This window comes from Herbaspirillum sp. GCM10030257, assembly GCF_042666555.1.
Taxonomy (GTDB): domain Bacteria; phylum Pseudomonadota; class Gammaproteobacteria; order Burkholderiales; family Burkholderiaceae_D; genus Noviherbaspirillum.
The window spans coordinates 113,367-344,052 of sequence record NZ_JBHTDH010000002.1; the positions used below are offsets into that span (position 1 = coordinate 113,367).

Annotated in this window: 212 protein-coding genes, 5 tRNA genes and 1 riboswitch (2 of these 218 only partly in view); of the genes, 167 read left to right on the forward strand and 50 right to left on the reverse strand. The window is 54.9% G+C overall.

Going from position 1 to position 230,686, the window contains the following annotated elements; all coding sequences use genetic code 11:
* From ACFQUU_RS03045 to ACFQUU_RS03065, 5 genes are all read right to left on the reverse strand, one after another.
* On the reverse strand, window positions 1–235 hold the 5' end (the start) of the coding sequence (locus ACFQUU_RS03045; RefSeq protein ID WP_382242481.1) for a twin-arginine translocation signal domain-containing protein. Its footprint begins 290 nt before the window's first position; only the first 235 of its 525 coding nucleotides appear in the window; it begins with the start codon at window positions 233–235; its stop codon lies beyond the left edge, outside the window.
* A gap of 241 nt (window positions 236–476) precedes the next feature.
* Complete coding sequence (locus ACFQUU_RS03050; protein ID WP_382242484.1) at window positions 477–989, reverse strand: RDD family protein; 513 nt, start codon at window positions 987–989, stop codon at window positions 477–479.
* Window positions 990–997: 8 nt separating this feature from the next.
* On the reverse strand, window positions 998–1,711 hold the full coding sequence (locus tag ACFQUU_RS03055) for a DUF3106 domain-containing protein (RefSeq protein WP_382242487.1): 714 nt from the start codon (window positions 1,709–1,711) through the stop codon (window positions 998–1,000).
* A gap of 1 nt (window position 1,712) precedes the next feature.
* Complete coding sequence (locus ACFQUU_RS03060) at window positions 1,713–2,120, reverse strand: DUF3619 family protein (protein WP_382242490.1); 408 nt, start codon at window positions 2,118–2,120, stop codon at window positions 1,713–1,715.
* Window positions 2,117–2,686 (reverse strand): RNA polymerase sigma factor, encoded by a 570-nt coding sequence (locus ACFQUU_RS03065; RefSeq protein ID WP_382242493.1) that lies wholly within the window; start codon window positions 2,684–2,686, stop codon window positions 2,117–2,119. The genes ACFQUU_RS03060 and ACFQUU_RS03065 overlap by 4 nt, the downstream gene beginning before the upstream one ends.
* A 523-nt stretch (window positions 2,687–3,209) precedes the next feature.
* Between ACFQUU_RS03065 and ACFQUU_RS03070 the strand changes: the two genes are divergently transcribed.
* The 6 genes from ACFQUU_RS03070 to ACFQUU_RS03095 all read left to right on the forward strand — a co-directional run bounded on the left by ACFQUU_RS03070 (window position 3,210) and on the right by ACFQUU_RS03095 (window position 10,611).
* Window positions 3,210–4,928, forward strand: coding sequence for an acetolactate synthase 3 catalytic subunit (locus ACFQUU_RS03070; RefSeq protein ID WP_382242496.1), 1,719 nt, complete (start codon window positions 3,210–3,212; stop codon window positions 4,926–4,928).
* Window positions 4,928–5,419 (forward strand): acetolactate synthase small subunit, encoded by a 492-nt coding sequence (ilvN, locus tag ACFQUU_RS03075; protein WP_057291644.1) that lies wholly within the window; start codon window positions 4,928–4,930, stop codon window positions 5,417–5,419. Before ACFQUU_RS03070 ends, ilvN begins: the two co-directional genes overlap by 1 nt.
* A 42-nt stretch (window positions 5,420–5,461) precedes the next feature.
* On the forward strand, window positions 5,462–6,478 hold the full coding sequence (gene ilvC / locus ACFQUU_RS03080; RefSeq protein ID WP_382242500.1) for a ketol-acid reductoisomerase: 1,017 nt from the start codon (window positions 5,462–5,464) through the stop codon (window positions 6,476–6,478).
* 132 nt (window positions 6,479–6,610) lie between these two features.
* The gene (locus ACFQUU_RS03085; RefSeq protein WP_382242503.1) at window positions 6,611–7,390 is read left to right on the forward strand and encodes an SIMPL domain-containing protein; all 780 of its coding nucleotides are present in this window, start codon (window positions 6,611–6,613) and stop codon (window positions 7,388–7,390) included.
* Window positions 7,391–7,841: 451 nt separating this feature from the next.
* A complete protein-coding gene (gene pssA, locus ACFQUU_RS03090; RefSeq protein ID WP_382242506.1) occupies window positions 7,842–8,735 on the forward strand; it encodes a CDP-diacylglycerol--serine O-phosphatidyltransferase in 894 nt (297 codons plus the stop codon).
* A gap of 337 nt (window positions 8,736–9,072) precedes the next feature.
* Complete coding sequence (locus tag ACFQUU_RS03095; RefSeq protein ID WP_382242509.1) at window positions 9,073–10,611, forward strand: 2-isopropylmalate synthase; 1,539 nt, start codon at window positions 9,073–9,075, stop codon at window positions 10,609–10,611.
* Between the two features lie 65 nt (window positions 10,612–10,676).
* Here the strand turns inward: ACFQUU_RS03095 and ACFQUU_RS03100 are convergent, their stop codons facing one another.
* Entirely contained in the window at window positions 10,677–11,195 is a 519-nt protein-coding gene (locus ACFQUU_RS03100) for a hypothetical protein (RefSeq protein ID WP_382242511.1), read from the reverse strand.
* Window positions 11,196–11,372: 177 nt separating this feature from the next.
* Between ACFQUU_RS03100 and rpsO the strand changes: the two genes are divergently transcribed.
* Window positions 11,373–11,642: a 30S ribosomal protein S15 gene (rpsO, locus tag ACFQUU_RS03105; protein WP_382242514.1), complete on the forward strand. Its 270-nt coding sequence runs from the start codon at window positions 11,373–11,375 to the stop codon at window positions 11,640–11,642.
* Between the two features lie 239 nt (window positions 11,643–11,881).
* Window positions 11,882–14,020: a polyribonucleotide nucleotidyltransferase gene (pnp, locus tag ACFQUU_RS03110; RefSeq protein ID WP_382242517.1), complete on the forward strand. Its 2,139-nt coding sequence runs from the start codon at window positions 11,882–11,884 to the stop codon at window positions 14,018–14,020.
* 148 nt (window positions 14,021–14,168) lie between these two features.
* Here pnp and ACFQUU_RS03115 read toward each other — a convergent pair whose 3' ends face one another.
* A complete protein-coding gene (locus ACFQUU_RS03115; RefSeq protein ID WP_382242520.1) occupies window positions 14,169–16,493 on the reverse strand; it encodes a diguanylate cyclase domain-containing protein in 2,325 nt (774 codons plus the stop codon).
* A 300-nt stretch (window positions 16,494–16,793) separates the two neighbouring features.
* On the opposite strand from ACFQUU_RS03115, the gene ACFQUU_RS03120 reads away from it, so the two are divergent.
* The 20 genes from ACFQUU_RS03120 to ACFQUU_RS03215 all read left to right on the forward strand — a co-directional run bounded on the left by ACFQUU_RS03120 (window position 16,794) and on the right by ACFQUU_RS03215 (window position 34,975).
* Window positions 16,794–17,774: an NAD(P)H-quinone oxidoreductase gene (locus ACFQUU_RS03120; protein WP_382242523.1), complete on the forward strand. Its 981-nt coding sequence runs from the start codon at window positions 16,794–16,796 to the stop codon at window positions 17,772–17,774.
* 128 nt (window positions 17,775–17,902) lie between these two features.
* Window positions 17,903–18,649 carry a triose-phosphate isomerase gene (tpiA, locus tag ACFQUU_RS03125; protein ID WP_382242525.1) on the forward strand — a complete coding sequence of 249 codons (747 nt, stop codon included), beginning with the start codon at window positions 17,903–17,905 and terminating at the stop codon, window positions 18,647–18,649.
* Between the two features lie 39 nt (window positions 18,650–18,688).
* On the forward strand, window positions 18,689–19,099 hold the full coding sequence (gene secG, locus ACFQUU_RS03130) for a preprotein translocase subunit SecG (protein WP_382242528.1): 411 nt from the start codon (window positions 18,689–18,691) through the stop codon (window positions 19,097–19,099).
* 76 nt (window positions 19,100–19,175) lie between these two features.
* A tRNA-Leu gene (locus ACFQUU_RS03135) sits at window positions 19,176–19,260 on the forward strand.
* A 100-nt stretch (window positions 19,261–19,360) separates the two neighbouring features.
* The gene (locus ACFQUU_RS03140; protein WP_119768761.1) at window positions 19,361–19,720 is read left to right on the forward strand and encodes an NADH-quinone oxidoreductase subunit A; all 360 of its coding nucleotides are present in this window, start codon (window positions 19,361–19,363) and stop codon (window positions 19,718–19,720) included.
* 3 nt (window positions 19,721–19,723) lie between these two features.
* The gene (locus ACFQUU_RS03145; RefSeq protein ID WP_057291632.1) at window positions 19,724–20,200 is read left to right on the forward strand and encodes an NADH-quinone oxidoreductase subunit B family protein; all 477 of its coding nucleotides are present in this window, start codon (window positions 19,724–19,726) and stop codon (window positions 20,198–20,200) included.
* Between the two features lie 22 nt (window positions 20,201–20,222).
* Window positions 20,223–20,819 (forward strand): NADH-quinone oxidoreductase subunit C, encoded by a 597-nt coding sequence (locus ACFQUU_RS03150; RefSeq protein ID WP_382242533.1) that lies wholly within the window; start codon window positions 20,223–20,225, stop codon window positions 20,817–20,819.
* Window positions 20,819–22,072 (forward strand): NADH-quinone oxidoreductase subunit D, encoded by a 1,254-nt coding sequence (locus ACFQUU_RS03155; RefSeq protein ID WP_382242535.1) that lies wholly within the window; start codon window positions 20,819–20,821, stop codon window positions 22,070–22,072. The genes ACFQUU_RS03150 and ACFQUU_RS03155 overlap by 1 nt, the downstream gene beginning before the upstream one ends.
* Before the next feature lie 33 nt (window positions 22,073–22,105).
* Complete coding sequence (nuoE, locus tag ACFQUU_RS03160) at window positions 22,106–22,585, forward strand: NADH-quinone oxidoreductase subunit NuoE (RefSeq protein ID WP_382242538.1); 480 nt, start codon at window positions 22,106–22,108, stop codon at window positions 22,583–22,585.
* The gene (gene nuoF, locus ACFQUU_RS03165) at window positions 22,582–23,877 is read left to right on the forward strand and encodes an NADH-quinone oxidoreductase subunit NuoF (protein ID WP_382242541.1); all 1,296 of its coding nucleotides are present in this window, start codon (window positions 22,582–22,584) and stop codon (window positions 23,875–23,877) included. The genes nuoE and nuoF overlap by 4 nt, the downstream gene beginning before the upstream one ends.
* A gap of 86 nt (window positions 23,878–23,963) precedes the next feature.
* Complete coding sequence (gene nuoG / locus ACFQUU_RS03170) at window positions 23,964–26,300, forward strand: NADH-quinone oxidoreductase subunit NuoG (protein WP_382242544.1); 2,337 nt, start codon at window positions 23,964–23,966, stop codon at window positions 26,298–26,300.
* Window positions 26,300–27,367 carry an NADH-quinone oxidoreductase subunit NuoH gene (nuoH, locus tag ACFQUU_RS03175; RefSeq protein ID WP_382242547.1) on the forward strand — a complete coding sequence of 356 codons (1,068 nt, stop codon included), beginning with the start codon at window positions 26,300–26,302 and terminating at the stop codon, window positions 27,365–27,367. The genes nuoG and nuoH overlap by 1 nt, the downstream gene beginning before the upstream one ends.
* An 18-nt stretch (window positions 27,368–27,385) precedes the next feature.
* Window positions 27,386–27,874, forward strand: a complete 489-nt coding sequence (gene nuoI / locus ACFQUU_RS03180) for an NADH-quinone oxidoreductase subunit NuoI (RefSeq protein WP_382242550.1) — start codon at window positions 27,386–27,388, stop codon at window positions 27,872–27,874.
* Between the two features lie 45 nt (window positions 27,875–27,919).
* Window positions 27,920–28,582, forward strand: a complete 663-nt coding sequence (locus tag ACFQUU_RS03185) for an NADH-quinone oxidoreductase subunit J (RefSeq protein WP_382242553.1) — start codon at window positions 27,920–27,922, stop codon at window positions 28,580–28,582.
* Window positions 28,583–28,594: 12 nt separating this feature from the next.
* Window positions 28,595–28,903 carry an NADH-quinone oxidoreductase subunit NuoK gene (gene nuoK / locus ACFQUU_RS03190; RefSeq protein ID WP_057291623.1) on the forward strand — a complete coding sequence of 103 codons (309 nt, stop codon included), beginning with the start codon at window positions 28,595–28,597 and terminating at the stop codon, window positions 28,901–28,903.
* A gap of 27 nt (window positions 28,904–28,930) precedes the next feature.
* The gene (nuoL, locus tag ACFQUU_RS03195; protein ID WP_382242557.1) at window positions 28,931–30,985 is read left to right on the forward strand and encodes an NADH-quinone oxidoreductase subunit L; all 2,055 of its coding nucleotides are present in this window, start codon (window positions 28,931–28,933) and stop codon (window positions 30,983–30,985) included.
* 27 nt (window positions 30,986–31,012) lie between these two features.
* Window positions 31,013–32,503 carry an NADH-quinone oxidoreductase subunit M gene (locus ACFQUU_RS03200; protein ID WP_382242560.1) on the forward strand — a complete coding sequence of 497 codons (1,491 nt, stop codon included), beginning with the start codon at window positions 31,013–31,015 and terminating at the stop codon, window positions 32,501–32,503.
* Between the two features lie 46 nt (window positions 32,504–32,549).
* On the forward strand, window positions 32,550–34,031 hold the full coding sequence (nuoN, locus tag ACFQUU_RS03205) for an NADH-quinone oxidoreductase subunit NuoN (RefSeq protein WP_382242563.1): 1,482 nt from the start codon (window positions 32,550–32,552) through the stop codon (window positions 34,029–34,031).
* Window positions 34,032–34,047: 16 nt separating this feature from the next.
* The gene (locus ACFQUU_RS03210; protein WP_382242566.1) at window positions 34,048–34,353 is read left to right on the forward strand and encodes a DUF2818 family protein; all 306 of its coding nucleotides are present in this window, start codon (window positions 34,048–34,050) and stop codon (window positions 34,351–34,353) included.
* A 67-nt stretch (window positions 34,354–34,420) separates the two neighbouring features.
* Entirely contained in the window at window positions 34,421–34,975 is a 555-nt protein-coding gene (locus ACFQUU_RS03215) for an NUDIX domain-containing protein (RefSeq protein ID WP_382242569.1), read from the forward strand.
* A 151-nt stretch (window positions 34,976–35,126) separates the two neighbouring features.
* On the opposite strand, the gene ACFQUU_RS03220 is transcribed toward ACFQUU_RS03215, so the two are convergent.
* Window positions 35,127–36,803: an electron transfer flavoprotein-ubiquinone oxidoreductase gene (locus ACFQUU_RS03220; protein WP_382242572.1), complete on the reverse strand. Its 1,677-nt coding sequence runs from the start codon at window positions 36,801–36,803 to the stop codon at window positions 35,127–35,129.
* A 163-nt stretch (window positions 36,804–36,966) separates the two neighbouring features.
* Between ACFQUU_RS03220 and ACFQUU_RS03225 the strand changes: the two genes are divergently transcribed.
* Both ACFQUU_RS03225 and ACFQUU_RS03230 read left to right on the forward strand, forming a co-directional pair.
* Complete coding sequence (locus ACFQUU_RS03225; protein WP_382242575.1) at window positions 36,967–37,743, forward strand: SDR family oxidoreductase; 777 nt, start codon at window positions 36,967–36,969, stop codon at window positions 37,741–37,743.
* An 88-nt stretch (window positions 37,744–37,831) separates the two neighbouring features.
* On the forward strand, window positions 37,832–38,245 hold the full coding sequence (locus ACFQUU_RS03230) for an acyl-CoA thioesterase (RefSeq protein WP_382242578.1): 414 nt from the start codon (window positions 37,832–37,834) through the stop codon (window positions 38,243–38,245).
* 57 nt (window positions 38,246–38,302) lie between these two features.
* Here the strand turns inward: ACFQUU_RS03230 and ACFQUU_RS03235 are convergent, their stop codons facing one another.
* Window positions 38,303–38,863: a LuxR C-terminal-related transcriptional regulator gene (locus tag ACFQUU_RS03235; RefSeq protein ID WP_382242581.1), complete on the reverse strand. Its 561-nt coding sequence runs from the start codon at window positions 38,861–38,863 to the stop codon at window positions 38,303–38,305.
* Window positions 38,864–38,986: 123 nt separating this feature from the next.
* Here ACFQUU_RS03235 and ACFQUU_RS03240 point away from each other — a divergent pair, with 123 nt between their 5' ends.
* A complete protein-coding gene (locus ACFQUU_RS03240) occupies window positions 38,987–39,685 on the forward strand; it encodes a CoA transferase subunit A (RefSeq protein ID WP_057291613.1) in 699 nt (232 codons plus the stop codon).
* 14 nt (window positions 39,686–39,699) lie between these two features.
* Window positions 39,700–40,353, forward strand: coding sequence for a 3-oxoacid CoA-transferase subunit B (locus ACFQUU_RS03245; protein ID WP_382242584.1), 654 nt, complete (start codon window positions 39,700–39,702; stop codon window positions 40,351–40,353).
* A gap of 194 nt (window positions 40,354–40,547) precedes the next feature.
* Here the strand turns inward: ACFQUU_RS03245 and ACFQUU_RS03250 are convergent, their stop codons facing one another.
* Entirely contained in the window at window positions 40,548–41,330 is a 783-nt protein-coding gene (locus ACFQUU_RS03250) for a 3-hydroxybutyrate dehydrogenase (RefSeq protein ID WP_382243360.1), read from the reverse strand.
* A 126-nt stretch (window positions 41,331–41,456) separates the two neighbouring features.
* Between ACFQUU_RS03250 and ACFQUU_RS03255 the strand changes: the two genes are divergently transcribed.
* From ACFQUU_RS03255 to ACFQUU_RS03265, 3 genes are read left to right on the forward strand one after another with little or no spacing between them, the layout of a single operon-like run.
* The gene (locus ACFQUU_RS03255; RefSeq protein ID WP_382242587.1) at window positions 41,457–42,323 is read left to right on the forward strand and encodes an alpha/beta fold hydrolase; all 867 of its coding nucleotides are present in this window, start codon (window positions 41,457–41,459) and stop codon (window positions 42,321–42,323) included.
* Window positions 42,324–42,362: 39 nt separating this feature from the next.
* Window positions 42,363–42,713 carry a RidA family protein gene (locus tag ACFQUU_RS03260; protein WP_057291609.1) on the forward strand — a complete coding sequence of 117 codons (351 nt, stop codon included), beginning with the start codon at window positions 42,363–42,365 and terminating at the stop codon, window positions 42,711–42,713.
* Between the two features lie 16 nt (window positions 42,714–42,729).
* Complete coding sequence (locus ACFQUU_RS03265; RefSeq protein ID WP_382242590.1) at window positions 42,730–44,988, forward strand: RelA/SpoT family protein; 2,259 nt, start codon at window positions 42,730–42,732, stop codon at window positions 44,986–44,988.
* 43 nt (window positions 44,989–45,031) lie between these two features.
* On the opposite strand, the gene ACFQUU_RS03270 is transcribed toward ACFQUU_RS03265, so the two are convergent.
* Window positions 45,032–45,970 (reverse strand): cation diffusion facilitator family transporter, encoded by a 939-nt coding sequence (locus tag ACFQUU_RS03270; protein WP_382242593.1) that lies wholly within the window; start codon window positions 45,968–45,970, stop codon window positions 45,032–45,034.
* A 192-nt stretch (window positions 45,971–46,162) separates the two neighbouring features.
* Between ACFQUU_RS03270 and ACFQUU_RS03275 the strand changes: the two genes are divergently transcribed.
* The 18 genes from ACFQUU_RS03275 to ACFQUU_RS03360 all read left to right on the forward strand — a co-directional run bounded on the left by ACFQUU_RS03275 (window position 46,163) and on the right by ACFQUU_RS03360 (window position 66,554).
* A tRNA-Val gene (locus ACFQUU_RS03275) sits at window positions 46,163–46,239 on the forward strand.
* Window positions 46,240–46,451: 212 nt separating this feature from the next.
* The gene (thrS, locus tag ACFQUU_RS03280; protein WP_382242596.1) at window positions 46,452–48,359 is read left to right on the forward strand and encodes a threonine--tRNA ligase; all 1,908 of its coding nucleotides are present in this window, start codon (window positions 46,452–46,454) and stop codon (window positions 48,357–48,359) included.
* Window positions 48,360–48,417: 58 nt separating this feature from the next.
* Window positions 48,418–48,939, forward strand: a complete 522-nt coding sequence (gene infC / locus ACFQUU_RS03285) for a translation initiation factor IF-3 (protein ID WP_382243363.1) — start codon at window positions 48,418–48,420, stop codon at window positions 48,937–48,939.
* A 259-nt stretch (window positions 48,940–49,198) separates the two neighbouring features.
* Window positions 49,199–49,396 carry a 50S ribosomal protein L35 gene (gene rpmI / locus ACFQUU_RS03290; RefSeq protein WP_057291605.1) on the forward strand — a complete coding sequence of 66 codons (198 nt, stop codon included), beginning with the start codon at window positions 49,199–49,201 and terminating at the stop codon, window positions 49,394–49,396.
* Window positions 49,397–49,418: 22 nt separating this feature from the next.
* Window positions 49,419–49,778, forward strand: coding sequence for a 50S ribosomal protein L20 (rplT, locus tag ACFQUU_RS03295; protein WP_119738834.1), 360 nt, complete (start codon window positions 49,419–49,421; stop codon window positions 49,776–49,778).
* A gap of 368 nt (window positions 49,779–50,146) precedes the next feature.
* Complete coding sequence (gene pheS, locus ACFQUU_RS03300; RefSeq protein ID WP_382242600.1) at window positions 50,147–51,163, forward strand: phenylalanine--tRNA ligase subunit alpha; 1,017 nt, start codon at window positions 50,147–50,149, stop codon at window positions 51,161–51,163.
* Between the two features lie 175 nt (window positions 51,164–51,338).
* On the forward strand, window positions 51,339–53,765 hold the full coding sequence (gene pheT / locus ACFQUU_RS03305; RefSeq protein ID WP_382242603.1) for a phenylalanine--tRNA ligase subunit beta: 2,427 nt from the start codon (window positions 51,339–51,341) through the stop codon (window positions 53,763–53,765).
* 38 nt (window positions 53,766–53,803) lie between these two features.
* Window positions 53,804–54,217 carry an integration host factor subunit alpha gene (locus tag ACFQUU_RS03310; protein ID WP_382242606.1) on the forward strand — a complete coding sequence of 138 codons (414 nt, stop codon included), beginning with the start codon at window positions 53,804–53,806 and terminating at the stop codon, window positions 54,215–54,217.
* Window positions 54,218–54,234: 17 nt separating this feature from the next.
* Window positions 54,235–54,642 carry a MerR family transcriptional regulator gene (locus ACFQUU_RS03315; protein WP_382242609.1) on the forward strand — a complete coding sequence of 136 codons (408 nt, stop codon included), beginning with the start codon at window positions 54,235–54,237 and terminating at the stop codon, window positions 54,640–54,642.
* Between the two features lie 641 nt (window positions 54,643–55,283).
* Window positions 55,284–56,723 carry a sigma-54 interaction domain-containing protein gene (locus ACFQUU_RS03320; RefSeq protein ID WP_382242612.1) on the forward strand — a complete coding sequence of 480 codons (1,440 nt, stop codon included), beginning with the start codon at window positions 55,284–55,286 and terminating at the stop codon, window positions 56,721–56,723.
* 273 nt (window positions 56,724–56,996) lie between these two features.
* Window positions 56,997–57,734, forward strand: coding sequence for a 3-oxoacyl-[acyl-carrier-protein] reductase (gene fabG, locus ACFQUU_RS03325; RefSeq protein ID WP_382242615.1), 738 nt, complete (start codon window positions 56,997–56,999; stop codon window positions 57,732–57,734).
* Between the two features lie 250 nt (window positions 57,735–57,984).
* On the forward strand, window positions 57,985–60,114 hold the full coding sequence (locus ACFQUU_RS03330) for a 3-hydroxybutyrate oligomer hydrolase family protein (RefSeq protein WP_382242618.1): 2,130 nt from the start codon (window positions 57,985–57,987) through the stop codon (window positions 60,112–60,114).
* A 260-nt stretch (window positions 60,115–60,374) separates the two neighbouring features.
* A complete protein-coding gene (locus tag ACFQUU_RS03335) occupies window positions 60,375–61,148 on the forward strand; it encodes an ABC transporter ATP-binding protein (protein WP_382242620.1) in 774 nt (257 codons plus the stop codon).
* Window positions 61,148–61,858, forward strand: a complete 711-nt coding sequence (locus ACFQUU_RS03340; RefSeq protein ID WP_382242623.1) for an ABC transporter ATP-binding protein — start codon at window positions 61,148–61,150, stop codon at window positions 61,856–61,858. Before ACFQUU_RS03335 ends, ACFQUU_RS03340 begins: the two co-directional genes overlap by 1 nt.
* Window positions 61,859–61,909: 51 nt before the next feature.
* Window positions 61,910–63,124, forward strand: a complete 1,215-nt coding sequence (locus ACFQUU_RS03345; protein WP_382242626.1) for an ABC transporter substrate-binding protein — start codon at window positions 61,910–61,912, stop codon at window positions 63,122–63,124.
* A gap of 260 nt (window positions 63,125–63,384) precedes the next feature.
* A complete protein-coding gene (locus ACFQUU_RS03350; RefSeq protein WP_382242629.1) occupies window positions 63,385–64,269 on the forward strand; it encodes a branched-chain amino acid ABC transporter permease in 885 nt (294 codons plus the stop codon).
* 127 nt (window positions 64,270–64,396) lie between these two features.
* Complete coding sequence (locus tag ACFQUU_RS03355; protein ID WP_382242631.1) at window positions 64,397–65,410, forward strand: branched-chain amino acid ABC transporter permease; 1,014 nt, start codon at window positions 64,397–64,399, stop codon at window positions 65,408–65,410.
* A 4-nt stretch (window positions 65,411–65,414) separates the two neighbouring features.
* The gene (locus ACFQUU_RS03360; RefSeq protein ID WP_382242634.1) at window positions 65,415–66,554 is read left to right on the forward strand and encodes an ABC transporter substrate-binding protein; all 1,140 of its coding nucleotides are present in this window, start codon (window positions 65,415–65,417) and stop codon (window positions 66,552–66,554) included.
* Window positions 66,555–66,728: 174 nt separating this feature from the next.
* On the opposite strand, the gene ACFQUU_RS03365 is transcribed toward ACFQUU_RS03360, so the two are convergent.
* Complete coding sequence (locus tag ACFQUU_RS03365; protein ID WP_382242636.1) at window positions 66,729–67,868, reverse strand: erythromycin esterase family protein; 1,140 nt, start codon at window positions 67,866–67,868, stop codon at window positions 66,729–66,731.
* A 59-nt stretch (window positions 67,869–67,927) separates the two neighbouring features.
* Window positions 67,928–68,119, reverse strand: coding sequence for a hypothetical protein (locus ACFQUU_RS03370; RefSeq protein ID WP_382242639.1), 192 nt, complete (start codon window positions 68,117–68,119; stop codon window positions 67,928–67,930).
* A 229-nt stretch (window positions 68,120–68,348) separates the two neighbouring features.
* Between ACFQUU_RS03370 and ACFQUU_RS03375 the strand changes: the two genes are divergently transcribed.
* Window positions 68,349–68,795: a CBS domain-containing protein gene (locus ACFQUU_RS03375; RefSeq protein ID WP_382242642.1), complete on the forward strand. Its 447-nt coding sequence runs from the start codon at window positions 68,349–68,351 to the stop codon at window positions 68,793–68,795.
* 208 nt (window positions 68,796–69,003) lie between these two features.
* Here the strand turns inward: ACFQUU_RS03375 and ACFQUU_RS03380 are convergent, their stop codons facing one another.
* From ACFQUU_RS03380 to ACFQUU_RS03410, 7 genes are all read right to left on the reverse strand, one after another.
* Window positions 69,004–70,047 carry an acyltransferase family protein gene (locus tag ACFQUU_RS03380; RefSeq protein WP_382242645.1) on the reverse strand — a complete coding sequence of 348 codons (1,044 nt, stop codon included), beginning with the start codon at window positions 70,045–70,047 and terminating at the stop codon, window positions 69,004–69,006.
* Between the two features lie 139 nt (window positions 70,048–70,186).
* Complete coding sequence (locus ACFQUU_RS03385) at window positions 70,187–71,413, reverse strand: MFS transporter (RefSeq protein ID WP_382242648.1); 1,227 nt, start codon at window positions 71,411–71,413, stop codon at window positions 70,187–70,189.
* A gap of 319 nt (window positions 71,414–71,732) precedes the next feature.
* Window positions 71,733–71,915, reverse strand: a complete 183-nt coding sequence (locus ACFQUU_RS03390) for a hypothetical protein (protein WP_382242651.1) — start codon at window positions 71,913–71,915, stop codon at window positions 71,733–71,735.
* 191 nt (window positions 71,916–72,106) lie between these two features.
* On the reverse strand, window positions 72,107–72,970 hold the full coding sequence (locus tag ACFQUU_RS03395) for an alpha/beta fold hydrolase (RefSeq protein ID WP_382242653.1): 864 nt from the start codon (window positions 72,968–72,970) through the stop codon (window positions 72,107–72,109).
* 61 nt (window positions 72,971–73,031) lie between these two features.
* Window positions 73,032–73,874 (reverse strand): TauD/TfdA dioxygenase family protein, encoded by an 843-nt coding sequence (locus tag ACFQUU_RS03400; RefSeq protein WP_382242656.1) that lies wholly within the window; start codon window positions 73,872–73,874, stop codon window positions 73,032–73,034.
* A gap of 3 nt (window positions 73,875–73,877) precedes the next feature.
* The gene (locus ACFQUU_RS03405; RefSeq protein ID WP_382242659.1) at window positions 73,878–75,029 is read right to left on the reverse strand and encodes a M24 family metallopeptidase; all 1,152 of its coding nucleotides are present in this window, start codon (window positions 75,027–75,029) and stop codon (window positions 73,878–73,880) included.
* A 9-nt stretch (window positions 75,030–75,038) separates the two neighbouring features.
* Entirely contained in the window at window positions 75,039–76,016 is a 978-nt protein-coding gene (locus tag ACFQUU_RS03410) for a Bug family tripartite tricarboxylate transporter substrate binding protein (RefSeq protein WP_382242663.1), read from the reverse strand.
* Between the two features lie 109 nt (window positions 76,017–76,125).
* Between ACFQUU_RS03410 and ACFQUU_RS03415 the strand changes: the two genes are divergently transcribed.
* Window positions 76,126–76,992 carry an IclR family transcriptional regulator C-terminal domain-containing protein gene (locus tag ACFQUU_RS03415; protein ID WP_382242666.1) on the forward strand — a complete coding sequence of 289 codons (867 nt, stop codon included), beginning with the start codon at window positions 76,126–76,128 and terminating at the stop codon, window positions 76,990–76,992.
* Between the two features lie 316 nt (window positions 76,993–77,308).
* Window positions 77,309–78,286: a dimethylarginine dimethylaminohydrolase family protein gene (locus ACFQUU_RS03420; protein WP_382242669.1), complete on the forward strand. Its 978-nt coding sequence runs from the start codon at window positions 77,309–77,311 to the stop codon at window positions 78,284–78,286.
* A 304-nt stretch (window positions 78,287–78,590) separates the two neighbouring features.
* Here the strand turns inward: ACFQUU_RS03420 and ACFQUU_RS03425 are convergent, their stop codons facing one another.
* A complete protein-coding gene (locus ACFQUU_RS03425; RefSeq protein WP_382242672.1) occupies window positions 78,591–79,604 on the reverse strand; it encodes a TetR/AcrR family transcriptional regulator in 1,014 nt (337 codons plus the stop codon).
* Window positions 79,605–79,871: 267 nt separating this feature from the next.
* Between ACFQUU_RS03425 and ACFQUU_RS03430 the strand changes: the two genes are divergently transcribed.
* The 8 genes from ACFQUU_RS03430 to ACFQUU_RS03465 all read left to right on the forward strand — a co-directional run bounded on the left by ACFQUU_RS03430 (window position 79,872) and on the right by ACFQUU_RS03465 (window position 88,170).
* Window positions 79,872–81,455 (forward strand): long-chain fatty acid--CoA ligase, encoded by a 1,584-nt coding sequence (locus ACFQUU_RS03430; RefSeq protein ID WP_382242675.1) that lies wholly within the window; start codon window positions 79,872–79,874, stop codon window positions 81,453–81,455.
* A gap of 23 nt (window positions 81,456–81,478) precedes the next feature.
* Entirely contained in the window at window positions 81,479–82,102 is a 624-nt protein-coding gene (locus ACFQUU_RS03435) for a 2-hydroxychromene-2-carboxylate isomerase (protein ID WP_382242678.1), read from the forward strand.
* 33 nt (window positions 82,103–82,135) lie between these two features.
* Window positions 82,136–82,885 (forward strand): glutathione S-transferase N-terminal domain-containing protein, encoded by a 750-nt coding sequence (locus tag ACFQUU_RS03440; RefSeq protein ID WP_382242681.1) that lies wholly within the window; start codon window positions 82,136–82,138, stop codon window positions 82,883–82,885.
* Between the two features lie 67 nt (window positions 82,886–82,952).
* Entirely contained in the window at window positions 82,953–84,569 is a 1,617-nt protein-coding gene (locus ACFQUU_RS03445; RefSeq protein ID WP_382242684.1) for an AMP-binding protein, read from the forward strand.
* Entirely contained in the window at window positions 84,535–85,200 is a 666-nt protein-coding gene (locus ACFQUU_RS03450; RefSeq protein WP_382242687.1) for a DsbA family protein, read from the forward strand. The genes ACFQUU_RS03445 and ACFQUU_RS03450 overlap by 35 nt, the downstream gene beginning before the upstream one ends.
* Before the next feature lie 8 nt (window positions 85,201–85,208).
* Window positions 85,209–85,994 (forward strand): glutathione S-transferase family protein, encoded by a 786-nt coding sequence (locus ACFQUU_RS03455; protein WP_382242690.1) that lies wholly within the window; start codon window positions 85,209–85,211, stop codon window positions 85,992–85,994.
* Window positions 85,995–86,027: 33 nt separating this feature from the next.
* Window positions 86,028–86,819 carry an SDR family NAD(P)-dependent oxidoreductase gene (locus ACFQUU_RS03460; RefSeq protein ID WP_382242693.1) on the forward strand — a complete coding sequence of 264 codons (792 nt, stop codon included), beginning with the start codon at window positions 86,028–86,030 and terminating at the stop codon, window positions 86,817–86,819.
* A gap of 127 nt (window positions 86,820–86,946) precedes the next feature.
* Window positions 86,947–88,170, forward strand: a complete 1,224-nt coding sequence (locus tag ACFQUU_RS03465; protein WP_382243366.1) for a branched-chain amino acid ABC transporter substrate-binding protein — start codon at window positions 86,947–86,949, stop codon at window positions 88,168–88,170.
* Between the two features lie 243 nt (window positions 88,171–88,413).
* Here the strand turns inward: ACFQUU_RS03465 and ACFQUU_RS03470 are convergent, their stop codons facing one another.
* Window positions 88,414–88,839 (reverse strand): DUF3830 family protein, encoded by a 426-nt coding sequence (locus ACFQUU_RS03470; protein ID WP_382242695.1) that lies wholly within the window; start codon window positions 88,837–88,839, stop codon window positions 88,414–88,416.
* 95 nt (window positions 88,840–88,934) lie between these two features.
* Window positions 88,935–89,639: a GntR family transcriptional regulator gene (locus ACFQUU_RS03475; RefSeq protein WP_382242698.1), complete on the reverse strand. Its 705-nt coding sequence runs from the start codon at window positions 89,637–89,639 to the stop codon at window positions 88,935–88,937.
* 812 nt (window positions 89,640–90,451) lie between these two features.
* On the opposite strand from ACFQUU_RS03475, the gene hydA reads away from it, so the two are divergent.
* The 5 genes from hydA to ACFQUU_RS03500 all read left to right on the forward strand — a co-directional run bounded on the left by hydA (window position 90,452) and on the right by ACFQUU_RS03500 (window position 96,541).
* Window positions 90,452–91,888 carry a dihydropyrimidinase gene (hydA, locus tag ACFQUU_RS03480; protein WP_382242701.1) on the forward strand — a complete coding sequence of 479 codons (1,437 nt, stop codon included), beginning with the start codon at window positions 90,452–90,454 and terminating at the stop codon, window positions 91,886–91,888.
* 171 nt (window positions 91,889–92,059) lie between these two features.
* Window positions 92,060–93,397, forward strand: coding sequence for an MFS transporter (locus ACFQUU_RS03485; RefSeq protein WP_382242704.1), 1,338 nt, complete (start codon window positions 92,060–92,062; stop codon window positions 93,395–93,397).
* 33 nt (window positions 93,398–93,430) lie between these two features.
* Complete coding sequence (locus tag ACFQUU_RS03490) at window positions 93,431–93,928, forward strand: nucleoside deaminase (RefSeq protein WP_382242707.1); 498 nt, start codon at window positions 93,431–93,433, stop codon at window positions 93,926–93,928.
* Between the two features lie 107 nt (window positions 93,929–94,035).
* Window positions 94,036–95,574 carry an amidohydrolase family protein gene (locus tag ACFQUU_RS03495; protein WP_382242710.1) on the forward strand — a complete coding sequence of 513 codons (1,539 nt, stop codon included), beginning with the start codon at window positions 94,036–94,038 and terminating at the stop codon, window positions 95,572–95,574.
* Window positions 95,575–95,803: 229 nt separating this feature from the next.
* Window positions 95,804–96,541 (forward strand): aspartate/glutamate racemase family protein, encoded by a 738-nt coding sequence (locus ACFQUU_RS03500; RefSeq protein WP_382242713.1) that lies wholly within the window; start codon window positions 95,804–95,806, stop codon window positions 96,539–96,541.
* A gap of 359 nt (window positions 96,542–96,900) precedes the next feature.
* On the opposite strand, the gene ACFQUU_RS03505 is transcribed toward ACFQUU_RS03500, so the two are convergent.
* The 4 genes from ACFQUU_RS03505 to ACFQUU_RS03520 form a co-directional block, all read right to left on the reverse strand.
* On the reverse strand, window positions 96,901–97,992 hold the full coding sequence (locus ACFQUU_RS03505) for a porin (RefSeq protein WP_382242716.1): 1,092 nt from the start codon (window positions 97,990–97,992) through the stop codon (window positions 96,901–96,903).
* Between the two features lie 291 nt (window positions 97,993–98,283).
* Window positions 98,284–99,129: a phosphatase PAP2 family protein gene (locus ACFQUU_RS03510; RefSeq protein ID WP_382242719.1), complete on the reverse strand. Its 846-nt coding sequence runs from the start codon at window positions 99,127–99,129 to the stop codon at window positions 98,284–98,286.
* Between the two features lie 211 nt (window positions 99,130–99,340).
* Window positions 99,341–100,507 carry a M20 aminoacylase family protein gene (locus tag ACFQUU_RS03515; RefSeq protein WP_382242722.1) on the reverse strand — a complete coding sequence of 389 codons (1,167 nt, stop codon included), beginning with the start codon at window positions 100,505–100,507 and terminating at the stop codon, window positions 99,341–99,343.
* Window positions 100,508–100,534: 27 nt separating this feature from the next.
* On the reverse strand, window positions 100,535–101,869 hold the full coding sequence (locus ACFQUU_RS03520; protein WP_382242724.1) for a DUF3100 domain-containing protein: 1,335 nt from the start codon (window positions 101,867–101,869) through the stop codon (window positions 100,535–100,537).
* 103 nt (window positions 101,870–101,972) lie between these two features.
* On the opposite strand from ACFQUU_RS03520, the gene ACFQUU_RS03525 reads away from it, so the two are divergent.
* From ACFQUU_RS03525 to ACFQUU_RS03560, 8 genes are all read left to right on the forward strand, one after another.
* Window positions 101,973–102,947, forward strand: a complete 975-nt coding sequence (locus ACFQUU_RS03525; protein WP_382242727.1) for a LysR family transcriptional regulator — start codon at window positions 101,973–101,975, stop codon at window positions 102,945–102,947.
* Between the two features lie 1,033 nt (window positions 102,948–103,980).
* Window positions 103,981–105,384 carry a tyrosine-type recombinase/integrase gene (locus ACFQUU_RS03530; RefSeq protein WP_382242730.1) on the forward strand — a complete coding sequence of 468 codons (1,404 nt, stop codon included), beginning with the start codon at window positions 103,981–103,983 and terminating at the stop codon, window positions 105,382–105,384.
* A gap of 208 nt (window positions 105,385–105,592) precedes the next feature.
* Complete coding sequence (locus ACFQUU_RS03535; protein ID WP_382242733.1) at window positions 105,593–105,805, forward strand: helix-turn-helix transcriptional regulator; 213 nt, start codon at window positions 105,593–105,595, stop codon at window positions 105,803–105,805.
* Between the two features lie 380 nt (window positions 105,806–106,185).
* The gene (locus tag ACFQUU_RS03540; protein WP_382242736.1) at window positions 106,186–106,698 is read left to right on the forward strand and encodes an HNH endonuclease; all 513 of its coding nucleotides are present in this window, start codon (window positions 106,186–106,188) and stop codon (window positions 106,696–106,698) included.
* 410 nt (window positions 106,699–107,108) lie between these two features.
* Window positions 107,109–109,130, forward strand: coding sequence for an AAA family ATPase (locus tag ACFQUU_RS03545; protein WP_382242739.1), 2,022 nt, complete (start codon window positions 107,109–107,111; stop codon window positions 109,128–109,130).
* Window positions 109,131–109,400: 270 nt separating this feature from the next.
* Window positions 109,401–109,507: riboswitch (SAM-I-IV-variant riboswitch) on the forward strand.
* Window positions 109,508–109,782: 275 nt separating this feature from the next.
* A complete protein-coding gene (locus ACFQUU_RS03550) occupies window positions 109,783–110,244 on the forward strand; it encodes a hypothetical protein (RefSeq protein WP_382242742.1) in 462 nt (153 codons plus the stop codon).
* A 54-nt stretch (window positions 110,245–110,298) separates the two neighbouring features.
* A complete protein-coding gene (locus ACFQUU_RS03555; RefSeq protein ID WP_382242745.1) occupies window positions 110,299–111,393 on the forward strand; it encodes an ADP-ribosylglycohydrolase family protein in 1,095 nt (364 codons plus the stop codon).
* Window positions 111,394–111,563: 170 nt separating this feature from the next.
* Entirely contained in the window at window positions 111,564–112,127 is a 564-nt protein-coding gene (locus ACFQUU_RS03560; RefSeq protein WP_382242748.1) for a hypothetical protein, read from the forward strand.
* Window positions 112,128–112,297: 170 nt separating this feature from the next.
* On the opposite strand, the gene ACFQUU_RS03565 is transcribed toward ACFQUU_RS03560, so the two are convergent.
* On the reverse strand, window positions 112,298–112,540 hold the full coding sequence (locus ACFQUU_RS03565; protein WP_382242751.1) for a helix-turn-helix domain-containing protein: 243 nt from the start codon (window positions 112,538–112,540) through the stop codon (window positions 112,298–112,300).
* Window positions 112,541–112,625: 85 nt separating this feature from the next.
* Between ACFQUU_RS03565 and ACFQUU_RS03570 the strand changes: the two genes are divergently transcribed.
* Window positions 112,626–113,807: a lysozyme inhibitor LprI family protein gene (locus ACFQUU_RS03570; protein WP_382242754.1), complete on the forward strand. Its 1,182-nt coding sequence runs from the start codon at window positions 112,626–112,628 to the stop codon at window positions 113,805–113,807.
* Window positions 113,808–113,865: 58 nt separating this feature from the next.
* Here ACFQUU_RS03570 and ACFQUU_RS03575 read toward each other — a convergent pair whose 3' ends face one another.
* Window positions 113,866–115,287: a hypothetical protein gene (locus ACFQUU_RS03575; RefSeq protein ID WP_382242757.1), complete on the reverse strand. Its 1,422-nt coding sequence runs from the start codon at window positions 115,285–115,287 to the stop codon at window positions 113,866–113,868.
* Between the two features lie 220 nt (window positions 115,288–115,507).
* Between ACFQUU_RS03575 and ACFQUU_RS03580 the strand changes: the two genes are divergently transcribed.
* A complete protein-coding gene (locus ACFQUU_RS03580) occupies window positions 115,508–116,134 on the forward strand; it encodes a recombinase family protein (protein WP_382242760.1) in 627 nt (208 codons plus the stop codon).
* A gap of 22 nt (window positions 116,135–116,156) precedes the next feature.
* Entirely contained in the window at window positions 116,157–117,041 is an 885-nt protein-coding gene (locus ACFQUU_RS03585) for a hypothetical protein (RefSeq protein ID WP_382242763.1), read from the forward strand.
* Between the two features lie 29 nt (window positions 117,042–117,070).
* On the opposite strand, the gene ACFQUU_RS03590 is transcribed toward ACFQUU_RS03585, so the two are convergent.
* Window positions 117,071–117,628, reverse strand: a complete 558-nt coding sequence (locus tag ACFQUU_RS03590; RefSeq protein WP_382242765.1) for a hypothetical protein — start codon at window positions 117,626–117,628, stop codon at window positions 117,071–117,073.
* A gap of 73 nt (window positions 117,629–117,701) precedes the next feature.
* Here ACFQUU_RS03590 and ACFQUU_RS03595 point away from each other — a divergent pair, with 73 nt between their 5' ends.
* The 7 genes from ACFQUU_RS03595 (at window position 117,702) to ACFQUU_RS03625 (ending at window position 122,323) form a co-directional block, all read left to right on the forward strand.
* Complete coding sequence (locus tag ACFQUU_RS03595) at window positions 117,702–118,634, forward strand: DUF5655 domain-containing protein (RefSeq protein ID WP_382242767.1); 933 nt, start codon at window positions 117,702–117,704, stop codon at window positions 118,632–118,634.
* On the forward strand, window positions 118,609–119,103 hold the full coding sequence (locus ACFQUU_RS03600; protein ID WP_382242770.1) for a hypothetical protein: 495 nt from the start codon (window positions 118,609–118,611) through the stop codon (window positions 119,101–119,103). Before ACFQUU_RS03595 ends, ACFQUU_RS03600 begins: the two co-directional genes overlap by 26 nt.
* A 41-nt stretch (window positions 119,104–119,144) precedes the next feature.
* A complete protein-coding gene (locus tag ACFQUU_RS03605; protein WP_382242773.1) occupies window positions 119,145–119,519 on the forward strand; it encodes an HIT family protein in 375 nt (124 codons plus the stop codon).
* Between the two features lie 6 nt (window positions 119,520–119,525).
* Window positions 119,526–120,554, forward strand: coding sequence for a hypothetical protein (locus tag ACFQUU_RS03610; RefSeq protein WP_382242776.1), 1,029 nt, complete (start codon window positions 119,526–119,528; stop codon window positions 120,552–120,554).
* Window positions 120,551–121,489 carry an HNH endonuclease gene (locus ACFQUU_RS03615; protein WP_382242779.1) on the forward strand — a complete coding sequence of 313 codons (939 nt, stop codon included), beginning with the start codon at window positions 120,551–120,553 and terminating at the stop codon, window positions 121,487–121,489. Before ACFQUU_RS03610 ends, ACFQUU_RS03615 begins: the two co-directional genes overlap by 4 nt.
* A 62-nt stretch (window positions 121,490–121,551) precedes the next feature.
* Window positions 121,552–122,136 (forward strand): hypothetical protein, encoded by a 585-nt coding sequence (locus tag ACFQUU_RS03620; protein WP_382242782.1) that lies wholly within the window; start codon window positions 121,552–121,554, stop codon window positions 122,134–122,136.
* Window positions 122,120–122,323 carry an HNH endonuclease gene (locus tag ACFQUU_RS03625; protein WP_382242784.1) on the forward strand — a complete coding sequence of 68 codons (204 nt, stop codon included), beginning with the start codon at window positions 122,120–122,122 and terminating at the stop codon, window positions 122,321–122,323. Before ACFQUU_RS03620 ends, ACFQUU_RS03625 begins: the two co-directional genes overlap by 17 nt.
* A gap of 213 nt (window positions 122,324–122,536) precedes the next feature.
* On the opposite strand, the gene ACFQUU_RS03630 is transcribed toward ACFQUU_RS03625, so the two are convergent.
* Window positions 122,537–123,226 (reverse strand): nucleotidyltransferase domain-containing protein, encoded by a 690-nt coding sequence (locus ACFQUU_RS03630; RefSeq protein ID WP_382242787.1) that lies wholly within the window; start codon window positions 123,224–123,226, stop codon window positions 122,537–122,539.
* Entirely contained in the window at window positions 123,223–124,344 is a 1,122-nt protein-coding gene (locus tag ACFQUU_RS03635; RefSeq protein WP_382242790.1) for a pentapeptide repeat-containing protein, read from the reverse strand. The genes ACFQUU_RS03630 and ACFQUU_RS03635 overlap by 4 nt, the downstream gene beginning before the upstream one ends.
* 233 nt (window positions 124,345–124,577) lie before the next feature.
* Here ACFQUU_RS03635 and ACFQUU_RS03640 point away from each other — a divergent pair, with 233 nt between their 5' ends.
* Window positions 124,578–129,599, forward strand: coding sequence for a DEAD/DEAH box helicase (locus ACFQUU_RS03640; RefSeq protein ID WP_382242793.1), 5,022 nt, complete (start codon window positions 124,578–124,580; stop codon window positions 129,597–129,599).
* A 130-nt stretch (window positions 129,600–129,729) separates the two neighbouring features.
* On the opposite strand, the gene ACFQUU_RS03645 is transcribed toward ACFQUU_RS03640, so the two are convergent.
* Window positions 129,730–129,806: transfer RNA gene (locus ACFQUU_RS03645), tRNA-Pro, on the reverse strand.
* Between the two features lie 63 nt (window positions 129,807–129,869).
* Entirely contained in the window at window positions 129,870–130,832 is a 963-nt protein-coding gene (locus ACFQUU_RS03650; protein WP_382242796.1) for a Bug family tripartite tricarboxylate transporter substrate binding protein, read from the reverse strand.
* 155 nt (window positions 130,833–130,987) lie between these two features.
* On the opposite strand from ACFQUU_RS03650, the gene ACFQUU_RS03655 reads away from it, so the two are divergent.
* Both ACFQUU_RS03655 and ACFQUU_RS03660 read left to right on the forward strand, forming a co-directional pair.
* Window positions 130,988–132,121, forward strand: coding sequence for a M14-type cytosolic carboxypeptidase (locus ACFQUU_RS03655; protein WP_382242799.1), 1,134 nt, complete (start codon window positions 130,988–130,990; stop codon window positions 132,119–132,121).
* Complete coding sequence (locus ACFQUU_RS03660) at window positions 132,118–132,582, forward strand: CYTH domain-containing protein (RefSeq protein ID WP_382242802.1); 465 nt, start codon at window positions 132,118–132,120, stop codon at window positions 132,580–132,582. The genes ACFQUU_RS03655 and ACFQUU_RS03660 overlap by 4 nt, the downstream gene beginning before the upstream one ends.
* 208 nt (window positions 132,583–132,790) lie before the next feature.
* On the opposite strand, the gene ACFQUU_RS03665 is transcribed toward ACFQUU_RS03660, so the two are convergent.
* The 6 genes from ACFQUU_RS03665 to ACFQUU_RS03690 form a co-directional block, all read right to left on the reverse strand.
* Window positions 132,791–134,038 carry a DUF2863 family protein gene (locus ACFQUU_RS03665; protein ID WP_382242805.1) on the reverse strand — a complete coding sequence of 416 codons (1,248 nt, stop codon included), beginning with the start codon at window positions 134,036–134,038 and terminating at the stop codon, window positions 132,791–132,793.
* Between the two features lie 195 nt (window positions 134,039–134,233).
* Window positions 134,234–134,458 carry a hypothetical protein gene (locus ACFQUU_RS03670; protein WP_382242808.1) on the reverse strand — a complete coding sequence of 75 codons (225 nt, stop codon included), beginning with the start codon at window positions 134,456–134,458 and terminating at the stop codon, window positions 134,234–134,236.
* A gap of 258 nt (window positions 134,459–134,716) precedes the next feature.
* Window positions 134,717–137,428, reverse strand: coding sequence for an aconitate hydratase AcnA (acnA, locus tag ACFQUU_RS03675; RefSeq protein WP_382242811.1), 2,712 nt, complete (start codon window positions 137,426–137,428; stop codon window positions 134,717–134,719).
* A 126-nt stretch (window positions 137,429–137,554) separates the two neighbouring features.
* Window positions 137,555–138,016 carry a hypothetical protein gene (locus ACFQUU_RS03680; RefSeq protein ID WP_382242814.1) on the reverse strand — a complete coding sequence of 154 codons (462 nt, stop codon included), beginning with the start codon at window positions 138,014–138,016 and terminating at the stop codon, window positions 137,555–137,557.
* Between the two features lie 67 nt (window positions 138,017–138,083).
* The gene (locus ACFQUU_RS03685; protein WP_382242817.1) at window positions 138,084–139,055 is read right to left on the reverse strand and encodes an HpcH/HpaI aldolase/citrate lyase family protein; all 972 of its coding nucleotides are present in this window, start codon (window positions 139,053–139,055) and stop codon (window positions 138,084–138,086) included.
* Window positions 139,056–139,210: 155 nt separating this feature from the next.
* Window positions 139,211–140,200 carry a malate dehydrogenase gene (locus tag ACFQUU_RS03690; RefSeq protein WP_382242820.1) on the reverse strand — a complete coding sequence of 330 codons (990 nt, stop codon included), beginning with the start codon at window positions 140,198–140,200 and terminating at the stop codon, window positions 139,211–139,213.
* 307 nt (window positions 140,201–140,507) lie between these two features.
* On the opposite strand from ACFQUU_RS03690, the gene ACFQUU_RS03695 reads away from it, so the two are divergent.
* The 13 genes from ACFQUU_RS03695 (at window position 140,508) to ACFQUU_RS03755 (ending at window position 155,247) form a co-directional block, all read left to right on the forward strand.
* Window positions 140,508–141,299 (forward strand): GntR family transcriptional regulator, encoded by a 792-nt coding sequence (locus ACFQUU_RS03695; protein WP_382242822.1) that lies wholly within the window; start codon window positions 140,508–140,510, stop codon window positions 141,297–141,299.
* A gap of 151 nt (window positions 141,300–141,450) precedes the next feature.
* A complete protein-coding gene (gene sdhC, locus ACFQUU_RS03700; RefSeq protein ID WP_382242825.1) occupies window positions 141,451–141,861 on the forward strand; it encodes a succinate dehydrogenase, cytochrome b556 subunit in 411 nt (136 codons plus the stop codon).
* Window positions 141,862–142,230 carry a succinate dehydrogenase, hydrophobic membrane anchor protein gene (sdhD, locus tag ACFQUU_RS03705; RefSeq protein ID WP_382242828.1) on the forward strand — a complete coding sequence of 123 codons (369 nt, stop codon included), beginning with the start codon at window positions 141,862–141,864 and terminating at the stop codon, window positions 142,228–142,230.
* Window positions 142,231–142,232: 2 nt separating this feature from the next.
* Window positions 142,233–143,996, forward strand: coding sequence for a succinate dehydrogenase flavoprotein subunit (gene sdhA / locus ACFQUU_RS03710; protein WP_382242831.1), 1,764 nt, complete (start codon window positions 142,233–142,235; stop codon window positions 143,994–143,996).
* Between the two features lie 9 nt (window positions 143,997–144,005).
* Window positions 144,006–144,716 carry a succinate dehydrogenase iron-sulfur subunit gene (locus ACFQUU_RS03715; protein WP_382242834.1) on the forward strand — a complete coding sequence of 237 codons (711 nt, stop codon included), beginning with the start codon at window positions 144,006–144,008 and terminating at the stop codon, window positions 144,714–144,716.
* Window positions 144,717–144,828: 112 nt separating this feature from the next.
* A complete protein-coding gene (locus ACFQUU_RS03720) occupies window positions 144,829–145,098 on the forward strand; it encodes a succinate dehydrogenase assembly factor 2 (RefSeq protein WP_382242837.1) in 270 nt (89 codons plus the stop codon).
* Between the two features lie 85 nt (window positions 145,099–145,183).
* The gene (gltA, locus tag ACFQUU_RS03725; protein ID WP_382242840.1) at window positions 145,184–146,488 is read left to right on the forward strand and encodes a citrate synthase; all 1,305 of its coding nucleotides are present in this window, start codon (window positions 145,184–145,186) and stop codon (window positions 146,486–146,488) included.
* A 422-nt stretch (window positions 146,489–146,910) separates the two neighbouring features.
* Complete coding sequence (locus ACFQUU_RS03730) at window positions 146,911–149,766, forward strand: 2-oxoglutarate dehydrogenase E1 component (RefSeq protein WP_382242843.1); 2,856 nt, start codon at window positions 146,911–146,913, stop codon at window positions 149,764–149,766.
* A 60-nt stretch (window positions 149,767–149,826) separates the two neighbouring features.
* Window positions 149,827–151,113, forward strand: coding sequence for a 2-oxoglutarate dehydrogenase complex dihydrolipoyllysine-residue succinyltransferase (odhB, locus tag ACFQUU_RS03735; RefSeq protein ID WP_382242846.1), 1,287 nt, complete (start codon window positions 149,827–149,829; stop codon window positions 151,111–151,113).
* An 84-nt stretch (window positions 151,114–151,197) separates the two neighbouring features.
* Window positions 151,198–152,625: a dihydrolipoyl dehydrogenase gene (gene lpdA / locus ACFQUU_RS03740; protein ID WP_382242849.1), complete on the forward strand. Its 1,428-nt coding sequence runs from the start codon at window positions 151,198–151,200 to the stop codon at window positions 152,623–152,625.
* Window positions 152,626–152,635: 10 nt separating this feature from the next.
* Window positions 152,636–153,037: a hypothetical protein gene (locus ACFQUU_RS03745; RefSeq protein ID WP_382242852.1), complete on the forward strand. Its 402-nt coding sequence runs from the start codon at window positions 152,636–152,638 to the stop codon at window positions 153,035–153,037.
* A 233-nt stretch (window positions 153,038–153,270) separates the two neighbouring features.
* Window positions 153,271–154,368, forward strand: a complete 1,098-nt coding sequence (gene zapE / locus ACFQUU_RS03750) for a cell division protein ZapE (RefSeq protein WP_382242855.1) — start codon at window positions 153,271–153,273, stop codon at window positions 154,366–154,368.
* Between the two features lie 27 nt (window positions 154,369–154,395).
* Window positions 154,396–155,247, forward strand: coding sequence for a hypothetical protein (locus ACFQUU_RS03755; RefSeq protein WP_382242858.1), 852 nt, complete (start codon window positions 154,396–154,398; stop codon window positions 155,245–155,247).
* A gap of 164 nt (window positions 155,248–155,411) precedes the next feature.
* Here the strand turns inward: ACFQUU_RS03755 and ACFQUU_RS03760 are convergent, their stop codons facing one another.
* Window positions 155,412–156,218, reverse strand: coding sequence for a PP2C family protein-serine/threonine phosphatase (locus ACFQUU_RS03760; RefSeq protein WP_382242861.1), 807 nt, complete (start codon window positions 156,216–156,218; stop codon window positions 155,412–155,414).
* A gap of 271 nt (window positions 156,219–156,489) precedes the next feature.
* Here ACFQUU_RS03760 and ACFQUU_RS03765 point away from each other — a divergent pair, with 271 nt between their 5' ends.
* The 3 genes from ACFQUU_RS03765 (at window position 156,490) to ACFQUU_RS03775 (ending at window position 159,811) form a co-directional block, all read left to right on the forward strand.
* The gene (locus ACFQUU_RS03765) at window positions 156,490–156,690 is read left to right on the forward strand and encodes a YdcH family protein (RefSeq protein ID WP_082584159.1); all 201 of its coding nucleotides are present in this window, start codon (window positions 156,490–156,492) and stop codon (window positions 156,688–156,690) included.
* 44 nt (window positions 156,691–156,734) lie between these two features.
* Entirely contained in the window at window positions 156,735–158,762 is a 2,028-nt protein-coding gene (locus ACFQUU_RS03770; protein WP_382243369.1) for an ATP-dependent DNA helicase, read from the forward strand.
* A gap of 113 nt (window positions 158,763–158,875) precedes the next feature.
* Window positions 158,876–159,811, forward strand: a complete 936-nt coding sequence (locus ACFQUU_RS03775; RefSeq protein ID WP_382242866.1) for a flagellar brake protein — start codon at window positions 158,876–158,878, stop codon at window positions 159,809–159,811.
* A gap of 210 nt (window positions 159,812–160,021) precedes the next feature.
* Here the strand turns inward: ACFQUU_RS03775 and ACFQUU_RS03780 are convergent, their stop codons facing one another.
* Window positions 160,022–161,002 carry an NADPH:quinone oxidoreductase family protein gene (locus ACFQUU_RS03780; RefSeq protein WP_382242869.1) on the reverse strand — a complete coding sequence of 327 codons (981 nt, stop codon included), beginning with the start codon at window positions 161,000–161,002 and terminating at the stop codon, window positions 160,022–160,024.
* A gap of 136 nt (window positions 161,003–161,138) precedes the next feature.
* Between ACFQUU_RS03780 and surE the strand changes: the two genes are divergently transcribed.
* From surE to rlmD, 6 genes are all read left to right on the forward strand, one after another.
* On the forward strand, window positions 161,139–161,876 hold the full coding sequence (gene surE, locus ACFQUU_RS03785) for a 5'/3'-nucleotidase SurE (RefSeq protein ID WP_382242872.1): 738 nt from the start codon (window positions 161,139–161,141) through the stop codon (window positions 161,874–161,876).
* The gene (locus ACFQUU_RS03790) at window positions 161,873–162,739 is read left to right on the forward strand and encodes a protein-L-isoaspartate(D-aspartate) O-methyltransferase (RefSeq protein WP_382242875.1); all 867 of its coding nucleotides are present in this window, start codon (window positions 161,873–161,875) and stop codon (window positions 162,737–162,739) included. The genes surE and ACFQUU_RS03790 overlap by 4 nt, the downstream gene beginning before the upstream one ends.
* A gap of 53 nt (window positions 162,740–162,792) precedes the next feature.
* The gene (locus tag ACFQUU_RS03795; RefSeq protein ID WP_382242878.1) at window positions 162,793–163,755 is read left to right on the forward strand and encodes a peptidoglycan DD-metalloendopeptidase family protein; all 963 of its coding nucleotides are present in this window, start codon (window positions 162,793–162,795) and stop codon (window positions 163,753–163,755) included.
* Complete coding sequence (gene rpoS / locus ACFQUU_RS03800; protein WP_382242881.1) at window positions 163,756–164,784, forward strand: RNA polymerase sigma factor RpoS; 1,029 nt, start codon at window positions 163,756–163,758, stop codon at window positions 164,782–164,784.
* Window positions 164,781–165,551, forward strand: coding sequence for a 3'-5' exonuclease (locus ACFQUU_RS03805; RefSeq protein ID WP_382242884.1), 771 nt, complete (start codon window positions 164,781–164,783; stop codon window positions 165,549–165,551). The genes rpoS and ACFQUU_RS03805 overlap by 4 nt, the downstream gene beginning before the upstream one ends.
* A gap of 74 nt (window positions 165,552–165,625) precedes the next feature.
* Complete coding sequence (rlmD, locus tag ACFQUU_RS03810) at window positions 165,626–166,978, forward strand: 23S rRNA (uracil(1939)-C(5))-methyltransferase RlmD (RefSeq protein WP_382242886.1); 1,353 nt, start codon at window positions 165,626–165,628, stop codon at window positions 166,976–166,978.
* 79 nt (window positions 166,979–167,057) lie between these two features.
* Here the strand turns inward: rlmD and ACFQUU_RS03815 are convergent, their stop codons facing one another.
* Window positions 167,058–167,750, reverse strand: a complete 693-nt coding sequence (locus ACFQUU_RS03815) for a Bax inhibitor-1/YccA family protein (RefSeq protein WP_382242889.1) — start codon at window positions 167,748–167,750, stop codon at window positions 167,058–167,060.
* A 270-nt stretch (window positions 167,751–168,020) separates the two neighbouring features.
* On the opposite strand from ACFQUU_RS03815, the gene ndk reads away from it, so the two are divergent.
* The 16 genes from ndk (at window position 168,021) to ACFQUU_RS03895 (ending at window position 184,437) form a co-directional block, all read left to right on the forward strand.
* On the forward strand, window positions 168,021–168,446 hold the full coding sequence (gene ndk, locus ACFQUU_RS03820) for a nucleoside-diphosphate kinase (RefSeq protein ID WP_382242892.1): 426 nt from the start codon (window positions 168,021–168,023) through the stop codon (window positions 168,444–168,446).
* A 64-nt stretch (window positions 168,447–168,510) separates the two neighbouring features.
* Window positions 168,511–169,680: a 23S rRNA (adenine(2503)-C(2))-methyltransferase RlmN gene (rlmN, locus tag ACFQUU_RS03825; protein WP_382242895.1), complete on the forward strand. Its 1,170-nt coding sequence runs from the start codon at window positions 168,511–168,513 to the stop codon at window positions 169,678–169,680.
* Window positions 169,681–169,691: 11 nt separating this feature from the next.
* Window positions 169,692–170,480, forward strand: coding sequence for a type IV pilus biogenesis/stability protein PilW (pilW, locus tag ACFQUU_RS03830; protein ID WP_382242898.1), 789 nt, complete (start codon window positions 169,692–169,694; stop codon window positions 170,478–170,480).
* The gene (locus ACFQUU_RS03835) at window positions 170,473–171,459 is read left to right on the forward strand and encodes a RodZ domain-containing protein (protein ID WP_382242901.1); all 987 of its coding nucleotides are present in this window, start codon (window positions 170,473–170,475) and stop codon (window positions 171,457–171,459) included. Before pilW ends, ACFQUU_RS03835 begins: the two co-directional genes overlap by 8 nt.
* A gap of 7 nt (window positions 171,460–171,466) precedes the next feature.
* On the forward strand, window positions 171,467–172,738 hold the full coding sequence (ispG, locus tag ACFQUU_RS03840; protein WP_382242904.1) for a flavodoxin-dependent (E)-4-hydroxy-3-methylbut-2-enyl-diphosphate synthase: 1,272 nt from the start codon (window positions 171,467–171,469) through the stop codon (window positions 172,736–172,738).
* 32 nt (window positions 172,739–172,770) lie between these two features.
* Entirely contained in the window at window positions 172,771–174,117 is a 1,347-nt protein-coding gene (hisS, locus tag ACFQUU_RS03845) for a histidine--tRNA ligase (RefSeq protein ID WP_382242907.1), read from the forward strand.
* An 11-nt stretch (window positions 174,118–174,128) separates the two neighbouring features.
* On the forward strand, window positions 174,129–174,773 hold the full coding sequence (locus tag ACFQUU_RS03850) for a YfgM family protein (RefSeq protein WP_382242910.1): 645 nt from the start codon (window positions 174,129–174,131) through the stop codon (window positions 174,771–174,773).
* A gap of 28 nt (window positions 174,774–174,801) precedes the next feature.
* Entirely contained in the window at window positions 174,802–175,950 is a 1,149-nt protein-coding gene (gene bamB, locus ACFQUU_RS03855; RefSeq protein ID WP_382242912.1) for an outer membrane protein assembly factor BamB, read from the forward strand.
* A gap of 6 nt (window positions 175,951–175,956) precedes the next feature.
* Complete coding sequence (gene der, locus ACFQUU_RS03860) at window positions 175,957–177,300, forward strand: ribosome biogenesis GTPase Der (protein WP_382242915.1); 1,344 nt, start codon at window positions 175,957–175,959, stop codon at window positions 177,298–177,300.
* A 131-nt stretch (window positions 177,301–177,431) separates the two neighbouring features.
* A complete protein-coding gene (gene hfq, locus ACFQUU_RS03865; RefSeq protein WP_057291543.1) occupies window positions 177,432–177,668 on the forward strand; it encodes an RNA chaperone Hfq in 237 nt (78 codons plus the stop codon).
* A 27-nt stretch (window positions 177,669–177,695) separates the two neighbouring features.
* Window positions 177,696–178,865: a GTPase HflX gene (hflX, locus tag ACFQUU_RS03870; RefSeq protein WP_382243372.1), complete on the forward strand. Its 1,170-nt coding sequence runs from the start codon at window positions 177,696–177,698 to the stop codon at window positions 178,863–178,865.
* Window positions 178,866–179,009: 144 nt separating this feature from the next.
* Window positions 179,010–180,311, forward strand: coding sequence for an FtsH protease activity modulator HflK (gene hflK / locus ACFQUU_RS03875; RefSeq protein WP_382242919.1), 1,302 nt, complete (start codon window positions 179,010–179,012; stop codon window positions 180,309–180,311).
* Window positions 180,311–181,213: a protease modulator HflC gene (gene hflC / locus ACFQUU_RS03880; RefSeq protein WP_382242922.1), complete on the forward strand. Its 903-nt coding sequence runs from the start codon at window positions 180,311–180,313 to the stop codon at window positions 181,211–181,213. Before hflK ends, hflC begins: the two co-directional genes overlap by 1 nt.
* Before the next feature lie 202 nt (window positions 181,214–181,415).
* The gene (locus ACFQUU_RS03885; protein WP_382242925.1) at window positions 181,416–182,567 is read left to right on the forward strand and encodes an ATP phosphoribosyltransferase regulatory subunit; all 1,152 of its coding nucleotides are present in this window, start codon (window positions 181,416–181,418) and stop codon (window positions 182,565–182,567) included.
* Window positions 182,568–182,571: 4 nt separating this feature from the next.
* Window positions 182,572–183,870 carry an adenylosuccinate synthase gene (locus tag ACFQUU_RS03890; RefSeq protein WP_382242928.1) on the forward strand — a complete coding sequence of 433 codons (1,299 nt, stop codon included), beginning with the start codon at window positions 182,572–182,574 and terminating at the stop codon, window positions 183,868–183,870.
* A gap of 30 nt (window positions 183,871–183,900) precedes the next feature.
* Window positions 183,901–184,437, forward strand: coding sequence for a phosphoribosyltransferase (locus ACFQUU_RS03895; protein WP_382243375.1), 537 nt, complete (start codon window positions 183,901–183,903; stop codon window positions 184,435–184,437).
* A gap of 377 nt (window positions 184,438–184,814) precedes the next feature.
* On the opposite strand, the gene ACFQUU_RS03900 is transcribed toward ACFQUU_RS03895, so the two are convergent.
* Window positions 184,815–184,901, reverse strand: a tRNA-Leu gene (locus tag ACFQUU_RS03900).
* A gap of 153 nt (window positions 184,902–185,054) precedes the next feature.
* On the opposite strand from ACFQUU_RS03900, the gene rnr reads away from it, so the two are divergent.
* From rnr to ACFQUU_RS03920, 4 genes are all read left to right on the forward strand, one after another.
* Window positions 185,055–187,493, forward strand: a complete 2,439-nt coding sequence (gene rnr, locus ACFQUU_RS03905) for a ribonuclease R (protein WP_382242931.1) — start codon at window positions 185,055–185,057, stop codon at window positions 187,491–187,493.
* Between the two features lie 2 nt (window positions 187,494–187,495).
* Window positions 187,496–188,236 carry a 23S rRNA (guanosine(2251)-2'-O)-methyltransferase RlmB gene (rlmB, locus tag ACFQUU_RS03910; protein WP_057291536.1) on the forward strand — a complete coding sequence of 247 codons (741 nt, stop codon included), beginning with the start codon at window positions 187,496–187,498 and terminating at the stop codon, window positions 188,234–188,236.
* 86 nt (window positions 188,237–188,322) lie between these two features.
* Complete coding sequence (gene cysE / locus ACFQUU_RS03915; RefSeq protein ID WP_382242935.1) at window positions 188,323–189,075, forward strand: serine O-acetyltransferase; 753 nt, start codon at window positions 188,323–188,325, stop codon at window positions 189,073–189,075.
* Window positions 189,076–189,085: 10 nt separating this feature from the next.
* Window positions 189,086–189,790, forward strand: coding sequence for a YceH family protein (locus tag ACFQUU_RS03920; protein WP_382242938.1), 705 nt, complete (start codon window positions 189,086–189,088; stop codon window positions 189,788–189,790).
* 142 nt (window positions 189,791–189,932) lie between these two features.
* Here ACFQUU_RS03920 and ACFQUU_RS03925 read toward each other — a convergent pair whose 3' ends face one another.
* From ACFQUU_RS03925 to ACFQUU_RS03935, 3 genes are read right to left on the reverse strand one after another with little or no spacing between them, the layout of a single operon-like run.
* Window positions 189,933–190,733: a UDP-2,3-diacylglucosamine diphosphatase gene (locus tag ACFQUU_RS03925; RefSeq protein ID WP_382242941.1), complete on the reverse strand. Its 801-nt coding sequence runs from the start codon at window positions 190,731–190,733 to the stop codon at window positions 189,933–189,935.
* A 31-nt stretch (window positions 190,734–190,764) separates the two neighbouring features.
* Entirely contained in the window at window positions 190,765–191,253 is a 489-nt protein-coding gene (locus tag ACFQUU_RS03930) for a peptidylprolyl isomerase (protein ID WP_382242944.1), read from the reverse strand.
* Window positions 191,254–191,277: 24 nt separating this feature from the next.
* On the reverse strand, window positions 191,278–191,808 hold the full coding sequence (locus ACFQUU_RS03935) for a peptidylprolyl isomerase (protein WP_382243378.1): 531 nt from the start codon (window positions 191,806–191,808) through the stop codon (window positions 191,278–191,280).
* 310 nt (window positions 191,809–192,118) lie between these two features.
* On the opposite strand from ACFQUU_RS03935, the gene cysS reads away from it, so the two are divergent.
* From cysS to motD, 33 genes are all read left to right on the forward strand, one after another.
* Window positions 192,119–193,516, forward strand: a complete 1,398-nt coding sequence (cysS, locus tag ACFQUU_RS03940; protein WP_382242947.1) for a cysteine--tRNA ligase — start codon at window positions 192,119–192,121, stop codon at window positions 193,514–193,516.
* Window positions 193,517–193,521: 5 nt separating this feature from the next.
* Window positions 193,522–194,172, forward strand: coding sequence for a DNA-3-methyladenine glycosylase family protein (locus ACFQUU_RS03945; protein WP_382242950.1), 651 nt, complete (start codon window positions 193,522–193,524; stop codon window positions 194,170–194,172).
* 147 nt (window positions 194,173–194,319) lie between these two features.
* A complete protein-coding gene (locus ACFQUU_RS03950) occupies window positions 194,320–195,294 on the forward strand; it encodes an acetyl-CoA carboxylase carboxyltransferase subunit alpha (protein ID WP_057291529.1) in 975 nt (324 codons plus the stop codon).
* A gap of 4 nt (window positions 195,295–195,298) precedes the next feature.
* Window positions 195,299–196,756 carry a tRNA lysidine(34) synthetase TilS gene (tilS, locus tag ACFQUU_RS03955; protein WP_382242953.1) on the forward strand — a complete coding sequence of 486 codons (1,458 nt, stop codon included), beginning with the start codon at window positions 195,299–195,301 and terminating at the stop codon, window positions 196,754–196,756.
* 144 nt (window positions 196,757–196,900) lie between these two features.
* Window positions 196,901–198,151 carry an aspartate kinase gene (locus ACFQUU_RS03960; RefSeq protein WP_382242956.1) on the forward strand — a complete coding sequence of 417 codons (1,251 nt, stop codon included), beginning with the start codon at window positions 196,901–196,903 and terminating at the stop codon, window positions 198,149–198,151.
* A 98-nt stretch (window positions 198,152–198,249) separates the two neighbouring features.
* A tRNA-Ser gene (locus ACFQUU_RS03965) sits at window positions 198,250–198,343 on the forward strand.
* Between the two features lie 482 nt (window positions 198,344–198,825).
* Window positions 198,826–199,182: an aspartate 1-decarboxylase gene (gene panD, locus ACFQUU_RS03970; protein WP_382242959.1), complete on the forward strand. Its 357-nt coding sequence runs from the start codon at window positions 198,826–198,828 to the stop codon at window positions 199,180–199,182.
* Window positions 199,183–200,074: 892 nt separating this feature from the next.
* The gene (flhD, locus tag ACFQUU_RS03975) at window positions 200,075–200,392 is read left to right on the forward strand and encodes a flagellar transcriptional regulator FlhD (protein WP_382242962.1); all 318 of its coding nucleotides are present in this window, start codon (window positions 200,075–200,077) and stop codon (window positions 200,390–200,392) included.
* A 48-nt stretch (window positions 200,393–200,440) separates the two neighbouring features.
* Complete coding sequence (flhC, locus tag ACFQUU_RS03980; RefSeq protein ID WP_382242965.1) at window positions 200,441–201,001, forward strand: flagellar transcriptional regulator FlhC; 561 nt, start codon at window positions 200,441–200,443, stop codon at window positions 200,999–201,001.
* 70 nt (window positions 201,002–201,071) lie between these two features.
* Entirely contained in the window at window positions 201,072–201,824 is a 753-nt protein-coding gene (locus ACFQUU_RS03985; RefSeq protein WP_382242968.1) for a class I SAM-dependent methyltransferase, read from the forward strand.
* 269 nt (window positions 201,825–202,093) lie between these two features.
* Window positions 202,094–202,954 carry a flagellar motor stator protein MotA gene (gene motA / locus ACFQUU_RS03990; RefSeq protein WP_382242971.1) on the forward strand — a complete coding sequence of 287 codons (861 nt, stop codon included), beginning with the start codon at window positions 202,094–202,096 and terminating at the stop codon, window positions 202,952–202,954.
* A 38-nt stretch (window positions 202,955–202,992) separates the two neighbouring features.
* Window positions 202,993–203,940, forward strand: coding sequence for a flagellar motor protein MotB (gene motB / locus ACFQUU_RS03995; protein ID WP_382242974.1), 948 nt, complete (start codon window positions 202,993–202,995; stop codon window positions 203,938–203,940).
* Window positions 203,941–203,994: 54 nt separating this feature from the next.
* The gene (locus tag ACFQUU_RS04000) at window positions 203,995–204,540 is read left to right on the forward strand and encodes a chemotaxis protein (protein ID WP_382242977.1); all 546 of its coding nucleotides are present in this window, start codon (window positions 203,995–203,997) and stop codon (window positions 204,538–204,540) included.
* Between the two features lie 83 nt (window positions 204,541–204,623).
* Window positions 204,624–204,989 (forward strand): response regulator, encoded by a 366-nt coding sequence (locus ACFQUU_RS04005; RefSeq protein ID WP_382242980.1) that lies wholly within the window; start codon window positions 204,624–204,626, stop codon window positions 204,987–204,989.
* A 58-nt stretch (window positions 204,990–205,047) separates the two neighbouring features.
* Window positions 205,048–207,261 carry a chemotaxis protein CheA gene (gene cheA / locus ACFQUU_RS04010; RefSeq protein WP_382242982.1) on the forward strand — a complete coding sequence of 738 codons (2,214 nt, stop codon included), beginning with the start codon at window positions 205,048–205,050 and terminating at the stop codon, window positions 207,259–207,261.
* A 13-nt stretch (window positions 207,262–207,274) separates the two neighbouring features.
* Window positions 207,275–207,787: a chemotaxis protein CheW gene (locus ACFQUU_RS04015; protein WP_382242985.1), complete on the forward strand. Its 513-nt coding sequence runs from the start codon at window positions 207,275–207,277 to the stop codon at window positions 207,785–207,787.
* 121 nt (window positions 207,788–207,908) lie between these two features.
* Window positions 207,909–209,648, forward strand: a complete 1,740-nt coding sequence (locus tag ACFQUU_RS04020; RefSeq protein ID WP_382242988.1) for a methyl-accepting chemotaxis protein — start codon at window positions 207,909–207,911, stop codon at window positions 209,646–209,648.
* A 244-nt stretch (window positions 209,649–209,892) separates the two neighbouring features.
* A complete protein-coding gene (locus tag ACFQUU_RS04025) occupies window positions 209,893–210,228 on the forward strand; it encodes a HAMP domain-containing protein (RefSeq protein ID WP_382242991.1) in 336 nt (111 codons plus the stop codon).
* A 432-nt stretch (window positions 210,229–210,660) separates the two neighbouring features.
* The gene (locus ACFQUU_RS04030) at window positions 210,661–212,409 is read left to right on the forward strand and encodes a methyl-accepting chemotaxis protein (RefSeq protein WP_382242994.1); all 1,749 of its coding nucleotides are present in this window, start codon (window positions 210,661–210,663) and stop codon (window positions 212,407–212,409) included.
* Between the two features lie 134 nt (window positions 212,410–212,543).
* Window positions 212,544–214,220 carry a methyl-accepting chemotaxis protein gene (locus ACFQUU_RS04035; RefSeq protein WP_382242997.1) on the forward strand — a complete coding sequence of 559 codons (1,677 nt, stop codon included), beginning with the start codon at window positions 212,544–212,546 and terminating at the stop codon, window positions 214,218–214,220.
* Window positions 214,221–214,243: 23 nt separating this feature from the next.
* Entirely contained in the window at window positions 214,244–215,137 is an 894-nt protein-coding gene (locus ACFQUU_RS04040; protein WP_382242999.1) for a CheR family methyltransferase, read from the forward strand.
* The gene (gene cheD / locus ACFQUU_RS04045; protein ID WP_382243002.1) at window positions 215,134–215,745 is read left to right on the forward strand and encodes a chemoreceptor glutamine deamidase CheD; all 612 of its coding nucleotides are present in this window, start codon (window positions 215,134–215,136) and stop codon (window positions 215,743–215,745) included. Before ACFQUU_RS04040 ends, cheD begins: the two co-directional genes overlap by 4 nt.
* Before the next feature lie 27 nt (window positions 215,746–215,772).
* Window positions 215,773–216,849, forward strand: a complete 1,077-nt coding sequence (locus ACFQUU_RS04050; protein WP_382243005.1) for a chemotaxis response regulator protein-glutamate methylesterase — start codon at window positions 215,773–215,775, stop codon at window positions 216,847–216,849.
* Window positions 216,850–217,033: 184 nt separating this feature from the next.
* On the forward strand, window positions 217,034–217,423 hold the full coding sequence (gene cheY, locus ACFQUU_RS04055) for a chemotaxis response regulator CheY (protein WP_382243008.1): 390 nt from the start codon (window positions 217,034–217,036) through the stop codon (window positions 217,421–217,423).
* A 1-nt stretch (window position 217,424) separates the two neighbouring features.
* On the forward strand, window positions 217,425–218,105 hold the full coding sequence (cheZ, locus tag ACFQUU_RS04060; protein ID WP_382243011.1) for a protein phosphatase CheZ: 681 nt from the start codon (window positions 217,425–217,427) through the stop codon (window positions 218,103–218,105).
* A 59-nt stretch (window positions 218,106–218,164) separates the two neighbouring features.
* Complete coding sequence (locus ACFQUU_RS04065; RefSeq protein ID WP_382243014.1) at window positions 218,165–219,382, forward strand: EAL and HDOD domain-containing protein; 1,218 nt, start codon at window positions 218,165–218,167, stop codon at window positions 219,380–219,382.
* A 573-nt stretch (window positions 219,383–219,955) separates the two neighbouring features.
* On the forward strand, window positions 219,956–221,128 hold the full coding sequence (gene flhB / locus ACFQUU_RS04070; protein WP_382243017.1) for a flagellar biosynthesis protein FlhB: 1,173 nt from the start codon (window positions 219,956–219,958) through the stop codon (window positions 221,126–221,128).
* On the forward strand, window positions 221,125–223,221 hold the full coding sequence (gene flhA, locus ACFQUU_RS04075; protein ID WP_382243019.1) for a flagellar biosynthesis protein FlhA: 2,097 nt from the start codon (window positions 221,125–221,127) through the stop codon (window positions 223,219–223,221). The genes flhB and flhA overlap by 4 nt, the downstream gene beginning before the upstream one ends.
* Window positions 223,218–224,801 carry a flagellar biosynthesis protein FlhF gene (gene flhF / locus ACFQUU_RS04080; RefSeq protein WP_382243022.1) on the forward strand — a complete coding sequence of 528 codons (1,584 nt, stop codon included), beginning with the start codon at window positions 223,218–223,220 and terminating at the stop codon, window positions 224,799–224,801. The genes flhA and flhF overlap by 4 nt, the downstream gene beginning before the upstream one ends.
* Window positions 224,794–225,639, forward strand: a complete 846-nt coding sequence (locus ACFQUU_RS04085; RefSeq protein ID WP_382243025.1) for a MinD/ParA family protein — start codon at window positions 224,794–224,796, stop codon at window positions 225,637–225,639. The genes flhF and ACFQUU_RS04085 overlap by 8 nt, the downstream gene beginning before the upstream one ends.
* Before the next feature lie 161 nt (window positions 225,640–225,800).
* Window positions 225,801–226,529: an RNA polymerase sigma factor FliA gene (locus ACFQUU_RS04090; RefSeq protein WP_382243028.1), complete on the forward strand. Its 729-nt coding sequence runs from the start codon at window positions 225,801–225,803 to the stop codon at window positions 226,527–226,529.
* Window positions 226,511–227,248 (forward strand): flagellar motor protein, encoded by a 738-nt coding sequence (locus ACFQUU_RS04095; RefSeq protein ID WP_382243030.1) that lies wholly within the window; start codon window positions 226,511–226,513, stop codon window positions 227,246–227,248. Before ACFQUU_RS04090 ends, ACFQUU_RS04095 begins: the two co-directional genes overlap by 19 nt.
* Window positions 227,249–227,259: 11 nt before the next feature.
* Window positions 227,260–228,030, forward strand: coding sequence for a flagellar motor protein MotD (gene motD, locus ACFQUU_RS04100; protein WP_382243033.1), 771 nt, complete (start codon window positions 227,260–227,262; stop codon window positions 228,028–228,030).
* 95 nt (window positions 228,031–228,125) lie between these two features.
* On the opposite strand, the gene ACFQUU_RS04105 is transcribed toward motD, so the two are convergent.
* From ACFQUU_RS04105 to flgA, 3 genes are all read right to left on the reverse strand, one after another.
* Window positions 228,126–228,590 (reverse strand): flagella synthesis protein FlgN, encoded by a 465-nt coding sequence (locus ACFQUU_RS04105; protein WP_382243036.1) that lies wholly within the window; start codon window positions 228,588–228,590, stop codon window positions 228,126–228,128.
* 12 nt (window positions 228,591–228,602) lie between these two features.
* A complete protein-coding gene (gene flgM / locus ACFQUU_RS04110) occupies window positions 228,603–228,902 on the reverse strand; it encodes a flagellar biosynthesis anti-sigma factor FlgM (RefSeq protein WP_382243039.1) in 300 nt (99 codons plus the stop codon).
* 128 nt (window positions 228,903–229,030) lie between these two features.
* A complete protein-coding gene (flgA, locus tag ACFQUU_RS04115) occupies window positions 229,031–229,705 on the reverse strand; it encodes a flagellar basal body P-ring formation chaperone FlgA (protein WP_382243042.1) in 675 nt (224 codons plus the stop codon).
* A gap of 251 nt (window positions 229,706–229,956) precedes the next feature.
* Between flgA and flgB the strand changes: the two genes are divergently transcribed.
* A complete protein-coding gene (gene flgB, locus ACFQUU_RS04120) occupies window positions 229,957–230,394 on the forward strand; it encodes a flagellar basal body rod protein FlgB (protein WP_382243045.1) in 438 nt (145 codons plus the stop codon).
* A gap of 2 nt (window positions 230,395–230,396) precedes the next feature.
* Window positions 230,397–230,686: the 5' portion of a flagellar basal body rod protein FlgC gene (gene flgC, locus ACFQUU_RS04125; RefSeq protein ID WP_382243048.1), read on the forward strand. The gene runs 121 nt beyond the window's last position; only the first 290 of its 411 coding nucleotides appear in the window; the start codon lies at window positions 230,397–230,399; its stop codon lies beyond the right edge, outside the window.

Sequence of the window (230,686 nt, forward strand, 5' to 3'; positions counted from 1 at the left end):
TCACGAGGGAAACGGCACGATCCCGATCCGCGAGCGCGGCGTCGACGTTGCCGATCATGACCGGCGCGATAGCCGTTAACGCGGATCGCGCTTTATCATCCAGAATGAAACGCGTGGATGCGACAGATGGCTGCAATACGCGGTAAATTCCGCCGGCAGTCGTGAGTGCCAGTGTGCCGATCAGGCCGGCCTTGAGGAAGCTGCGACGGGATGGATGGGGAAAAGTGCCTGCCATGTCTCGATCGGAAATGGGTTTGATCGAGTGTACTCCAATGAGGGCACGAGTTTTTTATGCAGTCTAGAGGCCGGACTCTAGATTGAAGCTTCATGCCCAATGGCGAGTTCTCTTGCGCCTAAAATTATTATCAGGCGCATTAATGGCTTTCCTCTGCCGGCACCTGCACGCCGCATCCGATATGGCATCCAGGTGGTCTTTTGAGGCGAGTTCCTGTTTGCGGTGCAACGTCGAGTCCGACCTAAACCGTCGCCTTCGACTTCACAGCCTGATCGGGTACGCCGATTACACGTGTACCTGCGATGCGGTCATGCAGAAACTGGCGGTCAGGATCAAGTAAGGCCGTAAGTGTCCACAGAAGGACATTGGCAGCCGGGATCAGGATCAGCATCCAGCCTTTGGCGCCGGTAGCCCATGCTGCAGCAAATCCCGGCAATATCCACATCCACGCCAGGAGGTAGCGTCCCACAGCACGCTTGAAGCCGATTGCATTGCCGTCGAAGGTGACCAGTTGAATACGCCAGGTTTTCATGGCCAGAGTCTGGCCGCCGTGCGTCCAGAACCAGACAAAATACACGCCGATCACCAGGAACAGCCAAACCTGCGAAATGTTGCGCAGATAGAGTGCGTGCCGTTGCTCAAGCATGGTGGAAAAGAGCCATTCGGAAACGAAGACGACGCCGAACAGCAGCATGGATTCATACAACATGCTGGCGAGCCGGCGCCTCAGTGAAGGTAGTGCGGTAGTGTTCAACTTTGTACTTATTTGGAGGGTTGAGTAGCGGGTGGAATCGCGGATTGCGTGGTTGCCTGGGGCGTCACGGATTGCTCGAGAACCGGTTTGGGTGCCGATTTGATTGGAGGAATGGTTTTGCTTGCTGCACTCTGGGCGCTGGGTGAGGGCAGGGTGGTCACTTTCTTCTTTGAAGCAGCAGCTTCAGCAAGCTTTTTTTTCTGCTCATCCGGCAACTGCTGATAACGCTGCCACTCCTCGCTCTTCTTGTCTGGTCCAAGTTCCTTGGCGCGCGCATAGCTTTCACGCGCGGTGCGCCGCTGTTCGGGTGTCAGCTTGACCCAGTCGCGCATGCGTTCCTGTACGCGCTGCTGTTCATCCGGATTCATGGAGGCGTATTTGTTGCCGATGGCGAGCCATTTTTTCTTGCGAAAGCCGTCCATCTTGTCCCATTCCCCGCCCAGGGGCGCGAGAGCCTGTTGTTGCGCAGGAGTGAGCTCCGCCCATAGCGGCTTGACGGCCACCGGGGATTTTGTGGAAGGGGATGCCGGTGTGCCGTTCACTACGTGCGCAGTCGCCGCTTGCGCAGGAGCAGGAGCAGGAGCAAGTGCAGCGGCATCCTTCGGAGTGTCGGTGGATGCTGCTATAGCTGTGAGCGTCGTTGCTGCAATGGCAACCGCAGTCACTGAAATGAACGCCGCCCGCATGGTGCGGGCGGCGAGAGATGAAGTCTTACCGGTCATCTCAATCGCCTCGCTTCGCGAGGAAAGCATTGAATCCATGATCAAGGTAAGCAGACAAGGGAAGCTCATCCGACAGAACTTCAGCGTCGATTTCCGCTGTATCGGCAATGCGGCGCTTTTGCTCGTATTGATACATGCCGGTCAGGCCGACAACCAGTACCACCAGCGGCAGGGCGACGCCCATTCGTGCCAGCCAGGAAAGCCGGCTGCCGAGGAAACCCGTTCCCGCCTGGCCGGACAGGATCGCTTGCGGAACGATGGCGCGCAGCGGGGATGACTTCTTCTTGCGGGAGAGTGCCAGTTTGCGTGCATTGGCAAGCTTGTCGGTGGTCGACGGTGGCAGATTGTCAAGGTTCTCGTTCAGTGCGTGGCGTACCTTGTACGCAAAATTGATTTCTCTGGTATTCATAAGGTGATTCCTTTGGCTCGCAACGCCTGGGCCAGCGTATGCGTCGCACGCGAACAGTGCGTTTTGACGCTGCCTTCCGAGCACCCCATTGCGGCGGCGGTCTCGGCTACATCCATATCCTGCCAATAACGCATCAGGAAAGCTTCCCGTTGACGCCCCGGCAGCTTCTGTATTTCCTGTTCGATAACTGCCAGCACCTGATCGCGCTCGACCTTGTCGGCACTGGACTCGGCGGCTTGCGAACCTTCTTCGGCCTCATAGGTTTCCAGAACGTCATAGTTGTCGGCATCCGCGTTATCGCTCCCTAGCGAGGAAAACAGGCTGACCCAAGTGCTGCGTACTTTCTCACGCCGGAAGTAGTCGTGGATAGTGTTCTGGAGGATGCGCTGGAAAAGCAGCGGCAATTCGGCTGCCGGCTTGTCGCCATACTTCTCGGCCAGCTTGATCATTGCATCTTGGACAATATCCAGCGCCGACTCATCCTTCCTGACCGCGTACACGGCTTGTTTGAAGGCCCGGCGTTCCACGCTTTCGAGGAAGTCGGAGAGTTCTTTGTCGGTTGCCATTCGATGCGGCGGGTTTTCTATGGATGCCTGGAAGTTGGGCGGCCGCCGAGGGCGCGCTGAAAAGGGTGGGTTGCTTTGCGGACGGGATACCCGTAAAACAGTGCGCATGCTAGCAAAAAAGCCTTGTATTGTGCATAGTTTTTGCGGAAACCGCTTGATTTCTAACGGATTTAATGGAATTTAGCTTGACCAAAAGAGTGTGAGCTATTAACGTATCACTCCCTTCTCACCTGAAGGAATTGTCTTGTCCCGCGGCGCATGATGCCGCTTAATGGCAAGACGCGCTTTACCTAAAAAGCTGTTTGCTCTAACCCACGCCACAAGCGTGAGAAATTCGTAACGGTATTTCAGATACCCCGGCTGAACGAGTCGCGTTAAGCGTCATTTTGAATCGCATCTACGGATGCGCAACGAGGTGGCGTGACCGCACAAAGAAGGGAAGCCCCGGCCCTGTTATCCCATGCGACTTCGCAAGGAAAGAGCATCCGATCAATCTCCAATGGACCTTGAAAGGAACCAGGCAATGAGTAGCAATGAAATCACCGGCGCGGAGATCGTCGTCCGCTGCCTCGCAGAAGAGGGTGTTGAGCACGTATTCGGTTATCCGGGCGGTGCAGTCCTCTACATCTACGACGCAATCTTCAATCAAGACAAATTCCAGCATATCCTGGTACGCCACGAGCAGGCGGCGATCCACGCGGCCGACGCTTATTCGCGCAGTTCGCAAAAGGTCGGCGTCGCGATCGTTACTTCCGGCCCCGGCGTCACCAATGCGGTGACCGGTCTGGCCACCGCCTACATGGATTCGATCCCGATGGTGATCATTTCCGGTCAGGTGCCGTCCAGCGCGATCGGCCAGGATGCATTCCAGGAATGCGACACGGTCGGCATTACCCGTCCGTGCGTCAAGCACAACTTCCTCGTCAAGGATGTCAAGGACCTCGCCTCGACGATGAAGAAAGCATTCTATATCGCCACTACCGGCCGTCCCGGTCCGGTGCTGGTCGATATTCCCAAAGACATCAGCATGCATAAGACGGCATTCGAGTATCCGAAAGAACTCGAAATGCGTTCTTACAAGCCGGTTGACAAGGGCCACGCGGGCCAGATCCGCAAAGCTGTGCAGTTGCTGCTGAACGCCGAGCGCCCGATGATCTACACCGGCGGCGGCGTGATCCTTGCGCACGCGTCAGGCGAACTCAACAAGCTGGTGGACAAGCTCGGCTATCCCTGCACCAACACCTTGATGGGTCTCGGCGGCTACAGGGCGTCGAGCGACAAGTTCGTCGGCATGCCTGGCATGCACGGCACTTATGAAGCCAACATGGCCATGCAGCACTGCGACGTGCTGATCGCCATCGGCGCGCGCTTCGATGACCGTGTGATCGGCAACCCGAAACATTTCGCATCGCATCCGCGCAAGATCATTCACATCGACATCGACCCGTCGTCGATTTCCAAGCGCGTCAAGGTGGACATCCCCATCGTCGGCAACGTCAAGGACGTGTTGGTCGAATTGCTGTCGCAACTTGACGCCGCTGAATCCAAGCCGAATGCGAATGCGCTCGCTGCCTGGTGGCGTCAGATCAATGAATGGCGTGGCCGCGAGTGCCTGAAGTTTGATACTTCCGATACCGTAATCAAGCCGCAGGCCGTGGTGCAGAAGCTGTGGGAAGTAACCAAGGGCGATGCCTTTATTACTTCCGACGTTGGCCAGCACCAGATGTGGGCAGCGCAGTACTACAACTTCGACAAGCCGCGTCGCTGGGTCAATTCCGGTGGCTTGGGCACCATGGGCGTCGGCCTGCCATACGCAATGGGCGTGCAGATGGCCAACCCGGGTTCAACAGTGGCCTGTATCACTGGTGAAGCATCGATCCAGATGTGCATCCAGGAACTCGCGACCTGCAAGCAATATCACCTGACGCCAAAGATCATCCTGCTGAACAACCGCTTCCTCGGCATGGTGCGCCAGTGGCAGCAGATCGATTACGGCTCGCGTTATTCCGAGTCGTACATGGATTCCTTGCCGGACTTCAACAAACTCGCAGAAGCTTTCGGCCACGTCGGCATGAAGATCGAAAATCCGGGCGATGTCGAAGGTGCGCTGAAAGAGGCATTTGGCATGAAGGACCGGTTGGTGTTCATGAACTTCATTACGGATCAAACAGAAAACGTCTGGCCGATGGTGAAAGCCGGCAAGGGCTTGACTGAAATGCTTCTGGGTTCGGAGGATCTGTAATGCGTCACATCATTTCTGTACTGCTCGAGAATGAAGCGGGCGCCCTGTCGCGCGTGGTGGGCCTGTTTTCGGCCCGCGGCTACAACATCGAAACCCTGACCGTGGCACCGACCGAAGATGCGACCTTGTCGCGCATGACCATCGTCACCAGCGGTTCGGATGATGTGATCGAACAGATCACCAAGCACCTGAACCGCCTGATCGAAGTGATCAAGGTGGTCGACCTGACCGAAGGCGCGCACATCGAGCGTGAGCTTATGCTCATCAAGGTCCGTGCCGTCGGCAAGGAGCGCGAAGAAATGAAGCGTACCGCGGATATCTTCCGCGGTCGCATCATCGATGTCACCGAGAAGACTTACACCATCGAACTGACGGGTAACAAATCAAAGCTCGATGCCTTCATTGAATCGATCGACCGTACCGCCATCCTCGAAACCGTCCGTACCGGCGGCTCGGGCATCGGCCGCGGCGAGCGCATTCTCAAAGTCTGATATTGCAACCAATAACACCATCATTACCTGTTAGGAAGATACATGAAAGTTTTCTACGATAAAGACTGCGACCTGTCCCTCATCAAAGGCAAGAACGTTACGATCATCGGCTACGGTTCCCAGGGTCACGCACACGCGCAGAACCTGAACGACTCCGGCTGCAAGGTCACCGTCGCGCTGCGCAAGGGTGGTGCTTCGTGGGAAAAGGCAAAGAACGCCGGCTTGAACGTCATGGAAGTCAATGAGGCGGTCAAGGCTGCCGACGTCATCATGATCCTGCTGCCGGATGAGAACATTGCCCAGGTCTATAACGAAAACGTCGCGCCGAACGCAAAGCAGGGCGCTGTGCTCGCATTCGCTCACGGCTTCAACGTGCATTACGGTCAGGTTGTGCCGCGTGCCGACCTCGACGTCATCATGGTTGCGCCGAAAGCCCCGGGCCACACCGTTCGTGGCACCTACACCCAAGGTGGCGGCGTGCCGCACCTGATCGCCGTGTACCAGGACAAGTCCGGCAGCGCCCGCGACATCGCCCTGTCGTACGCAATGGCCAATGGCGGCGGCCGTGCCGGCATCATTGAAACCAACTTCCGTGAAGAGACCGAGACTGACCTCTTCGGCGAGCAGGCTGTGCTGTGCGGCGGTACCGTCGAACTGATCAAGGCTGGCTTCGAGACGCTGGTTGAAGCCGGATATGCACCGGAAATGGCTTATTTCGAGTGCCTGCACGAACTCAAGCTGATCGTCGACCTGATCTATGAAGGCGGTATCGCCAACATGAACTACTCGATCTCCAACAATGCTGAGTACGGCGAGTATGTGACCGGTCCGCGTGTCGTCACCGAAGACACCAAGAACGCCATGCGTCAGTGCCTGAAGGACATCCAGACCGGCGAGTATGCAAAGAGCTTCATCCTTGAAAACAAGGCTGGTGCACCGACGCTGATTTCCCGCCGCCGTCTGACTTCCGAGCACCAGATCGAGCAAGTTGGTGAAAAGCTGCGTGCAATGATGCCGTGGATCAAAAAGAACAAACTGGTCGACCAGTCCAAGAACTAAGAAAATCAGGTGACGTTCACGTTCTTGTAACAGTGTCAGACACTCATTACCATCCAGCAAACATTCAATTCGCTGTGATTGCGTAAAATGCATGGGGCCGCAATGTGCGGCCCTATTTTTTTGGAGGTGTTTATGCGACGTACCCGGATTGGTTTTCTGATTTGCCTGCTTTCAGCTTGCCTGAGCAGTGCCTATGCGCAGCAGGCTGCGCCATCCACCCCGGTATCTCCCCAATCCTCTGCACAGATGTTAGGGACTTTGGTCATTATTCCCGCCTATGGCGAAGTGCGTTATCCAAACGATGAGGCACGTGCGACGTTCATGATCGAGGAGCAGGACAAGGACAAGTCAGTCGCTGCTTCCCGCGTCAACCAAAAAATGAAGCAGGGTACGGAAATCGTGCGCAAAGAAGACCCTCAGGCACAGTTGAAAACACGTGGTTATTACACTTACCCGGTGTATGCCGACGAGGCACAGCCGCGAACGACCAGCAAGGCACGGCAGCCGGTCGGCTGGCGTGTCGGCCAATACCTTGATGTGACGACAATGAATCTGGCGGGATTGCCGAAGACGGTCGCAGCTGCACAAAAGTTGCTCGCGTTGAACGGCCTTTCCTTTGGTCTGTCACCGGCAAGCAATCGGAAGCTTGAAGAGCAACGCATTGCCGCCGCATATCAGAATCTGACTGACCGAGTGGCTGCGGTTGCCAAGGCCATGGGGCGCAACGTCGCCGATGCAACGATGGAGACGGTAGATTTTGAGGCATCGGGTGCTTACGCCCCGCAGGATGCGATGATGGCGAAAAACATGCGTGCTTCCGCCATGGAGGCTGCCCCAGTGGAAGAACCGAGCTTTGAGCCGGGTGAAACGACACTCAACATGCGCGTGGTCGGCAAAGTGCGTTTTCGATAAACAAGGATTTCGATTTCAGGGATAGTGATACCCCTCATACGCATATACATTGGCTTCAATATGAGCATGCACACTTATTTTGCAGGTTACATTTAATGCCCAGTCGTCTAGAATAACCCCGCTCTGAATTTTCATTGTCAAAATGCATCAAAAAATGCGCAGCGGCTTGATGGCGAAATGGGAAACTTATCGCGGGGTGGTACTGGTCAACATGCGGAATGCGTTTGTACAGGGTGTGAGATGGGGTTGGTATTGATTCAAATCTTCCTCATGTGCCGCCAGGTTGAGAATCGGTGACGCCGGATTCCAGAAATAGAAATGATGCCTACCTTACGGCGGTATCGTCTATCGTTACCCCGGGCACTGCGTCGCAGTATCCGGTAGGGATACAATTCTGGCCTCGCTATTTGATTAGCTTATTTATCTTTACTTTTATTTAGACGGAATCAGCATGGCAACCTTCAATCGTCGCAAGGCGAAAAGCAGCGCCGGGTTATTCCCCAAGGCATCGCGTTTTGGCAGGCGGGCTTCCATTCACGCTGCACAGCGTGATGGCGTCGACGATGATAATCTTGCCGTCGCACAGGTCCCGCGTCGTCGCGGTATCTACCTGTTGCCCAATGCATTCACGACAGCCAATCTGTTCTGTGGGTTCTTTGCGATTGTCATGGCAATGAACCTAAAGTTCGATCAGGCTTCGGTCGCCATCTTTGCTGCCATGCTACTTGATAGCGTGGACGGACGCGTAGCCCGGCTCACGAATACCCAGAGCGAGTTCGGCGCTCAATATGACAGTTTGTCGGATATGTTGTCGTTCGGCGCGGCGCCGGCGCTGGTTGTGTACGAGTGGTCGCTGCGCGGCATGGGTAAACTCGGCTGGCTGGCTGCATTTGTGTATTGTGCTGGCGCGGCACTACGTCTTGCACGTTTCAATACCAATATCGCCGTCGTTGATATACGGTATTTCCAAGGTTTGCCTAGTCCGGCCGCCGCAGCGTTGGTGACTGGATTTATCTGGCTGATGGATGACCTGCGCTTTGTCGGCACTGATCTGACCTGGTTTGCTTGGGCGATTACCTTGTATGCTGGACTGACGATGGTGACTAACGTCCCGTTCTATAGTTTCAAAGAAATCAATTTTCGCAAATCGGTACCGTTTATTGCCATCTTTGTCATCGTCCTGATATTTGTACTGATATCCAGTGATCCGCCGAAGGTCCTGTTCGGCATGTTCGTGCTGTACGGGCTTTCCGGCTATGTAATTTATTTCTGGCGGCTGTTCAAGGGAAAGCCGGTCAGTATTGTGGATACCACCGAGCATGACTTAATGGACCACAAGGATTGATGTGATGGAAAGATAGTGAAAAGCGAAGACGCCGGCCATGCCGGCGTCTTCGCTTTTAACGACGCCACGAAACGCCTTGGGCCATGGATGCATCAAAGCATTGCACTTTTCCATGAATCCGCTTATAGTTTTTCGCATGTCCCGCGAAATCCACATTTCCGCATCCGCTTTTTCCGGCAGCCTCCTGCTAGGCCTGCTGCTACTAGTGCGTTAACGCGCGCTAAATCCCATACCCCCACAATTCGCGTAGTTTCTGGCCCCTGCCGTTCATGGCAAGGGCAGGCGAAAACCCATTGACGACGATCCGATTTCCGAATTTTCCTGACAGGAGTGCAGCATGGCCGACAAACTGATTATTTTCGATACCACCTTGCGAGACGGCGAACAGTCGCCTGGCGCTTCGATGACCAAGGATGAAAAAATCCGGATTGCGAAGCAGTTGGAACGACTGCGTGTCGATGTCATTGAAGCCGGATTCGCTGCGGCATCACCTGGCGATTTCGAATCGATCAAGGCCATCGCCGGCATTATCAAGGAATCCACTGTCTGCTCCCTGTCCCGTGCGAATGACCGCGATATTTCCCGCGCGGCGGAAGCCCTTGCCGGTGCAGAGCGCAAGCGCATCCATACCTTCATTGCGACCTCGCCGCTGCATATGGAAAAGAAGCTGCGGATGACGCCGGACCAGGTGTTTGAGCAGGCCAAACAGGCGGTTCGCTTTGCGCGCCAGTTCACCGACGATGTCGAGTTCAGTCCGGAAGATGGCAGCCGTTCGGATATGGATTTCCTGTGCCGCGTGATTGAAGCTGTCATCGCCGAAGGTGCCAGTACCATCAACTTTGCTGACACTGTCGGTTACGGCGTCCCCGAGCTGTACGGCAATATGATAAAGACTCTGCGCGAGCGCATCCCCAATTCGGATAAGGCAATCTGGTCGGTACATTGCCATAACGATCTGGGCATGGCCGTGGCAAATTCACTGGCCGGGGTAATGATCGGCGGCGCGCGTCAGGTCGAGTGCACCATCAACGGCTTGGGCGAACGTGCTGGCAATACTGCGCTGGAAGAAATCGTCATGGCGGTGCGTACCCGCAAGGACCATTTCAATCTCGACCTGTCGATCGACACCGCGCAAATTGTCCCGGCATCCAAGCTGGTGTCGCAGATCACCGGATTCGCCGTTCAGCCGAATAAGGCGGTAGTGGGCGCAAATGCCTTTGCCCATGCGTCTGGCATTCACCAGGACGGTGTGCTCAAGGCACGTGACACCTATGAAATCATGCGTGCGGAGGACGTGGGCTGGACCACCAATAAAATTGTCCTCGGCAAGCTCTCCGGCCGCAATGCGTTCAAGCAACGCCTTGAGGAACTCGGGATCGAACTGGAGTCCGAAACCGAGGTGAATGCGGCATTTTCGCGCTTCAAGGAGCTTGCTGATCGCAAGGCTGAAATCTTTGATGAAGACATTATTGCCGTTGTTGCCGACGAGCAGCACTCGCATGATAAAGAGTTCTACCGCTTTGTCTCGCTGGCACAGCATTCTGAAACTGGCGAGCGGCCGACAGCCAAAGTGGTATTTACCATGGATGGTAAGGAACTGACCTGCGCCGGCCAAGGCAATGGTCCGGTCGATGCGACTGTGCATGCGATCGAATCGGAGGCCAAGAGCGGTGCTGAGTTGCTGCTGTTTTCGGTGAATGCCATTACCACCGGTACCGAGTCGCAAGGCGAGGTGACGATGCGTCTTTCGAAGTCAGGCCGGATTGTCAACGGCGTCGGGGCCGATCCGGACATCGTTGTGGCCTCGGCGAAAGCTTACCTGTCTGCATTAAACAAGCTGCAATCCAAGGCGGAACGCGTCAATCCGCAGTTGTGATTAGTTTGCACGGTTTCCCCAACCGATAGCTCAGCAAGAAGCGCCTCATGGAGGCGCTTTTTCTTTTAGCGCAGGCCGCGTGCGAATGGGAAGCGCAGGTCGGGATCAAAGCGTGGATCAGGGCCATTCATCATTTGCCGAACCACGCCGGAGCGGTCGAAATGCACATGCATCATGGAGTTCCAGACGTTGCTTTCTTTGTAAGGATAGGTCCAGACCTCAAGGTCGCGAAGGGGCAGGTAACTGGTCTCAATCGGATAACCGATGGTGCGGAGCACGGAGTCCTTGGTGGCTTCGTCCACCTTGATTGAGGCGAATTTTTCATTGGTCAGGACCTGTTCGAAGGACGTCACCCGCCCGGCATTATCGATTCGCGCCAGATACGCCTTTTGACCCCACGCGCCGGCGCCATATTCAAAAATTTCCCCGCCCCCGATGTCCTTGATGCGATGCGTCGGTTCCCCGCGTTTGGCTATCACGTCAGCAGCGCTGTCACCGACATTCACCGGGGCTGGCATGATGGCTGCACAGCCGCCAAGCATGAGCAGAATGGCAAGAGCAGGGATGAATCCGGATTTTTTCATTTTTATTCCTTCGTCGGGAACGGCATATCTGCTTCGCCCCCGGAATGCCTAAGTATTTGAATAAACGGGCCAATTCCTATATACTGCGCGTCTTGGTCGTTTGACCAAATTTTTTTGTTAATTGTTCACGGTGTGTTGTGGGTTGCGACTCCGTACACCGCATGTGAAAGGTAAGTCATGTCAGTAGAAAACATCAACAAGGCCGCAATCATTGCGGACAATGCTCGCGGCACCAATGATACCGGCTCACCGGAAGTGCAGGTTGCACTCCTGACTGCCCGTATCAATGAGCTCAACAGCCACTTCAAGGCACACGCAAAGGATCACCACTCCCGCCGTGGCCTGATCATGATGGTTAACCGCCGCAAGAGCCTGCTCTCCTACCTGAAGGGCAAAGATGCAAACCGTTATCGTGCCCTCATCGAGAAGCTTGGTCTGCGTAAGTAATCTGTTGCGGCACTCGCCAGATTTATAGAAGAAATGCCTGCGTCAGTCTCCTGATGCGGGCATTTTGTCATTTGGCGATTTGTCGAGTTTGTCGTGTGTATAGTTGAATTCAGTTTCAGTGAGCGTTTGAATCAAAGCGTACGAAAATGAAAGGTGGCTGGCCACGCGTGGCAAGCTATCTGTGGTGAGGCGAACGACAGCGCCTGAAAATCTGTCGGCAAAAATAGAAAGGAAACACCGTGTTCAACAAAGTTACCAAGACCTTCCAGTACGGGCAGCATACCGTTACGCTCGAAACAGGTGAAATCGCCCGTCAGGCGTCCGGTGCCGTCGTGGTGTCGATCGAAGATACCGTCGTGCTCGCAACCGTCGTTGCGCGCAAGGATGCCAAGCCAGGCCAGGATTTCTTTCCCCTGACCGTTGACTACGTCGAGAAGAGCTATGCCGCAGGACGTATTCCCGGTGGCTTCTTCAAGCGCGAAGGCCGTCCATCCGAAAAGGAGACGCTGACATCCCGCCTGATCGATCGTCCGATTCGTCCGCTGTTTCCCGAAGGCTACCTGAATGAAGTTCAGGTCATCGTTCACGTCTTGTCCGTTAATCCGGAAATCGATCCCGACATTCCTGCAATGATCGGTGCGTCCGCTGCGATCAGCGTCGCCGGTATTCCTTTCAATGGCCCGCTGGGCGCTGCTCGCGTCGGTTATATCGATGGCCAGTACGTCCTCAATCCGACCGCAACGCAATTGCCGCAGTCGCAAATGGATCTGGTGGTTGCCGGTACCGAGCAGGCAGTGTTGATGGTCGAATCCGAAGCCAACCAGTTGTCTGAAGAAATCATGCTCGGCGCAGTCGTATTCGGCCATGAGCAGATGAAGGCAGTCATCGACGCCATCCATGAACTGGTGCGCGACGGCGGCAAGCCGGAAGTCCAGTGGGCTCCCGCAGCGAAGAATGAAGCCCTGATCTCCCGTATCACGGAGCTGGCGGAAGGCAAGCTGCGCGAGGCGTACCAGACCAAGGACAAGCAGGCACGTACTGCCAAGCTGAATACCGTTTCCGCGGAAGTCAACGCGGCGCTGGCAGCCCAGGCTGCCGAAGCCGGCATGAACCCACCGGATGCAGCCGAAGTCGGTAGCGTGATGTTCGATCTGGAAGCCAGAATCGTTCGTTCGCAGATTCTGGAAGGCGAACCACGTATCGACGGCCGTGATACACGCACCGTGCGCCCAATTTCAATCCGTAATAGCGTGTTGCCGCGTACACACGGCTCCGCACTGTTCACCCGTGGCGAAACGCAGGCACTGGTCATCGCCACCCTCGGTACCGCACGAGACGAACAAAAGATCGACGCCCTGATGGGTGAGTACTCCGACCGATTCATGCTTCACTACAACATGCCTCCGTTCGCCACCGGTGAAACCGGCCGCGTAGGTACACCGAAGCGCCGTGAAATCGGCCACGGTCGTTTGGCCAAGCGCGCCCTGCAGGCGGCGCTGCCATCGCCAGAAGAGTTCAGCTATTCGGTTCGCCTGGTGTCCGAAATCACCGAGTCGAATGGTTCCTCGTCGATGGCTTCGGTTTGCGGTGGCTGTCTCGCGCTGATGGATGCTGGCGTGCCGATGAAGGCGCATGTCGCCGGCATCGCAATGGGCCTGATCAAGGACGGCAGCAAGTTTGCGGTTCTGACTGACATTCTGGGCGATGAAGATCACCTCGGCGACATGGACTTCAAGGTTGCCGGTACTGCCAATGGCATTACCGCACTCCAGATGGACATCAAGATCCAGGGTATCACCAAGGAAATCATGCAAGTCGCTCTCGCACAGGCGAAAGAGGGCCGTATGCATATCCTCGCAAAGATGCAGGAAGCCATGCCGAACGGCAAAGTAGAGCTTTCCGATTTTGCGCCGCGTCTTATCACCATCAAGATCAATCCGGAAAAAATCCGTGATGTGATCGGCAAGGGTGGAGCGGTAATCCGTGCATTGACTGAAGAAACCGGTACCCAGATCGACATCAGCGATGAAGGCGTGGTCACCATCGCTTCCGTCGACGCCGCTGCGGGACAGGAAGCCAAGCGCCGCATTGAAGAATTGACCGCATCGGTCGAAGTAGGCAAGAGCTACGACGGTGTCGTGCTCAAGCTTCTCGACTTCGGCGCGATCGTTCAGGTCATGCCGGGCAAGGACGGCCTGTTGCACATCAGCCAGATCGCCAATGAGCGTGTCAACGCCGTTGCTGATTACCTGAAGGAAGGCCAGCAGGTTCGCGTCAAGGTCCTCGAAACTGATGACCGCGGCCGCCTGAAGCTGTCCATGAAAGCTGTCGCGGCTGAAGAAGCCGGTGCAGCACAGCAACAGCAGCAACAACAGTAATCGCAATAAGCAAAGGGTTTGCCGTTTTCCAGGCAATCCTTTTTAATAAAAAACCGCCCTAGGAGCAATCCCGGGCGGTTTTTTATTGGCGCGGCTCATCGTACGACGACTCGTGCGTCACTCATGCACCGCTCATGCAACAGACGCGTCAGCTCACACCAATCCGTTTGCCATCGAGCCGGTAAAGTGCCGACGTACACTTGAACGCTGTCGCTGCATCATAGTCGTTTGCCGCCGGCGTCGAAAAAAACTGAAAGGCATTCTTGCCGCGCTCTTTTGCGCGATACATCGCGTTGTCTGCATTCTTCAGCAGGGCGGCTGCCGTGGTGCCGTCTTCCGGATAAATGCCGATTCCGATGCTGACGCTTAAACGGCATTCCGTTCCGTTGATCATGATTGGTCGCGCCGCTTCATGCAGTAGTTTCTGCGCGACTTCGGCGGCATAACGGCCATGCCCCAACTCCTCGATCAGGACATAGAATTCATCGCCACCCATGCGCGCAATCTTGTCCGTCTCGCGAAGGCAGCCACGCATACGTTTGGCAGTCTCACGTAGCACATGGTCGCCCGCGTCATGTCCCAGCGTATCGTTGATTTCCTTGAACTTGTCGAGATCCAAAAACAGTACGGCGAACCTGTTGCCATGGCGCTGGGCATTGCGCAACGCGAGATCCAGATATTCCTTGAACAGAAAGCGATTGGGCAGGCTGGTCAAACCGTCGTAATGCGCGAGATAACGAATCCGTTCTTCCGAGGCGCGGCTTTCGATGGCGATGCCGGCGAGATCCGTGCAGATGCTGAACAGCTGGAGATCTTCCAGGGTCGGTGACGCAGCTTCACGCAAGTACAACGCGAAGGTACCCAGCACTTTCCGGTTGCGACCGAAAATTGGCCATGAGGCGCATGCCTTCAGATCGTGCTGCAGGGCCACTGCGCGATGCTCTTCCCACAGCGGATCGGTCTCAATGTTCTTGACGATCACGGGTTCGCCACGATACGCGGCTGTCCCGCAAGACCCTTTGCCAGATGCTACCGGGAGTTCGCCTATGCCACTGAGATAGCTTGGCGGCAAGCTTGGCGCAACGGGTGTGCCAAGCACGTTGCGCTCCGCATCCAATTGCATAATGGCGCAAAGTCCGCGCTCAGACTGACCCTCCACGAAGCGTGCGATTTCTGTCAGGATTTCCGGCAGCGCGACGCCGGTCGCTACCATGTTGAGGATACGGTTTTGTCCAAGCTGTATGGCTTCGGCCCGTTTACGTTCCGTGATGTCCCGAACGACGACTTGAAGTGCGGGTGCCTCGTCAAAATTCACTTTGCTGATGCCGATTTCGACATTCAGCGCCGCACCATCCGGACGCGCCCATCGCTGCTCAACAAAAGAGGGTGGCGGCACATCGGATCGACCGTGGTACGCGCATTCCCGAAACAGGGCATGGAAGTCGGCATCAATAAAATCGAAAATGTTCCGGCCAAGCAGCTCGTCGGATTTGCTTACGCCGAACAACCGGAGTGCAGCGCGATTCAGCAGCGCCAGAGCATCATGCTGGACTACCAGTATCGCTTCCGGCGACAAGTCCACTAGCTGGCGGTAACGTCGTGCGCTGTCCTTCAACATCGCCTGTGTCTGCTTGAGTTCGGAGATGTCGCGGATAAACGCGGTGAACACAGGCTTGTTGTCGACAGTTACCGGTACCACAGCCATCTCGACTGGAAAAAGCGAGCCGTCTGCGTGCTGAGCTGTCACTTCGATCCGACGATTGAGAAGGGTGCTTTCGCCGGTAGCGAGATAACGTTCAAGCCCTTGGTGATGATGCTCCCGCCACTCGGCTGGGATGATGACGTCGGCCAGTTTTTTGCCAATCACCTCGGTGCTTGCGTAGCCAAACGTCTGTTCCGCTGACTGGTTGAAGCTAATAATTTCACCAAGATGGTTGATTGATACGATGCAATCCAAGGCGGCAGTCAGAATGGCGCCATTGATTTTCTCTTGTGCATTTACGTCGTCTTTCGACTTCAGGGAAGCGGCGCGCTCCATGTCGGCAAAAATACCGGCCATACGTAGCGCGCGCCCATACTTGCCACGTTCGATGACCTTGCCGCTGATCTCGATATGACGCCACCCTAATTGACTGTCTTGCAGGCGTAGCCTGATCCGGTGAACTGCTCCGTCATTGTCTATTCCACCGCGCAGAGCTTCATGGAGTTTTCTGTAAAACGTCGGCTTGTCAGACTCATGGATCAACGTTGCCAGAGTAGCGGTGCGCCAGACTGTGTCGTTTCCCGGGACGAGCGACTTGAGCTCTTCAGTGACGCCGCCGTTCAAATACAAGCGATCATCAGCTATATGCCAATCAAATGCGATCTGGCTGGCAGCGGCAAGAGCGAGGCTGATACTCTCATCAAGCAAGAGGGGGGAGCCTGCGCGCAGCGCATTGCTAGTAACCGGCACTGAAGGGAAAATGCGCTGCATAAAGTTTGCCTGCACGAAATTGTCTTGCCGTTTGGAAATAAAACCAGCTTGAATAGTTCCCAACGTTTTTGTAACTGTTCCAGGCATATTCGTTACAACTTTGTCTTTAGTGTTTGGCATGCGAACTGGTTTGGACTGACTAGAATTGTCTGCGTCCTGTCCGTTGGGATTGTTGCGTGTAGTCAACTAAATGCCGGGCGAAATACGCGCTGGCGCAACCCCCCGGTCCATGTGCCGATAAAACTGAATTTCGCGTCTGACGTAAAATGCATTTCTGACCATTCAACTTTTATTCCGACCATGAGAGCTATTGAAATCACACGTCCCGGCCCGCCGGACGTCTTGCAACTTTGCGAGCGTCCCATACCTTCGTTAAAAGAAGGCGAAGTGCTGATCAAGGTACACGCCGCAGGCATCAACCGCCCGGACGTCATTCAGCGGCTCGGTCACTACCCGGTGCCACCCGGTGCGTCGGATTTGCCAGGACTGGAGGTCGCGGGAGAAATCGTGGATGGCGATCTCAGCGTCGGACCATTCAAAAAGGGCGATCTCGTATGTGCGCTTGTCCAGGGCGGTGGCTATGCAGAGTATTGTGCGGCTCCTCTCAGGCAGTGCCTGCCCATTCCTAAGGGATTGAGCGCGGTGGAAGCGGCATCGCTGCCTGAAACCTTCTTTACGGTGTGGAGCAACGTTTTCGATCGCGCAAATCTCGCCGCCAATGAAACACTGCTGGTACAAGGCGGTACGTCCGGGATCGGTGTCACTGCGATTCAGGTTGCCACGGCACTGGGCCATAAGGTTTTCGCCACCGCGGGTAGTGAAGACAAGCGACGCGCATGTGAAGAACTCGGTGCGGTACGCGGCATCAATTACCGTGATGAAGACTTTGTCGAAGTCATCAAGACGGAAACGCAAGGCAAGGGTGTTAACGTCATTCTTGATATGGTGGCAGGTGACTATGTAGGGCGGGAAATCAACTGCCTCGCAGACGACGGACGTATCGTCGTGATCGCCGTCCTTGGTGGTGCAAAAGGCAATATTGACTTGGGACAGGTGTTGAGACGGCGCCTGACCATTACTGGTTCGACACTGCGTCCCCGCTCTGTTGAATTCAAGGAAGCCATTGCACGCAATCTGCAGGCGCGCGTATGGCCGTTAATCGAAGCAGGACAGATCAAACCGGTGATTTACAAGGTTTTTCCTCTGGAAGAAGCGGTCGCTGCCCACACATTAATGGAAAGTAGTACGCATGTAGGTAAGATCGTGCTTCAACTGCAGTAAATTTTCTGGTCTCCGGCCGCCGTTTGCGGAACATCAAAGGCCTGATCGTGGTCATAGTCAGTTGCTTGGGTTTGACCATCCCTGTTGCGCCGCGCTAAAATCAAGGGTTATCGAATTTTTAGGCCCTTATGCGTCGCAAACTAATTGCCGGAAACTGGAAAATGAATGGCAGTCTTGCTGCCAATACCGTTCTGCTCAATGAACTCAAGGACGGACTTCGTGAAGCGAAGAGTTCCGTCGCGGTCTGCGTTCCCGCGCCTTATCTCGCGCAGTGCCAGGCTGCGTTGGCGGGCACTGCGATCGCCTGGGGAGCGCAGGATGTTTCCGTACATGAGGCGGGTGCCTACACAGGTGAAATTTCCGGCGCCATGCTTGCCGATTTCGCGTGCACTTATGCCATCGTAGGCCATTCGGAGCGCCGGTCCTATCACGGTGAAACCAGTGAAATCGTGGCAAAGAAGGCCGAGCGTGCGCTCAAGTCTGGTCTGACGCCTATCGTATGCGTAGGTGAGTCGCTAGAAGATCGCGAAGCAGGTCGCACCGACACTGTGGTCGGCGAGCAGATCGATGCGGTACTGGGGCTGCTTGGGCCGGCGGACCTGGCGAAAATCGTTATTGCCTATGAGCCCGTGTGGGCCATTGGTACTGGCAAGACGGCAACGCCGCAAATGGCGCAGGACGTGCATGCGATGTTGCGCGCTCGTCTAGCGGCAAAGAATCCCGCGGCTGCCGAAACCGTGCAGATCCTGTACGGCGGCAGCATGAAGCCGGACAATGCTGGAGAGTTGCTTGCGATGGCCGACATCGACGGCGGATTGATTGGCGGTGCATCATTGAAGGCTGCCGATTTCCTTGCCATCATCCGCGCTGCATAAACGGCACGGCAGAATTTTTACCTTATTGGAAAGTAACAAATGAACGCTTTGTTCACAGTCATCGTCGTAGTACAGGTCATTTCCGCTCTGACGATTATCGGCCTGGTCTTACTACAGCATGGCAAGGGTGCCGACATGGGCGCCGCATTCGGCTCTGGAGCGTCCGGCAGCCTGTTTGGGGCAACCGGTTCATCCAACTTCCTGTCCAAGTCGACCGGAGTCGCAGCCGCAGTCTTCTTTGGCGCTACGCTGGCCCTTGCCTTTATTGGAAATAACCGTGCACCCGTCAGTGGCGGTGTGATGGAAAACCTGCCGGTTGCGCCTGCCGTGCCGAACGCGCCAGCAACGACTCCAGCGCCAGCCAATGCGCCGGCGACGCAGGGCAATGCAGCACCGGCACCCGCTGCGCCAGCTGGCAATGCAGGTCAGGCAAACCAGATTCCAAAATAAATCTCGATACGGCTTGGTAGTGAGCAATTGTGCATTGAACAAACGCTCCAAAACAGGTTAAAATAGCAGTCTTTGAGCCGACGTGGTGAAATTGGTAGACACGCTATCTTGAGGGGGTAGTGGCGAAAGCTGTGCGAGTTCGAGTCTCGCCGTCGGCACCAATAATTTAAAGCCAGCAAGGGATTTGCCCGAGCTGGCTTTTTAACGAGGAATCTTGGTTTGATTTGCAAATCATTCAACTAACCAACATCCACTCCCATCGTGAACCTCGAAAACTACTTCCCCATACTTCTTTTCATTCTCGTCGGAATCGGCGTTGGCGTCGTGCCGCAGGTGCTAGGTCGCGTATTGGCTCCGCATAAGCCTGACGCGCAGAAACTGTCGCCGTACGAATGCGGCTTTGAGGCATTTGAAGATGCACGCATGAAGTTTGACGTGCGCTACTACCTCGTTGCCATCCTGTTCATTTTGTTCGATCTGGAAACCGCGTTTTTCTTCCCATGGGGCGTCGCAATGCGAGACCTCGGATGGCAGGGCTTCATCACGATGATGGTGTTTATCGCCGAATTTGTCGTGGGCTTCTGGTACATCTGGAAGAAGGGCGCCCTGGATTGGGAGTAAGACATGTCTATTGAAGGCGTATTGAACGAAGGCTTTGTCACCACGACTGCTGACAAGCTCATTAACTGGACGCGCACGGGTTCCCTGTGGCCGATGACTTTTGGTCTGGCCTGCTGTGCTGTCGAGATGATGCATGCAGGCGCTTCGCGTTATGACCTCGACCGTTTCGGGATCGTATTCCGTCCGTCGCCGCGTCAGTCCGATGTGATGATCGTTGCGGGCACACTGTGCAACAAGATGGCACCGGCACTGCGCAAGGTATATGACCAGATGGCCGAGCCCCGTTGGGTGATCTCCATGGGCACCTGTGCAAACGGCGGCGGCTATTACCACTATTCGTACTCCGTGGTGCGTGGCTGCGATCGCATTGTTCCGGTCGACGTGTATGTGCCCGGATGCCCGCCGACCGCCGAGGCGCTCCTGTACGGCATTCTCCAGTTGCAAAACAAGATCAAGCGTACCAACACCATCGCGCGATAAGAGGGCCGCTTAGAAAAGTGATATGACGACGAAAATTGAAACCCTCGAAGCTGCCTTGCGTAACGTGCTTGGTAGCCAGATCCAGGACCTGAAGGTGGCACTGGGCGAAGTGACGGTGGTTGTCGGCGCTTCCGATTATCTGTCCGCGATGCGTGTACTGCGTGATCATGCCGATTTGCGCTTTGAAGAGTTGATCGATCTGTGCGGCGTGGATTATTCGACCTATGGTGATGGCGCCTGGGACGGTCCCCGGTTTGCCGTCGTCAACCATCTGCTGTCAGTCACGCACAACTGGCGCTTGCGCGTACGCGTGTTTGCGCCGGACGACGAAATGCCTGTGGTTGCCTCGCTGGTCGACATCTGGTCCGCTGCAAACTGGTATGAGCGTGAAGCGTTCGACTTCTTCGGCATCCTGTTCGAAGGCCACAACGACTTGCGCCGCATCCTCACCGACTACGGCTTCATCGGCCATCCGTTCCGCAAAGACTTCCCGGTATCCGGTTACGTCGAAATGCGCTACGACCCCGAACAGAAGCGCGTAATTTACCAACCCGTAACGATTGAGCCGCGTGAAATCATTCCGCGTGTGATTCGTGAAGAGAAATACGGGATGAAATAATGGCTGAGATTAAGAATTACACCCTGAACTTTGGTCCGCAGCACCCGGCAGCGCACGGCGTGCTGCGTCTCGTGCTGGAACTGGACGGTGAAGTGATCCAGCGTGCCGATCCGCATATCGGCCTGCTGCATCGCGCGACCGAGAAGCTGGCTGAACAGAAGACCTTCCTGCAGTCCGTGCCCTACATGGACCGCCTGGACTATGTGTCGATGATGTGCAACGAGCACGGCTATGTGCTCGCCATTGAAAAGCTGTTGGGTATCGAAGTCCCGCTGCGCGCGCAGTACATCCGCGTCATGTTCGACGAGATCACACGGATCCTGAATCACTTGCTGTGGATCGGAGCACACGGTCTCGACGTTGGCGCCATGGCGGTCTTTCTCTACGCATTCCGTGAGCGCGAAGACTTGATGGATTGCTACGAAGCCGTGTCAGGCGCACGCATGCACGCGGCGTATTACCGTCCGGGCGGCGTTTATCGCGATCTGCCGGACAGCATGCCGCAGTACAAGGCGTCGGCGGTTCGTAATGAAAAGGCAATTCGCCAGCTCAACGAAAATCGTCAGGGTTCGCTGCTGGACTTCATCGAAGACTTTACCAATCGATTCCCTGGTTACGTCGATGAATACGAGACGCTGCTGACCGATAACCGCATCTGGAAACAGCGTCTGGTTGGTATCGGCGTTGTCACGCCCGAGCGTGCGAAGGCCATGGGATTCACCGGCCCGATGTTGCGTGGCTCCGGTATTGCATGGGATTTGCGCAAGAAGCAGCCGTATGAAGTGTATGACTTGCTCGACTTCGATATCCCGGTTGGCGTGAATGGCGACTGCTATGACCGTTACCTGGTGCGGGTAGAAGAAATGCGCCAGTCCAACCGCATCATCAAGCAATGCATTGAATGGCTGCGCAATAACCCGGGCCCGGTCATGACCGACAACCACAAGGTGGCACCGCCGTCCCGCGTGAGTATGAAGTCGAACATGGAAGAGTTGATCCATCACTTCAAATTGTTCACGGAAGGCTTCCATGTTCCGGAAGGCGAGGCGTATGCCGCGGTGGAACATCCGAAAGGCGAGTTCGGCATCTACTTGATTTCGGACGGCGCGAACAAACCTTACCGCATGAAGATCCGTGCCCCGGGTTTCCCACACCTGCAGGCACTGGACGAGATGGCCAAGGGCCACATGATTGCAGACGCAGTAACGATCATCGGCACGCAAGACATCGTGTTCGGTGAGATTGACCGATAACCGCGCATACAATGCGCACGGATGGCTGACGATATGCTGTTAAGTCAAGAAGCGTACAAAAAAATCGATCGCGAACTCGCGAAATTCCCTGCTGATCAAAGGCAGTCCGCCGTCATGGCGGCGCTGGCGATCGCCCAGGATGAAAAAGGCTGGCTCCCGCCGGAAGTGCTGCTCGACGTTGCCAAATACATCGGCATGGCGCCGATTGCGGTGCAGGAAGTCGCCACGTTTTACAACATGTACAACACCAAGCCGGTAGGCAAGTACAAGATCTCGGTCTGTACCAACCTGCCGTGCCAGCTCTCGGGCGGTGAAAAAGCTGCTCATCACCTTAAAGAGCGTCTCGGGATCGACTACAAGGAAACCACCGCTGACGGCCAGTTCACACTGGTCGAAGGCGAATGCATGGGCGCCTGCGGCGACGCACCCGTCATGCTGGTGAACAACAAGCGCATGTGCAGCTTCATGTCGAACGACAAGATTGATGCGCTGGTAGAGGAACTGAAGAAATGACCAGCCTGCACAACCGCCACATCAACCCGTTGATTCTTGCCGACCTAGACGGCAATAACTGGCACCTTGCTGATTACGTCAAGCGCGGTGGCTATGAAGCACTCAAGCGCATCCTGAACGAAAAGATCGCACCGGAACAAGTCATCGCCGAACTCAAGGCGTCGTCGTTGCGCGGCCGCGGTGGCGCGGGATTCCCGACAGGCCTGAAGTGGAGCTTCATGCCGCGTCAGTTTCCGGGCCAGAAGTACCTCGTCTGCAACACCGACGAAGGCGAGCCAGGTACGTTCAAGGACCGTGACATCATTCGCTACAACCCGCATGCCCTCATCGAAGGCATGGCAATCGGTGCGTATGCAATGGGCATCACGGTCGGCTACAACTATATCCACGGCGAAGTCTGGGCCGAGTACGCGCGCTTTGAAGAAGCGATCGAGGAAGCACGTGCGGCGGGCTACCTCGGCGACAAGATCATGGGCAGCGATTTCAATTTCCAGTTGCACGCGTTCCACGGCTACGGCGCATACATCTGCGGTGAAGAAACCGCGCTGCTCGAATCGCTGGAAGGCAAGAAGGGCCAGCCGCGCTTCAAGCCGCCTTTCCCGGCGAGCTTCGGCCTGTATGGCAAGCCCACCACGATCAACAACACCGAAACGTTTGCCGCGGTGCCGTTCGTCCTGCGCATGGGCGGTGAAGCCTACGCGGCACTGGGCAAACCCAACAACGGCGGCACCAAGATTTTCTCGATGTCCGGCGACGTGGCCCGTCCTGGTAATTACGAGGTTCCGCTCGGTACGCCGTTTGCGAAACTGCTGGAACTGGCCGGCGGCATGCGCGACGGCAAGAAGATCAAGGCCGTGATTCCGGGCGGCTCGTCGATGCCTGTGCTGGCCGGTGATGTGATGATGGCGACCGACATGGATTACGACTCGATCGCCAAGGCTGGATCGATGCTCGGGTCCGGCGCGGTGATCGTCATGGACGAGACGCGCTGCATGGTCAAGTCGCTGCTGCGCCTGTCGTACTTCTATTACGAGGAATCCTGCGGACAGTGCACGCCATGCCGTGAAGGCACTGGCTGGCTCTACCGGATGGTGCATCGTATCGAACACGGCCAGGGACGCGCAGACGATCTCGACATGTTGAACTCGATTGCCGATAACATCCAGGGCCGCACGATTTGTGCGCTCGGCGATGCGGCTGCGATGCCGGTTCGTGCAATGGTCAAGGTCTTCCGCGACGAGTTTGAGTACCACATCGAGCACAAGCGCTGCATCGTTCCGGCTTACAACTGACGGAAGCATACACAGCGCAGTGCGCTCCCGAATTCGATTACAAGCGGTACGTATAACGTACCCTACAAATACTTAGGCAAATAGCCATGGTTGAAATTGAAATTGACGGCAAAAAAGTAGAGGTGCAAGAGGGCAGCATGGTGATGGACGCTGCCAACAAGCTCGGCACTTATATTCCACATTTTTGCTATCACAAGAAACTGTCGATTGCGGCCAACTGCCGCATGTGCCTCGTGGAAGTGGAGAAGGCACCGAAACCCTTGCCTGCGTGCGCAACACCAGTCACGAATGGCATGATCGTTCGTTCCAATAGCGAAAAGGCGGTCAAGGCGCAGAAGAGCGTCATGGAGTTCCTGCTGATCAATCACCCGCTGGATTGCCCTATCTGCGACCAGGGTGGTGAGTGCCAGTTGCAGGATCTGGCTGTAGGCTACGGTCCGTCCGCTTCCCGCTACGAGGAAGAGAAGCGCGTCGTTGTCCCCAAGGATGCCGGTCCGCTGATTTCCATGCGTGAAATGGCGCGCTGCATCCACTGCACACGCTGCGTTCGTTTCGGCCAGGAAGTCGCCGGCGTCATGGAGTTCGGCATGCTGAACCGTGGCGAACATTCCGAAATCACGACTTTCGTCGGCAATAGTGTCGATTCCGAACTGTCGGGCAACATGATCGACCTGTGCCCGGTTGGCGCGTTGACGTCCAAGCCTTTCCGCTACAGCGCACGTACATGGGAATTGTCCCGTCGTCGTTCAGTCAGCCCGCATGACGGTCTGGGTTCGAACCTCATGGTGCAGGTCAAGGGCGGTAAAGTCATGCGCGTTCTGCCGCTCGAGAACGAAGCAGTCAACGAGTGCTGGCTGTCGGACAAGGATCGCTTTTCGTACGAAGGCCTGTACAGCGCCGATCGCCTGACCGTTCCGATGATCAAGCAGGACGGCAAGTGGCTGGAAACCGACTGGCAGACCGCGCTCGAATACGTTGCCCATGGTTTGCGTAACATCCGCCACGAGCATGGCGCCGACGCGATTGCCGCGCTGGCCGCACCATACTCGACACTGGAAGAACTGACCCTGCTGCAAAAACTGGTACGTGGCCTCGGCTCCGACAACGTGGACTTCCGTCTGCGCCAGTCCGACTTCAGCCTTGACGGCAAAGTCACACCCTGGCTCGGTATGTCGATCGAAGAATTCGGTCAGGCACAACGGGCGTTCGTAATCGGCTCCTTCCTGCGCAAGGACCATCCCTTGCTGGCCGCTCGTCTGCGCCATGCAGCCAAGCGTGGTTCCAAGGTCAGCATTCTGAACGCAACCGACGACGAGCTGCTGCTGCCGGTCGCCAATCGCATGATCAAGGCACCGTCCGAGTGGTTGTCCGGGTTGAGTGAAGTCGTGGTCGCCATCGCTGCCGCCAAGGGTATCGCTGCACCAGCCGGCTTTGCTGGCATCGAACCGGGTGAAGTCGCCAAGGGCATCGCGGCCAGCCTGCTGTCCGGCGAACGCAAGGTAGTCGTTCTCGGCAACGCCGCTGCCCAGCATCCGCAAGCATCGCAGCTGCATGCTGCAGCCCAGTGGATCGCGCAGAATACGGACGCCAAATTCGGTTACCTGACCGAAGCAGCCAATACCGTCGGCGGCTATATCGCCAATGCGATTCCCGGCAAGGGCGCCAACGCACTGCAAATGTTTGCACAGCCACGTAAGGCCTATGTCGTGATGCACGCCGAGCCGGAATACGATTGCTACGATCCTCAGGCCGCACGTGCCGCACTGAACCAGGCTGAAATGGTTGTCGTCATGTCGCCGTACAAGCATGGCACTGAATATGCAGATGTACTGCTTCCGATTGCACCGTTCGCCGAGACTGCCGGCACATTCGTCAACTGCGAAGGCCGTGCCCAGGGATTCAACGGTACCACCAAGCCGCTCGGCGAAACACGCCCGGCATGGAAGGTATTGCGCGTTCTCGGTAACCTGCTGGATATCGGTGGCTTTAACTACGACACATCGGAGCAAATCCGTGTCGAGGTGCTTGGTACCAAGGTGTCCGAAGAAGCGGAGCTCGGAAGCAAGTTAAACAATGTGGCCAACACACCGCTGCAGGCTGCAAAGCCAAGCGAGGCTACGGCGCTTGAGCGCATCGCCGATGTGCCGATTTACTTCACCGATGCCATTGTGCGCCGCGCCGAATCTCTGCAATTGACGACCGATGCCAAGGCACCGAAAGCGTCGGTTTCGGTAATTCTTGCAGAGCAGCTTGGTCTTGCAGAAGGCGCGCAACTCAAGGTCATGCAAGGGCAGGGCAGTGCCGTATTGCCGGTTGCCATTGATATCACCTTGCCCGCCAACGTGGTACGTGTTTCAGCCGCACATCCAAGCACCATCGGTCTCGGTGGCATGTTCGGCCCCATTAGTGTGGAGAAAGCGTAATGGATCAGCTGTTCCTGAACATTAACAGCACCGGCCAGAACCTCTTTGGGATGGTGTGGCCGCTGATCTGGACCATGGCCAAGATCGTCGTGATTGTCTTGCCGCTGATGGGTTGTGTTGCCTACCTGACGTTGTGGGAACGCAAGATGATCGGCTGGATGCACATCCGTATCGGCCCGAACCGTGTTGGCCCGGCCGGCTTGCTGCAGCCTATCGCTGACGCACTGAAGCTGCTGCTCAAGGAAATCATCGTGCCTACGCGCGCTAACAAGGCATTGTTCGTGATCGCCCCGATCATGACCATCATGCCCGCGTTGGCGGCATGGGCAGTGATTCCGTTCGGACCCGAGACCGTGCTGGCCAATGTCAACGCCGGCCTGCTCTTTGTGATGGCAATTACCTCGATGGAAGTCTACGGTGTAATCATCGCCGGCTGGGCATCCAACTCCAAGTACGCCTTCCTCGGTGCAATGCGTGCATCGGCACAGATGGTGTCCTATGAAATCGCGATGGGCTTTGCGCTGGTTATTGTCTTGATGGTGTCCGGCAGCCTGAACCTGACTGAGATCGTCATGAGTCAGAGCAGGGGATTTTTCGCTGACCAGGGCCTGACCTTCCTGTCCTGGAACTGGCTGCCGTTGCTGCCGATTTTCGTGATCTACGTGATCTCGGGCATCGCGGAAACCAACCGCCATCCGTTTGACGTCGTCGAAGGAGAATCGGAGATCGTCGCCGGACACATGGTGGAATATTCGGGCATGTCGTTTGCGATGTTCTTCCTCGCCGAATACGCGAACATGATCCTGATTTCCATGTTGGCGACGCTGATGTTCCTCGGTGGCTGGGCTGCGCCGGTGTCCTTCCTTGACTTCATCCCGGGCTGGATATGGCTGGGCATCAAGACATTCTTCGTTGTATCGCTGTTCATCTGGGCACGTGCGTCGTTCCCACGCTATCGCTACGATCAGATCATGCGCCTCGGCTGGAAAGTTTTTATTCCGCTGACGCTGGCTTATCTTGTGATCGTCGCGGTCTGGATACAGACACCCTGGAACATTTGGAAGTAAAGAAAGAGGCTGATCGCTATGGAAGCCATCAAAGATTTTTTCGGCAGCTTGATGCTGCGAGAACTGCTCAAAGGACTGGCTCTGACCGGGCGTTATATGTTTGCCCGCAAGATTACCGTGCAGTTCCCGGAAGAGAAAACCCCCTTGTCGCCGCGTTTTCGCGGCTTGCATGCACTGCGTCGTTATCCCAACGGCGAAGAGCGCTGCATCGCGTGCAAACTGTGTGAAGCAGTCTGCCCGGCAATGGCCATTACTATCGAATCGACGGAGCGCGATGACGGTACACGCCGTACCACGCGTTATGACATCGACCTGACCAAGTGCATTTTCTGCGGTTTCTGTGAAGAATCCTGCCCGGTCGACTCGATCGTCGAAACCAATATCCTCGAATACCACGGCGAAAAACGTGGCGACCTCTACTTCACCAAGGAGATGTTGCTGGCGGTTGGCGATCGTTATGAGAAGGATATCGCAGCTGCCCGTGCAGCCGACGCGGTATACCGTTGATTTTGGCTGTCCTGGCCTGCGTAAAGCTGACTCACTTGGTCGATTATGGAATTTAAAACTGCTTTGTTCTACGCGTTCTCGGCGATTCTGATTTTCGCCGCAATCCGCGTCATCACCGCCCGGAACCCGGTACATGCCGCGCTCTTCCTGGTTCTGTCGTTCTTTTCGGCCGCCGCAATCTGGCTGCTGTTGAAAGCGGAATTCCTTGCCATTGTCCTCGTCCTCGTCTATGTGGGCGCGGTGATGGTGCTATTCCTCTTTGTGGTGATGATGCTGGATATCGATATCGGTAAAATGCGGGAAGGCTTCTGGGGATATTTCCCGCTCGCTGCGCTTGTCGGTGTCCTGATTGTGCTGCAGATGGCAGCCGTGCTGTTGCATGGATTCTGGGCTCCTGAAACACAGGTCCCGGCGATATCGGCCAGCCTTGGTGATACCAAGGAACTCGGCAAGCTTATCTATACGCAGTACATCTATGCGTTTGAAATCGCCGCCGTCGTCTTGCTGGTCGCTATCGTCGCGGCAGTTGCGTTGACTCTGCGCCGTCGCAAGGACAGCAAGTATTTCAATCCGGCGGATGCAGTCAAGGTCAAGCGTAGCGACCGTATCCGTATGGTCAGCATGAAGGCTGAGTCCGAGCGTGCCAACGGCGGCGCCAGCAGTATCGGCGGTGTGCAGCCGGCTGCACCGGCCGCAGAAAAACAATAAAGGGAAACCACCGTGGCAATATCGCTCGCTCATTATCTGATTCTCGGCGCGATCCTCTTTGCGATCTCGATCGTGGGTATTTTCCTGAACCGCAAGAACATCATCGTGTTGCTGATGGCAATCGAACTGATGCTGCTGGCGGTGAACATGAACTTCATCGCCTTCTCGTATTACCTGGGCGATGCGGCCGGGCAGATTTTCGTTTTCTTCATCCTGACTGTGGCTGCCGCGGAATCCGCGATCGGTCTTGCCATTCTGGTGGTTCTGTTCCGTAACCTGGACACCATCAATGTGGAAGATCTGGACAGCCTCAAAGGTTAATCACAAAAATAACGGATAAGGTCCATCATGGCGGGGCAACTTAACCCACACGTACTCTTGGCTGTGCCGCTGGCACCTCTAGCAGGTTCTGTCATCGCAGGCCTGTTCGGTACCAAGTTCTTCGGCAACAAGATCGGTCGCACAGCGTCACATTCCGTGACGATCCTGGGCGTGCTGGTCGCGCTCATCATTTCCATCCAGACGCTGATGGCGGTCATGGATGGTGCGACGTTCAACGGCACCATCTATAACTGGATGACGGTCAACGGCCTCAAGCTGGAGATCGGCTTCATGGTTGACAGCCTGACGGCGATGATGATGTGCGTGGTGACCTTCGTGTCACTGATGGTGCATATCTACACAATCGGCTACATGGCGGACGACGAAGGATATAACCGCTTCTTCTCCTACATTTCGCTGTTCACGTTCTCGATGCTGATGCTCGTCATGAGCAACAACTTCCTGCAACTGTTCTTTGGCTGGGAAGCCGTGGGTCTGGTGTCCTACCTGCTGATCGGATTCTGGTACACCCGTCCTACTGCAATCTACGCGAACATGAAAGCCTTTCTGGTCAACCGCGTGGGTGACTTCGGCTTCATCCTCGGGATCGGCTTGCTGCTCGCCTATGCCGGCTCCATGAACTACACGGAAGTATTTGCCAAGCGCGAAGAACTTGCCAAATTGCTGTTGCCGGGCACCGATTGGATGTTGATCACGGTTGCCTGTATCTGCCTGTTCATCGGCGCGATGGGTAAGTCTGCACAGTTCCCACTGCACGTGTGGCTGCCGGATTCGATGGAAGGCCCGACGCCGATTTCTGCGCTGATCCACGCAGCGACGATGGTGACCGCAGGCATCTTCATGGTGGCGCGCATGTCTCCGCTGTTTGAGTTGTCCGATACCGCGTTGTCCTTCATCCTCATTATCGGTTCGATCACCGCGTTGTTCATGGGTTTCCTGGGTATCATCCAGAACGATATCAAGCGCGTGGTCGCGTATTCGACGCTGTCACAACTCGGCTACATGACCGTGGCGCTTGGCGCATCGGCTTACTCGGTTGCGGTGTTCCACCTGATGACCCACGCTTTCTTCAAGGCGCTGCTGTTCCTGGGCGCCGGTGCGGTGATCATCGGCATGCATCACGACCAGGACATTCGCAACATGGGCGGTCTGCGCAAATACATGCCGATCACCTGGATCACTTCCTTGCTCGGTTCGCTCGCGCTGATCGGTACCCCGTTCTTCTCTGGCTTCTATTCGAAGGACAGTATCATCGAAGCGGTGCACGAGACCCACATCTTTGGTTCGGGTTTTGCCAACTTCGCTGTTCTGGCCGGCGTATTCGTCACGGCTTTCTATTCATTCCGGATGTATTTCCTGGTATTCCATGGGGAAGAGCGCTTCGGCAAGGCGCATGACCATCATCATGACGCCCACGAAGAGCATGACAATGCCCACGATGCGCATCACCATCATGGTCTCGCGCCGGGTGAAAAACCGCATGAAGCGCCCGCTGTAGTGACCTTGCCCCTGGTTCTGCTGGCCATTCCTTCGGTCGTGATCGGCGCAATCGCCATAGGTCCGATGCTGCATGGCGACTTTTTCAAGAATGTCATCTTCGTTGGTGAGTCGCATACCGCGATGCGGACCTTGACTGAAGCCTTCCATGGCGCTGTCGCAATGGGCCTCCATGGATTTAGTACCGCGCCGTTCTGGCTGGCATTGGCAGGTGTGGTCTCCGCCTATTACTGCTACATGGTGAATCGCAAGGTGCCCGCATGGTTCTACAAGCATTTCCATGGCATCTTCACCGTTCTGGATAACAAGTACTACATGGACAAGATCAACGAAGTCGTGTTTGCCTCCGGTGCACGCCTGCTGGGAGGCGGGCTGTGGAAGGTAGGTGATCGCGCAATCATTGATGGCCTGTTCGTGAATGGAAGCGCGAAGGCAGTGGGCTGGTTCTCCGGGATGATTCGTCACCTGCAGTCCGGTTATATCTATCACTACGCTTTTGTGATGATTCTCGGCGTGCTGGGTTTCCTGATTTATTTCATGCCGTTCCCGTCGTTTGCCAAATAAGTTGGCGAAGTAAAGCAAATAAAAACCATGATGCAGTCAACTTTTCCTCTTCTGAGCCTCGCGATCTGGTGTCCGATCGCGTTTGGTCTGTTCGTACTGGCATTCGGCCGGGACGAAAACCCCGGCCTGGTGCGCGGTGTGTCGCTGATCGGTTCGATTGTCAGCTTCCTCGTCACCTTGCCTTTGTATAACCAGTTCGACAAAGCCGCTCACGGCATGCAGTTCGTCGAGAAGGCGAGCTGGATCGAACGCTTCAACGTTCAGTACCTGCTCGGCGTCGACGGCATTTCCGTCTGGTTTGTCCTGCTCACCGCATTCATCACCGTGATTGTGGTCATCGCCGGCTGGGAGGTCATTGAAAAGCGGGTTGCCCAGTATATGGGCGCGTTCCTGATTCTGTCGGGCCTGATGATCGGCGTCTTCTGCGCGATCGATGGCTTGCTGTTCTACGTGTTCTTTGAAGCGACCCTGATTCCGATGTTCATCATCATCGGCGTATGGGGCGGTGCAAACCGCGTGTATGCGGCGATCAAGTTCTTCCTGTACACGCTGCTCGGCTCGCTGCTGACGCTGGTTGCCATCCTGTACCTGTACTTTACGTCGGGCGGCAGCTTTGAAATCCTGACCTGGCACAAGCTGGCGTTGCCAATGAACGTTCAGGTCCTGATCTTCCTGGCTTTCCTGATGGCGTTTGCGGTCAAGGTACCGATGTGGCCGGTGCATACCTGGTTGCCGGACGCACACGTGGAAGCGCCGACTGGCGGCTCTGTGGTGCTGGCCGCAATCATGCTGAAACTTGGTGCATACGGCTTCCTGCGGTTTTCGCTGCCTATCGCGCCAGACGCCAGCCACTATCTGTCCGGCTTCATCATCACGCTGTCGCTGATCGCGGTTATCTATATTGGCCTCGTCGCGCTGGTGCAGACCGATATGAAAAAGCTGGTTGCCTACTCGTCGATCGCGCACATGGGCTTCGTCACTCTCGGTTTCTTCATGTTCAACCCGATGGCGGTGCAGGGTGGCATCGTGCAAATGATTTCTCACGGCTTCGTTTCAGGCGCGATGTTCCTTTGCATCGGCGTGCTGTACGACCGCATGCATACCCGTCAGATCGCCGACTACGGCGGTGTGATCAATACCATGCCGCGCTTCGCCGCCTTCTTTGTGCTGTTCTCACTGGCCAACAGCGGTTTGCCAGCGACGTCCGGCTTCGTTGGCGAGTTCATGGTGATCCTGGGCGCGGTCCAGTTCAATTTCTGGATCGGTTTGCTTGCAGCCACCGCACTGATCCTGGGCGCCGCCTATTCGTTGTGGATGGTGAAGAGGGTAGTATTTGGTGAAGTCGCCAATGCGCATGTGGCAGCACTGAAAGACCTGAACGGCCGTGAATTCCTGATGCTTGGCGTACTGGCAATTGCCGTATTGGCGATGGGCCTGTACCCGGCGCCATTCACCGACATCATGCAAGTTTCCGTCGACGACCTGCTCAAGCATGTCGCCGTTTCCAAGCTGCCTTAAGCTTTGTTGGCGAATGACTAAGTGAACGCAAAATAGCGACGACAAGATGAATACCGTAAATCTCGTACCGGTTTATCCGGAAATTTTCCTGCTGATTGCCACGTCGGCAATCCTGCTGATCGACATGTTCATGACGGACGCCCGTCGTAATGTCACCTATGCGCTGACGCTTGTCACTCTGCTGGTGTGCATCGCTCTCAGCGCTGCCGATTATGCGAATCCGACCGTATATACCTTCAACAACATGTTCGTGTCCGACGCGATGTCGAACCTGTTGAAGATCTTTTCGTATATCGCAGTTGGCGTGACGCTGATCTATGCGCGCCAATATACGACTGAGCGTGGCATGCTTGGCACCAGCGTGGGTGGCGAATTCTATGTTTTGGCACTGTTCTCGCTGCTCGGCCAGATGGTCATGATCTCTGGTAACAACTTTCTGATCATTTACCTCGGCGTTGAACTGATGTCCCTCGCGACGTATGCAATGGTTGCTTTACGCCGTGGCAATCCGGGGTCCACTGAAGCAGCGATGAAATATTTCGTCCTGGGCGCCTTGTCATCCGGCTTCCTGTTGTACGGTATGTCCATGTTGTACGGTGCGACCGGTTCGCTGGATCTGACTGAAGTGGCGAAAGCAACCGCTTCGGGCACCGCGAACAAGACCGTTCTGGTGTTCGGCCTCGTCTTTGTCGTTTCCGGCCTGGCATTCAAGCTGGGTGTGGTGCCGTTCCACATGTGGGTGCCGGACGTCTACCAGGGCGCGCCGACTTCCGTGACGCTACTGTTGGGTGGCGCGCCAAAGCTCGCCGCCTTTGCAATCTGCATCCGCCTCTTGGTCGAGGGCCTGTTTCCGCTGGCGATTGACTGGCAGCAGATGCTGACGGTCCTTGCAGTGCTGTCGATGGCGGTTGGTAATATTACGGCGATTGTGCAGACCAACATCAAGCGGATGCTCGCGTATTCCACAATCGCGCAAATGGGTTTCATGCTGCTGGGCTTGCTGGCTGGCGTAGTAGACGGGAACGTGTCGTCCGCTGCAAATGCGTACAGCTCCGCAATGTTCTATTCGGTCGCCTATGTATTGACTACGCTTGGCACCTTCGGTCTGGTCATGCTGCTGGCGCGCTCCGGTTTTGAAGCGGAAAGCATTGATGACTTCAAGGGCCTGAATCAGCGTAGCCCCTGGTTTGCATTTGTGATGCTGATCCTGATGTTTTCGCTTACCGGTATTCCGCCGACAGTTGGTTTCTACGCCAAGCTCGCCGTGCTCCAGGCAGTGCTGGCAACGGGTCAGGTATGGTTGGCTGTTGTAGCGGTGCTGCTGTCGCTGATTGGTGCCTTCTACTATCTGCGCATCGTCAAGGCCATGTATTTTGAGGACCCGGTCGACACTGCAAAGATTCTCGTGCCGAACGATATGCGGGTCACCCTCAGTGCCAATGGCCTGGCAGTACTTCTTCTCGGTATCCTGCCGGGTCCGTTGATGGCAATCTGTGCGACTGCTATCGTCAAGACGCTTACGTCTTGAGAAACGGCTGATAAAAGTGGATGTTTCGCTATCCAGCTGGTTTGTGATCCTGTTGGCGGTGGTTGCCGCCAACCTGCCTTTCATCAATGAGCGTCTGTTCGCCGCGCTGCCTTTTGGGCGGCCGGTGAAATCCTTGTGGCTGCGTCTGTTTGAGCTGATCGTCCTTTATTTTGTCGTTGGCGGCCTTGCTTACCTGCTTGAGTCACGTATCGGCAACGTCTTTCGGCAGAACTGGGAATTCTATGCAATCACCGGCTGCTTCTTCCTTGTCCTCGCCTTTCCCGGATTCGTCTTTCGTTACCTTCGCAAGCATCACGGTTGATCTCCTGTAATGCCTGCGTGGCAACGGACAGTACAATAGGCGCTTTATCGCCTGTACGGAGTTTTACGTGGACTTGCATTTGAAGGAAACCCAGATCGACAGCGAAGTGGCTTATGAGGGGCATTTTCTCAAGGTCCAGCGCGACACGATCGAACTGCCCGACGGCAAACGCTCCAAGCGCGAATACATCAAGCATCCGGGCGCGGTAGTTATCCTGCCTGTACTTGACGACGGCAGCATCCTGCTGGAGCGCCAGTTTCGCTATCCCTTGCACAATGTGTTTATCGAATTCCCTGCAGGGAAAATCGATCCCGATGAGGACCCGCTGGATTGCGCCAAGCGTGAGTTGCAAGAGGAGACAGGCTATAGCGCCAGCGAATGGCATTTCGTCTGCACCATCCACAACGCCATCGCGTATTCCGATGAGCATCTTGATATCTTCCTGGCGCGTGGATTGACGGCTGGGCAAGCAAAGCTGGACGACGGAGAGTTCCTTGATACCTTTACGGCGACAGTCCCGGAAATGCTGGCGTGGGTAAAGGAAGGCAAAATTACCGACGTTAAGACGGTAATCGGGACGTTCTGGCTTGAGAGGATTTTGAACGGTCAGTGGAAGCTCTGATTGGCGTTGACATCGCATCGAGCGCGAGCGGCGTAACGTAATCAAGACGTTTCGTCGGGATACGAAAAGGATTGCCAGGTTTTTACTTAGCCCAACCCGAAAAAAGAAAGAGCCGCATTTGCGGCTCTTTCTTTTTTATGCTATCCCGCTCTTACATATTCGGGTAATTCGGTCCGCCGCCGCCTTCCGGCGTGACCCAGACGATGTTCTGTGTCGGGTCCTTGATATCGCACGTCTTGCAGTGCACGCAGTTCTGCGCGTTGATCTGCAGTCTTTCATCGCCCGCATCATTCTTCACGAACTCATACACGCCAGCAGGGCAGTAACGCTGTTCGGGCCCCGCGTACCTTGCGAGGTTGATGTTGACTGGCACGCTCGCATCCTTCAGCGTCAGATGCACCGGCTGTTCTTCCGCGTGGTTGGTATTGGAGATGAACACCGATGACAGGCGGTCGAACGTCAACTTGCCGTCAGGCTTCGGATAGTTGATCGGCTTGAAGTCCGAAGCAGGGCGCAGGCATTCGTGGTCTGCATGTTTATGCTTCAGCGTCCAAGGCGCCTTGCCCCGGAACAGTACCTGGTCGATGCCGACCATCAGCGTCCCCTTGTACAGTCCCTGGGACATGAACGGCTTGAAGTTGCGCCCCTTGTACAACTCCTCATAGAGCCAGGACTTTTTAAATGCTTCCGGGAAGGCAGTCAGTTCATCCTGCGCGCGGCCATTGCCCAGTGCCTCGAATGCCGCTTCTGCCGCCATCATGCCGGTCTTCATTGCCGAATGGCTGCCCTTGATACGAGAGGCATTCAAAAAGCCCGCATCACAGCCGATCAATACGCCGCCGGGGAAGGTTAGCTTGGGCAGCGATTGCAGGCCACCGGCCACGAGCGCCCGGGCGCCGTAAGAAATGCGCTTGCCGCCTTCGAAGTACTTGCGGATTTCCGGATGCGTCTTGTAACGCTGGAATTCCTCGTACGGCGACAGGTAGGGATTCTGATAGGCCAGGCCCACCACGTAGCCCACAGCGACCTGGTTATTTTCCAAGTGGTACAGGAAGGAGCCGCCATACGTGTCGGCATCAAGCGGCCAGCCGGCGGTATGGATCACCAGCCCCGGCTTGTGCATCTTCGGATCGATTTCCCACAATTCCTTGATACCGATCGCGTAGGTCTGCGGATCGGCATCCTTGTTCAGGTGATACTTGGACATCAGTTGTCTGCCGAGGTGGCCACGTGCGCCTTCTGCAAAGAAGGTGTATTTCGCATGCAGCTCCATGCCGAGCTGGAAGGCATCGGTTGGATTGCCATGGCGGTCGACGCCCATGTTGCCGGTAGCGACACCCTTCACCGAGCCGTCATCGTTGTACAGGACTTCGGCGGCGGGGAAGCCTGGAAAGATTTCCACGCCCAGCGCTTCGGCCTGCTGACCCAGCCAGCGCACCACATTGGCCAGCGAGATCACATAGTTGCCATGATTCTGGAAGCAGGCCGGCAGCATCCAGCCGGGGGTCTTGGTGGCTTTCTTTTCCGTCAGAAACAGGAACTGGTCTTCGGTGACGGGTGTGTTGAGCGGCGCGCCCAGTTCCTTCCAGTTCGGGAACAGCTCGTTCATGGCGATGGGATCCATCACCGCGCCGGACAGGATATGCGCGCCGACTTCGCTGCCTTTTTCCAGCACGCAGACGGAAACCTCATTGCCTTTTTCCGCTGCAAGCTGTTTGAGGCGGATCGCAGCCGACAGGCCAGCCGGGCCGCCGCCGACGATGACCACGTCATATTCCATCGCTTCGCGCGGGCCGTATTGTTCTATAAGGTTCTGGGTCTGCGTCATGGTCTCACCAAGGTAGTTTAAAATTATCGAACGAACGTGCTAATTGTCGTGGATTTTGCGTGAGAACGCTAGACGCCACACTCTAATCGCCGCTCTTTCATGTAATGATAACGTTTCGTGCGTTGCTACATAGTCAATCGACCGACAAAAACAGGAGAAAGTTGTGGGGATCGAAGTAAATTTTGAAGGAAAAATTGCGCTGATCACTGGAGCATCGAGTGGTCTTGGTGCTCGGTTCGCCAAAGTCCTTGCTCAGGCAGGTGCCCAGGTCGTCCTGGCATCGCGCCGCGTTGAGCGTCTGAAGGAACTACGCGCCGAAATTGAAGCCAGTGGCGGGGCAGCACATGTTGTCGCTCTGGATGTGACCGATTACGCCAGCATCAAGTCGGCAATTGCCCATGCTGAAACGGAAGCCGGGCCAATCGATATCCTCGTTAACAACTCCGGTGTTTCCACGACGCAGCGCCTGGTGGATGTTACCCCGGAAGACTATGCTTTTGTGATGGATACCAATCAGCGCGGCGCCTTCTTTGTTGCGCAAGAGACCGCCAAGCGCATGATCGCACGTGCCAAGGGCGATCCAAAGAAGCAGCACCGCATCATCAATATTGCTTCCGTAGCAGGCCTGCGTGTCCTGCCGCAGATAGGCATTTACTGCATGAGCAAGGCGGCGGTGGTCCACATGACCAAGTCCATGGCGGTCGAATGGGGCCGGTACGGGATTAACGTCAACGCGATTTGCCCCGGGTACATCAGCACGGAAATCAATGAGGATTACTTCGCGACCGAACAGGGCCAGAACCTGATCAACATGCTGCCCCGCAAGCGTCTTGGCCAGCCTGAAGACCTCGATGGCTTGTTGTTGTTGCTGGCAGGCGAGGAATCGCGCTTCATGAACGGCGCAATCGTTGCCGCCGATGACGGCATGGCTGCCCAGTAAATATCCCCTCTGACGCGTCACCGTGGCGGCCGACAAGACTGCCATGGTGGCGCACTTCTCTTGAGATACGCTTATCCTTACAAAAACAATGAATCAAAAAAAGCTCGTACATACCATGCGCATGCCGATTCGCTGGGGCGATATGGATGCGATGGGGCATGTGAACAATACCGTTTATTTCCGCTACCTCGAATCAGCGCGGATTCAATGGTTTACAGAAATTGGCTGCGAACCGGATCCGGCCGGCGACGGGCCAGTCATCATCAACGCGCGCTGCACCTTCATCAAACAACTGAAGTATCCCGGCGACATTGAGGTAGCCACCTTTGTCGGCGGACCGGGACGTTCGAGCTTTGAGACGTACCATGAAATTCGCCGTGTCGATCAACCGGAAGTCTTGTCGGCAGAGGGTGGTGCCAAGGTGGTATGGGTAAATTTCCTTCAGGAAAAATCGGTGCCACTTCCGGATCGTATCCGTGCACTGCTCGCCGATCCGGAATGAACCGACTGAGCCACCGCCGAAATCATGGATGGCCAGTTTAAAGTCACAGCGGTTCTGTCAACTGGTGACACCGACCAGCCGGTGAACCAGTTCGCTGGAGGTTGATGCCGAAAACTTGCGCATCAGCTTGGCACGGTGCATTTCGACCGTGCGCGGGCTGAGTCCGACCTGACGGGCAATCAGCTTGCTGGTTTTTCCTTCCACCAGCAGTGCCGCGATTTCACGCTCGCGTGGTGTCAGTTCTGCCGTTACCGGGCGCTTGGCGCTCAAGTCTTCAAAAGTCCAGATACCGGCCGCATGCGGGTCGTCATGCGTCAAAGAGCGTCCGCTCACATGGCACCAGAATAACTCCTGGTTGGCGCGCTTCATGATGCGCTCGTCGGAATAGTGCCCTTTGGCGCTCATGATGGGTACGATGCGAGCGCCGGTGCGTTCGAATTCGTCCAGTGTCGGGTACAGCACGAGAAAGGATTTGCCGATCAGTTCTCGCGCCTGGTAGCCAAACATCCTTGCCAGCGCTTCATTGCAGGCCTGGATCACCCGATGGTGGGAAACGCACATGCCCACCGGGGCGTTCTGGAATATAGTCTCGTAATCTATTGTTGGTAATGCGCTCATGGGGTGTGGGGCGCTTATAGTGTGCTGAAATTGGTATTTTTACGGTATTGCACGGGCAAGTCCACCATCTTATGCTGACGGGCAGCCTACGGGTACTTTACACAACACAAGAAGAGGGTCGGAATGAATAAAGTTTATCCTGATGCCGCCAGCGCGCTGGCGGGTATCGTCAAGGACGGGCAGACGATCGCGGTAGGCGGCTTCGGCCTGTGCGGTATCCCCGAAGCGCTGATTGCAGCGCTGCGTGATTCGGGCGTGCAGAACCTGACCGCGATTTCAAACAACGCCGGTGTCGACGGCTTTGGCCTTGGCCAGTTGCTGACCACACGCCAGATCAAGAAAATGATCGCTTCCTACGTTGGTGAAAATAAGGAATTCGAGCGCCAGTATCTGGCAGGCGAACTCGAACTGGAATTCACCCCGCAGGGTACGCTCGCTGAAAAGCTGCGTGCAGGCGGTTCCGGCATCCCCGCCTTCTTTACCAAGACCGGTGTAGGAACCATCGTTGCCGATGGCAAGGAAGTGCGCGAGTTCGATGGCGAGCAATACGTGATGGAGCGTTCGCTGGTCGCTGACGTGTCGCTGGTCAAAGCCTACATGGCCGATAAGGTCGGCAACCTGGTGTTCCGCAAGACCGCGCGCAACTTCAACCCCAATGTCGCCATGGCCGGCAAGATCACCGTGGTAGAAGTCGAAAAGCTGGTCGAAACCGGCGAACTCGATCCCGACCAGATCCATACACCGGGTATTTTCGTGCACCGCATCGTTGTCAATGCGACGCCGGAAAAGCGTATCGAACAACGCACCGTGCGTGCAAAGTAATTCGGAGAACGAACATGGCATGGACACGTGATGAAATGGCCGCGCGCGCGGCGAAGGAACTGCAGGATGGCTTTTATGTGAACCTCGGTATCGGCTTGCCGACACTGGTGGCGAACTATGTGCCTAACGATATGGAAGTCTGGCTGCAGTCGGAAAACGGCCTGCTCGGCATCGGCCCGTTCCCGACTGAAGACGCAGTGGATGCGGACCTGATCAACGCCGGCAAGCAGACGGTCACATCGCTGCGCGGCTCATCGTTCTTCAGTTCGGCGGATTCGTTTGCGATGATCCGCGGGGGCAAAATTAACATCGCCATCCTCGGAGCGATGCAGGTAAGCGAAAAGGGCGACCTCGCCAACTGGATGATTCCTGGCAAGATGGTCAAAGGGATGGGCGGCGCGATGGACCTGGTTGCCGGTGTAGGTCGCGTCGTTGTCCTGATGGAGCATGTCGCCAAGGCCAAGGATGGAACGACTTCGCACAAGCTTCTCAAGAAATGCGATCTTCCACTGACAGGCGTCGGTGTTGTCGACCGCATCATTACAGACCTGGGTGTAATAGATGTGACCGATCAGGGACTCAAGCTGGTTGAGCTGGCGCCTGGCGTCACGGTTGAAGAGATCATTGAGAAAACCGGTGCTGAGCTCGATACCTCCGCAGTACGCTAAACGGTTAGCAGAGTTTGCCTGAAGCGTCGGTCAGCCGCTTCGGCAAGAGGGTTTGGTAATCATTGCAATCCAATAAAAACGGCGCTTTCGGCGCCGTTTTTATTGATAAATACCGTTAAAAGCAATCGTTTATCACGCTCGCCTTCCACCGCATTGGCGCAAGGCTCACCATTTCCGGACATTTCCGGACCGATTTACTGCGCGACCCAGCCACCATCCATATTCCATGCGACGCCGCGAACCTGGCTGGCCGCATCGCTTGACAGGAAAACCGCGAGCTCGCCGAGCTGCTCTGGCGTTACAAAGTCGCCTGAAGGCTGCTTTTCCGACAGCAGGCTTTTCTTCGCCTCTTCGTTGGATAATCCTTTTTCGGAAGCGCGGGAATCGACCTGCTTCTGTACCAGGGGAGTCAGTACCCAGCCAGGGCAAATGGCATTGCAGGTTACGCCGGAATGCGCGGTTTCCAGTGCGGTAACCTTGGTGAAGCCGACAATGCCATGCTTGGCGGCGACATAGGCTGATTTTTGCGCTGAGCCTACCAGTCCGTGTACCGACGCGATATTGATGATGCGGCCCCAGTTGCGGGTTTTCATGGATGGCAGTGCCAGGCGCGTTGTATGAAATGCCGAGCTCAGATTGATCGCAATGATCGAATCCCATTTTTCTACTGGAAAATCTTCAATATTGGCAACGTGCTGAATGCCGGCATTATTGACCAGCACGTCGACAGCGCCAAACTTCTCGGCTGCAAACTTCATCATTGCTTCGATGTCGGCAGGTTTGGACATGTCAGCGCCGTGGTAGACAACGGCTACGCCGAATTCACTGCGCAGGTTGGCCTGCAGCGTTTCGATTTCGTGCGTATCGCCGAAGCCGTTCAGGACGATGTTTGCGCCTTGTGCCGCAAATGTCCTTGCAATACCCAGACCAATCCCGGACGTCGATCCGGTGACCAGCGCGGTTTTCCCTTTAAGCATGGTGCCCTGCATGATTTCTCCTGCGAATGTATTTTGGATCTGAGCCGAAAGTTAAATAGAATTTTAAGCGGAACGCTCGTTAAAATGTGAGAATGGCAATCGGATTCGCTGATTACCCACAAAAAAATGATTCAAGCACAGATCAAAACAGTGCAATGCCTGTCGCCCGCAGGCCTCCACAAAATGGCCTATAAGGAGTGGGGCGATTCTTCCAACCCGAAAGTCCTTGTCTGCGTGCACGGTGTTACGCGTGTGTCGGATGACTTCGACCGGCTTGCACAGGCACTGTGCAACGACTATCGCGTGGTATGCCCGGACGTCGCCGGACGTGGACGCTCGGATTGGCTGAGTAATCCGCAGCATTACCAGCTTGCGCAATATGTCAGTGACATGGTGACCTTGCTGGCTCGCCTGAATGCGGATACCGTGCACTGGGTCGGCACCTCGATGGGGGGACTGATCGGCATGGGGCTCTCGGCACTGAAAGGCAATCCCGTGAAAAAACTGGTACTCAATGACATCGGCCCCACGCTGAACCCGATGGCGATTGCGCGCATCGGTGACTATATCGGTCAGAATGTTCGTTTTTCCACATTTGATGATGCAGCGCGTTATATCCGGGATATTTCGCTGCCATTTGGCCCTCATAGTGAAGAGGAGTGGCGCAAGCTGGCATCGGATGTGCTCAAGCAAGACGAGGAGGGCCAGTGGATACGTCATTACGACTTGAATATTTCGGTACCTTTCAAGAGCGTGACACCGGAAAGCGCGAAGCAGGGCGAGGCACTGATATGGATGAGCTATGATGCGATCACCTGTCCGACCTTGCTGTTGCGTGGTGCCGACTCGGATTTGCTGTCGAAGGAAGTCGCCATTGAAATGACGAGGCGCGGGCCAAAGGCCAAGCTGGTCGAATTTCCCGAAGTTGGCCATGCGCCGACGCTGATGCAAGATGACCAGATCGCTGCCATCCGGGAATTTTTGTCCGTCTGAATAACTTGAAATTTGTATAGATACGTAAGCACGCACAACATGGATATCAAACGTCTGCATGTAGGAAAGACCCTGTCGGAAGTCGCGATTCATAACGGCACCGTTTATCTCGCTGGCCAGATTGCGGAAGACCTGACCCAGAACATTGAAGGTCAGACCCGCGAAGTGCTCGGCCACATCGACCGTCTGCTCGCCGAGGCGGGCAGTGACAAGTCGCGCATCTTGATGTGCCAGATTTATATCGCGGATATCAAGGATTTCGAAGGCATGAACTCGGCATGGAACGCATGGGTAGCTGACGGCAATTCGCCACCGCGCGCAACCGTGCAGGCCAAGCTTGCCAAACCCGAATGGCTGGTCGAGATGGTGGTGACTGCCGCACTGACATAGATCTCAGGTAGCACCCATGGTCTCTATCGTCGCGTCTCCCAGCGAAACACATGTACAACTGTGTGTCGGACTCAACGCCGAGGACAGCGCTCGTGTGCTCGACGCGCTGGCTTTTGTCGAGCCCCTCTACCGCGGTAAAACGGTGGTCACCGGTCAGGATGCCTACGCATTCGCCGAGGGTGTCGCGACAACTTTAGCCTTGCTGAACACGGACACCGACTCGCGTATTGCCGCCTTGCTCTTCGAATTGTCTGAACTGGATCCTTCCGCGGCATCGACGATCGACGAGAGATTCGGGACCGAGATTGCGGATTTTGTGGCCGGTATCCGGCAGCTGATGAAGCTGCATGGACAAACCTTCGGCCTCAAGGAAAATGCACGCGGCAAGAACGCGTCCCAGCATGCTGCCGAGCAGCTGGAAACCTTGCGCAAGATGCTGCTGGCGATGGCATCCGACATGCGTGTGGTTCTCGTTCGCCTGGCGTCGCGTGTTACGACATTACGTTATTTTGCGGATATCCGTCTTGAAGACGAAAAGACGCATGATTATGCACGTGAGACGATGGATCTCTACGCGCCTCTCGCAAATCGTCTAGGCGTGTGGCAGCTGAAATGGGAACTTGAAGACCTGGCATTTCGCTTCCTTGAGCCGGCTGCCTATAAGCGCATCGCCAAGATGCTCGAAGAGAAACGCCTTGAACGTGAAAGCTTTGTCGCGGCTGCAATCGCTCGCCTGTCGTCAGAGCTAGCCGCAGCTGGCATCAAGGCAGAAGTATTCGGTCGTCCGAAACACATTTATAGCATCTGGAACAAGATGCGCGGCAAGTCGCTTGATTTTTCAGAGTTGTACGATGTGCGCGCTTTCCGCGTTATCGTTGATGACGTCAAGACTTGTTACACAGTGCTTGGACTCGTTCACAACATCTGGGCACCGATCCCGGCGGAGTTTGATGACTATATCTCACGTCCGAAATCGAACGGTTACCAGTCGCTGCATACCGTTGTCGAAGCCGAGGACGGCAAGGCGCTCGAAGTGCAGATCCGCACCCATGAAATGCATCACTTTGCTGAATACGGCGTTGCTGCTCACTGGCGTTATAAGGAAAGTGGCGGCTCCGGTTTTTCGGCACAAAAGTACGATGAAAAGATCGCCTGGCTGCGCCAGTTGCTCGCCTGGAAAAGCGAGGTCACGGATGCTGTCGTTGAGCAGGAGGATACCCAGCGTGAATGGGTCGAAAAGCTGAAGTCGGCTTCTCTTGACGACCGCATTTACGTGCTGACACCGCAGGCGCGCGTCATCGAGTTGCCGAGTGGCGCAACGCCGATCGACTTCGCCTACCACTTGCATACCGATGTCGGACACCGCTGCCGGGGTGCGCGCGTCGATGGCGCCATGGTGCCGCTCAATACGCCGCTCAAGAATGGCCAGACGGTGGAAATTATTACCGCGCGCGGCAGTACCGCGACAGGACCGTCACGCGACTGGCTGAGCCCAGGATACGTTGTCAGCACACGTACACGCGCCAAGGTGCGTGCATGGTTCAATGCCATTGAACAGGCGGAAACCCTGGCGCATGGCAGGGTGCTCGTTGAAAAGACGCTGCAGCGGGAAGGGCGCACGGCGGTCAATCATGAGGAGCTCGCACACAAGCTTGGGTTTGCCAAGGTTGATGAGCTTTTCCTCGCTGTAGGAAAGGAAGAGTTCAGTCTGCGCAACATTGAACTCCTTCTGCATGCAGACGATCCGCACAAGCACCCACCAAAAGGTAGCCCTGATCCCGAAACCGTCATTACCAATAAAAGTCGCGCGTCCAGTGTCGCAAAGGGCGCACGTTCCGGGGTTCTGGTGGTAGGTACGGATGGACTGTTGACCCAGCTTGCACGCTGCTGCAAGCCGGCGCCGCCGGACGAGATCGTCGGCTTTGTCACGCGTGGCAAAGGCATCTCGATTCATCGCGCCAATTGCAAGAACCTGGCGCAGATACGTAAGAATGCCCTGGAGCGTGTGATCCAGACTACCTGGGGAGAGCCGGGCCGGGAGACCGTTTATCCAGTGGACATTTTTATACTGGCCAGCGACCGCCAGGGTTTGCTGAGGGACATCTCTGAAATCTTTTCGCGCGAAAAAATCAACGTCATTGGCGTGAGCACTCAGAGCGCGAAAGGCCAGGCGCGGATGTCGTTCACTGCGGAAATTTCTTCTACTGCGCAACTGCAGAAGGCGCTTGGCATTATTCGTGATGTGAACGGTGTGCTTGACGTACAAAGGCAATAAGCCGTAAACGATAAGCAGCGCCGAAACGCAGTGTTGTGATGGTTTAGCAGCCTTCGGCCATGCGTGAGAGTTCAGGTTGCAGCGTTACATGATCGATTCCATGACGCTCACGCAGCATGTCCCGAATCGACTGCAATACCTGCGGCCATTCGCGTAGTTCACGGATTTCCACATGACCGATCAGTGCCGGTTCGCCTGGCGTCATTTCCCATACGTGCAGGTCATGCACTGACAATACGCCCGCAATTGCGGAAAGATCAGCGCCGACCTGCAGGTAATCGATATGGTGCGGCACGCCTTCCATCAGGAAGTGATACGACTCGCGCAGCACGGAGACCGTTGATTTCAGAATCAGTAAGGAGACTGCCAGCGATAGCAGCGGGTCAATTGGCAGCCAGCCAGTCAAATATATGACGGCGCCAGCAATGATGGCTGCAACCGACCCCAACAAATCGCCAAGTACATGAACCAGCGCCGCCCTTGTATTGACGCTTTCCTTGTCATGCGAAAGCAGCCAGGCTACAACAAGGTTAACTGCGAGCCCGATCAGTGCGACAACAAACACTGCCACACCTTTTACTGGCATGGGATCGTTGAAACGCTGGATCGCCTCGAAGGCGATCCAGCCTACCAGGACGAGCATTGCCAATGCATTGATAAACGCAGCCAGCGCCTCCGCACGGCCGAAGCCGAACGAATGCTTTGCCGATGGCGGGCGGCGCGCAATGTGTTGAGCAAGCAAGGCAAGCCCGAGCGCCGTACTATCAGTGAGCATATGTCCGGCGTCCGATATCAGAGCCAGCGAATTGGACCAGAATCCTGCTGCTGCTTCCACCGCCGCAAACAGAAGGGTTAACACTACCGACCATCCTAGTACCCGGGGATCCCGATTGGTAGAAACATGATGATGCAAGGCATCACCGGCACGATGTGCATGCAGATGCGTAGAAGAGGGTGGGTGAGAGTGCCGTTTATCATGCATGTCTTGGATGATACGTGATCGAACGTCTGGCTCGCTAGTAAGGAATACTTGGAAGCATGCAGGAAGTGAGCAGGCCGGAAGTGCGTTATGGAGGCAAAGTTACCGTGCCAATATCGTAAATCTTGGCCATATGCATTGTTAAATAAAGGCACTAGCGAAAATAAAAAATAGCCGCTATAATTTCGCTTCTTTAGGCTCGTAGCTCAGCTGGTTAGAGCACTACCTTGACATGGTAGGGGTCGTTGGTTCGAGTCCAATCGAGCCTACCAACGAATAGCAGTACATTTGTAAGAGTGAGAAAGGCAATCCCGGTTATGACACCGCGAACTACAACCGCAAAGGTTTTAGTGCGACGCTAGTCGGGATCTTTTTCGTCTTTGCAAATTTGAAAAAGCGCGGCTAGTCCGCGTTTTTTTTCGTCTGCAGTTTTTAACACTAAGTCTAGCGTCAGTAGCAATTCTTCGCTGAGATGGAGAGCAAAATGGTATCAGTCCGACTTCCAGATGGTTCGCAACGTCAATTCGACGCCCCTGTCACTGTCGCCCAGGTTGCTGCAAGTATCGGCACCGGCCTGGCCAAGGCCGCACTGGCTGGTAAGGTCGACGGCAAGTTGGTCGACACTTCGCATGTGATCGACAGGGATGCCGATCTGGCTATCGTCACTGACAAGGATGCGGACGGTCTGGATATTATTCGTCACTCTACGGCCCACTTGCTCGCCCATGCCGTCAAGGAACTGTTTCCCGATGCGCAGGTGACCATTGGTCCAGTTATCGACAACGGCTTTTATTACGACTTCTCGTACAAGCGTCCGTTTACGCCTGAAGACTTGCAGGCCATTGAAAAGAAAATGGCCGAACTCGCCAAGAAAGACGAGCCGGTTACCCGTAAGGTCTTGCCGCGCGACGAAGCCGTTGCATATTTTAAATCCATCGGCGAGGCCTACAAGGCTGAAATCATCGAGTCAATTCCATCGGGCGAAGATGTCTCCTTGTATTCTCAAGGCAGCTTCACCGATCTGTGCCGTGGTCCCCACGTGCCGTCAACAGGCAAGGTGAAGGTTTTCAAACTGATGAAGCTGGCCGGTGCCTACTGGCGCGGTGACTCCAAGAATGAAATGCTTCAGCGGGTGTACGGCACTGCGTGGGCCAAGAAGGAAGATCAGGAAGCCTACCTGCACATGCTGGAAGAAGCGGAGAAGCGCGACCATCGCAAGATCGGCAAGGCGCTTGATCTGTTCCACTTTCAGGAAGAGGCGCCGGGCCTGGTGTTCTGGCATCCGAAGGGATGGACCGTCTGGCAGCAGGTGGAGCAGTACATGCGCCACGTTTATCGCGAGAGCGGTTATCAGGAAGTCAAGGCGCCGCAAATCCTTGACCGCAGTCTTTGGGAGAAGACCGGCCACTGGCAAAACTACCGCGAAAACATGTTTGTGACGGAATCGGAGAATCGCAACTATGCGCTCAAGCCGATGAACTGCCCGGGCCATGTACAGATTTATAACTCCGATCTGCGCAGCTACCGCGACCTGCCACTGCGTTACGGCGAATTCGGTCAATGCCACCGTAATGAATCTTCCGGCGCGCTGCACGGGATCATGCGAGTGCGCGGCTTTACGCAGGATGACGGTCACATTTTCTGTACCGAAGAACAGATCGAGGGCGAAGTAACGTCCTTTCATCAGCAGGCTATGAGCGTTTATAAAGATTTCGGTTTTGCCGAGATCTCGATCAAGTTGGCGCTACGTCCTGAAAGCCGTATCGGCTCGGACGAGACCTGGGATCGTGCCGAAGAGACGCTGCGTTCCGCCTTGCGTGCCTGCGGTGTGACTTGGGATGAGTTGCCGGGTGAGGGCGCATTCTACGGTCCGAAGATTGAATACCATCTGAAGGATTCGCTTGGCCGCCCCTGGCAGGTTGGTACCATGCAGGTTGACTTCTCGATGCCAGGTCGCCTCGGTGCCGAATATGTCGCGGATGACAACAGCCGCAAAGTGCCCGTGATGTTGCACCGTGCAATCGTCGGCTCAATGGAGCGCTTCGTGGGGATCCTGATTGAGAACCATGCCGGCGCGTTGCCATTGTGGCTTGCGCCGGTGCAAATAGCGATTCTTAACATTTCGGAAGCACAATCTGATTACGCTCAAAGCGTCGCACAAAACCTGAAAAAACAAGGGTTTAGGGTGCACCTCGATTTGCGTAATGAGAAAATAACCTATAAAATACGCGAGCATTCAGTTCAAAAGCTCCCGTATATCGTCGTTATTGGCGATAAGGAGCGGGATGCAAACACAGTGGCCGTGCGTGCGCGGGGCAACGTCGACTTGGGTGTAATGCCGGTCGATGCACTGGTGGATCGACTCAAGCATGAGGTCGACACCAAAGCCTAAGGGATATCCCAGAGCGCTAGAGCACGGCTTAGTCATTTGATTTTAAAAGGAAACTGCAATAGCTACTGACAAGTCGCATCGCATTAACGGCGAAATTACAGTGCCGGAACTGCGTCTATCCGGTGTTAACAACGAGCCGCTTGGCATCGTTTCTCTCGCTGAAGCATTCCGCCTTGCGGAAGAAGCCAACGTGGATCTGGTGGAAATCGCGCCTACAGCGCAACCACCGGTGGCCCGCCTGATGGATTATGGCAAGTTCAAGTATCAGGAACAGAAAAAGGCCCACGAAGCGAAGCTCAAGCAGAAGGTTATCCAGGTCAAGGAAGTCAAATTCCGCCCGGGTACCGACGATGGCGATTACAACATCAAGCTGCGTAACCTGACCAAGTTTCTGGAAGAGGGCGATAAGACCAAAATCACTCTGCGTTTTCGCGGTCGTGAAATGGCCCACCAGGATATCGGCATGCGCATGCTTGAACGCTTGAAGTCAGACCTGGAGCCGTATGGCCAGGTAGAGCAGTTTCCGAAGATGGAAGGCCGCCAGATGGTCATGGTTCTGGCGCCGAAAAAGAAGAAGTAAACGGCGCACGAGGACTTCGGAATGTAAGGCTGGGCAACAAGCAGTTCCAGTCTTCATGCCGGGTGCAGTCAAACTGGTGAGTGCGTTTCAGGCAGTGCTAAAGAATTCGCAACGGCTGTCCTTTTCGGGACGGTCGTCGCAAATGGTAGCGGACTCGATTTCGTTGCCACACAAGTGAAAGCAGGCATCCAAGTGCAATGAAGTATTGCCACCTGCAATCATGTTAAAAATGGAGCTGTCCGGAAGGACAGATATTGCTATGCCAAAAATGAAGACGAAGAGCAGCGCTAAAAAGCGCTTCCGCGTACGTCCGGGCGGCACCGTCAAGCGCGGTCAAGCCTTCAAGCGTCACATCCTGACCAAGAAAACCACCAAGAACAAACGCCAGTTGCGCGGTGCTGTGGACGTTCATGATACAAACATGACATCCGTTCGCGCAATGATGCCGTTCGCTTAACCTCACATAAGAAGGAGCTACCATGCCTCGAGTAAAACGTGGGGTTACCGCACGGGCCCGTCATAAGAAAGTCCTCGACCAAGCCAAGGGTTACCGCGGCCGTCGCAGTACCGTATTCCGTATCGCCAAGCAGGCGGTCATGCGTGCAGGCCAGTATGCCTACCGCGATCGCCGCAACAAGAAGCGCGTATTCCGTGCACTGTGGATCACCCGTATCAACGCGGCTTCGCGTGAGCATGGCGTGACTTACAGCGTATTCATGAACGGTCTCAAGAAAGCCAACATCGAACTCGATCGTAAGGTCCTGGCTGATATGGCTGTGATGGACAAGCCGGCATTTGCCGCGATTGTCAACCAGGTGAAGGCCAACATCGCTGCTTGAACGTTGTGATCGCAGGCATCGCCTTTGCGGGCGTTGCTGCATAAAAGCGGGGCAAAGGTCATCACCTGTGCCCCGTTTTTTTTGAGTCCGCGCTATCATTTTTACATCAAACCTCGATCATGTTTCTATAGTTGTATTGAATGGTTTGCCTGATAGCGAAACTCATCCAGAATCCAGAGACAGGTTGTTGGACGATAATGACGGGCTACCTCCTGCGCATCATCGGCAATCGCAGAAGTATCGGCAGGCGCTGGCATTGGCTTGGCATTGGCGATTGCAGTGCAGCACAGTGCAAGATCACATCCTGCAGAGTCGTCTGGACGCATCAGTAGCCGTAATCCGATTTATTGACACGGGCAAATAGCCGCATGAATTCCCTAGAACAAATTGTCGCCCAGGCGCAGACCGACTTCGCCGCTGCGGAAGACGCAGCCGCGCTGGAGAATGCAAAAGCCAAGTACCTTGGCAAAACAGGACAGATCACGGAACAGATGAAAGGCCTTGGCAAGCTGGCGCCGGACGAGCGCAAGATCCAGGGCGCCGTGATCAATGCCGCCAAAGAAAAAATTGAAGCCGCGCTGACTGCACGCCGCGATGCACTCGCGAATGCACAGATGGAATCGCGTTTGAACGCTGAGGCCATCGACGTCACGTTGCCGGGGCGTGGCCGCGGAAAGGGCGGTATCCATCCTGTCATGCGGACTTGGGAACGAATTGAAGAGATTTTTGGCTCCATCGGATTTGACGTGGCCGATGGCCCGGAAATCGAGACCGACTGGACCAACTTCACCGCGCTGAACAGCCCGGAAAACCATCCGGCGCGTTCCATGCAGGACACCTTCTACATCGATGGCAAGGACACTCAAGGCAAGCCGCTGCTGCTGCGTACCCATACGAGTCCGATGCAGGTTCGCTACGCGCGCATGAACAAGCCTCCGATCAAAGTCATCGCACCCGGACGCACCTACCGTGTCGACAGTGATGCGACACACTCGCCGATGTTCCATCAGGTTGAAGGCTTGTGGATTGCCGAAGACATCAGCTTCGCGGATCTCAAGGGCGTGTATCTCAACTTCGTCAAGGCCTTCTTTGAAACCGACGATTTGCAAGTGCGTTTCCGCCCGTCGTATTTTCCGTTCACGGAGCCGTCCGCCGAAATCGATATTGCCTTCGGTAGCGGACCGTTAAAAGGACGCTGGCTCGAAGTCTCGGGCGCGGGGCAAGTGCATCCGACCGTGGTGCGCAATATGGGGCTGGATCCGGACAAGTACATCGGTTTTGCGTTCGGCTCCGGCCTTGAGCGCCTGACCATGCTGCGTTACGGGATCAATGATTTGCGCCTGTTCTACGAAGGCGATCTGCGCTTCCTGAAGCAGTTCAATTAACAGCGGCACAAAAAACAAGAACAAGAAACAAGTATGCAACTTCCTCTCTCGCTTGGTGGGAGAGTTCAGGCGCTGCACACCAATACCGGTCGAGTGTCGACAAGTGCAGTGCCCGATCCTTCCTGCGATGGAAGGGAGCACGAATACCGTAATTCAGAATACCTGAAGGCTTACTATGCAATTCTCCGAAAGCTGGCTCCGTACCCTGGTTGATCCGAAAATGACATCGGATGCGCTGTCGCATATGCTGACTATGTCCGGCCTCGAAGTGGAAGAGGTCGAGCCCGTGGCACCACCGTTTTCCAATGTCGTTGTCGCTCGTGTCGTCGAAGTGGCCAAGCACCCGAATGCCGACCGTCTCAACGTTTGTCAGGTCGACGCCGGCACTGGCACGCTGCTCAACATCGTCTGCGGCGCACCGAACGTGCGCGCCGGCCTGAAGGTCGCCTGTGCAATGGCAGGTGCCAAACTGCCGCCTGGCGACGACGGCAAATCCTTCGAAATCAAGGTCGGACAACTGCGTGGCGTCGAGTCGCAGGGCATGCTGTGCTCAGCGCGTGAACTCAAGCTTTCGGAAGAAAATGCCGGCTTGCTCGAACTGCCGGACGACGCCCCGGTAGGCCAGAATTTCCGTGACTACTATCAGCTCAATGATCTGAAATTCACGATCAAGCTCACGCCTAACAAGGCGGACTGCCTGTCTGTGCTCGGTGTCGCGCGCGAAGTGTCGGCCCTGACCGGCGCACCGCTGCGCGCGCCGACCTACAAGGCGGTTGAGCCGAACACGGACGAGAAGCTTCCAGTCAAGATTTCTGCGCCGGACCTGTGTGGTCGTTTCAGCGGCCGCATCATTCGCGGCCTGAATGCGCGCGCGCAGACGCCGGACTGGATGAAGCGTCGCCTCGAACGTAGCGGACAGCGGCCCATTTCCGCGCTGGTCGACATTTCCAATTACGTCATGCTGGAACTGGGACGACCCAGCCACGTGTTCGACCTCGACAAGATTCACGGCGGTCTCGATGTGCGCTGGGGCAAGCCGGGTGAATCGCTCAAGCTGTTGAACGGCAATACCGTTGAAGTCGACAGCTGGGTCGGTGTGATTGCCGATGACAAGGAGATCGAATCGCTGGCCGGCATTATGGGTGGCGATTCAACTGCTGTTTCGCTCGATACGCAGAATATCTACCTTGAAGCGGCGTTCTGGTGGCCTCAGGCGATACAAGGCCGCGCACGCCGCTACAACTTTTCCACCGATGCCGCACATCGATTCGAACGCGGCGTCGACTATGCAACCACCGTTGAAGACATCGAACGGATTACCGCGCTGATCGTGGAAATCTGCGGTGGCAAGGATACCGTTGTCGGCCCGGTTGATGACCACGTCGTCAATCTGCCGCAGCGCAAGCCGGTAACCGTACGTACCGCGCGCGCGGTAAAAGTGATCGGCGTGCCGCTGAATGACGAGCAGATCGCCGATATTTTCACGCGCCTCAATTTACAGTTCAGGCAGGAACCCGGTGCGTTCACCGTGACACCGCCGTCATACCGCTTCGATATCGAAATCGAAGAGGATCTGATTGAAGAAATCGCACGTGTCTACGGCTTTGAGAACATTCCTGCACTGGCGCCGGTTGCGGCCAACACCATGCGCATCGCGCCGGAAAACCGCCGTTCCCTATTTGCGATCCGCCGTCAGCTCGCCGATGCGGACTATCAGGAAGTCGTCAACTTCAGCTTTGTCGAGGAAAGCTGGGAAGCGGATTTTGCCGCGAATGCCAATCCGATCAAGCTGCTCAATCCCATCGCAAGCCAGATGAGCGTCATGCGCTCCTCGCTGGTAGGCAGCCTGGTCGCCAATGTTCGCTATAACCTGAACCGTAAGCTCAATCGTGTCCGCGTATTCGAGATCGGTGCGGTTTACCTGCGCAACGCCGCCACACAAGACGGCGCCTTGACTGTTGCCGGCTACGATCAGCCCAAGCGGGTTGCTGCGATGGCCTATGGGCAGGTGGCTGAAGAGCAGTGGGGCCTGCCAAGCCGCAATGTCGATTACTTCGATATCAAGGCTGACCTTGAGGCCCTGTTCGCGCCCAAAAAGCTGAGCTTTGCGAAAGCCGAACATCCCGCGTTGCATCCGGGGCGTTCCGCGCAAGTGCTGCTTGAAGGCACGGTTATCGGTTTCATTGGCGAGTTGCATCCGCGCTGGCAGCAAAAGTACGACTTGCCGCTGGCACCGGTCGTCTTTGAAGTGGACGCGTCTGCATTGCAGACCCGCGATATCCCGGCCTATGAGGAAATTTCCAAATTCCCGGCGGTGACGCGAGACATCGCTGTCGTTGTAAAACAATCGGTTTCAGCACAGGCGCTGCTCGACACTTTCATTGCCGAGCAGAAATCCAACCCGGCATGTGCTATCATGCAAGCCATTGTTTTATTTGATGAATATCGAGGAAAGGGCTTGGAAAATGACGAAAAAAGTCTTGCTTTCCGGTTCACCTTGCAAGATACTCAAACTACCCTGCAGGACGACAAAGTTGACGCCGCGATGACGGCTTTCATCACCGCTGTGGAAAAGATGCATGGCGCACGATTGCGCACATGAACGGGTTCGAACTTAGCAGGGCAGGGACGACAACCACTATGAATGACGTGAACTCAGCCGAATTTCAATCCGTCTTGGCCGCCGACCTCAATCGTGCTATGCAAGAGGCGAAAGCGCGTACCCAGGCTGAAAAAGAGTTGCCGACGCTGACCAAGGCCGAGCTTGCCGAACTGCTGTTCGAGCAAGTCGGCTTGAACAAGCGCGAAGCGAAGGACATGGTCGAGACCTTTTTCGATGAAATTCGCAATGCGCTGGAACGTGGCGAGGCTGTCAAGCTGTCGGGGTTCGGCAATTTCCAGTTGCGGGACAAACCGCAACGCCCGGGGCGCAACCCGAAGACCGGCGAAGAGATTCCTATCACGGCACGACGGGTCGTTACCTTCCATGCAAGCCAGAAGCTCAAGGGTATGGTGGAAGACGCCAGCCATAAGCCACTCGCACGCGTAGCCTGATATAAGCTTCCTGACCCATGAACGAGCGTGCGAACAAGTCTGATGCCATAGTACTGCCGCCGATTCCGGCAAAGCGTTACTTCACCATCGGCGAGGTCAGCGACCTATGCGGCGTGAAGCCGCATGTGCTGCGTTACTGGGAACAGGAATTTACCCAGCTCAAGCCGGTCAAGCGGCGCGGAAATCGCCGCTATTATCAGCATCATGAAGTGCTGCTGATCCGGCGTATTCGTGAGCTGCTGTATGAACAGGGTTTTACCATCAGTGGCGCGCGTAACAAGCTCGATACGCGTATGGCGAATGCCAGCGTCAGTGGTAACGGCGCGGGCGAGGAAGATTTGGCTGCCGGCCTGCCACCGCTTGAAATGAATACAGTGAGTTTACGCCACGAATTATCGGAAATTCTTGCTTTGTTGAAACGTTAGGTTTTGGCTATTGCCGAGTCAAGTTAAGCCAAGTCAGAATTGATTAAAAAGGAGCCGCAATTGCGGCTCCTTTGCTTTGTCATTCCCATTACTGTTCGCAAAACATGAATTAGTGTGTCGATAGACGGCCAATAAATTTTCCTGGCCTCCTCATCGCAGCACAGAAAAGTTACAGCACAAAATTGGGTGCCAGTAATCAAGCATAGCGCAACGGTTCCATCCCTGTCGTGGTGGAAGGTTGGAATTGTCGTATGCAGATTGGGCGCAAGTCTACAGAGACACAATCTCAGTATCACGTCGGTGCAGGTCAGACTTCCAAAATGCTTAAACATCCTGCCCGCAATGAAATCAACAGCCTGTTTAATTTAAGCCTGAGTACTAAAACGACTATCTCCGCATAACCCGTTTGGGTACTTTTAAAACCGCACCATCCGTCAAATTACTATTGCCATTAAAAGCGTGCACGGCACGCTACAAATCTACCTCCACCTAGTAAAACTGCGTACTCTCAATACGCCTTGATGTCTCTATAATCAGGTACGTACGTGTACCAGCGTAGTGCACGGCAATCGACGACATGTCAGGTATCCGAAGCCCGGATTGGCAAGCCGTTGTCCTCATGGATCATGGATGGAGATTAAATGAAAACGTCTGTTGCCGCTTCCTGGGACGTTGACAGTATCCTGCGTGTGGGCATGGAGTCGCTGCTCGACTTGTTCGACGATTCCTGCGAAGGTACGATGGCAGTCGATGACCATGGCCGTATCGCGTGGATTAACGACAAGTACGCTGCCTTCCTCGGTCTGAAAACTCCCGAATCCGCCCTCGGCAAACCGGTCGAAGAAGTGATTCCCAATAGCCGGATGCGCGAGGTCGTCACGACCGGCAAGCCCATCCTGCTCGACATCATGATGATTCGCGACCAGCCCCTGGTCGTGATGCGTATCCCTCTCAAGGACGATTCGGGCAAGATTGTCGGCGCGCTTGGCTTTGCGCTCTATGACCGCCTGCAGCGACTTAAGCCGCTTGTATCCAAGTTCGCCGAATTGCAGTGGGCACTAGCCAATACCCAGAAAGAACTCGCGCAACTGCGCCATACCAAGTATTCGATTTCCAGCTTTGTCGGCGTCAGTCCGGTGTCGCTAGAGCTCAAGCATCGCGCACGTCGCGCGGCACAACTTGACACGACCGTTCTGCTGCTGGGCGAGACAGGCACCGGCAAGGAGCTATTGGCGCACGGTATCCATGCCGCTTCAGGCAGGGCAGGAAAGCCCTTCGTCGGCATTAATATCGCCGCAGTTCCCGAATCTCTGCTGGAAGCCGAATTCTTTGGCGTGGCGCCGGGTGCCTACACGGGCGCCGACCGGAAGGGCCGCGAAGGCAAATTCAAGATCGCGGACGGGGGCACGCTGTTCCTCGATGAAGTCGGCGACATGCCGCTGCAGGTGCAAGCCAAGCTGCTGCGGGTATTGCAGGAGCAGGAAATCGAACCGCTCGGCTCCAACACCATTACCAAGGTCGACGTGCGCGTGATTGCCGCCACCAGTCACGACCTGAAGCAACAGGTCGCCGATGGCAAGTTCCGGTCCGACCTGTTCTATCGTCTCAATGTGTTACCCATCGTGTTGCCGCCGCTACGTGAGCGGGTTGCCGATCTCGATGCCTTGTGTGAACACCTGCTGGAGCAGATTGCCAGCCGTACCGGCATGCCACAGCGTGAACTGACGCCAGATGCACGCGCTTTCCTCGCGTCCTACCGCTGGCCAGGGAACGTGCGCGAGCTACGTAACGCTCTTGAACAAGCCGGCATGCTTACCGATAGCATTACCTTGTCGGCAGAAGATTTTTCGACCATTCTGACGATCGATGCCACGCATCCGATGCAAGCTGAAAAAGAAACGACGCCCGCTCCAGCCGAAATCCGGCCGCTCGCCGAGACCGTGGGAGAGGTAGAGCGTAACCTGATTAAGGCAGCGCTTGCCAACACCAACGGAAACAAGGCCTTGGCCGCTCGGATGTTAGGGATTTCACGTGCCACGCTATATCAAAAGATTGAGGACTATCAATTGGTGTCTGATTAACAGACACCTGTCCGGGAAGTGAACACATTTTAAAGTCCTTATAATTCAATGACATAACAAGATATAAGCAAAATGTGTATGTTGTTCATACACATTTCCCTCCCGGCAAAGACCTTTCCGCCCTCCAGAGTAAGCCAGCATTTCACAATCTCATTAATAATCAATAACTTAGCATCCATGGCATGACAATTGCCATATGGCTTTGTACGCCGGTGGAGCGGCCAATAAAAATAAACATCGCTTCACTGTTTTCGACGCTGCTATGGAGGCACAGTGCGACTCACAAATAAGGTAGCCCTGATTACAGGCGCAAGCAGGGGCATCGGCAAAGCGACTGCCCTGAAGTTTGCAAAAGAGGGTGCAAAGGTCGTGGTTTGCGACCTGGACGATGCCGTCGCTGAAACCGTCGCCCAGATCCGTTTGCAGGGCGGCTCCGCCATCGGGTTCACTGTCGACGTTACCAAGGCCGAGAGCATCGAAGCGATGGTGAGCGGCGCGCTGACAACCTACGGGCAGATTGATGTACTGGTCAACAATGCCGGTATCGTCGCCGACGCTCAACTCAAGAAGATGACCGACGATCAGTTCGACAAGGTCATCGACGTCAATCTGAAGGGCACTTACAACTGCACCAAGGCCGTGGTGGACGCGATGATCGAACGCAAGGGCGGCGTGGTCCTGAACGCCTCGTCCATCGTCGGCATTTATGGCAACTTCGGCCAGACCAACTATGCGGCAAGCAAGTTCGGCGTGATCGGCATGGCCAAGACCTGGGCGCGCGAACTGGGCAAGCACAACATCCGTGTCAATGCGGTGTGCCCCGGCTTTATCGAAACGACGATTCTTAAATCCATGCCGGAAAAGGTTATTCGCGCATTGGAAGAACGCGTTCCACTGGGTCGTCTCGGCAAGCCGGAAGAGATTGCCAACACCTTCGCCTTTCTCGCATCCGATGAAGCAAGTTACATCAATGGCGCAGTCATCGAAGTCTGCGGCGGCATGACTTTATAAAAGGCGAGGCGGCCGAGCCGAACGCAGAGACAACAGCAGAAGAACGTTGGCGCCGGCAGTGCTGGATAAATTTGTAGTAGCCGTAGAAATAAGAGTAATCGTAATAGCGGCAGTAGTGGCAGTAGTGGCAGTAGTGGCAGTAGTGGCAGTAACGGCAATAACAGCAGTAGCGGACGTGCAGCAGATTGTTCCAACTAAAAACAATGATTTCCGGCCAAAGATAGGCGGATAACTACCAGGAGCGAGACACATGGCAACACGCACTACACTCGGTTTAACCTCAGTCATTGCGGCCGGCCTTCTTGCCGGATGCGGCGGTTCGGATGATCCTCCCGAGGATCTCAACCTCAAGCCGAGCTATCTCGGTACGATTCAGAAAGCTACCTACGACGGTGTCAGCAACGACTTGCTTACCGCAGGCCTGGGCAGGGCCGGTCTGCAGGCCGCAGCGCCGGCGTTTGCCGATCCGGCCAATCCGACGATTGCCGAGCTGCGTCGCAATGCCATCCATTCAAATTACCGCGCGCTGGTCGACCCTAGTACCAATGGCGGCTTCGGCACACTGTATGGCCCCAACATCGACAACGCCGGCAACGCCACACTCGGCGAAGGCAAGATCGCCGGCGATGAATACATCGCTTATGCAGATGACGGCACCGGACAGGTGAATGTCACGCTGATGGTCCAGATCCCGGCCGGCTTCGACAAGGCCAATCCCTGCATCGTTACCGCGACCTCCTCAGGTTCGCGCGGCGTGTATGGTGCGATCGGCACGGCAGGCGACTGGGGTCTCAAGCAGAATTGCGCAGTTGCCTACAGCGACAAGGGCAGCGGCATGGGCTTTCATAACTTGCAGTCCAACACCATCAATATGATGAACGGCGAGCGCGCCAACGCCGTCGCCGCTGGCAAGAATTCCAGCTTCACCGCCAATCTGACCGCTGCGGAACTCGCTGCATTCAATGCCGCAACGCCGAACCGGTTCGCGATCAAGCAGGCGCATTCGCAGCAGAATTCCGAAAAGGATTGGGGCAAGTACACACTGCAGGCGGTCGAATTTGCCTTCTATGCACTGAACGAAAAATTTGGTGACGTTGCGCGTAACGGCACCAGCCGACTCAATACCATCACGCCAGCCAAGACACTCGTAATTGCGTCGAGCGCATCCAATGGCGGCGGGGCGGCAATCCTCGCGGCCGAGCAGGACACAAAGGGCCTGATCGATGGCGTAGCGGTATCCGAACCGGTCACTGAAGTGGCGCTAAACCCGGCGTTGACAATCAAGCGCGGCAACACCACAGTCAGCCGCGCCGGTCTCGGACTGTATGACACCATCACCATCGGCAACCTGTATCAGGCGTGCGCGGCGCTGTCATCCTCGCTGACCGCCTCGCCGCTACTGGCTGCTGTCAGCCCGACGCTGGCCGCCAATCGCTGCGCATCGCTCAAGGCGAAGAATCTGCTGACCTCCACGACACTCGCGGCACAGGCCGATGAATCGCTGCAGAAGCTGCGTGAAGCAGGTTATGAAAGCGATAGCGATCTACTGCATGCCAGCCACTTTGGCACGTATCAGATCCTGGCACCGTTCTACGCCAACATGTACGGCAAGTTCAGCGTCAAGGATAACCTTTGCGGTTACAGCTTTGCGCCTGTAACCGCAACCGGTGCGCTGACCACGCTGACAGCGACGCAGGAAGCCCAGTTGTTTGCGGCAGCCAATGGTACGCCGAGCGGTGGCCTTGGCCTGATCAACAATAACTCGATCGGTGGTCCAATTGGTGATTCGTTCTCGGTGTCGCCGTCGACCAATGTCGCCGACTACAACATCGATGGCGCGATCTGCCTGCGGAATCTGGCAACCGGCACCGACGTCACCACCGGCCAGCCATTGACCGGTCAGGCACTGATCAACTCGCAGCGTGTTCGTGCTGGCATGGCTGAAGTCCTGCGTAGCGGCAACCTGCGTGGCAAGCCAGCCATCATCGTTCATGGTCGCAACGACGCACTGATCCCAGTGAATCACAACTCGCGTGCCTACTTCACCGCCAATAAGGCAGCTGAAGGAGCGGCCAGCAAGTTGTCGTACATCGAGATCACCAATGCGAACCACTTCGATGCCTTCCTTGGCTTCCCGGGTTACGACACACGCTTGATCCCGATCCACCGCTATCACATCCAGGCGATGAACATGATGTACGCCCATCTGAAGGCAGGTGCTGCACTGCCGCCTAGCCAGGTCGTGCGTACCGTGCCACGCGGAGGTACAGCAGGTGCGGCGCCGGCGATCACCGCAGCCAACGTGCCGCCTATCCAGGCTGCGCCGATTGCGACGAATCAGATCACCTTCGCCAACAACACCACGACTATCCCGGAATAAGTCGGGCCAAGTTTCCTGAAGGAGAGAACAGGCTCCTTCCCCTTGGCAGGGGCGCCCGGCGAGGGGGAAGGCTGGGATGGGGGTGAGTGTGTCAAGTACCTACTGGACTCTCAATAGGTAAAAGCAGCACTAGCAGGATCAGCAATACCAGCAATACCGCCCCGGCATCACGCCGGGGCAATCCCGATGCAGATCCCGCATCGGGCCGCGCAACGCGGACTAAGGGACAACGAATTCGGCAGCAACAGTGGAGAAAATGGATGGCAAGCGAAGTCATACTCGAAACGCGAAACCTGACCAAGGGGTTCAAGGGATTCATCGCGGTGAACGACGTCAATTTCAAGGTCAAGCGCGGCTCTATCCACGCATTGATCGGACCAAACGGTGCAGGGAAGACCACCTTCTTCAACCTGTTGACAAAATTTCTGACGCCGACCGCAGGGTCCATCCTGTATAACGGCGACGACATCACGTCGCTGGCGCCGGAACAGATCGCGCATCGCGGTGTGATCCGCTCATTCCAGATCTCTGCGGTTTTCCCACACCTGACCGTGCTGGAAAACGTGCGTATCGGCCTGCAGCGCGCACTCGGCACTTCCTTCCATTTCTGGAAGAGCGAGCAGACGCTGAATCGCCTCAATGACCGTGCAATGCAATTGCTCGCTGAAGTCGACCTGGAAGGATTTGCCAGCACCATGACAGTCGACCTGCCATACGGCCGCAAGCGCGCACTCGAGATTGCGACCACGCTGGCCATGGAGCCGGAACTGATGCTGCTCGACGAGCCGACACAGGGCATGGGCCATGAAGACGTGCATCGTGTCACCGAGCTGATCAAAAAGGTATCCGCAGGCCGCACCATCCTCATGGTGGAACACAACATGAGCGTGGTCGCAGGCATCTGCGACAAGATCTCCGTCCTGCAGCGCGGCTCCTTGCTGGCGGAAGGCACATATCAGGAAGTATCGAGCAATCCGCAAGTCATGGAAGCCTACATGGGCACCACGTCGGGCGAACTGGAAGGAGCGCACTAATGGCGACCGCAGCACTGGAAATCCGCAACCTGAAAGCCTGGTACGGCGAGTCGCACATTCTGCACGACGTCAACCTGGAGGTGAAACCGGGCGAAGTTGTCACGCTGCTTGGCCGTAACGGCGCGGGCCGTACCACGACGCTGCGCGCGATCATGGGACTGACCGGCACGCGCAAGGGTTCGATCAAGATCAACGGCGAAGAATCGATCGGACTGGCGACGCACAAGGTGGCGCACCTCGGCGTTGGTTACTGCCCGGAAGAGCGCGGCATTTTTTCGTCGCTGTCCGCCGAAGAAAACCTCTTGCTGCCGCCGATGGTGAGCAAGTCATCGAAGGGCATGTCGGTCAAGGAAATCTACGAGATTTTCCCCAACCTGGAAGAACGCCGCTCAAGCCAGGGAACCCGCCTGTCGGGCGGTGAACAACAGATGCTGGCCGTCGCGCGCATTCTGCGCACCGGCGCCAAGCTCTTGCTGCTCGATGAAATATCCGAAGGCCTCGCACCTGTCATCGTGCAGGCGCTGGCGCGCATGATCACCATGCTCAAGGCCAAGGGCTACACCATCGTGATGGTGGAACAGAATTTCCGCTTCGCTGCACCGTTGGCGGATCGGTTTTACGTGATGGAGCACGGGCACATCGTCGAGTCCTTTGCCGCATCCGAACTGGAGTCGAAGATGTCCGTGCTCAATGAGCTGCTGGGTGTCTGATCAAAGACTCAACAACGCTGTAGCAACACTACCTATAACAGAGGAGAAGTAATGAAACTCAAAGCAAAAGTGATGACTCTCGCAGTCGCAACCGCATTTACCGCCGGCTTCGGCAGCGCCGCTTCCGCGCAGGTATCGGGCGACGTCATCAAGATCGGCCTGCTGACCGACATGTCCGGTGTCTACGCCGACGTCGACGGTCCAGCGGGTGCGGAAGCCGTCAAGATGGCAATCGCCGACGCTGGCGGCAACATCAACGGCAAGAAGATTGAGTTCGTCGTTGCCGACCACCAGAACAAGGCTGACATCGCTGCATCAAAGGCACGTGAATGGTTCGACCAGCAAGGCGTTGACATGCTGATCGGCGGCACTAACTCCGGTGCAAACCTGGCCATGGCCAAAGTCGCAGCCGAAAAGAAAAAGGTATTCTTCTCGGTTGGCGCCGGCACAGCCCGCCTGACCAATGAAGATTGCACACCTTACACCGTGCATTATGCCTACGACACCATTGCACTGGCACGCGGCACCGGCAGTGCGCTCGTCAAGCAGGGTGGCAAGGACTGGTACTTCCTGACAGCCGACTATGCTTTCGGTGCATCGCTGGAAAAAGATACCGCTGACGTCGTCAAGGCATCGGGCGGCAAGGTTCTGGGAGCGGTCAAGCATCCGCTGTCTGCTTCGGATTTCTCCTCCTTCCTGTTGCAGGCGCAAGCATCCAAGGCACAGATCCTCGGTCTGGCCAATGCCGGCGGCGATACCATCAACGCCATCAAGGCAGCCAACGAGTTCGGCGTGACCAAGAACACCAAGCTGGCTGGCCTGCTGATGTTCATCACCGACATCCATTCGCTCGGCCTGAACCTGACTCAGGGCATGTACCTGACAGACGGCTGGTACTGGGACCAGAATGCCGACAGCCGCGCATGGTCGAAGAAGTTCTTCGACAAGATCAAGCGCATGCCGACCATGCTGCACGCCGCGGACTACTCGGTCACTTCCCAATACCTGGCTGCCGTCAAAGCCGCTGGTACTGATGACAGCGACAAGGTCATGGCAAAGCTGAAGAGCACCAAGATCAACGACATGTTCGCCAAGAACGGCGTGATCCGTCCGGACGGCCGCATGGTGCACGACATGTACCTGATGGAAGTCAAGAAGCAGTCCGAGTCCAAGTACCCATGGGATTACTACAAGGTCGTGCAAACGATCCCTGGTGACCAGGCCTACGCCACCAAGGCGGAATCCAAGTGCTCGCTCTGGAAGTAAGCCACTGAAGTTATTGCCCGGACATCGCTCGCGCATCGCTTAGTCAGATTTTAGCGAATCCTCTCGAAGACCGGGTCCTGTATCTCGCTCGATGTAGTCGTGTTGGTCCGTTTCCTCTCGCGGGGGAAGGCTGGTGTGCCGGGCAGGGTGTCCGAACCTTCCTGAGCCGATTGTATGGACGCCTTGTTCGCCATACCAGCCTTCCCCTGCATCAGGAGGAAAGCCGACATCTTCTGTATCGGCCAATTTTCTTATCGACTATGGAAATCTTCGGCATCCCCCTGCAGGCAATGTTGAGTCAGCTTTTGCTCGGCCTGGTCAACGGTTCGTTTTACGCGATGTTGTCGCTTGGCCTCGCCGTCATTTTCGGCTTGCTCAATGTGATCAATTTTGCACACGGCGCGCTGTACATGATGGGCGCATTCCTTGCCTGGATGGGCTTGACCTATCTTGGCCTTAACTACTGGGTGATGCTGATCGCCGCCCCAATCCTGGTCGGCCTGTTTGGCATCGTCATTGAAAAGACCATGCTGCGCTGGCTTTATAAGCTGGACCATTTATATGGCCTGCTGCTGACCTTCGGCATCACGCTGATGCTGGAAGGACTCTTCCGCTCGTTCTATGGCGTCTCCGGCCAGCCGTATTCGGTACCGGACGTCCTGATGGGTGCGACCAATCTCGGCTTCATGATCCTGCCAAATTACCGTGCATGGGTCGTGGTGGCTTCCATCATCGTGTGTTTCGCAACCTGGTTCGTGATCGAGAAAACCAAGCTCGGTGCATATCTGCGTGCCGGCACCGAAAACCCCAAGCTGGTCGAAGCCTTTGGTATCAACGTGCCGCTGATGGTGACAGCCACCTATGGCTTCGGCGTCGCACTCGCCGCATTTGCCGGCGTGCTGGCCGCACCGGTGATTCAGGTGTCGCCGCTGATGGGTTCGAACCTGATCATCGTCGTGTTTGCAGTGGTCGTGATCGGCGGCATGGGTTCCATCATGGGCTCCATCCTTACCGGCCTTGGCCTGGGCATTATCGAGGGCCTGACCCGCGTGTTCTATCCGGAGTTGTCGGCGACCGTCGTCTTCATCATCATGGCGATCGTGTTGATGATTCGTCCGGCCGGCCTGTTCGGCAAGGAAAAGTAAAGCTCCCGCATCCGGTTGCCCACGCGCTGTCTTCCCGAACGCGGCGTGACAGGCAGCCGGCCTCGATGCGAATAATGCGTAGCAATTGTGTGCTGTTCGGAATGACAGGTTTAAAAAGGTCGTAACTATGAACAAGAAACTCGGATATGCGATTGCGCTGGCGGTGGCGGTAGCAGCTCCCTTCGTCGTCTACCCGGTATTCCTGATGAAGGTCCTGTGCTTCGCGCTGTTTGCGTGCGCTTTCAACCTGCTGATTGGTTTTACCGGTCTGCTTTCCTTCGGTCACGCTGCCTTCTTCGGCATGGCAGGCTATGTGGCGGGCCACGCACTGAAGGTGATGGGCTTGCCCTTCGAACTCGGCATCATCGCGGGCGTGGCCGTCGCTGCGCTGATCGGTTTACTCATGGGCAGCCTGGCGATTCGCCGTCAGGGCATCTACTTCACGATGATCACGCTGGCGCTGGCACAGATGCTGTACTTTGTTTGCCTGCAGGCGCCGTTCACAGGTGGTGAAGACGGATTGCAGGGCGTGCCGCGTGGCAACCTGCTCGGTATTGTCGATCTGTCCAGCGACATGACCATGTACTTTGTTGTACTGGCCATTGCGATCGCCGGCTATGCCCTGATCGTGCGTACCGTGCACTCGCCATTCGGCCAGGTACTCAAAGCCATCAAGGAAAATGAGCCGCGCGCCATTTCGCTCGGCTATGACGTCGACAAATACAAATTGCTGGCCTTTGTTTTGTCCGGTGCGCTGGCTGGTCTTGCAGGCGCAACCAAGACTGTCGTGCTTGGCTTTGAAACACTGACTGACGTGCACTGGTCGATGTCCGGCCTGGTCGTACTGATGACTCTCGTCGGCGGCCTCGGTACGCTGACCGGTCCTATCGTCGGTGCCATCGTTATCATTGCACTCGAGAACAAGCTCGGCGACCTCGGTAATTTCCTGGCTGGCGTGTCGGGCATCGAATGGTTCAGGTCAATTGGTGAATCGGTCACCATCGTCACCGGTTTTATCTTCATCGTCTGCGTGCTGGCTTTCCGGCGCGGCATCGTTGGCGAACTCGTCGAATTTGCGAAGAAACGCAAGCCATCGCAGGCTCGCCTGCATACAACAGCGGTTAAAACAATGGAGGGATGACATCATGGGGCCACTTCGCTGGGTACGGTTGGCAGCAGCAGCTAGTGCAGCAATGTTTGCAATCAGCGCTTCGGGCGCGGATGACATCGTCATCGGGCAGGTGGCTCCATTGAGCGGCGTATTGGCCGACACCGGGAAAGACATGGTGTTGGGAGCAAAGGTCTATTTTGATCATATCAACGATCAAGGCGGGATCCATGGCAAGCGCATCCGTCACGTCGTCAAGGATGACGGCTACAAGGTCGAGGAAACCGTCAGGCTCACGCGTGAAGTCATCAACAAGGATGGTGCACTCGCCCTGATCGGCTTTGCCGGTACCGGAAACGTCGGCGAACTGCTCAAGCAGAAGGTTCTGGAAGAAGCCAATATTGCACTGGTGGCGCCGTACACCGGGGGGGAAGTGCTGCGTACGCCGTTCAATCCCTACATCTTCCATATTCGCGCCGGTTATGCGGATGAAGCGGAAGGCATCGTCGACCAGCTCATCATGCTGAACATGAAGCGCATCGGCGTGATGTACCAGGACGATCCCTTCGGCAAAGCGGGACTGGCCGGTGTCGAGGCCGCACTTAAAAAGCGGGGCCTTGAGATTGTCGGTACTGGTCCCTATGAAAAGAATACCGACAACGTGACCCACGCCGTTCAGGAAATCGCAAAAGCAAATCCGCAGGCGGTAGTCATGATTTCTGTAAACAAGAGCACAGCGGCGTTCAGCAAACAGATTCGCGCGGTGTCAACCGTGGCGCAGCTGGTGAATATATCCGTGGTCAATCCGAAGGAAATCAGCCGCCTGATCGGCCCCGAAAGCGCGCGTGGTATTGGTGTGGCGCAGGTGATGCCTTACCCCTATTCGGCGACGGTAGGCATCGTTAAGGAATATCAGCAAGCCATGAAGAAATATGCGCCCGCTGGCGCTGAGCTGTCGTACACCAGCTTTGAAGAATTTGTCGGCGCCAAGGTGCTGGTAGAGGGGTTGAAGCGGGCCGGACCAGGGGCCAGTCGAGAGAAGGTGATCCGTGCGCTGGAGACCTTGAATCCGTTTGATACCGGTGGCTTTACGGTGCGTTTTTCATCAAACAACCGTATTGGCTCCAGGTTTGTGGAGATTACGGTGATCGGCAAGGATGGACGGTTGCTGCGCTGAGCCGATCGCTCCTCGACATTGTGCAATTTGAAGTAGAGCTTTAGTAGTGGCTGTAGTCTTAGATTAGTCGTAGTGGTTGTAGTTGTTTTGTCCCCAGCAGTTTTAAGGGCCACGCATGCGTGGCCCTTTTTTTATTGCTTTGCCGTGTTGCCAGTCATCACCGGGCGACTGACGTCATATCCCGGTCGGATAAGTTTCCGGTGCCTCATCATGATGCGCTGCGATTACCGCTTCAAGCGGACGCAGGGCGCTCGTCGTGTCCACATGAATCACCGCATCAAACTGCTTCGGCAGACAAGCATAAAAATAATGACTCATCCTTTCGCTGGCAGGCAGGTAGAGCACACCGATGGCACGTTCAAGGCGACGCACTTCCAATAGCTCGGATACATAACGACGACCGCGCAGAGGAAGGTAGAAATTCCCAATGCCTGTGTCGTGCAAGATCCGTTCATAACTTTCCGCATGAGATGGGCGCACCGATTTTTTCTCGGCTGGACCATCCCATTCGGACGCCGCCGTGACAGTGCCGTCGTGCGTCGTAAAGCCAAGCAAAAATGTCTTGTCGCGCCCGTGACGCTGCCGCATCAGCTGACCGAGATTATGCTGGCCATGCTCACCCATTTCCGTTGCGCTTGCATCGCCGAGGTGGGAGTTATGCGCCCACACCACAAGCTTCGCTTCTCGCTTGTTGCTGTTTTGCAGGTGTTCACGCAGGGCATCCAGGGTGTCGGCCATATGCGTGTCGCGCAAGTTCCAGGACTCATCATGACCAAGAAACATGGTCCGGTAATACGCTTCGGCGTTTCGGGCGACACGTGCGTTTTGCTGCGCATAAAAAAGTTCGTCGACATCCGCTGGGTTATCGCCGGCAACCAGATGGCTAGCCTCGGTCGTCATCGCCACTAGCTGTCGCACGACTTCTTCTTCGCAGTCCTTTTTCATGCCGAAGGTCGCCGCATAGCCATAGCGTTGCGGGTTCTCCGCAAGATGGTCAAAGCAGCCGTAGCGTGCGCGCGCCTGCTTTGCCGCTTCAGGATCGACCTGCGACAGGTAGTGCACCACCGCTTGCATTGAGCTGCGCAGACTGTACAGGTCCAGACCATAGAACCCAACGCGGCCGTCGCACTCGCTTCGGTGCTGATTCTCCTGACGCAACCAGTTGACCAGTTCAACGATCTCGGTATTGCGCCACATCCATTGCGGAAATCGTTCAAAGCCCTGCAAAGCTTCCCGCGCACTCATGCTTGCCCGTTTCGTCTGATCGGCAACGACGGACGGCGACGTTCCCGAGCCGCGTATGTAACGGCTCACGCGCAAGGCGTCCGGCCAGTCGGCTTCGACGGCAATCGCATCGAAGTTTTTCTCGGTGATCAGCTTTTTAGTGATTTCCGCCCGGATACGATAGAACTCATACGATAGAACTCTTGCGTGCCGTGTGTGGCTTCGCCGAGCAGCACGATGGAAGCATCGCCAATGTCAGCAACGATGCGATCAATACTGTCAGTCCGGTCCAAGGAAATCGCTTCGCGCTGAAGCGCTTCAATGATTGAACGATCAGACATGGTACACCCCTGCAGTAACAGACAATTCGGCCTCGTACGAGTGCGATAGTTCCGTAACAAGCATGCTCTCTGCACCATTTTTGGACACCGGCCAAACATCCGCGCATCTGTCCACTATCACCCATCAATCTGAAATCGTTTGGACTACACTGGATTTTTTTAGCGCCAATCGACAGGTCGCACACTGTGCTTACACTTGGGTCGCCTGCCTTCAATGAAAGGAATAGCCATGCAAACAATCGCCGATATCATGACCCGCGACGTCCGCAGCGTATCGCCGCAAGAAAGTATCATGCGTGCCGCCCAGTTAATGGATGAAATGAACGTCGGATCCTTGCCCGTATGCGATGGCACAAGGCTGATTGGTATGGTGACCGATCGTGACATTACCGTCCGTGCAACGGCAGCCGGACACTCTCCCGATAGCACGCACGTCGAAGACGTCATGTCCGCCCAGGTGCGTTGGTGCTACGAGGACCAGACGGTCGATGAGGTGATGGAACAAATGGCCGATAGCCAGATTCGTCGCGTCCCGGTGCTGGATCACAACTCCGACGCACTTATTGGTATCGTGTCGCTGGGCGATATGGCAACCAAGCATTCGGCGCAGGTTGATCGGACACTGGAGGAAATCTCCAATCCGTCAGAGCCGGATCGACCGCAGTTGAATTCGTGAAAGCAACGGGCGCATCGTGTGGCTTGTGTACAGCGAAGGAACGAAGGGAAGGGCGCGCATGATCGGTCAGTGGTTCAGGCAGAGCGCGTCCATTCCACTTTGCCCGGGTAAGGTATCGGCTGCGACGACCCATAACTTCATCTTCGAGATGCTCGAGATGCAGAAACCCCCGGACCGGGATGTTCCTGGATGCATAAGCGTATGTGAGCTAACCTTGGCTTGTTGCAACCTGAATGGTCCCCGTCTTTCGATGACCCAGCCTGTTCTTGAGCGACAGGGCTGGTCGTTCCACCAGATGCCACGACACAAACGCACACAGCGCAGTGATAACAATTGTCAACAACAAGCCCGGCAAGAACGGCAGATTTTTCCCCCATCCCCACAACACGGTTTGCTGCACTGGAAACGCATAGATATAAATGCCGTAGGAAATGTCTCCGAATCGGCCGGCGCGTCGGATAACCAACGTTGACAGGCCACCGATATAGATCGTCACCGCAGGAATCAGCAAAAGAAATCCCGCCCGTCCCATGCCGGCAAAGTAGCAGCCCGCCGCCAGCAGCCCCAATCCGCCCAGCAAGTATCCCGGTCGCGTTGTCCATCGGTCACGGAACAGGTCGAGGCATACGCCTGCGAAGAAGAACAGCCCAAAGTAATACTGATAATTATTCGGATCAGGCGCGACGATGAAGTAATACCCGGCAAATGCAATCGTGCCCGCCAATGCCAGCACGGGCAGTCTCAAGAGCCCAAGAACACCGACAACTAGCAAACCGAAGTAACACCGTACCTCGAGAGGAATCGTCCACAAGGAGCCATTGACCGCACGCGGATAGACGTTTTGTTCGAACACGCCAGGCAGAAAGTACCGGATCGTCACTAGCTTCAGGTTGCGCAGAAAATCAGGCAACTCCGGATGGATGAAATAGGCTTTCCACGGCAGGGTAGATACCAGCGGGCCAAGCACAAAGGCTGCGATCAATGTCACCGCTGCTAGGCCTGGCCAGATACGCAAAAATCTCTTGGCAAGAAATCTCACGATATGTGGATCTTGCCGCCAGCTTTGGGAAACAAGGAATCCGCTGATCGAAAAAAAGATCAACACCCCGAGTGTCCCGAAGCTCATGCTGTTGAGGAAGGCCGGTTCCGGCAGGCCGTTCAACGCATACTGATGGCTGATCAATACCAGCAAGGCGGCGCCGATCCGCAGGAAATCAAAATTGTTCAGGCGCGCATTACCGGTGTTATTCATGTTTAATCTGCCGATCGCTGGGGAAGGTAGTGCATTAGGGATATTGCATGCTGCAAACACGCGGAGAGATTGTACACGAGCCGATTCTGCGCAAACCCGGCCACGTCTGGCGACACAGCCGGCAAAAGCATCACTGCGGTCAAGCGTCTGCAGCAGCCTCTACATGCCGACGTGACACCATCGCAAGCCGGCAGCTCAGGAAAAAGCCAAGCACAAGCACTATCGTGCTCGCCGTAAACGCCGTTTTGAATCCACCCGCGTACTCGATCAACAGACCTGCAAGCGCAGGTCCGATAAACTGCCCGGTTGCATAAAATAGTGTCACGTAGCTGGTTGCACGCGGTGCAAAGGCTGGTTCAACGGATTCTGCGGCAATCGTCAGAATCGAGGTGAACATCCCCGAAACCGTGCAACCAAGCATGATGTAATGCATGGTAAAACCCGCGGTCGTCGGCCACACCACTGGAATCACCGTGCCAACCGCATTAAGTGCAACGGCAATCATCAGCGTCGGTGATCGCCCGAACCGATCCGAGATATACCCCCAGGTCGGCGCAGCGAAAACGGAAAGAACCCCCAGCAGCGCCGACATGCGTCCCGCAATCACAGGCGACATGCCGGAATCCAGCGCGAAGCTATACATGAAAGTCGTCTGCGCGATGTAAGTCGTGCCAACCACGCCATACAACAGGGCGACGATGTTGATCCGGCTGTTACGGTACATCGGCACGGCCGGCGTCGATTTTGACGAGCCTGCGACCTGCTTCGTTCGCGGCAGATACGCGAGGCTCGCAACCAGTGTCAACGCGCTCGACACGGCAAAGACTACCCAGGACCAACGCCATGCCGAGCGACCCAGCGTCTCATTCAGATAAGGCACCATAAAACTCGCCCCCAGCATGCCGACTCCGATACCGCTATTGGTCATGCCAATCACCGCCCCGCGACGCCCCGGAAAGCAGCCTGCAAGAAGGGAAATCACCGGTGTGTATGCGAACGCAGTGCCGCAGCCGAGCAGCAGCATGGCGAACAGCAGCATGCTTTGCTGGGAGCTGATGCTCAGCAAGACAAAGCCCACCGTCGTCAGGCTCAGCCCCAGAACGACTGCCACACGCCCACCATGCTTTGACGCAAACATCCCGGCTACCATTACCAGAAACAGATAGCCCAGCGCAGCAACCGTGCCGAGGTTGCCTGCCTGCTGATAGGTCATGCCGAGGTCGATACGCATGAACGGCAAGATCAACCCGAACGCCAGCCGGGCGAACGCCACGGTGACTAGAGTAACCAGCATGCCGGTCAGGATGGGAACTACGATAGAAGGTGAATCAACTGTCTCGTTGTGATGCGGTTTGCTGGCCTGCATTGAAACCTACCGGGTATTGTCGTTATGGTCGACGTCAGCGCGTTGTCTCGTGGTTGGTAGCTGCGGTGCCGACGGGTGTTTTTGTCCAAAGCAATGACAGTAGCATTTTTCAGGGAAGGGCGTTTGGGAGGGGCTTTACCGGTCGAGGAACATTGGTGCGCAAGCAACGCGCCCATGTCAAATGCGAAGAGCGGACCGGCCCCTTCCCCCTTGCAGGGGGAAGGTTGGGATGGGGGTAGAGTGGCTGAGCCAAAGCAGTCGTCTAATCGAATCGCTAACAAGCATCATCCCGAAATGAAAAGAAGAAAAGCATCAACCCTCAATGCTTCTTTTCAACCTTGCCCTCATCCGGTTTCACTTCATCAAGTTTCGAAACTTCATCAGGCTGAATGCCACTCGGCAATCCAATATCTTCCGTAGCAATCACATCTTCAGTCGTGCGTACCGGTTGCGGCCCTGCGTTATCTGCCGGTGATTTATTTGCGGGTGTAGGTCCTGTCATATCATCCTCCAAATCGAGTTTGATTGAAGCGCATCGGCAATGTTCAATTTGACATGAGCAGGCGTGCTAGACAATCAAAGAGAAAAGAGTGGTGGGAATTTCTCATCTGTAATGACATCAAGATTAACGCACGCCACAAACAAGATAAGCGATGCGAAAAGCAGGGGGCTTACCTAACTCTGATTGTGCCGTCAAGCAGGTAAAGAAAGGTAGGGAGTCCAAAGATGCGGTTGGGCGAGCGGCGCACAATGACCGTAAGGAGAGGACAAGGTCAATTTTCGACATGGCGGCGCCTCTCCTAGCTGCCAGCGCGGGAATAGCGGGTCACTATCCCAGCGAATAGCAGTGAGTGCCACTGCCGGTGCAAACTCTGTACGGTCGAAACCCGCTGCGGCATGCCGTAACGTCAGCAATGCTTCAAGCGACACGGAAGCCGTCCATGCGGCGACTTCGTGCTCAAGGCATTCTGCAGCACCGGCGCCATTACGGTCCTTCAGCCAGCGAACATACCCGTAGCGTTCAAGGAGTTCCCGCCGCCAGGCTGTCACTGCCTGTCTGCGCTCTTGTGATGGCAGCGCGATCATTGCCTGGATTGCTGCTACACCACTCGGGTCGGCACGCCCGCGAAATCCAGACGCCAGTTGCAACAAGGTCCGCACCCGTTTCTCTTGTTGGCACGCCATCTCGACTGCGAGATAGCCTCCAAAGGAATAGCCGATAAGGATATCCACGCAATCAATGTCGAGATGGTCGAGGACGCACCATTGCGCCCTGGCCATGTCACCCATGGTCAGGCCTGATAACGCCACGGCCGATCCTGGTTCGGCTCCGGTAGAGCCGAACCAGGATCCCAGCGTATTGATACAAAGGACCATATCGCCTTGTTCAGGATCCAGCGCTTTGCCCGGGCCGATGAACGCATTTCCCCATCCGCCATCAGGACAGTTTGCCCTGTGTCCTGACGGCAGATAAGCCTCATGGCTTGATGTAATCCCATGGCAAAGCAGGATGCGCCGGCGGACGGTCCCGGCTGGAACAATCCACTGGTAAGCCATGCGTAACTCGATTGAGGTTCCACTGCATAGCGTGAAACCCCGGAAGTCGATGCTGGCCCGTTCAGTGCGGTACATCGCCGCGAATCGTAGTTCTGTAGATCAGGCGCCGCTTTTCCGGAGGCAGTTCCCGGGTAGTCGCACTGTGCATCGTGCACCGATTGTCCCAAATGATGACGTCGCCTTTCTTCCATCGATAGGGGACAACATAACGCGGATTGGTGCAATGTGCGAACAGCATCTCAAGGATATCCTCGCTCTCCTGAGCCGATAGCCCGACTATTTCGGCAGTCATGCCAGGGTGAACGAACAGCGCCTTGCGGCCGGTCTCAGGATGCGTGCGGACCACAGGGTGAACCACGTCCGGTGTTTTCGCCTTCTGTCCTTCGGTCAGGTTCACCTGCGTGCCTCGTTCGGCTTTTTTCTCGAATGCGCGGTAACGGTGAATGGCCTGCATCGGGAGCAGGCGTTCCTGCCACTCGGCGCCTAGGTCGTCCCAGGCTTGATACATGTTGACGAACAGCGTGTCGCCAGCGCCTTCAGGGATCTCCTGCGCATTGAGCATAGTGGCCATCGCGGGATTCTTTTGAAACGCCAGGTCGGAGTGCCAGTACGATCCGCCATCAGCGATGCCAATGGGCTTGCCATCAACCACGATGTTCGACAATACAAATATTTCAGGATACTGAGGATGGTTGTACTGGGTCAGCAGGTGGATATCGAGATCGCCGAAGCGCCGGCTGAATGCCACCTGTCCATCCAGCGACAGGGATTGCGCCGGAAAGGACAACAGCCCGTAGCGTAGAAAGTTGTCATGGATTTCACGGAAGCCATCATCGGTAATCCGGTTTAGATCGACGCCGGATACGCGGGCGCCGAGGCGCGCATCAAGAGTGTCAAATCGCATCGCTCAATCCTTTTTGATATGTACTTTTGCGGGTGTATCGACCAGCGGCTCACTGCCATGGGGGCCGATGAGAACCGGATATTCCAGGCGCATGCCGCCGATCTCCGGGTGGTACAAGTGGGTGCCGAGGGCCACCACCATGTTTTCCTGGACGACGTCGGTACTTCGCATATTGATGAAAGGGCGGGTGCGTGCGCATGTGCCCAGTCCGTGACCGAACACTGGCAATCCGTAATCGGCAAGGTCATGTTTCTTGAAGATGTCATAACCCTGCATCGCGCAGTCGGCGATCTTTCGGCCGGGCTTGAGCGATTCGAGCATTGTATCGGCCACCTCCTCCCAACAATCGATCAGCCGCTGCTGGGCGGCGTTGGGGGTGCCATAGAATACGGGAACGGCGGTGTCGGCAAGATAGAGATCTAGCATCGGATGGAGGTCAAGAATGACGAACTCGTTTTTCTGTATCTTTTTCTCGGTGGCCTGCTGCGTCACGCCTAGGTGATAACCGGTGCGAAGCCCCGATCCAACCTCTGTGCCGCCAGTAATCGCCCACGACCAGACGCTACCATGGTCGCGGATGGCGGACTCGATTGCGCCGGCAACGTGGTTCTCGGTGACGCCTTCGGTAATGGCGTCATAGCCTGCCCTGAAACCGATGTCGGATACCCGTGCCGCATGGCGCAAGAGCTCAATCTCGGCAGGAGATTTAATTAGCATTAGATCATCGATATAGTCCACGCCGTTAATGAGTTTCGCGTGAGGTAGCGCCTCCTGGATCTGGAAGTACTCGTGTGCTGTCAACATACCCGGCGCTACCTGGGCTGCGCCAGGATGCGACAAATCCAGCCCGATGGTTCCACGGTCGGCACTCAGATCCTGCAGACGAGAGGCGATCTGGCTAGGAAAGTCGGAAAAAGTGAAGGTGTGCAGTGGGAAACCAGCCCCCTCTTGCTTGACCCTCGAGGCATCCATTGCCCAGTAAACCACTTCACACGTTCCCTGCGCGGTGACGATGACCGCTCCGCGCCACGGCATGAATGCGCCGTACAGGTAATGCAACGATGCCTGGCGCGTCCCGACGTAGGCGGCTACGCCCGCTGCTTTAAGAGCGTTCGCCAATGCCTGCACACGGTCCTGATAATTAATCTCTGACATCTCGTCTCCTTAGTCGGCTTTAGCGCCGGATTCCTTGACCACTTTGCCCCACCGGAGCGTCTCTTGTTTAATGAACTCACGGAACTGCTCTGGTGTACTACCCACGGGTTGGGCTGCCTGCGACAGTAATTTCTCGCGCACTTCCGGCACGTTTAGCGCCTTCACAATTTCCGCCTGCAGCTTGTCTACAATCGGTTTGGGAGTGCCCTTCGCCACGACGACCCCAATCCATGAAGACATGCTGTAACCAGACACCGTTTCGCTGATCGCTGGCACATCCGGCAACACCGGTGAACGGGAATCCGTGGTGACTCCGATGACCTTTAACTTGCCTTGTTTCACATGCGGCAGCACCGTCAGGATAGTGTCGAAGATCAGATCGATCTGACCGCCCAGGAGGTCGGTCACTGCAGGTGCGCTTCCTTTATAGGGAACATGTGTCATCTGCACCCGCGCCATGCTGTTGAAGTACTCGCCGGATAAATGCATCGAGGTGCCACTGCCGCCTGAACCGCGATTGAGCTGGCGAGTCTTGGCCAACTTCACTAATTCTCCAACTGTATTGACGCCAAGGTCTGGACGTACCGCGATGACCAGCGGATATGACACCACTTGAGTGACCGCCTCAAAGTCCTTTTGCGGGTCGAACTGCAGCTTCGAATACAAGGTTTCGTTGACAGCATGAGTACCGAGCGTGGCCATCAGCAGGGTATAGCCGTCCGGGGCACTCTTTGCGACATAGTTGGCGCCAATGTTGCCGCCTCCGCCGGGCTTCGGTTCAACGATCACAGGCACACCCATGCTTTTGGACATCTGGTCTGCGATGAGCCGGGTTACGGCATCAGTCGGACCGCCGGCGGCTGCGGGAACAACAAAGTTAATAGGTCTACTGGGGTAAGACTGCGCGACAGCCGGCTGGCCCAGGGCGATGCCAAATAAAAACATACCAGCGAGCGCAATTCCTCCGCACCGTTGCTGCATTTTCATCTCGGTCTCCTCCGAAGTCATATTTTGCGTACAAATGTACGGGTTTCACTTCAAGAGGAAGTGTATACTTCCGTACATCGGTACGCAAGATCTTTTTAGAAAGCACATCATGACAAAGAAGCAAATCAGGCCGTTGTCGCAAACGGGGATCCTCCAGCCTGTGGCGAGTGACCTGGATGACACGAATGACACCGATATCGATACCGATGCCGCCCGGTCGGCCTACTTCCTTGAATCCTTGGCCAATGGATTACGTTGCCTGGCCCTGTTCGGTGCCGATCAACCAAGCCTGACGATCCAGGAGGCGGCGACGCTGCTGGATGTGACACGTCCGTCGGCACGACGCCTCCTGTTGACACTGAAGCAGGTCGGATATCTCGAGCAGATCGACCGCGACTTTCTAGTAACGCCCAAAGTCCTGGAATTAGGCTTTTCTTATTTCAGCAGCAAGGGGCTGCGTGCCATTGCCATTCCATATATGGAGGGTGTAGCAGCAAAAACTGGAGAAACCTGTGCCCTCGGCGTCCTCGATGGCGCCGATATCGTGTTCCTGCACCGCTCCGAACCCAAGAAGCCGATGCGTCTGGACCTCTCCATCGGTAGCCGGCTTCCGGCGTTCGCCCACTCGATGGGGCGTATCCTGCTATCGCAGCTAGATGAGCCTGCGCTCGACAGCGCGTTGCGCGCGGCTGAACTCAAGCCATTTACGGAAACGACTGTGGTCGACATCGACCAATTGAAGAAGGAGATCGGACGTGTGCGCGAACGTGGATGGGCTTTTTCGAATGGTGAGTTGATGGAAGGGATTGCTGGGGTATCGCGACCCATCTTCAATGCCAAGGGCCAGATCGTGGCTGCGATCAACATCAGCATGATTCTCGGCAACCGTACGCTTGCCTTCGTCGAGCGCGAAATGCTGCCGCATTTGACGCAAGCAAGCGAGGCGATTTCCAGCATTTATAGCTCGGTACGCTAGCTGTATATTCTCATCTTAGTAGTGTGAATGAGAAACCGCCGGCAGAAGGCCGAGATAGATACGAGAATTTCGTCGATGCCATCCAATTTCTGGAAATCTCGTTGCGGAACTGCGATAGGTTATCCGCTCAAGGTCAGCGCGTTGGAAGCGGTACCTACGAGTTGAGAAGTTACAGAGTTTGAATGATATCTGGCAACATCTCCACGATCTCAGTCCAGTGCGAGGCGCTATGATGGTGGCTGCAGCAGCGCTGTCTGCTGCTACTTTTCATGACATCAGTCCAGCAGCAGTAAAACCGAACCGATTGCAAAATACGATGAATACGCCCGAAATCTTCGTGGAAAGTGAATTTGCGCCTTTGCGCACTGTCGTCCTGGCTCAGTCCGAAGTGGCAGTTTCCGAGAAGATGTTTGCCGGTTCGGACGCATCCTTCCTTCCTCCTGACGCGGCGGTGAAACTGGTGCCCGGGATGAACTTTGCGCAGAGCGACCCCGAAGGACAAAAGGCGTGGGGAGAAGAGCGCGACAACTTTTCCGCAGTGCTGCAAAAGCATGGTGTGGAAGTGCTGCGACCGCGTAAACTAACGCAAGCCGAGAAGGACGCAACAGGGGCGAATGGGTATAGCAATTTCTTTGTTCGCGATCCGTTTTTCACTATCGGGAATGCTGTTATCGAAGGCTCATTGCGTTTCCTGCATCGCCGTCAGGAAGTCTTGCCAGTCAGAGACATAATGCGTGGCCGTGTGTACCCTGCAACGTGTGTATACGTTGCGCTGCCTCAGCCTGAGGTTGCTGCTTCTGACGATGCGACTCTAGGGGGCGGGCCGTTTCTGGAAGGCGGCGATATCCTGGTACTCAACAAGACTATCTTCGTCGGAAATTCCGGTCTGGCGTCGAATACGAACGGGGTGGCTTGGTTGCGCAAGTTTCTTGGGCCGCAAGGATACACCGTCGAGGAAGTTCGCCTGCGGCCGGATATTTTGCACCTTGATTGTGCTTTAGGTCTCGTTCGCGATGGCTTGATGATCGTTTGTGAAGAGGCATTGCTGGACGGTATTCCAGCTCAACTAAAAGAATGGGCACGAGTATCCGTATCATTGCAGGACAGCGCACAGCTGGCCACAAACGGCATACCGATATCCCCTTCAGTCTACGTTACAGATCCCGCGTTCGAACGAATCGGTCGGGAACTTGAGCGTCATGGAATCAAGGTAGAGTACGTAGACTACAAGATCAGTCGCTCATTCGGCGGTGCCTTCCGTTGCAGCACTCAGCCTCTGTTGCGCCGTACCTGAGCGCGCGTAGAAGCGTCACGATACAGGTGGAGATTGGTATTAGTTAGTTTCTCTAGCGAGAAAGGACATGCACTAAACATTGTCTCGGTCTCGCTATAACTAGCGTCAGATCGCCCAACTTATTTCGTAGAGGTAGAACTTTGCTTAGCATCCTGCTGAAGCATTTCGACATATGGCTGTGGAACAAAGTCGCCCGATAAAAACGGAATTAATGCTGCTGTTAGCAATAGATTGAACGTGGTCGCGTCAAGCATAGGAGAATCTTCTTCCTTAACGTGGCGATGTAGCTTGGTCTACGCTCGGTTTAGACAGGCCTCGAGTTGTAAAATGCCACCGTGCACGTTGCAATGTGTGCGACGGCCGGTGCGCTGTGGTCTGTGATCCGAACATGAAGTACACCTTCTGTGGTGGACGTATGTTCGACCCGACCGGAAACGTGCATCTTTCCCGCAGGACGGTGGCGCGAAAGATGTGTCATGACGCTTCCGACACTGGCCCCGTCATCTAAAAGATATTCCATGGCGCGCCGTGTAAAGTCCGCAGAAATCTGCTGCAAGTAGAAGTCGGCTTCAGCCGCAGCGATTGAAGCGAGTGAGAATGACATGGTATAAATCGCTGCAAAGTCGCCGTCGGGAGCGGGAACCACTGTGCAGTCGTACGGAGTCTGTGTTCGTAGCCTCTGCCTTGGCTTGGGCATCGAATTTCCATTGTTGTCCCCTGCAGTCTGAAGCCCACCTGATATCAGTTTCATATACGTCTGCACAACGTGGTCAGGAACGGTGGTCGCCTTTCCATTCTTAAAGCAGTACTGCCGGCTCAGATAGACACGTGCTCCAAGTAATATCAACGCAATGACTTCAAATTCCTCTTCGGAATAGGCTTGAAGAAATCCTTTTTCTTTCGTCTTTTGTAAAGCCGATACGTAATTGCTTACGAGATTTGCAGCATGTGTATCAAAGCTTTGCGGAGAATCGACCTGTGCTTCCATCAGGATGCGATAAAACTCCGGCTTTTCTTTAATGAACTGAAAATAAGCCTGGATGCTTTTTTCTTCCCGTTCCAGAAAGGTGGCATCGCCGACCTGTTTTCCCAAAAACTCCAAGAGGTCTTTGCCAAGTTCCGGTAGCAAGTGGTCGAGAAGATCCTGCCGCGATTCAAAATAGTTATAAAACGTCCCCTGTGCTACACGCGCACGTGCAGTAACGTCGTTGACCGAGGTATCCCGGTAGCCAACCTGTCCAACGACTTTCATTGCAGCGTCGAACAAATTCTTCCGGGTGAGTTCGCCCTTTTCAGCTCGGGTCAGTTTTTTTTTCATCGGCTCGTCTTGCTGTAGGGTTTCTGGAAAGTGCGTCGGAGGAACACGGGCAAATGCTTCTGCATGAACAACTCCGGTGAATGATTTTAAATTATAGTTCCTTTCGATTTAAATGACTGGTGATTCATAATTCATTTTTCTTGACGTCCCCGTTTTTAGTGGTTAGGATTTCTCTACGCTGGTTGTGGTCTTTCGCAACTCGCGCATGGCCTCATCGCATTGAAGCCCAGAAGAAGCATCCAGGCAGCAATAACGGAGACAATAAAGATGCAAGTGGAACGGGTTGATTTCCTGTCTTACCATGCCAAGTCGGCGGCAGGCCAGATCGCAATGGCGGATCTGGAAACCGGACGCGCATTTACTTACCGCGAACTTGACGACCGTGTGTCTCGAATCGCGAATTTTCTCCGACATCGCTTTCAGGTCGCCCGAGGCGATCGCGTCGCGGTCTTAAGCCACAATTCCTCCGACATTTGCGAAATCCAGTTCGCATGCTGGCGACTGGGAGCCGTTTTTGTACCCGTTAACTGGCGCCTGACGGTGCCAGAGCTCGAATTCATTCTCGGTGACGCCAATCCGCGCGTGCTATTCGGTGATATGGCATTTTCTAAGACTCTGACGGCGCTGACGAGCGCGATTCCAGGACTCCATTTGATAACACGAGGCCAGGAAAACAGCGACTATGAGCGCTTGCTACAAGACAGCGCGCCCACGTCTTCAACTGAACAAGTGACTCTTACCGATACGGCGTCATTGATCTATACCTCTGGCACAACCGGACGGCCGAAGGGGGCAATGATCAGTCACCAGATGGAGTTGTTTACCTGTCTGAACTATGTCGGCGCAACCGGCATCAGCAGCAAATCAAAGACACTTGTCGTGCTTCCCCAGTTTCATGTCGGTGGCTTGAACTGTTTTCCAAATCCGATTTTTTACCTGGGCGGCACTGTGCTCGTGATGAAGGCCTTCAACCCGAAGCAGTTTCTCCAGTTGCTGAGCGATCCGATACAGGGCATTACCCATGTGTTTGCCGTCCCGACCATTTATGCGTTGATGAGCCAGGAGGCCGAGTTCCGAACTGCGAAGTTCGATCATCTCGTGTGTGCAGCCGTTGGCGGCGCCGCGGTTCCACTTAGTCTGCTCAAGGTACTGGAGGAACAGGGTATCCCTATTCAGCAGGGATGGGGAATGACGGAGTCAACCTCGATGGGCTCAATGCTACCGCCAGACCAGACTCGCACAAAACTCGGCTCTGCGGGGCTACCTGTTCCGCACGTCCGGTTGCGCATTGCTAGCGAAGACGGACGCGTTTTACCGCCCGGTGAAGTGGGCGAATTGCAGGTCAGAGGGCCTTCGATCACGAGCGGTTACTGGAACCGCCCGGAAGCTCGCGAAAAACGTTACATCGACGGCTGGTTTCGCACCGGCGACGCGGCTTACCTCGATGAAGACGGCTATCTGTTTATCGTAGACCGCTGGACGGACATGTACATCTCGGGCGGGGAAAACGTCTATCCGGCAGAGGTGGAAAACGTCCTATCCGGGATCGCAGGCATTGCCGAAGTAGCGGTGATTGGCATCCCCGACGAGCGTTGGGGCCAGGTGGGCCGGGCTTTTATCGTGCTCCGGCCCCGAGCTGAGTTGTCGGTCGACGATATCCGGGCGCACTGTACGCGCTGCCTTGCGAAGTACAAGATCCCGCATGAATTCATTTTTACAGATTCAATTCCGCACAATGCGGCGGGAAAAATACTGAAGGCTGCGCTGACAAGGGAGCCGATTTGTCCAAGTTATGGCATCGCTACTTGCGGGGACGGCGTGCCTCAGCCTGACCAGCTTTCTTCCCGATGAACCCAATCCCTTTCTGAAGAGACATGATGAGCACAACAAACAAGACCGTTGAAATATACTGGGACATCGGCAGTACGAACACGTATTTCGCGCTGAAGCTGATCAAACCGGTCCTTGAACGTACGGGGGCAAAACTCGTTTTACATCCATTTAACCTGGGTCATGTGTTCCGTTCCAATAACTACGTATTAATGGACGAACTGCCCGTGAAGCTGGAAAACCGAAAGCGTGACCTTGCACGTTGGGCGGAAAAGTACCAGTTGCCGTTTCAGATTCCCACCCGGTTTCCAATCAAGAGCAGCCGCGTGTTGCGCGGTGCGCTGGCCATGCGCAAATGGGATCTGGAGATGCCGTACGTCGATGCGGTTTTCGCCGCGTACTGGGAGCGTAATGACGCCACAATTCAAGAGTACAGCGGCCTGCAGCCCATTGTGCATCGATTGGGAGTGGACCCTGACGAATTCGAACGCGTCAGTGAAAGTAACGAAGTAAGACAGCAACTCATTGATAGCACAAATCACGGCATCGAGCGTGGCGTCTTTGGTGTGCCCAGCATTTTTGTTGGGAAAGAACTTTTTTGGGGAAAAGATCGCATGGAGTTTGTGGAAGACGAATTACTACGTTCGTCGCCAACCATTACGCCATAACGAAAACAAAACACCCCTACCATCGGAGAAGGCATGCAGGATTACAAACAGCGTCGCGGCAATGCTGATATCGATTTTTATACGGCACCCACACCGAATGGCCGCAAGGTTGCAATCTTCCTGGAAGAAGCCGGCCTGGATTACACACTGGTGCCGGTAGATACAACGAAAGGCGAACAGTTTTTTCCCGAGTACCTGGAGATCAATCCGAACAATAAGATTCCGACCATCGTCGACCACGCTCCTCCATGGGGCGGCGCAGCGTTTGCCGTGTTTGAATCCGGCGCCATCCTTTTGCACCTGGCCGAGCGCTGTGGCAAGTTTCTGCCTTCTGATCCGGCCCGGCGCCAGATTGCAATCCAGTGGTTAATGTGGCAAATGGGTGGATTCGGTCCCATGCTTGGACAGGCACATCACTTTCGGCTCTATGCGAAAGAACGCATAGAGTATTGCGTCAACCGCTACACATCTGAAGCACAGCGCCTTTACCGCGTGCTTGACCGTCGTCTCGCCGAGCATGAATTTCTGGCAGACGAGTACTCGATTGCGGATATGGCCACGTGGCCATGGGTGGTGCACCGCAAAAGTCAGGGAATCAATCTTGACGACTTTCCGAATGTGCAGCGCTGGAACGATGCGATCAAGGTCCGTCCGGGAGTACGGCGCGGTTTCGACCTGTTGCGCGAGAAGGTTGAGCAAAGTCCGATTACCGAAAAGGCATGGGATACGCTGTTCGGAGCAGGGCAGTTCGGTCAGGGAAACGTCGCTGACAAAAGTAAGTGAACGGAGGACAAACCTCTTTTGCCCTCGGTCGTGATTCCAACACAGTAGCAAACAGGAGAAAGTTCTCATGATCAGTCAACCTGTTACGGTTGATCCCGCCGATCAGTGTGTGCTGCGTTATGCGCTCGAGAGACATGCGGCAACACGGCCCGATGCGACGTTTGCCGTCTTCGAAGACAAGGCGGCATGGACGTTTGCACGCACGCTCGAAATTTGCAAAGGTACTGCCGCGGCTTTGCAGTCGTTTGGCATCGGGCAGGGGGACACGGTATTGATGCTGCTCCCCAATTCAGAGTTCGCAGTGCGCTGTCTGTTTTCCATCAACTATATGGGGGCGGTTGCCGTACCGGTTAACCCAGGATTCAAAGGGCGACTGCTCGAACATGTCATCAAGAATTCCGGTGCCACGGTGGCGATTGTTCATCCGGCTGTACTGACGGAACTGGAGCGCATCGACACTGCCCAGTTAGCCCAGGTGATCCTCAGCGAAAGCGAACCATCTTCTGACAAGCTAAACAATCTTCAGTTACTCCCGCAACACGTCCTAACGGGCGATCCGGGTGCGCTGCAACCTTTGGCACGTCCTATTGCTCCATGGGACACCCAGACCATCATCTATACCTCCGGTACAACTGGCTTGTCTAAAGGTGTTCTTTCGTCCTATATGCACGCGAGATCGACCGCCGGCCCTCTCGCCTGGCCCTTCATTCGCGATGATGACCGTCATCTGGTGCACATGCCGCTATTTCATATCGGTGGGGCTTTTATGTGCACGAACGCTCTGCTGCGTGGCGGGTCCATCGCCGTCGTCGCAGGCTTTCGTACCCAGACGTTTTGGGAAACCATTACCCAACTCGAGGTCACGGTCGCCTTTTTGCTCGGTACCATGGCGACCTTCCTCCTCAAACAGGAACCTGGCAAGTTCGAGTGCGGGCACAAGTTACGGTTGGTATTTATCGTTCCGCTTGGAGCGTGCGCCGAACCATTTCGTCAGCGATTCGGCGTGGACGTTCACACGGTTTTCAATATGACCGAAATATCCACCCCACTACATTCAGGGCCCAATCCTGAAAAGCCCAATACCTGCGGGCGACCGCGCCAAGGTGTCTCCATACGTCTGGTCGATGAAAACGATTGTGAAGTTGCTCCAGGAGCCGTTGGTGAGCTGATTGTGCGCACCGAGCAGCCATGGGCAATGAATCACGGTTATCACCAAAATCCTGAGGCCACCGCGAAAGCGTGGCGCAACGGCTGGTTCCATACCGGCGATGCATTCACGCGGGACAATGAAGGCGACTACTTTTTTGTCGACAGACTAAAGGACATGATTCGGCGGCGTGGCGAGAACATCTCTGCTTATGAACTGGAGGTCGAGGTACTCGGCCATCCTGCGGTGCTGGAGGCCGCCGCCATTGGCGTACCAAGCATCTACGGTGAAGACGACGTCATGCTGGTCGTGACGCTGAAGCAGGGTGCCGGTCTCGAATGCGCTGAGCTGATTGCCTATCTTGACGAACATGTTCCCCGATTTATGTTGCCACGGTATATCCGCATGCTCGAAAAATTGCCCATGACGCCAACCAACAAGGTTCAGAAGCAAGTGTTGCGGTCAGAGGGCATAACACCCGATACCTGGGATCGTGACGCATGTGGCAGCGACTGGAAGTCGGCCCGTTTTAACTAGGAATATTATGGATAATGAAAATCGAAGTCTGCGAGTAATCGTCTACACCGACTACAAGAGCCCTTATGCGTACGTTGCCAAAAATCCTACGCTCGCCCTTGCGGTCGAGTATCCGATCGAATTGGTGTGGCTTCCCTATACGTTAAAAATCGAGGGATATTTAGGCGCCGTTGATGAACGTAGCGCGCATAACTGGCGCAAGGTGAAATATGGCTACATGGATGCACGCCGTGCAGCCAACCGCCAGGGCCTGATCTTGATGGGGCCGCAGCGCATCTACAACGGTTCGCTTGCAAGTATCGGTATGCTCTTCGCGCAAAGACACGGGTTCTTCGACGCATATCACGAACAAACGTTTTCCCTGTTCTGGAAACGAGAGCTTGACATCGATTCGATGGACGCGATGAAGGAATATATCGCGAAGCTCGGCGGCAATCCTCATGAATTTGAAGTGTTTGCATCGGGCGAGGGCGAGGAGGAGCACAGGCGCATCGTTGAACAAGCTGAAACGATCGGCGTATTCGGTGTTCCCACTTTCGTTTTTGACGGCGAACTCTTTTGGGGCGGTGACCGCATCACGCTATTGCGGGAACGGATTGAACAAGAAATCATGCGACATCGACCGCGCTGAGAGGAATCATGCAAAGCCAAGAGAGCAGCAACGCAATCAGGATCTTCAGCATGTGGGCGTGCCCCTATGCACAGCGAACCCGCATTCTGCTGGACCTGAAAGGAATCTCGTATAACGTGGTCGAAATAGACCTCACCAAACCGCGGCCGGCATGGTTCCTGGCATTGAATCCAAGTGGGAAGGTACCGGTCCTCGAGCATGCCGGGCACGTGCTGAATGAATCGAGTCTCATCAACGAATATCTCGATGAAGTCTTCCCGGAGATTCCGGCGCTACCTCGTTCCCCTTACGAGCGATTTGTCGCGCGCACGCTGATTGAATTCTGCAATTCCCGCTTTGCCCCTAACATGTACCGCGCGTTAATGGAGCAGGACGTTGACAGACGTTGGAAGCTGCAACGACAGGCGGCGGACGACTGGATTGCTCTTGAAGGTCTGCTGGTTCGATTTGGCGCACGGCCGGAGCATGTATTCGATCAATTCGGCATGGTCGAGCTGACTTACGCACCGTTCTTCGAGCGCTATGTGCTGAATGAGCATTACTGGGGATTCGATCCACTGAAACAGCCAGGCCTGAGCTTATTAGGCCGTTGGCGTGACGCTGTCCTGAGACATCCATCGGTAAAACGCACAGGCATGTCGTCCACCGACTACATCAAGCTCTATGAAGACTATGCCTATGGTTATTCCAACGGAAAGGTGCGCGAAGGACGCGCGATAAGCAGTTTTGACCTGAGTGTTCCGCTCGCGGATCGGCCACTTCCAGCTCGTCGGGTCGATAGTGCTCTCCCATAGCCTCATCTATATGCAACGTAAAGGACATCCAACGTGACTGCACGCAAGAGATTCGAGAACAAGGTTGTGCTTGTAACGGGTGCTGCGAGCGGATTAGGTGCTGCGCAGGCATTGCGCTTTGCGCAGGAAGGCGCTCGCTCCGTGGTCCTGGCCGACATTGAACAGGACACGGTGAATGCAATATCACAACAGGTTGAACAAGCCGGCGCAGAAGGTCTAGCCGTAGCGCTCGACGTGTCGCAGGAACAAGCCTGGCTGGACGCACTGGAAGCCATTGAAAGGCGTCTGGGTACGCTTGATGTCATCGTAAATAACGCCGGAATAAGCATACAGCGCACTTTCGCCACCTGTACCCTGGAAGAATGGAACCGAACAATCGCTGTAAATCAGACGGGCGTTTTCTTGGGTATCAAATACGGAGCGGCATTCCTGAAACAACATGGCGGCGGTGCAATCGTTAACATTTCGTCAGCGGCTGGTATGACCGGGTATTTTTCTGCGGCTTATGCGGCATCTAAATGGGCAGTGCGCGGGATGACGAAGTCGGCGGCGATGGAATACGCCGATGCGAACATCAGGGTCAATTCAGTCCACCCCGGCTTCGTATGGACACCAATGACCGAGCCCGTCAAAGACCGTGTGAACGAGTTCAGGACAGTCATTCCTGCTGACCGTATCGGTGAGGCGAACGAAGTTGCCGATGCAGTCTTGTTCCTGGCTAGCGACGAAGCAAGTTACATCAACGGAGCTGAACTCGCCGTCGACGGTGGGCTGGTTGCCGGAGGAGGGCTGCAACGCGTGGCAAAGCAGCTTGGAATTCTCTAACACCTCGGCAGACCAATTTGGCGCACATATTGGTTAGTTTCTCCTTGCAGTTTTACAGCGAAGGGTTCATCCCTTCGTCCGGCTTATCTTCACTATGAGGAATTTTATGATTAAGCAGACTCGTTCAATGGTTATCGGCGTCTTCTCTGCGGCATTGATGGTGGCAGCGCCGACGCAAGCGGCAGCGGTCAAGATTGCATTTATCGATCCACTATCCGGCCCGTTTGCGCCGGTAGGTCAGAACCTGTTGCATAGCTGGCAAATCGTTGCGGATGCTGCGAACCAGGGCAAGTGGGCAGGGGATAACACGATCGATATAGTTGGATTCGACAACAAGGCCAGTCCTCAAGAATCGCTAATACAGCTTAAGGCGGTCATCGACCAAGGGTATCGCTATATCGCTCAGGGCAACGGCTCCGGCGTGGCAGCGGCACTGATCGACGCAATCAACAAGCATAACGAACGCAACCCGGGTAAAGAGGTCGTCTTCCTGAACCATGCTGCGGTCGATCCTGATTTAACCAACAGCAAATGCAGCTTCTGGCATTTTCGCTTCGATGCGAACTCGGACATGAAGATGGAGGCGCTGACCACCTACCTTGCCCGGGACCCCAAAATCAAGAAGGTCTACATCATCGGTCAGAACTATGCGCACGGACATCAGGTGGCACGCGCGGCAACTGACTATCTGAAGCGGAAACGGCCTGATATTCAGGTCGTCGGCAACGATCTTCATCCTATCGGCCAGGTAAAGGATTTTTCGCCCTATGTTGGCAAAATCAAGGCGTCCGGCGCAGATGCAGTAATCACTGGAAATTGGGGTGCCGATCTTTCGCTTCTGATCCGGGCCGCTAGGGACGCATCGCTGGATGTCAACTTCTATACCTATTATGCCAATGGAACCGGTACGCCAACTGCGATGGGAGCCAGCGGCGCGGAGCGGGTTAAAGTGGTCTTTAACTGGCACCCGAACAACCAAACCTTCTCCGGAAAAGAGATCGTCGAATCATTCAAGAAGAAATACAACGACGATTACTATCTGATGCCAACCTATAATGGCGTCGCCATGCTTGCCAAAGCGATTAAGGATGCCGGCTCGGTAGATCCGGTAAAAGTTGCCTTCGCGTTGGAGGGGATGAAATTAAAAAGCTTGAATGGTGAAGTAGAAATGCGCAAGGCGGATCATCAGATTCAACAGTCCTTGTACATCATGAACTGGACAAAAGTTAACGGCAAAGACGTGAAGTTTGACCAGGAAAATACCGGTTATGGATGGAAGACTGAACATAAGATTGAGCCCTATGTTTCAACCCAACCCACCTCATGTCAAATGAAGAGACCGTCGCTATAGGATTAATGGCACGAACTTGCTGTTGGAAGGTATGGGGTTCAGAGCATAGGCTATCCATGTCATGCTCTGTGCCACCCGAAGTAAGTAGTTAACCGGTTGAATCCATCGGCACTAATTTCGGAATACGGTCAATTGGTGAGTCGCTACTTGCGCCATCGATACTACATCGAAGCAGATCGTCTGGCGCAGTAACCACAACATCTGCTGAGGATAATGAGTCGAGCGCAGGTGACGTTACCGGATCTAGGCTAGTTCGAACAGAACGTCCTGCGCGCCTTCCCAAAGAACCTTTGAACCAAGGGTTCTTAGCTTTTCTTTCCCCTCGGTGATGGTCAGGAAATGATTTCCCGCCAATTGGCCCATCTTGCTAGAAAAACTGCAGCTCCCATACGCCAAGATAATTTCGGTTTCACTAAAGCCACCCGGATAGAACAGGAAATCGCCGACAGATGGATGGCTGGTATGGTTTTCAAATCCGACTTTTACTCCATCGTTTTCAAGCTGAAGCTCTCCAAGCGGAACCCAGCATCCTTCTCCGCTCCAGCGAACATGAATCAGCTTTTGCTTGTACGGAAGTAGTCCAATAAAGGCGGATACGGTATGAGGAGCATCTGGATGGGTTTCAGCCATAAACTGAAGGGAACCGACTGTGATGCGAATTTGCGGCATGGTGGATTTCCGAATGACAGTAAAAGCCCGATGTAGATACGATCTCGATACGTGCGGTCCCGATTCTGGCTTTTGTCAGACCAAAACGTCGATCATTAAGAAAAAATGTCCTGAATATCGATTTCGGCGCGATCATTCGCTTCGAAATTCAACGCACCTTCAATATGCTGAAGGTGCGTCAGCATCAACTCTGAAGCACGTACACTGTCTTTGTCCTGGATCGCATCAACTAGATGACTATGCTCGTGACATGAGCAAGCAGGTGCGCTAGGTTTGTCATACAGCGTAATAACCAAACAAGTAAGTGGCGCTAGCTCACGCATCATTCGCGTAAGGATTTCGTTGTCGACCATCTCTGCAACGAGCACATGAAACTCACCAGATAGGCGAATGATCGCTGGACGGTCATTGGTCTTGCGCGCTTCCTCTTCAAGTCGCACATGCTTGCGCAACGCGCGAACCTGCGCTGTGGTTGCCGTGGCTGCCAATTGCTTGGCCATTTCGGGCTCAATCATGCGGCGGACGACGAAGACATCGCGTGCTTGCTTAATAGTGGGGCTAGCGATAAAAGCCCCCCTGTTCGGAATCAGTTCCACCAATCCCTCGTGCGCAAGCCTATTCAAAACAGTCCGAATCTTGGTCCGGCTAACTCCAGATATTTCAGCCAAGCGCTCTTCAGTCAGCTTGGTGCCAGGTGCCAATCTATTCTCAAGTATTGCTTTTTGGATACGCCCATAGATCTCTTCATTAGTGAAGGGCGTTTTACGCGTTACCGTCGCAGTTCCGGCGCTGTCTGTCATGCGGCTCAACCTAGTCTTTCGTGACTCATATCAATTGTGAATGATAATACACTTTGCTTGACGATTGCACACAATCTCAGTCAACAGTTTTAGTCTGTGACCTCAGCATGTTAGTTTGCTGCTTTTAACTTCGGCGCACTAATACAGGAGGTCTCATTGGGCATATACCCCGACATGCTTCAGAGCGTTGCCGCGCCCGGTTGGTTGGTCGAATCTCTCCATTGACTTGGAAAGCATATCCGAAAGAATCATGTGCAATGAAATATTGGATTGTATACAAATTAAGGTCATTACAAGTCCAACGGTCGCGCAACGCGATGAATCGTCGAGATTTAACGTCTTACCGTAACAACTCCATGATGTTTCGTAAGCTCTTATCAAATGGCAATCGCCCATATGAAATACAATTTCAAATAAAATTGTACACAATTATAGAAATTGTTGTGTAATAATGATCTCTAGCTACGAAGTGCTGCGCAAAGAGCATAGGCAAGAAGCCTAGGCGAAACCGATGCATTTCGACATTTTTTAAGTGGATGTCAGCAAATATGCGGGCGGCAAGCCGCCTATGCGGCGAAAAACAAAGGCGCCAGCGGTGATGGATCAGCAGAACTTGTAAAAATATTTGTATACCATTCAAATATTTATCGTATACATTGAGGTTTGCAAGCGGCTCAATAATCGGGGGATTTATGTTCTTGGCGCTAGAGCTGATCAGGAAAGCGCCAATAAACAAGCGCTTAAGCTGCGCAGTTAAAACGTTTCTTTAATTTGCTAGACCTTCCTCTATGACATCTGAAGAAATGTTAATAATGAAAGATAAGCAAGCCATGCCATCTGACAACAATCTGGATCTGGTAATTCGTAACGCCGAAGTCGTCACTGCATCCGACCGCTTTATCTGCGACATCGGTGTACGCGATGGAAAAATCGTGGCATTGGGCCAAAGCCTAGGGAATGCAAAGGAAGAGATCGACGCTAGCGGCATGCTGGTTTTGCCGGGCGGAGTCGATGCTCACTGCCATTTGGATCAGCCAATGCCGGATGGCATACGAATGGCGGATGATTTCTTCACTGGCACTCGAGCTGCGGTATGTGGCGGTACTACTACGGTGATCCCATTTGCCGCTCAGGAAAAGGGAGGTTCGTTGAAGGAAGCCGTCATGGACTACCACCGTCGTGCAGATGGCCGTGCAGTTATCGACTACGCCTTCCATCTTATCGTTGCGGATCCTACTCCCGCTGTTTTAAATGAAGAGCTTCCTGTTCTTATCCAAGAGGGATTTACCTCTTTCAAGGTCTACATGACCTATGACGACCTCAAGTTGTCAGACCGAGAGATGTTGGAAGTGCTTGATGTCGCACGCAGGCACAAAGCGTTAGTAATGGTGCACGCCGAAAACGCTGACTGTATTTCATGGCTTACCGAGAAGCTTATTAATGAAGGTAATATTGAACCTCGCTTCCATGGCTTATCACGCCCATCCGTAGTCGAACGCGAAGCAACGCATCGGGCTATCTCTTTCGCGGAGCTTGTCGATGTTCCAATTTTGATTGTCCATGTCTCCGGTAAAGAAGCCATCGAACAAATTCGTTGGGCGCAAGGGCGAGGATTAAAGATTCTCGCCGAGACTTGTCCGCAATATCTGTACCTGACTGCGGAGGACATGGGACTGCATGGCGATCATGGATATGAAGGGGCGAAATGCGTTTGCAGCCCCCCACCTCGCGATCCAGAGAATCAAAAGGCCGTTTGGCATGCGTTGGCTAATGGCGTTTTCTCGGTCTTCTCGTCGGATCATGCGCCATTCAACTATGACGACCCGAAGGGCAAGAAGCTGGGCGGCGAAGCACAGCCGTTCAACCATATCCCGAACGGGGTGCCCGGTATCGAGACTCGACTTCCTTTGCTGTTTGACGGTGTCAGGCGCGGCAAACTCTCGCTGCATCAATTTGTTGAACTGACCGCTTATAAGCCAGCAAAGATCTACGGACTTTACCCACGTAAAGGAACGATTGCAGTGGGTGCCGACGCCGACATCGTGCTGTGGGATCCAAATCGCAAGGTACGCATTGCGAACAGCTCCCTGCATCATGCCGTTGATTACACACCTTACGAGGGAATCGAAGTGACCGGTTGGCCGATGACAACCCTTTCCCGGGGTGAGGTGATAGTGCGCAACGGCGAGTATTTGGAACCAACAGCTGGACGTGGCAGGTTTCTTAAAGCAGGCCAACCAGAGCTGTAATCACAATTTGATGCAGGACTGAGATCGGACTCTGCTCAACAGGAATAGCACATCTGGTGAGCCGTCGTTAAGAACGGTACCTATTCCTTGAAAGATAGCGCCCTCTCTTCAGGAAGCAGATTTCATTTTAAAGCTGGTGACTATATAACCAGGATTACAAAGGAGATGGAGATGATGAATGCAAATGAAATAAGTATTGGTGGCTCCAGTACTTTAGTCTCAAGAAATTCCGAGAGACTAGATGCCGTATATGCCAAGGTGATGTGGAGAATCGTCCCGTTTCTCTTCCTGACCTTTGTGATGGCATGGATTGACAGGGTCAACGTAGGCTTTACCAAGCTGCAAATGAATGAAAGCCTTGCTTTTAGCGAGACGGTCTATGGTCTGGGTGCTGGCATATTCTTTATCGGCTACCTGTTGTTCGAAATCCCTAGCAACCTGGCACTTGAGCGTTTCGGAGCAAGAAAGACAATCTCCCGAATTGCGGTAGGCTGGGGTTTGTGCAGCATCGGCCTGGCCTTTGTCACCACTCCTACACAATTTTATGTCCTTCGCTTCATTTTGGGAGCTTGCGAAGCGGGCCTGTGGCCAGGAATTGTGCTCTACGTTACATATTGGTTCCCGACAAGCCGTCGGTCAAAGGCGTTTGCCTTAATCGGCTGCGGATCTTCGATGTCGGGCATTATCGGCGGGCCCTTGGCAGGCTTTCTCATGGTAAGAATGGACGGCGTCCAAAACTGGGAAGGTTGGCAGTGGGTTTTCTTCCTTGAGGGAGTTCCGTCTGTTCTCTTAGGTATCGCTGCAATATGGGCCCTCACTGACCGCCCACACCAGGCACATTGGTTGAGCGCTGAAGAACGGGAATTGCTTGCAGCTGATCTCGCAAAGGACGCTAGCGCCAGTGGCAAACGTGAACACTCGTTCTTCCAGTCATTAAAGAACAAGACCGTGTGGCTCTATATCGCCATCTACTTCTGTATCATCATGGGGCAGTCGACTCTCATTTTTTGGGCTCCGTCCATGCTTAAGGAAGTTGGCATCACAAGTCCGGCAACCATTGGCTACATCATTTCCGGAGTCTTCCTGGTAGGGATCATTGCCGTGATCGTCAATGGCATTCACTCTGACCGTGCCAAGGAGATCAACAAACATTGTGGACTCGCTGTACTGGTAGCAAGTCTGGGATGTGCGCTTCTGGGGTACTTCCTGATGCTGGGTTCACAATGGGTCATCCTTGCCATGTGCATCGCTCTGCCTGGAATCCTTTGTTCTATTCCAGTATTCTGGCAACTTCCCAACAGGGTATTAGTGGGAACGGCCGCCGCCGCAGGGATCGCGATGATCAATTCGATCGGAAATCTATCTGGGTTCTTCGCACCGGTAGTACTGGGTACGGTAAAAGACGCTACGGGGCAGATCTATCACGTTGTTTGGGCGGTTGCAGTCATTCTTGCAATTGGCGGCACGCTTACTCTGCTCGCAAAGCGACCCTCCCGGGAAAACGCATAAAGTGATAACGAGACTTTCGAGAGAGGATGCGACATGAGTCCAGCAGAATTTGACAAACATAATCACTACATGGACACCGTCCTGGCACTATGCGCTGAAGCCGATAACCGTGGCGACTGCCCTGTAGCGTCGGTAATCGTACGAGATGGCGAGATTATTGGACGTGGGTCAAACCGCCGTGCCACGGACGGAGACCCAACCGCCCATGCTGAAGTAGACGCTATTCGCGACGCAGCGCGTAACTCAGGATCTCCCGATCTGTCGGGCGCCACACTGTATTCAGCAATGGAGCCGTGCCCCATGTGCTGCTGGGCAATCAAAGAAGCGGGTATTGGCACCATTGTCTTAGGCGCGCGTCATGCTGGCATGCGTCGCATTGACTACGGAGACTACTCTGTGGAAAAGCTGATTACGTTGACCAAGTCTTCACTGACAGTGATTGATGGAATCAAGGTGCAAGAATGTGAAGCTGTCCGACGAGCATGGAAGCATTGGGTAGAGCCGCCACGGGGGAACGAAGACAGATCGTAACGTTTTTGGCGGCGATCTGGTATCTGATCGCCGCAACGTTACTACCCGGCGGCCCGGATCACTATTGATACGTCTTTTAGGCTTAGACACTGTGGGGGAGAAGTAGATTGAAAACTATCGTCCGTGGACGGTCATTGATTAAGCGCGCTGTTGACAGATATTCAGTCGAAGAGATTCACAACGGTGCATTACTTCAGGAGAACGGAGTAATTAAAGCGATCGATACTTTCGCTAAGCTACGCGAAGAGTATCCTGATGCCGAAGTCATTGGTTCGGGCAATGAGATCGTCATTCCGGGTTTCGTCAATGCTCACCACCATGTCGGCTTGACCCCAGTTCAGCTCGGGTCAAAAGATATGCCGCTAGAGCTCTGGTGGATCACTCGGATGGTGTTTCGAGATATCGACATCTACCTTGACACTCTCTACTCCGCCTTCGAAATGATTGCCTCTGGCGTCACCACTGTCCAGCATCTGCATGGCTGGATACCAGGCACGCCTGAACACCTCCTGGCTAAATCCACCGAAGTTCTGAAAGCGTATCAAGATATTGGAATGCGTGCGTCGTACAGCTATACGGTCCGTGATCAAAACAGGTTGATGTATCAACCTGATGAAGCGCTGACTGCTGCATTGCCACCTGAACTCCAAGGGCCAATGAAAGCATGGTTTGCCAGATTCAAGACCGACTTGAATGCAAGTATGCAGTTGTTCCGCCAACTCTATGATACTTACCATTCAGATGGAAAAATAAAAATTCAACTTGCACCGGCTAATCTGCATTGGTGCACGGACGAAGCGCTCGAAGCATTTTCTGAGACATCCAAAAAGTACAATGTTCCGATTCATATGCACCTTGTCGAAACGGCCTATCAGAAAGAGTATGCAAAGCGCCGCGGCGGTGGTAGCGCTGTAGACTATCTAGATCGTTTCGACCTACTGAGCCCGCGTATGACATTGGGCCATGGCACGTGGCTTTCAGAAAAGGACATTGAACATGTTGCTAGTAAAGGTGTTTGCGTCTGCCATAACTGTTCGTCTAATTTCCGCCTTCGGTCAGGTATCGCTCCGCTAAATGCTTTTGAAGCACACGGAGTCAATACTGGGATTGGAATGGATGAAGCTGGTATCAACGACGACCGTGACATGCTGCAGGAAATGCGATTAGTCCTGAGGGCGCACCGGGTTCCTGGCATGGTTGATGATGACGTTCCGACAACCGCTCAAGTCTTCAGAATGGCGACGTCTGGCGGGGCAAGAACAACTGCGTTCGCCGACTCGATTGGTACTCTGGAGGTCGGAAAGGCCGCGGATCTCGTATTGCTTGATTGGGATCAGATTGCTTATCCTTACCTGGATCAAGACACATCAACGATCGATGCATTAATCCAGCGTGCAAAGACCCAGGGCGTAAAGCTGACGATGTGTGGGGGAGAAGTGCTTTACCAGGATGGCGAATTTACCAAGGTTAATCGCGCGGAAGTCTTGAAACAAATCCATGAAAAGTTGAACGTACCATTGACTGAAGCTGAACTCGCTCGACGTGCCCTCTCAAAAGGAATCTTGCCGTATATCCGCGATTTTTATAAGGACTACTTCGACAAGGCCAGTCACGAGCCTTTCTACCGAATGAATTCGCGTGTTTAAAGGCCGGCATACAGTTCGAACCACCTGACCTTGGCTTGAATTACCGTTATGGTGTTGAATTGAGGGCCATTCCATACTGTGCATTGCTCAGTGCGTGTAATCACCACAACGTTTTTGGAGGGATCTGTTCTGAATGCATGTGAGAGCACCCACGCGACTGCTAATTGCTCCGCCGTTGCCCAGTAACGTATCCGAAGATTATTGATTTTTCGAAATATAGAAAAACGAAATGAAATTGCTCATTGTTAATCCCAATATAAGCACGTCCGTAACGGATTTGATTGAGGCTGAAGCACGTCGTACAGCGTCGCCTAACACGACGATCACAATGGCGACGGCTTCGTTTGGGGTTGCCTATATCGAAACAAGGTTCGAAGCACTGGTCGGTGGATACGCGACTGCATGTGCAGCCGCTGATCACGCAGGTAATTTCGATGGGCTCATTGTTGCCGCCTTTGGCGATCCTGGGTTGTCAGGGCTTAAGGAACTCTTCGACGTTCCGGTGGTTGGGATGACAGAAGCTGCGCTAGCCAGTGCATGCCTTTTAGGACAAAAATTCTCAATTATCGCGATCTCGCATAGGATCACAGCATGGTATCGCGAGTGTGTCGCAGCAAATGGGCTGTCATCGCGGTTGGCCAGCGTTCGTTCTCTAAACGATCCTTTGCGAGATATCGGCAAGGTGCAAGAGGACCATGAAGTCAGGCTCCATGAACTCTGCATGCAAGCGGTGCGGGAGGACGGTGCGGATGTCGTTATCGTAGCTGGCGCACCACTTGCTGGCATTGCGCGATCGCTTGCAGGTCGAATTCCAGTGCCCGTTGTCGACGGCGTAAGCAGTGCAGTCCGCCATTGTGAATCACTGGTATCACTTCAGCCCGGGAGTCGGAAAGAAGGAAGTTTCTCCCGACCACCGATCAAGCCAAACATCGGACTCCCTGAGAATCTGGCAAAGCTTCTCCGATAGGCACCAGCCTGCAGTGACTACAGCATCGGTAGGACTAAACAATTCTTAAAGGCGGGAAACGGATCAAACTGACGAACGAGCGCCTCGGAACGCAAATTCAGCAAGTGGCGTGAGCGAGAGGTAACAAATGCCGACTGAAATGGGGTAGGGCGAGTAAGACCACGGTGCTAATGTGATGGCAAGAAAAAGCCGTGATCACGAAGACGGCCACGAGGCAGTAGAGAACATGTCATGCTCTTGAAGGAAATAGACACGGGTTGAGAAAGCTTGACCGGCAATGATCAGGTAGCGGCGGCGCATTGTTGCGCCACCGCCATCTTATAACGGCGCAGGCGACTTTCGTCGTGTCATTCCCTTGCTCAGAAACGGTGATTAATGCCTACCGAAACGCCGGTCTGTGTTACACCGGGCGCCGTCGTTGGAAGAAAGAAGATACCGCGGCTCCACTTGTTCCTGTCGATTTCCGCGTAGAGGCTGGTACGCTTGGACAATGCGTACTTCGCTTCGATCATATAGAAGTCCGATTTTTCCTTGCCGGTCGGACGCGTAGCGCTGACAGCGCTCGACACTTTGGTTTGATAGTACGCACCCGTTAACGTAAAAGCAGGTGTTATCTGATAACTCAAGCCTCCCCACGCGCTCTTGATCTTCGTATCCACTGTCGCCGTTTCGGCCTTGTCATTGTTATAGCCCAGCGATATCCGTACAGGACCGATGCTGTACGCGGCACCTACGGTGTATGCCTGTTTGTCGAAATCGGCCGCGGTTTTCTGCTGCGTGTAGGCGCCTCCTGCGGACAGCGGACCGCTGGCATACCTTAGGCCAACAGCTTGCGCAGCGCCGGTGCGTGTGCTGCCCGCCACCTCGCCGAACGCGTATTCGGCACGTGCGGTAACGTTGCCGAATGTGCCGCTGTATTGCACGTCATTGTTAAAACGCGCGCAGCCACCGCCGGTAAGAGGCAGACAACCGGACGAGCCGGGAGAACCGGGCGTGACCAACGCCAGTGGAATGAGACTCGAGTACTGCATCCGGAACGGATCATAGTCCGTCATGGTCTTGAAGGCGACACTGTACTGGCGCCCCATATCAAGCGTTCCCCATGCCCCTCCGACACCGACGTAAGCAGAGCGATTGAAGAGTGAATTGCTGTCGGAAACAGCACCCGTGTCAATGCTAAACCCGCTTTCCAGTACAAAATGGGCGTTGCTCCCTCCGCCCAGATCTTCCACGCCCTTGAATCCAATCCGGCTGCCGTTAGCCCAGCCGGACACCATGCTCCACGTATTCCCGCCCGGGGCCCCACTGGTGCGCACCGAGCCGAGCGGATTTATCTGGCGGCGCATGCTGACATCGGTGATGCCATAGATGGTGATCGACGCTTGTGCGAAAGCTGCGCCGCAAAAGCTTGCTGTCACGGCAAATGCGAATAGTGACTTTTTTGTTTGCATGAATATATCTCCAAATGGTCGAACACATCGACCACAATGTTGTAGTTGTTCGATGAAGGTGGTTTGCTGTTATAAGGTGTCGCCGGGTTGCGGCAAGCTGAGGGACCGGCTGTTCCGGGTTGGGTCGGACCCTTGAAGGTGACCTGCGGCTGATGGTCGCTGGTCATGAGAAAAAACAATACCCCTCCAAGGCGAGCCACCAGTTGGTGGCTCGCGCATGGCTACTTAGCTGCTATTGGGGTTGAAAGTGAGCGCCTGGGCGCTCATCTATGAGTCAAGCTTAGGCGTGCATCATTTCCGCTCGGGCATGTTCGTCGCACCGGCTGCGTTCGGTCCGCAGTCGGGCGCAGGTTTGACGCCGTGCGCCCGCGCATTGTCGATTTCGGCCTTCGCTGCCGCCAGCTGTGTTCGGAACACCGGATCGGCATGCAGCCGCGCTACCGCCGCCGAACCGACCAGGCGGCCCGTATCCACATCGCTTTGCCAATGCACGCCGCAAATCACCCGGCTTTGTCCGAAATCACGGCCGCGCGCGAACAGCGCATCGGCCCGGTCCGGCGCGATCTCGGCGAGAATCAGTGCCCACGCCCAACCCAGGGCCGCATGGCCGGAAGGATAGGATCCATCCTTGGACAAATGCGCTTCTGCCTCTGGCGTGCAGCTTGCGTCTTTATGCATTGCGAAGGGGCGCGTGCGCTGGTATTTGTTCTTGGCCGCATAGGTGGCCAGTCCGGCATCGGCAAGGCTGCGCCGCAGAAGCATGTTGAGATGCGGCGTCGCCTCCTGCGAGATCGCCACGCCCAGCGTGCAGGAAAACGCTTCCGCGGCTTTGGGAAAGGTCAGGACCGCATCCTGGGATGCAAGCTGCCAGCGTGGCGTGCCGCGCTCGGCGCGCGTCACACGGTACGCTTCTTCATCGGCGGCGAGAGCGGCAGATCCGGCTGCCGGCGGTGGCGGCAGAAGTTTCAGGCTGTCGGGCAAATCCTTGCTTGGCAGATAGCCTGCCAGATATCCCGGCCGCCTCTCGCCTACTTCTGCCGGCGAAGTGGGAGGCACCGGGACACTGCTGCATCCGGCGGCCAGCAGGCAAACCAGTCCCGCCAGCATCGTGCGTCCCGTACGACCTGCATTTTCCATGTTATGTTTTGTGCACAGCATATTGAATACTCCTCCAGTTAGTTTTTATGGGTGGTTCTGAAAACAGATTGGGCTCGCGCGGGAACAAGTTGCGCATTTTGGAAAGCACCCGGTACTGCCATGCGACCACTGCCACGGCACGCAACACAGCAGCGCGCCCGCACGGCTAGCAAAAATGTGATGCCGACGGCCGAGAACATCAAAGCCTCTGTCATGCCGCGAGCTCGTGCTTGACCAGTGCTACCCAGTAGGCGGCGCCGAGCGGCAGGATCGCGTCGTTGAAGTCGTAATACGGGTTGTGCAGCGGATAGTCATTCTTACCCTCGCTCGCGCCGATACCGATGTAAGCCCCGGGGCGCTTCTGCAACATGAACGCAAAGTCTTCCGAACCCATCGCGGGCTTGATGTCGGTATGGACATGGTCGCTGCCGACCAGACTCGCAGCGGCAGCCACTGCTGCGGCCGTCTCGGCTGGGGTATTCACCACGCCAGGGTAGCCGCGCCGATAGTCGAGCTCGATCCTGGCGTCGTTCATCTGCGCCAAGCCAACGCAAATCTGGCCCATCATCGCCTCGACCTTGTCCTGGACCGCAACGTCGAGCGTGCGCGCGGTGCCGCGCAGCACGACGTTTTCCGGCACCACGTTCCAGGTATCGCCACCGTGGATCTGCGTGACGCTGACCACCGCCGACTCGATCGCGGAAGTGCGACGGCTTACGATCGTCTGCAGTGCATTGACGAGTTGCGCCGCAATCACCACCGAATCGATCCCGGTTTCGGGCATCGCGCCGTGGCAGCCTTTGCCAGTAATACGGATCTCGAAGGTGTCGAGGTAGGCGGTCATGGTGCCGGCCCGGATCCCGAACTGGCCGCGCGGCATGCCGGGGAAGTTGTGCATGCCGTACACGGCGTCGGCCGGGAATAGCTCAAACAGACCGTCTTCAACCATCTTGCGACCTCCGCCTTCGTTCTCCTCGGCGGGCTGGAAGATGAAGCGCACCGTGCCCTTGAACGGCTTGTGGCGCGCCAGGTGCGCGGCCGCGCCGAGCAACATCGCCGTGTGCCCGTCGTGGCCGCAACCGTGCATCTTGCCGGCACAGGTCGACTTGTGTTCATGGTTGCCCAGCTCCTGCATGTTGAGCGCATCGAGATCCGCGCGCAAGGCGATGCTGGGCCCATCGCCATTCTCAAGCGTGCCGACCACGCCGGTACCGCCTAGTCCGCAGTGCACGGAAATGCCCATTTGTCTAAGGGCCTGCGCGACGATGTTCGCCGTGCGATGCTCCTCGAAAGCGGTTTCTGGATGGGCGTGGATATCGCGGCGCCAGGCCAGCATTCGGGCACAGATATCTTCGGCGATTTCAGGGTCACGGTACATGTGGCTCTCTGTCAGCGGTTTGAGGAATCAATGGAACAATTCGGCGATCAACGTGGCGCCGAGGAAGGTGCCGGCGGTCGCGCTGAGCGAGACCACTACGATGCGCCAGCCCAGTTGCCGGAACAGCGGCAAGTCTTTGGCAGCCGAGAAGCCAGCCATGGCGAGCACCGGCGTCGTGAATGCGAGGAAGTTGAGTTTGCCGGTCAAGGCGATGACGGTGTCGGAGAATGGGAATAGGCCCGGAACGCCGACTGCCGTGGCCACAATCGATAGCACAAGCACGAGCGGCATCTTCGGCATCAGGCGCTTGGCGACTTCGACAATGGAGACGATGACAATAATGATCGCCATGCCGATCAGCGACTGTACCGGCTGCACCTGGAACGAGAGCCAGTTGCCAATCATCGCGCCTACAGCCATTAGCGCCCACGATATGGCTTTGTCGGCGAATGGCAGGTCCCTTATTTCGACTTCGGCACCGGCCGCCGTTGCAACTGCCTGAGCGGATTTGCGTTTCGAGAAACGACCCAGTACTGGCTCTAACTTGCCATAGAGCCAAGAGGCAGTTGGCAGCGACAGGAACAGCGTGAAGTAAAAGCCAAGCACTAGTGTCATCAGGTTCGACGCTGCAGCAATGGCAGTTAGCTCCGGCACCATGGCGGCCGGCTGCTGCGCGGCGATCGCACCGATGGCGGCGGCCATCATGCTGCCCGAGCCGACGCCCGCACCCATGGCGAGCGAGCGCGGATCGAAGATGTGCAGGCTAGTGACGAAGCCGGCGAGCAGCGCGATGAATAAGGCGCCGAGCACCGTACCGGTGATGTATTCAGCCAGCACGCCGCGACCTTCAGGCGAGGCCATGCCGTACTTCTCGCTGATGATAACCAGGTTGCCTTCACGGCCGACCGAGAAGGTAGCCCCAACTGCTTCCCGCTTGACGCCGAGCAGCAGCGCCAACGGCAATCCGAGCGCGAGCGTGCCAAACGCGTGACCAAATTCCTGAAACAGCAGCGCCCAACCGGCTTGGCGAACCAGCGGCAACGTGCCGCCGACAGTCAGACCAAGCTTCACGATGAACAAGAGCAGACCTGCATTGAGCAGGCCGCCGGCATAGGACTGCAGACTGGCAGTGATGCGCACGGGCGCCGGTACATAGCGTTGCACGATGCCCCAAGTCGCTGCGATGAGCAGTGCCCAGAGCATTGGCAGCAACACAACCTTGCCGGGGCCCAGCTTGAAATTGCTCGGGCCGATGGCTTCGGCCAATACGACGACGATTAGCGCCACCATGAAAAGCTTGCACTTACCAGTACCGGTGGTATTGGCGGGCACGGCAGGCAGAGCTGTGGTCGTGGTGGTCATGGGTGTCTCCAAGAAGGTTTTGTGTCAAACGACCGTCTGTGGGGGCCGGTGAGGGCTTCGATTTGGTATGCAACTAGTTTCAGAGAAGGAAGCCATTGCGTCAATGATCGGAAAAGATGTTTTTTGCTGCAAAAAAGGCTACACTCAGCGCCTGTGCGATCTGGAGGAGTGCATGAGCGACACGTTGGAAACGCGACGGATGCGTTATTTCATGAAGGTAATTGAGTGCGGATCGGTACGCGGTGCGGCCGATGAATTAAACATGGATCCATCCGCGCTCAGCCGCGCCATCGCAACCCTGGAGAAGGACTGTGGCGTCCGGCTACTGGATCGCCATGGCCGCGGCGTGGTAGCCACCGATGCCGGGGCGCTGGTCGCCGCTCATTTCCGGCGTCAGGAAAACATGAATCAGCAACTGCTGGCGCAGTTGAACAGTCTGCAGAAAGGCGAGAGCGGGCACATCGATATTGTTGCCGGAGAAGGCTTCGTGGATTGGTTGATGCGCGACGTGATGAAGGAGTTCATCGCCGGGCATCCCAACGTCACGCTGGCCCTGGACGTAGGCAGCACGGACGAGATCGTACGGCGAGTCGTGGACGAGAGCGCCCACATCGGACTACTGTACCAGCCGCCGCATGACGATCGCTTGCGTTCGCATGGTTCTCATTCCGGTCCGATTCAAGCCTTTGTGCTGAAGGGGCACCCACTTACGTCGCATATCGGGCCGCTCAAGCTCGCTGATCTGCTGCCCTATCCAGGCGCCACGCTACATCGGAGTTTCGGCGTCAGACAGCATGTCGAAGCAGCCGAGGTCAGCGAGGGAGTTCGGCTCAACACGGTGCTCACCACAACCTCCTTTAACGCGCTCAGTCTTTTTGCAGCGATGGGAACAGGCTACGCTCTGACCACTCGCGTCGCTGTTCCGCAAAATCTGCTGGACCACATGCTCGTCGGGCTGCCGATGCAGAACCCGCTGTTGAGCGAGGGGCGGTCACACGTCATAACACGGCAGGGGAAAACACTGTCGCAGGCAACTCTGGAATTGCTCTCTCATATCGCGCGAGCCATTACGAGTTGAGCGAACGCCACGCGGGGAGGCTCAGCGCTGCGCCTGTGACTCCAGCGCAGGGCTGGCGAGTATCAGAAAAATGGTGCATGTCGACGCACTTATTCACGAGCATCGGCAAGGGCGGCAGACGTACATACAAATCAACTTGGCTGCAATTTTTCGCGTTCAGTTTCCGCGAGCATATCATAGCTACATGCGCCCACATCTGACACGCGTAATTGTGGTTCGCTTTCACTTCTTTATCTGCCATCTTTTCGATAATGATGGCAGCATGCTGGGATGATAGATAGACGTGGGTAAGGGTAGCCGATTTGGGTGGGCACGAATTTGAATTTGTTTTAAGTAAGGCTTGGATGTAGGCTTCTCCGTAGCTGCTCGCTGCCTCATGCGCAGAGCACGAGCATGCGGCACGGCAGATATCCAGCCTACCCTCTACGCCGTCATTTGGCGGGCAGGGAACTTGCGGCAGTAGAACCCATCCGGTGTATCACCGCCAAGCGCGCTGAAAGGATGTCGACGATTGTAGAACTCCAGATAGCGCCCGATCCCGGTCTTTGCACGCTCACGGCTTGAGTGGTTTCGTCTTGTCCTCTTGCTTCTGTAGTCGGCCTTTCGACTACGAGTGTGAAGCAAAGCTACAACTTATCCTACTTCCGAGTTTTCGGCGCCACCTCTCCCGCTCGTCTTCAGTTAGGGATAGCTTAGCGCTTGATATTTCCCTAACTTCGGGGTGGTTTGTATTTATTCTCACACCAAACGCCGCAAAGCAAAAAAGCCGTACAAGGCGGCTTTCCGTAAGTCTTTGATTCAATTGGTCGGGGCGAGAGGATTCGAACCTCCTACCCCTTGCACCCCATTTAGGTTTATTAGCGTCCGGAATCATTCTAATCTTTCCGAGGATATAGTAATAAGAGCTTAATATTCATGTAGTTATGTCGGAAGGTTGTCCGAGATCGTCCAATAAGATACACTACAAGCCGATCAAATTGTGGGGGTAAATGTGGGGGTAAATTCACTTATTCCCTACCTCTTATATCTGTACATGACTAAGCTAACTGACCGGAGCCTTAAATCTATAACTGCCGACTTGGACGGCCAAAGAATACGTGATGATGGCAACCTATATGGCCGTATCCGAGCCAAATTGGGTGGTGATGTTACCGTGTCGTTCTACTACCGTTATCGTCTGTCGAACAAATCAAAAGATTTTTCATGCGGTACGTGGCCTAAATTTAGCCTGTCCCAAATTAGAAATAACCGAGATCAAGCACGAATGCTTATCGGACGCGGTATCGATCCCGCAACGCAAAAGAAAGTGTCTCAAGAAGAGGCGAGGGCAGTTGTTGCATCCAAACTTGCAGAAATTAAACGCCAACAGGAGGAAAGTCGGACTCTTCAAGACTTATTTAATGCATGGATTGCCGATGGAGTGCGCCGTAAGGATTGTAATGCAGAGTTAATACGATCTTTCAATGCGGATGTGCTGCCAAAAATTGGCGACAAGTACGTTAGAGAGATAACGGAACATGACCTGCGTCGCGTGCTTCGTGACATGGTTGGACGTGGTGTTAACCGTACGTCCGTTGTTATGCGAAATAACCTCGCGCAGATGTTTGGGTGGGCTGAAAAGCGACAACCATGGCGAAAGCTACTCATTGAGGGTAATCCGGTCGATCTAATTGAGATCGACAAGATTGTCAGCCCTGACTATGACTTGAACAATAGACGTGATCGAGTTCTTGCAACGGACGAAATCAAAAAATTAAACAGTGCATTCAAACGTATGCAAGATGAGTACGACGCTTCTCCAAATCGGCGAATTGCGTTGCAGCCGGTCGAGCAAACAGTGCAGCATGCGGTTTGGATTATGCTTTCAACACTGTGTCGAGTAGGCGAATTGTCAATGGCGCGATGGGAGCACGTCAACTTTGAGACGGGGGAGTGGTTTATTCCGAAGGCGAACGTAAAAGGTAATTTGAATGATTTCAATGTGTATCTTTCTGACTTCGCGAAGGAGCATTTTGTTAAGTTGTATGCATTGACTGGGGCTTCAGGTTGGTGTTTCCCAGCCCGTAACAAAGAAGGCCATGTAAACGTCAAATCGATGAGTAAGCAGATTGGCGACAGGCAGGCTATGTTCAAAGTTGATCGCGATGGACGTCCACGGAAGGCGATGAAGAATCGGCGTCACGATAATTCTTTAGTTCTCAGTGAAGGAAAATATGGATCATGGACGCCGCACGATCTACGTCGGACAGGCGCAACGATAATGCAAAGCTTAGCTGTGCCTCTTGAAATCATCGACCGATGTCAGAATCACGTGCTATCTGGAAGCAAGGTGCGTCGACATTATCTTCTACACGAATACGCCAAAGAGAAGCGGGATGCGTGGCAAAAACTTGGTGAAAAGTTGAATATCGTCTTGAGGACTAATTTTACTTGCTGACTAATTCACGGTTCCGTCCGAATGAAACGCTGACCATGTTCTCGCTGTTCCGGTATATCCGGCGATAGCAATATTGCTTGCATGAATCAAAGATTTGATATAGATTATCTGTTAGCGGCCGTTGGGAAGAAGTAGTCAAGCCTGCGAGATTTACTTTTTATTATGGACAATCAACGTCGTGCCGCGTCCATATTAGAAAAGGCAAATCATGTACGTTTCATTAACAGGCAAATCTCCTCAAGTTATTCTTCGTCTTCCCCAAGTTGTTCAGCGTATCAGCCTATCCCGAAGTACGATCTACTCCCTAATCAAGTCAGGACAATTTCCTCGTCAAGTTAGACTAGGTCCTCGTGCAATCGGATTTTTGAGTAACGAAATTGATGCTTGGCTTGAATCACGAATTGCGATTTCAAGGAAGTGAGTGCTAAATTTGATCCAGACGAGTGGCCCTCCTCGTCAAGGCTTCCATTCGGTCATCAACTTACCCTTCAAGATGCCGCTATCATTCAATTCCACCCAGATTAGCATTGGATTATGAAAGAGAACGGTGAGTAATTTTGCGTTCACGGCTGGTCACGCCTACACAAAAAAGACATTTATCAAGTCTGTAACGTTCCGCCTGAGAAGCAGCGCGGGAACTGGGACACAGGCTATACCCGTTATGAAGGGGATAGGTTCATTTTCTGTAATGTGGGCGTCGCTGGACGTACAGGTCATGACTATGCCAACCATTTCGACGCTGATGATCTTGTTTGGTACGGCAAGACTGGGTCTCACATCGGTCAGGATTCGATCAAGTCGATGATCAGCCCCTCCGGAAGTGTGTACATCTTCTATCGTAAGAACGATCGCGACCCATTCACCTTCGCCGGTAAAGCAAATGTGAAGTCTGTCGAGCCGACTGTTCCCGTCAAGATCGTCTGGTCATTTCAAGGTGCGGTTGACCAGTTACTTGATTTCTTAGCCGACGAAGTCGAAGATCCGACCACTTACTTCGAGGGCGCGACGAAGACTATATCGGTCAATGTCTATGAACGAAATCCCAATGCAAGGAAGGCATGCATCAAGAAGTATGGGTGCAAATGCACTGTATGCGGGTTCGACTTTGAGAAGAAGTACGGCGCGATCGGGGAGGGGTTCATCCACGTGCACCATCTGAAACAGCTTGCGGATATAGGCACTGAGTACGAGCTTGATCCGGAAGTGGATTTACGACCCGTTTGCCCGAACTGCCACGCGATGCTTCATCGACGCCGTCCGTCGTTCTCGATAGAGGAACTGCGTTCAATATTGAAGGAGGCGTCAGAGACCTGATGTCCGTTCTTGCCCATAGTGGGTGAAGTTGCTGCGGAAAATTAAAAAAGTCCTTGATAATGTTCTGTACTGAACTATATTAAAGAGGCATCGCATTCGATGCCGGTGCGTTTATGAGAGTTGTACTTCTACTTTGTTATGTGATTCGACACCTGAATCCTATTAACAAACGTCGAAGGACAACAAATGAGATTTACAAAGCAATTTCATCCTAAGAAGACACTCCGTCTTCCACCCGCTGTCAACCGTAGGCGGTTCCTCCGCAGCGAAGCGTACTCCAATGAAAATCTAACTAAACGATCATCTTCCATTTCAACACGTCGTTTGGTGTCTAGTCGTAAGCGTTCTGAACTTCGCACCTTTCAAAGATGCGGTCACATCTGGCCTAACGCTGTAGGAGACCGTTAATCATGTCTGCAGCATTGTCTTTAGAAAAACCCGTGCCGCTCGATGTCGACTTTGAAGGCATCCCCACAATTCTTCATGATTATCCACATTGGGTTCTATGGAATTTACGCCAGACTGAGCATGGTCGTTGGACTAAACCGCCGTTTCAACCAAATGGTTGTCTAGCGAAAACCAACGATGAAACTACTCATGCGACATATGAGGAAGTAACTCGCGCCTTTCAACAGGGTGAATACGATGGCGTTGGAATAGTACTCCGGGAGGGAATCTGTGGTATCGATCTTGACCATGTTCTTTCGCCGGACGGCATTATCGAACCATGGGCCAAAGAAATTGTTGATCGATTTACAGGTTCATATATCGAGAAATCGCCCAGCAGCGACGGAATACACATTCTAGTGAAAGGTGTACTCCCTCGTCGTGGTAAAGCCGGTCCGGGAAATCGTCTTGAATTCTACGATCAAAACAGTCCGCGCTATTTCACGGTAACCGGTCATGCGATGAGCGAAGTCGATGAAATCACGGATCAACAAGAGGCAATTGATTGGTTGTTCAATATCTATCCTGAGTCAAAACCGAAAGAGCACAAAGAAAATGCTGAAGTTGTTTCGTTGTCACTCAACACAACAGCACAGTCAGACGACGAAATCATCGCCAGAGCGAAACGCGCTGGCAACGGTGATAAGTTCACTAAACTTTTTGATGGTCATTTTGAAGAATACCCAAGTCATTCTGATGCCGATTTAGCATTGTGTAACCTGCTTGCGTACTGGACTCAAGAGGACGCACAAATAGACACGCTGTTTCGCCGATCGGGTCTGTTTCGTCTCGAAAGGTGGGACAAGGTACACAGCAGTGACGGCGCTACCTATGGTCAGATGACCATTTCAAAGGCACTGGATGGTGACAGTGCTAAGAAAGGTGCGGAAGCTGGTGAAGTACACCGACCGAGGTCCGAACAGTCGTCAGCAGATTTGTTCAGTAATGGGTTCGTCCAAGCTGCCGACTTCATGGCTGAAACAACATCGATTGAATGGCTAATCGATGGTGTCTTAGAGCAGGGTACGTCCTGTATGTTATTTGGTGCTTCGGGTAGTGGAAAGAGTTTTGTGGCACTGGACTGGGCCGGTTGTGTAGCGACTGGCACTGACTGGCACGATCAAGAGGTAAAACCGGCTGCAGTGTTTTATATCGTCGGTGAAGGAGTCGCTGGCTTTCGCCGCCGGATGAAAGCGTGGGAAAAGAAAAACGATATCTCGCTGATAGGGGTGCCATTTCATATATTGAAACATCCTGTCCCACTTTCTGACGGTGATAGCGCCCTTCATCTTTCCCGAATGATCGAGCCGTTGCTCCCAACTGGTCAACCGTGCTTGATCATCATTGACACGTTGGCCCGTAATTTTGGCAGTGGCGATGAGAACAGTAATACTGATGTGAGTCGTCTTATCAGCAAACTTGATACGCATCTGCGTACTCCACTCAACGCATCCATCGTGATTATTCACCACTCTGGTAATAGCGAAAAAGATCGGGCACGTGGTGCATCAGCTTTGAAAGGGGCGATGGATCATGAATATCGTGTGGACCGTCGTGGTGATCTACGAGTACTTGAATGCACCAAGATGAAAGATGGTCCGGAAGACTTTGAGTTTCATTTTCAGATCGAGGGCGTAACTCTGGTCAATGGCGACACATCAGGTGTTTTGGTTCCAGTCGATACGCCAACACGAAAGAAGACAGATGTAAAATTGCGTCCCGCTTCAGTGAAGGCACTTGCTGCGCTCAGGAAGATAATGGATGTATACGGTGAACAACCAGATCGTGAATTACAGCAAGCGATTGGTCTTCTTGCACCGCCGTTGGTTGTCCCCGAAGATAAGTGGAAACAAGCTGCTCATGAAGCAGGACTCAGTAAGGATACGCCTGAAGCGATGCGGAAGGCATTTGGACGTGCCGTCGAACAACTGAGTCGTGAAAATCTGGTAGGCGACTATAACGGGTATTTTTGGGTTAAAACCTAGCCATCCACGGACAACCGGACAACGCCGCTCTTTGACCGAGTTCGTGGACATGAATGTTGACCTATCGTAGACGGACATGGACACACCCCTATAGGGGTGTCCTGTTGTCCAAAGGTCCCTCAGTAGCCACAAGAAGAAGAAAATTTAAATATCGACAATCTCTCTTCTTGTGGTCATTCCCGGAAGTTCTCCGCGATGTCCGGCCAATATTTCTCTCTAGGTTAGATGTGGTTCCAGATTGACAACATCGCTATAGACGCATATACTTACTACCTACATTAAGATCGGGTCGACGCCCCTCCAACCTGCCACACCGGGCAAGGTGGTCTGCGAAAGCAAATGTGGTCCCGTTAAACAGGGCAACCAAACGGAAGTGTCGACCTCCCACTGGGAGGTTTTTTTATGGCCGCAATTTCATCTTCAGTTCTTTGCTCGATTTCTCGCTTCAGAATCTCCCTGAATCCCGGCAACGTTTCATAGGCAGTCCAAAACACCCGCAGTGCGGCTTTTCTTTGATTGGCGTAGGTTCCAATGGTTCGCCAGTAAAGGACCGTTCTGAACGCTTCTAATCTGTTAGAACCATTGTGGAACATCTGTCGTCACTGGCAGATGTTCTGTTGTCCGTTTGCGTTTCGATTTCCGGAGATATTGCATGACGAAGATACTGAATGAAGACGAAGTCACCATCGCGAACCTGAACATGCATCTGAAGGACAGCGGATTGACGCCGACGGTCCAGAATGCCGAACGGATTCTGCTGTACACCGACCATGGAGTCGGATTCTTCATCACGATGGTCGACCGCAAACGATTCGCCAGACTTGGGACTTGGCTTCCACTGAACAAAGCGGAACCTGTATCGAGGAAGATTGATTTGGAACGGAAGCTGAACAGGGAGGTTTTCCTGCCAACGTTTCGCCTTGATGCCGATGACGATCTCGATATTTCGTACGTGCTGACCTACCAGCATGGACTGATCGCAGGACAGTTTATCTCGGTCGTCAATCGATTTGCTTCGATGTTGGACTACGTGGTCGCAACCTACAACCACGATGGGATTATCTGTTTTCATGAACGTGAGACCGAACGTCCCAATGGCGTACTTCTTAATTGATCAGTTTCGACCAAAGATACGGTGACTGTTGCGATACCAAGAATAGGAGTGACGATGAATAGAAACGACCAATGGTCCGCCGGACCGTGGAATGGTTCAATTGATCGCCAGACTCATGGTCCGGCGATCACCAAGACCTTTACGATGGTCGCGAATCGGGATTTCACGTCACTCCTTGCCTATTCAGACTTCGACAAACATCTAGGAGGTCTCGTTGGTCTTATCTGTGGCGACTGTCTAGGCACGCCGTTCGAATTCCACTCTCCCAACGACCTTCCACCTGCAGAAATGATCAATATGATCCCGTCTGTCGATTTCAATCGTTCACATGCTGGGGTACCGGCGGGGACATGGTCGGATGACTCGTCGCAGGCGCTGTGTCTTCTTGCCAGCCTTCTCGATCGTGGAAAAATGGACCTATATGATTTCTCAGGCCGTCTTTGGAATTGGATGGAATTCGGGTACATGGCGGTCGATCGTCAAGTCTTCGACATAGGAATACAGACCGAACGTGCGATACGTAGGCTTCAGGATGGAGTGTCTCCTGAACGGTCAGGAGGTGCAACCGCGATGGATAACGGAAATGGTAGTCTGATGCGCGTTCTACCATTGGCACTGTGGCACCACGGTTCTGATCAAGAAATGGTCCGCGATGCGCACCGCCAATCATTGCCTACACATGGTCATTCACGGTCACAGGTTGCCTGTGCCCTGTACTGCTTGGTCGCTAGAGGGTATTTGGCCAACCATCCATCGCCATGGGAATGGGCCGACCATCGACTTGAATCCATCTATCGTGAATGGTCCGGGGAGAATGGCAAAGATGCCTTGATCGAAGAATTGGCGACGGTCAGGAATTCTGATCTGCGATCGAACCAGACTGGGTCTGGTTATGTAGTCGACACTCTATGGTCAGCGAAGATGGCAATGGAAGGTGATACGTTCGAATCTGTGGCGAAGGCGTCGATCTTATTCGGCAATGACACGGATACAACGGCTGCCGTAGCGTGTGGTCTTGCTGGCATACGGTTTGGACTACGTGGGATACCGGTTAAATGGTTGCAGCAATTACGAGGTTTCGACGTCGCAGAATCGATCATCGAAGATATGATCGGCCATTTGCACAATCAGCGAAGAATGGCGAAATGATTTGCAGATTCAGGTTTCTCTTATTTCGCTGTTTTGGGGTATACCAAGAAAGCACACTTATGTAGTGTGCTTGGCATGTCAATGGATGATGGCAACGTCCTCATTTACGCCACCCCACACATTAGCTACCATTGGCTGGAAGGCTTCATTCGTCATTCAAAAAAGAAAATATGAATTCATCTGCAATTGAACACGCTTATGCCATCTTCCATGCCGCTACTCCCGTAATCCGTATCCATGGTATCGGAGGAAAGCGATGGAAACGTAACGTTGCCAAAGGATCAAGAATTGGCCCTTGGTTACAAGCCAAGTATGACATTTTGGACAAGGATGTGTGGGAAGTTCGTAGGCCCTGCCTTTATCTTGTCGCTGGCAGCGATGGTGTGATTCGCTACGTGGGTATATCACGCAATCGTCTTAAAGACCGTTGGCGCGTGTCCCCGGCACATGATGCCGAAACTATGGTTCGCCTTCCAGAAAATCAGCTATTTCACAGTCAGTGCTGGAAACACATCGAGCGCGAGTGCCAGCAAAATACAGGCAACACCTATGAAGTTCGATGCGTCGATGGTTCAACTTTGCTGCCGCTTCTCGAACGTATAGGGCCGCCTTTGTCAGCGTTCACTGCACTGCGAGAAGATGGTGAAGGAATCGTTGCGGGAGTCGAACGATGGATGTGCAACAACAAGGGACCAAAACTCGTCTCGTGGAATGTTGCAATGACTGGCGAGTGATAACCAACTTGTTCTCCAACATAGCCACGCAACAAACAGTTTGCCGCTCGTGGCGTATGTTGTGTACTAATTAACGATCTGCTAGGTTCTCACATGTTTAGCCATGTTCATCGAAGGTAAGGGGGATGGCTACGATGCTTGAGTACTGATGTACATCCCATTTCCTAATACTACAGCTTCGCTTCTATCATCAGTTCAGTAACTGTCACTCCAAGTGCATCGGCCAGCTTGACGAGCGTGAGTATCGCCACATTATTGTCGCCACGTTCTACACGTCCCAAATAACTGCGGTCGACGTCAGCCAAGAGTGCAAGTTTTTCTTGTGATATTCCCTTCTCCTGACGCACGTGACGAATCGCTTGACCGAGCGAGACCAAGGCAGGTGACTGGCGGTTACTGGAAAGGTTTGGCACATACGCATCATTCCGATAAGATGCATATGAATCCACGGTACATGTACCGCATAAGGAAGAATTACAAAATTGGTAAGGGAGCGTTATGAAAATTTTTGATTCGGGTTCAGCGGTATTGATATTAGCGGCGGTGGCTTTGGTCGGCTGTGGGAAAGACATACCAAGCTGCGGTGATGCTGAAGTCACGAATTTGGTTAGCCAGATCATGGCCGAGAACGTCTGGAAGGACAGCGGCACGCTGCAAGAAGATTTCAAGAAGCGGGTCAGCTTTGCGGTTGAACAGCCTGTAATCGGCAGCCATGACGAGAAAGCACCGCGCTACACCTGCAAGGCGGTCGCGACGTACAAGGTCTCGGACGCCGTACTCGGATCGCTGCTTCGTGCTGATGAAGACAAGACCTATCAGGTGGCACTGTGGAAGGACTGGCGGCGTTTGATCGGCGTCTTCTCGGCCGATGATGTCGGGACGATGATGATGGAATGGGTTGAAGCCGCTGACAAGGGCGCATCCAATAAGATGGCACTTCAAGAAGAACTGTCTCATATTCTTGGCATTGATAAGAGTTCCGAAGATCGGATGTTTGCTGCCGCGGTGATGGCTTACCCTGCACAAAAAGCAAATATGGAAATCAAGCGAAACGCAGACCTGATTACCGAGGTCCTGAAGTCAATGGACGAGAAATCGAAAAAAGTTGCCATCGAAGTCAAATACACCATTTCGAGGATTGACGTGAAGGGAGAAAGGCAGTTTCAAGTCGAGGCTGGAACAGAACACAATCATCTGTTAGAAGGAATCCAGAATCTTCAAGTATTGGAGTCCGCTGCACAGCAAGTGAAGGAACGGGCTGCGGCAAAGCCAGCGGCGGTACAGGCACTATCAGCACCAACACAACCAGCCACTCCTGCGGTACAGACAGCCGAACAGGGGAAGCCAGAATCCGCTGTACCAGTACCACAAGCCGCTTCTGAATCCAAGTCTCAGCCAGCCGCAGAATCGGATGCGAAGAAGGCAGTGATCGAAGCATCCTTTGACTGTGCAAAGGCATCGGCAAAGATCGAGAAATTGATCTGTTCAACATCTGAGGCAGCGAACGCCGACAAACGACTGGCAGTTGCGTACGCTGCCGCGAAAGGCAAGGTCACAGATCAGCAGAAGCTCAAGACTGAACAAATGGAGTGGATGAAGCAGCAACGCAATTCGTGCAATGAGGCTGCATGCCTTGTGAAGGTCACAGAAGACCGAATTCAGACGCTATCATCTTTTTAATAGGATACGGAACAAAGGGATGTCCGTAAGATAGGTATCCCTTTTACTACAGCTTACCTTAGCTCTTGTCGATAAACTCTCGATACATCTCCCGGACATAATCAGTAGGATTATGGCCTTCTTGCTGTTGTTGAAGCATCGTCACAAGATCGTCGTCCGTCAACACCAACGTCACTTTTCTTTCCTTATTCAGCCGTCGATAGGCGCGTTGGGTATCTAGGCCATCTTTTTTTCTTGAGATCAGAAAACCCAGAAATCCTTTTGTGTCATCTAGACGGGCAGCCAACTGGAAAAACTCCTCATTACCTAAGTCCTCCATGTTCTTCATCTCGAAAACAATAATCTGAGCGTTCCATAACTGCTTAACGTCTGCCCAGAAACCATCGTTCGCGCCGTTGTAGAAAGTTATATCTATAATTTCCCTTCCATCGTGGGATGAAACCTGCTCCTTTGGGTCGATTAGCGGTGGACTAAATAACTGGGAAAGAATTCGGAGTACAAGTGCTTCGTATTTCTTTGCGTCTTTGTTCCCGGGGGCTATCAAATGCAATTCCTTGATAAGCTCCTCGCTTTGAACGTCACTTCTACCAGCACCATCAACTTTATTAAGGTCTGTAGGATCGACGTTTTCTTTTGTCTCCTTATCTAACTTCTCCACATAAATGTGGCGCAGATGCGGTTGTTCGTGGAGGACACGGACTACGGTCCTCTTGCTGAAGTCATATTTCTCCTTGATGTCCTTCCACAATATGACTGGTTCTTTGCCAATCGCTGAAAGAGATTTGCCTCGCTCAATTTCACGGAGAATATATCTATACGTCGAATTCCAGAAATGTTCATAATCGAAGGCGGGAAACCTGCGTACTACACTTTTCGGAACAAGCAGGATTGGGTTTCCGTTGATTGGATTTTCGGGCAGGTCAACTAATATATCTTCCCAGCACTGGTCATCCCAGTTAAAGACGTGCTCAAGGCATAAGCCGGGTTCAAGAGGTATTCCGTGTAGTTTACATTGTCGCTGGGTATATTCCACAAAAAAGGGCTTGGCAATGTTTGTACACATGTCGCTAATAAGATCGAAACCAACACCCTCAATCATGAGTTGCATTTCTGCGAGGTGCGTAATTCCTTTCTCCTGCACATCTTCGTTTGATACTATTTCGTCGAAGATTAGCTTTCCCTTTTCGAGCCCCATGCCACGACCCTTGTGACTTCCCTTACTCTGTCCGAGCATGGTTTCTTTTACCTCTGGAAATATCAGCATTTGCTCGGCGGTATAGAAGTCACCGTTTTTCACACATTCGATTGCCTGTGAGAAGAACTCATGCAGTACTGTATGTACACCTTGGTACTCAGGATTTTTGCTCCGGTAGAAGAGAAAAGGGTCTACATAAATATTTAAATCTTGGCTGATATTTGGAATTACGAAATCGACCTGTGCTTGCCGAAGTGAAAGACCTAGTTTTTCTGTCCAAAGCATCCGTTCCTCTATATTGTGTCTTCTTGTCAATAGGCTGCAACTACTTGTAAGCAAAAAACACTATATCAGTGCTTATCCAGAAAGCGTACATGGTTCTTCAAGGGTGTACTTCAAGCGAATCGAGCAGATGGTGTGCAGAAATGGTTCGATAATTATCTCAAAATAACCCATGCCGAACTGCTAATATACGAACCATGTAAATCGAACCGAAAGGGGATTTATGTTCGTTCGTGCCTACCTTCGCGCCTACACCAAAGAACAAGATGCAAACCGGGCGAAAGCCGACCTCGAAGCATTCGCCAAAGAACGCGGACTGCATATCGCCGCCTTTTATGTGGAGAACGAGTCCGGCGCATCACTCAAGCGCCCCGAGCTATTCCGGCTGCTGTCTGACTGCCATTCCGGAGACATCCTGCTGATTGAGCAGGTGGACCGCCTGTCCCGTTTGAACGTGGAAGATTGGGAGCGGCTGAAGGCAGAACTGCAGGTGCAGCGCGTGCGAGTGGTGGCGCTGGATTTGCCGACCTCATGGATGATGGCGAATGCTGCCGACGAGATAACCAGCCGGATGATGGCGGCCCTGAATTCCATGATGCTGGACATGCTTGCCGCCATAGTCCGGAAGGACTACGTCGACCGTAGGCGGCGACAGGCGCAGGGTATCGCCAAGCTGAAGGCGGAGGGTGGATACAAAGGCCGCAAACCGGATGTGCAGCGAAACGCAGCGATCATGCAAATGCTACGTCGTGGGGATAGCTGGAACTCGATAATTGCGGCAACCGGATGTTCTCGGTCTACCTTGTCTCGGCTGAGGCTGCAGGTGAAACAAGAAGCTGCAGCTACTTAGAGGCTGTGACGGGAGATTGCCTATGAGAGTGCTGATGAAGCACGGCGAAGTTTTGTATCGGTTCGCCACTTTAGAATTTAGCGACAGGGATGGTTCTATAGTCCTTACGCTTACCCGCGATGGCGTAAGTACGTTTAGTATGGTTTGCGAAGGAAATGTGGGCGAAGCTAATTTGGTTCGACGCAAATTTGATACGCCGCGTCGCAAGGACAAGAAGTTCTCTATCCATGCTTCTGGGCGAATCAATGTTCCACATTTGCGTGATAAACCGATTTTCATTGAGCCATTACTCGCAACAAGCAAGCCATTCTGTTTCGGCGCATATCGGATACCAGCCATATCGGCATTGACGCGATTTGATAAGAATCCAGCAGAAGAGGACGCTATCTTTGTTCTGGATGGATTGCTTGACTCACCACAGTCCTTCGAATTTATTGTTTCGCCCATCGACATCTTCACCAACGAACACAGTATCAAGTTCGATTTCTTGGGAAGGTATTCGCTCACACTGCTTCGACACGCGGTACCGATAGCATCACAGCCGGGCTTGGAAGGCTATTTCACTACTTACGCCGCCGATGTGGGTTTGTTTGAAAGTCAGCAGATGTCTGAGGAGTGGGCGTTGACTGCGTTTCACCAAGCCGTTCATAACAGACGGGACCTCCTACTTTATGAGCCAAACGGCGCGGGTGTCCGGTTATTGGTTTTTTCTGCACCAATGCGGATTGCACCACGTGCAATTATCGAATGCGCAGACCCTAACTTATCGGCGGAGATAATTGATCAGACGCTGGATCACCGTGCTCAGAGAGTTCAACTGCGATTTAAGGTCCGCAACACGAAGACCCGCGAAGTCATAAAGGGCACTGTCGAATTTCGCAGAATCGAACTTGACGCCGAATTATAATTTTTTAAAAGTTCTCAGGTATGGCGTCCTCATCCAGTATGAATACCCGTTCTCGTATGCTGATTTATGAATCTCGGAATCACCCCGGCTAGATGGCCTGTGGATTTCGAGAAATTGTGCAGTGAACAATTGAATTCAATATCTACCTCTATTGCCGAACCGTGATTGTGAACATGTCTAGCAATGTGGTTTGCCTGTCCATCTGAAATGCTTCCGTCGATATAAATCCCACATACTTCGCCTGAAGTCAGCTTCTTTTTCTTCAGGATGCAAGCCTTGGAAACCACTCCGCCACACCAGAACCTAAGTTCTGCTCTATCAAGTTCGATTGCGAACGGAGACAGGTTGCTCAGTTGTAGCCAGATTTGAAACGAAGAGACTTCTCCTAGATTCACGGTGGCGTACTCATACCGTGGGCGCACGTCTACAACGACGAGGTCACCCAGACGTTCTTTGGTAAAGATTCGCCGCAATACGAAACCCGGCAGCCATCTCAAAAGCTTCCATATCGAGGATATGGAAATTCCCTCTACTGTCATCGCGCTACCAAATTGAAGTAAGTTTCTGCCTGCGAGTGCATCACGCACCGAATTTTCGTTGTCGTAAGGCTACGTTTCGAGTATTTTACTTGTCATTAATCAATTTACGTTAGTTCTTGGTATGAGTGACATAAAGCTGTTTCGATACGGCAACGGAGTTGCAAAAGAGTTAAGCGGAAGTTCTGCCCTAGTGGAGAAACATCTGCAAAACCTCATCGAATCGCAGATGTCGGAATTCCTTGGGATTAGCTTTCTTGCAAGTGAGTACAGTACGGGAAAGACCCACCGAGGACGCATTGACTCACTCGGCATTGATGAAAACCGCTGCCCCGTTATTGTGGAGTACAAGCGGCATACCAACGAAAACGTCATCAATCAGGGACTGTACTATCTCGACTGGCTGCTGGATCATCAAGCCGAATTTAAGCTTCTGGTCATGGATAAACTGGGTAAGGAGACCGCCGATAAGATCGAGTGGCAGGGGACACGTTTGCTTTGTATTGCGGCCGATTTTACTAAGTACGACGGTCACGCCGTATCCCAAATAAGACGAAATATCGAACTGATCCGATACAAGCTATTTGGTAAAGACCTTCTCTTGCTTGAATTAGTTAACGCTGTTGCGGTAAAAGAGGCCGTGCTAGATGTGGTGGCTGATGCCAAGCCTTCAACGGGAAAAGGAGAAAAGTCCAAGGACAAGACTTTTGCGGAGCAATTTGAGGCATCGGCACCCGAATTACTCGCACTGTACGAGCAGTTATCGACTTTCATCCACTCTCTTGGCGATGATGTGCAGGAAAAGGAACTAAAGCTTTACACAGCGTTCAGGCGACTTCGCAATTTCGCATGCGCGATCCTCTATCCGAAGAATGATCCCAGAATCTGCCTTATTTTGAAGCTTGAACCCTCAACAGTTGAGCAGCAGGATGGGTTCATTCGGGATGTTAGCAAGATTGGGCATTGGGGCACGGGCGATGTGGAAGTAATCGTTCGCGACGCCATTACGTTGGAGAAGGCGAAACACTTGATTGAACGCAGCTACCAAGAAAATTGACCTGACGATCAACGCGAAGATGCAGTTTTCCGAGCGATACAGATTCGCTGATTGGCCTAATCCGCGGATTCCAATACTGGCGGCAGGAGTGTACGCGGTTTGGGACGCTGAAAAATTGATTTACTGTGGAATGTCGGGGCGCGATTTCAAAAAAGCGCAGACAGACCAGAAGAAGAAATACGGCTTAGTCACTCGTTTGGCAAGCCATGCTTCCGGTAGATTGAGTGGTGACCAATTCTGCGTTTATGTCGCCAATCGCCTCGTCATTCCCACAATTCAGCAAGAAGAACTTAGTAGATTCGCGTCTGGCGAACTCACGCTTGATCGACTGACAAAAATGTACATCCACAACCATTTCGCCTACCAGTTTGCTGTGGTAGAAACAAGCAAACAGGCGTTTGAACTAGAGATGAAAGCCCGGCAAGGCGCGATTTTCGGAGTGAAGCCGCTTCTGAATCCGGCATCATGATGTGCCCAAACCTGCCAGCACTCCGTACATAGGATGAATGAATGAATAATTGCCTGTTTTGCACCATCCTGCCAGAGCGGATCATCGCTCAAAACGACCTTGCGTATGCCATCCGGGACGGTTTTCCGGTTACGGATTTACACACCCTTGTGATCCCCAAGCGGCACGTCGAAGACTTCTTTGGGCTAACGGATGAAGAAATCTTGGGCTGTAATCGCCTGATCTTGGAAGTTCGAGAAACGATCCTGAAGCAAGACCCGACAGTACAGGGGTTCAATATTGGGATGAACGCCGGGGAAGTGGCGGGTCAGACGGTCTTCCATTGTCATATTCATCTGATCCCGCGACGGAAGGGCGATGTGGAGAACCCTCGCGGAGGCGTCCGACACACGATCCCCGGCAAAGGGCACTACTGACCGCCAATGCAAGCTGAAGAATTTTATTCGCGTGATCCGTCCCCTGAGGACTACTGGCGCGGAATAATTCTCTTTGGGCGAAATGTCGCCAGCTACAAATTCGCCCTTGCGAAAGCCCTGTTGGACTTGAAGCCGGAATCAGGACAACTGCTGAAGATGACGGACCTAGCTCCCACGTTCTCGCAGCACCTGACTGAGCACTTGAAGGCAGCAGACAAGCAGACAACGTCGCGTAGCAGCAGATTCCTCGATGCTTGTCGCCGCTTCAACCACGGCGAGATTGACCATCAAACGCTCATCGAAGAAACGGTTCGTCACGGTTTCAACAATGTCATCGATGCTTTCCATGTAGTTGGTGACGGTGAAATTCCAAAGCGGTTCTACATCGACGAACGGGCTACGAACGGCGGGATTCGGGTTACAGATGAATTCTCTGCATTGCAAGATAGTTTTCAGCATCAGAATCTGGTTGAAGAAGTTGAGTCCCGGTGGCGGCTGGTTGAGACCGCGTGGGAGTTGAAGGTATCAACAAGCTTGATGTACATCGATTACGACGAGACTTCTAAGTCTCTGTTTTCGTTGGACTCAGGCCGTCGCCGTATGTCAGTGACAAGTAGCCGAGGGGCGTTGAATGGATACCAGAAAGGGAAGTGCTTCTATTGCAACGGCGACATCATCGTAGATGAGAAAGACGCAGACGCGGAAGTGGATCATTTTTTTCCGCACCTGCTGAAGCAATCTGGTTTTGGGCAAGTGATCGACGGTGTATGGAACCTTGTATTGTCCTGCGTTGACTGCAATCGCGGTATCGGCGGGAAATTCGCGAGGGTCCCATCTCTGCGCCTCCTTGCCAGACTCTTCAAGAGAAACGAGTACCTTATATCGAGTCACCATCCACTGCGGGAGACGCTGCTGCAGCAGACCGGTATGACAGAATCAGCTAGGAAGACGTATCTGAACAATTTTCACCAACGGGCGCATTCCACACTGCTGCACCTCTGGGAACCGGAAGAAAAATCCGAAAGTCGACTATGACCACTTCACTCGAAAAGACAATCGCGGGGCTGTCGCCTAGCCATCGGGAAGCCTTGCTTTGGTTCCATCAACGGCAAGGTCAGGATGTGCCGTGGCCGCAACCATTGGCAGACGGCACATTTCTTGTCAATAAGGCAAAGGGAATCCACAAGCCTGCCGGATTGCAGTATGCCCTTAGCGTACGTGAATCACTGAGCGGTCCATACGACGACCATCCACCAGAAGTGCATTCAGACGGGTCTTGGACGTATCGCTATTTTCAAGAGCAACCAGACCCGGCAAAACGGGATTCGATGTTCACGAATGTGGCCCTACTCAAGTGTCGAGACGATGAAGTCCCGGTCGGCGTGCTTCGACAGGTTAAGGCCAAGCCGAATCCGCAGTACCGCGTGCTAGGGCTTGCCCTAGTTCGTGAGTGGAAAGACGGGTACTTCCGGCTTGAAGGATTCAGTCCTGCTGGAACAATCAGCCAACCTGAAGTGGGCGGGACTACAGACGATAAGCAAGAAGACGTATTCAACCCTGAGAACGTCGAGGATGCCCGTCAGCGAATCATGTCGGCTATCGTTCGTCGTCAAGGTCAGGGTAAATTCAGGACCGAGGTTCTGAACGCATATAGAAATCGCTGCGCTATCTCAACGTGCGACGTACCCGCTGCACTCGAAGCGGCACACATTTTTCCGTATCTCGGCATGGATACAAATGTTGTGACGAACGGACTTCTACTTCGGGCAGACCTTCATGGACTGCTGGACCAAGGGCTGATTGGAGTCGATCCAACCTCAATGCGCGTCGTCATCTCCCCGCAGTTGAAGGGCACGGACTACGGCAATCTGGAAGGCGCGACGGTCAAGCTTCCGGTCAAAGTCGAACAGCGTCCGAACCAAGCAGCGCTGGCGAAGCACCTTGCATGGGCAAGGAGTACTTGGAAATGAAAACTGGACGTGTCGTCGGCGGATATGCTGGCTGAATGATCCGAGGGAGTCAGGGAGACGGAATGAGTAAACAGCTTATCGGTTCTGTAGTTCTTGCTACTGGCTTCGTGGCTGGTGGAATGTGGGTCGCCGACCAATCGCTGATGCCCAAGTCAGCAGGAAGCGCCTTCGACGCGAAAAATTCTCAACCTGTTGGTGCAGTCGATTCGCAATTTGCCCGAACCGTCGCTCCTCAGACTGCAGATAATCTTGCAAGTCCGCTGGCTACCAATCCCTCTTCTACTTCTTCTGGCATCTCCAAATGCGTCGTTAATGGCATGGTCGTCTATTCGGATAACGGTTGCCCGGACGGGGCGAAACAACAAGCCGTCGCCCTTCACGACAGTGCTGGAATCGTCAGTCCACCGAAGGAAAACTTGGCAGATCTGACTGCGAAACGAAAGGCTGCGGAACGTGCATACGCGATTCAAGCACAAGCGCAGGTTACGGCGATAGGTCGGTCAGGGCAAACCGAATGCGACGAACTGGACAGGCAGGTTGCTAACTTGGATTCGATGGCGAGACAGCCTCATTCAGGTACCATGCAGGATTGGATTAAAAACGAACGAAAGGTCGTGCGCGACCGACAGTTTGCTATGCGGTGCTAGTGGACGACGCCGAAAGCTGTTCAAAATACGCCACATTTTTGGGTATTTGGGTGCAGAGACAAATGCCGTCACAAACGGACCACTGCTCCGAAGTGACCTTCACACCTTGTACGACCGCGGGCTTATTTCGATTGATCCTACATCCATGGCGATCGTTATAGTACCCCGTTTACAAGGAGGTAAATAAGGTTATCTCGAAGGTAAAGCAACTAGGCTGCCTGTGAGGCTGGAACAACACCCCAGTTGTGCCGCATTAGAAAAGCATTTTATGTGGGCGAGGTCTACATGGAAATAACCCCATTGGAATCGATGATTTCCTGCTACAACATAAATAGACCGTCGCCGATCCAATATCACCTAGGCCCCTGCATATCAATTCAAGAGCTATGCGGATGCGATCCTAATAGCTTGAATCTTGATCGGACGTAGATATCAATTTCATTGTTTGTAATCCAACTGAATTTCCCGCGTGTAGAAATTGTCTTTTATATAATTCGATATTCTTTGCTCCAATCCATTCCGGTGGGGGAGAGCCGAACTTGTGCAGAAAGTTTTTAAAATCAAGAAGAATATTCCGATCAAGACGGTCACTATTCTTATTCTTTATTAAAGCAGTGACTGAGGCATCTCCGGAATACTTCGCAAGTGATGATGCAGAAAACCGAGGGGTTCGTTTCTCAGCGCACATTGCGATCAGAATAGTCCTGACACACCAAGCCATTCGACGATTAATCAATGTGTGGTTATTAGAGTTAGGTGCGAGTTCGATCAATGTCCAGCCTAAATCAGAAGCTTTGATAATTTCTGAACGATAGGTGGATCGATAAGAGAAACTTGATCGAAGCTTGTCAAAATGTCCTTCAGAATCGTATATGACCTTTCCTTCTTCAACAATATGCAAAAGGAATAAATCACCATTCTCCGCCATGTTGAGAGCGAGCTTTAATGGGTATATCGCGAGGTTGACTTTCTGCTTGACGACCATGTTATGGTCCTCTGCAGTAGTTAGTGCGAACAGATCGATATCGGATTCAGCATCCTCGTCTTCTCTGGCACAGCTTCCGTAGAGGATAAGAGTATCAATACTCACTGTTTTGTCCTGCTTATTCTACTGATCACTGTTGGAACAAATACGGCATACCACCATAAACCTAATATCATGTTGATGGCATATCCAATTTGTAGATACCAATTTGTGTCAACTGTTGTGTATTTTGTGAACCCGACAAGCAAGGTTACTTCAAGACTGGCAAGTAATGCTTTGGGATAATCGGTTTGAAAACCTAGAAACCAATAGCAAAAAGAGAAGAAGAAAATTAATCCAACACCGCATAGTGCAGCGCGACCAACTTTACCACCCCAGCCATTGATCCAGCCGGATAACTTCAGGATCACACCTTCTAATGGTGACACCAAGGCTATTGCACCCCACTTCAGTTTTGCCCTCAGACCTGCCTGTGATCGAAAATGGAATCGTGCGGAGACTGTTCTTGATACGACGGTTTGCGTTGTATAAGCCATTACAGCTTCATAGAAAGCATCATCGTCGTATGCATCCTCAGATGCTGCCATTATCAACTTTGCAACTTTGACTTTGGTTTTCTCCAACCGAAAAACTTGATGCTCTACATTGACATTCTGTTGTTGCAGCATTGCTGCATCTCTATTCGTATAAGCGGCTTGAACGAATGCATTTGGATTAGTCACTAACACTCGCTCAAGCTTCATTTCCTCTGCTGAGTAGCCCATTTCCTGCCAAGTGCATTCCAAGAATTGACAATCGGAGAGCGATGTAGTAGAGAATGAGCAACGTTTGAATTCACACTTGCTAAACTTTACATTAGACCATTGAGACCTTGCAAAATCGCAGTCCCAAAAAACGCAAGATTTGAACGTCAAGCGCGCGAAGTTGAAACTTCCTTCGAAGTCGCAAGTAGAAAAGCTGGCGTCTGAAATTGTGAACGATGCCATTCGTTCAACGCGCAATGCCAAGTCTTCTGCAGTACAAGTCGATGACTTTGGTCCCTTTGAGTTGTCAAGATTCCAGTCAAAGTACGGAAATTTGACGTGAGCACCTTCTGGCTTGTACACCGGTTCCCAGAAGTTTTTTCGGCGCTTGTAATTCGCTTGGGGTGCTGGACGAGCGGTAGCTGTAGGAGCGACGGCTAAATTATCATTATTTTGGGCGTTGTGATTAGCGTCATCCATTTAAGTTTTGTGAGATCGTAGATTTAAAACGAGAAGTGGCTTCATACGGGCGGACATTCTATCGCGGTATCGAAAAAGTTTGGCAATCGGTAAAAAGTTATGCCTGAGCATTTTGGCGCTCAGAGGGGTGTTGGTTACCATTTGAACTGTAATGTTTTGTCACGGATCGTGCCAGAATCGAGATGTGTATATTTAGCACGGTTAAGCATGATCGATCAGCAGTTGAAGGCATAATGTCTGCATCACAGATTTTTCACGCTATCTGGCAACTACCAAGAATGACTCCCTTAGAAACTTTGCTCCATACCTTCCGCCAAGCTGCAGTCTCGGAACGTGAAAAAGGCACCTATTTTGAAGAACTGATTTGCTGCTATCTACGCAACGAAGCTACGTACAGTGACCTGTACAGCGATATTTGGACCTATTCGGAGTGGGCAGCCTTGCAAGGTCTAGACAAACGAGACACGGGTATCGATCTTGTAGCGAAGACGCATGGCACAGATGAATACCACGCTATTCAGTGCAAAATGTACGCACCAGAATACCGGGTACAGAAAGGCGACATTGATAGCTTCTTTACTGCATCTGGTAAGAAGCCGTTCTCTCGCCGGATCATTGTCGCCACGACCGGCCATTGGAGCGAACATGCCGAAGCTTCGATGTTCGACCAGCAGCCACCCGTTACCAAGATTGACCTGCACGATCTGGAAAACAGCCAGATCGATTGGGCAAAGTATCAGCCGAAAACTGCGCCAGTCCTAAAGGCAAAGAAGGAGCTACGGGATCATCAGACAAACGCCGTGAATGCTGTAGTCCACGGGTTAGCAGACGCTGACCGAGGCAAGCTTATTATGGCATGTGGCACTGGTAAGACGTTCACCAGCCTGAAGATTGCAGAAACGATCGCAGGTGCAGGAAAGCGCGTGTTGTTTCTGGTTCCTAGTCTGTCACTGCTGTCGCAGACACTGACTGAGTGGACGCAGGAGTCGGACATCGCTCTCCACAGCTTTGCGGTCTGTTCTGACAGCGACATAGGTAAGAAGCGCAAGAAAGAGGACGATACCGTACAGACTTTTACGCATGAACTGCGTTATCCGGCAACTACTGAGCCATCACGTCTTACTGACGAAATAAACAAGCGACACGACAGTCAGCATATGAGCGTGGTGTTCAGCACCTACCACTCCATCGAAGTCATCAGTCGTGCACAGCATGAATATGGTTTGCACGACTTCGATTTGATCGTTTGCGACGAAGCACATAGGACTACTGGTGCTACTTTTGATAGCGAGGACGAAAGCACCTTCGTGAAGGTGCATGACGCAACATTTATTCGCTCAGCGAAGCGCCTCTACATGACTGCCACGCCCCGTATCTACGGTGATGGGGCAAAGGCAAGTGCGGAAAGGGACAATGTAGCGCTTTGCTCGATGGACGATGAGGCGCTGTATGGAAAGGACCTGTTCGTCATCACCTTCTCGGAAGCTGTCAAACGCGGCTTGCTCGTCGATTACAAAGTTATCGTGCTGGCGGTTGAGGAAGCGCACGTCAATCGTCGGCTGCAGGACCTACTGAAAGACGAGAATAATCAATTGAAGGTAGACGATGCTGCCAAGATTGTAGGCTGCTGGAAGGCGTTGTCCAAGCAAGGATTGAGTCAAGATTTGGTAGGTGATGATGCCGCCATGAAGCGTGCTGTGGCTTTCTGTCAGGTCATTGAAGTTTCGAAAGGGGCCAAGACCCATAAGGTCAGTTCCAAGCAGATTGCAGGTATGTTCCAAGCCGTGGTCGAGGCATATCAGGAAAACGAGGAATTTGAACAGGTAGCCCACCTTGCCTGCGAGGCTGAACATGTCGATGGAAGCATGAATGCCAGTGAGAAGGAAGAGAAGTTGGCTTGGCTGAAGGCGGACACACCCGACAACACATGCCGTATTCTCAGCAACGTCCGTTGTTTGTCCGAAGGCGTAGACGTTCCGGCACTGGATGCGGTTTTGTTCCTCACTCCGCGCAACTCACAGGTCGATGTGGTCCAGTCTGTGGGGCGCGTGATGCGTAATGCCCCTGGCAAGAAGCGGGGGTACGTCATTCTGCCTGTCGTGATTCCGGCTGGCGTCGAACCTCATGAGGCGCTGAACGACAACAAGACCTATTCCGTAGTGTGGCAAGTTTTGCAAGCTCTTCGTTCACACGATGACCGCTTCGATGCAATGGTGAACAAACTGGATTTGATTGGTAAAGACACTAGCAAAATGGAAGTCATTGCGATCACCGACAAAATTCAGAGGAAGCAGGAAAAGAGTAAGGACACAAAGAGCAAAGATGCCGGGAAAGGCAGCTTCACTGTCGGCGAAACCGTCAAGCGTCCTAGCAAGGAAGATCAGGGCGAACTGGAATTCGAGATTGGCGAGATCGAGAAGGCTATCTATGCCAAATTGGTGCAGAAGGTCGGGAACCGCCACCATTGGGAGGACTGGGCTAACGACATTGCCAAGATCGCCCGCACCCACATCGACCGCATCACGGGCATCATTGAGAACCCTGACAATGCCAGAGAGCAGGGAGTCTTCCACGCCTTTGCTCGCGAACTCCGCGATGACCTGAACGGCAGCATCACAGACGGTGAGATCATCGAGATGCTGGCGCAGCATCTCATAACCAAGCCGGTGTTTGACGCCTTGTTCAAGGACTACAGCTTCGCCCAGCACAACCCTATGTCTATCGCAATGCAGAACGTCCTCGAAGTGTTGCATGAGCACCGGCTGGAAAAGGAAGCTGACACGCTGCAACGCTTCTATGACAGTGTGAAGCTGCGTGCTGAAGGCATTGATAACGCAGTAGGTAAGCAAAAGATTGTTGTGGAGTTATACGACAAATTCTTTCGTAATGCCTTCCCTAAGATGACCGAGCGGTTAGGCATCGTCTATACGCCGGTCGAAGTGGTGGACTTCATCATCCACAGTGTCGCCCATGTTCTGGAAGCCGAATTCGGGCAAACTCTTGGTAGCAAGGGCGTACACATCATCGAACCGTTTGTGGGGACTGGCACATTCGTCACCCGGCTCCTGCAAAGCGGACTGATCAGGCCGGAAGAACTACCGCACAAGTATAAGCATGAAATCCACGCCAATGAACTTGTGCTGCTAGCTTATTACATTGCAGCGATCAACATTGAGGCGGTGTACCACGGTATTGTTGGTGGTAAGTACGAGCCCTTTGAAGGCATTTGCCTCGCCGACACCTTCCAACTTTACGAAAAGGAAGATATGGTGGACTCTTTGTTGGCAAGCAACAGTGCCCGTCGTAAGCGGCAGAAGAAGCTGGATATTCGCGTCATTATAGGTAATCCGCCATACTCAGCGGGTCAAGACAGCGCCAATGACAACAACCAGAACATACCGTATCCACATCTGGATGGCCGAATTCGTTCGACCTATGCTGAGCGTTCGACTGCAACTTTGAAAAACGCTCTATACGATAGTTACATAAGAGCCATCCGATGGGCTAGCGACCGCATCGGCAACAGTGGTGTGATCGGTTTTGTTACTAATGCGGGATTTCTAGATGCTAGCACCGCCGATGGCATGCGTCAGTGTTTGGCAGAAGAGTTTTCGACCATCTACGTGTTTCATCTGCGTGGCAATCAGCGCACTTCTGGGGAGTTGTCGCGTAGAGAAGGCGGCAAGATTTTTGGTAGCGGCAGCCGTGCTCCAATTGCCATTTCGTTACTAGTTAAGAACCCGGAAGCCGCGCAGCATGGCCAGATTCACTTTCATGACATTGGCGACTACCTGAGCCGAGAAGAGAAGCTAGAAAGAATCAGCGGTTTCGTCAGTGTCGCTGGTATTACCCAAGCTGGTGGCTGGCGGAATATCATCCCTGATCAGCATGGAGACTGGCTAAATCAGCGAGACGATAGCTTTGGCCAATACATTGCGTTGGGAGACAAGGACGGCACGCAGCCCCAAAAACTATTTACTAATTACTCTGGTGGTGTGAAGACCAACCGTGATGCGTGGTGCTACAACGCTTCTAAAACGGAAGTGGTCGCTAACATGAAGCGCATGATTGACTTCTATAACAACGAAGTTGATCGCTTCGGTCGGTCTCACGTTGGGCTGGATAAGAAGGCGAAAGAGACCAAAGTAGACAAATTCGTCGACACTGATCCGACCAAGATTAGTTGGACGCGGGCGTTGAAGCAGGAACTCGTCAAAGACCGACGCTTCACTTTCGAGGAACAATGCCTTGTACCCAGCTTGTACCGACCATTCACAAAGCAGTGGTTGTATTTTAATCGCCAATTAAATGAGTTGGTTTTGCAAATGCCACGTTTCTTTCCGGCAATTGGGGCTAGGAATCGAGTGTTCTGTATCACTGGATTGGGCGAGTCGGTGGGTTTCAGTTGTCTAATGTCCGATGTGCCCCCTAATTACCACTACGTCGCTGGCTCACAGTGCTTTCCACTGTATGTGTACGAGGATATTGCAAATGAGGCGAAATCTGCCTCGTCGCAAGCCGGACTGTTTGAAGCTGTAAATTCCGAGAATGTCTCTGGCAAGTATCGCGAGGGCATTACGGATGAAGGACTTATACATTTCCGCTCAGCTTATCCTGGCGAGAGGATTGGCAAGGAGGATGTGTTTTACTACGTCTACGGGCTTTTGCATTCGACGGACTACCGCGAACGCTACGCCGACAACCTCAGCAAGGAGCTACCACGTATTCCTTGTGTAAAAACCGCCAGAGACTTTTGGGTATTCTCCAATGCGGGCCGCAAGCTAGCGGACCTGCATGTGAACTATGAGACGGTGGAGAGGTACCCGTTGGAGATTGAAGGCGGTGGGCTTCTGTTGACCGATGCCGACTACCGTGTCGAAAAAATGCGCTATGGCAAGAAAGGTAAAGGTAAAGACTTAACCACGCTAATTTACAACAGCAAGATCACCCTAACAGGCATACCGCTGGAAGCATATGACTACGTTGTGAACGGCAAACCCGCGCTGGATTGGATAGTGGAACGCCAATGCGCGAAAGTTGATAAGGACAGTGGGATTGTGAATGATGCCAACGAATGGGCTATGGAGACCATGGGCAACCAACGCTATCCGCTAGAATTGTTCCAGCGGGTCGTTACAGTTAGTTTGGAGACTATGAAGATTGTCAAATCACTACCTCAGCTTGACATTCAAGTATCAATTCAGATTCCGAAGTTGTCACTGAATTTAAAAGCGGCACCTTCTGTTATTGAATAATCTTTTTCATTAGGTGTATGCCAGCACCTTACATTTAACTCATCAGCCAAACGTGGGGGTAAATGTAGGGGTAATTCTTATACAAAGCAAAAAGGGTTACAGACCAAAATCTGTAACCCTTTGATTCTATTGGTCGGGGCGAGAGGATTCGAACCTCCGACCCCTTGCACCCCATGCAAGTACGCTACCAGGCTGCGCTACGCCCCGACGAAGCACGCATTATAGCAGAGCCGTTATGATTTCCGCCACGCATCTGCATGGCATTCGAGCTTAGTCAAGCTTGGCGCCTGTCTTGCGGATGATTGGTTCCCATTTTGCCGCTTCTGCTGCGATTAATGCCTGAAAGGCATCCGCCGTGCCGCCAACTGGTTCCAGGCCGGCATTATTCAGTCGCTGCCGGACGTCCGCCATTTTCAGAATAGAATCCATTTCGCGGTTCAGGCGTTGGGTAATTTCTACCGGCGTGCCTTTCGGGACCAGGACGCCGTTCCATGTGACCGACTCAAATCCCGGCAGGCCGGATTCGGCGACCGTGGGCAGGTCGGGCAACAGAGGGAACCGGCTGGCGCTGCTGACGGCAAGGGCTTTTACCTTACCACTCTTGATCTGAGGCATTACCACCGACGGTACGGAAAACAGCATCTGCGTTTCTCCGGATACCAGCGACAATGCCGCAGGCGGTGCGCCGTTGTACGGGATGTGCACGACGTAGCTGCCGGTCATGGACTTGAATAATTCCATGGTCAGATGCGACGACGAGCCGTTGCCTACCGAGGCGTAGTTCAGCTTTCCGGGACGGGCGCGGACGTAAGCGATCAGTTCGCGGACATTGTTGACGGCTAGGTCGGTGCTGACGGCGAGGACGTTGGGCTGGGAGCTGGTCTGGATGACGGGCACCAAGTCCTTTTGCGGGTGATAGGGCAGGCGTGTGAGGAACTGGGTATAGGCGAGTGGGCCGTTGTAAGAAATCAGCCAGGTGTAGCCGTCCGGTGCGGCGCGGGCGACATTGCCGGTGGCAATAGTGCCGGATGCGCCGGGGACGTTATCGATGACGATGGGTTGGCCCAGACGGTCCTTGAGCTTGTCGCCGAGCGTGCGGGCAATGATGTCCAGCGATGAGCCGCCGGGTGCGGCGACGACAAATCGGATGGGGCGGGAAGGCCAGTTGTCGGCATGGGCGGACAGTGCGGCGGCGACCAGTCCCAGAAGCGCCAGAATCTTGCAAAAGATCATTGTCGTGTTTGTGGCATAGAATGAAACCGCTGAATGGTATCAGCCTCGATGCGGCCATGTCTCATTCTGAGCGCTGGGCATGATCGGTCCTCCGCTGGCTATCAGGACGCGCAGGAACTGCAAGCATTCGTCGACTAATTATTTCTCTTTTAGGCATGACAATCAAAATCAGCCAACACTTTGACGCGGGCGCCATCGAGGTGGTCCGTGCGGACTCTCCGGACTCTATCGATCTTCACCTTCGCAAGGATTCGCATGCGGAGGTTCTTCAGTGGTTTTATTTTCGTGTGCAGGGCGCGCGCGGGCAGGCTTGCACGATGCATCTGCTGAACGCGTCACAGGCGGCGTTTCCGGGCGGGTGGGTTAATTACCAGGCTGTCGCCAGCTATGACCGCGAGACGTGGTTCCGTGTGCCGACTTCGTATGACGGCAAGGTACTGACGATCTCGCATACCCCTGAGCGAGATAGCGTGTACTACGCGTATTTCGAGCCGTATTCCTGGGAGAGGCATCTGCGCTTGCTGGCGCAGGTTGAAAACATCGAGGGCGGTCGTGTGCTGGACCTGGGGTCGACGCTGGATGGGAGGGACTTCAATGTGGCGGTGCTCGGCAATCCAGATGCCGACAAAAAGATCTGGGTGATCGCACGGCAGCATCCGGGCGAGACCATGTCTGAATGGTTTGTTGAAGGCATGCTCGATGCACTGGCCGATCGATCGAATCCGCTGGCGCGTCGTTTGTTGCAGCATGCGGTTTTTTACGTGGTGCCGAACATGAATCCGGATGGCTCGGTGCGCGGCAATCTGCGTACCAATGCGGCGGGTGCCAATCTGAATCGCGAATGGGTGGATCCGTCGATGGAGCGCAGTCCCGAGGTTTATCTTGTGAAAAGCAAGATGCATGAAACGGGCTGTGATCTGTTTCTGGATGTGCATGGGGACGAGACGCTGCCGTACAACTTTGTGGCCGGTTGCGAAATGCTGGATGGCTTTACCGAGCGTCAGCAGCAGGAGCAGCAGGGGTTTATTGATAGCTTTGTGAAGGCGAGTCCGGATTTTCAGACCAAGGTCGGCTATGAGGCGAGCAAGTATCGTGAAGAGATGTTGCAGTTGGCGTCCAAGTATGTTGGACATACGTTCAAATGCATATCGTTGACGCTGGAGATGCCGTTCAAGGATAACGCCGACCTGCCTGATTCGCAGGTGGGGTGGAATGGTGCGCGCAGTGCGCGGCTTGGTGCGGCGGCGTTGCAGCCGATGCTGGATGCCATCGAGAGGATGAAGGCATGAGTGTCGAGATTGAGCGCAAGTTTCTCGTGCGGGGCGATGCCTGGAAGGCGTTGGGGCAAGGGGTGTTGCTGCGCCAGGGGTATTTGTCGTCGAATCCGGAGCGGGTTGTCCGGGTACGCATTGAGGGCGATGGTGCGGTGCTGACGATCAAGGGGCGTTCGGTGGGGGCGACGCGTGGGGAGTGGGAATATCCGATTCCGGTGGCGGATGCGCAGGCGTTTCTGGATGGGTTGTGCGAGTGGCCAATTATTGAGAAGGCGCGTTATCGGATTGAGTTTGAGGGGATGACGTGGGAGGTGGACGAGTTTATGGGGGATAACGCCGGGCTGGTGGTAGCCGAGATTGAGCTTGTGGCGGAGGATCAGGTGTTTGTGAAGCCGGAGTGGGTGGGGGATGAGGTAACGGATGATGCGCGGTATTTCAATTCGAATTTGATTCGGCGGCCTTATTTGAGTTGGTAGAGATTTTTTGGGGGCGCTGAGCGCTTAATAGATATTGCTATTGAACGACCGCACCACCCCCATCCCAACCTTCCCCCTACGAGGGGGAAGGGGTTTTACGGAGGGTGTGGCTAGCTGGACTGCAGTTTGCGGCTGCGTTTCCGAGCGTTCCAACTTAGTACTGGTGAGTCTGGCCAAATTTAAAAGCATGAGACATACGCTGCCGCTATCAATGCAAATGTCCGTTGCTTGCCGGCGCATCATCCGGCATCTCCGCATGCACCAGCTCCGCTTCCGCATCCGGATAAAGTGGTGCGCCACAGTCATCGCAGAAATCCATCGGAAACTCTTCAGAATGCCGTTTGATATGCGTGACGCCGCAGGCGCGTAGCAGCGCGATGATTTGTTCGACGGGGGTCCGCACTTCGGTATCGAGGATTTCCGGTGATGTGATGGATTCAAATGTCGTCACGGCGGATTCGTCCTCGTCTTCGGCGCCGTAGAGTGGCCAGACCACGCCGTAGACCACTTCGGGGCTTTGGCGCAGGGTGAAGGCGACACGGTATTCATCGACGCGTCCGCTGCCAGGTTCTTCGGTGAAGCTGCCGATGATGGCGCGCAGGGCAGTGGTTTCTACACCCAGCGTATGGGTCAGAAAATGTACGGCGGCGCGTATCGATGCTGGACGGATTTGACGATCGGCTTCGCGACATGCGACGTAATAGGCTTCGGGCATCAGAAGTTCAATGCCGCAACCGGGCAGCAGGGGGGCGATGTTTGGTGTGGCCTGACGCCGCCATTGCTCCAGGGCTTTTTCACGGTCGGCCGGATGCGCGCTGGCCTGCCAGGCAAACATGGGCGAGCCCATGCGGACTGCCACGGCGGCGAGCAGATAGCGGGTATCGGCAAGGAAGGGTGCTGTTTCGGGCGCATTGGCTTGCGCCTTCAAGCTTGCCGCCTTGACAGCTGCCTGTGCCATGCGCTGTGTCAGCGCAAAAGTCTCAGCATGGGTGCGGGGCAACTGATCGATGGAAAACAGGGTTGGCGCCATGGCAACGTGGGCATCCGGCGCGAGCAGATGACCGTGCAGATGCGCGCACAGTGCGTTGCGGACTTCGTCCGGTACCGGGCCGGACGCTATCGAGAAGCGCGTCCAGGCGAGGACTGGAATGGCGATCAGCAGGGCCTCGTAGTGCACGCCTTCGTGTTCGATGAAGCAAGACTCGCTGCCTGCTTCGACGGCTTCCATCAGGGTGTCGTACGCGGGCAGGTCAGCCTTGAACAGATGTTCGAGGGCTGCATCGACGTGTTCCTGATGATTGGCCTTCAGGATTTTGTGCAGCAGGGCATCCAGTGAATGCTCCCAATTCCGCTCTTCCAGACGGCTGGCTGACTGCGCCACGCCTTGCGCGAGAGAAACCAGACGCTGGCTGTCCGCTGACAACTTATTTGCAGAACTTTTGGATAGACGACGCATGGTGGATAGGATAGGCGAAGAGGAAACGTATTGTAGTTGATTCAACAGGATGCCACCAAAAGACGGCGGGTGGGAGGAGGACGATCAAGAAAACAAAACGCCGCATGCAGTGCATGCGGCGTTTTGCGTAGTATTACGTGGTGCGACCTTTGCCGCGCCTTGTGTCGGCCAGGACGATAACGATAAACGAAGTGTTTACTTGGATGCTTCCGTTCCGGATGCTGCGGGAGCGGCCGGGGTAGCAGGAGCGGCCGGTGCGCCTGGTGTCGCAGGAGTAGAACCGTGTGTGGACGAAGATGGCGCCTCGGTCGGATTATGTCCGCCTGCTTCGCCCTGCATGTCGATCTTGTCGCCGCCCTTCATGATCACGAACAGGGCAAGCAAGGCAAAGGCGATAAAGGCAACGAAGATTTTCCACATGAGCAGTCTCCTGAATGGTTCTTAAAAGTAATAAATTTGAAACCTAAGCTTTACAAGCTCTACAAACAAAACGCCGGAAAACTCCGGCGTTTTTCTTGATTAAAGAATAGCAGTGCATTCTTACACGTGGCTTGCAAGACCAGGCTGGCGTCGTCCGCCGAGCCTGGTTCGAAGATTGGCGCGACAGACCAGGCCACGCCGGTGACAGCGCGGCCCATCAAAGTACTAGGGTCCTTCTTTGCGCTGCCTTATGCCTCTTTACGCAGCCAGCAACTGACGCAGCACGAACGGCAGGATGCCGCCATGCTTGTAGTAGTCGACTTCGATCGGCGTGTCGATACGCAGCAGTACAGGGACTTCCTGCTGGCTGCCGTCGGCGCGGTTGATCACCAGGGTCACAGTCTGCTGTGGCTTGATGTCGTTTTCGATGCCTTTCAGGTCGTAGGACTCTTCACCGGTGATGTTCAGCGACTGCACGCTATCGTCGCCCAGGAATTGCAGCGGGAGGACGCCCATGCCAACCAGGTTGGAACGGTGGATACGCTCGAAGGAGCGTGCGATCACGGCCTTGACGCCTAGCAACTGCGTACCCTTGGCAGCCCAGTCGCGCGAGGAGCCGGTCCCGTACTCTTCGCCTGCGAACACCATGGTCGGCACGCCGTCGGCGACATACTTCATCGCTGCGTCGTAGATCGACATTTGTTCACCGCTTGGCTGGTGCACGGTCAGGCCGCCTTCAACGCGGGAGCCGTCTTCCTTCGGCGGGATCATCAGGTTCTTGATACGCACGTTGGCGAAGGTGCCGCGCATCATGACTTCATGGTTGCCACGACGCGAGCCGTAGGAGTTGAAGTCAGCCTTCAAAACGCCGTTTTCCAGCAGCCATTTGCCGGCCGGGCTGGTTTCCTTGATGGAGCCTGCCGGGGAGATGTGGTCGGTGGTGATCGAGTCGCCGAAGACGCCCAGTGCACGCGCACCGGAAATGCCGGTTGCTGCGGCTTTCGGCTGCATTTCGAAGTCGTTGAAGAATGGTGGTTCGGCAATGTAGGTCGATGCCGGCCAGTTGTAGACTTCGCCCTTGGCGACGCCTTTGATCTGCTCCCACAGCTTGCCAGGCGCTCCTTTGACATCGGCATAGTTGTCCTTGAAGGTCTTGCCGTTGAGCGCGTATTTCATCAACTTGTTGATCTCGTCCGAGGTCGGCCAGATGTCGCCCAGGTAGATGTCCTTGCCACCCTTGCCCTTACCGACCGGTTCGGTCATCAGGTCGCGTGTGACATTGCCGGCGATCGCATAGGCAACGACCAGCGGTGGCGAAGCCAGGAAGTTGGAACGGATGTTCGGGTGGATACGTGCTTCAAAGTTGCGGTTGCCCGAGAGCACGGCTGACGCCACGATGTCGTTCTTGATGATCGCTTCGTTGAGTTCCGGTGTCAGGTCGCCGGCGTTACCGATGCAGGTGGTGCAGCCATAGGCGGTGACGCCGAAGCCCAGCTTCTCCATGTAGGGGAGCAGGCCGGTATCTTCTAGGTACTTGGTGACGACGCGCGACCCGGGCGCGAGCGAAGTTTTGATGTGTGGAGCGACCTTCAGACCGGCTTCAACGGCTTTCTTGGACAGCAGGCCGGCGGCCAGCAGCACGCTCGGGTTGGAGGTGTTGGTACAGGAGGTGATCGCGGCAATCAGCACGTCGCCGTTCTTGACCTTGACGCCATTGGTGGTCTCGTACTGCGCGTCGAGATCTTCCGGGTTCTTGTTGAAGCCGTTTTCGGACACCGGCTTGGAGAACAGGTCCGCAAAAGTCGTCTTGACGTTGCCGATTTCGATGCGGTCTTGCGGACGCTTCGGACCAGCCAGCGACGGAGCGACAGTACCGAGGTCGAGTTCGACCACGGTGGAATAGTCGATGTCGCCAACTTTTGGAATGCCGAACAGGTTCTGGGCCTTGAAGTAGGCTTCGAAGGCGTCGATTTCGGCCTTGGTACGGCCGGTGCCGCGGAAGTATTCGATGGTCGCTTCGTCAACCGGGAAGAAGCCCATGGTGGCGCCGTATTCCGGTGCCATGTTGCCGATGGTGGCGCGGTCGGTCAGTGTCAGGGACTCTGTGCCTTCGCCGAAGAATTCCACGAACTTGCCCACGACCTTTTGCTTGCGCAGCAATTCGGTAATGGTCAGGACCAGGTCAGTCGCTGTGACGCCTTCGCGCAGCGCGCCGGTCAGGTTGACACCGACGACGTCTGGAGTCAGGAAGTAGACCGGCTGGCCAAGCATACCCGCTTCCGCTTCAATGCCGCCCACGCCCCAGCCGACTACGCCGATGCCGTTGATCATGGTGGTGTGGGAATCGGTACCGACCAGTGTGTCCGGATAGTAAATATCTTGTTTCTTGTGAACACCGCGGGCCAGATACTCAAGGTTGACCTGGTGCACGATGCCGAAGCCGGGCGGCACGACGCCGAAGGTGTCAAATGCCTGCATGCCCCACTTCATGAACTGATAGCGCTCGTTGTTGCGCTGGAATTCCAGTTTCATGTTGAGGTCGAGCGCTTTCTTTTCGCGGAAGTGGTCGATCTGCACTGAATGGTCGACAACCAGGTCAACCGGTACCAGCGGCTCGATGTTCTTCGGTTTCTTGCCCAGCTTGGAGGCGACGTTACGCATCGCGGCCAGGTCGGCCAGCAGCGGAACGCCAGTGAAGTCCTGCAATACGACGCGCGCGACAACGAAGGGGATCTCGTCGACACGGGGAGCCGTCGGAGCCCAGTTCGCCAGTTCGCGAACGTGCTCTTCGGTCACTTTCTTGCCGTCGCAGTTGCGCAATACGGATTCGAGCACGATGCGGATCGAAACCGGCAGGCGCGAAATGTTCACGCCAAGCTTCTTCTCCAGCGCGGGTAGCGAGTAGAACTTGCCTTTCTTGGAATCCGAGATCTTGAATTCCTTCAGCGTGTTCAGAGTATTGCGGGACATAACCTCTCCTTAATTGTTAGTACTGAACTGTTTATATACGTTGGTATTTATGTTGAACTTCAAACCGTATCTACGCAACATGGCCGGATAACCGGCCCCATTGCACTTGTTGCATTCCTGCCGGCATCAACCGTTGCTGGCCGCCTTCGGTGCCGACTGCTCCAGAGTCTTGCACTCATTGGCGAGTTGCTGGCCTTTCTTGGAATCGAGCAGCATGCCTTTGGCAGGGATGCCGATCCAGACCAGGCCCTTCTTTGAGTTTTCAAAGCGGTTGGCGCCGGTAGTGGTCGACACGCGCGCCAAGTGGTGCAGGCGTTTGTTCCAGCGCAGTGCGATCTCGTCTGTATCGGAGAGTTGATAAATGGTCAGCTTGTTCCCGAGCTCACAGTCGTAGGCAGTCCCGGTCAGACCTGCGATGTCTGGTTCCTTCTCATCGTCGGCTGCGGCAGGAGCTTCCTTGGTAGACTTCTTTGCCGGCGGCTTCTTGACCGCCTTGGTGTCTGGTTTGGTCTTGGCTTCTTCTGCCATGGAGGGCAGGGCGACGCCTAGGCTGGTGATGAGCAGAGCGATTGCTGATACGGTTTTCATGACGGTGTTTCCTTTAGAGCGCGCCAAGGTTGATCGAGTGGTTGTAAAGCGTCGCATGTGCTTTTTGCTATAACAGATTTCCCGCTGCTTCGGGCATCGGCATGCCTCCCGCTTTCGCACGTTGCAATATCGTCCAGTAGTAACGATAGCTTGCGCGGTCGTGCAGCTTGCCGTTGTATTGTATAGGTCCCCATTGCGCTGCCTGCGCGTCGGTCAGGATATGGACTGCTTCGCTGACTTCGGAGCTGCGCGGCGACAAGGCTTTCAGTATGGGCTTAATCTGGTCCGGATGGATGCTCCACATGCGCATATAGCCGAATTCTCCGGCGGCGCGGGTTGCATCATTGGCGACGATCGCCGTGTCCTTGATCTCTGTGGTCACGTTGTGGGACGGCACTTTGCCGTGCGCATGGCAGGCGGCCGCCATTTCCAGCTTGGCGCGCACCACCAGCGGATGCGTAAACTGGCCGGGCGAGCGCATCGCGTTGCCGGGGATCGCGCCGTAATGCGAGGAAACAAAGTCCATGATGCCGAAGGACAGGCATTCGACTTCGGGTAGAACGGCGATGGCGTGCGCCTCGGCAAGTGCGCCATGTGTCTCGATCAGAACATGGACCGGCAGCTTGTCGCGCCCCGCCTTTTTGGCATGGCGCTTGATCAGGGTGATGGCGCGCCTGACTTCAGCGGCGCTGTTGACCTTGGGCAGGACCAGATACGCCAGGCGCGGTGCCGCGCCTTGGCAAATGATCTCGACGTCTTGTTCAAAGCAGGGATGCGTCGTGTCATGGACGCGGGCGCCGATGCGGTTGAAGCGATTGGCGTCGCTGGCGATCAGCGAGGCGACGAGGCGCGCGTGCGCTTCTTCATTGCCGGCGCTGGCGCCGTCTTCGCAGTCGAAGGTGATATCAAAAACAGGACCAAGTTCTTGTTGCAGGGCAATCGACTTGAGCATCAGCTTTTCGGAGCCGGCATAGTGATCGCAGACCGGGATGGAAACCGGCAGATGTGTGCCCTGGAATAAGACCTCGGAAGGGTGCATGTGCAGCGTGGCTGACGTCGGTTGTAAAGCGATGAACGAAGGGCAAATAGGCAAACTGGCAAAAATGCAGAAGGACAAGTGACGCTGTCGGACGCGCCTGCGCGCATCACTTGTCCCGTTGCGAGAGCGCTTAAGCGCTCAGTTCGCTCAGTTGCTTAGCCGACCAGGTGCTTGACGCCTTCGCGCTCTTCGAGCAGTTCCTTCAGTGTCAGGTTGATGCGCTCTTGGGAGAACGCGTCGATTTCCAGACCCTGGACGATCTTGTACTCGCCGTTTTCGGTAGTGACAGGATAACCGAACATGGTACCTTCCGGAATGCCGTAGGAGCCGTCCGACGGAATACCCATGGTAGTCCATTTGCCGTTGGTGCCCAGCACCCAGTCACGTACGTGGTCGATGGCTGCATTTGCTGCCGAAGCTGCCGAAGACAGGCCGCGTGCTTCGATGATGGCTGCACCGCGCTTGCCGACTGTCGGCAGGTAGACGTCCTTGGTCCAGGCTTCGTCATTCACCAGTGCCTTCGCCGGTTGGCCGTCGACGGTTGCGTGGGTGAAGTCAGCGTACATGGTTGGGGAGTGGTTGCCCCATACGCACAGCTTTTCGATCGATGTGATCGGCTTGCCAACTTTGGCGGCCAGTTGGGAGAGTGCGCGGTTGTGGTCCAGGCGCAGCATCGCGGTGAAGTTCTTGGATGGCAGGTTCGGTGCCGACTTCATGGCGATGTAGGCATTGGTGTTGGCCGGGTTGCCAACGACCAGCACTTTAACGTTGCGCGATGCAACAGCGTCGAGTGCCTTGCCCTGAACGGTGAAGATTTGTGCATTGGCTTCGAGCAGATCCTTGCGCTCCATGCCCGGGCCGCGGGGACGTGCGCCGACCAGCAGGGCGACATCGATGTCCTTGAATGCGGTCATCGGATCGCTGTGTGCGGTCATGCCGGCCAGCAGCGGGAATGCGCAGTCGTCGATTTCCATCATCACGCCCTTGAGCGCCTTCTGGGCCTTTTCATCCGGGATTTCGAGCAGTTGCAGGATAACTGGCTGGTCTTTGCCCAGCATGTCGCCGTTGGCGATGCGGAAAAGCAGGGAGTAGCCGATTTGACCGGCGGCGCCGGTAACGGCAACGCGCATTGGGGCTTTAGCCATGATGAATCTCCAAAGTGGGAATGAAAACGGGCGAAAATTTTGCGTAAAATTTCTGCAAGCCTGTAATAATACAATACCGTCGAAAGAAAGCATTTCAACGCTATCGATCACAGCCGACCGTCGGTTCTCCACCGGATTCGCGTAGGCTGCAACCAGGCTTCCTGTGCGGCTTGCGTCCTGCAAATATTGCCCGCGAGTGTAGGCTTCTGTTTGCGCTCTGTCAATGAGTATCATATATCTTATATAAGACATATGTCTTAGCATGTTTTGCTGGACTGCAAGGCAGGTTTTATGGTGAAATCCTGCTATGAGTTCCGCCACGTCCAATACGATAAATCCCGGCGCGCCTGCGACAGGTGCGGGAGTCGCTGCTCCCGGAACATCTCCGACCTTCAGCCCTCTTTACCAGCAGATCAAGTCGCTCATCCTGCAGAGCCTGCAGTCAGGTGAGTGGAAGCCGGGTGAACTCATCCCCAGCGAGGTCGAACTGGCCAATCGCTTCAAGGTCAGCCAGGGTACGGTGCGCAAGGCGATCGACGAACTGTCCGCCGAGAACCTGGTTGTGCGCCGTCAAGGCAAAGGTACCTTCGTTGCCACGCATCATGAAGCGCGTGCGCAATTCCGATTTTTGCGGTTGATGCCGGATACCGGCGAGCCGCACTCCGCCGATAACAATATCCTTGAAGTCAAGAGACTGCGCGCGCCCGCGGAAGTGGCGCGCCAACTGGATATCAAATCGGGTGATTCCGTAGTTTTCATCAAGCGCGTGCAGTCGTTCGACGGCGCGCCCACCATTGTCGAAGAGTTGTGGTTGCCCGGTGCGATCTTCAAGGGGCTGACGGCAGAACGCCTCGTTGAGTACAAAGGCCCTATGTATGGCTTGTTCGAAACCGAGTTTGGCACACGCATGATTCGCGCTTCCGAGCGCATCCGTGCGGTTGCGGCGGATGAGTCCACTGCAGAATTGCTTAATGTCGCGCACAATACGCCATTGTTAAGCGTTGAGCGGGTCTCATATACCTATGGGGATAAGCCGGTAGAGGTTCGGCGCGGACTATACCGGACCGATAGTCACCATTATCAGAACGACCTGAGTTAAGAGTGAGTAGAAGCTCGTGGAATTGGCTCGTGATGTTGTTAGATTCGGTCGCTTGCCGAACGGAAAATTGTCTTAGGTGAAGATACCTATTGGTGTGCCGCACAAAAATCGGCGAAAATTACGGGATTATTAAGCTCAGGGAGGTCCTCTCATGTCGGAAGCCGTAAAGAAAAATCGGCAAAAATTTGGCGTGATGCGATTCGCAGACATCGCACACTACAAGCTGCCACTGGCGGCGTATCTTTCCATTCTCCACCGCATCAGCGGCGCTCTGATGGTGGTGTTACTTCCCTTTACACTCTACCTTCTCGATCAAAGCCTCACTTCCGAGATTTCGTTCGAGTACCTCAAGGGCTTCACGTCTGGCTGGTTTGTCAAATTGGTCATCCTCGGCCTGGTCTGGGCTTATCTGCACCATTTCTTTGCTGGCTTCCGCCACCTGCTGATGGACTTCCATATGGGCGTGGACAAGGAAAGCGGGCGCAAGACATCGATCGCGGTTTTTGTCGTCAGCCTGGTACCGACAGCACTGGTTGCATTGAAATTGTTCGGAGCGTTTTAAATGGAAAATAACAATATTGGACCGAAGCGGCTGGTCGTCGGTGCGCACTACGGCCTCAGAGACTGGATGGGTCAGCGTGTCACCGCGATCGTGATGGCCATCTATACCGTCATCCTGCTGGTCGCATTCCTCACCGCAAATAATTTCAGTTACGAAGGCTGGGCAGGCCTGTTCGCTCACCAGTGGTTCAAGCTGGCAACATTCGTGACCTTCCTTTCGCTGCTATACCACGCCTGGGTCGGCATGCGTAATATCTGGATGGACTATGTGACGAAGTCGGTAGCGGCGCGTCTCTTATTGCAGGTTGCCACACTCCTGTGGCTGGTCGGTTGCGCTGGCTGGGCCGCGCAGATTATTTGGAGCGTGTAATCGTGGCAGCAATCAAACAATCCATTCCTACCCGTCGTTTTGATGCAGTGATCGTCGGTGCCGGCGGTTCCGGCATGCGCGCTTCGCTGCAACTGGCCGAAGCCGGTCTGAACGTCGCAGTATTATCCAAAGTATTTCCCACCCGTTCGCACACAGTTGCAGCACAGGGCGGTATCGGCGCGTCGCTCGGTAATATGTCCGAAGACAACTGGTACTGGCACATGTTCGACACCGTCAAGGGTTCCGACTATCTCGGCGATCAGGACGCCATTGAATTCATGTGCCGCGAAGCACCGAAGGTCGTGTACGAACTCGAACACTTCGGCATGCCTTTCGACCGTAATCCCGACGGCACAATTTACCAGCGTCCGTTCGGCGGGCACACCGCCAACTTCGGTGAAAAGCCGGTGCAGCGTGCATGCGCTGCAGCCGACCGTACCGGCCATGCGCTGCTGCACACGCTGTATCAGCGTAACGTGCGCGCCAAGACCCACTTTTTTGTTGAGTGGATGGCAATCGACCTGGTCCGTGATCAGGATGGTGACGTGCTCGGCGTCGTCGCCCTCGAGATGGAAACCGGCGATGTGATGATTCTCGAAGCCAAGACCACAATGTTCGCGACTGGTGGAGCGGGACGTATCTTTGCCGCTTCGACCAACGCGTTCATCAATACCGGTGACGGCATGGGCATGGCTGCACGTGCCGGTCTGCCACTGCAGGACATGGAATTCTGGCAATTCCACCCGACCGGCGTGTCCGGCGCAGGCGTGCTGATTACTGAAGGTGTGCGCGGCGAAGGCGGCATCCTGATCAACTCCAACGGCGAACGTTTCATGGAGCGCTATGCGCCGACGCTGAAGGATCTGGCGCCACGCGACTTCGTGTCCCGTTCGATGGACCAGGAAATCAAGGAAGGCCGCGGTTGTGGTCCAAACAAGGATCACGTCTTGCTGGACCTGCGTCACATTGGCGCCGACACCATCAAGAAGCGTCTGCCCTCGATTCTGGAAATCGGCCATAAGTTCGCCAACGTTGACGCGACCAAGGAACCAATTCCTGTCGTGCCGACCATCCACTATCAGATGGGTGGTATTCCGACCAATATTCATGGTCAGGTGGTCGTTCCCAAGAACGGTATCCCGAACGACGTGGTCAACGGCATGTACGCAATCGGCGAATGCGCCTGTGTGTCCGTGCACGGCGCAAACCGCCTTGGCACCAACTCGCTGCTCGACCTGGTGGTCTTCGGCCGTGCTGCCGGTAACCACATCGTCGCCAGCAACCTCAAGGCCAAGAGCCACAAGCCGCTGCCTGCGGATGCCGCTGACATCGCGCTGTCGCGCCTGGCCCGCCTGGAAACCAGCACTGGTTCCGAGCGCGTGCAGGACGTCGCCAACGCGATCCGCTCCACCATGCAGCAATACTGTGGCGTGTTCCGTACCGACGAACTGCTGCAGACCGGTTTCAAGAAAATCATGGAACTCGACGAACGTCGCAAGCATGTGTCGTTCAAGGACAAGTCCAAGGTCTTCAACACCGCCCGCGTGGAAGCGCTTGAACTGGATAACCTCATTGAAACGGCGAAGGCTACCATCACTTCGGCAGCAGCCCGCAAGGAATCACGCGGTGCCCATGCGCATCGCGATTACGAGAAGCGTGACGACGAGAACTGGATGAAGCACACCCTGTTCTTCTCGGAAGGCAACCGTCTTGATTACAAGCCGCTGACCGTTGAAACCTTCAAGCCAAAAGCACGTACTTTCTAAGGTAAGAACATGGCACGTACCCTGAAATTTCAAATCTATCGCTACGATCCCGATAAGGATGCAAAGCCTTACATGCAGGACCTGACAGTCACCCTGCAAGACACTGACAAGATGCTGCTTGATGCATTGCAGCGCATCAAGGCTGACGTGGATGATTCTTTGGCATTGCGCCGCTCCTGCCGTGAAGGCGTCTGCGGTTCGGACGCGATGAACATCAACGGCAAGAATGGCCTGGCATGCACGACCAACCTGAATGAACTGACAGAACCAATCGTGCTGCGTCCGCTGCCCGGCCTGCCGGTCATTCGCGACCTGATCGTCGACATGACGCAGTTCTTCAAGCAGTACAACTCGATCAAGCCTTACCTGATCAACGACACGATTCCCCCTGAGAAGGAGCGTCTGCAGACGCCGGCGGAGCGTGAAGAACTTGATGGCCTGTACGAGTGCATCCTGTGTGCATGCTGCTCGACTTCCTGCCCGTCGTTCTGGTGGAACCCGGACAAGTTCGTTGGTCCTGCGGGTCTGTTGCAGGCTTACCGCTTCATCGCGGATAGCCGAGATGAGGCAACCAATGCGCGTCTCGACAACCTCGAAGACCCGTATCGCCTGTTCCGCTGCCACACGATCATGAACTGCGTCGATGTGTGTCCGAAGGGTCTGAACCCGACACGCGCCATTGGCAAGATCAAGGAACTGATGGTTCGCCGAGCGGTGTAAGCCAATGCAAGAACAGGGCGGAAGCGTTTCAGCTTCCGCCTTATTTCATGAGCGCACTGCAGCCCATCTTGCGTGTCGCAGTGAGCTCATGAAATAGAGTGAACGAGAAATTATGTCCAGCAACCATCAAGCCGATCCCATCAAACGTGCCCGCCTGCGCTGGCGCGCACGTCGTGGATTGCTCGAAAACGATCTGATCGTGACGCGCTTTCTTGACGCGCACGAGGAGAACTTGACTGATGAAGAGGTCGATGCGTTTTCGCGCCTGCTGGAGTTGTCGGACAACGAATTGATGGACTTGCTTTTAGCGCGCAAGGAACCCGTGGGCGAAGTGGATCTTCCGCATGTCCATGCGTTACTGGCGAGACTGCGCGCTGCCTGAGAACAGCCGGCCACAGGCTGAAAACAGGTGCAGTTATCCGGTTTTTTTACAATCGACTCACCCCTCCTCACTAGAAGGAAGAGACATGACAAACTCTGATACCAAAGCAACCCTGTCGTTCTCGGACGGCTCCTCGTCGCTGGACCTGCCGATCTATAAAGGCACGATCGGTCCGGACGTCGTTGACATCCGCAAGCTGTATGGCTCTACCGGCAAGTTCACGTACGACCCGGGATTCATGTCCACTGCGGCGTGTAATTCGTCGATCACCTACATCGATGGTGACAAGGGTGAGCTGCTGTATCGTGGCTATCCGATCGAGCAGCTCGCAGTCAATTGCGACTTTCTCGAAACCTGCTACCTGCTGATGAATGGTGAGTTGCCGAACGCAGCTGAAAAAGACAAATTCGTTACCACCGTGACCAATCACACGATGGTTCACGAGCAGATGCAATTCTTCTTCCGCGGTTTCCGCCGTGATGCGCACCCCATGTCGGTCCTCGTTGGTACCGTCGGCGCGTTGTCTTCGTTCTACCATGACTCGCTCGACATCAATGACCCGCATCACCGCGAAGTGTCGGCTATCCGTCTGATCGCCAAGCTGCCGACCCTGGTTGCGATGGCTTATAAATACTCGGTTGGCCAGCCGTTCGTATACCCCCGCAATGACTTGTCGTACTCCGCCAATTTCATGCGCATGATGTTCTCGAACCCATGCGAAGAGTACAAGGTCAATGACGTGCTGGTGCGCGCGCTGGATCGCATCCTTATCCTGCACGCGGATCACGAGCAGAATGCATCGACATCGACCGTTCGTCTGGCCGGTTCGTCGGGTGCGAACCCGTTCGCCTGTATCGCTGCCGGTATCGCCTGCCTGTGGGGCCCGGCTCACGGTGGCGCAAATGAAGCCGCGCTGACCATGCTGCGCGAGATCGGTTCGGTCGACAAGATCGGCGAGTTCGTCAAGCAGGTCAAGGATAAGAATTCCGGCGTCAAGCTGATGGGCTTTGGTCACCGTGTCTACAAGAACTACGATCCCCGCGCCAAACTGATGCGCGAAACCTGCCACGAAGTGCTGAACGAACTCGGCCTGCAGGACGACCCGCTGTTCAAGCTGGCGATGGCTCTGGAAAAGGTCGCGCTGGAAGACGAATACTTCGTCAGCCGCAAACTCTATCCGAACGTCGACTTCTACTCCGGCATCGTTCAGTCTGCGCTCGGTATCCCGGTTTCGCTGTTCACCGGTATCTTCGCGATGGCACGTACCGTCGGCTGGATCGCCCAGTGGAACGAAATGATTTCCGATCCCGAGCAGAAGATCGGTCGTCCGCGTCAGTTGTACGTCGGTGCGCCACGTCGCGACGTGCCCACCATGGCACAGCGCGGTTAATCGCCTTTCCTGTCGGGCGCCTTCGCCCCGGCAGCAAGTCGGTAATAGACAAGAAAGCGAGTCTTCGGACTCGCTTTTTTTATGGATACGGCAAGCGCGCAATGGTCACGCGGTTCTGCAGGTCAGTGATTCAGAGGACTGCACTGTCGCAGCGCTATGGATGCCAATCAGACCAGACAGGGCAGGGCGCAGAGCCGGCTCATGGGAACAAAATGCAGCACGTTTTTGGGCCAGAGCATTTCGTCGATTTGGGGGCAAGAGTTCTATGCTATGCTAGCGTTTCCAAAAATACTGGTACCACCTCAGGTCGTCACGTAGCCCTTCCCCACAACTTGATGTGCGATCCGCTAACCGGTCAGGCCGTGTCGCGGAAGGTTATATAAACCCGCTAATCTCGCGAAACGCGAAGAAAGGTGAGCAAGATGATGCAGCAGTACTTCTCCAACTCCTACCTGTTTGGAGGTAACGCACCGTACGTTGAAGAACTGTACGAAGCGTACCTCAACAATCCCGGCTCCGTGCCCGACAACTGGCGTGCATATTTTGATGCCATGCAGCATGTGCCCGCAGTCGATGGTTCGACCAAGCCCGACGTGGCACACGCCCCCGTCATCGCTTCATTTGCCGAACGCGCCAAGCAGGGTCCGATTCGCACCGTGGTTGCGTCGCAAGACGTCGAAATGGGCCGCAAGCGTGTCGCCGCGACGCAACTGATCGCCGCTTACCGCTTTCTCGGCAACCGTTGGGCGAACCTCGATCCCCTGCAGCGTCAGGAACGTCCCGCCATTCCGGAGCTGGATCCGAGTTCCTACGGTTTTACCGATGCGGATATGGACATCGTGTTCAATATCAGCAATACCTACTTTGGTCCGGAAACCGCTTCGCTGCGCGACTTGCTCCAGGCATTACGCGACACCTATTGCCGTTCGATCGGCGCCGAATTCATGTACATCAGCGATCCCACGCAGAAGCGCTGGTTGCAGGAGCGTCTTGAATCGGTCCGTTCGACCCCGAATTTCTCGGCAGAGAAAAAGAAACACATCCTCGACCGCCTGACCGCAGCGGAAGGCCTCGAGCGTTATCTGCATACCCGTTACGTCGGTCAGAAGCGCTTCTCGCTCGAGGGAGGGGAAAGCTTCATTGCCTCACTGGATGAGACCATTCAGCGTGCGGGCGAAAAGGGCGTTCAGGAAATCGTGATCGGCATGGCCCACCGTGGTCGTCTGAACGTTCTCGTCAATACGCTGGGCAAGATGCCACAAGACCTGTTCGCAGAATTCGAAGGCAAGCATGCCGACGACTTGCCAGCAGGCGACGTCAAATACCACCAGGGCTTCTCGTCCGATATCTCTACACCTGGCGGCCCGGTCCACTTGTCTCTGGCCTTCAACCCGTCCCACCTTGAAATCGTGAACCCTGTCGTCGAAGGTTCGGTCAAGGCGCGTATGGAGCGCCGCGGCGACAAGGATGGCTCGCAGGTCATGCCTATCCTGGTGCATGGCGACGCCGCGTTTGCAGGCCAGGGCGTTGTGATGGAAACCCTGAACCTTGCACAGACGCGCGGCTACGGTACAGGCGGTACAGTCCATATCGTCATCAACAATCAGATTGGCTTCACGACCTCCGACCCACGCGACTCGCGTTCGACCTTGTACTGCTCCGACGTCGTGAAGATGATCGAAGCACCAGTGCTGCACGTGAACGCTGATGATCCCGAAGCAGTCGTATTTGCGACCCAGATCGCTCTCGATTACCGCCTTGAGTTCAAGAAGGACATCGTTGTCGATATCATCTGCTTCCGCAAACTCGGCCACAACGAGCAGGACACACCGGCACTGACTCAGCCGCTGATGTACAAGAAGATTGGCCAGCATCCGGGCACGCGCAAAGTATACGCCGACAAGCTGATCACCCAGGGTACCATTCCCGCCGATGCGGGCGACGCCATGGTCAAGGCTTATCGCGATGCGATGGATGCCGGCAAGCATACGGTTGACCCGGTCATCTCCAACTTCAAGAGCAAGTATGCAGTTGACTGGATGCCGTTCCTCAACCGCAAGTGGACCGACGCAGCGGATACCGCGGTGCCGCTGGCTGAACTGAAGCGTCTGGCAGAGCGTATCACCAAGGTTCCTGAAGACTTCAAGTTGCACCCACTCGTCGAGAAGGTCCTTGCCGATCGCGCATCCATGGGTCGCGGCGAACTCAACCTCGACTGGGGCATGGGCGAACACCTCGCGTACGCTTCTCTGGTTGCTTCGGGTTACGCAGTCCGCCTGACTGGTCAGGATGCCGGCCGTGGTACCTTCGTACACCGTCATGCAGTCTTGCACGACCAGAAGCGCGAGCGTTGGGATGCGGGGACTTACATTCCGCTGCAAAACGTCGCCGAGACGCAGGCTCCGTTTACCGTTATTGACTCCGTGTTGTCGGAAGAAGCCGTTCTCGGTTTTGAATACGGTTATTCGACTGCGGAACCAAATACGCTGACCATCTGGGAAGCGCAGTTCGGTGACTTTGCCAACGGCGCCCAGGTTGTCATCGACCAGTTCATCAGCTCCGGCGAAGTGAAATGGGGTCGTGCCTCCGGCCTCGTCATGATGCTGCCGCACGGTTACGAAGGGCAGGGTCCTGAGCACTCGTCCGCACGTATCGAACGTTATTTGCAGCTGTGCGCAGATAACAACATGCAGGTTGTGCAGCCGACCACATCCGCACAGATTTTCCATCTGCTGCGTCGTCAGATGATTCGCCTGTTCCGCAAGCCTCTGGTCATCGCTACGCCGAAATCGCTGCTGCGTAACAAGGATGCCGGCTCGCCGTTGTCCGATCTGGCAAAAGGCACGTTCCAGACTGTCATCGGTGAAGTTGATGAGAAAATCGATCCGAAGAAGGTTAAGCGCGTCATCGCCTGTTCGGGCAAGGTGTATTACGACCTTGTCAATGCACGCAAGGAGCGTGGCGTGTCCGACGTCGCCATCGTCCGTGTCGAGCAGCTTTACCCGTTCCCGCACAAGGCCTTCTCGGCCGAGCTCAAGAAGTTCCCGAACTTCAACGAGCTGGTCTGGACTCAGGATGAGCCGCAGAACCAGGGACCGTGGTTCCAGATCCAGCACAACATCTTCGAGAACCTGGAAGATGGCCAGAAGCTGGCCTATGCCGGTCGCCCGGCCAGCGCATCGCCTGCTGTCGGTTATTACGACAAGCACTATGCGCAGCAGAAGGCATTGATCGACACCGCATTCTCGAAGCTGAAGGGCTTCGTCCTCACAAAATAAAGACCCGTCGACGCGCTAGAAACTGGCGCGTCGAATGAACACACCGAAACGGAGAGTTACATGGCAATTATTGAAGTCAAAGTTCCGCAACTGTCGGAATCCGTCGCGGAAGCGACTCTGCTGGCCTGGCACAAAAAAGTCGGCGAAGCCGTCGCCCGCGATGAAAACCTCATCGATATCGAAACCGACAAGGTGGTGCTTGAATTGCCTGCACCGGATGGCGGCGTGATCGTTGAAGTCCTGAAAGCTGACGGCAGTACCGTCGTGGCCGGTGAAATCATCGCGCGCCTGGACACTGAAGCCAAGGCTGGCGCAGTTGCCGCCCCAGCTGCTGCCCCGGCTCCTGCTGCTGCTGCTGCATCGGCGCCTGCTCCTGCAGGTGATCCGGTCACCGCCGCGATTTCCGCACTCGCATCGAATGCCTCTGCCGGCGTTGCCATGCCCGCAGCCGCCAAGATGCTGGCAGATAACAACATGAACACCGCACAGGTTGCTGGTACTGGCCGTGATGGACGTGTCACCAAGGGTGATGTGATCAACGCGCTCGACAAGAAACCTGCTGCTCCAGCGACAGCGCCAGCAGCGCCCGCAGCCGCCAAGCCGACCCTGCAGCAAGTTGCACCGCCGGTAACACCGAACCTTGGCAACCGTCCGGAAGAGCGCGTGCCGATGAGCCGCCTGCGTGCACGTATCGCCGAGCGCTTGCTGCAGTCGCAATCTACCAATGCGATCCTGACCACGTTCAATGAAGTGAACATGCAGCCGGTCATGGACTTGCGTAACAAGTACAAGGACAAGTTTGAGAAAGAGCACGGCGTCAAGCTGGGCTTCATGTCCTTCTTCGTCAAAGCTGCAGTTGCCGCATTGAAGAAGTACCCGGTCATCAACGCGTCGGTCGACGGTAACGACATTGTGTACCACGGCTATTTCGACATCGGTATCGCCGTCGGTTCGCCGCGCGGCCTGGTCGTGCCTATCCTGCGTGATGCAGATCAGATGACCATTGCTGATATCGAAAAGAAGATCGCCGAGTTCGGTACCAAGGCCAAGGACGGCAAGCTGACTCTCGACGAACTCACCGGGGGTACCTTCTCCATCTCCAATGGTGGCGTGTTCGGTTCGATGCTGTCGACACCGATCATCAACCCGCCGCAGTCCGCAATCCTCGGCGTCCACGCAACCAAGGAACGTCCGGTGGTCGAGAATGGCCAGATCGTGATCCGTCCGATCAACTTCCTCGCCATGTCCTACGATCACCGCATCATCGACGGGCGCGAAGCAGTCCTCGGCCTCGTTGCGATGAAGGAAGCGCTGGAAGATCCGGCGCGCCTGTTGCTGGACCTGTAAGAACGAGTGCGATGCGCGCATGGCGCGGCAGAGTTGCCGGCGCCATGCGCGCATGTCCATCCTGCGGAAAAATAGGTTAGGTATATGTCAAAAAATTTTGATGTGATCGTCATTGGCGGCGGTCCTGGCGGCTATATCGCCGCAATTCGTGCTGCACAACTCGGCTTCAGCACAGCCTGTATCGACGAATGGAAAAATGCCAAGAACGGCCCCGCGCCCGGCGGCACCTGCACTAATGTCGGCTGCATTCCTTCCAAGGCACTGCTGCAATCATCCGAGCACTTTGAACACGCCGGTCATGCATTTGCGGACCACGGTATTGAAGTCAAAGGTCTGGGCCTTAACCTTGAGCGCATGCTTGCCCGCAAGGACACTGTCGTCAAGCAGAACAACGACGGCATCCTCTACCTGTTCAAGAAGAACAAGGTTACCTTCTTCCACGGTCGCGGCTCCTTCGTGAAGGCTGGCGCTGAAGGCTATGAAATCAAGGTGGCAGGCGCCACGGAAGAAAGCATTACCGGCAAGCACATCATCGTCGCCACCGGCTCCAACCCGCGCGAACTGCCGAATGCGCCTTTTGATGAAAAACTCATTCTCTCCAACTCCGGTGCGTTGTCCATCGATGCAGTGCCGAAGAAGCTTGGCGTCATCGGTGCCGGCGTGATCGGTCTTGAAATGGGTAGCGTCTGGCGCCGTCTCGGTGCGGAAGTCAGCGTGCTCGAAGCCCTGCCGGCTTTCCTCGGTGCGGTCGATGAGCAGATTGCCAAGGAAGCGCACAAACTGTTCGTCAAGCAAGGCTTGTCGATCAGCCTGGGCGTGAAGATCGGTTCGATTACGCCAAGCAAGAAAGACGTTACGGTCGAGTACACCGACGACAAGGGCGCAGCGCAAAAGGTCGTGTTCGACAAGCTGATCGTGTCGATTGGACGTGTGCCGAACACCATTGGCCTGAATGCCGAAGGCGTTGGCCTGCAGCTCGACGAACGCGGCTTCGTTGCCGTCGATACCGACTGCAAGACCAACCTGCCGAATGTCTGGGCGGTCGGTGACGTGGTGCGCGGCCCGATGCTCGCTCACAAGGCGGAAGAAGAAGGTGTTGCCGTCGCCGAGCGTATTGCCGGACAGCATGGTCATGTGAACTTCAATACAATTCCCTGGGTCATATATACATCTCCGGAAATTGCATGGGTTGGCAAGACCGAGCAGCAGTTGAAAGCCGAAGGCGTCGCTTATAAGGCTGGCACTTTCCCCTTCATGGCCAATGGTCGTGCCCGCGCACTGGGAGATACCTCGGGCATGGTGAAATTCCTGGCCGACGCCAAGAGCGATGAAATCCTGGGCGTGCACATCGTCGGTCCAATGGCTTCCGAGCTGATTTCCGAAGCTGTTGTGGCGATGGAATTCCGTGCATCGTCAGAAGACATTGCCCGTATCTGCCATGCGCATCCGTCCTTGTCCGAGGCAACCAAGGAAGCCGCTCTCGCGGTTGACAAACGTTCGCTTAACTTCTAGGAGTTGTGACATGCGCCACCTGATCTTGTTGTTGCCGATTGCACTTGCTGCATGTGCCTCAACAGGATCGGGCGGAAGCGGCGGCATCGCGGTCGATACTGTCGCCGGTGGGCAGAGCCTGCCTGGGGCGAACTGCATGGTGAGCACCAATGCCGGCAGCTGGAATGTCGTCACGCCGGCAACGGTGAGCGTAGGCAGTCCCAGTGGCGACCTGCGCGTGGTCTGCAACAAGACTGGCTACCGTACCTCCGAAATCATCTATAAGCCTTCCAATCCCCTGGGCTCCAGCGTGGGTCTTGGTGCAGGTGGCGGTGGTGGAAATGTCGGTGTCGGCGTTGGCCTCAGCTTCCCCATCCGCCTCGGCGGCGGAAGTTATCCATCCCACGTTACGGTCGACATGAACCCGCAATAGTGGTGAGCCGTGGATTAGGGGACGGACGTTGGCGGGCAATGTCTACACGTTACCTGCGCAGTGCCGGCAACCCGAAGGCAGTGAAGATCGCAAACGGCTGCAGGTCCTATATGGGCTGATAATCGGAAAACATGTGAAGTGGGCGAGCAAGACTCGCCCATTTTCATGATGTGTACAACGTAGGCGACATAGCGTGCGTGTTGCGCGCAAAATGTTCAAGAGCGAAGAACGATATGAATGTCAGGGAGTTTTACGAGCACGCGCTGGCAGAGCGCGGTTACAAATCGGATGAGGCTCAACTGCGTGCGGTAAACCGCCTGCAACAGACCTACGACGAGTGGGTCGCGTACAAGAACCATCGCTCGAGCACCTTTCGCCGGTTGATCAACCGGCCGGAAGTGCCGCGTGGCGTGTACATGTGGGGTGGGGTAGGGCGCGGCAAGTCCTTCCTGATGGATAGCTTTTATTCCGTTGTGCCCGTAGTGCGCAAGACCCGCTTGCATTTCCATGAGTTCATGCGCGGCGTGCATCATCAGTTGGACGATCTGAAAGGCGTCGCCGATCCCCTCGATGAGGTCGCGCGCCGCATTGCCAAGAAATATCGTCTTATTTGCTTCGACGAATTTCATGTTTCCGACATCGCCGATGCGATGATTCTCTATAACTTGTTGAAGGCGCTGTTCGATCATGGTGTTTCCTTCATCATGACTTCCAACTACGTGCCGGATGCCTTGTATCCGGATGGCTTGCACCGTGATCGCATCCTGCCCGCCATTGCATTGCTGAAGGATAGGCTGGATGTGCTCAACGTCGACGCCGGTAATGATTACCGCAAACGTGCGCTGGAGCAGGTCGAGGCCTACCATACACCCCTAGGTGCAGCAGCGGACGAAGCGCTGCGGAAGGCTTTTGCCGAGATTGCCGAGACCATCGACGATGATCCACGCATTCATATCGAAGCGCGTGAGATCAAGGCGCTCAGGCGCGCCGGGAGCGTCGTCTGGTTTGATTTTGCCACCTTGTGCGGCGGGCCGCGTTCCCAGAATGACTATCTGGAAATTGCCAGCCGCTTTCATACTGTCATCCTGTCGAGCGTCCCGCAGATGTCGGCTTCCATGTCGTCGGAAGCGCGGCGCTTTACCTGGCTGATCGACGTCCTGTACGATCACAAAGTCAAGTTGCTGATGTCGGCGGAAGTGGAGCCGGATCAGTTATACACTGAGGGCATGCTTGCCAATGAATTCCATCGTACTGTTTCGCGGATTATTGAAATGCAGTCGTCGGAATACATGCAAAGCGATCGCCGCGATGTGGCCGGCTCCATTGCGTGACCTGATTTTCCAAGGGCTGTATCCAAGATGAACGCGATTCGATTTACTTTCACTTATTTCGCAGCCAGCCTGTTTGCGTGCGCGGGCCACGTCGCGATGGCCCAGCAGGCCACGGGCGAAGCGGGAGCAGCCCGGGCAAGCGAGACAACAACGACTACCGATACCAATAGTGTCATCAGTCGCTTTCCGCCCGGCTCGATTCAGTCAGTCGAGAGCGCAGACACAGCCTTGGCCGATGCGGAGAAGGAACGGTCGGAGATAGAAGCGCGTTTCACGCAGGAAAAGCAGGCATGCATGCCCAAATTTTTTGCAAGCTCCTGTGTTGACGAGGCGAAGGAACGCCGGCGCCGTGCCTTGCTCAAGCTTCGCCCGGTTGAAATTGAAGCCAATACCTTCAAGCGCAAGGCTCGGGTTACGTCACGCGATGAAGCGCTGGAGAAGCGTCGGCAAAAGGATGCGGACGCAGGCAACAATCGTGATGCGCCATCGCCTGCGCCCTTTGGCACAGAAGCAGTGCCGCCTGTCGACGGCGATGCCAGGGCGGGCCGTAAGCCGCCGAAGAAAGCCGGCGTCGATCGGGCCGCCCGTCATGACGAACGTGTTAGGCGAACGGCCGAAGAAGAGCGTGCGGAAGAGGCCATGCGTGCGAAGAAAGTTGCCGACTATGAAAAGAAAGTGAAGGCTGCTGAAGCCCGACAACAGGAACTCGCCCGACGCAAAGCGGAGAAGCAACAAAAAATTGAAGAGAGGCGGAAGCTGAAAGATGATGCCATTCAGCCGCCAGGCTCGTCATCGCCAACGTCGGCAGAGCCCGCTACCCCGAATACGCCGGCCACGCCAGCAACGTCACCAACTCCTGCTTCAGGAAAATCGCACTAAGCAGGCGAGCGTAGCGGCATCCACCGAAGGAAGTACAATCGAATTGCTTGGCGACTCTGCGCAGGTGTTTCGGGCAAGGTGGCTATTGCCAATGCCTATTGCTGCGATTCAAAGGGTCGAAGACCTATGCAGTCGGAGCGACGGCATCCAAGACTGCAACCTGCTCAAACCGCGCGGCGCATTTTGCTGACGGTATAACCGCGTTCCTCTTTCTGCGGCTCTCCAAGTTTCACGATCGCGAGTGTGCAGTTGTCGGCGGACTGTCCCGCTGCGCGTTCACGCGCCTTGTTGATCAACAGTTCCGATGCCTGCCTTGGTGTATTCACTGCGACAGCAGCCGCGAGTTCGGCATCGCTGAAATAGTGCCAGAGGCCATCCGTGCAAAGCAGGAAAGAGTCGCCGGGTTTCAGGCCATCGTAGCGGCGTACGGTCACTTCCGGTTCACTGTCATGCGAGCCGAGCGCACTGAGCAGTACATTGGACAAATGATGATCGCGCGCCTCCGCCTTCGAAATTTTGCCCTCCCTGACCAGGCTTTCGACATAGGAGTGATCGGTAGTGCGTTCGGCGCAGTTCGGACCGTCGAAGCGATAGAGTCGCGAATCGCCGACATGCGCCCATACCGCACTACGCTCCGGTGTGATGACAAGGACTACCAGGGTGCTGTGCGGTTTCTTTTCGGAGGAAATGGCAGACAGCTTGATAATCGTGTGAGCGTCCCTTGCAATCGTTGCAAGCATGGTGGGGACATCATCCGTTTGCGGGGAGAACAGGTCAAAAGTCTGTTTAGCGGTGCGGAGAACCTGTTCTGCGGCGAGAGCGCCGCCACTGAGCCCACCCATACCATCCGCCACGACGGCCATCAGGTACCCGGGCGCCTTAGGCGCAGTAAACAGGCCGATACGGTCCTGCTGCTCGTTGCGGTCACCGATATGTTGCGCAGTTCCTGCTTCAATCTTGTATTGGCTCATGCGTAAACGTAGATTAGACTTTCTTATGAAAAATTATTGCATGCACAAAAAGCTGTCCTTGGTTTTGTAGGTTTTTGTTACATCTCCCTATGCTGATTATGCTGATAGCAGCACCCGGTTATCACAAAATAAGCATATAGATGGCTGTTCGATAAAAATTGTTTCATTAGTGCATCGTCGTTTCATTTATTGTAGGGCACATCTTTTCACTGCTAGGCTTTGTGCCTTTTCCCTCTTAAAATAACGGGTTATCGCATTCCTCCAATCGGCCATGATTCCAACTGAAGACATACAGCGGCGCATAATCGAGTTAGAAGTTGAGCATCGCGACCTCGATGCGGTGATCGATTTGCTCACGCGGGACGTGCTGCACGACGAACTTCAGGTACGTCGCCTGAAAAAGCGAAAACTTCAGTTGAAGGATCATATAACATTGTTGAAAATGCAACTAATTCCTGACGTGCCTGCATAATTACGCTCAGAAATTTCTCCAGATTGCCTGCTTTGACCGACCAGATCTCCCAGTCCGCTTCGCCTGCTTCCCATCCGCCCTCGGAAAATCACGACGCTGATATTGCCCGGCTGTTCGACGCCACCGGCCCGCTCAGCCAGACTGTCGGCGGTTTTCGTCCGCGCCAGTCGCAGACGGAAATGGCCAAGGCAATTGCCGGTGCTATCGCCGGTCGCCAGACGCTGATCGCAGAGGCCGGAACAGGGACTGGAAAGACTTTCGCCTATCTCGTGCCGGCGCTGCTCTGGGGCGGCAAAGTCATTTTGTCGACTGGCACCAAGAATCTGCAGGATCAACTTTACCTACGCGACATTCCGACTGTGCGCAAGGCGTTAAATGCGCCTGTGTCGGTTGCCTTGCTAAAGGGGCGCGCCAATTACGTTTGCCATTTTCATCTCGAGCGCACGCTGCAAAACGGCCGGCTGACGTCGCGCGACGATGTTGGTTACCTGCGTGAGATATCGCGCTTCATGAAGACCACCAGTTCCGGTGACAAGGCTGAACTGTCACGCGTGCCCGAAACCGCACCGGTCTGGAATCTTGTCACTTCGACGCGCGACACTTGCATGGGCGCGGAGTGCCAGTATTATCAGGACTGCTTTGTCATGAAGGCGCGCAAGGAAGCGCAGCAGGCCGACGTGGTGGTCGTCAATCATCATCTGTTCTTTGCCGATGTCGCGCTGAAGGACAATGGCGTCGCCGAGTTGCTGCCGTCGGCAAATACGATCATCTTTGACGAAGCCCACCAGTTGCCGGAAACCGCCACGCTGTTCTTTGGCGAGACCGTCTCGACTTCGCAGGTGCTGGAACTCTGCCGCGACGTGCTGGCGGAGGGCCTCGCGCATGCGCGCGACGGTGCAGATTGGGCCAAAGTTGTCGCTACGGTCGAGCGCGCCGCGCGCGATTTGCGGTTGGCCTTCCCGCAGGATATCGTCAGGTTTGCGGTTAACCAGATTGCGCCGTCGAGCGCCTTCTTCCCCGCGCTGGACAAGCTCCGCGAGGAATTGCAGGGCATGACCGATGTGCTCGAGACGCAGGCCGAGCGTGCGGAGACGATAGAACAATGCCGCTCGCGCGCCATCGAGATCGGCAACAAGCTGGCCGCATGGAATAACGCCCAAAGCGCTGCCGCCGGCGGTGATAATCCGCACGACAAGGTACTCTGGGTCGAAGCTTTTTCATCGTCCCTGCAGTTGCACCAAACCCCGTTATCGATCGCTCCCATCTTCAACAAGCAACGCGAAGGATCGCCGCGAGCGTGGATATTTACGTCCGCAACCCTGGCGGTCAAAAACGACTTCAATCATTACACGTCGCAGATGGGCCTATGGAACGAGCCTGCGCAGTCTTGGCCAAGTCCTTTCGACTATGGCAACCAGGGCTTGCTGTATGTGCCGGACAATTTGCCGCAGCCGAATTCCTACGAATACACCGATGCCGTCATCGACGCCGCTTTGCCGATGATTGAAGCAGCAGGTGGACGGACCTTCCTGCTGTGCACGACGATACGTGCGGTCAATCGCGCGGCGGAACGTCTGCGCGAAGAGTTTGAAAAACGCAAGCTGCCTTTCCCGCTCATGGTACAGGGTGAGTCGGGCCGTACTGAATTGCTCGACCGGTTCCGCGCCGCCGGCAATGCCGTCCTGATTGGAAGCCAGAGTTTCTGGGAGGGCGTCGATGTGCGTGGTGAGGCGCTGTCGCTCGTCATCATCGACAAACTGCCATTTTCACCACCGGATGATCCTGTACTGGCAGCCCGTATCGACGCCATGGAAAAGAAGGGTTTGAACGGATTCGTGCACCACCAGCTGCCCGAGGCGATCATCAACCTGAAGCAGGGTGCGGGCCGCCTGATACGGGATGAACGCGATCGAGGTGTGCTGATGATCTGCGACCCGCGGCTGATCTCCAAGCCATATGGTCGCCGCATCTGGCAAAGCCTGCCACCGTTCACACGCACACGTGATCCCGAGGTGGCAAAGGCTTTTTTCGACAAGCAAGCTGTGGATGTCGAGCCCGCACTCCAGGATTGACAGGCGTGCGGATCCTGAAGCGAGCCGGATACAGTCGGCTGCAGACATGCGCAATCCGGCACCAAACCTCGCTACACTGGCAACGTCATACCTCCCGTTAGCCTGCCTGAGGAGTGCCCCTGCCCGATCCCGCCGTTTCCCTGATGCCGGTGCGTTCCGCTGAACTGGTTGTCGGCAAGCCGTTGCGTGAAACCATCTATGACTGGCATGGCAATGTGTTGCTTGCTGCGGGATACGTTCTCGAGAATCAGGTGCAGGTCGACGAGCTGATCGATAACGGCTTCATCAAGGATTCGGCCTGGGATTTGGTCCCGCCAGCGCCGCGCTCGTCAATGCCAATGGCACAGTCGAAGAAACCCGTCGTGGCCGAGCCGCCGAAAGAAGAAAACAACGCCGGCAAGGACGTGATTGTCGCCATGGACGATGTACGCTGGTATGTCGGCGAAACCCTCTATCTTCAGTTGATCGACAATTCGGCAGTGCGATACACCGTGCGCATGATCGGTTTCGTCAAGAACAAGACCTTGAGCGTGACCGCGCCGGTCACGGACGGTAAATTTGAATTTGTCCGTGATGGGCAAACCTTCATCGTGAGGGCTTTTTCCGGCAAAAAAGCGTATGCCTTTGTCACGGCGGCGGTGAAGTCCGTACATTCGCCGCATCCTTACCTGCATCTCGCTTATCCGAAGGAAGTACGCTGCACCGTGGTTCGCAAGGGCATCAGAGCAGAAGTCGAAATTGTCGCGGCCGTATCGCTTGGGTCTCCTGAGCGGTCTTGCGCGGCCATCATCACGGACCTCAGTATGGGAGGTGCTTCTGCGACGATCAAGCAAATGATCGGGTCGAAAGGCGAAGAAGGTCAGATCAAATTCAAGGTGCGCGCCGTTGGGCAGGATGAATTTTTGAACCTCAAGATGGTCTTGCGCTCAGTGGGGCCGTCGGAAAACGGTGAAGGTTTCAAGCACGGCTTCGAATTTGTGGATGTGTCTATCCACGACCGACTGATTCTGTCTGCCTTTGTCCATCAGACCCTCGCAGAAGGGGATTGAAAAGAAAATCTCCGGCACGGGTGGCCGGAGCGGGTGAAGTCCTATGGAGATGCCGGTGTGCTTCAACGGTTGCTCAAGCTGATCAAGCTGATCAAGCTGATCAAGCTACTCAAGTATTTCCCTGCATCGTGATATTCCAATCGTATCCGGAGAAGCCGGATCGGTTCGGGACACCGGTCCAGGACGCCATCTGCCCCGAACCGGACTGCCTTACCTCTGCGGCTGAATCACAACCTTGCCGGTCACCTTGCGTGCCGCCATGTCGTTGAGTGCTTGTGCAGTCTCCGCCAATGCATAACGGCCAGAGATATGCGGCCGGATTTTTCCTTCCGCCATCCAGGTCATCAGTTCACGCATCGCGGCCAGGTTAGCCTTCGGCTCGCGGCGCGCAAATTCACCCCAGAAGACGCCGACGATCGATGCGCCTTTGAGCAAGGACAGGTTCAGCGGCAACTTCGGAATTTCACCATTGGCAAATCCGACCACGAGGTAGCGGCCGCGCCATCCGATCGAGCGGAACGCCGGCTCTGCATAGATGCCGCCGACCGGATCATAGATCACGTCCGGACCTTTGCCGTCTGTCGCCGCCTTGATGGCTTCGCGCAAATCCTGTGTGGAGTAATTGATCGTTGCATCCGCGCCGTGGTCTTTGCACACCGCCAGTTTCTCATCGGTGGAAGCCGCTGCAATGACGCGTGCGCCGAGTGCCTTGCCGATTTCGATTGCTGCAAGTCCTACACCGCCGGCGGCACCCAGGACCAGCATGGTTTCCCCCGCTTTCAATTGCGCACGGTCCACGACGGCGTGATGCGAAGTGCCATAAGTTAGTGTGACAGCGGCAGCGGTATCAAAATCCAGTCCGGGTGGCATAGGCATGACGAGTTGCGCGGGGACAGCGATCTGCTGCGCAAATGCGCCTTGGCTGACAAAGGCCAGTACCTTGTCGCCAACCTTTACGTTCGTGACGCCGTCACCGACTGCGCGAATCACACCGGCCAGTTCGCTTCCCGGGGTGAAAGGCAGTTCCGGCTTGAATTGGTACTTGTTCTGGATGATCAGTACGTCGGGAAAATTCACGCCCGCTGCCTGTACGTCGATGGCCACCTGGCTTGGGCCGGGAACCACATCCGGCAGTTCCTCTACAACCAGAGTATCGGGAAGTCCCCATGTTTTGCAGAGGATCGCTTTCATTGTGTCTCCTTATTGTCAGTCGTTGTCAATGGTTCAAAAAAGAACGGTCGTTTTATTCTAGGCTTATGCCGCAAAATGTCAACATCGCGGCTGTTTACGATGCGGAGCGCAGCGATCCATCAGGTAAAATTCCCGTATGAAAATTCTTGTTAGTAACGACGACGGATATCTGGCGCCAGGTATCGTGGCCTTGGTCGAAGCACTGAGCCCGATCGCGGAAATTGTCGTTGTCGCACCCGACAGCAACCGCTCAGGCAGTTCCAATTCATTGACGCTGAATCGGCCACTTTCCGTGCAGCGCGCAGAGAATGGCTACTATTTTGTCAATGGTACGCCTTCCGACTGTGTACACGTTGCTCTCACAGGCGGGCTTGCCTTTAAGCCGGACCTGATTGTCTCAGGCATCAATCAGGGGCAAAACATGGGCGATGATACGCTCTACTCAGGAACGGTCGCTGCTGCCACCGAAGGCTTCCTTTTCGGCATTCCGGCGATCGCATTTTCACAGGTCAACCCGGGGTGGACGCATCTGGATTCGGCGGCCCGCATCGCCCGGGAGTTTGTGGAAAGACGTTCGGGTGTCCTGGCCGGTCCGTATCTGTTGAACGTGAACATTCCCAACCTGCCTTATGAAGAGATCAAGGGACTTGCGGCAACGCGTCTTGGCAAGCGGCATGAATCCGAGCCTGTGATCAAGACAAAGGATCCGCACGGCCGCGAAATATTCTGGATCGGGCCTGCTGGCAAGGCAAAAGATGCGGGAGAGGGCACCGACTTTCATGCGGTCGCCAACGGATTTGTCTCGGTGACGCCGCTGCAGATCGACCTGACGCATGGCGCCCAGTTGGAACTGCTCAGGCGAGGATTGTCATGACGGACAAGGACAAGCGCTTTCCCTTGCCGCTGTCATCCGTAGTGGAAAAATCCCGCAAGGTCGCGCAAACGACCCCCGCATCACCCAAGGTCGCGACGCCGCAAACGGCAACCCAGAATGCCGCCCGCAATATGCAGCGCGCACCGGTGTCATCCACGCTGCCGCCTGCGGCACCGCCACGGGCTGCGCCGCAGGTTATCCCATCGAACAGGGCAAACGCACTCGTGTCCGACGCCGTGCGCACCGCCATGGTAACGCGTGTCGCCAAGCAGGGCGTCAAGGATAGCAAGGTACTCGCCGCGCTGGACGCCGTGCCGCGCCACATGTTCGTTGAGCCCGGGCTGTGGAGCCAGGCTTACATTGATGCATCCTTGCCCATTGGTCATCATCAGACCATTTCACAACCGTACATCGTGGCACGCATGATTGAAGTCATGCGTGCCAATAGCAATGGCGGTGTACTGGGCAAGGTGCTGGAAATCGGTACCGGCTGCGGCTATCAGGCTGCCGTCCTGTCCCTGGTGGCAAAGGAAGTTTATTCCATTGAGCGCATCAAACCCTTGCATGAACTCGCCAAATCCAACCTGCGGCCGTTGAGGATTGCTAATATCCGGTTGCAGTATGGAGATGGTATGCTTGGGCTTCCGCAAGCGGCACCTTTCGACGGCATCATCCTGGCCGCCGCAGGGATGGAGGTGCCACAGGCTTTACTGGACCAGATGAGTATCGGCGGCAGGCTGGTTGCACCGGTCGGCGCACGCCATCAGGTCCTGCAACTCATCGAACGCGTCAGCAAATTCGAGTGGATCAATACGACACTTGAAGACTGCCATTTCGTCCCCTTGCGCCCGGGTGTCATGTGAACCTGGCGCCAGTTGGAGTGCGACTGCTGTCGCAAAATGTTAATAGTATGAGAATGAGAAAAATACGTTTGCTGTTTATCGCTGCCTTGCCCGTGTTGTTAGCCGCCTGTACGGCGGCGCGCGGGCCTGCGCCCGTATATGACCGACCGGTGACCCCACGGGTTGTCGAGGCGCCAAAACCGCCTGCTCCGGCAGTCGTCCCGCCCGCCGTTCCGACAGGGCAAAGGACTGAAAACCGAGGCTACTACACGGTACGCAAAGGGGATACGCTGCTGCAGATTGCGCTTGATTTCGGTCAGAATTATCGCGATCTGGTCACCTGGAACAATCTTGCCAATCCGAACGACATCAAGGTTGATCAGCAATTGCGCGTCCTGCCGCCGGATGGTTCTCAACCGCCTGCCAATGCCACTGTGAGCCCGGGTACCGAGGTGCGTCCGCTACCCGGCGCAACGGCCGGATCAACGGTCCACAAGACCGGCCCGCGCGGGGAAAAGCGGCCGTATTCCGATGCCGCGCTCGCGGAGATGCAAAAGCCGGAATCCGCCACCACCCCAAGCGCACCGGCAACGGCCGCCATCCCGAAACCCGAGGTGCCAAAAACGGCTGAGAAAACGCCGGAAGTGCCGCAGGCACCGGGGACTGAAGACGACAACATTGCATGGATCTGGCCGGCGGAAGGACGGGTCATTTCCGGCTTCAGCGAGGGCAGGCGTGGTATCGATATTGCCGGCAAGATGGGGCAGCCGGTTGTAGCGGCGGGCGCGGGTAAAGTGCTGTATGCTGGCAGTGGAATTCGTGGTTACGGCAATCTGGTGATTGTGAAACACACCAACAATCTCCTGTCCGCGTATGCCCACAACAAAACCATCTTCGTCAAAGAAGATCAAAATGTCAGCAAAGGTCAGAAAATTGCAGAAATGGGTAACTCCGACACCGATGAGGTGAAACTGCATTTTGAAATACGTCAGCAAGGTAAACCGGTCGATCCCTCAAAATTTTTGCCAAGCCGCTAAATGAACCGCAACCCTCACGATCCGCTGGATGATGATGCATCGCCGGATGACATGTCCGAAGGCATGTCTCTGCATGGAGCCGGCGACGGTGATGGGCCGCTGATCGACGACGTGGATGCGGAGCAGGGGGAAGGGGTGATCGTCCCGGTGGCGGACCCGGTCGATGAACTCAAGACAGTCCTTGCTGCCGAGCTTTCCACCGACACGACACAGCACTATCTCAACCAGATCGGTGCACGTCCGCTGCTCAAGGTGGAAGAGGAAGTACATTACGCTACGCTGGCCAAGCAGGGTAATTTCGAGGCTCGTCAAAAAATGATCGAACACAACCTGCGCCTGGTTGTCTCGATTGCAAAACATTACATCAATCGCGGCGTCGTGCTGCTAGACCTTATCGAAGAGGGCAACCTCGGTCTAATGCGCGCCATTGACAAGTTCGAGCCCGAACGAGGCTTTCGCTTTTCCACCTATGCGACGTGGTGGATCCGCCAGAGCATCGAGCGTGCAATCATGAATCAGGCACGTACCGTGCGTTTGCCGGTGCACATGGTGCGGGAACTCAACCAGATCCTGCGCGCCAAGTATCACCTTGAAGCGCAGCATCATGACGGCAAGGATGCCACTGCGGAGGACATTGCCCATTTGGTCGACCGCCCGGTCGAAGATGTGCAGGACATCCTGGCGCTGTCCGAACACGCCACCTCACTCGATGCACCACTCGACAACGACCCACAGGCCAGCCTGATGGATATGCTGCCCGGGGATGCGGACGACGGACCGGATTCTCGAGCGGAACATCACGAAATGATGGGCCTGGTGCGTGACTGGCTCAAGAAGCTCCCGGACAAGCAACGCATCGTAATCGTGCGTCGCTTTGGCCTTGATAACGACGATCCGGCAACGCTGGAAGAACTTGCATCCGAAATGAGCGTTACCCGCGAGAGGGTGCGGCAGATCCAGCAGGAAGCGCTGGTCAAACTCAAGCGCGCGCTGACCGCCCGCGGCGTCGGCAAGGACGCCTTGTTGTGATTCCAGTTTTGGTGTTTGACATCGAGACGATTCCCGATGTGGAGGGCTTGCGCACCTTGCATGGGCATGCGTCATCCATGACTGACGAGGAAGTCGCCGAAGCCGCCTTCGCCGCGCGCCGCGAAAAGACCAAATCCGATTTTCTCCCGCATCACCTGCATCGTGTCGCCGCTATCTCCTGCGTCTTCCGCGATGACGACGGTTTTCGCGTCCGGTCGCTCGGGACGCTGGAAGACTCCGAATCCAAGCTGGTGAACGACTTCTTTCGCATCATCGACAAGTACACGCCGCAGCTGATTTCCTGGAACGGCTCGGGCTTTGACATGCCGGTGCTGCATTATCGGGCCATGATCAGTGGCGTGACTGCGTCCCGCTATTGGGAAATGGGTGACGAAGACCGCGACTTCAAGTGGAATAACTACCTGAGCCGCTACCATACCCGTCACCTCGACCTGATGGATCTGCTTGCCCTGTACACCGGTCGCGCGAATGCGCCGCTTGATGACCTGGCCAAACTATGCGGTTTTCCAGGCAAACTTGGTGTGGACGGTTCCCAGGTCTGGAAACTGTTTACCGAAGGGCACCTGAAGGAAATCCGCGACTATTGCGAAACTGACGTGGTCAATACCTACCTGGTGTATTGCCGTTTCCTCTTGATGCGCGGTGCCATGACCAAGGAAAGCTACGAAGAAGAAATGGCGCTGGTGCGCGATTCGTTGGCCAACCTGGATGGGTCTCACTGGAAGGAATACCTGGCCGCGTGGTAATCTGTGCGCCTGCGCACATTTCTCAATCTTCTCTTTTATGTCGGGCGCGCCCGTCCGGCATTTCAAATTTTTCTATGCAGCACAGCACGATTGTTATTGAATCCCTCGACATGGAAGGCCGCGGAGTCGGTCATTTGCAGAACGAGGACGGTACCCCCGGCAAGGTCATTTTTGTCGAAGGGGCATTGCCCGGCGAGCGTGTGAGCTTCCAGTCATTTCGCAAGAAGCCGAAATGGGAAGCCGCCACACTGACCGAGTTGCACAATGAATCTGCGCTAAGGGTCACGCCGAAGTGTGTGTATTTCGGCACCTGCGGCGGCTGCGCCATGCAGCATCTGGAACCATCCGCTCAGGTGGCGATGAAGCAGCGTGTCCTGGAAGATAATCTTTGGCATATTGGCAAAGTCCGTGCTGAACGGATGTTGCGCCCCATTTATGGGCCGACCTGGGGGTATCGCTATCGCGCACGCCTGTCGGTTCGCAATGTGCAGAAAAAAGGTGGTGTGCTGGTCGGCTTTCATGAGCGCAAGTCCTCATTTATTGCTGACATGAAGACCTGTGAAATTCTGCCGCCGCATGTATCGGCCATGCTCGTGCCATTACGTCGTTTGGTGGAGTCGCTATCAATCTTTGACCAGATGCCGCAGATTGAATTGGCTGTCGGCGAAAACGTCACCGCTCTGGTATTGCGCATCATGGCACCGCTGACGGTGCAGGACGAAGCATTGCTGCGTTCTTTTGCCGATGAGTACAAGATACAGTGGTGGCTGCAGCCCAAGGGGCCGGACACGGTCTATCCTTTCTATCCTACCGATGTCGAACTGAACTACGTATTGCCGGAATTCGGCGTAAAAATGCCGTTCAAGCCCACCGATTTCACTCAGGTCAATCATCACATCAACCGTGTACTAGTGGCCCGCGCATTGCGTCTGCTCGATGTACAGCCGGAAGACCGTGTCGCTGACCTATTTTGCGGTCTTGGCAACTTCACCTTGCCATTGGCAACGCAGGCCCGCGAGGTGGTTGGTATCGAAGGCAGTACGGCGTTGACCGAGCGCGCGCTCGACAATGCAAGAACCAATGATCTCGACAAGAAAACCAGTTTCCATTGTCGCAATTTGTTTGAGGCAAAAACCGAAGACTTTATTGCTCTTGGCAAATTCGATCGCATGCTGATCGACCCGCCGCGCGAGGGCGCGATGGATGTATGTCAAGCAATTGTCGGATTGGCCGAGTCACACGCCGACATGCGTCCGAAGCGCATTGTCTATGTGTCATGCAGTCCTTCGACCCTCGCGCGGGACGCTGGCTACCTGGTGCATCAGGGAGGATATCGATTAATGCAGGCTGGAGTCGTCAACATGTTCCCGCACACGGCCCACGTGGAATCGATTGCCGTATTCGATTTGCCGGAAGAGTCTGTCTGATTGGACCGATCGGACCGGCAAGGAGCAACAAAAAAGCCGACCATCTGGTCGGCTTTTTTGTTTGTGGACCGCGAGAGTGTTAATCGCGATTGCCGCCGGCAATACCCAGCAAAGCAAGCAAGTTGGTGAAAATGTTATACACGTCTAGATATATCGCCAGAGTCGCAGTGATGTAGTTGGTTTCACCACCATTAACGACCTGCTGCACATCGTAAAGGATGTAAGCCGAAAAGATAGCGATAGCGAGCACCGAAATTGCCAGATACAGGGCTGGCATTTGCAGGAAAATATTGGCCAGTGCCGCAACCAGAATCACCAGTACGCCGGCAAACAGCCATTTGCCAAGCCCCGAAAAGTCACGCTTGGAGACAGTGGCAATCGTTGCCATGCCGGCAAAGATTGTCGCCGTGCCGCCGAACGCAGTCATGATCAGTTGCGGTCCATTCGAAAAGCCCAAGGTATAGCTGATCAGACGGGAAAGCATCAACCCCATAAAGAAGGTGAACCCGAGCAGAATTGCGACCCCCAGCCCTGAATCCTTGGTTTTTTCGATTGCATAGAAGAAGCCGAAGGCGATTGCCAGAAAGGCAATGAAGCCGATCATCGGGCTTCCAGAGAAGAGCGAAAAATTGAACTGCACGCCCACCCACGCACCGAGCACAGTGGGGATCATGGAAATGGCAAGCAGCCAATAGGTATTGCGCAGCACACGATTGCGTACGGCCAGTACGTCGGTCGTTGCGCCATAGGTGTGTTGAATGTTTCGTTCCATATTGCCTCCGGTGAAGTTACTTGCTACGTTACCGAACAATCACAGTACTGATGAGTATTCACGAGTACTGAAAATATTAACAGTATTGACAGCATCGCGTGCGAGTAAACGTAAAATTCTAAGATGCGCGGAACCAAGCGAAGTTCGCCCCCTCAAACCGCTCTGGCTTTGAGGAAACCCCTTGTGAAAGGGCTTTCGTGCTAAAATAGAAGGTTAGTTGATTTCTTAATTATTAACCTTAACCCTTTCTTTTTATTGGAGTTTTTACAGATGGCAATCGAGCGCACCCTGTCGATCATCAAACCGGACGCAGTCGCAAAAAACGTGATCGGTCAGATTTACACCCGTTTTGAGAACGCTGGCCTGAAGGTCGTCGCCGCACGCATGGCGCAACTGTCCCGTGCTGAAGCAGAAGGCTTCTACGCAGTGCACCGCGAGCGTCCCTTCTTCAAGGATCTGGTCGATTTCATGGTTTCCGGTCCAGTCATGATCCAGGTGCTGGAAGGTGAAAACGCAATTGCCAAGAACCGCGAACTGATGGGTGCAACGGATCCGAAGAAGGCAGACAAGGGCACGATCCGCGCTGACTTCGCTGACTCCATCGATGCCAATGCTGTGCACGGCTCCGATGCCGAAGAAACGGCAAAGGTCGAAATTTCGTATTTCTTCCCCGCACTGAACGTTTATTCCCGCTAATTAAAACCCCGTTTGCCCTGACCGCCTTTCATGATCGGGGCAAACAACATGATGAAGACTTGCCATGACGGACCTCACCAATCTGCTGGATCTCGATCCCGCGCAACTCGTTGCCTACTGCGGCGAGTTGGGTGAGAAACCGTTTCGCGCCAAGCAATTGCAGCGCTGGATCCACCAGTTCGGCGCCAGCGATTTCGATGCAATGACCGACCTTGCGAAGTCCTTGCGCGACAAGCTCAAAACACGCGCGACGATTTCTGCCCCCGCAATTATCAGTGACCATACCTCTGCCGATGGCACCCGCAAATGGCTGCTTGATGTGGGGCAGGGCAACGCGGTCGAAACCGTATTCATTCCCGAAGAGAACCGCGGTACGCTGTGCATCTCGACACAAGCGGGCTGTGCCGTCAATTGTCGTTTCTGTTCAACCGGGAAGCAGGGCTTTAACCGCAATCTGACAGTCGGAGAAATTATCGGCCAGTTATGGATGGCTGAATTTGAATTGCGCCGCACCAAGGGTATTGAGCCTGGTCCCAAAGGCGAACGCCAGATCACCAATGTGGTGATGATGGGAATGGGTGAGCCCCTGCTCAATTTCGAGCCGACCGTGACAGCGCTCAAGCTGATGCTGGACGATAACGCCTATGGCTTGTCACGTCGTCGCGTGACCCTGTCCACAAGCGGCGTGGTCCCGATGATGGACAAGCTCTCGCAGGAATGCCCTGTCGCACTGGCTGTCTCGCTGCACGCGTCCAACGATGCGCTGCGCGATGGTCTGGTTCCTCTGAACAAGAAGTATCCGTTGTCCGACCTGATGGCGGCCTGCCGCCGCTATCTTGAATTTGCTCCGCGCGACTTTGTTACCTTTGAATATTGCATGCTCGACGGCGTCAACGATACCGACCAGCATGCACGTGAACTAGTTGCGCTGGTACAGGATGGCGCAGAACCGGTGCCATGCAAGTTCAACCTGATTCCTTTCAATCCTTTCCCTGAATCGGGACTGAAGCGATCGAATAATCCGCGGATCAAGGCGTTTGCCCAAATCCTGATGGATGCCGGCATCGTCACCACCATTCGCAAGACGCGCGGCGACGATATCGATGCCGCATGCGGCCAACTTGCCGGCGAAGTGCAGGATCGTACCCGCGTGCAGGAGCGTATGCAAAAAATGGCTGAGTACCAGAAAAAATTCGGTAAAGATTTTGGTCGTATCGTCGAGGTGCCGCGGTGAGGAGCATCTTGATGCGAAGGTGGTATGCAGCGACAGCCGCCGCCCTCATCCTGTTGAGCGGCTGTGCGGCTACGCCCGGTGCGGGAAGCGGGCAGGGTGAGTTGCCTACAAGTTCAGATCAGACGGATAACCAGAAACGGGCGCGTATCCGCTTGCAACTCGCGGTCGGCTATTATGAGCAGCGCCAGCCCGCGGTGGCATTGGACGAACTCAAGCAAGCTCTTGCGGCTGACCCGGATTTTGCCGATGCCTATAGCATGCGCGGTTTGATTTACATGGACATGAGCGAGAACAAGCTGGCGGAAGATAACTTTCAGCACGCGCTCCGCCTTGCTCCGAACTCGCCAGACTTCAATAACAATTATGGCTGGTTCCTTTGCCAGACCGGGCGCGAGCAGCAATCCATCAGCTATTTCGACACAGCACTGAAGAATCGGTCGTATCAATCGCCAAACAAGGCATTGAACAATGCCGGTATGTGCAGTATGAAACTGAAGGACAAGGTTGCGGCCGAGCGCTATTTTTCCCAAGCCTTTCAATACGACCCGGGCAATCCGTCGACCAACGTCAATCTTGCCCGGCTGTATTATGAACGTCAGGACTATGAGCGTGCCCGCTTCTATATCGGGCGGGTAATGAAGGCGGACGTGATGTCCCCGGACGTGCTGTGGCTCGCGATCAAGATCGAACACAGACTCGGCGACCGCGCGGCGGAAGCAAGCCTGGCTACCCAACTGCGTCGTCGTCACGCCGGATCCGCCGAGTATGCGGCATATCAACGTGGAGCATTCAATGAGTGAGCCGGGAGTCAATGATCCAGCGATGCCTGAGCATATGCCCACCGATCACGCCGCCCCTGTTTCACCCGGTGCGCAGCTTGCTGCTTGCCGGCAGGAGCGCGGGTGGACCATCGAACAGGTTGCCAGTCATCTGAACCTCGCGCCACGTCAGGTGGCGGCAATTGAGGCGGATGACTATCCATCCCTTCCCGGCATGGCGATCGTGCGCGGTTTCGTCCGCCAGTACGCCAAGCTGCTCAAGATCGATGCTGCGCCGCTGCTGGCGTCTTTGGGTGGCGAAACCGTATTGGCGCATGAATCGATCCGGCCGCGTCAGTCGCTGTCCACACCGTTCTCGGAGGCGAGATTGCCGTCGATGACAGAACGCCATGCCTCGTCGTCGCGCTGGGTCCTTGGCGCCTTGCTGCTTATCGTGGCTGGTGCAGTGGCGTGGGCTCTGCTCAAGGACAAGAACCTTGCCGACATGTCTGATGCTGCGACATCACAGGTCAAAAGTGGCATTGCGCAGATGACGTCGCCGGTTGGAACCTCTCAGCCCTCAGATGCAGCTTCGGCACCGGCAACGAGTGAACCTGCGGCGTCGGTCGAAGCGGGCAGCCCGGTTTCAGAACCGGCACACGAGGTGGCGCCCGCGACCACAGGCACCAATGGCTCTTCCGCTACGCCCAGCCAGGCTGGTCAGTCGGGCGCCGTGCAATCAGCAATGCCAGCCGCAGATGCAACCTTGGCGTCTCCCGGCAAAGATGCACTCGTAATCAAGGCTAGGCAGGATTCCTGGCTTGAAATCAAGCCCGAGGGTGCTTCCAAACCCGCAGTGTCGCGGCTCATGAAGGCCGGCGAATCGGAAACATTCGAAGTTACCGGGCCCGTTTCCGTTGTAATTGGCAATGCCTCGGGCGTCGACGCAAACCTGCGTGGCTCTGCCATCGAGCTTAAGGCCCCCGGCAGTGGCAACGTCGCCCGTCTAAAGCTGAAATAAGACCCGTATGCCGATAGTTAATTCTCCTATTACTTCCGGTCCGCTTGTGCGGCGTGTCAGTCGCGGCGTCGCCATTCGCTATGGCACTCGGGAAGTGCTGGTCGGCGGCAACGCGCCGGTGGTCGTGCAATCCATGACCAATACCGATACTGCCGACGCCATCGGCACGGCCATTCAGGTCAAGGACCTGGCACGCGCCGGCTCGGAACTGGTACGGATCACAGTCAACAATCCTGAAGCCGCCGCCGCGGTTATCGCCATTCGCGAGCAGCTCGACAAAATGGGCATCGACGTGCCTCTGGTTGGCGACTTCCATTACAACGGCCATAAGCTGCTTACCGATTTTCCCGAATGTGCACAGGCGTTGTCCAAGTACCGCATCAACCCGGGTAATGTAGGGCAGGGCGCAAAGCGCGATACGCAGTTTGCGCAAATGATCGAAGTGGCATGCAAGTACGACAAGCCGGTTCGCATCGGCGTCAACTGGGGCAGTCTTGACCAGTCGCTGCTGGCGCGCATCATGGATGAAAACGCACAGCGTGCCGAGCCGTGGTCGGCACAAGCTGTCATGTACGAAGCGCTGGTCACTTCGGCCATTGAAAATGCGCAGCGCGCCGAAGACATCGGCCTCGCGGGCGACAAGATCATCCTTTCGTGCAAGGTATCCGGGGTGCAGGATCTGATTGCCGTATATCGCGAACTCGCACGCCGCTGCGATTACCCGTTACATCTCGGATTGACCGAAGCCGGCATGGGCAGCAAGGGCATCGTCGCATCGACAGCCGCATTGTCCGTTCTCCTGCAGGAGGGCATTGGTGATACGATCCGCATCTCGCTGACGCCCGAACCAGGTGGCGACCGCACCAAGGAAGTCGTGGTCGGCCAGGAAATCCTACAAACCATGGGGTTGCGTAAATTTACGCCCATGGTAATTGCCTGCCCCGGCTGCGGTCGCACCACCTCCACGGTGTTCCAGGAGTTGGCCGACAGGATCCAGACTTACCTCAGGGACCAGATGCCGGTATGGAAAAAAGAGTATCCCGGTGTCGAGAACATGAATGTCGCCGTGATGGGTTGCATCGTTAACGGTCCAGGCGAATCCAAGCATGCCAACATCGGCATCAGCTTGCCCGGCACCGGTGAGTCGCCTGCGGCCCCCGTATTCGTCGACGGCGAAAAGAAAGTCACACTGCGCGGCGATCATATCGCCGAAGAATTCCAGGCCATTGTGCTGGACTATGTGAAGACACGTTATGGTAAAGAAGCGGCTGCCGCTTGAGGCACCGCGTAGAGAGCGTTCACTGAAACAGAATGTCAGAAAATAAAAAAACAGAAAAAATCGTCGGCGTAAAAGGGATGAACGATATCCTGCCGAGCGATGCAGCGCTGTGGGAGCTGTTCGAGAATACCGTGCAATCGGTCCTCAAGAGCTATGGCTTCCAGCAGATCCGTACGCCTATCGTCGAACCGACCGCCTTGTTCGCACGCGGCCTGGGTGCCGTCACGGACATCGTTGAGAAAGAGATGTACTCTTTCGTCGATTCCATGAATGGTGATCACCTGACCCTGCGCCCGGAAAGTACCGCCGGCGTGGTGCGCGCCGCGCTCGAACACAACCTGACCTATGACGGACCAAAACGTCTGTGGTACATGGGTCCGATGTTCCGCCACGAAAAACCGCAGCGTGGCCGATATCGCCAGTTCCATCAGGTAGGAGCCGAAGCACTCGGATTTACCGGTCCTGATGTCGATGCTGAATTGATCATGCTGTGCCAGCGCCTGTGGGATGATCTCGGCCTGCAAGATATCCGGCTCGAGCTGAATTCCATCGGCAATGCGGACGAACGCGGCCGTCATCGCGCCGACCTCGTCGCCTACTTCGAACAGCACAAGGAACTGCTGGATACCGATGCCCAGCGTCGCCTGCAGTCCAATCCGTTACGCATCCTCGACACCAAGAATCCGACGATGCAGCAAATGGTCAATGCGGCTCCAAAGCTGCTCGATTATCTCGGTGAGGAATCGCGTGCCCACTTTGAAGGCGTGCAAAAAATCCTGCGCCACAACAATATTCCATTCACTATCAACCCACGCCTTGTACGCGGCATGGACTATTACAACCGTACCGTGTTCGAGTGGGTTACCGACCAGCTTGGTTCGCAAGGAACAGTTTGCGGCGGCGGACGCTATGACCCCCTGATCGAAATGTTTGGTGGCAAGCCCACGCCGGCGTGTGGCTTTGCGATTGGTGTCGAACGTCTGCTTGAACTGCTGAAAGCCAATGGCGAGCAATACGCACCCAATCAGTGCGACGTCTACGTTGTGCACCAAGGCGAAGCGGCACAGCTTCAGGCCTTCGTGGTGGCGGAGCGTTTGCGCGATGCCGGCCTTGATGTGATTCTCAACTGCGCCTCGTCCTCCGGCGGAAGCAGCTTCAAATCCCAGATGAAACGTGCCGACGCCAGCGGCGCTGGGTATGCGGTCATCATCGGCGATGACGAAGTCGCTCAGGGCGTTGCCGCGGTCAAGAATCTGCGTGCAGCCGAAACCGACAACAATCAAGTCACCGTCCCGCTCGAATCGGTCGCCGTCCACGTGCTCGACCAGATTGTCTGCGGTGACGAATGCGACGATCCGACTCACCACCATCATCACTGAGCAGAAATATCATGGCATACGATCTCGAAGAACAAGAACAACTGGCGTCACTGAAGTCGTGGTGGAGCCAGTACGGCAATCTCGTCACCTGGCTGCTCATCATCGCACTTGCCGCTTATGCAGCATGGACCGGATGGAATACCTACCAGCGCAATCAGGCTACGCAAGCCGCGCAGCTTTACGAAGAACTGCAAAAGGGTGTCACCGCAAAGGACAATCAAAAAGTGCAGCGCGCAGCCGGTGACATCGCTTCTCGCTTCGGCAAAACCGCCTATGCGCAAATGGGAGCATTTGCCGCCGCCAAAAGCGCCTTTGAAGCGGGTGATCTGAAAGCGGCCAAAACACACCTGCAATGGGTCATCGATCACGGTAGCGACGAGTACAAAGCCATCGCAAAAATCCGCCTCGCCGGCGTGTTGCTCGACGAAAAGGCCTACGATGACGGACTTAAACTGTTGTCCGGAGACTTCCCTGAGCAGTTCGCCGGTGCGGTCGCCGACCGCAAGGGAGATATTCTCGTCGCACAATCCAAGATCGAAGAGGCAAGGGCTGCATACAAGACGGCTCTCGACAAGACAAATGAGCAAAACCCGGCACGCCAGTTGATCCAGCTGAAACTGGACGCGATCGGCGGCGCAGCCAAAGCGGCAGCCTAAAATCAAAAATCAAAAACAAGGGGAAACAATGCGTATTGCCGTAAAGCTTACCTCCGTGGGAATGCTTGCCGTCCTGGCTGGCTGTTCGTCGCTGAATCCGTTCGCCAGCAAGCCGGCACCGCGCAATCCGCCCGCCGCTCTCGAGCAGTTTCAGCAAACCATGGCCGTGCAGACGGCGTGGTCGACATCGGTAGGCAGCGCTGCCAATTTCGTGTTTACGCCCGCCGTCGTTTCCGGCAGCGTCTTTGTTGCCGCAGCAGATGGCACGCTCGCCAGGATTGATGCGGCCAACGGACGTACCGACTGGCGCGTCAATGCCGGCGCACCGCTTACCGCCGGTGTAGGCAGCGACGGGACCACCGTCGCGGTCGGTGCCGAAAAGGGCGTGCTGATGGCATTCAATGTCGATGGCAAGTTGCGCTGGAAAGCGCAGGTTTCCAGCGAGATTCTGTCGGCGCCAGCGGTGGGCCAGAACCTTGTTATCGTTCGCAGTGTTGACAACCGCATTGCAGCCTTCGATGCGGAGAGCGGAAGCCGCCGCTGGGTTGCGCAACGCCCCACACCACCGCTGACATTGCGCACGGCTCCCGGCATCATCATTGATGGATCGAATGCCTATGTTGCCATGCCGGGCGGTCGTTTGCTGGCGCTGGCGTTGACCAATGGCGGTCCGCGCTGGGAAGCCGCAGTCGGTGACCCGCGTGGCACGACTGAACTTGAACGTATCGCCGATTTGTCGGGTTCCCCGATAGTGGCTGGCCAGGATGTCTGTGCCGTCGCTTACCAGGGGCGTGTTGCCTGCTTTAATGCAGTCACTGGTGCTCCGCGCTGGGGCAAGGAATTGTCGAGTGATGTCGGTCTCGGGCTGGATGAACGTTATGTTTTTGCCGCGGATGAACGCGGCACCGTCACGGCCTTCTCCCGTGACTCTGGATCGGGCGCATGGCGTACCACCAAGCTGGCCAACCGCGGACTGTCCGCACCGGTCGTCCTGGGACGCGCAGTTGCCGTTGGCGATAATCAAGGTTACATCCATTTTCTGTCGCGCGAAGACGGTGCAATGCTTGCACGCATAAGCACCGACGGTAGTCAGGTCACGGCTGCAGTGCCGGTTACCTCGACCCGTGCGATTTTTCAAACCAAAGCAGGAACAGTGGTTGCCCTGGCAGCCGAGTAAGAATCAATGAAGCCGGTAATTGCATTAGTAGGCCGACCCAACGTCGGCAAATCCACATTGTTCAACCGGCTGACCCGGTCGCGCGATGCCCTGGTCGCGGACCTCCCTGGACTGACACGCGATCGCCATTACGGCGAAGGCCGTGTTGGCGAACGTCCATTCCTTGTCATTGATACCGGCGGTTTCGAACCGGTGGCCAAGGAAGGCATCATGCATGAAATGGCCAAACAGACAAAGCAGGCGGTTGCCGAAGCCGACGTCGTGGTCTTCATCGTGGACGGACGCCAGGGCATGACGCCACACGACAAAACCATCACCGACTTCCTGCGCAAATCCGGCAGGCCAGTCATGCTGGTCGTGAACAAGGCGGAGGGCATGAAATACACCTCCGTGACAGCTGACTTCTACGAACTTGGCCTTGGTGACCCCTATGTCATTTCCGCTGCGCACGGCGACGGCGTGGTGGACCTTGTCAATGAATCACTGGATATCGCATTCGCACAGCGCCCACCGGAACCGGAAGCTGAATCACCGACGGCGCGAGGCATCAAGATCGCGATCGTGGGCCGACCAAACGTTGGCAAATCGACGCTCGTCAACACCCTGCTCGGGGAAGATCGCGTTATTGCTTTCGACATGCCGGGTACCACCCGCGATTCCATCGAAATCCCGTTCGAGCGCGAAGGGAAGCAGTACACCCTGATCGACACTGCGGGTATCCGGCGGCGCGGCAAGGTTTTCGAGGCAATCGAGAAATTTTCCGTAGTCAAAACCCTGCAGTCCATCTCCGAAGCCAATGTCGTCCTGCTCTTACTTGATGCGCAGCAAGATATCTCCGAGCAGGACGCTCACATTGCCGGATTTGTCCTGGAGTCTGGCAGGGCATTGGTTGTCGGCGTCAATAAATGGGACGGGCTGACTTCCGACAAACGCGATGAAATCAAGATGGACATGGAGCGCAAGCTCAGCTTTCTGTTCTTCGCCAAATTTCACTTCATTTCCGCATTGAAGGGCAGCGGCATTGGTCCGCTCATGAAGTCCATCGATTCAGCCTACGCAGCCGCCATGGCCAAGCTGTCTACGCCACGACTCACACGTGCGTTGATTGAAGCGGTCGAGCACCAGCAACCACGTCGCAAAGGATCGATCCGGCCGAAGCTTCGCTATGCGCACCAGGGCGGGCAGAACCCGCCGATTGTCGTTATCCACGGTAATGCGCTGGACGCGATTGACGACAATTACAAGCGTTATCTGGAGAAACACTTCCGCGAAACTTTTTCATTGGTAGGCACTCCATTACGTATCGAACTACGTTCAAGCAAAAATCCTTTTGCCAGGGATGAAAAGTAAGATTTGCGCTTGGATCGTACTTGGCAAACTGCGCCTAAATCGATTACAGTCGTAGAAACATTATCAGAGAGGCACTTGAAAATCGTCAGGTTGTCTCCAACTCCATATCACAACAACACAACGGAGCTGTCATGAGCAATAAAGGGCAACTGTTACAAGACCCCTTCCTCAACGCCTTACGCAAAGAGCACGTCCCCGTCTCTATCTACCTCGTAAATGGCATCAAGCTTCAAGGTCATATCGAATCGTTTGACCAGTACGTCGTACTGCTCCGCAATACCGTGACGCAAATGGTGTATAAGCACGCCATTTCCACTGTGGTACCGGCGCGCGCAGTGAATATCAACGTTGAATCTGACGCGGAATAAGAGATCGCTACCTCGGCCACACACCTCATTCGCGCCGCATTAGTCGGCGTCGATTTCGGCAAGGGCGACTTTGCCGCAAGCCTGGAAGAGCTCTCGCTGTTGTCAAAATCAGCAGGAGCCGACCCCGTTGTTACAATCACCGGAAAACGTTCCAGTCCTGACGCCGCACTATTCGTCGGATCAGGCAAAGCCGACGAAATCGGCGATGCAGTTGCACGTGAAAAGCTGGACCTCGTGATTTTCAATCACGCGCTCTCGCCGGCACAGCAGCGTAATCTGGAGCGTCATCTCAAGGTGCGTGTTATCGACCGTACCAGCCTCATTCTCGATATCTTTGCTCAGCGTGCACAAAGTCATGAAGGCAAGGTGCAGGTCGAGCTCGCTCAGTTGCAACATCTGGCCACGCGCCTGATTCGCGGCTGGACTCACCTTGAACGACAGAAGGGTGGTATTGGCTTGCGGGGGCCTGGCGAAACGCAGCTTGAAACCGACCGCCGCTTGCTGGGCGACCGTGTAAAAGCCTTGCGCGTCCGTCTTGATAAACTGCACCGCCAACGCGAAACGCAACGACGTGCCCGTGGCCGCAACAATACTTTCTCGGTATCACTCGTGGGGTATACCAATGCTGGCAAGTCGACGCTGTTCAACTCGCTGACAAAGGCCCAGGCATATGCAGCGAACCAGTTGTTCGCGACTCTCGACACCACATCACGCCGTATCTATCTGGGTGAAGCGGGTAACGTGGTCATCTCCGATACAGTTGGTTTTATCCGCGAACTGCCTCACCAACTGGTTGCGTCATTTCGCGCGACGCTTGAGGAAACTGTTCATGCGGATTTGCTTCTGCATGTGGTTGATGCCGCCAGTCCAGTACGGATGGAGCAGATCGAAGAGGTCAACAACGTTCTTACCGAAATTGGCGCCGATCATATTCCGCAGATACTTGTCTGGAACAAGATTGACGCTGCAGGACTTGAACCTGCTTTGGAGCGTGATGAATATGATAAAATCCGCCGTGTTTTCATCAGCGCCCAGACTGGGGCCGGCCTTGATCTGCTGCGAGAGGCAATAACCGAGTTCGCGAAAGAAAACGCTGTATCGCAAGTTGACCGTCTTCCCGTACCGGACCAGCGTAACGAAGCCGGGCCACCTCCATATGTAAGTGGCTCCCACGTAACTGGACCGCATGACAGGTAGACGGTAAGCGCACGTCCATACAGCGAAAAGGCGGAAATGGGAAGTTACGCCTTGCGTAAGAACGCGTCAAGCAAGCGGTAATCGTGCAAACTGAATGTCATCTCAATCATTGCAAATTATTAACATAAGCCGGATAGCGAGAGAATGCCTGTTCCTCTAATTAAAAAAATCGGCCTCAAGTTTTCTTTGAATGACCCGCGCTGGGGACGTGGTTCCCAAGACAATGGTCAAAACAATAATCAGAACCAGGACGGCAAGCGACCAAATGATGGTCCGCCCGACCTCGACCAATTGTGGCGAGAATTTAACCAGCGTCTCAATCGTCTTTTTGGTAATCGGGGGGGAGGTCGTGGTGATGGTGGATTTAATCCTGATATGAAGGGCGCCGGCATAGGCTTTGGTCTCATTGCGGCAATCGTGGCGTTTCTCTGGCTGGTAAGCGGGTTCTTCATCGTTCAGGAAGGTCAAACCGCCGTGGTCATGACTTTCGGCAAGTATAGCCACATGACTCCGGCCGGCTTTAACTGGCGTTGGCCAACGCCGATTCAAAGTCATGAAATCGTCAACGTCTCCCAAGTACGTACGGTTGAGGTGGGATATCGTTCCAGTGTCCGTAACAAGCAGGCAAAAGAATCGCTGATGCTGACGGATGACGAAAACATCATTGATATTCAGTTTGCGGTTCAATACAAACTCAAGAGTGCTGCGGACTGGGTATTTAACAATCGCGACCAGGAAGAGATGGTGCGTCATGTTGCGGAGACTGCGATTCGCGAAATCGTGGGCCGCAGCAAGATGGACTTCGTCCTCTATGAAGGACGTGAAAAAGTCGCCTTCGATGTCAGCCAGGTAATGCAGCAAATCACCGACCGCTATAATGCCGGTGTCCAGATCACCAATGTCACCATGCAGGGCGTGCAACCTCCCGAACAGGTACAGGCTGCATTTGACGACGCGGTCAAGGCAGGTCAGGACCGCGAACGCCAGAAGAATGAAGGCCAGGCATACGCGAACGATGTCATTCCGCGCGCACGCGGTGCGGCATCGCGTCTGCTGCAGGAAGCTGAAGCATATCGTTCCCGTGTCGTGGCAAATGCCCAGGGTGACTCGGAACGCTTCAGGCAGGTGCTCGGTGAATACCAGAAGGCGCCAGCCGTCACCCGGGATCGCCTCTATATCGAGACCATGCAGCAAATCTTTACCAACACCACCAAAGTGATGGTGGATAGCCGCACTGGAAGCAATCTCCTTTACCTGCCATTGGACAAACTAATCTCGCAATCGGCGACTGATGCCGCACTCCCCAAGCCCGGCGCTCCGGCAGCCGGACAACAGTCTTCTGGAACTTCGGCGGCAACCGAGCCGTTGCAATCAATGGAAACACAAAGGCAGAGAGAGTCCCGTAGCCGTGACGGGCGTGATTCGCGTGAACGGGAGACCCGATAATGAATCGCATCGTCTCTTATACAATTGCCGCGCTGATCCTGCTGTCGGTATTAATGTCGACTTTGTTCGTGGTCGACCAGCGCCAGTATGCAATCGTCTTCGCTCTTGGCGAAGTCAAGAAAGTGATCAACGAGCCTGGCCTGCACTTTAAACTGCCACCGCCATTCCAGAATGTCCTGTTCCTTGATAAGCGTATTTTGACTCTGGATACGCCCGAGGCCGATCGTTTTATCACGGCTGAAAAGAAAAACATTCTGGTCGATGCCTACATAAAATGGCGCATTATCGAGCCGCGTCTCTACTTCGTCAGTTTTACCGGCGATGAGCGCCGCGCTCAGGATCGCATGTCACAAATCGTCAAGGCTGCACTGAACGAGGAAATCACCAAACGCACCGTGCGTGAAGTCATTTCCGGCGAACGTGGCAAGGTAATGGCCGCGATTCAGGAAAAGGTGGCTGCAGAAGCCAAGCAGATTGGTGTCGCGATTGTCGACGTACGGCTCAAGCGCGTCGATTACGTCGAACAGATCAACAATTCGGTATACGACCGAATGAAGGCTGAACGTGTCCGTGTCGCCAACGAATTGCGCTCGACTGGCGCAGCCGAGTCTGAAAAAATCCGGGCCGATGCAGACCGCCAGCGCACGGTGATTCTTGCCGAAGCATACCGCGAGGCTGAGGGAATCCGTGGCGATGGTGATGCCAAGGCAACGCAAATCTATGGCCAGGCGTTTGGTCAGAATCCCGAGTTTTTCAAATTTTATCGCAGTCTTGAGGCCTACCGGTCCAGCTTTAAAAACCGCAGTGACATCATGGTGCTTGATCCGAATTCTGAATTCTTCAAGTACTTCAAGAACACAGGGCCAGGAGTGGCAGCGGCAGCGGCGTCGGCCAAGAAATAAAGGCGGATCCGAGCAACACTTTGCTACTCCCAATGGGAATGATGCCTCGAAGAAAGGTATCATTCCCTTGGTCATTACCGGCCACGTGCCAAATCGTCGAATGCAGTATCGCCTGTCGATTAGACAGGCATGTTTTTTTATGACTACATGCTTGCAGTACTGAAGCAATCCGAATTTACTTTACTGCTGTTCCTTTCCTGTCATGCCGAACTGGCTACTTCCAGAAAACATTGCTGACGTACTACCGTCTGAAGCCCGCAAGATCGAAGATTTGCGCCGCAAGCTGCTTGATAATTTCCGTTCCTACGGTTATGAGCTGGTAATGCCGCCGATGCTGGAATATCTCGAATCCCTGCTGACTGGTGCCGGTCAGGATATGGATCTGCGCATTTTCAAGCTCGTCGACCAGCTTTCCGGTCGCACGATGGGGGTGCGGGCTGACATGACAACGCAGGTTGCCCGTATCGATGCGCATTTGCTGAACCGACGTTCGGTGACGCGCCTCTGTTATGCCGGAAGCGTACTCCACACGCGTCCCTCCGGGCTGCATGCGACGCGTGAACCATTGCAGATCGGTGCAGAAATCTATGGACACGCCGGCCTTGAAGCGGATGCGGAAATCCAGGAGCTCGTCCTGGCGTCACTGGCGCTGGCAGGTATATCGCAAGTGCGTCTCGATCTTTGCCACGTTGGTGTCCTACGCGCAATTATTGCGGAAGACGACAGCGCAAGAAATCAGGATGCGGCCCTATTTTCACTGCTGGAATCCAAGGACGTTCCGGGGCTGATGACATTGTCACGTGACTTTAGTGTTCAGACCCGCGAAGCGTTGCTTGCATTGCCGGGATTGTACGGCGACGCGACCGTAATTGACCGCGCCCGTGAAGTGTTACCTAAACTAGCGGGTATTACACGTGCCCTTGACGAACTCGCACTCCTGGTCAAACAGGCAGGCGATGCCAGTGTGACGGTGGACCTGGCCGACCTGCGTGGCTACCACTACCATAGCGGCGCCATGTTTGCGGCTTATGTGCCAGGTTTACCGAACGCAGTGGCGCGAGGTGGCCGCTATGATCACGTAGGGGAGGCGTTTGGGCGGGCACGTCCGGCCACAGGTTTTTCCATGGACTTGCGTGAACTTGCACGTCTGATGCCCGGAGCGGAACGCAAGCAAGCGATTCGTGCACCATGGGGTACGGAACCGGCATTGCGCCGAAAAATTGGAGAATTGCGTCAGGCCGGCGAGGTTGTCATCCAGACCTTGCCTGGCCACGAAAACGAGCAGGACGAATTCGACTGCAACCGTGTGGTCGTTTTTGAAAACGGAAACTGGATTCTTAAAACACTAGGTTAAAAGCATGGCAAAGAATGTCGTTGTCATCGGCACCCAATGGGGCGATGAAGGTAAAGGAAAGATCGTCGACTGGCTGACCGATCACGCACAAGGTGTTGTGCGCTTTCAAGGCGGACATAACGCCGGGCATACTCTGGTGATTGGCGGTCAGAAAACCGCACTCCAGCTGATCCCCTCAGGCATCATGCGCCCGGGCGTCGCCTGCTATATCGGCAATGGCGTTGTCCTGTCGGTGCCTGATCTGCTTCGTGAAATCGACAAGTTGCAAGCGAGCGGCGTTGAAGTCGTCTCGCGCCTCAAAGTGTCGGAAGCCTGCCCCGTCATTCTGCCGTATCACACCGCTCTCGATGCGGCACGTGAAATGGCGCGCGGCGCGGCAAAGATCGGTACTACCGGTAAGGGTATTGGACCGACCTACGAAGACAAGGTCGCCCGTCGCGCGATCCGCGTTGCGGATCTGCTCAATGAGGGTCGTTTCGCCGAGAAGCTCAAGGAAAACCTTGATTATCATAACTTCGTTCTTACGCAGTATCTGAAGGCGGAACCGGTCGATTTCCAGAAGACTCTCGACGACGCGCTGGCGACTGTGCCACGCCTCGCGCCAATGGTGACGGATGTCTCCAGCGCGTTGTATGCGGCGTATAAGGCGGGTGGTCACCTGCTATTCGAGGGCGCTCAGGGCAGCTTGCTCGACGTTGACCATGGCACTTATCCATTTGTTACATCGAGCAACTGCGTCGCAGGCAATGCGGCAGCGGGTTCCGGCGTCGGCCCCAACATGCTGCATTACATCCTTGGCATCACCAAGGCGTACACCACGCGTGTCGGCTCTGGGCCATTTCCGTCGGAATTGCCGACCGACCAAGGAATCGGCAAGCACCTCGCCAGCGTTGGCCACGAATTCGGTACGGTCACTGGCCGTGCCCGCCGTTGCGGCTGGTTTGATGCCGCCTTACTGCGCCGCTCGGTGCAGATCAATGGTGTTTCCGGCATGTGCCTGACCAAGCTGGACGTGCTCGACGGCCTTGAGTCGCTCAAGCTGTGTACGGGCTACAAGCTTGATGGCAGGGAAGTCGATATCTTTCCAGTGGGTGCCGAAGATGCGTCACGGTGCGAACCGATCTATGAGGAAATGCCGGGTTGGAGCGAGTCCACCGTTGGTGCCAAGTCACTGGCGGCACTGCCGGCGAATGCGCGCGCCTACGTCAAGCGCATCGAGGAGTTGGTTGGTGTTCCGATCGACATGGTGTCCACCGGACCGGATCGTGAAGAGACCATCGTTTTGCGCCATCCGTTTGCATGATTGCATGAACTAAAAACTACAGAAAGCGAAATCGTCATGTCGAACGATAAGGATCTTTGGGTTTCCTGGGACGAATACAACCACGCGATCGTGGACCTTGCGCGCATGGTTCACGAGTCCAATTGGCAGTTCGACCAGGTGTTATGTCTCGCTCGCGGCGGTTTGCGTCCTGGCGATGTATTTTCGCGTATCTTCGATGTGCCCCTAGCGATTCTGTCGACTAGTTCTTATCGGGAAGAAGTCGGGAAGGTACAAGGCTCACTCGACATCGCAAAACACATCACCATGACACGTGGCAGTCTTTCCGGCAAAGTGTTGCTCATCGACGATCTCGTCGATTCGGGCGTTACTCTGGAAAAGGTGCAAACGCATTTAAAGGAAAACTTCCCCGGCGTCACTGAGGTGAGGTCGGCAGTTATCTGGTGCAAGGCTTGTTCCTCGGTACGCCCAGATTACTATTTGCAGTACTTGCCGAACAATCCCTGGATTCATCAGCCTTTTGAGGAGTATGACAGCCTGAATCCGCATCAGCTTTCAGCATGGCTTAAAAAAGGTGAGCCGTCCTGAACTGATTATGACCTGAACTTGCCAACTGTTTCATACTCAAAAAACTGTTGAATAACAGTCCGGTGAATCAGAATGGCATGGAATGCAAAAAGCCCGTTGGATTCGCCAACGGGCTTTTTGCATTGTAAGTATTAGTCTTGGGGCTGGCCCACTGCGCCGCATGAGGGCAGACGTGCGGCCTGCTATGGCTGCGAAAGATGCTGGTGATTTGTAATGCCTGAACGAACATGTCTTGCCAACGATGGGTAGAGCAATGACTTGCTACGGAAATGGAGTGATGATGGAAGTCGGTGAAGACCGCACCATAAAGCTGTCGATAGATAAAAAGCGTTTGGGCAAAAGAAAAGGTCCGCCGAAGCGGACCTTTTCTAACAACCTGGTGCCCAGAAGAGGACTCGAACCTCCACAGTGTTGCCACCGCTAGGACCTGAACCTAGTGCGTCTACCAATTCCGCCATCTGGGCTGCGAAAGACCAACATTATAGCGGAAAAACAGATCGTGTCAATTCCATGTGAAAAGACAGAAAAGCAAGAACACAAGCGCGGCGTTAGGTAAATACAACGGTAGTCCGTTACACTAACCCTTAAATAAATTAACAACGAACTGAAACACCCAGTTGAGCCAATTTACTTACACAATTCCCAGCCGGGAGGAAATCCTCGGCATATTGCGCACCGCGGCTGGTCCGCAGGATGTGCAATCCCTCGCTACGGCACTGAACGTCAAACCCGATGAAATGGACGGCCTGACGCGGCGCCTCAATGCCATGGAGCGCGATGGTCAGATCAAGCCCGGGCGCAACGGCCATTATCAGCTTGCTCATCAGCCGAATTTTATCGAGGGTCGCGTCATCGGCCATCGCGAAGGTTACGGCTTTCTCGCACCGGAGGACGGTAGCGCGGACATCTTCCTTCCCGAGAAGGAGATGCAGAAAGTGCTGCATGGTGACCGCGTACAAATTCGTATCGTAGGCACTGATCGTCGCGGGCGTCCGGAAGGCACCATTGTTGAAGTCATCGAGCGCGCAAACCGCTACGTCATCGGACGTCTGCTCAATGAGAACGGTGTCTGGGTGGTGGCGCCCGAAGACAAACGCATTGGTCAGGATATCCTTCTGCACGGCGCACCAGGACAAGCGAAGGCCGGACAGGTAGTCAGCGTAGAACTGATGGAGCAGCCCTCACGGTACACGCAGCCTGTCGGCAAGATCGTCGAAGTGCTGGGTGATATCGACGACCCCGGCATGGAAATCGAAATCGCCGTACGCAAATATGGTGTGCCGCATGAGTTTTCCGAAGCCGCGAAGAAGATGGCGGCCAAACTGCCGGGCGAAGTGCGCGATGCGGATCTTGCTGATCGTGTGGACTTGCGCGACGTGCCGCTCGTAACCATCGACGGTGAGGATGCCCGCGATTTTGACGACGCTGTCTATTGTGAGCCTGTAAAAATCGGGCGCAGCAACGGCTATCGTCTGATCGTGGCAATCGCTGACGTCAGCCACTATGTAAAGCCGAATGACGCACTAGACAAGGATGCGCTGGAACGCAGCACGTCGGTATATTTTCCCCGTCGCGTAATTCCAATGCTGCCGGAAAAATTGTCGAACGGCTTGTGTTCCCTGAATCCGGCAGTTGATCGTCTCACGCTTGTCTGTGACGCGGTGATTACTGCCAAGGGCGATATCAAAGCGTATCAGTTCTATCCGGCCGTCATCCATTCAGCCGCGCGTCTGACCTATACCGAGGTCGCTGCGATACTGTCCAATACCAAAGGGCCTGAGGCAGCAAAGCGCCAGATTCTGGTGCCGCATTTGCTGCACCTTAATGAAGTCTTTCATGCTCTGCTGCAAGCAAGGCATGCGCGTGGCGCAATTGATTTCGAGACCACCGAGACCTACATCGTCTGCAATGCAGCCGGCAAAATTGAAAAGATTCTGCCGCGTACGCGCAACGATGCGCACCGCCTGATCGAAGAATGCATGCTGGCCGCAAACGTTTGTGCGGCCGACCTGCTGGCACGTCACAAGCATCCCGGCCTGTACCGTGTGCATGCGGGGCCAACCAAGGAAAAGCTCAATCAGGTACGTACCTTTCTCAAGCAGATGGGCCTGCATCTTGGCGGTGGCGATACGCCGGCGGCCTCTGACTATGCGGAACTGATCCCGAAGATCAAGCTGCGTCCTGATGCAGTTTTGTTGCAAACAATGCTGCTGCGCTCAATGCAGCAAGCAGTTTACAGCCCCGACAACCTGGGACACTTCGGTCTCGCCTATGAAGCCTACGCACATTTCACCAGTCCGATCCGTCGTTACCCGGACTTGCTGACGCACCGTGCCATCAAGGCTATCCTGCAAGGCAAGCGGTATGAACCCAAGGGAATCGAGACCAGCGAACTGAACACCATGCTGTCACCTGCGGCACGCCGCATGGCGGCAGAGGACAGAGCGAATGGCAAGACCAAAAAAGAGGGCGACCTCGCCGTTTGGGAATCGCTCGGTATCCATTGTTCCGCCAATGAACGTCGCGCCGACGAAGCTTCACGTGATGTCGAAGCTTGGCTGAAGTGCTATTTTGTGCGCGACAAACTGGGTGAGGAATTCACAGGCACAATTTCGGGTGTGGCACCCTTTGGGATCTTCGTCCAGCTCGACGCGCTGTTTATCGAAGGATTGGTGCATGTGACCGAACTCGGTGCAGACTATTTCCAGTACGACGAAGTGCGTCACGAATTGCGTGGCGAGCGCACTGGTATCCGTTATCAGCTGACGGACCGTGTCACAGTACAGGTAAGCCGGGTGGACCTCGACGCGCGCAAGATCGATCTGCGGCTCGTGACCGAAACGGATATTCGTACGACACTCAAGAACGAGGCACGCCGCGCCGAAGCGGAGCAGCAATCGCGCGAAAAGAAAAACCAAGCCAAGGCCAAACCCGCTGCAAAGAAAAGCAAAGCCGCAGCACCGGCTAAAGCCAAGGGCGCACGTACGGGCAGCACGGCAAGCAAGTCTTCGCGCACATCCAAGACCAGCGCAAAAACCGGAAAGAAGAAAAGATAGCAATGAAAAGTAAAATGATTTTCGGTTTCCATGCCGTAACCGCACGACTGCGCCATGACGCGTCTTCGGTTGAAGAAATCTATGTTGATGCGAGTCGCCACGACCGGCGCATGCAGGAGCTGCTGAAGGCGGCCGAAGGCGCCAAGGTCAGGATCATCCATGCCGACGATCAGCGTCTCGATGGGATGGTGGGTACACGTCGCCATCAAGGCGTTGTAGCGAAAGCAGGCGAACTGTCCCTGGCGCGCAATCTTGATGAACTGCTCGATGGCATAGAAGGACCACCGCTGTTGCTGATTCTGGACGGCGTTACCGATCCGCACAATCTAGGCGCCTGCCTGCGGGTTGCCGATGGCGCCGGCGCGCATGCCGTGATCGCTCCCAAGGATCGCGCCGTAGGCCTGAACGCGACTGCGGCCAAGGTGGCCAGTGGCGCAGCCGACACGGTCCCATATATCACGGTGACCAACCTTGCCCGTACGATGAGAGAGCTCAAGGAGCGCGATATCTGGCTGATCGGCACGACCGATGATGCGGAAAAGGATTTGTATGAAGGAGACTTCTCCGGTCCGGTTGCTTTGGTCATGGGCTCCGAAGGCGAGGGCATGCGTCGCCTGACCCGCGAAAACTGCGATATCCTTGTCAGTATCCCCATGCATGGGGCGGTGGAAAGTTTGAATGTCTCGGTAGCGTCAGGCGTTTGCCTGTACGAGGCACGGCGTCAGCGTATTGCAGCGTCCTGACTTGCAGCGGCCTGACAGGGCAGGTATGCCGGACGCTTTGGTCCGTGCGCCTTGCCAGGACGATTTCAATTTGATTTCGAGCTCATATGTTCAGCCGCATCCGCGAAGACATTGCCAGCATTATTGAACGCGATCCCGCTGCGCGCACCAGTTGGGAGGTGTTGACCTGCTATCCCGGGCTGCACGCGATCATCATGCATCGCTGGGCGCACTGGTGCTGGCTGCATGGGTTCAAGTGGCTCGGACGGTTTATATCGCAGATTGCGCGCTGGCTGACGGCAGTTGAAATCCATCCAGGCGCAACCATCGGACGCAGGGTATTCATCGATCATGGTTTTGGGGTCGTCATCGGCGAGACGGCGGAAGTGGGTGACGACTGCACGATTTATCAGGGCGTCACGCTTGGTGGCACTTCGCTTAGCAAGGGTTCCAAACGACATCCTACGCTTGCACGCGGAGTAATCATCGGCGCAGGTGCCAAGGTTCTTGGCGGCTTCACGGTAGGCGAGGGTGCCAAGGTCGGATCCAACGCCGTGGTCGTCAAGGAAGTTCCACCCGGCGCGACAGCGGTGGGCAATCCCGCCCACATCGTGCAAAAGGATGTTGGCAAGCAACGCGAGGAAGCAACCGCGCGCGTGTTTGCCGCTTACGGTGTTACCCTCAGTAGCGGCGAAGATCCGCTGTCGACCGCGCTCCATAAGCTCATCGACCATGCCGCAGCGCAGGATGAGCAAATGCAGAAAATTCTTGTCGCATTGAAGAATGCCGGCGTCGGGTGCGAGGGCATGCCGGATACATCGCGTCTCAACCCTGACCAACTCAACAAGCTCGTTGAATGAAAGAACCGTCGTGAGTGAAACGACTGATACAACTGAAACCGCGGAGCCCCGTCGTGACGGGCTTGACGTGCTCGATCCTTTTGAGGTGCGTGTACTCGCCGTCCTCGCCGAGAAAGAAGCGCTGACTCCTGATAACTATCCCTTGTCTCTCAACGCGCTGACCAACGGCTGCAACCAGTTATCAAGTCGCGATCCGGTGATGTCGATTTCCGAGGATACGGTGCAGGATGTCCTTGAGCGCCTGGTGCAGAAGAAGCTGGTGTCCGAGGTGCGGCAGGCCGGCGCTCGTGTCGCCAAGTATGAACACCGAATGCGGATGAAGTGGTCGCTTGAGCAGGACAAACTTGCCGTGCTGGTGATCCTGATGCTTCGCGGCATACAGACCGCCGGTGAAATTCGCTCACGCAGCGGACGGGTTCATGATTTTTCGACGGTTGGCGACGTGGAAACTGCGCTGCAGTTCCTGATCGATAAATATCCGCCGGTGGTTGCCCGGCTTGCACGGGCACCGGGTACCAAAGAGACACGCTATGCGCATTTGTTGTCCGGCGTTGAAGTGCTGGAACGTCAGGAAGTGGCGGCAAGTTTTTCAACAGGCGTTGAAACACCGCGACAGGAACGGATTGCGCAACTCGAAGCGGAAGTGCTGAAAATGCGCGGCGAGATGGATGCGTTGAAGGCGCAGTTTGAAGAATTCCGGAAGCAATTCGAATAAGCGGAATCAGGCGCAGACCAAGGACGCGGGTTATAGAGGGGCTAGGCTCCCAAAATCCCGCAAGCAAGGTCAAGTGCGCGAGGCAATTCAAGTGCCGTCGAAATGCGCCTGGTGCATCTTCTGACATGTATCAGCGGATTTTTTAATCAGCCTGTTCATCGACGACACTTCCGTCGATCCCAAATCGCTTGATCGAAGCGTCCCGATAAATGCCGATCCAGCCTCCGCGCATTGGCTCGGCATCACAATCCCAATCCGGTAACACGTAGCGCCATCTGGAAAGACCACTGACCACATGCTTGTGCGCCGCAGGGCGGTGCGTGTGTCCGTGGATCATATGTGTTGCCTGGGTCTGCGCAAATACCGCATCGATCGCGGCAGTGTTGACATCCATGATGTCGTATGACTTGTTTTTCTGTGCATCGCGGCTGCCGGTTCGCATGCCATCGATAATCGCCTTGCGCTGAGCAAGCGGCATCGCAAGAAATTGCCGCTGCCATTCGGCTTGCCGGACCATACGACGAAATTCCATGTAGGGTAGATCATCGGTGCATTCGGCATCGCCATGTAGCAAGACTAGCCGCAGTCCGGCGATCTGGGCGATAAATGGCTCATCCAGCAGTGTCAGGCCTGCAGCTTCGGCGAAGCCGGATCCCAGCAGGAAGTCACGGTTACCGCCTATCCAGCAGATCGATGTGCCGGCGTTACGCACGCTTCGCAACGCGTCGACGATTTGCCGGTGAAACGGCGCATCGAGATCATCATCTCCCGCCCAGTATTCAAATAGGTCGCCAAGCAGATAAAGCTGCTCGGCGTGAACTGCATGCTGGCGAAGAAAATTCAGGAAAGCCTCGGCCGTGCGTGGCAGCGTAGGCTGCAAGTGCACGTCCGAAACAAAAAGCGCAACCGGATAAGGTTGCGCTTTGTGCGATGGTTTGGTCATCGAGTTGCGGGATCAATAAAGGGAGACAGTCTTAGACCACTTCCGCTTTTTCGATCACGACGTTCTCTACCGGTACGTCGGAGAACATGCCGGCGCGAGTTGTCTTGACGGACTTGATCTTGTCGACGACGTCCGTACCTTCGACAACCTTACCGAACACGCAATAGCCCCAGCCGTCCTGGCCAGGGTAGTCCAGGAAGCTGTTGTTCTTTACGTTGATGAAGAACTGCGCCGACGCCGAATGCGGATCCGACGTGCGTGCCATGGCCAAGGTGTAAGGCTCGTTCTTCAAACCGTTCTTTGCTTCATTCTCTACCGGATCGTTCGTCGGCTTTTGCTTCATGCCGGGCTCAAAGCCGCCACCCTGGATCATGAAGCCGTCGATCACGCGATGGAAAATGGTGCCGTCATAGTGACCGGCGCGTACGTAGGAGAGGAAATTTTCTACCGTCTTCGGCGCCTTTTCCGCGTCGAGTTCGATCTTGATGTTGCCGTGATTGGTGGTGAGGATGACAGCCATGATGGTCCCTTATGAAAGTTGGTTTTACTTGACGATGTTGGCCGATTCGATGATCACGGGTTTGACCGGAACATGCTGAAACATGCCGCTGTTGCTAGTTTCCACCGCCTTGATCTTGTCGACGACGTCGGTGCCTTTGACGACCTTGCCGAACACTGCGTAACCCCAGCCGTCCTGACCAGGGTAGTCCAGGAAGCTGTTGTTCTTTACGTTGATGAAGAACTGCGCCGACGCCGAATGCGGATCCGACGTGCGTGCCATGGCCAAGGTGTAAGGCTCGTTCTTCAAACCGTTCTTTGCTTCGTTCTCTACCGGATCGTTAGTCGGCTTTTGCTTCATGTCCTTGTCGAAGCCGCCGCCCTGGATCATGAAGCCGTTGATGACGCGATGGAACACGGTGCCGCTGTAGTGGCCTTTCCTGACATAATCCAGGAAGTTGGCGACCGACTTTGGTGCCTTCTCCGGATACAGCTCAAGAACGATATTGCCCATGTTAGTCTTGAGTGCAACCTGCGGATTGTCGGCTGCCTGGACGCCATGGACGGCGGCCGTCATTGACAGAGCGGCAACCAGCCGGATGAAATGTCGACGTGAAGATGGCATGCGTGCTTCCTTTTCTCTTTACAGGGAATTTCCGATTGTGTATCTTCCATGGCCCTTGCCGTAGTGCAGTACCCGCATCGCGAGCAGGGGCTTCGATGTTATACTGCGGCGAAACCGTGCATTTTATCAAAATAAGCATGACAAAAGGGTTTCGGCGCCGCTATTGCATTCCGTCATCCGACACCTCGGATGTCGCTGTGCAGGAGCAGGCCAATCGCGTGACAAGTCGTGACAAGTCCATAGCCGAAACGGAAAACCGCCCATGACTGCTCTCAAGATCTATAACACGCTGGCGCGTGACAAGCAGGCTTTCGTGCCAATGCAAGCCGGTAAGGTACGCATGTATGTATGCGGCATGACCGTATACGATTATTGTCACCTCGGCCATGCCCGCGTCATGGTGGTCTTCGACATGGTCCAGCGCTGGTTGCGCGCGTCCGGTCTGGACGTGACGTATGTCCGTAACATCACGGATATTGACGACAAGATCATCAAGCGTGCGGTCGAAAACAAGGAATCCATCTCTCAGTTGACGCAACGCTTTATCCAGGCGATGGACGAAGACGCCGGCGCACTCGGTGTGCAGAAACCCGACCATGAACCGCGCGCAACACAATATGTGCCGCAAATGCTCGGCCTGATCGAAAAACTCGAGCAGCATGGCCTTGCTTACAAGGCGAGCGATGGCGACGTCAATTACTCGGTGCGCGATTTCCCCACTTACGGAAAACTGTCCGGCAAATCACTCGATGATTTGCGCGCCGGCGAACGCGTCGAACTCAATACAGGCAAGCGTGATCCGCTCGACTTCGTCCTCTGGAAGGCATCCAAGGAATCCGAGCCCGATGAAGTGAAATGGGATTCAAAGTGGGGCAAGGGCCGCCCTGGCTGGCATATCGAATGTTCGGCGATGAGCAATGAGCTGCTCGGTGAACAATTCGATATTCACGGCGGCGGCGAAGACCTGCAATTCCCGCATCACGAAAACGAGATCGCCCAGTCTGAAGGCGCGCATCAGCACACCTTCGTTAATTACTGGATGCACAACGGCTTTATCCGCGTCGACAATGAAAAGATGTCCAAGTCACTGGGCAACTTCTTCACGATCCGCGACGTGCTCAAGAAGTATGACGCGGAGGTCGTTCGTTTCTTCATCTTGCGCGCGCATTACCGTAGTCCGCTCAATTATTCCGATGCCCATCTGGATGATGCGCGCCACGCACTGACGCGTCTCTACACCGCATTGAAGGACGTGCAGCCGGATGGCCATGCGCTAGACCTGAGCGAGCCGCATGCAGTGCGATTCGCCGAGGCGATGAATGATGATTTCAATACGGCGATCGCTATCTCAGTCCTGTTCGATCTCGCCAATGAAGTCAACAAGACCAAATCACCTGAACTGGCGCGCCAACTGAAAGCGCTTGCCGGTGTTATCGGACTACTGCAACGCACACCGCAGGAATTTCTGCAGGCTGGCCCCGCCGATGCGGCGAGCGGTAGCCTGAGTGAAGACCAGATCGTGGACCAGATTGCGGCACGCGCCGAAGCAAAGAAAGCCAGAAATTTCGCCGACGCGGACCGTATTCGTGCAGAACTGCTTGCGGCAGGCATCATCCTTGAAGACAAACCCGGTGGATTGACCGAGTGGCGAAGGGCCTGAGCAGCATGACCGAAACCCGACAGCCCACCGGGGGCATTGGTGTGCCCGCGTACTGGCAGGATGCAAAGGAAGAGTTGATGAAGCGCGATCGCATCATGCGCAAGCTCATTCCCCAATTTGGCGACATGCATCTGATCGGCCGGGGAGAACCCTTCACGACACTCGCACGTTCCATCGTCGGCCAGCAGATTTCGGTCAAGGCGGCCGACGCCGTCTGGCAGCGTTTCCTTGAATCCTGTCCGAAATGTACGCCGGCCCAGGTGTTGAAAGCCGGCCCCGAAAAGCTGGCATCCTGCGGCTTGTCGAAAAGGAAAGCTGAATATGTCATCGATCTTGCCGACCATTTCAAGGCCAAGCGGGTCCACGCCGACAAATGGACGGAGATGGAAGACGAAGAAGTCATCTCGGAACTGATCCAGATCCGTGGAATCGGACGCTGGACAGCCGAGATGTTTTTGATATTTAATCTGCTTCGGCCAAATGTGTTGCCTTTGGACGATGTTGGTTTGCTGAAAGGTATCAGCGTCAACTATTTTTCCGGCGAGCCGGTATCGCGCAGCGACGCGCGAGAAGTTGCCGCAAATTGGGAACCATGGCGTACAGTTGCAACCTGGTATTTATGGCGCAGCCTTGATGCTGCGCCGGTAGTGTACTGATTTAAATAATGGGTGCTTGGTAAATAAAACAGCAATTAAGTAACTTGGGGCCAAGCACCTGTGGCGCAATTAGCAAAGACGTAATAAGCATAAGACAACGAAGCGGACAACCCAACCACCTCGTGTTGATTGATAGAAGGAAGCACGATGAGCAAAACAACTTTTCTCGGATTTGAGCAACCGATTGCCGAACTTGAAGGAAAAATCGAAGAACTGCGTTTCGTGCAGGATGATTCGGCTGTCGACATCTCGGAAGAGATTGACCGCTTGTCCAAGAAGAGCCAACAGCTCACCAAGGATATCTACGCCAAGCTGACCCCATGGCAGGTGTCGCAGATTGCACGCCATCCCCAGCGCCCTTACACGATGGACTACGTGAATGAAATCTTCACAGATTTCCACGAGCTTCATGGTGACCGTAGCTATGCGGACGATCTGTCGATCGTCGGCGGCCTCGCGCGTTTCAACGGACAGTCATGCATGGTCATCGGCCACCAGAAGGGCCGTGACACCAAGGAGCGCGCTTTGCGCAACTTCGGTATGCCCAAGCCTGAAGGCTATCGCAAGGCAATGCGTCTCATGAAGGTCGCTGAAAAATTTGGCCTGCCAATCTTCACTTTTGTCGATACGCCTGGCGCTTTCCCTGGCATTGATGCGGAAGAACGCGGACAGTCTGAAGCCATCGGTCATAACCTCTATGTGATGGCTGAACTCAAGGTGCCGTTGATCGCTACCATCATCGGTGAAGGTGGTTCTGGCGGCGCGCTGGCCATTGCGGTTGGCGATGCCGTGCTGATGCTGCAGTACGCAACATATTCCGTGATTTCGCCGGAAGGCTGCGCCTCCATTCTCTGGAAGACGTCCGAGCGCGCCTCCGATGCGGCCGACGCGCTGGGCCTGACCGCACACCGCCTGAAGGCCATGAACCTGATCGACAAGATCGTCAGCGAACCGCTGGGCGGCGCGCATCGCGATCCCAAGCAGATGGCAGTGCTGCTCAAGCGCGCACTTGCCGATTCGCTGCGCCAGTTCCAGGGTGTCAAGACCAAGGATCTGATTGCCGCTCGCCATGAGAAGCTTCTGAGCTACGGCAAATTCAAGGAAATCAATTCGCCGGAATAAAACGATGAATGCAGACACCGGGACAGCCGCCGGGGCTCCGGGCCTGCAGGACGTGTTTGAGCGCGCGCTGGGAGCCATCCTGGCGCGCGTTGTCGTTTCAACGGACAGCGCGCCACAAGGCACAGCGCTGACAAACTGGAGGACGATCGCAGTCGCCTATAGCGGTGGCCTCGATTCCGCTGTCCTGCTTCAACTCGCGCATGGTTACGCCCAATCGCATGGGCTCGTGCTGTACGCCTTCCATATCCATCACGGATTGAGCCCGAATGCCGACGCGTGGAGCGCGCATTGCGAAAAACAGTGTGCCAATGCGGGCGTGCATTTCTGCGTCCGCCGGGTTGAGCTTGCCGATCGTCACAAGCAGGGTACCGAGCAGGCTGCCCGCATCAGCAGGTACGCAGCGCTGGGCGAGTTGTGTAGAGAGCAGTCGATCCCCGTTTTGCTCACGGCTCATCATCGTGATGATCAGGCTGAGACGGTGCTGCTGCAACTCCTGCGCGGATCCGGTGTGGCTGGGCTATCGGGCATGGAAATGGTGAATACCGCACCCAGCCTTGTGGGTGATGATGCGTTGCTGATCGGTAGGCCGCTGCTGGACATATCGCGTCAGACCCTGGAAAGCTATGCAGCCCATTACGGCATCGCGCATGTCGACGATGAATCCAACAGCGATCCACGGTATGCGCGTAACGCTTTGCGACACAAGGTAATGCCTGTACTGGAAGCTCATTTCCCGGGTTTCCAGCAGCGCTTTGCACGCTCGGCGCAGCATGCGCAATCGGCGCAGCGTCTGCTCAATGAGCTCGCGGCGCAGGACCTCGCTGCCTGTGCTGATGGGGAAACCATTCGCCTAAGTCAATTAGGCCAACTGACCGACGATCGTATCGACAATGTGCTGCGGTACTGGTTTGCGTCGCGCGGTGTGCGCATGCCGGCGACAGCGTGGCTAAGCGAGATGCGGGAGCAATTGTTCAGCGCCAAGGAAGACGCCAGGATCCGCGTCACGCATGCCGATTGCGAAATCCGGCGTCACAGGGATCGCGTATTCCTCACGCCGCGACAAGACGACACCGATTTTGATGTTCCGCCTGCGCCATTTCGTTGGAATGGCGAAGCGGCAATCCGGTTTCCGCAGTTTCGCGGCACACTCCATTTCGAGGATGCGGAAGAGGGCGTCGATGCCGAATGGCTCCGTGCCCAGGCGTTGGAATTGCGCCTGCGTAGCGGCGGCGAACGGCTCAAGCCTGCGGCCAACCGCTCGACACGCAGCCTGAAGTATCACTATCAGGCACTGGATATTCCGCATTGGCAAAGGCTGCGTCTGCCAGTGGTGACAACGGACACGCATCTTGTCTTTGCCGCAGGCATTGGCATGCACTGGATTAGTGACGTATCGCTCGTGGCAAACTCTTCTCATGCCGGTCAGGCAATACGCTTGCGCTGGGAACACGATCACTCCTGAATTTTCACCGGAATTTGCCTTGTTATGCCGATGGATCGTCGAAATTCCAGCGCAGCGCTCTTGCCTTTGAAGCTCTTAGCGGGTAAAGTAAAGGGTTGATTTTTATCAAAATTTCTCCTTTTCTCAGCGTACCTTTCCCACCTTATGGCTTTAATCGTCCACAAATATGGCGGCACTTCCATGGGCTCGACCGAGCGCATCAAGAATGTCGCCAAGCGCGTCGCCAAATGGCATGACGCTGGTTATCAAATCGTCGTCGTGCCATCGGCCATGTCCGGCGAAACCAACCGCCTGATCGGCCTTGCGAAGGAAGTCATGCCGCAGCCCGATCCGCGCGAGCTTGACATGCTGGCATCCACCGGCGAGCAGGTCTCGGTTGCCCTGTTGTCCATGGCGCTGCAGTCCATAGGCAAGCAGGCGGTCTCGTACGCCGGCTGGCAAGTGCCGATCAAGACCGACTCCGCATTCACCAAGGCACGTATCCAGTCGATCGACGACGTGCGCGTGCGCAAGGACCTCGACGCAGGGAAGGTTGTCATCATCACCGGCTTCCAGGGTATGGACGATGCCGGCAACATCACGACGCTAGGCCGTGGCGGCTCCGATACCTCGGCCGTGGCCGTGGCAGCCGCGCTGAAGGCGCAGGAATGCCTGATCTACACTGACGTCGATGGCGTGTACACCACCGACCCGCGTGTGGTTTCCGAAGCGCGCCGCCTGAACACTGTGACATTTGAAGAAATGCTCGAGCTGGCATCGCTGGGTTCCAAGGTTCTGCAGATCCGCTCGGTTGAGTTTGCCGGCAATTACAGGGTCCCTACGCGCGTGCTGTCGTCGCTAACCGACCCGCTCATGTCGCTGGAAGAAGAAGCCAACTCCGGCACCCTGATTTCGTTTGAGGAAGATACACACATGGAACAAGCCGTCATTTCCGGTATCGCGTTCAACCGCGATGAAGCAAAGATCACCGTACTGGGCGTACCCGACAAGCCGGGCATCGCTTACCAGATCCTTGGTCCGATTGCCGATGCCAATATTGAAGTCGACATGATCATCCAGAATCAGTCGGTCGAAGGTAAAACCGACTTCACGTTCACAGTGCCGCGCGGCGAATACGCCAAAGCGATGGACGTGCTCAACAAGAGCGTGAAGGAGCACATCGCTGCCGCCAGCATCAATGGCGACACCAAAGTGTCCAAGGTATCGGTGGTCGGCGTCGGCATGCGTAGCCACGTTGGTATCGCCTCCCAGATGTTCCGCACGCTGTCGGAAGAGGGCATCAACATCCAGATGATCTCCACCTCCGAAATCAAGATTTCCGTGCTGATCGACGAGAAATACATGGAGCTCGCGGTGCGTGCCCTGCACAAGGCATTTGATCTGGAAAAAGCTTGATCAATCTCCATTGATTGCATTGTTCCATTGACCAAGTCCCCGTGAGCAGCTATCATGCGGGACTTCACTAAAGCGTGTGGCAACACCGCTTGATGTGTGGAGACGTGGCCGAGTGGTCGAAGGCACTTCCCTGCTAAGGAAGCATATGGGCTTAAACCTGTATCGAGGGTTCGAATCCCTCCGTCTCCGCCAGTATTTAAAGCCCTAGTATCAAGGGCTTCTCCAAAAAAGAAAAAAGCAATTTGCCGCCATGTCACGGCAACTTCACAAAAGCCTCCATTACGGAGGCTTTTTGGTTTTAGCCATGTTAATTCAACGTTTCTAATGGCTTAAGCTAATGCAATATAAATGGATTGCACCAAATATTGCGAGTGGGTCATTGCCGACTGCATTTTGCGCAGCCTGTGAAATAGTTGCAACTTCAACCTGCCCACCAGGCAAGCATGACGTGGAGGGTGCTGCAGAAGTGAGTTACGTTCCGCTAAGGTCGCTATCTCTGGATCGGCGACAGTTGTATTGCAGAAAGCCGAAATATGTGGAGTCACTCTTCGGGTGCTGTCCTTTCCCGTATTGAAATGTCTATTCTCGTTCTTGGCGTTGTTCAATGGGAGCGGTTGCTGTCTACGTAAAGCTACGCTACCATACCGACACTTTCTTTCTTGGCCAGTAAGTATATGCAACGAATTGTCTTGCGTGCAAAACTCCACCGCGCTGTGGTGACTCAATGTGATCTTCACTATGAAGGATCCTGCGGTATTGATGAAGACCTCCTTGAGGCTGCTGATATCCGTGAATTCGAAAAGATCGAACTTTACAACGTGAATAACGGTGAGCGATTTTCCACATACGCGATCAAGGGAAAACGCGGTACTGGTGAAATTTCGTTAAATGGCGCGGCGGCACGTAAGGCCCATCTTGGAGATCTTCTTATTATTTGCACTTATGCTCCAATGACAGACGCTGAATTTGCAGAGTATTCGCCAACAATTATTCTGCTTGGAGAGGGAAACAAGATCGTCGGTCGAAAGTAATGGGTGTTCTATTAGAGCGCTTTCGTCCTTGACTGAGTCAGTCAAGATGAAAGCATCTAGTGTTATTTGAATAGTGAACAGGCGGCTGTGTAGCCAAAGCGGCACACGGTAGCCATGAATACGCCGCACTGTTTCTGTCCATCGCGGCGTCTCAATATTTTTCGGTGCCTTCGGCGCTATCAACATGCCGCTTGCGTCCAAGGATCGACGATAAATTTATACGGCCTTCCTTCGTAAGTCCGCTTCGTTGTCATCCTTTTGATCGACGCCCAGAAAGTCGTTATTTTTCTTCCGTGTCGGGCTTGTCCATCATTTTCTGGGGACCTGCAATTGCCCCAAAGATGACGCGCCGAGATAAAGTGTTGCGGCATGACTACAGCTTTGGGTCCTCTCTCATGAAAATTGGCGCTTGGCAGAATCTTTGCCTTCCTCGCATCGTACAAGATAGTAGCGCCCCGTCAATTCATTTCTGACAGTGTTCAGAATGATCGCTCCAAAAAAGCTACCTAAAGGAAATGGCTTCTTTTAAATTTGACGAGAATGAAACAGTCGTGCCGAAGCGAAAAATTACACGTAATTTACCTCTAGAGCCGGGTAAATGGGCGCAAATCGTCTCGGCTGACATTCCGCTTGTATTTTCTTTACACGGTATTGTGCTTGTGCATTGCTCTTATATTGGGCACAGGCTGCTCTATAGAGTTATTACTTGAATCTCGAATTAGTGCTGCTACTGCAGGATCATTTCGCGTAAGACGAATTCCTACATGACGATTCTATTTTTACCGACGGTAAAAATGGTCAGTTACCTATTTCCCTAAAGTAATATCGCGGTCAGAATGAGTCTCGCAAGCTTTACACGCAAGCATTTTGATTTACATCACCAGGACGGGAAATGATCGCAAACGACATAATGGCTGAAATTCGTGATGCAAACTTAAGCTATTTGATGCTCGCGCAGCAGATGATACGTTCCGATAAGGCGACTGCGATTTTCCGCCTGGGCCTGAGTAGCGATATCGTTGATCTGCTTGAGAGCTTGAATAATTCGCAGATCCTGAAACTCGCAAGCAGCAACATGATGTTGGCGCGCTTTCGTTTTGATGACCGAGCGATCCTTGGTATGCTGACGAACTATAGCCGGGACCGCGAATTATCAAATCTGCATGCGTCTATTTTAATGGCCGGTCAATCTAATGAACAAATCTCGTAATGAGAAGTTACATTGTTAGTCCACATAAAGCATCCACGAGATCAGAAGATGGCTAAGAAAAGCGTGGTTACGGAAGTAAACGAGATCCAGCTCGCAATTGAATTAATCAACTTAGGCGCTCGCCTTCAATTGCTCGAGTCGGAAACCAGCCTTTCCCGCGAGCGATTGCTCAAGTTGTACAAGGAGCTGAAAGGCGTGTCGCCCCCGAAGGGGATGCTGCCTTTTTCAACGGACTGGTTTATTACATGGCAGTCGAATATTCATTCTTCGCTGTTCATTAATATTCACAAGTATCTGGTTCAACATGCCGGGATTTCCGGCATTGAAGCAGTTATTAAGGCGTACAAGCTGTATCGCGAACAGATCGAAATCGAGATCGGCAGCGAGCCTGTGCTTTCGCTAACCAGAGCATGGACGTTGGTGCGGTTCTTTGAAAGCAAAATGCTTTCAACCACAGCTTGCAATAAATGCGGTGGCGAATTCGTGGTTCATAAGCTTGATTTGCATGACCGCTACACTTGCGGCCTGTGCCATATGCCTTCACGTGCCGGAAAGACCAAGAAGGCGAAGAGTACAACGCCTGTTCTTGCTGAATTGTCTGCGGTATAGGCGTCGGATACCGCTATTCGGAAATGCGTTCTGCAGTCATTGCAGGCTGGACGGCGCTAGGCACCACTCAATGATCCATGCACCACTTTTTAGGGCAGTAGCGATACAGCTTGTGTCGCTACTGCTCGTCCAGATATCTGTTAATGCTTTCGCAGATCCGCAAAATGAGCCAGTCAAGACCGTTCTTGCCGCATTGGCTCAGGGAGCGATAGCGGCTGCACTATCCCGCCTATTCCGGCTTGCGACATGGTGGCTTGCTATCCAGGCGGTTTTTCCTATCGCTTTAGTTGCAACGCTTTCTCTTCATTTACCTCCAAATATCTTCCTGGCGGTTTTTATCGTCCTCGTCGCTCTTTACTGGAGCACTTTCCGCACGCAGGTGCCGTTTTATCCGTCGGGTAAAGCAGCGGCGCGTGCCGTTGCGAATCGTTTGCCAATGGATCGGGCCATTAGCTTCATTGATATTGGAAGCGGAATGGGGGGGCTTGTGCTTCATTTGGCTTCACTTCGGCGGGGCGACAGATTCACAGGGGTTGAAATCGCGCCACTTCCCTGGCTTATCAGTGTGCTATGCCGGTGGAAGAGACGCAGCAATGCTCGATTTATAAGGTCCGATTATGAATGCCTTAACTTCGGAGCATATGAGGTCGTCTTTGCCTACTTATCACCGGTCGCGATGTCCGCAGTCTGGATCAAAGCGCGCAATGAAATGCGGGCCGGAACGCTGTTTCTCAGCTACGAATTCGAGGTTCCTGGTGTTGTCCCCGATATAATGGATGTCCCCGTTGGGGGCGGACCGACGCTTTACGGCTGGTACATGTGATTTACGGGTGGTCTGACTACGCATGCGACATCAACGGGGCGGCACGCGAATCGTTGCGACATATAAGGTAAGAAGCTCATTGCATATTTTCCTGAATCGGATCCACCTCCCTTAAGTTATATTGCTTCAGGCCGTAACCGAAGTGAAAGCCGGCATTCAAGCGTCTGTTCATGCATTTACGAACGCTTGGTGCTTGGTATTCTGGAGGCCGATTCCTGTATCTACCGACGGATAGAATTGCCGAAACCTTTAAAACGGAGTATGTCCCTTTGTTAGTCATTCTCGGATATTTGATTGTCACGGCCTCCGTGTTTGGCGGTTTTGCGCTTGCGGGCGGACATCTTGCGGCCCTGTTTCAACCGCTCGAACTCCTTATGATCGGAGGCGGCGCGATCGGCGCATTCTTTGTCGGGAATAATGGCAAGTCCATCAAGGCAACGCTCGCTGCGCTACCAAGCCTGTTCAAAGGCTCCAACTATACAAAAGCCCGGTACATGGACCTTATGACTCTCCTGTTTGAGCTGTTGAGCAAGGTTCGCAAGGAAGGCCTCATGTCCATCGAGGGCGACATCGAAAGTCCGGAAGAAAGCCCGATCTTTGGGAAATACCCCAGCGTACTCGCGGACCATCACATCGTCGAATTCATGACCGATTATCTGCGTCTGATGGTGTCCGGAAATATGGACGCGTTCCAGATCGAAAATCTGATGGACAATGAAATTGAGACGCACCATGCAGAGGGCGAAATTCCGGTGCATGCGGTTGCAAAGATCGGAGACGGCTTGCCAGCCTTTGGCATCGTTGCAGCCGTCATGGGAGTGGTGCATACAATGGAATCGGTTGGTTTGCCGCCGTCCGAGCTCGGCATGCTGATTGCTCACGCGCTCGTTGGTACTTTTCTGGGTATTTTGCTTGCCTATGGATTCGTCGGGCCACTGTCGACGCTGCTCGAGCAAAAGCTGCATGAATCGTCGAAGATGTTCCAATGTGTGAAGGTTACGCTGTTAGCCAGCCTGAACGGTTACGCACCTGCACTCGCGGTAGAGTTCGGTCGAAAAGTTTTGTTCTCGACAGAGCGTCCCTCGTTTACCGAGCTGGAAGAACACATCAAACAATCCAAATCGAAATAGGCGTGCAAATGCGTCGGAAAATGTAAGCGGGAATCCAGATGGCAGACGAAGGATTGCGGCCAATAGTCGTAAAAAAAATCAAAAAAATCGGTGGCGGACATCATGGTGGCGCCTGGAAGATTGCATATGCAGACTTCGTTACTGCAATGATGGCGTTCTTCCTGCTCATGTGGCTGTTAGGCTCAACGGCAAAAGGTGATCTGCAAGGTATTGCCGAATACTTCAAAACGCCGCTAAAAGTTGCAATGGCAGGAGGCTCGGGTAGTGGTGACAGCTCAAGTGTCTTGCAGGGAGGCGGGCGGGATCTTACGCGCAAGGAGGGCCAAGTCATGAAAACCGACCAAGACCCGGGGCCTAAGCGTATCTACACGCCAAGTTCCTCAAGTCTGGAGGCGGCGCAAGCCGAATTGGCGCGCGCAGACATGTTGCGGCTAAAGGCATTGAAGGAACGTATTGAGGCCGCAATTGATGCCCGGCCTGTGCTAAAGCAATTTAAGCGACAGCTATTACTCGACCTTACTACAGAAGGCTTGCGCATACAGATAGTTGACGAGCAGAATAGGCCGATGTTCGCCCTTGCCAAGGCCGAGCTGCAACCATATACGAAGGAAATTCTGTTCGAAATCGGGCATGCGTTGAATGAAGTGCCCAATCGGATCAGTCTCTCGGGGCATACCGACGCAACGCCATATGCCAGCGGAGAAAAGGGGTACAGCAACTGGGAACTGTCCGCTGACCGGGCAAATGCTTCAAGACGGGCACTGATATCGGGCGGCATGGACGAGGGCAAGGTACTTCGGGTGGTCGGCCTATCCTCGGCAGTGTTGTTTGACAAACAGGATCCCGTCAATCCGATAAATCGGCGTATTAGTATTATTGTAATGAACAAGAAGGCTGAAGAGTCCGCATCAAAGGACGGCGGTACGGTGGAAGTTTCGAACGAGGCGCAAGCCAAGCAGGAATTGGCTAACGTCGCGGGAAAATAAGATAACAAAGGCGCCTTGTAATAGACGAACCGGTTAGTAGGGGACGGGACATTCATGACAAAAGAGAAAATGTTGGCATCCCAGGTCAAGGGCTTGTTATCCAATCTTTCGGACCACGGTACGCAACACCTGACCGAAGTCGAGACAGATCTGGCGCAGACCAGTATTTTGCTTGGTGAGGCCATCGAGAAGCTTGGAGCAAGCTTCATGGCAATGCATGAGGCTGTGTCGGCGCAACAGTCGGCCATAGATCTGCTGATTTCCAGCGGGACTCCTTCGTCGGAACTTGTAGAGCAACTCAGGGCCTCGCAATCCGAGATTGGAGAACATATCAACTCGGCCATCACCGGACTTCAATTCCAGGACATGACCAGCCAGCTCATCGGCCGAACAGTCCGGCGTGTTACTGGGTTACGCGACGTGTTGGGCGGAGTAGGCTCCGGTAGTGCCGGCATTTCGGAGTCGGACGTGGACGGGATCGTCGAGACGCTCGGCACTCTAAACAAGGTGCTGGATGAGCAGAGCGGAAAACTTGAAAGCGCACTGTGGCAAGCGGTACGGCAGACTCACATGGAGAGCGGCGAGATCGAACTGTTCTAGCCACGAATACAGCATTCAGCTATAACCGATAAAACCAGATGGCTTGGGCTCACGCCCGTATTACAAAATCAGCAGGAGCAACAATGGCAAAGACGATATTGGCAGTGGATGATTCAGGCTCTCTTCGACAAATGGTCGTTTTCAGTCTGCGCGCTGCCGGCTACCAGGTGACAGAAGCGGTCGACGGACAGGATGGTCTAGACAAGGCAAAAGCGCAGGTTTTCGATCTGGTGCTGACCGACCAGAACATGCCACGTATGGATGGATTGACGTTGATTCGTTCTTTGCGCGGCCTGGCCACTTATCAGAAAGTACCGATTCTTATGCTCACTACCGAGTCGAGCGACGAGATGAAATCGAAAGGCCGTGCGGCCGGCGCAAACGGCTGGCTGGTCAAGCCTTTCGATCCGCAACGCCTCACCGAAGTCGTGAAAAAAGTGATCGGCTGAGTTGTGTCGTTCAGCCGCAGCAAGCAATCGCGTAAAGCGTAGATGACGGAGTTCAATAATGACCATTGATATGAGCCAGTTCTTTCAGGTGTTCTTTGATGAGACTGAAGAGCTCCTCGCAGAAATGGAAAAGCTGCTCCTTGCAATTGACGTGTCATCACCCGACGAGGAAGAGCTGAATGCCATCTTTCGTGCCGCACATTCGATAAAGGGTGGCGCGGGGACGTTTGGTTTGACGGACCTGACGGAAGTGACGCATGTTCTTGAGTCACTGTTGGACAAAATACGCAAGGGAGAAATGACACTGTCAGCCGACCATGTCGATGCATTTCTTGTGGCAAAGGACGTTCTCAAGATGCAGCTTGATGGACATCGTCTTCATACGCCGGTCGACCAGGACGCTATAGGCAGTGCGAGAATGGTACTCGAATCCTTGTCGGAGGGTGGAGTGCCTCTGGCGTCTCTCGACATACGGCAAGTAAATGCGCGCTCCGTTCAGGGAGCGCGCAATGAATCGGGCCGCAGATTTCGCATCGAGTTCCCGACAGTCTCCGAACGTGACCGCGACGCGCTTGCCGCAGAACTTGGTTTGCTTGGTCAGATTGATGTCGAGTCTGGCGAAGGTGGAAAGGGCGTATTTACTTTGACAGGTAACATCTCCCCGGACGACATTGTCTCAATATGTTCTTTCATACTCAATCCTGATGACCTCGGAATTTCTGAAGTGCCCGCCGTTCGAGCAACGACCGCTGCCGAAGAAAAAGCCGCTCAGGAAGAGGCCCAGGGATATGGTTTTTTCGAACCACTGAACTCAGCGATATCAAGTGCCACGCAAGCCGCTGCTGAAAAAGCGGCGCAGGAAGAGAAGCAGGGATATGGATTTTTCGAACCGTTCGAGCCACTGGCACAACATGCAGCGGCAAAACGCGAACCGTCGCACGCCGGCGATGCTGCCATGGAGGTGGCAGCCGGGGCACAAGCTGCAAATGCCGAAACATCCGCGTTGGATCACGCTCATGCGACAGCCCCAGCTGATCGAAAGTCTGTTCCAAAACGTGAAGCGGACAAAGGTGGGCACAATTCGGAAACCTCATCTATTCGTGTCGGCATCGAAAAGGTCGATCAACTCATCAATTTGGTCGGTGAACTCGTGATCACCCAGGCGATGATAGAGCAGCGTACCAGTTCGCTCGATCCGATGCTGCACGAACGACTGCTCAACAGTGTAAGCCAGTTGACGCGCAACACCCGTGATTTGCAGGAAGCCGTGATGTCGATCCGCATGATGCCGATGGACTATGTGTTCTCGCGTTTCCCGCGCATGGTGCGCGACCTTGCAACAAAGCTCGGCAAGCGCATCGAATTCGTCACGCACGGTGCTGCGACCGAACTCGACAAAGGCTTGATCGAACGTATCGTCGATCCGTTGACCCACCTGGTTCGCAACAGTATCGATCACGGCATCGAAATGCCAGAGGCGCGCCGAGCCACGGGCAAGAGCGAAACGGGTAAGCTGTCCTTGTCGGCAGGGCATCAAGGCGGCAATATCGTGATTGAAGTGACGGACGACGGTGGCGGCCTCAATCGAGAAAAAATTCTGGGCAAGGCCAAATCGCAAGGTCTGGCCGTGTCGGAGTCGATGTCGGATGCGGACGTTTGGCAACTGATCTTCGCACCTGGTTTTTCGACCGCCGATACCGTCACGGACGTTTCCGGCCGCGGCGTCGGCATGGATGTGGTCAAGCGAAACATTACCGCGATGGGAGGCGTGGTCGACATCCGCTCTGCAAAGGGTTTCGGAACCACGATTTCCATTTCACTGCCGCTTACCCTTGCTATTCTTGACGGCATGTCGATCAAGGTCGGTGAGGAAATCTACATACTGCCGCTCGGTTATGTGGTCGAATCGCTGCAACCGGATCCGGTCGACGTCAAGGAAATCAGCGGCCAGGGGCGCGTGGTCAAGGTGCGCGGCGACTATCTGCCGCTGATACCGCTGTATCAGATGTTCGGCATTGAGCCACGCTTTACCGATCCTGCGCAAGGCATTGTCGTCATTCTCGAATCCGAGGGAAGGAAAGCCGCGCTGTTCGTCGACGATCTGGTCGGCCAGCAGCAGGTCGTCGTCAAGAATCTCGAATCCAATTACCGTAAGGTCGCGGGCATTTCCGGCGCTACCATCCTGGGCGATGGCGGCGTCTCGTTAATTATCGACGTCGCAGCGCTGCTGCGATCCAGCCGTCAGCTCGCTGACGAATCCATTTTTTCCTGAAAGGGACCTAGCCATGACACAAGCGATTCAAATGAATACTCCCATCACCGGAGAAAAATCCGACCGCGATATCGCCGGCCAGGAATACCTTGCCTTCACCCTTGGCAAGGAAGAGTACGGTATCGATATCCTGAAAGTTCAGGAAATTCGCGGCTATGAAACCGTTACCCGTATCGCCAATGCACCCGACTTCATCAAAGGCGTGGTGAACCTGCGCGGCATTATCGTGCCGATCGTCGACATGCGCATCAAGTTCCAGCTTGGCGAACCGACCTACGATCAGTTCACTGTCGTCATCATTCTGAATATCGGCGGACGCGTCGTCGGTATGGTGGTCGATAGCGTATCGGACGTCATTACCCTGTCGCCTGAACAAATCAAGCCGGCGCCGGAAATGGGCACCGCGCTCAACACCGATTACCTGATCGGTCTTGGCACCATCGATCAGCGCATGCTGATCCTGGTGGATATCGATCGTCTGATGTCCAGCGCCGAAATGGGTCTTATCGACAAGATCGCTGCATAACGGCGAAGCAACTGCAAAAAATTAAGACCGCAAAGACGGTCGAATCAACATCCACGGAGAGACAACAAAGGCAGGGCGGCGACGTACTGGCCTGACCGATAACAATAAAGGGTAGGGACAAATGCTTAAAAATCTTACGATCAAGTCACGGCTGGTGTTCGTGATCAGTTTTCTTTCGCTGCTCCTGGTGGGCAGCGGAGTTGTCGGCGTATCGAGTCTGAGCTCGGCAAACAATTCATTGAGGACGATTTACGATGACCGGATGGTTCCCATCAGCCAGCTGAACCAGATTGTGCGCATCGCGTCGGAAAACCGCATGGCTGTAGCCGAGTCGATGAACGGCGATCCCGCCGTTGTCACGAAGCGAATGGACGATGTTGATCGCAAGACTGCAGAAATCGATAAGGTCTGGATCAGCTTCATGTCGGCCAAACTGAGCGTGGAAGAAAAAAGCATGGCCGACAAGTCGCTGGAAAGCCGCAAGAAGTATGTCGCCGAAGGCTTGAAACCAACGGTCGATGCTTTGCGCGCGGCGAACGTTCAAATGGCGATGGAATTGATGCAAGGGCCGATGAGCCAGCATTACAACGTTTTTCAGGAGCATATCGATGGCCTGATCAAGATGGAAGAAAAGGTTGCTCGCAGCGAATTCGAAAAAACCCAGTCGCTCTATCTTACTGTCCGAAACATTTCCATCGTCGCCATGGTGCTTGGCGTCGGCCTTGCAGCCTTCATCGGCATGTGGCTGATTCGCGCGATCTCGAATCCGCTTAATGAAGCCGTCCGGATTGCGCGCAGCGTTTCCTCTGGCGATTTGTCGCAAAAGATCGAAATCAAATCCAATGACGAGACCGGTCAACTACTGGCCGCACTCAAGGTAATGACCGACAGCCTCTCGCATACCGTCGATCAGGTGCGTATCGGTACCGATACGATTGGCGTTGCTTCTCGCGAAATCGCCGCCGGCAATGCCGATCTTTCGGCCCGTACCGAATCCCAGGCCAGCTCGCTGGAAGAAACTGCTTCGTCGATGGAAGAATTGACTTCCACGGTCAAGCAGAATGCCGAAAATGCGCGCCAGGCCAACCAACTGGTTGTGTCGGCTTCCGACGTGGCAATGCGCGGCGGCACGGTGGTCGGGCAAGTGGTCGAGACTATGGGTTCGATCAAGGAAAGCTCGCGCAAGATTGTCGACATTATCGGCGTCATTGATGGCATTGCGTTCCAGACCAATATCCTTGCATTGAATGCTGCGGTGGAAGCTGCACGCGCGGGCGAACAGGGCAGGGGCTTTGCAGTGGTGGCAGCGGAAGTGCGCAATCTGGCGCAGCGTTCCGCAGGCGCAGCGAAGGAAATTAAATCTCTCATCAGTGATTCGGTGGAAAAGGTCAATGTGGGCAGCAAGCTGGTCGACGAGGCCGGTCAGACCATGGATGAGATCGTCACCTCGGTCAAGCACGTGGCCGACATCATGAATGAAATCACGGCAGCCAGTCAGGAGCAAAGCGCAGGCATCGAGCAGGTCAATCAGGCTATCAATCAAATGGATGAGATGACCCAGCAAAATGCCGCGCTGGTCGAACAGGCAGCCGCTGCTGCGGACAGCATGCAAACCCAGGCTTCAACGCTTGCCCAGGCGGTGGCTGTTTTCAAGCTCGACTCTGCCGGACAATCCAGCATGCTGCAACATGCAGCACCTGCTGCTCCTAAAGCAGCGGTACCGGTGAATCAGGCGGCAACCGCTGCCCTGGTTCGACCTTCCGCCAGCAAGGCGGTACAGAAGAGATCGGCATCGCAACCGGCGGCCCGCTCCAGGCCGGCGATTCCGGCTGGTAACGGAGATGATTGGGAAGAGTTTTGAAGCGGTTCTGACTCGCTCGCGCAGCTGACCGTCGTGCGTCCGGAACGGCATTGCAGTAAGGCGAGGGCTCCTTGTCATACCAATCCCGACCCATAACGTGACAAATGAAATCGATGGTTTTTTTCGACTGGCAAGACACAGGAGGAATCAATAGCGGGTTATTGACGCCGAGTGCAACGCAGGCAGGTGGATAAGGGTGTGGTGTCATGAGTCACAGTAGAATTTCGTATCTACGCACCTGGGCATGCTCGCAGTCGGCGTCATCACTTTTGCGCTGGGCGCTTTTATTGCGATCTATATCACGCGCATAATCACAGCGCCGCTGGAACGGACCGCGGCCATTGCCGACACGATCGCCAGCGGCGATCTGACGACGCAAATCGATGTCGCAGGAAAGGATGAAGCAGCTCGTCTCGCGCATTCATTGAAGGTAATGCAGGTAAATCTCGTCAGTGCCGTCAGCAACATCAAGCAGAGCACCGAAACGATGGCGGTTGCCGCACGCAAGATTGCATCGGGCAACGCAGACCTGTCATCCCGAACCAAATCCCAGGCCAACTCGCTGGAAGAATCTGCTTGACCATGGAAGAATTGACTTCCACGGTCAAGCAGAATGCCGAAAATGCGCGCCAGGCCAAGCAACTGGTTGTGTCGGCTTCCGACGTGGCAATGCGCATCGGCTGATCATTTCCTAAAAGTCTTAAGTTCGTTATGTTCTCGACGGGCCGAATACGGCGCCACCGCAACATGACAACGTGCGCCTGGTTCAAGTTTCTTGCCGGTTTGGTATCGGCAACGCCCCTTCTTAACGGCAGCAAGAATCCCTTCGCAACAAAATGTGGTGCAGCGAATCCATTTTTCTGCAAAGCATGGTTTTTTGCCGCTTTCTGATGGCTTGCTTCATTGCTTCAAGGTAATATATTTAAAGTTCCTGTCATTGCATTTTGCAGGTAACTGGAAATCGCAAGATTATGAGCTACATATAACAACACCCTTGAGTCGGAGGCGGTACATGATAAATCTGCGAAATCTGCGTATTGGTGCACGCCTGGGAGTGGGTTTTGGTGTCATTCTTGCCATTCTCGTACTCAGCATCGTGATCGGTAACGTACTCACGACAAACAACAAGAAAAAGCTGATCGAAGGCCTGGAACATTCGAATATCAAAGGACAGCTTGCCGTCACAATGAAAAGCGCGTTGCTGGAAGGCGGTGTGGCCATGCGCAATATCGGTCTGCAATCCGATGTGGGCGCGATGCAAAAGGAAGAAACGCGCGTCAAGGCTCAAAACAAACGCTACGATGAAGCACGCGACAAGCTAAGCGCGCTTGGCTTGACGGATGCGGAAAAGAAAATCCTCACCGAGATTGCTCGGCTCGATCAGGAAATTGCCGCACCGTTCAAGGAAGCAATCGGACAGGCGCTTGCCTTTAACAGCGAAGGCGCATCCAAGGTCATTGCCAGTCGCATCGACCCGCTGAACCAGCAAGCAGTGGTGGAAATGGACAAGCTAGTCGCGCTGCAGCAAGCAGCGGCGAATGACGTGCTCAGTGGCTCGCTGGCGGACGATAATCGTCTGTTGGTATTTCTGTTCGCATTGGGCGCAGTGGCGCTTGCTGTCGGCGGGTTGTTCGCATTCGTGATTACCAAAAGCATTACCAGCCCGCTCAATCAGGCAGTGGCGGTGGCAAGCCGCGTCGCGACCGGAGATCTGACTTCGCGTATCGACGAAAGCAGCCGAGATGAAATCGGCCAGTTGTTCAATGCCTTGCGCCAGATGAACGGCAGTTTAGCTGAAATCGTCGGAAACGTACGTACCGGCACTGAAAACATCGGCGTTGCTTCTCGCGAAATCGCCGCCGGCAATGCCGATCTTTCGGCCCGTACCGAATCCCAGGCCAGCTCGCTGGAAGAAACTGCTTCGTCGATGGAAGAATTGACTTCCACGGTCAAGCAGAATGCCGAAAATGCGCGCCAGGCCAACCAACTGGTTGTGTCGGCTTCCGACGTGGCAATGCGCGGCGGCACGGTGGTCGGGCAAGTGGTCGAGACTATGGGTTCGATCAAGGAAAGCTCGCGCAAGATTGTCGACATTATCGGCGTCATTGATGGCATTGCGTTCCAGACCAATATCCTTGCATTGAATGCTGCGGTGGAAGCTGCACGCGCGGGCGAACAGGGCAGGGGCTTTGCAGTGGTGGCAGCGGAAGTGCGCAATCTGGCGCAGCGTTCCGCAGGCGCAGCGAAGGAAATTAAATCTCTCATCAGTGATTCGGTGGAAAAGGTCAATGTGGGCAGCAAGCTGGTCGACGAGGCCGGTCAGACCATGGATGAGATCGTCACCTCGGTCAAGCACGTGGCCGACATCATGAATGAAATCACGGCAGCCAGTCAGGAGCAAAGCGCAGGAATTCAGGAAGTCAGTCAGGCCATCACCCAGATGGACGAAATGACCCAGCGTAACGCCGCATTGGTTGAAGAAGCCGCCGCCACCGCCGAAAGCATGCAGGCGCAGTCGAGTGCACTGGCTCAGGCAGTGGCTGTATTCAAGCTGCGCGACGGCGATGCTGCGATGCCCAGGCCAGTAGCCGCGCCCGCGGTCACTCCGATTGCGGTTGCTGCACGACTAGAACGTGCGCCGGTGGTGCCAAAGGCGGTAACAAGGAACAGGCCGTCAACACCGGCTTCAAATGCGACGCAAGTCGCGAAGCAGGCGCCACGCCTTCCCGCCACGAGTGGCGATGACTGGGAAGAGTTTTGATGTACGGAACAGTACAGTCCGCTTAAGAACGCAGTCAGTACTGACGATAAAGATGATATAAGGTCGGCAAGGACAAGCCTGCCGAACGGCGCCAAATCGATAGCAATCAGGAGCAAAGTAACATTGGAGGCCGAATGAATATCGTGAAGCAGATGCCGATGCGCTCTCTTGCCATCGGCGCAGGTGCTGTAGCCACTGGAACGGCTGTCGCAGGCTTGGCGGCTTGGGGCGGTAGTGAGAGTGTTGGTCCGGTGATGTCCGCCGCTATTGCGTCGATAACGGCAACTGGTGTGGCGTTCTTTTCGCGACGTGCACAGGGCGGTACCGATGCAAGCATTCTTCGCGAAGTCGGCGACGAAGTCGATCACATCATGATCGGTGCTGCGGAAACCTCTTATTTTGTCGATTCCATCAAGAAAAAAGTCGATCTCGATCTTCAGATAACCGAAGATATCGTGGGACGCGCCAATCAGACCGTAGAGGCGACCAAGCAGATTGCCGCCAATGCCGAACTGGCGTCCAAGGTTGCCGCAGATGTGCGCAGCGAAAGCGTCGCAGGGCGCGCCGAAGTCGATCAAGGCCTGCAGCGTATCAATAATGCACGTCAGGATGCGCAAACCGCATCGCAACTCATGAGCGCGCTGCAGGAGAAATCGCGCCGCATTCATGTAATTACTGAAGTGATCAACGAAATTGCCGCCCGCACCAATCTGCTTGCGCTGAACGCGGCGATTGAAGCGGCGCGTGCCGGCGAACATGGACGCGGTTTTGCAGTGGTCGCCGGCGAAGTGCGACAACTGGCGCAGCGCACCAAATCGGCCACCGATGACATCGGCATCATGGTCAAGGAAATCAATGAGGAAGCGGAACGCGCTGCCGCTGGCATGAGTTCGCTGACTATCAAGGTAAGCGACGCCGCGCAGAACGTCGAACGTGTGCACGGGTTTTTGGGCAACATCGAGCGCTCAGCCGGCGTATCGGAATACGAGATCCAGCAAATTGCAGGCGCATCCCGTGAACATGTTGAGACAACGCATGCGATCGCGAGTGCGGTATCGCGCATTCGTGACGGCATGCTTGCTACGGAAGACGAGTTGCCGCGTGTTGCACAATCGGCGATGCTCTTGTCGGAGCGGGGCGAAATGCTGTTTCAAGCAATGGCGCGTTCCAATGCCGGCACATCGCATGATGCACTGCGCGAAGTTGCTCAGCATGCGGCGCACGAGGTCGGCAGGTTGCTCGAGCAGGCGATTGCCACCGGTCAGATCACCGAAGCAGCGCTATTCGATCGTACCTACAAGCCGATCCCGAACACCAACCCACAAAAGCATACGACAACCTTTGACAATTTCACCGACCGCGTACTGCCGGCAATCCAGGAACGCATCCTTGAACAATGGACTCAACTTGCCTATGCGGGCGCAGTGGACAATAACGGCTACTTCCCTACCCATAACAGGAAGTTTTCCAAGCCGCTGACAGGCGATTACGAAACCGACCTAGTCAACAACCGGACCAAACGGATTTTCAACGATCGCACCGGCTCGCGCTGCGGTTCGAACACCAAACCCTTCCTGCTTCAGACTTACAAACGCGATACCGGTGAAGTGATGCATGACCTGTCGGCTCCGATTTACGTCAACGGCAAGCATTGGGGTGGTTTTAGGCTGGGCTATCGTTCAAGCGCGCCGGTCGCTGCAGTGACCGCAACTGCGGCCAAGGCGACTAAGACAGTCAAGCCGGTTAATACACGGCCCGCCGCGGCAACTGGTACGGCAGCTAAGCGCTTGTCCGTCAGAAAAGATAAGTAACTTGTATAACGGAATGGCTTGAGATGACTTTGGTGCGACAAATCAGACCGGATGCCTCAAAGGAATTCGAGTTTACGGTGCGTGATTTTGACAGGGTGCGTGCGTTGATACATCGACGCGCAGGGATTGCGCTTGCGGAGAGCAAGCAAGAGATGGTGTACAGTCGTCTTGCTCGCCGACTGCGCGCAACCGGCATCCGCTCTTTCCAGACGTATCTGGACCGCCTGGAAAGTCGGCCCGATGATGACGAGTGGGAAGCATTTACCAATGCGCTGACCACGAACCTCACTTCGTTTTTTCGCGAAGAACATCACTTCCCGATTCTGGCCGAGCATGTGCGCAAAGCCAAGGAACCCGTCACGGTATGGTGCTCCGCCAGTTCCACCGGCGAGGAACCGTATTCGATAGCAATGACGCTATGCGAAGCACTGGGCACAGCGGCAACCCAATCGCATGTAATCGCGACCGACATCGACACCAATGTGCTGAATGCGGCTTCTGCGGGAACTTATACGATGGACCGGCTGGACAAGATGAATCCTGAACGGGCGAGGCGCTTTTTCCTGAAAGGCAAAGGCGAGCATACAGGGTTGGTACGAGTCCGTCCCGAATTGCGCCAGATGGTCACTTTCAAGCAATTGAATCTGCTGTCCGATGATTGGCCGGTGAGCGGGCAGTTCGACGCGATTTTCTGCCGCAACGTGATGATCTACTTCGACAAGCCGACGCAGGGAAAAATACTTTCCCGATTTGCGCCGTTGATGAAGCCGGACGCCTTGCTGTTCGCCGGCCATTCGGAAAACTTCTTATATGTCTCGGATGCCTTCAAGCTCCGGGGTAAGACCGTGTACGAACTTGATCCAGCGAAGCAGGCGCATCGCATGCAACGGCCGGCCGGAGTGACAAACAAGCCATGAATCTCGGAATCGAAGAACATTTCGCAACCAACGTCTACTACGATCGCACCTTCGATTGCGACGCAGCTAAGATTTTGCCCGGCGAGTATTACTACACATGCAAGGACATGATGATCGTGACTGTGCTCGGGTCCTGCGTATCGGCTTGCATACGTGACCGCGTCACAGGCATAGGTGGCATGAACCATTTCATGCTGCCCCATGGGGGGGGAGAAAGCGATAGCCCAGTATCGGCATCCATGCGGTACGGAACCTATGCGATGGAAGTGCTGATCAATGAGCTGCTCAAGGCGGGCGCGCGACGTGAGAACCTGGAGGCCAAAGTCTTTGGCGGCGGCAATGTATTGCGCGGTTTTGTTGCCATCAATGTTGGCGAGCGAAATGCATTGTTCGTGCGCGAATATCTGCGCGCTGAAAATATCCGCGTGGTTGCCGAAGACCTTAACGACATCCATCCCCGCAAGGTGTATTTCTTCCCACGCTCCGGCAAGGTGCTGGTGAAAAAACTCAAGCAACTGAATAACAACACGCTGGTAAACCGCGAGCAGGATTACGCGAGTCGCCTGCAGGCCACACCTGTGGCTGGCGATATCGAACTGTTTACTTGAATCGTTTTTGCTTCGAATAGACTTACCATGAAAACAAAAGTATTGATCGTTGACGATTCTGCGCTGATCCGCAGCGTCATGAATGAAATCATACGCAGGCAGCCGGATATGGAGGTGGTGGGCGTTGCGCCGGATCCCATCGTTGCGCGTGAACTCATCAAGCAAACCAATCCCGACGTATTGACGCTGGACGTGGAAATGCCCCGCATGGACGGGCTGGATTTTCTTGAAAAGCTGATGCGTCTGCGGCCGATGCCGGTGGTGATGGTGTCTTCGCTTACCGAACGCGGCTCTGAAATCACCTTGCGTGCACTGGAGCTCGGCGCCGTCGATTTTGTGACCAAACCCAAGCTCTCGATCCAGAGCGGCATGCTTGAGTATGCCGAACTCATCACGGACAAGATCAGAGCGGCGGCAACAGTTCGGGTAAAGGCTCGTACCGTCAATCAGTCGGATCCGAATCGCATGCCGGGCGAAAGCCTGCCTTTGGTCCGCAACCCGCTTACCAGTAGCGAAAAACTTATTGTGATCGGTGCGTCGACGGGCGGAACGGAGGCCATCAAGGAATTTCTTGTTCAGATGCCTTCCGACTGCCCTGGATTGTTGATCACCCAACACATGCCGGAAGGTTTCACCCGATCATTTGCCAAGCGGCTGGACAGCCTGTGCAAGATCACGGTGCGCGAAGCCGAAGGCGGAGAGCGGGTACTTCCAGGGCACGCCTATATTGCGCCCGGCCATTCTCATTTGCAGCTCGTGCGTAGCGGTGCAAACTATATGACCCAGCTGGATGGGGGACCTCCGGTGAATCGGCATCGGCCGTCGGTTGATGTACTGTTTGAATCGGTGGCTCGTTGTGCCGGAAAGAACGCTATCGGTGTCATCCTGACCGGCATGGGCAAGGATGGTGCGCTCGGCATGCTTGCAATGAAAAACGCGGGAGCCTACAACTTTGCGCAGGATGAAGCATCCAGCGTCGTTTTCGGCATGCCCCGTGAAGCGATTTCAGTCGGCGCAACACACGAGGTCGGGCCGCTGACGGCGCTTCCCGGCATGGCCCTGCATTATCTCGCTGTCAACAGCAGCCGTGCACTGCGCGTGTGACCAAGCTCTGTAAGGATTGAAACGGAGTTCGTACCTCGTTTCAATGTCGCTTTTGCGGCGTCGGCGGCAGTGACGGCATGCTTTAGGCACAAATTGATTTGTGGAACGATTATACTTAGCCTTCGATTCCGCGAAATCCGAAACGATCCGGTTGTAATATTTAACAGAATTTATGGAGTGATTCATGGCGAATCCAGATACAAAATTCCTCGTGGTTGACGACTTTTCGACGATGCGTCGTATCGTGCGCAATCTGCTGAAGGAATTGGGCTACTCGAATGTCGATGAAGCGGAAGATGGTGCCATGGCGCTTTCCAAACTGCGGACCGAACAGTTCGATTTTGTCATTTCGGACTGGAACATGCCAGTCATGGACGGACTGACGATGCTCCAAAACATTCGTGCTGATGCGGCATTGTCCAAGCTTCCCGTTCTCATGGTCACGGCGGAAGCGAAAAAGGAAAATATTATCGCCGCGGCGCAAGCAGGTGCGAATGGATATGTCGTAAAACCGTTTACGGCCGCCACTCTCGACGAGAAGTTGTCGAAGATATTCGAAAAAATCGGAGCCTAATTTGGATAATAGGGCTGTCACGCAGGTGGCCGGGGAAATCGATCTGACGGGTACTTCATCGGAGGCCGAGCGGGGCGTGCAGGATGAACTGCTGGCGCGCGTAGGCCAGATGACCCGGGTGCTGCACGAAAACCTGCGTGCCCTGGAGCTGGACAAAGCCCTCGAAAAAGCCGCGCACGACATCCCGGATGCGCGTGACAGGCTTGATTACGTAGCGAAGATGACAGAGCAGGCAGCGCAGCGCGTGTTGACCTCGACGGAAGCAGCGACACCTCTACAGGAAAGTATCGAGGCCGGCGCGGTGAATATGGCGCAGCAATGGCAGTCATTGCTGCAGCAGCCATTTTCGGAACACGATTTTCGCGCCATGGCTAACCAGACTATCAGCTATCTCGATTCTGCCCGCGCCAATGCCGGTGCCACCCGGCAGGAACTTCTCAATATCATGATGGCGCAGGATTTTCAGGATCTGACCGGTCAGGTCATTAAACGAATCACGGAGTTGGCGCAAGGAATTGAGCGACAGCTGATTCTCCTGCTTGTCGATTATGCACCTCCGGATGTGCGGCGCGACGTTGGATCGGGGCTGATGAACGGCCCACAGATCAATGCTGCGGCGCGCACGGACGTTGTGTCAAACCAGGCGCAGGTCGACGACCTTCTCGACAGCCTTGGCTTTTAACGGCTTGCTTCAGCAGCGTTGATCCGGCCGGCGCAACTTTGAAATATTGATCTTAAATCATGCAACTACAGAATTTTATCGTCCGGGAACCGCTACTCAACATGCAGGAGAGGGTAGTCGGTTATGAGCTTCGCTGGCAGCACGCGGACGCCACGGGCGCGACACCTGATGTGTTGCATGCCAGGCAGTTGCTTCAGTTCGTCGCAGCACAGCTTGCCGAGAAGGCGACTGACGCTGCTATCGGAGACTACCGGCTGTTCCTTCAAATTCCTGCGGCCTTGCTGAAGACAGACTTGCCGGTCGGGCTGCCGAGCACGGGGGTAGTGTTTGCATTGTCGCAGGACGAGGTGCTCGATGACGAAGTCATCGATGCGATGAAGCAGCTTCATGCGCAGGGCTACGGCTTTTCTTTCAGAAGCAGCGACTTGTCCGCATTTGACAAGTCGCTGCTTCCGCTTCTCTCCTATATCGAGGTTTCCAATATCCTCGGCGATTTCGAGGCGCAGATCGAGGTGCTACATGGATTCAATGTGCCCTCATCGGTTCGGATCATTGCACGCGACATCACGTCGTGGGAACAGTTCGAGCGGTGCACCTTGGCGAATCATTACGCCTTTGCCGGAAACCTCCATCTTTTGCCAAGGCCGGGCGTGCTCAACAGGGAGTTAAACCCGGCGCAAACCATGATCCTGCAATTGATGGAAATGGTCCGGAATGGCGAGGATGTCCCAAAACTGGAAGGGATTCTGAAACGGGATGCGGCGCTTTCCTACAAGTTGCTTCGATATATTAATTCGGCAGGGTTTGGGCTTGGCTGCGAAGTCCAGTCGTTAAGGCATGCAGTGACGCTTCTTGGCTATTCTCCGCTCTACCGCTGGCTTGGCGTGCTGCTGGCAGCGGCCACCACGACCGGCTATTCTCCGGTCCTGATGCAGGCAGCGGTGATTCGCGGACGCTTCGCAGAGTTACTCGGCAATTCGTTTTTGCCTAAACATGATGCCGAAAATCTCTTCGTTACCGGCATGTTTTCTCTGCTTGATCGCTTGCTTGGGATGCCGATGGACAAAGTACTCGAAAAGATTCAGTTATCCGACGCGGTGTCGCAGGCCTTGCTCTCGCGCGAGGGAATTTACGGGCCTTTCCTGGCCTTGGCTGAGGCTTGTGAGCTGGATTACTCTCGTATCGAGCCGATGGCGACTTCTCTATGCATCGGTGCCAACCAGGTGAATGAGGCACATCTGGCAGCCATGTCGTGGGCGCAGGCACTTAAGTTATAACTTGAGTTCTGCCGCAGACGCGAGCAGGCCCGAGTGCCATTGCACGCGCCTCATGCTTGCCTTCGCCTGCCGGTTTGCATTCGGCGCAACGAAACTGATAGCCGATCCAGCCTCTAACTGCGAGGACGGCATTTTGCCGATCCCATAAAGACCTGATCCGGAAGACCTGATCCGGATGCAGAATCAGCTTGCTTCTCCGCGGTAATGCCCGTCCATTCCCTCGGTCCTGCTTTCCCCCGAGGCGGCAATCAGGTCGATTTGCTGTCTAGAGCAGCTTCACCCTGGCTGTACCGCCGATCCCGGACGCTTTGCCCGCGGCACGGCGTTGCGCGGGGCCGCTGAGGCCTCTTTGCCATGGCTCTTCATGTCGTGTCGCCGCACCTTGTTCCGCGAGCAAATTGCCTCGGCCTCGACTGGCAAGTCAGGGCGAAACTGCTCTAAGCTTCCGCGAAAAGCGGGACCTTTCCATTCCTGTTCTCGTGATCGTCGCTCCCTATGGGGGACGATAATCGCACTCATTGGTCGTTAGAGCGTCAATTCAGTTGCTCTAGCGGTCTATCACAGGAGTCGGCAATGGCCGAAGGCAGCGATCAAGAGAAAACAGAATCAGCGTCACCCAGACGACTTGAACAGGCGCGGGAAGAAGGCGACATTCCTCGCTCGAGGGAATTGGTTACCTGCGCGGTCCTGCTTGCTGCAGGTGCCGGATTCTGGATCACAGGCGATGGCCTGGTACTGGGGATCAATCAGCTGCTCACAGCCGGAATGTCCTTCGACCGGAACGAAATTTTTGATTTCAACCTTCTGCTCATACGCCTCGGCGTTGACCTAGTCAAGGTGCTCATTGCATTTATACCTCTTGCTGCGCTACTGTTTATCGTGGCGCTCGCATCGCCAATGCTGATCGGCGGCCTGCTTTTCAGCGGGAAGGCGCTGATGCCCAATTTCGGGCGGCTTAACCCCCTGAAAGGGATAGGCAATATGTTCTCGGCGCGTTCCGGGGTAGAGCTCATCAAAGCAATTTTGAAGACCGTTCTGGTCGGTGTGGTCGCTTGGATGGTCGTTATCAGCGACATTGAATCGATGCTTGCATTGGGCGTTCAGCCAGTGAAATCGGGCAGCGCTCAGTTGGCGAGCCTCCTTTTATCGGGATTTATGGCGATTGTCTGTAGCCTGATTGTCATTGCTTTGATCGATGCACCATATCAGATCTGGTCCTACGCCAATAAGTTAAAGATGACACGTGAGGAAGTCCGTCAGGAATCCAAGGAGTCGGACGGCGACCCCCATGTCAAGGGACGTATTCGTCAGTTGCAACGCGAAATGGCGAAGCGCAGGATGATGTCGGAGGTGCCGACGGCCGACGTGGTCGTCACCAACCCGACACACTACGCGGTGGCGCTCAAATATGCCGACGGGAAGATGCGCGCTCCCAAAGTGGTCGCGAAGGGGGCCGATGCTGTCGCCGCAAAGATTCGTGAGCTGGCAAAAGAAAACAATGTGCCTTTGCTGGAAGCACCTCCGTTGGCACGTGCGCTGTATACCCACACCGATCTTGGAGATGAGATTCCCGAAGGACTTTACACGGCGGTAGCCGAAGTGCTTGCATATGTATTCCAGCTGCGCACTTACGCTAAGCATGGCGGTTTGCGTCCGGCAATTCCGGATCAACTTGAGATTCCGGCGGATCTGGATCCTCTCAACCCTGCTTCGAAATCATCCTCCGGTAAAGGATTGTCGCAATGAATGGCCTGCGATTGCCAGCCTGGCTTAGTGGCACAGTAACCAAAGGTTTGGCGGCGCCGATCCTGATCATCATGATGCTGGCCATGATGGTGTTGCCATTGCCGGCATTCGTGCTTGATATCTTCTTCAGCTTTAACATTGCGCTGTCGATCATCATTCTGCTAACCAGCCTTTATACGGTAAAGCCGCTTGACTTTATGGCTTTCCCCGCGGTTCTCCTGGTCAGCACGATGCTGCGTCTGTCGCTGAATGTTGCGTCCACCCGCGTAGTACTGACCGAAGGACACACTGGTCCGGATGCCGCCGGCAAGGTGGTCGAGGCGTTCGGCCACTTTCTTATTGGCGGCAACTACACTGTCGGTATCGTCGTATTCGTAATCCTGACGATCATCAACTTCATGGTGGTCACTAAAGGCGCAGGGCGTATCGCCGAGGTGGGCGCGCGTTTTGCTCTGGATGCGATGCCAGGCAAGCAGATGGCGATCGACGCGGATTTGAACGCAGGCATGATCGGTGAGCCGGAGGCCCGCCGTCGTCGTACAGAGGTCGCGCAGGAAGCCGAATTCTATGGCGCGATGGACGGTGCCAGCAAATACGTGCGTGGCGACGCGGTTGCCGGCATTCTCGTCACGATCATCAACATCGTGGGCGGCTTGGTGGTGGGGATGGTGCAGCACAATCTCGCTTTCGAGATGGCGATGAAAAACTACACGCTGCTGGCGATCGGCGACGGCTTGGTCGCGCAGATTCCCTCGCTGATTATTTCTCTTGCCGCTGGTGTGATCGTGTCGCGCGTCGGCGGAGAGCAGGATGTAGGTGGCCAGATGGTCGGCCAGCTTTTCGCCAAGCCGCAGGTGCTCAATGTGACTGCGGGAATTATTGGCGGTATGGGGCTGATTCCCGGCATGCCGCATTTCGCGTTCCTCCTGTTGGCCGCAGCCTTGGCCGGCGGAGCCCATATGCTCAGTCAACGTGAAAAGAAAGCGCAGGCTTCGGAAATCGCGCCCGAGGCAGCGGCAGCTGCGGCAACGGCACCGCCGGAGGTTGAAGAAGCGACTTGGCAGGATATTGTCCCGGTCGATACGCTTGGGCTGGAGGTGGGCTACCGCTTGATTCCACAGGTAGACAAGACGCAGGGCGGTGAGCTGCTGCGACGGATCAAGGGAATTCGCAAGAAGTTTGCCCAGGATGTCGGTTTCCTCGCACCGCCGGTGCACATCCGGGATAACCTTGAACTGAAACCCTCGGCGTACCGGATTACCTTGAAGGGCGTGGAGGTTGGCGGTGGCGATGCCTTTATTGGCCAATTCCTTGCGATTAATCCCGGCATGGTAACGGGCGCGCTTCCGGGTCCCGTTACAAGCGATCCGGCGTTCGGCCTTCCCGCGACATGGATCGACGGCGCCCTGCGTGATCAGGCGCAGGCGATGGGATATACCGTGGTTGATGCGAGCACCGTCATCGCCACCCATCTCAATCATGTAATCACGAGCCATGCGGCCGAATTGCTTGGCAGGCAGGAAGTGCAGCAGCTGCTTGATCATCTGGCCAAGGAGTCGCCGAAGCTCGTAGAGGATCTGGTACCCAAGATGATTACACTTTCCGCATTGCAGAAAGTGTTGCAGAACCTTCTCACCGAGGGTGTACACATCCGCGATATGAGAACCGTTATCGAGACACTGGCAGAGTATGCGGGCCAGGTCCAGGATCCCAACGAATTAACCGCAGTGGTCCGGGTTGCACTGGGACGCGCGATTGTTCAACAGATTTTCCCGAATAGCAACGAACTTTCCGTAATGACTCTCGATACACGCCTGGAGCGCCTCCTGATGCAAGCCTTGCAGGCGAGCGGGCCAGAAGGGGCGGGTGTCGAGCCGGGACTTGCCGATACGCTGATGGCCCAGGCCGAGCAGGCCTCCCGTCAGCAAGAACAGTTGGGCCTAGTGCCCGTATTGCTCGTTCCGGGGCCGTTACGCCCCATGCTCGCGCGCTTCCTGCGTCGCACCATCCCGCAGCTCAAGGTCTTGTCGCATGCGGAAATTCCTGATTCCAAAACCATTAGAGTTACCAGCTTAGTTGGAGCCCAAGCATGAACGTCAAAAAATTCCTTGCAAGCACTTCACGCGACGCATGGCGCCTTGTACGCGAGGCGCTCGGCCCCGATGCTGTCATTCTGTCCAATCGTGTGGTGAATGGGCAGGTCGAAATCCTGGCCGTCGCGGCAGATGACATGGACTCGCTCACAGATTCATTGGCCAAGGGGGATACCCACAATACGCCCGCGCCGAGAGCCAAGGCAGCTACTCCGGCATTTCAGCTGGCATCGGCGGGCTCCTCCGTGCCAGCTGCGCCAGCCGCAGCGGCGGCACCCGCGGCCCCGGCGAAGCTGACTCCACCTGCGAGGCCTGCAGCGTTGGCAGCCTCGGCTACAACACAGGAGACAGCGGCGGCTCCCGCTGCACGGGCGACACCCGTAACTCCGTTGCCATCGTCATCGGAGGCGGCCACTACGACAACAAAATCGCGAGGCGGGCTGCCCGCCGGCACCTCCATGGGCTCGAGCGGCGCCCGTGTCTGGCATCGGCCCGAAAGAGCAGTGGCGCCTCCGGCTGAAAGTCCTTCCGTGCCAGCCAGGACAACAGGCAAAGCCCCGACGGAAACCAAGGAAGTGCCGGTGATCGATATTGCGGCAGCAATGAATGAAATCCGCGCCGAGCTGATGGGTGAAATTCGTTCGATGCGCGGTCATATGGAAGAACAGCTGACCCAGATCGCCTGGAGCACGCCTCAACATGGCACGCCCGTAAAAACGCACGTGCTTCGCGAGATGCTGGCAGCAGGCTTTAGTGCAAGCCTTTCACGTTATCTGGCCGAAAAAGTGCCTGCGACAGAAAAAACCGACACTGTCATGAAATGGATAAGGACGGTACTTGGCCGCAACCTTTCCGTGTTGGGTAACGAGAGCCAGATACTGGACAATGGCGGCATATTCGCACTCGTGGGACCGACCGGCGTTGGCAAGACAACGACAACCGCCAAGCTCGCCGCACGCTGCGTCATGCGTCACGGTGCCGGTAAGCTCGCGTTGATCACGACTGACGGCTATCGTATCGGCGCCTATGAGCAACTTCGCATCTACGGCAAGATCCTTGGCGTGATGGTGCATTCGGTGAAGGATGAAACCGACCTCCGTATCGCACTGGAAGAACTGAAAGGCAAGCATACGATCCTGATCGACACGGTCGGCATGAGCCAGCGCGACAAGATGGTGGCCGAACAGATCGCAATGCTGTCTGGCGTCGGCACCAAGGTAAATCGTCTTCTCTGCGTTTCCGCCACGTCGAATGCCGAAACGCTCAATGAGGTAGTGCGTTCCTATCTCGGTGGAGGTCTGGCCGGGTGCATCATGACCAAGCTGGACGAAGCGGCGACGATCGGCGGACTGATCGATGTCGTCATCCGCAGCAAGCTGGATCTGTACTACGTGGCCAACGGCCAGCGTGTTCCCGAAGATCTGCACATAGCGAATCAGCACTATCTGATCGATCGTGCCTTCAAGCTCAAACGTGAAACAGAGCCATTCCAGTTTCAGCCCGCAGAATTGCCGTCCGTGATGGCCAACGCTACACGTGGCATGAACGATAAGGGCCTGAAAGAGGTCAACGTTGGTTAGTTTTAATTCTGACCAGGCCGAAGGCCTGCGGCGCATCCTTGGCGGTCCGAAGCAGCGTATCCTGACCTTTCTGTCTGCGACGCCTCCGGACGAAAAGGGCGCCATGCTCGTCAATCTTGCCGCCTCGCTGAAGCAGAGCGGACGCGATGTCCTGCTGGTAGACGCCTGTTGCAGCGCAACGGGAATTGCGGCCGGGCTGGATGCCGGCGCGATGGATCTGCTGCGGGCGTCACGTCACGAATGCACGATTGACGATGCCATTCACCAGATGCCGCAGGGATTTGGCATCACGGCGATGATGCCCGCGGGGTCCGGGTTCCCGGCCGCGGATTCGCACGAGATGCAGGGCTTGAGCGATGCCTTCGATCAGTTGGTGACGCGTGCCGATATTATCGTGGTCGATACGGAACTTCGAGCCGATGACTCGTTTCCTATTTCTTCCCTGGCGGACAGTGAGATCGTGGTGCAGGTCTCGACCAGCCCGGATTCCATTACCTCGGCATACACGCTGATTAAGCGCGTCAACAGCCAGTTGGGGAAAAGACCTTTTAGTGTCTTGGTGACCGGGGCGAGCGAGAAAGAGGCGCAAGTGGTGTACAAAAATATGGCGCAGGCGGCGAGTCGGTATTTATCGGTCAAGCTGAATTCGCTTGGCTCCGTGCCTGCGGATGAGCACCTTACACGTGCCTCCCGTCTGGGACGTGCTGTGGTCGACGCCTTTCCCCTGGCCGGTGCTTCGGTCGCCTTCAGGCGGCTGGCCGCGCGCTTTGCACCATCGGAGGGGCCGCCACCGGAATTTCAAGGGATCTCGCCGAATGGCGCCAAATTTGGAATGTAGCAAGGGCATTCGGTCATGTTGTCGGAGGAGGACATGTTGCATGCATCGAAGTAATTTGCCTAAAAGGGACGTCGTCCGCACGACGGGTCCATACGGCGTTTTGCGGGTAAATGGCGTTGCCCCGGAACGCGCAATAAAAAATGATGCATACAGGCTCTCAAATGTATACGGTTAGTGGAAAAGTCGACAAGAACGATATTCTTGCGCAGCATGTGCCACTGGTAAAACGGCTGGCCCATCACATGAAGGCAAAACTGCCGCCCAGCGTGGAGGTGGACGATCTCATACAGGCTGGCATGATGGGTTTGCTCGACGCGGTGAACCGGTATGAAGAAACTCACGGAGCACAGTTCGAGACCTACGCGGTGCAGCGTATTCGCGGAGCGATGCTCGACGAGTTGCGAGGTAGCGACTGGCTGCCGCGCGGGATCCGCCAGAACATGCGCAAGATCGAGACGGCGGTCAGCACCCTGCAGCAGCGACTCGGACGTCCACCCAATGAGACGGAAATCGCTACGGAACTCAAAGTGTCAGTGCTTGAATATCAAAGTATGCTGGCAGATGGCGGCGGCCACCAGTTGATCTACTATGAAGACTTCCATGACGAAGGAAAAGAAAATTTTATCGACCGCTATTGCGTTGACGAATCAGGCGACCCGCTCAACAGTCTGCTTGATGATGCGTTCCGACAGGCGCTGATAAAGTCGATAGAAGCACTTCCGGAGCGCGAAAAGCTCATGATGAGCCTTTATTATGAGCAGGAGCTGAATTTGAAGGAAATTGGTGCGGTGATGGGTGTCTCCGAGTCCCGGGTCTGCCAGTTGCATAGTCAGGCAATTGCCCGTTTAAGAACAAAACTGCGGAGCGACACATGGACTGGACCAGCTTAGCCGGAGTAGGGCTCGCGATTGCGAGCATCATTGTCGGCAGGCTGCTGGAGGGCGGACATATTCTGTCGCTGGTGCAGCCGGCCGCATTCGTGATTGTGGTCGTCGGCACGATGGGCGCGGTTCTCCTGCAAAGCGGCATGCCCGCTTTTATACGCGGAGTGAAGATGGCGCGGTGGGTTTTTTCCCCGCCTGCGGACAATGTGAACGGAATGATCCTGCAGTTGACCGGCTGGAGTGCCCTGGCGCGGCGCGAAGGCTTGTTGAGCCTGGAGCAGTACGTTCACACGGTGCGCGATCCATTCGTGGCAAAAGCGTTGCGCCTTGCGGTCGACGGTATAGACACTGAAAAGATCCGCACCATTCTCGATATTGAAATCTCTTCCTACGAAAGGCGCGAGCGCCAGGCTTTGAAAATATGGGAAGCCGCCGGCGGGTATGCACCGACGATCGGCATTCTGGGGGCGGTCCTTGGCCTGATTCATGTAATGGAAAACCTGGCCGAACCGAGCAGGCTGGGCAATGGCATCGCGGTTGCCTTTGTCGCCACGGTATATGGCGTCGGACTGGCCAATCTGGTGTTTCTTCCCATCGCAAACAAGCTCAAAATGATCGTCACCAATGAAGTGGCGCGACGCGAGATGCTGGCTGACGTTCTCTTGAGCATCGCCAATGGCGATAATCCCCGCGTGGTCCAAGAGCGCCTCGCAGCCTACGCGTAGAAGCCGCAACGATGGCCCGGAAAAAATACGAAGACGACGATAAGGACAATCACGAACGCTGGCTTGTTTCGTATGCCGATTTCATCACATTGCTGTTCGGATTCTTTGTGGTGATGTACGCGCTGTCGTCGGTCAATGAAGGCAAGTATCGCGTATTGTCCAATTCCTTGCTCAATGCATTCCGAATCTCTCCGGCTGTCAACGGCACCGAACAGATTCCGCACCCGGTTCTACCGAAGCCCGGCCCATTGCAGCCACGTACAAGCGCCATGCTCCGGCGCGAGAGGGAGCAACTGACACGCATTGCAGGCGATATACATACCGTGCTGGCGCCGCTTGTGGCTCAGGGAAAAGTGCGCGTGACACAAACCGATCATGGCATCACGGTCGAAATCAATGCAAGCGTACTCTTCGAGCCGGGCGATGCAAAGCTCGCGAGGGGAACCAGCGAGGCACTCAGGGCAGTAGCGGCCGTGCTGAAAAACGATCACCATGCGATACGTGTGGAAGGGCATACCGACAGCGTTCCCATCAACAATGCATCGTTTCCATCCAACTGGGAATTATCCGCTGTGCGGGCGAGCAGTGTAGTCAGGCTTTTTGTTGACAGCGGTATTACGGAAAGCCGGATGATGGCGGTCGGAAGAGGCTCGACTCAGCCGGTGGCGAGCAATGAAACAGCGGAGGGACGCTTGCGAAACCGGCGAGTTGCCGTATTGATTCTTTCCAGTCTGCCCGAGGAAGTTACCGAAGTGCCGCTGAGTACTTCAAGCGTAAAGTAACGCGGACGCCCTTGATCTTGATTCAGCATTCCGCTGAGTGCTTGCAGCGCAGGCCGTCGCAGTGGAAGTGTTGAATTGGCCTGATTTAGCTTGGCTTAGCCGATCACCAGACGGCGCCCGCCAATTTTTGTGGCTGTCTGACCATTCGGCCCGTAGACGTTTCCGCCTTGAGCATTGCCTTGCAATACGTTGAGCGCACTCTGGTTGCAGGCAATCTGTTGTGCAATCAACAGTCCATTGGTGCGATTTAGTTCTTTCCCTGCTTGCGCAAGCGAAAGCAGTTCGGTCCAGGTGCTACGATCATTGTCGGTAGCATCCGGACTGTTCATCCACGCCGTGATGCCCGACTCCGAGTTTTCATATCCCACAGTGCGCAACACCATGCTCCGGTGCCGCGCAAGTTCCGTCATCTGGGTCGCCACGCTGGCTTTTTCGGCAGTCAGTTTCGACATCCCTTCGACGTCGGCCTTGATCAGACAGGCTTCTTCCTGCTTGAGGAGTTGCAGCAAGCGCTGTGCAGCTTCGAGCTCTTTACCAAGGGTATCGGCAGGGATGGCCATGACTACGTGTCCTTATTGTTGGCGCGTCGAAATAATGTCGCGCACGCTGTCGATGAGGCCGTCTGCGATACGCTCAGGGTTGACCTGAAACTCGCCGTTCGCGATCGCGGCCTTGATCTTATTCACTTTGTCGGCGTCAAACACGCCAGCGCTTGTATCCTGCCTGGCCAGCGCTTGGGCCTTTGGAGAGAGCGTAACGCTATCGGACGGCGCTTTCTCGGTCGTGGACGTTTCGGACGCTTTACCGGGCCGCGATGGGGTACCGGCAACGCCTATACCTGCGGCTTTCTTGAATGAGTCATCAATTTTCACGGCATTTTCCTCGTTTCAAATGGGGCAAAGTGCCACCGTCTGGCTATCTATCGGCAGAATTATCGCAAACTTTAATGTCCGAGAAATAAACTTGCGCAAATAAATCAGAGATATTTATTGCAAAAAAATCAATGCGCGATTTCCACGATGCCACCCATTTTCGCCACGCCGCTAACGACGTTTCCGCCCGGCGTGCGGACTCTCGCCATCTGGCCGTCACCGGCATTATTTAGCGCCTGCCCTTCACTTGATACCTGAAATCCCGGTCCGTTTGTTATCAGGCGCACCGTCTGGCCTTGCTGCACGGCCTGCTCGATACGCAGATTATCCTGGCGCAGAGGGGCTCCCAGCGGCAATGAAGTGGCCAGCGTACGGCCGACGACTTGTGCCGGATCGGAAATGATCCCCGGTGGAAGCTTGGTCAGATCGCCCTTTAACTTCCTGATGTCGTTCGATTCCACGCGCTGTCCCTGCGAAAGCGGTACAGCCGACGCGATATACTCACCCTCGACCCGTACCGTTGCAGAAATGTAAATGGTCCATGGCGAAGGCGCCGTGCAGCGCACACCTACCGTGGTTCGTCCCCACGCTTTGCTGCCAGCGGGAAGGAATGCCTGCGGTGCGACACATGCGGGTAAATTCAGCCGCCGGTCGATCGCACCTACTGTAATACTCACCTTCCCCGGCAATCCGCTGGCCTGGAGGCTCAGATAGGACTCCACAGTCTGGTGCAGGACAGCATGATCCTGAGGCGGCGTGCGTTCCTGTGCGTGAGCAGCGGCGCACAGCAATAGTGCCAACACGGCAGTGGGGACTCTTGGAAAAGGTGACATCTCGGGTAAGGGACTTGACTCAAGGTGCATCTTACCGGCTCGGGTCTGGTGCAAAGGGAAGAACAGGCCGGATTTTTGTTGTCTTATCGAAAGATTGCGTTGCCCGGGCTATCCGTATGATCGACGCTATACAAATCCCGTGTCGGCTTGGTCTTTGGTGACGCGCCGCGCGGTTTTTTGAAGTCGTTATGAATGAAAGCCGATAAACCCTGGAGGTGGCGATGATCGGAAAACTGGACCAGACCCTGCGTTTTCAAGAGACAGTGCTGTCATTGCGTGCGCAGCGGCAGCAACTGCTTGCCTCGAATATCGCCAATGCGGACACCCCCAATTACAAGGCGCGCGATGTCGATTTTAGCAAAGCGCTCCAGGGAGCGTTGTCGCGCTCCGGATCGGTGGACGGGAGGCAGGCAAGCCCTGCCGGGCGAGGCAATCTGCTTATGACTTCCGGTGCTCATCTTCCTGTCACAGGCAAGCCAACTATCGGCGGGCTGGAGCCTCAGTACCGGACCAGCGCGCAGGGGAGCGTCGATGGCAATACCGTTGATATGGATGTCGAGCGCAATCAGTTCACCGAGAACGCCTTGCGATACGAAGCAAGCGTGACCTTCGTTTCGCATCAGATCAAAGGCCTGTTGACCGCCATTCAAGGACAATAATCATGTCGTTATTTAATATCTTCAATGTCGCCGGTTCGGCAATGAGTGCTCAAAGCCAGCGCCTGAACGTTGTCTCCAGCAATATTGCCAATGCCGACAGTGCCACAAGCGCCGACGGAAAGACATACCGTGCAAAGCAAGTGGTATTTGCCGCGGTGCCGGTCGGAGCGGCAGGCGCGACCGCGTCCGGTGTCAAAGTCCAGCAAGTGGTGGAGGACACTTCTCCACTCAAGATGGTGCATGACCCAAAACATCCCCAGGCCGATGAAAACGGTTATGTCGCGATGCCTAA

Bases quoted from the DNA above. Each gene is read 5' to 3' on its own strand.
- ACFQUU_RS03055 (WP_382242487.1), bottom strand. From the start codon at position 1,711: ATGACCGGTAAGACTTCATCTCTCGCCGCCCGCACCATGCGGGCGGCG.
- ACFQUU_RS03060 (WP_382242490.1), bottom strand. From the start codon at position 2,120: ATGAATACCAGAGAAATCAATTTTGCGTACAAGGTACGCCACGCACTG.
- ACFQUU_RS03065 (WP_382242493.1), bottom strand. From the start codon at position 2,686: ATGGCAACCGACAAAGAACTCTCCGACTTCCTCGAAAGCGTGGAACGC.
- ACFQUU_RS03070 (WP_382242496.1), top strand. From the start codon at position 3,210: ATGAGTAGCAATGAAATCACCGGCGCGGAGATCGTCGTCCGCTGCCTC.
- ilvN (WP_057291644.1), top strand. From the start codon at position 4,928: ATGCGTCACATCATTTCTGTACTGCTCGAGAATGAAGCGGGCGCCCTG.
- ilvC (WP_382242500.1), top strand. From the start codon at position 5,462: ATGAAAGTTTTCTACGATAAAGACTGCGACCTGTCCCTCATCAAAGGC.
- ACFQUU_RS03085 (WP_382242503.1), top strand. From the start codon at position 6,611: ATGCGACGTACCCGGATTGGTTTTCTGATTTGCCTGCTTTCAGCTTGC.
- pssA (WP_382242506.1), top strand. From the start codon at position 7,842: ATGGCAACCTTCAATCGTCGCAAGGCGAAAAGCAGCGCCGGGTTATTC.
- ACFQUU_RS03095 (WP_382242509.1), top strand. From the start codon at position 9,073: ATGGCCGACAAACTGATTATTTTCGATACCACCTTGCGAGACGGCGAA.
- ACFQUU_RS03100 (WP_382242511.1), bottom strand. From the start codon at position 11,195: ATGAAAAAATCCGGATTCATCCCTGCTCTTGCCATTCTGCTCATGCTT.
- rpsO (WP_382242514.1), top strand. From the start codon at position 11,373: ATGTCAGTAGAAAACATCAACAAGGCCGCAATCATTGCGGACAATGCT.
- ACFQUU_RS03115 (WP_382242520.1), bottom strand. From the start codon at position 16,493: ATGCAGCGCATTTTCCCTTCAGTGCCGGTTACTAGCAATGCGCTGCGC.
- ACFQUU_RS03120 (WP_382242523.1), top strand. From the start codon at position 16,794: ATGAGAGCTATTGAAATCACACGTCCCGGCCCGCCGGACGTCTTGCAA.
- tpiA (WP_382242525.1), top strand. From the start codon at position 17,903: ATGCGTCGCAAACTAATTGCCGGAAACTGGAAAATGAATGGCAGTCTT.
- secG (WP_382242528.1), top strand. From the start codon at position 18,689: ATGAACGCTTTGTTCACAGTCATCGTCGTAGTACAGGTCATTTCCGCT.
- ACFQUU_RS03145 (WP_057291632.1), top strand. From the start codon at position 19,724: ATGTCTATTGAAGGCGTATTGAACGAAGGCTTTGTCACCACGACTGCT.
- ACFQUU_RS03150 (WP_382242533.1), top strand. From the start codon at position 20,223: ATGACGACGAAAATTGAAACCCTCGAAGCTGCCTTGCGTAACGTGCTT.
- ACFQUU_RS03155 (WP_382242535.1), top strand. From the start codon at position 20,819: ATGGCTGAGATTAAGAATTACACCCTGAACTTTGGTCCGCAGCACCCG.
- nuoE (WP_382242538.1), top strand. From the start codon at position 22,106: ATGCTGTTAAGTCAAGAAGCGTACAAAAAAATCGATCGCGAACTCGCG.
- nuoF (WP_382242541.1), top strand. From the start codon at position 22,582: ATGACCAGCCTGCACAACCGCCACATCAACCCGTTGATTCTTGCCGAC.
- nuoG (WP_382242544.1), top strand. From the start codon at position 23,964: ATGGTTGAAATTGAAATTGACGGCAAAAAAGTAGAGGTGCAAGAGGGC.
- nuoH (WP_382242547.1), top strand. From the start codon at position 26,300: ATGGATCAGCTGTTCCTGAACATTAACAGCACCGGCCAGAACCTCTTT.
- nuoI (WP_382242550.1), top strand. From the start codon at position 27,386: ATGGAAGCCATCAAAGATTTTTTCGGCAGCTTGATGCTGCGAGAACTG.
- ACFQUU_RS03185 (WP_382242553.1), top strand. From the start codon at position 27,920: ATGGAATTTAAAACTGCTTTGTTCTACGCGTTCTCGGCGATTCTGATT.
- nuoL (WP_382242557.1), top strand. From the start codon at position 28,931: ATGGCGGGGCAACTTAACCCACACGTACTCTTGGCTGTGCCGCTGGCA.
- ACFQUU_RS03200 (WP_382242560.1), top strand. From the start codon at position 31,013: ATGATGCAGTCAACTTTTCCTCTTCTGAGCCTCGCGATCTGGTGTCCG.
- nuoN (WP_382242563.1), top strand. From the start codon at position 32,550: ATGAATACCGTAAATCTCGTACCGGTTTATCCGGAAATTTTCCTGCTG.
- ACFQUU_RS03220 (WP_382242572.1), bottom strand. From the start codon at position 36,803: ATGACGCAGACCCAGAACCTTATAGAACAATACGGCCCGCGCGAAGCG.
- ACFQUU_RS03230 (WP_382242578.1), top strand. From the start codon at position 37,832: ATGAATCAAAAAAAGCTCGTACATACCATGCGCATGCCGATTCGCTGG.
- ACFQUU_RS03235 (WP_382242581.1), bottom strand. From the start codon at position 38,863: ATGAGCGCATTACCAACAATAGATTACGAGACTATATTCCAGAACGCC.
- ACFQUU_RS03240 (WP_057291613.1), top strand. From the start codon at position 38,987: ATGAATAAAGTTTATCCTGATGCCGCCAGCGCGCTGGCGGGTATCGTC.
- ACFQUU_RS03245 (WP_382242584.1), top strand. From the start codon at position 39,700: ATGGCATGGACACGTGATGAAATGGCCGCGCGCGCGGCGAAGGAACTG.
- ACFQUU_RS03250 (WP_382243360.1), bottom strand. From the start codon at position 41,330: ATGCTTAAAGGGAAAACCGCGCTGGTCACCGGATCGACGTCCGGGATT.
- ACFQUU_RS03255 (WP_382242587.1), top strand. From the start codon at position 41,457: ATGATTCAAGCACAGATCAAAACAGTGCAATGCCTGTCGCCCGCAGGC.
- ACFQUU_RS03260 (WP_057291609.1), top strand. From the start codon at position 42,363: ATGGATATCAAACGTCTGCATGTAGGAAAGACCCTGTCGGAAGTCGCG.
- ACFQUU_RS03265 (WP_382242590.1), top strand. From the start codon at position 42,730: ATGGTCTCTATCGTCGCGTCTCCCAGCGAAACACATGTACAACTGTGT.
- ACFQUU_RS03270 (WP_382242593.1), bottom strand. From the start codon at position 45,970: ATGCATGATAAACGGCACTCTCACCCACCCTCTTCTACGCATCTGCAT.
- thrS (WP_382242596.1), top strand. From the start codon at position 46,452: ATGGTATCAGTCCGACTTCCAGATGGTTCGCAACGTCAATTCGACGCC.
- rpmI (WP_057291605.1), top strand. From the start codon at position 49,199: ATGCCAAAAATGAAGACGAAGAGCAGCGCTAAAAAGCGCTTCCGCGTA.
- rplT (WP_119738834.1), top strand. From the start codon at position 49,419: ATGCCTCGAGTAAAACGTGGGGTTACCGCACGGGCCCGTCATAAGAAA.
- pheS (WP_382242600.1), top strand. From the start codon at position 50,147: ATGAATTCCCTAGAACAAATTGTCGCCCAGGCGCAGACCGACTTCGCC.
- pheT (WP_382242603.1), top strand. From the start codon at position 51,339: ATGCAATTCTCCGAAAGCTGGCTCCGTACCCTGGTTGATCCGAAAATG.
- ACFQUU_RS03310 (WP_382242606.1), top strand. From the start codon at position 53,804: ATGAATGACGTGAACTCAGCCGAATTTCAATCCGTCTTGGCCGCCGAC.
- ACFQUU_RS03315 (WP_382242609.1), top strand. From the start codon at position 54,235: ATGAACGAGCGTGCGAACAAGTCTGATGCCATAGTACTGCCGCCGATT.
- ACFQUU_RS03320 (WP_382242612.1), top strand. From the start codon at position 55,284: ATGAAAACGTCTGTTGCCGCTTCCTGGGACGTTGACAGTATCCTGCGT.
- ACFQUU_RS03330 (WP_382242618.1), top strand. From the start codon at position 57,985: ATGGCAACACGCACTACACTCGGTTTAACCTCAGTCATTGCGGCCGGC.
- ACFQUU_RS03335 (WP_382242620.1), top strand. From the start codon at position 60,375: ATGGCAAGCGAAGTCATACTCGAAACGCGAAACCTGACCAAGGGGTTC.
- ACFQUU_RS03340 (WP_382242623.1), top strand. From the start codon at position 61,148: ATGGCGACCGCAGCACTGGAAATCCGCAACCTGAAAGCCTGGTACGGC.
- ACFQUU_RS03345 (WP_382242626.1), top strand. From the start codon at position 61,910: ATGAAACTCAAAGCAAAAGTGATGACTCTCGCAGTCGCAACCGCATTT.
- ACFQUU_RS03350 (WP_382242629.1), top strand. From the start codon at position 63,385: ATGGAAATCTTCGGCATCCCCCTGCAGGCAATGTTGAGTCAGCTTTTG.
- ACFQUU_RS03355 (WP_382242631.1), top strand. From the start codon at position 64,397: ATGAACAAGAAACTCGGATATGCGATTGCGCTGGCGGTGGCGGTAGCA.
- ACFQUU_RS03360 (WP_382242634.1), top strand. From the start codon at position 65,415: ATGGGGCCACTTCGCTGGGTACGGTTGGCAGCAGCAGCTAGTGCAGCA.
- ACFQUU_RS03370 (WP_382242639.1), bottom strand. From the start codon at position 68,119: ATGTCTGATCGTTCAATCATTGAAGCGCTTCAGCGCGAAGCGATTTCC.
- ACFQUU_RS03375 (WP_382242642.1), top strand. From the start codon at position 68,349: ATGCAAACAATCGCCGATATCATGACCCGCGACGTCCGCAGCGTATCG.
- ACFQUU_RS03380 (WP_382242645.1), bottom strand. From the start codon at position 70,047: ATGAATAACACCGGTAATGCGCGCCTGAACAATTTTGATTTCCTGCGG.
- ACFQUU_RS03385 (WP_382242648.1), bottom strand. From the start codon at position 71,413: ATGCAGGCCAGCAAACCGCATCACAACGAGACAGTTGATTCACCTTCT.
- ACFQUU_RS03390 (WP_382242651.1), bottom strand. From the start codon at position 71,915: ATGACAGGACCTACACCCGCAAATAAATCACCGGCAGATAACGCAGGG.
- ACFQUU_RS03395 (WP_382242653.1), bottom strand. From the start codon at position 72,970: ATGGCTTACCAGTGGATTGTTCCAGCCGGGACCGTCCGCCGGCGCATC.
- ACFQUU_RS03400 (WP_382242656.1), bottom strand. From the start codon at position 73,874: ATGCGATTTGACACTCTTGATGCGCGCCTCGGCGCCCGCGTATCCGGC.
- ACFQUU_RS03405 (WP_382242659.1), bottom strand. From the start codon at position 75,029: ATGTCAGAGATTAATTATCAGGACCGTGTGCAGGCATTGGCGAACGCT.
- ACFQUU_RS03410 (WP_382242663.1), bottom strand. From the start codon at position 76,016: ATGAAAATGCAGCAACGGTGCGGAGGAATTGCGCTCGCTGGTATGTTT.
- ACFQUU_RS03415 (WP_382242666.1), top strand. From the start codon at position 76,126: ATGACAAAGAAGCAAATCAGGCCGTTGTCGCAAACGGGGATCCTCCAG.
- ACFQUU_RS03420 (WP_382242669.1), top strand. From the start codon at position 77,309: ATGAATACGCCCGAAATCTTCGTGGAAAGTGAATTTGCGCCTTTGCGC.
- ACFQUU_RS03425 (WP_382242672.1), bottom strand. From the start codon at position 79,604: ATGAAAAAAAAACTGACCCGAGCTGAAAAGGGCGAACTCACCCGGAAG.
- ACFQUU_RS03430 (WP_382242675.1), top strand. From the start codon at position 79,872: ATGCAAGTGGAACGGGTTGATTTCCTGTCTTACCATGCCAAGTCGGCG.
- ACFQUU_RS03435 (WP_382242678.1), top strand. From the start codon at position 81,479: ATGATGAGCACAACAAACAAGACCGTTGAAATATACTGGGACATCGGC.
- ACFQUU_RS03440 (WP_382242681.1), top strand. From the start codon at position 82,136: ATGCAGGATTACAAACAGCGTCGCGGCAATGCTGATATCGATTTTTAT.
- ACFQUU_RS03445 (WP_382242684.1), top strand. From the start codon at position 82,953: ATGATCAGTCAACCTGTTACGGTTGATCCCGCCGATCAGTGTGTGCTG.
- ACFQUU_RS03455 (WP_382242690.1), top strand. From the start codon at position 85,209: ATGCAAAGCCAAGAGAGCAGCAACGCAATCAGGATCTTCAGCATGTGG.
- ACFQUU_RS03465 (WP_382243366.1), top strand. From the start codon at position 86,947: ATGGTTATCGGCGTCTTCTCTGCGGCATTGATGGTGGCAGCGCCGACG.
- ACFQUU_RS03470 (WP_382242695.1), bottom strand. From the start codon at position 88,839: ATGCCGCAAATTCGCATCACAGTCGGTTCCCTTCAGTTTATGGCTGAA.
- ACFQUU_RS03475 (WP_382242698.1), bottom strand. From the start codon at position 89,639: ATGACAGACAGCGCCGGAACTGCGACGGTAACGCGTAAAACGCCCTTC.
- hydA (WP_382242701.1), top strand. From the start codon at position 90,452: ATGAAAGATAAGCAAGCCATGCCATCTGACAACAATCTGGATCTGGTA.
- ACFQUU_RS03485 (WP_382242704.1), top strand. From the start codon at position 92,060: ATGATGAATGCAAATGAAATAAGTATTGGTGGCTCCAGTACTTTAGTC.
- ACFQUU_RS03490 (WP_382242707.1), top strand. From the start codon at position 93,431: ATGAGTCCAGCAGAATTTGACAAACATAATCACTACATGGACACCGTC.
- ACFQUU_RS03500 (WP_382242713.1), top strand. From the start codon at position 95,804: ATGAAATTGCTCATTGTTAATCCCAATATAAGCACGTCCGTAACGGAT.
- ACFQUU_RS03505 (WP_382242716.1), bottom strand. From the start codon at position 97,992: ATGCAAACAAAAAAGTCACTATTCGCATTTGCCGTGACAGCAAGCTTT.
- ACFQUU_RS03510 (WP_382242719.1), bottom strand. From the start codon at position 99,129: ATGGAAAATGCAGGTCGTACGGGACGCACGATGCTGGCGGGACTGGTT.
- ACFQUU_RS03515 (WP_382242722.1), bottom strand. From the start codon at position 100,507: ATGTACCGTGACCCTGAAATCGCCGAAGATATCTGTGCCCGAATGCTG.
- ACFQUU_RS03520 (WP_382242724.1), bottom strand. From the start codon at position 101,869: ATGACCACCACGACCACAGCTCTGCCTGCCGTGCCCGCCAATACCACC.
- ACFQUU_RS03525 (WP_382242727.1), top strand. From the start codon at position 101,973: ATGATCGGAAAAGATGTTTTTTGCTGCAAAAAAGGCTACACTCAGCGC.
- ACFQUU_RS03530 (WP_382242730.1), top strand. From the start codon at position 103,981: ATGACTAAGCTAACTGACCGGAGCCTTAAATCTATAACTGCCGACTTG.
- ACFQUU_RS03535 (WP_382242733.1), top strand. From the start codon at position 105,593: ATGTACGTTTCATTAACAGGCAAATCTCCTCAAGTTATTCTTCGTCTT.
- ACFQUU_RS03540 (WP_382242736.1), top strand. From the start codon at position 106,186: ATGATCAGCCCCTCCGGAAGTGTGTACATCTTCTATCGTAAGAACGAT.
- ACFQUU_RS03545 (WP_382242739.1), top strand. From the start codon at position 107,109: ATGTCTGCAGCATTGTCTTTAGAAAAACCCGTGCCGCTCGATGTCGAC.
- ACFQUU_RS03550 (WP_382242742.1), top strand. From the start codon at position 109,783: ATGACGAAGATACTGAATGAAGACGAAGTCACCATCGCGAACCTGAAC.
- ACFQUU_RS03555 (WP_382242745.1), top strand. From the start codon at position 110,299: ATGAATAGAAACGACCAATGGTCCGCCGGACCGTGGAATGGTTCAATT.
- ACFQUU_RS03560 (WP_382242748.1), top strand. From the start codon at position 111,564: ATGAATTCATCTGCAATTGAACACGCTTATGCCATCTTCCATGCCGCT.
- ACFQUU_RS03570 (WP_382242754.1), top strand. From the start codon at position 112,626: ATGAAAATTTTTGATTCGGGTTCAGCGGTATTGATATTAGCGGCGGTG.
- ACFQUU_RS03575 (WP_382242757.1), bottom strand. From the start codon at position 115,287: ATGCTTTGGACAGAAAAACTAGGTCTTTCACTTCGGCAAGCACAGGTC.
- ACFQUU_RS03580 (WP_382242760.1), top strand. From the start codon at position 115,508: ATGTTCGTTCGTGCCTACCTTCGCGCCTACACCAAAGAACAAGATGCA.
- ACFQUU_RS03585 (WP_382242763.1), top strand. From the start codon at position 116,157: ATGAGAGTGCTGATGAAGCACGGCGAAGTTTTGTATCGGTTCGCCACT.
- ACFQUU_RS03595 (WP_382242767.1), top strand. From the start codon at position 117,702: ATGAGTGACATAAAGCTGTTTCGATACGGCAACGGAGTTGCAAAAGAG.
- ACFQUU_RS03605 (WP_382242773.1), top strand. From the start codon at position 119,145: ATGAATAATTGCCTGTTTTGCACCATCCTGCCAGAGCGGATCATCGCT.
- ACFQUU_RS03610 (WP_382242776.1), top strand. From the start codon at position 119,526: ATGCAAGCTGAAGAATTTTATTCGCGTGATCCGTCCCCTGAGGACTAC.
- ACFQUU_RS03615 (WP_382242779.1), top strand. From the start codon at position 120,551: ATGACCACTTCACTCGAAAAGACAATCGCGGGGCTGTCGCCTAGCCAT.
- ACFQUU_RS03620 (WP_382242782.1), top strand. From the start codon at position 121,552: ATGAGTAAACAGCTTATCGGTTCTGTAGTTCTTGCTACTGGCTTCGTG.
- ACFQUU_RS03635 (WP_382242790.1), bottom strand. From the start codon at position 124,344: ATGGATGACGCTAATCACAACGCCCAAAATAATGATAATTTAGCCGTC.
- ACFQUU_RS03640 (WP_382242793.1), top strand. From the start codon at position 124,578: ATGTCTGCATCACAGATTTTTCACGCTATCTGGCAACTACCAAGAATG.
- ACFQUU_RS03650 (WP_382242796.1), bottom strand. From the start codon at position 130,832: ATGATCTTTTGCAAGATTCTGGCGCTTCTGGGACTGGTCGCCGCCGCA.
- ACFQUU_RS03655 (WP_382242799.1), top strand. From the start codon at position 130,988: ATGACAATCAAAATCAGCCAACACTTTGACGCGGGCGCCATCGAGGTG.
- ACFQUU_RS03660 (WP_382242802.1), top strand. From the start codon at position 132,118: ATGAGTGTCGAGATTGAGCGCAAGTTTCTCGTGCGGGGCGATGCCTGG.
- ACFQUU_RS03665 (WP_382242805.1), bottom strand. From the start codon at position 134,038: ATGCGTCGTCTATCCAAAAGTTCTGCAAATAAGTTGTCAGCGGACAGC.
- ACFQUU_RS03670 (WP_382242808.1), bottom strand. From the start codon at position 134,458: ATGTGGAAAATCTTCGTTGCCTTTATCGCCTTTGCCTTGCTTGCCCTG.
- acnA (WP_382242811.1), bottom strand. From the start codon at position 137,428: ATGTCCCGCAATACTCTGAACACGCTGAAGGAATTCAAGATCTCGGAT.
- ACFQUU_RS03680 (WP_382242814.1), bottom strand. From the start codon at position 138,016: ATGAAAACCGTATCAGCAATCGCTCTGCTCATCACCAGCCTAGGCGTC.
- ACFQUU_RS03685 (WP_382242817.1), bottom strand. From the start codon at position 139,055: ATGCACCCTTCCGAGGTCTTATTCCAGGGCACACATCTGCCGGTTTCC.
- ACFQUU_RS03690 (WP_382242820.1), bottom strand. From the start codon at position 140,200: ATGGCTAAAGCCCCAATGCGCGTTGCCGTTACCGGCGCCGCCGGTCAA.
- ACFQUU_RS03695 (WP_382242822.1), top strand. From the start codon at position 140,508: ATGAGTTCCGCCACGTCCAATACGATAAATCCCGGCGCGCCTGCGACA.
- sdhC (WP_382242825.1), top strand. From the start codon at position 141,451: ATGTCGGAAGCCGTAAAGAAAAATCGGCAAAAATTTGGCGTGATGCGA.
- sdhD (WP_382242828.1), top strand. From the start codon at position 141,862: ATGGAAAATAACAATATTGGACCGAAGCGGCTGGTCGTCGGTGCGCAC.
- ACFQUU_RS03715 (WP_382242834.1), top strand. From the start codon at position 144,006: ATGGCACGTACCCTGAAATTTCAAATCTATCGCTACGATCCCGATAAG.
- ACFQUU_RS03720 (WP_382242837.1), top strand. From the start codon at position 144,829: ATGTCCAGCAACCATCAAGCCGATCCCATCAAACGTGCCCGCCTGCGC.
- gltA (WP_382242840.1), top strand. From the start codon at position 145,184: ATGACAAACTCTGATACCAAAGCAACCCTGTCGTTCTCGGACGGCTCC.
- ACFQUU_RS03730 (WP_382242843.1), top strand. From the start codon at position 146,911: ATGATGCAGCAGTACTTCTCCAACTCCTACCTGTTTGGAGGTAACGCA.
- odhB (WP_382242846.1), top strand. From the start codon at position 149,827: ATGGCAATTATTGAAGTCAAAGTTCCGCAACTGTCGGAATCCGTCGCG.
- lpdA (WP_382242849.1), top strand. From the start codon at position 151,198: ATGTCAAAAAATTTTGATGTGATCGTCATTGGCGGCGGTCCTGGCGGC.
- ACFQUU_RS03745 (WP_382242852.1), top strand. From the start codon at position 152,636: ATGCGCCACCTGATCTTGTTGTTGCCGATTGCACTTGCTGCATGTGCC.
- zapE (WP_382242855.1), top strand. From the start codon at position 153,271: ATGAATGTCAGGGAGTTTTACGAGCACGCGCTGGCAGAGCGCGGTTAC.
- ACFQUU_RS03755 (WP_382242858.1), top strand. From the start codon at position 154,396: ATGAACGCGATTCGATTTACTTTCACTTATTTCGCAGCCAGCCTGTTT.
- ACFQUU_RS03760 (WP_382242861.1), bottom strand. From the start codon at position 156,218: ATGAGCCAATACAAGATTGAAGCAGGAACTGCGCAACATATCGGTGAC.
- ACFQUU_RS03765 (WP_082584159.1), top strand. From the start codon at position 156,490: ATGATTCCAACTGAAGACATACAGCGGCGCATAATCGAGTTAGAAGTT.
- ACFQUU_RS03780 (WP_382242869.1), bottom strand. From the start codon at position 161,002: ATGAAAGCGATCCTCTGCAAAACATGGGGACTTCCCGATACTCTGGTT.
- surE (WP_382242872.1), top strand. From the start codon at position 161,139: ATGAAAATTCTTGTTAGTAACGACGACGGATATCTGGCGCCAGGTATC.
- ACFQUU_RS03790 (WP_382242875.1), top strand. From the start codon at position 161,873: ATGACGGACAAGGACAAGCGCTTTCCCTTGCCGCTGTCATCCGTAGTG.
- ACFQUU_RS03795 (WP_382242878.1), top strand. From the start codon at position 162,793: ATGAGAAAAATACGTTTGCTGTTTATCGCTGCCTTGCCCGTGTTGTTA.
- rpoS (WP_382242881.1), top strand. From the start codon at position 163,756: ATGAACCGCAACCCTCACGATCCGCTGGATGATGATGCATCGCCGGAT.
- rlmD (WP_382242886.1), top strand. From the start codon at position 165,626: ATGCAGCACAGCACGATTGTTATTGAATCCCTCGACATGGAAGGCCGC.
- ACFQUU_RS03815 (WP_382242889.1), bottom strand. From the start codon at position 167,750: ATGGAACGAAACATTCAACACACCTATGGCGCAACGACCGACGTACTG.
- ndk (WP_382242892.1), top strand. From the start codon at position 168,021: ATGGCAATCGAGCGCACCCTGTCGATCATCAAACCGGACGCAGTCGCA.
- rlmN (WP_382242895.1), top strand. From the start codon at position 168,511: ATGACGGACCTCACCAATCTGCTGGATCTCGATCCCGCGCAACTCGTT.
- pilW (WP_382242898.1), top strand. From the start codon at position 169,692: ATGCGAAGGTGGTATGCAGCGACAGCCGCCGCCCTCATCCTGTTGAGC.
- ACFQUU_RS03835 (WP_382242901.1), top strand. From the start codon at position 170,473: ATGAGTGAGCCGGGAGTCAATGATCCAGCGATGCCTGAGCATATGCCC.
- ispG (WP_382242904.1), top strand. From the start codon at position 171,467: ATGCCGATAGTTAATTCTCCTATTACTTCCGGTCCGCTTGTGCGGCGT.
- hisS (WP_382242907.1), top strand. From the start codon at position 172,771: ATGTCAGAAAATAAAAAAACAGAAAAAATCGTCGGCGTAAAAGGGATG.
- ACFQUU_RS03850 (WP_382242910.1), top strand. From the start codon at position 174,129: ATGGCATACGATCTCGAAGAACAAGAACAACTGGCGTCACTGAAGTCG.
- bamB (WP_382242912.1), top strand. From the start codon at position 174,802: ATGCGTATTGCCGTAAAGCTTACCTCCGTGGGAATGCTTGCCGTCCTG.
- der (WP_382242915.1), top strand. From the start codon at position 175,957: ATGAAGCCGGTAATTGCATTAGTAGGCCGACCCAACGTCGGCAAATCC.
- hfq (WP_057291543.1), top strand. From the start codon at position 177,432: ATGAGCAATAAAGGGCAACTGTTACAAGACCCCTTCCTCAACGCCTTA.
- hflK (WP_382242919.1), top strand. From the start codon at position 179,010: ATGCCTGTTCCTCTAATTAAAAAAATCGGCCTCAAGTTTTCTTTGAAT.
- hflC (WP_382242922.1), top strand. From the start codon at position 180,311: ATGAATCGCATCGTCTCTTATACAATTGCCGCGCTGATCCTGCTGTCG.
- ACFQUU_RS03885 (WP_382242925.1), top strand. From the start codon at position 181,416: ATGCCGAACTGGCTACTTCCAGAAAACATTGCTGACGTACTACCGTCT.
- ACFQUU_RS03890 (WP_382242928.1), top strand. From the start codon at position 182,572: ATGGCAAAGAATGTCGTTGTCATCGGCACCCAATGGGGCGATGAAGGT.
- rlmB (WP_057291536.1), top strand. From the start codon at position 187,496: ATGAAAAGTAAAATGATTTTCGGTTTCCATGCCGTAACCGCACGACTG.
- cysE (WP_382242935.1), top strand. From the start codon at position 188,323: ATGTTCAGCCGCATCCGCGAAGACATTGCCAGCATTATTGAACGCGAT.
- ACFQUU_RS03925 (WP_382242941.1), bottom strand. From the start codon at position 190,733: ATGACCAAACCATCGCACAAAGCGCAACCTTATCCGGTTGCGCTTTTT.
- ACFQUU_RS03930 (WP_382242944.1), bottom strand. From the start codon at position 191,253: ATGGCTGTCATCCTCACCACCAATCACGGCAACATCAAGATCGAACTC.
- ACFQUU_RS03935 (WP_382243378.1), bottom strand. From the start codon at position 191,808: ATGACGGCCGCCGTCCATGGCGTCCAGGCAGCCGACAATCCGCAGGTT.
- cysS (WP_382242947.1), top strand. From the start codon at position 192,119: ATGACTGCTCTCAAGATCTATAACACGCTGGCGCGTGACAAGCAGGCT.
- ACFQUU_RS03945 (WP_382242950.1), top strand. From the start codon at position 193,522: ATGACCGAAACCCGACAGCCCACCGGGGGCATTGGTGTGCCCGCGTAC.
- ACFQUU_RS03950 (WP_057291529.1), top strand. From the start codon at position 194,320: ATGAGCAAAACAACTTTTCTCGGATTTGAGCAACCGATTGCCGAACTT.
- tilS (WP_382242953.1), top strand. From the start codon at position 195,299: ATGAATGCAGACACCGGGACAGCCGCCGGGGCTCCGGGCCTGCAGGAC.
- ACFQUU_RS03960 (WP_382242956.1), top strand. From the start codon at position 196,901: ATGGCTTTAATCGTCCACAAATATGGCGGCACTTCCATGGGCTCGACC.
- panD (WP_382242959.1), top strand. From the start codon at position 198,826: ATGCAACGAATTGTCTTGCGTGCAAAACTCCACCGCGCTGTGGTGACT.
- flhD (WP_382242962.1), top strand. From the start codon at position 200,075: ATGATCGCAAACGACATAATGGCTGAAATTCGTGATGCAAACTTAAGC.
- flhC (WP_382242965.1), top strand. From the start codon at position 200,441: ATGGCTAAGAAAAGCGTGGTTACGGAAGTAAACGAGATCCAGCTCGCA.
- ACFQUU_RS03985 (WP_382242968.1), top strand. From the start codon at position 201,072: ATGATCCATGCACCACTTTTTAGGGCAGTAGCGATACAGCTTGTGTCG.
- motB (WP_382242974.1), top strand. From the start codon at position 202,993: ATGGCAGACGAAGGATTGCGGCCAATAGTCGTAAAAAAAATCAAAAAA.
- ACFQUU_RS04000 (WP_382242977.1), top strand. From the start codon at position 203,995: ATGACAAAAGAGAAAATGTTGGCATCCCAGGTCAAGGGCTTGTTATCC.
- ACFQUU_RS04005 (WP_382242980.1), top strand. From the start codon at position 204,624: ATGGCAAAGACGATATTGGCAGTGGATGATTCAGGCTCTCTTCGACAA.
- cheA (WP_382242982.1), top strand. From the start codon at position 205,048: ATGACCATTGATATGAGCCAGTTCTTTCAGGTGTTCTTTGATGAGACT.
- ACFQUU_RS04015 (WP_382242985.1), top strand. From the start codon at position 207,275: ATGACACAAGCGATTCAAATGAATACTCCCATCACCGGAGAAAAATCC.
- ACFQUU_RS04020 (WP_382242988.1), top strand. From the start codon at position 207,909: ATGCTTAAAAATCTTACGATCAAGTCACGGCTGGTGTTCGTGATCAGT.
- ACFQUU_RS04025 (WP_382242991.1), top strand. From the start codon at position 209,893: ATGCTCGCAGTCGGCGTCATCACTTTTGCGCTGGGCGCTTTTATTGCG.
- ACFQUU_RS04030 (WP_382242994.1), top strand. From the start codon at position 210,661: ATGATAAATCTGCGAAATCTGCGTATTGGTGCACGCCTGGGAGTGGGT.
- ACFQUU_RS04035 (WP_382242997.1), top strand. From the start codon at position 212,544: ATGAATATCGTGAAGCAGATGCCGATGCGCTCTCTTGCCATCGGCGCA.
- ACFQUU_RS04040 (WP_382242999.1), top strand. From the start codon at position 214,244: ATGACTTTGGTGCGACAAATCAGACCGGATGCCTCAAAGGAATTCGAG.
- cheD (WP_382243002.1), top strand. From the start codon at position 215,134: ATGAATCTCGGAATCGAAGAACATTTCGCAACCAACGTCTACTACGAT.
- ACFQUU_RS04050 (WP_382243005.1), top strand. From the start codon at position 215,773: ATGAAAACAAAAGTATTGATCGTTGACGATTCTGCGCTGATCCGCAGC.
- cheY (WP_382243008.1), top strand. From the start codon at position 217,034: ATGGCGAATCCAGATACAAAATTCCTCGTGGTTGACGACTTTTCGACG.
- ACFQUU_RS04065 (WP_382243014.1), top strand. From the start codon at position 218,165: ATGCAACTACAGAATTTTATCGTCCGGGAACCGCTACTCAACATGCAG.
- flhB (WP_382243017.1), top strand. From the start codon at position 219,956: ATGGCCGAAGGCAGCGATCAAGAGAAAACAGAATCAGCGTCACCCAGA.
- flhA (WP_382243019.1), top strand. From the start codon at position 221,125: ATGAATGGCCTGCGATTGCCAGCCTGGCTTAGTGGCACAGTAACCAAA.
- flhF (WP_382243022.1), top strand. From the start codon at position 223,218: ATGAACGTCAAAAAATTCCTTGCAAGCACTTCACGCGACGCATGGCGC.
- ACFQUU_RS04090 (WP_382243028.1), top strand. From the start codon at position 225,801: ATGTATACGGTTAGTGGAAAAGTCGACAAGAACGATATTCTTGCGCAG.
- ACFQUU_RS04095 (WP_382243030.1), top strand. From the start codon at position 226,511: ATGGACTGGACCAGCTTAGCCGGAGTAGGGCTCGCGATTGCGAGCATC.
- motD (WP_382243033.1), top strand. From the start codon at position 227,260: ATGGCCCGGAAAAAATACGAAGACGACGATAAGGACAATCACGAACGC.
- ACFQUU_RS04105 (WP_382243036.1), bottom strand. From the start codon at position 228,590: ATGGCCATCCCTGCCGATACCCTTGGTAAAGAGCTCGAAGCTGCACAG.
- flgB (WP_382243045.1), top strand. From the start codon at position 229,957: ATGATCGGAAAACTGGACCAGACCCTGCGTTTTCAAGAGACAGTGCTG.